The sequence below is a fragment of the Rhodococcus sp. P4_F3_2 genome (assembly GCF_056401335.1).
In genome coordinates this window covers 57672-287118 of the sequence record NZ_JBFUJN010000001.1, presented here as the reverse complement: position 1 = coordinate 287118, position 229447 = coordinate 57672, and the positions used below count along the sequence as shown (strand labels likewise).

Annotated in this window: 226 protein-coding genes and 2 pseudogenes (2 of these 228 only partly in view); 94 read left to right on the top strand and 134 right to left on the bottom strand. The window is 61.9% G+C overall.

The genetic code is table 11. The features are described from left to right. The 3 genes in view from AC1DWA_RS01410 to AC1DWA_RS01400 are tightly spaced (at most 50 nt apart) and all read right to left on the bottom strand, a layout consistent with a single transcriptional unit that may run on beyond the window. Positions 1-512, bottom strand: partial view of an SRPBCC family protein gene (locus tag AC1DWA_RS01410; RefSeq protein WP_020970638.1) — the 5' portion only. 40 nt of this gene lie to the left of the window's left edge; the window shows 512 of its 552 coding nt (coding positions 1-512); it begins with the start codon at positions 510-512; its stop codon lies beyond the left edge, outside the window. Positions 513-562: 50 nt separating this feature from the next. Continuing rightward, positions 563-1210, bottom strand: coding sequence for an alpha/beta hydrolase family protein (locus tag AC1DWA_RS01405; RefSeq protein WP_047889618.1), 648 nt, complete (start codon positions 1208-1210; stop codon positions 563-565). Next, on the bottom strand, positions 1207-1971 hold the full coding sequence (locus AC1DWA_RS01400; protein WP_047889619.1) for an MBL fold metallo-hydrolase: 765 nt from the start codon (positions 1969-1971) through the stop codon (positions 1207-1209). The genes AC1DWA_RS01405 and AC1DWA_RS01400 overlap by 4 nt, the downstream gene beginning before the upstream one ends. A 19-nt stretch (positions 1972-1990) precedes the next feature. Here AC1DWA_RS01400 and AC1DWA_RS01395 point away from each other — a divergent pair, with 19 nt between their 5' ends. Beyond that, a complete protein-coding gene (locus AC1DWA_RS01395; protein ID WP_258537170.1) occupies positions 1991-3115 on the top strand; it encodes an alpha/beta hydrolase in 1125 nt (374 codons plus the stop codon). Here AC1DWA_RS01395 and AC1DWA_RS01390 read toward each other — a convergent pair. Then, on the bottom strand, positions 3051-3641 hold the full coding sequence (locus AC1DWA_RS01390) for a TetR/AcrR family transcriptional regulator (protein WP_019745124.1): 591 nt from the start codon (positions 3639-3641) through the stop codon (positions 3051-3053). The genes AC1DWA_RS01395 and AC1DWA_RS01390 overlap by 65 nt on opposite strands. Before the next feature lie 130 nt (positions 3642-3771). On the opposite strand from AC1DWA_RS01390, the gene AC1DWA_RS01385 reads away from it, so the two are divergent. The 6 genes from AC1DWA_RS01385 (at position 3772) to AC1DWA_RS01360 (ending at position 8424) form a co-directional block, all read left to right on the top strand. After that, on the top strand, positions 3772-4767 hold the full coding sequence (locus AC1DWA_RS01385) for a patatin-like phospholipase family protein (RefSeq protein WP_047889620.1): 996 nt from the start codon (positions 3772-3774) through the stop codon (positions 4765-4767). Between the two features lie 13 nt (positions 4768-4780). Then, positions 4781-6322 (top strand): flavin-containing monooxygenase, encoded by a 1542-nt coding sequence (locus tag AC1DWA_RS01380; protein ID WP_070795748.1) that lies wholly within the window; start codon positions 4781-4783, stop codon positions 6320-6322. After that, complete coding sequence (locus tag AC1DWA_RS01375) at positions 6319-7197, top strand: SDR family oxidoreductase (RefSeq protein WP_477847597.1); 879 nt, start codon at positions 6319-6321, stop codon at positions 7195-7197. The genes AC1DWA_RS01380 and AC1DWA_RS01375 overlap by 4 nt, the downstream gene beginning before the upstream one ends. A gap of 19 nt (positions 7198-7216) precedes the next feature. Continuing rightward, on the top strand, positions 7217-7735 hold the full coding sequence (locus AC1DWA_RS01370; protein WP_020908958.1) for a GNAT family N-acetyltransferase: 519 nt from the start codon (positions 7217-7219) through the stop codon (positions 7733-7735). A 90-nt stretch (positions 7736-7825) separates the two neighbouring features. Further along, positions 7826-8236, top strand: a complete 411-nt coding sequence (locus AC1DWA_RS01365) for a hypothetical protein (RefSeq protein ID WP_029256143.1) — start codon at positions 7826-7828, stop codon at positions 8234-8236. Then, complete coding sequence (locus tag AC1DWA_RS01360) at positions 8236-8424, top strand: helix-turn-helix transcriptional regulator (protein WP_003940277.1); 189 nt, start codon at positions 8236-8238, stop codon at positions 8422-8424. Before AC1DWA_RS01365 ends, AC1DWA_RS01360 begins: the two co-directional genes overlap by 1 nt. Positions 8425-8447: 23 nt before the next feature. Here the strand turns inward: AC1DWA_RS01360 and AC1DWA_RS01355 are convergent, their stop codons facing one another. The 5 genes from AC1DWA_RS01355 to AC1DWA_RS01335 all read right to left on the bottom strand — a co-directional run bounded on the left by AC1DWA_RS01355 (position 8448) and on the right by AC1DWA_RS01335 (position 12693). Beyond that, the gene (locus AC1DWA_RS01355; RefSeq protein WP_021345436.1) at positions 8448-8675 is read right to left on the bottom strand and encodes a hypothetical protein; all 228 of its coding nucleotides are present in this window, start codon (positions 8673-8675) and stop codon (positions 8448-8450) included. 81 nt (positions 8676-8756) lie between these two features. Further along, on the bottom strand, positions 8757-9584 hold the full coding sequence (locus AC1DWA_RS01350) for an ABC transporter ATP-binding protein (protein ID WP_317558656.1): 828 nt from the start codon (positions 9582-9584) through the stop codon (positions 8757-8759). Then, positions 9568-10683 (bottom strand): taurine ABC transporter substrate-binding protein, encoded by a 1116-nt coding sequence (locus tag AC1DWA_RS01345; RefSeq protein WP_069145662.1) that lies wholly within the window; start codon positions 10681-10683, stop codon positions 9568-9570. The genes AC1DWA_RS01350 and AC1DWA_RS01345 overlap by 17 nt, the downstream gene beginning before the upstream one ends. After that, positions 10680-11537 carry an ABC transporter permease gene (locus tag AC1DWA_RS01340; protein WP_205906780.1) on the bottom strand — a complete coding sequence of 286 codons (858 nt, stop codon included), beginning with the start codon at positions 11535-11537 and terminating at the stop codon, positions 10680-10682. The genes AC1DWA_RS01345 and AC1DWA_RS01340 overlap by 4 nt, the downstream gene beginning before the upstream one ends. Positions 11538-11781: 244 nt before the next feature. Beyond that, positions 11782-12693: a class I SAM-dependent methyltransferase gene (locus AC1DWA_RS01335; RefSeq protein WP_477847594.1), complete on the bottom strand. Its 912-nt coding sequence runs from the start codon at positions 12691-12693 to the stop codon at positions 11782-11784. 88 nt (positions 12694-12781) lie between these two features. Here AC1DWA_RS01335 and AC1DWA_RS01330 point away from each other — a divergent pair, with 88 nt between their 5' ends. From AC1DWA_RS01330 to AC1DWA_RS01315, 4 genes are all read left to right on the top strand, one after another. Beyond that, positions 12782-13627 (top strand): LLM class F420-dependent oxidoreductase, encoded by an 846-nt coding sequence (locus tag AC1DWA_RS01330; protein WP_021332084.1) that lies wholly within the window; start codon positions 12782-12784, stop codon positions 13625-13627. A 105-nt stretch (positions 13628-13732) separates the two neighbouring features. Continuing rightward, the gene (locus tag AC1DWA_RS01325) at positions 13733-14305 is read left to right on the top strand and encodes a flavin reductase (RefSeq protein WP_477847591.1); all 573 of its coding nucleotides are present in this window, start codon (positions 13733-13735) and stop codon (positions 14303-14305) included. Then, positions 14298-14924: a superoxide dismutase gene (locus tag AC1DWA_RS01320; protein WP_042952832.1), complete on the top strand. Its 627-nt coding sequence runs from the start codon at positions 14298-14300 to the stop codon at positions 14922-14924. The genes AC1DWA_RS01325 and AC1DWA_RS01320 overlap by 8 nt, the downstream gene beginning before the upstream one ends. 156 nt (positions 14925-15080) lie before the next feature. Next, positions 15081-16172: an alpha/beta fold hydrolase gene (locus tag AC1DWA_RS01315; RefSeq protein WP_021332082.1), complete on the top strand. Its 1092-nt coding sequence runs from the start codon at positions 15081-15083 to the stop codon at positions 16170-16172. A gap of 1 nt (position 16173) precedes the next feature. On the opposite strand, the gene AC1DWA_RS01310 is transcribed toward AC1DWA_RS01315, so the two are convergent. After that, positions 16174-17439 (bottom strand): vWA domain-containing protein, encoded by a 1266-nt coding sequence (locus AC1DWA_RS01310; protein ID WP_197941585.1) that lies wholly within the window; start codon positions 17437-17439, stop codon positions 16174-16176. Positions 17440-17614: 175 nt separating this feature from the next. Here AC1DWA_RS01310 and AC1DWA_RS01305 point away from each other — a divergent pair, with 175 nt between their 5' ends. Continuing rightward, positions 17615-18577, top strand: a complete 963-nt coding sequence (locus AC1DWA_RS01305) for a GGDEF domain-containing protein (RefSeq protein WP_477916444.1) — start codon at positions 17615-17617, stop codon at positions 18575-18577. 91 nt (positions 18578-18668) lie between these two features. Here AC1DWA_RS01305 and AC1DWA_RS01300 read toward each other — a convergent pair. After that, positions 18669-19972: pseudogene (locus AC1DWA_RS01300) on the bottom strand (HNH endonuclease signature motif containing protein). 158 nt (positions 19973-20130) lie between these two features. Here AC1DWA_RS01300 and AC1DWA_RS01295 point away from each other — a divergent pair. The 5 genes from AC1DWA_RS01295 to AC1DWA_RS01275 all read left to right on the top strand — a co-directional run bounded on the left by AC1DWA_RS01295 (position 20131) and on the right by AC1DWA_RS01275 (position 23208). Then, entirely contained in the window at positions 20131-20634 is a 504-nt protein-coding gene (locus tag AC1DWA_RS01295) for a MarR family winged helix-turn-helix transcriptional regulator (protein ID WP_477845710.1), read from the top strand. 11 nt (positions 20635-20645) lie between these two features. After that, a complete protein-coding gene (locus AC1DWA_RS01290; protein ID WP_477845709.1) occupies positions 20646-21704 on the top strand; it encodes an LLM class flavin-dependent oxidoreductase in 1059 nt (352 codons plus the stop codon). 8 nt (positions 21705-21712) lie between these two features. Further along, a complete protein-coding gene (gene msuE / locus AC1DWA_RS01285; protein ID WP_019745144.1) occupies positions 21713-22279 on the top strand; it encodes an FMN reductase in 567 nt (188 codons plus the stop codon). After that, on the top strand, positions 22276-22803 hold the full coding sequence (locus tag AC1DWA_RS01280; protein ID WP_020908972.1) for a hemerythrin domain-containing protein: 528 nt from the start codon (positions 22276-22278) through the stop codon (positions 22801-22803). Before msuE ends, AC1DWA_RS01280 begins: the two co-directional genes overlap by 4 nt. A 72-nt stretch (positions 22804-22875) precedes the next feature. Beyond that, positions 22876-23208, top strand: a complete 333-nt coding sequence (locus AC1DWA_RS01275) for a CD225/dispanin family protein (RefSeq protein ID WP_003940071.1) — start codon at positions 22876-22878, stop codon at positions 23206-23208. Positions 23209-23255: 47 nt separating this feature from the next. Here the strand turns inward: AC1DWA_RS01275 and AC1DWA_RS01270 are convergent, their stop codons facing one another. Continuing rightward, entirely contained in the window at positions 23256-24410 is a 1155-nt protein-coding gene (locus AC1DWA_RS01270) for an alpha/beta hydrolase (RefSeq protein ID WP_477845708.1), read from the bottom strand. Positions 24411-24448: 38 nt separating this feature from the next. Here AC1DWA_RS01270 and AC1DWA_RS01265 point away from each other — a divergent pair, with 38 nt between their 5' ends. From AC1DWA_RS01265 to AC1DWA_RS01255, 3 genes are all read left to right on the top strand, one after another. Next, entirely contained in the window at positions 24449-24907 is a 459-nt protein-coding gene (locus AC1DWA_RS01265) for a DUF5990 family protein (protein WP_256063072.1), read from the top strand. 75 nt (positions 24908-24982) lie between these two features. Beyond that, positions 24983-26464, top strand: coding sequence for a flavin-containing monooxygenase (locus AC1DWA_RS01260; protein ID WP_477845707.1), 1482 nt, complete (start codon positions 24983-24985; stop codon positions 26462-26464). 320 nt (positions 26465-26784) lie between these two features. Continuing rightward, a complete protein-coding gene (locus AC1DWA_RS01255; protein ID WP_230544077.1) occupies positions 26785-27498 on the top strand; it encodes an NAD(P)H-binding protein in 714 nt (237 codons plus the stop codon). Here the strand turns inward: AC1DWA_RS01255 and AC1DWA_RS01250 are convergent. Together AC1DWA_RS01250 and AC1DWA_RS01245 are read right to left on the bottom strand one after the other, a co-directional pair. Further along, on the bottom strand, positions 27476-28246 hold the full coding sequence (locus AC1DWA_RS01250) for an ABC transporter permease (RefSeq protein ID WP_477916443.1): 771 nt from the start codon (positions 28244-28246) through the stop codon (positions 27476-27478). The genes AC1DWA_RS01255 and AC1DWA_RS01250 overlap by 23 nt on opposite strands. A gap of 50 nt (positions 28247-28296) precedes the next feature. Then, the gene (locus AC1DWA_RS01245; protein ID WP_044480100.1) at positions 28297-28734 is read right to left on the bottom strand and encodes a GtrA family protein; all 438 of its coding nucleotides are present in this window, start codon (positions 28732-28734) and stop codon (positions 28297-28299) included. 141 nt (positions 28735-28875) lie between these two features. Here AC1DWA_RS01245 and AC1DWA_RS01240 point away from each other — a divergent pair. Next, positions 28876-29415: pseudogene (locus tag AC1DWA_RS01240) on the top strand (TetR/AcrR family transcriptional regulator); the annotation flags it as partial. A 109-nt stretch (positions 29416-29524) separates the two neighbouring features. Here the strand turns inward: AC1DWA_RS01240 and AC1DWA_RS01235 are convergent. Further along, positions 29525-31021: an MFS transporter gene (locus AC1DWA_RS01235; RefSeq protein ID WP_003940566.1), complete on the bottom strand. Its 1497-nt coding sequence runs from the start codon at positions 31019-31021 to the stop codon at positions 29525-29527. Positions 31022-31120: 99 nt separating this feature from the next. On the opposite strand from AC1DWA_RS01235, the gene AC1DWA_RS01230 reads away from it, so the two are divergent. Then, complete coding sequence (locus AC1DWA_RS01230) at positions 31121-31780, top strand: TetR/AcrR family transcriptional regulator (RefSeq protein WP_019745154.1); 660 nt, start codon at positions 31121-31123, stop codon at positions 31778-31780. Between the two features lie 9 nt (positions 31781-31789). Here AC1DWA_RS01230 and AC1DWA_RS01225 read toward each other — a convergent pair whose 3' ends face one another. Both AC1DWA_RS01225 and AC1DWA_RS01220 read right to left on the bottom strand, forming a co-directional pair. Beyond that, a complete protein-coding gene (locus tag AC1DWA_RS01225; RefSeq protein WP_019745155.1) occupies positions 31790-31993 on the bottom strand; it encodes a PspC domain-containing protein in 204 nt (67 codons plus the stop codon). A gap of 190 nt (positions 31994-32183) precedes the next feature. Further along, the gene (locus AC1DWA_RS01220; RefSeq protein ID WP_069145660.1) at positions 32184-33032 is read right to left on the bottom strand and encodes an alpha/beta fold hydrolase; all 849 of its coding nucleotides are present in this window, start codon (positions 33030-33032) and stop codon (positions 32184-32186) included. Positions 33033-33271: 239 nt separating this feature from the next. On the opposite strand from AC1DWA_RS01220, the gene AC1DWA_RS01215 reads away from it, so the two are divergent. Continuing rightward, a complete protein-coding gene (locus tag AC1DWA_RS01215; RefSeq protein ID WP_029256158.1) occupies positions 33272-33688 on the top strand; it encodes a PPOX class F420-dependent oxidoreductase in 417 nt (138 codons plus the stop codon). A gap of 1 nt (position 33689) precedes the next feature. Here AC1DWA_RS01215 and AC1DWA_RS01210 read toward each other — a convergent pair whose 3' ends face one another. Genes AC1DWA_RS01210 through AC1DWA_RS01175 form a run of 8 tightly spaced genes read right to left on the bottom strand, consistent with a single transcriptional unit; the run spans position 33690 to position 42117 of the window. Further along, positions 33690-34043 carry a winged helix-turn-helix transcriptional regulator gene (locus AC1DWA_RS01210; protein WP_477916442.1) on the bottom strand — a complete coding sequence of 118 codons (354 nt, stop codon included), beginning with the start codon at positions 34041-34043 and terminating at the stop codon, positions 33690-33692. Positions 34044-34052: 9 nt separating this feature from the next. Then, positions 34053-34946: an acyl-CoA thioesterase gene (locus AC1DWA_RS01205; RefSeq protein WP_279218619.1), complete on the bottom strand. Its 894-nt coding sequence runs from the start codon at positions 34944-34946 to the stop codon at positions 34053-34055. Continuing rightward, positions 34943-36037: a CaiB/BaiF CoA transferase family protein gene (locus AC1DWA_RS01200; RefSeq protein ID WP_317830508.1), complete on the bottom strand. Its 1095-nt coding sequence runs from the start codon at positions 36035-36037 to the stop codon at positions 34943-34945. The genes AC1DWA_RS01205 and AC1DWA_RS01200 overlap by 4 nt, the downstream gene beginning before the upstream one ends. A gap of 51 nt (positions 36038-36088) precedes the next feature. Continuing rightward, a complete protein-coding gene (locus AC1DWA_RS01195) occupies positions 36089-37234 on the bottom strand; it encodes an acyl-CoA dehydrogenase family protein (protein WP_205906800.1) in 1146 nt (381 codons plus the stop codon). 38 nt (positions 37235-37272) lie between these two features. Beyond that, positions 37273-38805 (bottom strand): acyl-CoA synthetase, encoded by a 1533-nt coding sequence (locus tag AC1DWA_RS01190; RefSeq protein ID WP_477845706.1) that lies wholly within the window; start codon positions 38803-38805, stop codon positions 37273-37275. 46 nt (positions 38806-38851) lie between these two features. Next, a complete protein-coding gene (locus AC1DWA_RS01185) occupies positions 38852-39643 on the bottom strand; it encodes an enoyl-CoA hydratase/isomerase family protein (protein WP_069145657.1) in 792 nt (263 codons plus the stop codon). 17 nt (positions 39644-39660) lie between these two features. After that, positions 39661-40818, bottom strand: a complete 1158-nt coding sequence (locus tag AC1DWA_RS01180) for an acyl-CoA dehydrogenase family protein (protein ID WP_020908988.1) — start codon at positions 40816-40818, stop codon at positions 39661-39663. Between the two features lie 39 nt (positions 40819-40857). Then, positions 40858-42117, bottom strand: coding sequence for an MFS transporter (locus AC1DWA_RS01175; protein WP_080909655.1), 1260 nt, complete (start codon positions 42115-42117; stop codon positions 40858-40860). A gap of 443 nt (positions 42118-42560) precedes the next feature. Between AC1DWA_RS01175 and AC1DWA_RS01170 the strand changes: the two genes are divergently transcribed. The 11 genes from AC1DWA_RS01170 to AC1DWA_RS01120 all read left to right on the top strand — a co-directional run bounded on the left by AC1DWA_RS01170 (position 42561) and on the right by AC1DWA_RS01120 (position 52948). Then, complete coding sequence (locus AC1DWA_RS01170; protein ID WP_020908990.1) at positions 42561-43745, top strand: lipid-transfer protein; 1185 nt, start codon at positions 42561-42563, stop codon at positions 43743-43745. A gap of 1 nt (position 43746) precedes the next feature. Continuing rightward, positions 43747-44202 carry a MaoC family dehydratase N-terminal domain-containing protein gene (locus AC1DWA_RS01165; RefSeq protein ID WP_020970674.1) on the top strand — a complete coding sequence of 152 codons (456 nt, stop codon included), beginning with the start codon at positions 43747-43749 and terminating at the stop codon, positions 44200-44202. Continuing rightward, positions 44199-44579, top strand: a complete 381-nt coding sequence (locus tag AC1DWA_RS01160; protein ID WP_020908992.1) for a MaoC/PaaZ C-terminal domain-containing protein — start codon at positions 44199-44201, stop codon at positions 44577-44579. The genes AC1DWA_RS01165 and AC1DWA_RS01160 overlap by 4 nt, the downstream gene beginning before the upstream one ends. A gap of 29 nt (positions 44580-44608) precedes the next feature. Next, the gene (locus AC1DWA_RS01155) at positions 44609-45412 is read left to right on the top strand and encodes an SDR family NAD(P)-dependent oxidoreductase (protein ID WP_020908993.1); all 804 of its coding nucleotides are present in this window, start codon (positions 44609-44611) and stop codon (positions 45410-45412) included. 29 nt (positions 45413-45441) lie between these two features. Next, positions 45442-46989, top strand: a complete 1548-nt coding sequence (locus AC1DWA_RS01150; RefSeq protein WP_020970676.1) for an acyl-CoA synthetase — start codon at positions 45442-45444, stop codon at positions 46987-46989. Between the two features lie 25 nt (positions 46990-47014). Next, positions 47015-48220 carry a TetR/AcrR family transcriptional regulator gene (locus tag AC1DWA_RS01145; protein WP_477845705.1) on the top strand — a complete coding sequence of 402 codons (1206 nt, stop codon included), beginning with the start codon at positions 47015-47017 and terminating at the stop codon, positions 48218-48220. Positions 48221-48342: 122 nt separating this feature from the next. After that, positions 48343-48963 (top strand): malonic semialdehyde reductase, encoded by a 621-nt coding sequence (locus AC1DWA_RS01140; RefSeq protein ID WP_020908996.1) that lies wholly within the window; start codon positions 48343-48345, stop codon positions 48961-48963. A gap of 316 nt (positions 48964-49279) precedes the next feature. Continuing rightward, positions 49280-49927: an ABC transporter permease gene (locus AC1DWA_RS01135; RefSeq protein ID WP_019745160.1), complete on the top strand. Its 648-nt coding sequence runs from the start codon at positions 49280-49282 to the stop codon at positions 49925-49927. After that, positions 49924-51135, top strand: a complete 1212-nt coding sequence (locus AC1DWA_RS01130) for an ATP-binding cassette domain-containing protein (protein ID WP_020908997.1) — start codon at positions 49924-49926, stop codon at positions 51133-51135. Before AC1DWA_RS01135 ends, AC1DWA_RS01130 begins: the two co-directional genes overlap by 4 nt. Positions 51136-51137: 2 nt before the next feature. Continuing rightward, a complete protein-coding gene (locus tag AC1DWA_RS01125) occupies positions 51138-51956 on the top strand; it encodes an ABC transporter permease (RefSeq protein WP_477845704.1) in 819 nt (272 codons plus the stop codon). Continuing rightward, complete coding sequence (locus AC1DWA_RS01120) at positions 51953-52948, top strand: glycine betaine ABC transporter substrate-binding protein (RefSeq protein ID WP_019745161.1); 996 nt, start codon at positions 51953-51955, stop codon at positions 52946-52948. Before AC1DWA_RS01125 ends, AC1DWA_RS01120 begins: the two co-directional genes overlap by 4 nt. Positions 52949-52975: 27 nt before the next feature. On the opposite strand, the gene AC1DWA_RS01115 is transcribed toward AC1DWA_RS01120, so the two are convergent. Continuing rightward, on the bottom strand, positions 52976-53752 hold the full coding sequence (locus AC1DWA_RS01115) for a trans-aconitate 2-methyltransferase (protein ID WP_477916441.1): 777 nt from the start codon (positions 53750-53752) through the stop codon (positions 52976-52978). Positions 53753-53796: 44 nt separating this feature from the next. Continuing rightward, a complete protein-coding gene (locus AC1DWA_RS01110; protein ID WP_477845703.1) occupies positions 53797-54843 on the bottom strand; it encodes a phosphatidylinositol-specific phospholipase C domain-containing protein in 1047 nt (348 codons plus the stop codon). Positions 54844-55035: 192 nt separating this feature from the next. On the opposite strand from AC1DWA_RS01110, the gene AC1DWA_RS01105 reads away from it, so the two are divergent. Continuing rightward, the gene (locus AC1DWA_RS01105; RefSeq protein WP_477845702.1) at positions 55036-56559 is read left to right on the top strand and encodes an acyl-CoA synthetase; all 1524 of its coding nucleotides are present in this window, start codon (positions 55036-55038) and stop codon (positions 56557-56559) included. Positions 56560-56578: 19 nt separating this feature from the next. On the opposite strand, the gene AC1DWA_RS01100 is transcribed toward AC1DWA_RS01105, so the two are convergent. The 4 genes from AC1DWA_RS01100 to AC1DWA_RS01085 form a co-directional block, all read right to left on the bottom strand. Beyond that, on the bottom strand, positions 56579-57643 hold the full coding sequence (locus AC1DWA_RS01100) for an acyl-CoA dehydrogenase family protein (RefSeq protein ID WP_477845701.1): 1065 nt from the start codon (positions 57641-57643) through the stop codon (positions 56579-56581). Continuing rightward, on the bottom strand, positions 57640-58383 hold the full coding sequence (locus AC1DWA_RS01095) for an acyl-CoA dehydrogenase family protein (RefSeq protein ID WP_477845700.1): 744 nt from the start codon (positions 58381-58383) through the stop codon (positions 57640-57642). Before AC1DWA_RS01095 ends, AC1DWA_RS01100 begins: the two co-directional genes overlap by 4 nt. After that, complete coding sequence (locus AC1DWA_RS01090; RefSeq protein WP_477845699.1) at positions 58380-58790, bottom strand: acyl-CoA dehydrogenase family protein; 411 nt, start codon at positions 58788-58790, stop codon at positions 58380-58382. Before AC1DWA_RS01090 ends, AC1DWA_RS01095 begins: the two co-directional genes overlap by 4 nt. 124 nt (positions 58791-58914) lie before the next feature. Beyond that, on the bottom strand, positions 58915-59469 hold the full coding sequence (locus AC1DWA_RS01085; RefSeq protein WP_097386929.1) for a TetR/AcrR family transcriptional regulator: 555 nt from the start codon (positions 59467-59469) through the stop codon (positions 58915-58917). A gap of 185 nt (positions 59470-59654) precedes the next feature. Between AC1DWA_RS01085 and AC1DWA_RS01080 the strand changes: the two genes are divergently transcribed. Beyond that, complete coding sequence (locus AC1DWA_RS01080; RefSeq protein WP_020970698.1) at positions 59655-60878, top strand: cytochrome P450; 1224 nt, start codon at positions 59655-59657, stop codon at positions 60876-60878. A 6-nt stretch (positions 60879-60884) separates the two neighbouring features. Here AC1DWA_RS01080 and AC1DWA_RS01075 read toward each other — a convergent pair whose 3' ends face one another. From AC1DWA_RS01075 to AC1DWA_RS01030, 10 genes are all read right to left on the bottom strand, one after another. Beyond that, positions 60885-62270, bottom strand: a complete 1386-nt coding sequence (locus AC1DWA_RS01075; protein ID WP_477845698.1) for a lipase family protein — start codon at positions 62268-62270, stop codon at positions 60885-60887. Beyond that, positions 62270-63553 carry a hypothetical protein gene (locus tag AC1DWA_RS01070; protein ID WP_477916440.1) on the bottom strand — a complete coding sequence of 428 codons (1284 nt, stop codon included), beginning with the start codon at positions 63551-63553 and terminating at the stop codon, positions 62270-62272. The genes AC1DWA_RS01075 and AC1DWA_RS01070 overlap by 1 nt, the downstream gene beginning before the upstream one ends. Before the next feature lie 1070 nt (positions 63554-64623). After that, entirely contained in the window at positions 64624-65241 is a 618-nt protein-coding gene (locus tag AC1DWA_RS01065; RefSeq protein WP_192804820.1) for an alternate-type signal peptide domain-containing protein, read from the bottom strand. Positions 65242-65282: 41 nt separating this feature from the next. Continuing rightward, positions 65283-66974: a signal peptidase I gene (locus AC1DWA_RS01060; RefSeq protein ID WP_477916439.1), complete on the bottom strand. Its 1692-nt coding sequence runs from the start codon at positions 66972-66974 to the stop codon at positions 65283-65285. 7 nt (positions 66975-66981) lie between these two features. Continuing rightward, a complete protein-coding gene (locus AC1DWA_RS01055) occupies positions 66982-67578 on the bottom strand; it encodes a SipW-dependent-type signal peptide-containing protein (RefSeq protein ID WP_060938034.1) in 597 nt (198 codons plus the stop codon). Beyond that, complete coding sequence (locus AC1DWA_RS01050) at positions 67571-68206, bottom strand: signal peptidase I (RefSeq protein WP_024488237.1); 636 nt, start codon at positions 68204-68206, stop codon at positions 67571-67573. Before AC1DWA_RS01050 ends, AC1DWA_RS01055 begins: the two co-directional genes overlap by 8 nt. Continuing rightward, on the bottom strand, positions 68203-68757 hold the full coding sequence (locus AC1DWA_RS01045; RefSeq protein ID WP_029256184.1) for a hypothetical protein: 555 nt from the start codon (positions 68755-68757) through the stop codon (positions 68203-68205). The genes AC1DWA_RS01050 and AC1DWA_RS01045 overlap by 4 nt, the downstream gene beginning before the upstream one ends. 3 nt (positions 68758-68760) lie before the next feature. Continuing rightward, positions 68761-69312, bottom strand: a complete 552-nt coding sequence (locus AC1DWA_RS01040; protein ID WP_024488239.1) for an alternate-type signal peptide domain-containing protein — start codon at positions 69310-69312, stop codon at positions 68761-68763. A 512-nt stretch (positions 69313-69824) separates the two neighbouring features. Beyond that, positions 69825-71420 carry an amidohydrolase gene (locus AC1DWA_RS01035; RefSeq protein WP_477916438.1) on the bottom strand — a complete coding sequence of 532 codons (1596 nt, stop codon included), beginning with the start codon at positions 71418-71420 and terminating at the stop codon, positions 69825-69827. Then, positions 71417-72376, bottom strand: a complete 960-nt coding sequence (locus AC1DWA_RS01030; protein WP_020970706.1) for a DMT family transporter — start codon at positions 72374-72376, stop codon at positions 71417-71419. The genes AC1DWA_RS01035 and AC1DWA_RS01030 overlap by 4 nt, the downstream gene beginning before the upstream one ends. Before the next feature lie 51 nt (positions 72377-72427). Between AC1DWA_RS01030 and AC1DWA_RS01025 the strand changes: the two genes are divergently transcribed. Next, positions 72428-72985 (top strand): TetR/AcrR family transcriptional regulator, encoded by a 558-nt coding sequence (locus tag AC1DWA_RS01025; protein WP_003940110.1) that lies wholly within the window; start codon positions 72428-72430, stop codon positions 72983-72985. Positions 72986-73193: 208 nt separating this feature from the next. Next, entirely contained in the window at positions 73194-74834 is a 1641-nt protein-coding gene (locus AC1DWA_RS01020; protein ID WP_477916437.1) for an ABC-F family ATP-binding cassette domain-containing protein, read from the top strand. 68 nt (positions 74835-74902) lie between these two features. Here the strand turns inward: AC1DWA_RS01020 and AC1DWA_RS01015 are convergent, their stop codons facing one another. The 6 genes from AC1DWA_RS01015 to AC1DWA_RS00990 form a co-directional block, all read right to left on the bottom strand. Continuing rightward, positions 74903-75391: a nuclear transport factor 2 family protein gene (locus tag AC1DWA_RS01015; protein WP_477916436.1), complete on the bottom strand. Its 489-nt coding sequence runs from the start codon at positions 75389-75391 to the stop codon at positions 74903-74905. Positions 75392-75418: 27 nt separating this feature from the next. Further along, entirely contained in the window at positions 75419-76732 is a 1314-nt protein-coding gene (locus AC1DWA_RS01010) for an MFS transporter (RefSeq protein WP_007731424.1), read from the bottom strand. A gap of 76 nt (positions 76733-76808) precedes the next feature. Beyond that, entirely contained in the window at positions 76809-78266 is a 1458-nt protein-coding gene (locus AC1DWA_RS01005) for an FAD-dependent oxidoreductase (RefSeq protein WP_046379242.1), read from the bottom strand. Further along, positions 78263-79045, bottom strand: a complete 783-nt coding sequence (locus AC1DWA_RS01000) for an SDR family NAD(P)-dependent oxidoreductase (protein WP_019745204.1) — start codon at positions 79043-79045, stop codon at positions 78263-78265. Before AC1DWA_RS01000 ends, AC1DWA_RS01005 begins: the two co-directional genes overlap by 4 nt. Next, positions 79038-79874: an SDR family NAD(P)-dependent oxidoreductase gene (locus AC1DWA_RS00995; RefSeq protein WP_003939904.1), complete on the bottom strand. Its 837-nt coding sequence runs from the start codon at positions 79872-79874 to the stop codon at positions 79038-79040. The genes AC1DWA_RS01000 and AC1DWA_RS00995 overlap by 8 nt, the downstream gene beginning before the upstream one ends. Before the next feature lie 49 nt (positions 79875-79923). Continuing rightward, positions 79924-80373, bottom strand: coding sequence for a nuclear transport factor 2 family protein (locus AC1DWA_RS00990; RefSeq protein ID WP_400818928.1), 450 nt, complete (start codon positions 80371-80373; stop codon positions 79924-79926). 138 nt (positions 80374-80511) lie between these two features. Here AC1DWA_RS00990 and AC1DWA_RS00985 point away from each other — a divergent pair, with 138 nt between their 5' ends. The 6 genes from AC1DWA_RS00985 (at position 80512) to AC1DWA_RS00960 (ending at position 86000) form a co-directional block, all read left to right on the top strand. Beyond that, the gene (locus AC1DWA_RS00985; RefSeq protein ID WP_477916435.1) at positions 80512-81234 is read left to right on the top strand and encodes an IclR family transcriptional regulator; all 723 of its coding nucleotides are present in this window, start codon (positions 80512-80514) and stop codon (positions 81232-81234) included. A gap of 131 nt (positions 81235-81365) precedes the next feature. Beyond that, positions 81366-82331 carry a pirin family protein gene (locus AC1DWA_RS00980; RefSeq protein WP_020970712.1) on the top strand — a complete coding sequence of 322 codons (966 nt, stop codon included), beginning with the start codon at positions 81366-81368 and terminating at the stop codon, positions 82329-82331. 1 nt (position 82332) lies between these two features. Next, entirely contained in the window at positions 82333-83079 is a 747-nt protein-coding gene (locus AC1DWA_RS00975; RefSeq protein ID WP_020970713.1) for a pirin family protein, read from the top strand. 114 nt (positions 83080-83193) lie between these two features. Next, a complete protein-coding gene (locus tag AC1DWA_RS00970) occupies positions 83194-83976 on the top strand; it encodes a pirin family protein (protein ID WP_477845693.1) in 783 nt (260 codons plus the stop codon). 44 nt (positions 83977-84020) lie between these two features. Continuing rightward, a complete protein-coding gene (locus tag AC1DWA_RS00965; protein WP_097386919.1) occupies positions 84021-84947 on the top strand; it encodes a PaaI family thioesterase in 927 nt (308 codons plus the stop codon). A gap of 66 nt (positions 84948-85013) precedes the next feature. Further along, complete coding sequence (locus AC1DWA_RS00960; RefSeq protein ID WP_003940340.1) at positions 85014-86000, top strand: peptidase associated/transthyretin-like domain-containing protein; 987 nt, start codon at positions 85014-85016, stop codon at positions 85998-86000. A gap of 13 nt (positions 86001-86013) precedes the next feature. Here AC1DWA_RS00960 and AC1DWA_RS00955 read toward each other — a convergent pair whose 3' ends face one another. The 3 genes from AC1DWA_RS00955 to AC1DWA_RS00945 all read right to left on the bottom strand — a co-directional run bounded on the left by AC1DWA_RS00955 (position 86014) and on the right by AC1DWA_RS00945 (position 89310). Continuing rightward, a complete protein-coding gene (locus tag AC1DWA_RS00955; protein ID WP_477916434.1) occupies positions 86014-88374 on the bottom strand; it encodes an ATP-binding cassette domain-containing protein in 2361 nt (786 codons plus the stop codon). 70 nt (positions 88375-88444) lie between these two features. After that, the gene (locus AC1DWA_RS00950) at positions 88445-88855 is read right to left on the bottom strand and encodes a VOC family protein (protein WP_020909044.1); all 411 of its coding nucleotides are present in this window, start codon (positions 88853-88855) and stop codon (positions 88445-88447) included. 5 nt (positions 88856-88860) lie between these two features. Then, positions 88861-89310 carry a helix-turn-helix transcriptional regulator gene (locus AC1DWA_RS00945; protein ID WP_019745214.1) on the bottom strand — a complete coding sequence of 150 codons (450 nt, stop codon included), beginning with the start codon at positions 89308-89310 and terminating at the stop codon, positions 88861-88863. A gap of 113 nt (positions 89311-89423) precedes the next feature. Here AC1DWA_RS00945 and AC1DWA_RS00940 point away from each other — a divergent pair, with 113 nt between their 5' ends. Then, positions 89424-91382 carry a M13 family metallopeptidase gene (locus AC1DWA_RS00940; RefSeq protein WP_019745215.1) on the top strand — a complete coding sequence of 653 codons (1959 nt, stop codon included), beginning with the start codon at positions 89424-89426 and terminating at the stop codon, positions 91380-91382. Positions 91383-91450: 68 nt separating this feature from the next. Here the strand turns inward: AC1DWA_RS00940 and AC1DWA_RS00935 are convergent, their stop codons facing one another. From AC1DWA_RS00935 to AC1DWA_RS00875, 13 genes are all read right to left on the bottom strand, one after another. After that, the gene (locus AC1DWA_RS00935; protein ID WP_060938023.1) at positions 91451-91777 is read right to left on the bottom strand and encodes a YnfA family protein; all 327 of its coding nucleotides are present in this window, start codon (positions 91775-91777) and stop codon (positions 91451-91453) included. A gap of 16 nt (positions 91778-91793) precedes the next feature. Beyond that, positions 91794-92879, bottom strand: a complete 1086-nt coding sequence (locus AC1DWA_RS00930; RefSeq protein WP_477845690.1) for an ABC transporter ATP-binding protein — start codon at positions 92877-92879, stop codon at positions 91794-91796. A 15-nt stretch (positions 92880-92894) separates the two neighbouring features. Further along, complete coding sequence (locus AC1DWA_RS00925; RefSeq protein ID WP_003940485.1) at positions 92895-94226, bottom strand: ABC transporter substrate-binding protein; 1332 nt, start codon at positions 94224-94226, stop codon at positions 92895-92897. Between the two features lie 38 nt (positions 94227-94264). Next, positions 94265-95167, bottom strand: a complete 903-nt coding sequence (locus AC1DWA_RS00920; protein ID WP_097386916.1) for a carbohydrate ABC transporter permease — start codon at positions 95165-95167, stop codon at positions 94265-94267. Then, positions 95164-96138 (bottom strand): carbohydrate ABC transporter permease, encoded by a 975-nt coding sequence (locus AC1DWA_RS00915; protein ID WP_019745218.1) that lies wholly within the window; start codon positions 96136-96138, stop codon positions 95164-95166. The genes AC1DWA_RS00920 and AC1DWA_RS00915 overlap by 4 nt, the downstream gene beginning before the upstream one ends. Before the next feature lie 74 nt (positions 96139-96212). Beyond that, positions 96213-97136 (bottom strand): L,D-transpeptidase, encoded by a 924-nt coding sequence (locus tag AC1DWA_RS00910; protein WP_019745219.1) that lies wholly within the window; start codon positions 97134-97136, stop codon positions 96213-96215. Between the two features lie 216 nt (positions 97137-97352). After that, positions 97353-99035 carry an FAD-dependent oxidoreductase gene (locus AC1DWA_RS00905; protein WP_477845689.1) on the bottom strand — a complete coding sequence of 561 codons (1683 nt, stop codon included), beginning with the start codon at positions 99033-99035 and terminating at the stop codon, positions 97353-97355. A gap of 81 nt (positions 99036-99116) precedes the next feature. Further along, on the bottom strand, positions 99117-99998 hold the full coding sequence (locus tag AC1DWA_RS00900) for a hypothetical protein (RefSeq protein ID WP_477845688.1): 882 nt from the start codon (positions 99996-99998) through the stop codon (positions 99117-99119). 10 nt (positions 99999-100008) lie between these two features. Next, on the bottom strand, positions 100009-100227 hold the full coding sequence (locus tag AC1DWA_RS00895; protein WP_003939815.1) for a dodecin: 219 nt from the start codon (positions 100225-100227) through the stop codon (positions 100009-100011). Between the two features lie 15 nt (positions 100228-100242). Beyond that, on the bottom strand, positions 100243-101454 hold the full coding sequence (locus AC1DWA_RS00890) for a serine hydrolase domain-containing protein (RefSeq protein WP_041815251.1): 1212 nt from the start codon (positions 101452-101454) through the stop codon (positions 100243-100245). Positions 101455-101563: 109 nt separating this feature from the next. Further along, positions 101564-102079 (bottom strand): DUF6764 family protein, encoded by a 516-nt coding sequence (locus AC1DWA_RS00885; RefSeq protein WP_020970725.1) that lies wholly within the window; start codon positions 102077-102079, stop codon positions 101564-101566. Between the two features lie 78 nt (positions 102080-102157). Then, complete coding sequence (gene ligD, locus AC1DWA_RS00880; RefSeq protein WP_003940248.1) at positions 102158-103198, bottom strand: non-homologous end-joining DNA ligase; 1041 nt, start codon at positions 103196-103198, stop codon at positions 102158-102160. Next, the gene (locus tag AC1DWA_RS00875) at positions 103198-104244 is read right to left on the bottom strand and encodes an ATP-dependent DNA ligase (RefSeq protein ID WP_019745225.1); all 1047 of its coding nucleotides are present in this window, start codon (positions 104242-104244) and stop codon (positions 103198-103200) included. The genes ligD and AC1DWA_RS00875 overlap by 1 nt, the downstream gene beginning before the upstream one ends. Before the next feature lie 109 nt (positions 104245-104353). On the opposite strand from AC1DWA_RS00875, the gene lppU reads away from it, so the two are divergent. Further along, positions 104354-104971 carry an LppU family putative lipoprotein gene (gene lppU / locus AC1DWA_RS00870; protein WP_019745226.1) on the top strand — a complete coding sequence of 206 codons (618 nt, stop codon included), beginning with the start codon at positions 104354-104356 and terminating at the stop codon, positions 104969-104971. A 104-nt stretch (positions 104972-105075) separates the two neighbouring features. Here the strand turns inward: lppU and AC1DWA_RS00865 are convergent, their stop codons facing one another. Together AC1DWA_RS00865 and AC1DWA_RS00860 are read right to left on the bottom strand one after the other, a co-directional pair. Beyond that, the gene (locus AC1DWA_RS00865) at positions 105076-106227 is read right to left on the bottom strand and encodes a magnesium and cobalt transport protein CorA (protein ID WP_007731382.1); all 1152 of its coding nucleotides are present in this window, start codon (positions 106225-106227) and stop codon (positions 105076-105078) included. Positions 106228-106529: 302 nt separating this feature from the next. After that, positions 106530-107147, bottom strand: a complete 618-nt coding sequence (locus AC1DWA_RS00860; RefSeq protein WP_020909054.1) for a TetR/AcrR family transcriptional regulator — start codon at positions 107145-107147, stop codon at positions 106530-106532. A 100-nt stretch (positions 107148-107247) separates the two neighbouring features. On the opposite strand from AC1DWA_RS00860, the gene AC1DWA_RS00855 reads away from it, so the two are divergent. The 12 genes from AC1DWA_RS00855 to AC1DWA_RS00800 all read left to right on the top strand — a co-directional run bounded on the left by AC1DWA_RS00855 (position 107248) and on the right by AC1DWA_RS00800 (position 124381). Beyond that, the gene (locus AC1DWA_RS00855; protein WP_019745228.1) at positions 107248-108162 is read left to right on the top strand and encodes an SDR family NAD(P)-dependent oxidoreductase; all 915 of its coding nucleotides are present in this window, start codon (positions 107248-107250) and stop codon (positions 108160-108162) included. A gap of 49 nt (positions 108163-108211) precedes the next feature. After that, positions 108212-109813 carry a PucR family transcriptional regulator gene (locus AC1DWA_RS00850; RefSeq protein ID WP_037120543.1) on the top strand — a complete coding sequence of 534 codons (1602 nt, stop codon included), beginning with the start codon at positions 108212-108214 and terminating at the stop codon, positions 109811-109813. 144 nt (positions 109814-109957) lie between these two features. Continuing rightward, positions 109958-111562, top strand: coding sequence for an ABC transporter substrate-binding protein (locus tag AC1DWA_RS00845; RefSeq protein ID WP_020970729.1), 1605 nt, complete (start codon positions 109958-109960; stop codon positions 111560-111562). A gap of 227 nt (positions 111563-111789) precedes the next feature. Beyond that, a complete protein-coding gene (locus tag AC1DWA_RS00840) occupies positions 111790-113391 on the top strand; it encodes an ABC transporter substrate-binding protein (protein ID WP_283384083.1) in 1602 nt (533 codons plus the stop codon). A 65-nt stretch (positions 113392-113456) separates the two neighbouring features. Next, positions 113457-114470, top strand: a complete 1014-nt coding sequence (locus AC1DWA_RS00835; protein WP_477916433.1) for an ABC transporter permease — start codon at positions 113457-113459, stop codon at positions 114468-114470. 1 nt (position 114471) lies between these two features. Then, positions 114472-116352: a dipeptide/oligopeptide/nickel ABC transporter permease/ATP-binding protein gene (locus AC1DWA_RS00830; RefSeq protein ID WP_477916432.1), complete on the top strand. Its 1881-nt coding sequence runs from the start codon at positions 114472-114474 to the stop codon at positions 116350-116352. Next, entirely contained in the window at positions 116349-117140 is a 792-nt protein-coding gene (locus AC1DWA_RS00825; protein WP_020970730.1) for an ABC transporter ATP-binding protein, read from the top strand. Before AC1DWA_RS00830 ends, AC1DWA_RS00825 begins: the two co-directional genes overlap by 4 nt. Continuing rightward, positions 117137-120496 carry a serine hydrolase gene (locus tag AC1DWA_RS00820; RefSeq protein WP_477845687.1) on the top strand — a complete coding sequence of 1120 codons (3360 nt, stop codon included), beginning with the start codon at positions 117137-117139 and terminating at the stop codon, positions 120494-120496. Before AC1DWA_RS00825 ends, AC1DWA_RS00820 begins: the two co-directional genes overlap by 4 nt. Beyond that, positions 120493-121656, top strand: a complete 1164-nt coding sequence (locus tag AC1DWA_RS00815; protein ID WP_205906828.1) for a M20/M25/M40 family metallo-hydrolase — start codon at positions 120493-120495, stop codon at positions 121654-121656. Before AC1DWA_RS00820 ends, AC1DWA_RS00815 begins: the two co-directional genes overlap by 4 nt. Continuing rightward, on the top strand, positions 121634-122455 hold the full coding sequence (locus AC1DWA_RS00810; RefSeq protein ID WP_029256203.1) for a GNAT family N-acetyltransferase: 822 nt from the start codon (positions 121634-121636) through the stop codon (positions 122453-122455). The genes AC1DWA_RS00815 and AC1DWA_RS00810 overlap by 23 nt, the downstream gene beginning before the upstream one ends. Continuing rightward, positions 122445-123578 carry an o-succinylbenzoate synthase gene (menC, locus tag AC1DWA_RS00805; RefSeq protein ID WP_020909062.1) on the top strand — a complete coding sequence of 378 codons (1134 nt, stop codon included), beginning with the start codon at positions 122445-122447 and terminating at the stop codon, positions 123576-123578. The genes AC1DWA_RS00810 and menC overlap by 11 nt, the downstream gene beginning before the upstream one ends. A gap of 122 nt (positions 123579-123700) precedes the next feature. After that, positions 123701-124381 (top strand): 3'-5' exonuclease, encoded by a 681-nt coding sequence (locus tag AC1DWA_RS00800; RefSeq protein WP_019745237.1) that lies wholly within the window; start codon positions 123701-123703, stop codon positions 124379-124381. A 2-nt stretch (positions 124382-124383) separates the two neighbouring features. Here AC1DWA_RS00800 and AC1DWA_RS00795 read toward each other — a convergent pair whose 3' ends face one another. The 4 genes from AC1DWA_RS00795 to AC1DWA_RS00780 form a co-directional block, all read right to left on the bottom strand. Then, positions 124384-125352 (bottom strand): TIGR00341 family protein, encoded by a 969-nt coding sequence (locus AC1DWA_RS00795; protein ID WP_477845686.1) that lies wholly within the window; start codon positions 125350-125352, stop codon positions 124384-124386. Positions 125353-125365: 13 nt separating this feature from the next. Then, positions 125366-125821: a DUF6069 family protein gene (locus AC1DWA_RS00790; RefSeq protein WP_020909071.1), complete on the bottom strand. Its 456-nt coding sequence runs from the start codon at positions 125819-125821 to the stop codon at positions 125366-125368. A 125-nt stretch (positions 125822-125946) separates the two neighbouring features. Next, positions 125947-127374 (bottom strand): amidase, encoded by a 1428-nt coding sequence (locus tag AC1DWA_RS00785; protein ID WP_080909593.1) that lies wholly within the window; start codon positions 127372-127374, stop codon positions 125947-125949. Positions 127375-127488: 114 nt separating this feature from the next. Next, a complete protein-coding gene (locus AC1DWA_RS00780) occupies positions 127489-128355 on the bottom strand; it encodes a helix-turn-helix transcriptional regulator (protein WP_041815263.1) in 867 nt (288 codons plus the stop codon). 131 nt (positions 128356-128486) lie between these two features. Here AC1DWA_RS00780 and AC1DWA_RS00775 point away from each other — a divergent pair, with 131 nt between their 5' ends. Then, a complete protein-coding gene (locus tag AC1DWA_RS00775; RefSeq protein WP_279164268.1) occupies positions 128487-130091 on the top strand; it encodes an acyl--CoA ligase family protein in 1605 nt (534 codons plus the stop codon). A 15-nt stretch (positions 130092-130106) separates the two neighbouring features. Here AC1DWA_RS00775 and AC1DWA_RS00770 read toward each other — a convergent pair whose 3' ends face one another. Next, entirely contained in the window at positions 130107-131474 is a 1368-nt protein-coding gene (locus AC1DWA_RS00770) for a cytochrome P450 (protein ID WP_477845713.1), read from the bottom strand. Between the two features lie 91 nt (positions 131475-131565). On the opposite strand from AC1DWA_RS00770, the gene AC1DWA_RS00765 reads away from it, so the two are divergent. From AC1DWA_RS00765 to AC1DWA_RS00740, 6 genes are all read left to right on the top strand, one after another. Continuing rightward, positions 131566-132186 carry a TetR/AcrR family transcriptional regulator gene (locus AC1DWA_RS00765; protein WP_477845685.1) on the top strand — a complete coding sequence of 207 codons (621 nt, stop codon included), beginning with the start codon at positions 131566-131568 and terminating at the stop codon, positions 132184-132186. A 72-nt stretch (positions 132187-132258) separates the two neighbouring features. After that, a complete protein-coding gene (locus AC1DWA_RS00760) occupies positions 132259-132951 on the top strand; it encodes a TetR family transcriptional regulator (RefSeq protein ID WP_024487439.1) in 693 nt (230 codons plus the stop codon). Positions 132952-133110: 159 nt separating this feature from the next. After that, complete coding sequence (locus AC1DWA_RS00755; protein ID WP_003939784.1) at positions 133111-134268, top strand: acyl-CoA dehydrogenase; 1158 nt, start codon at positions 133111-133113, stop codon at positions 134266-134268. A gap of 92 nt (positions 134269-134360) precedes the next feature. Next, positions 134361-135209 carry a 3-hydroxybutyryl-CoA dehydrogenase gene (locus AC1DWA_RS00750; RefSeq protein WP_283308282.1) on the top strand — a complete coding sequence of 283 codons (849 nt, stop codon included), beginning with the start codon at positions 134361-134363 and terminating at the stop codon, positions 135207-135209. 165 nt (positions 135210-135374) lie between these two features. Then, entirely contained in the window at positions 135375-136268 is an 894-nt protein-coding gene (locus AC1DWA_RS00745; protein WP_477845684.1) for an oxygenase MpaB family protein, read from the top strand. 24 nt (positions 136269-136292) lie between these two features. After that, positions 136293-136685: an RNA-binding S4 domain-containing protein gene (locus tag AC1DWA_RS00740; RefSeq protein WP_029256216.1), complete on the top strand. Its 393-nt coding sequence runs from the start codon at positions 136293-136295 to the stop codon at positions 136683-136685. A 17-nt stretch (positions 136686-136702) separates the two neighbouring features. Here AC1DWA_RS00740 and AC1DWA_RS00735 read toward each other — a convergent pair whose 3' ends face one another. Then, on the bottom strand, positions 136703-137335 hold the full coding sequence (locus tag AC1DWA_RS00735) for a GyrI-like domain-containing protein (protein ID WP_477845683.1): 633 nt from the start codon (positions 137333-137335) through the stop codon (positions 136703-136705). A gap of 123 nt (positions 137336-137458) precedes the next feature. Here AC1DWA_RS00735 and AC1DWA_RS00730 point away from each other — a divergent pair, with 123 nt between their 5' ends. Then, positions 137459-138643: a metallophosphoesterase gene (locus AC1DWA_RS00730; RefSeq protein WP_477845682.1), complete on the top strand. Its 1185-nt coding sequence runs from the start codon at positions 137459-137461 to the stop codon at positions 138641-138643. A gap of 6 nt (positions 138644-138649) precedes the next feature. Here the strand turns inward: AC1DWA_RS00730 and AC1DWA_RS00725 are convergent, their stop codons facing one another. The 9 genes from AC1DWA_RS00725 to AC1DWA_RS00685 form a co-directional block, all read right to left on the bottom strand. After that, positions 138650-139336: a TetR/AcrR family transcriptional regulator gene (locus tag AC1DWA_RS00725; protein WP_020970748.1), complete on the bottom strand. Its 687-nt coding sequence runs from the start codon at positions 139334-139336 to the stop codon at positions 138650-138652. Positions 139337-139383: 47 nt separating this feature from the next. Then, positions 139384-140211 carry a potassium channel family protein gene (locus AC1DWA_RS00720; protein WP_477845681.1) on the bottom strand — a complete coding sequence of 276 codons (828 nt, stop codon included), beginning with the start codon at positions 140209-140211 and terminating at the stop codon, positions 139384-139386. Between the two features lie 46 nt (positions 140212-140257). Further along, positions 140258-141175, bottom strand: coding sequence for a diacylglycerol kinase (locus AC1DWA_RS00715; protein ID WP_113682539.1), 918 nt, complete (start codon positions 141173-141175; stop codon positions 140258-140260). Continuing rightward, positions 141172-142752, bottom strand: a complete 1581-nt coding sequence (locus tag AC1DWA_RS00710) for an FAD-binding oxidoreductase (RefSeq protein WP_477845712.1) — start codon at positions 142750-142752, stop codon at positions 141172-141174. Before AC1DWA_RS00710 ends, AC1DWA_RS00715 begins: the two co-directional genes overlap by 4 nt. Positions 142753-142844: 92 nt before the next feature. Then, on the bottom strand, positions 142845-143384 hold the full coding sequence (locus tag AC1DWA_RS00705) for a DinB family protein (protein WP_477845680.1): 540 nt from the start codon (positions 143382-143384) through the stop codon (positions 142845-142847). A gap of 155 nt (positions 143385-143539) precedes the next feature. Next, a complete protein-coding gene (htpG, locus tag AC1DWA_RS00700; protein WP_020909088.1) occupies positions 143540-145468 on the bottom strand; it encodes a molecular chaperone HtpG in 1929 nt (642 codons plus the stop codon). A gap of 131 nt (positions 145469-145599) precedes the next feature. Next, complete coding sequence (locus AC1DWA_RS00695; RefSeq protein WP_477845679.1) at positions 145600-146733, bottom strand: acyl-CoA dehydrogenase family protein; 1134 nt, start codon at positions 146731-146733, stop codon at positions 145600-145602. Between the two features lie 9 nt (positions 146734-146742). Beyond that, on the bottom strand, positions 146743-147915 hold the full coding sequence (locus tag AC1DWA_RS00690) for an acyl-CoA dehydrogenase family protein (RefSeq protein WP_047889682.1): 1173 nt from the start codon (positions 147913-147915) through the stop codon (positions 146743-146745). A gap of 28 nt (positions 147916-147943) precedes the next feature. Next, a complete protein-coding gene (locus AC1DWA_RS00685) occupies positions 147944-148405 on the bottom strand; it encodes a MaoC family dehydratase (RefSeq protein WP_020909091.1) in 462 nt (153 codons plus the stop codon). A gap of 93 nt (positions 148406-148498) precedes the next feature. Here AC1DWA_RS00685 and AC1DWA_RS00680 point away from each other — a divergent pair, with 93 nt between their 5' ends. Further along, positions 148499-149152, top strand: a complete 654-nt coding sequence (locus AC1DWA_RS00680; RefSeq protein ID WP_019745258.1) for a TetR/AcrR family transcriptional regulator — start codon at positions 148499-148501, stop codon at positions 149150-149152. 6 nt (positions 149153-149158) lie between these two features. On the opposite strand, the gene AC1DWA_RS00675 is transcribed toward AC1DWA_RS00680, so the two are convergent. Next, positions 149159-149605 carry a MarR family winged helix-turn-helix transcriptional regulator gene (locus AC1DWA_RS00675; protein WP_029256224.1) on the bottom strand — a complete coding sequence of 149 codons (447 nt, stop codon included), beginning with the start codon at positions 149603-149605 and terminating at the stop codon, positions 149159-149161. 12 nt (positions 149606-149617) lie between these two features. Then, on the bottom strand, positions 149618-150022 hold the full coding sequence (locus AC1DWA_RS00670; protein ID WP_477845678.1) for an EVE domain-containing protein: 405 nt from the start codon (positions 150020-150022) through the stop codon (positions 149618-149620). 142 nt (positions 150023-150164) lie between these two features. Here AC1DWA_RS00670 and AC1DWA_RS00665 point away from each other — a divergent pair, with 142 nt between their 5' ends. Together AC1DWA_RS00665 and AC1DWA_RS00660 are read left to right on the top strand one after the other, a co-directional pair. After that, positions 150165-150842 (top strand): TetR/AcrR family transcriptional regulator, encoded by a 678-nt coding sequence (locus AC1DWA_RS00665; protein ID WP_060938002.1) that lies wholly within the window; start codon positions 150165-150167, stop codon positions 150840-150842. Then, on the top strand, positions 150839-151759 hold the full coding sequence (locus tag AC1DWA_RS00660; RefSeq protein WP_477845677.1) for a TIGR01777 family oxidoreductase: 921 nt from the start codon (positions 150839-150841) through the stop codon (positions 151757-151759). The genes AC1DWA_RS00665 and AC1DWA_RS00660 overlap by 4 nt, the downstream gene beginning before the upstream one ends. On the opposite strand, the gene AC1DWA_RS00655 is transcribed toward AC1DWA_RS00660, so the two are convergent. Then, complete coding sequence (locus AC1DWA_RS00655) at positions 151717-152685, bottom strand: NAD(P)/FAD-dependent oxidoreductase (protein ID WP_477845676.1); 969 nt, start codon at positions 152683-152685, stop codon at positions 151717-151719. The two genes, AC1DWA_RS00660 and AC1DWA_RS00655, sit on opposite strands and share 43 nt — an antisense overlap. Before the next feature lie 95 nt (positions 152686-152780). Between AC1DWA_RS00655 and AC1DWA_RS00650 the strand changes: the two genes are divergently transcribed. Then, complete coding sequence (locus AC1DWA_RS00650) at positions 152781-153290, top strand: MarR family winged helix-turn-helix transcriptional regulator (protein WP_477845675.1); 510 nt, start codon at positions 152781-152783, stop codon at positions 153288-153290. Positions 153291-153296: 6 nt separating this feature from the next. On the opposite strand, the gene AC1DWA_RS00645 is transcribed toward AC1DWA_RS00650, so the two are convergent. The 7 genes from AC1DWA_RS00645 to prpD form a co-directional block, all read right to left on the bottom strand. Further along, a complete protein-coding gene (locus AC1DWA_RS00645; protein ID WP_477845674.1) occupies positions 153297-153770 on the bottom strand; it encodes a MerR family transcriptional regulator in 474 nt (157 codons plus the stop codon). Positions 153771-153780: 10 nt separating this feature from the next. Continuing rightward, a complete protein-coding gene (locus tag AC1DWA_RS00640; RefSeq protein ID WP_029256231.1) occupies positions 153781-154641 on the bottom strand; it encodes an SDR family NAD(P)-dependent oxidoreductase in 861 nt (286 codons plus the stop codon). Positions 154642-154701: 60 nt separating this feature from the next. Beyond that, positions 154702-155484 carry an enoyl-CoA hydratase gene (locus AC1DWA_RS00635; protein ID WP_477845673.1) on the bottom strand — a complete coding sequence of 261 codons (783 nt, stop codon included), beginning with the start codon at positions 155482-155484 and terminating at the stop codon, positions 154702-154704. Positions 155485-155596: 112 nt separating this feature from the next. Next, positions 155597-158980, bottom strand: coding sequence for a pyruvate carboxylase (locus tag AC1DWA_RS00630; protein WP_477845711.1), 3384 nt, complete (start codon positions 158978-158980; stop codon positions 155597-155599). Positions 158981-159150: 170 nt separating this feature from the next. Next, on the bottom strand, positions 159151-160272 hold the full coding sequence (locus AC1DWA_RS00625) for a bifunctional 2-methylcitrate synthase/citrate synthase (RefSeq protein ID WP_021332009.1): 1122 nt from the start codon (positions 160270-160272) through the stop codon (positions 159151-159153). Next, positions 160269-161186, bottom strand: coding sequence for a methylisocitrate lyase (gene prpB / locus AC1DWA_RS00620; protein ID WP_021332008.1), 918 nt, complete (start codon positions 161184-161186; stop codon positions 160269-160271). Before prpB ends, AC1DWA_RS00625 begins: the two co-directional genes overlap by 4 nt. After that, positions 161186-162688, bottom strand: a complete 1503-nt coding sequence (gene prpD, locus AC1DWA_RS00615) for a 2-methylcitrate dehydratase PrpD (protein WP_021332007.1) — start codon at positions 162686-162688, stop codon at positions 161186-161188. Before prpD ends, prpB begins: the two co-directional genes overlap by 1 nt. Before the next feature lie 167 nt (positions 162689-162855). On the opposite strand from prpD, the gene AC1DWA_RS00610 reads away from it, so the two are divergent. Together AC1DWA_RS00610 and AC1DWA_RS00605 are read left to right on the top strand one after the other, a co-directional pair. Then, positions 162856-164277, top strand: a complete 1422-nt coding sequence (locus AC1DWA_RS00610; protein ID WP_020909101.1) for a short-chain fatty acyl-CoA regulator family protein — start codon at positions 162856-162858, stop codon at positions 164275-164277. 67 nt (positions 164278-164344) lie between these two features. After that, positions 164345-165340 (top strand): endonuclease/exonuclease/phosphatase family protein, encoded by a 996-nt coding sequence (locus AC1DWA_RS00605; RefSeq protein WP_477845672.1) that lies wholly within the window; start codon positions 164345-164347, stop codon positions 165338-165340. A gap of 70 nt (positions 165341-165410) precedes the next feature. Here the strand turns inward: AC1DWA_RS00605 and AC1DWA_RS00600 are convergent, their stop codons facing one another. The 6 genes from AC1DWA_RS00600 to AC1DWA_RS00575 all read right to left on the bottom strand — a co-directional run bounded on the left by AC1DWA_RS00600 (position 165411) and on the right by AC1DWA_RS00575 (position 171824). After that, positions 165411-166577 (bottom strand): HNH endonuclease signature motif containing protein, encoded by a 1167-nt coding sequence (locus tag AC1DWA_RS00600; RefSeq protein WP_477845671.1) that lies wholly within the window; start codon positions 166575-166577, stop codon positions 165411-165413. A gap of 114 nt (positions 166578-166691) precedes the next feature. Beyond that, positions 166692-168599, bottom strand: a complete 1908-nt coding sequence (locus AC1DWA_RS00595) for an alkyl/aryl-sulfatase (protein ID WP_019745272.1) — start codon at positions 168597-168599, stop codon at positions 166692-166694. 68 nt (positions 168600-168667) lie between these two features. Then, the gene (locus AC1DWA_RS00590; RefSeq protein WP_019745273.1) at positions 168668-168988 is read right to left on the bottom strand and encodes an SHOCT domain-containing protein; all 321 of its coding nucleotides are present in this window, start codon (positions 168986-168988) and stop codon (positions 168668-168670) included. 24 nt (positions 168989-169012) lie between these two features. Next, the gene (locus AC1DWA_RS00585; protein ID WP_020909115.1) at positions 169013-169441 is read right to left on the bottom strand and encodes a DUF6325 family protein; all 429 of its coding nucleotides are present in this window, start codon (positions 169439-169441) and stop codon (positions 169013-169015) included. A gap of 70 nt (positions 169442-169511) precedes the next feature. After that, positions 169512-170783: an MFS transporter gene (locus AC1DWA_RS00580; RefSeq protein WP_019745275.1), complete on the bottom strand. Its 1272-nt coding sequence runs from the start codon at positions 170781-170783 to the stop codon at positions 169512-169514. A gap of 45 nt (positions 170784-170828) precedes the next feature. After that, entirely contained in the window at positions 170829-171824 is a 996-nt protein-coding gene (locus AC1DWA_RS00575) for an aldo/keto reductase (protein WP_019745276.1), read from the bottom strand. Between the two features lie 101 nt (positions 171825-171925). Here AC1DWA_RS00575 and AC1DWA_RS00570 point away from each other — a divergent pair, with 101 nt between their 5' ends. Further along, positions 171926-172483, top strand: coding sequence for a TIGR03086 family metal-binding protein (locus AC1DWA_RS00570; RefSeq protein WP_477916431.1), 558 nt, complete (start codon positions 171926-171928; stop codon positions 172481-172483). Here AC1DWA_RS00570 and AC1DWA_RS00565 read toward each other — a convergent pair. The 3 genes from AC1DWA_RS00565 to AC1DWA_RS00555 form a co-directional block, all read right to left on the bottom strand. Beyond that, entirely contained in the window at positions 172480-173754 is a 1275-nt protein-coding gene (locus AC1DWA_RS00565) for an alkaline phosphatase family protein (protein ID WP_477845670.1), read from the bottom strand. The genes AC1DWA_RS00570 and AC1DWA_RS00565 overlap by 4 nt on opposite strands. Beyond that, positions 173751-175439 (bottom strand): alkaline phosphatase D family protein, encoded by a 1689-nt coding sequence (locus AC1DWA_RS00560; RefSeq protein ID WP_020970775.1) that lies wholly within the window; start codon positions 175437-175439, stop codon positions 173751-173753. The genes AC1DWA_RS00565 and AC1DWA_RS00560 overlap by 4 nt, the downstream gene beginning before the upstream one ends. A 103-nt stretch (positions 175440-175542) precedes the next feature. Then, positions 175543-175884: a hypothetical protein gene (locus tag AC1DWA_RS00555; RefSeq protein WP_477845669.1), complete on the bottom strand. Its 342-nt coding sequence runs from the start codon at positions 175882-175884 to the stop codon at positions 175543-175545. Between the two features lie 142 nt (positions 175885-176026). Between AC1DWA_RS00555 and ilvD the strand changes: the two genes are divergently transcribed. Beyond that, positions 176027-177721, top strand: a complete 1695-nt coding sequence (ilvD, locus tag AC1DWA_RS00550) for a dihydroxy-acid dehydratase (protein ID WP_003940201.1) — start codon at positions 176027-176029, stop codon at positions 177719-177721. A 13-nt stretch (positions 177722-177734) separates the two neighbouring features. Here the strand turns inward: ilvD and AC1DWA_RS00545 are convergent, their stop codons facing one another. Continuing rightward, a complete protein-coding gene (locus AC1DWA_RS00545; protein WP_007732621.1) occupies positions 177735-178391 on the bottom strand; it encodes a S1 family peptidase in 657 nt (218 codons plus the stop codon). Positions 178392-178465: 74 nt separating this feature from the next. Beyond that, a complete protein-coding gene (locus tag AC1DWA_RS00540) occupies positions 178466-179185 on the bottom strand; it encodes a DUF6319 family protein (protein ID WP_003940205.1) in 720 nt (239 codons plus the stop codon). A 206-nt stretch (positions 179186-179391) separates the two neighbouring features. Between AC1DWA_RS00540 and AC1DWA_RS00535 the strand changes: the two genes are divergently transcribed. Further along, positions 179392-180507, top strand: coding sequence for an adenylate/guanylate cyclase domain-containing protein (locus AC1DWA_RS00535; RefSeq protein ID WP_477845668.1), 1116 nt, complete (start codon positions 179392-179394; stop codon positions 180505-180507). Positions 180508-180511: 4 nt separating this feature from the next. Here the strand turns inward: AC1DWA_RS00535 and AC1DWA_RS00530 are convergent, their stop codons facing one another. Then, entirely contained in the window at positions 180512-181162 is a 651-nt protein-coding gene (locus AC1DWA_RS00530) for a TetR/AcrR family transcriptional regulator (protein WP_019745284.1), read from the bottom strand. Between the two features lie 56 nt (positions 181163-181218). Between AC1DWA_RS00530 and AC1DWA_RS00525 the strand changes: the two genes are divergently transcribed. Beyond that, entirely contained in the window at positions 181219-182763 is a 1545-nt protein-coding gene (locus AC1DWA_RS00525; RefSeq protein WP_477845667.1) for an MFS transporter, read from the top strand. On the opposite strand, the gene AC1DWA_RS00520 is transcribed toward AC1DWA_RS00525, so the two are convergent. Next, positions 182751-183263, bottom strand: a complete 513-nt coding sequence (locus tag AC1DWA_RS00520; protein ID WP_003939810.1) for an Lrp/AsnC family transcriptional regulator — start codon at positions 183261-183263, stop codon at positions 182751-182753. The two genes, AC1DWA_RS00525 and AC1DWA_RS00520, sit on opposite strands and share 13 nt — an antisense overlap. Positions 183264-183458: 195 nt before the next feature. On the opposite strand from AC1DWA_RS00520, the gene hppD reads away from it, so the two are divergent. Continuing rightward, positions 183459-184664: a 4-hydroxyphenylpyruvate dioxygenase gene (hppD, locus tag AC1DWA_RS00515; protein ID WP_477916430.1), complete on the top strand. Its 1206-nt coding sequence runs from the start codon at positions 183459-183461 to the stop codon at positions 184662-184664. A 6-nt stretch (positions 184665-184670) separates the two neighbouring features. Here hppD and AC1DWA_RS00510 read toward each other — a convergent pair whose 3' ends face one another. From AC1DWA_RS00510 to AC1DWA_RS00490, 5 genes are all read right to left on the bottom strand, one after another. Continuing rightward, on the bottom strand, positions 184671-185321 hold the full coding sequence (locus tag AC1DWA_RS00510) for an NUDIX hydrolase (RefSeq protein ID WP_070795673.1): 651 nt from the start codon (positions 185319-185321) through the stop codon (positions 184671-184673). After that, the gene (locus AC1DWA_RS00505; protein ID WP_477845665.1) at positions 185318-186607 is read right to left on the bottom strand and encodes an adenylosuccinate synthetase; all 1290 of its coding nucleotides are present in this window, start codon (positions 186605-186607) and stop codon (positions 185318-185320) included. Before AC1DWA_RS00505 ends, AC1DWA_RS00510 begins: the two co-directional genes overlap by 4 nt. A 9-nt stretch (positions 186608-186616) precedes the next feature. Beyond that, positions 186617-187603: a hypothetical protein gene (locus AC1DWA_RS00500; protein WP_020970783.1), complete on the bottom strand. Its 987-nt coding sequence runs from the start codon at positions 187601-187603 to the stop codon at positions 186617-186619. 5 nt (positions 187604-187608) lie between these two features. Beyond that, positions 187609-188640: a hypothetical protein gene (locus AC1DWA_RS00495; RefSeq protein ID WP_477845664.1), complete on the bottom strand. Its 1032-nt coding sequence runs from the start codon at positions 188638-188640 to the stop codon at positions 187609-187611. 84 nt (positions 188641-188724) lie between these two features. Continuing rightward, complete coding sequence (locus tag AC1DWA_RS00490) at positions 188725-189624, bottom strand: LysR family transcriptional regulator (protein WP_020970785.1); 900 nt, start codon at positions 189622-189624, stop codon at positions 188725-188727. Positions 189625-189812: 188 nt separating this feature from the next. Here AC1DWA_RS00490 and AC1DWA_RS00485 point away from each other — a divergent pair, with 188 nt between their 5' ends. From AC1DWA_RS00485 to AC1DWA_RS00475, 3 genes are read left to right on the top strand one after another with little or no spacing between them, the layout of a single operon-like run. Further along, entirely contained in the window at positions 189813-190451 is a 639-nt protein-coding gene (locus AC1DWA_RS00485; RefSeq protein ID WP_020970786.1) for a hypothetical protein, read from the top strand. Then, positions 190448-190627: an SDR family NAD(P)-dependent oxidoreductase gene (locus tag AC1DWA_RS00480; RefSeq protein WP_020909129.1), complete on the top strand. Its 180-nt coding sequence runs from the start codon at positions 190448-190450 to the stop codon at positions 190625-190627. The genes AC1DWA_RS00485 and AC1DWA_RS00480 overlap by 4 nt, the downstream gene beginning before the upstream one ends. Next, the gene (locus AC1DWA_RS00475) at positions 190596-190973 is read left to right on the top strand and encodes an SDR family NAD(P)-dependent oxidoreductase (RefSeq protein WP_477916429.1); all 378 of its coding nucleotides are present in this window, start codon (positions 190596-190598) and stop codon (positions 190971-190973) included. Before AC1DWA_RS00480 ends, AC1DWA_RS00475 begins: the two co-directional genes overlap by 32 nt. Positions 190974-190988: 15 nt before the next feature. On the opposite strand, the gene AC1DWA_RS00470 is transcribed toward AC1DWA_RS00475, so the two are convergent. Next, a complete protein-coding gene (locus AC1DWA_RS00470) occupies positions 190989-191750 on the bottom strand; it encodes an SDR family NAD(P)-dependent oxidoreductase (RefSeq protein ID WP_020909130.1) in 762 nt (253 codons plus the stop codon). Between the two features lie 198 nt (positions 191751-191948). Here AC1DWA_RS00470 and AC1DWA_RS00465 point away from each other — a divergent pair, with 198 nt between their 5' ends. Next, positions 191949-192725: an SDR family oxidoreductase gene (locus AC1DWA_RS00465; protein ID WP_003940546.1), complete on the top strand. Its 777-nt coding sequence runs from the start codon at positions 191949-191951 to the stop codon at positions 192723-192725. Positions 192726-192835: 110 nt separating this feature from the next. On the opposite strand, the gene AC1DWA_RS00460 is transcribed toward AC1DWA_RS00465, so the two are convergent. The 6 genes from AC1DWA_RS00460 to AC1DWA_RS00435 are packed head-to-tail and all read right to left on the bottom strand — an operon-like array spanning position 192836 to position 198500. Beyond that, the gene (locus AC1DWA_RS00460; RefSeq protein ID WP_020970788.1) at positions 192836-193657 is read right to left on the bottom strand and encodes a MaoC/PaaZ C-terminal domain-containing protein; all 822 of its coding nucleotides are present in this window, start codon (positions 193655-193657) and stop codon (positions 192836-192838) included. A gap of 14 nt (positions 193658-193671) precedes the next feature. Continuing rightward, entirely contained in the window at positions 193672-194850 is a 1179-nt protein-coding gene (locus tag AC1DWA_RS00455; RefSeq protein WP_020970789.1) for a lipid-transfer protein, read from the bottom strand. Further along, a complete protein-coding gene (locus AC1DWA_RS00450) occupies positions 194850-195278 on the bottom strand; it encodes a MaoC family dehydratase (protein ID WP_020909133.1) in 429 nt (142 codons plus the stop codon). The genes AC1DWA_RS00455 and AC1DWA_RS00450 overlap by 1 nt, the downstream gene beginning before the upstream one ends. Then, a complete protein-coding gene (locus tag AC1DWA_RS00445; protein WP_020970790.1) occupies positions 195275-196390 on the bottom strand; it encodes an acyl-CoA dehydrogenase family protein in 1116 nt (371 codons plus the stop codon). Before AC1DWA_RS00445 ends, AC1DWA_RS00450 begins: the two co-directional genes overlap by 4 nt. Beyond that, on the bottom strand, positions 196390-197337 hold the full coding sequence (locus AC1DWA_RS00440; RefSeq protein WP_020970791.1) for a bifunctional MaoC family dehydratase N-terminal/OB-fold nucleic acid binding domain-containing protein: 948 nt from the start codon (positions 197335-197337) through the stop codon (positions 196390-196392). The genes AC1DWA_RS00445 and AC1DWA_RS00440 overlap by 1 nt, the downstream gene beginning before the upstream one ends. Beyond that, complete coding sequence (locus AC1DWA_RS00435; protein WP_020970792.1) at positions 197334-198500, bottom strand: acyl-CoA dehydrogenase family protein; 1167 nt, start codon at positions 198498-198500, stop codon at positions 197334-197336. The genes AC1DWA_RS00440 and AC1DWA_RS00435 overlap by 4 nt, the downstream gene beginning before the upstream one ends. A 130-nt stretch (positions 198501-198630) precedes the next feature. On the opposite strand from AC1DWA_RS00435, the gene AC1DWA_RS00430 reads away from it, so the two are divergent. The 4 genes from AC1DWA_RS00430 to AC1DWA_RS00415 all read left to right on the top strand — a co-directional run bounded on the left by AC1DWA_RS00430 (position 198631) and on the right by AC1DWA_RS00415 (position 201741). Further along, entirely contained in the window at positions 198631-199089 is a 459-nt protein-coding gene (locus AC1DWA_RS00430; protein WP_042952936.1) for a nuclear transport factor 2 family protein, read from the top strand. A gap of 115 nt (positions 199090-199204) precedes the next feature. Then, complete coding sequence (locus AC1DWA_RS00425; RefSeq protein WP_029256255.1) at positions 199205-200062, top strand: MetQ/NlpA family ABC transporter substrate-binding protein; 858 nt, start codon at positions 199205-199207, stop codon at positions 200060-200062. Positions 200063-200074: 12 nt separating this feature from the next. After that, positions 200075-201076, top strand: coding sequence for a methionine ABC transporter ATP-binding protein (locus AC1DWA_RS00420; protein WP_477845663.1), 1002 nt, complete (start codon positions 200075-200077; stop codon positions 201074-201076). Beyond that, positions 201073-201741 carry a methionine ABC transporter permease gene (locus AC1DWA_RS00415; RefSeq protein ID WP_021345548.1) on the top strand — a complete coding sequence of 223 codons (669 nt, stop codon included), beginning with the start codon at positions 201073-201075 and terminating at the stop codon, positions 201739-201741. Before AC1DWA_RS00420 ends, AC1DWA_RS00415 begins: the two co-directional genes overlap by 4 nt. A gap of 4 nt (positions 201742-201745) precedes the next feature. On the opposite strand, the gene AC1DWA_RS00410 is transcribed toward AC1DWA_RS00415, so the two are convergent. Further along, positions 201746-202966 carry a fatty acid desaturase family protein gene (locus AC1DWA_RS00410; protein WP_477845662.1) on the bottom strand — a complete coding sequence of 407 codons (1221 nt, stop codon included), beginning with the start codon at positions 202964-202966 and terminating at the stop codon, positions 201746-201748. A 133-nt stretch (positions 202967-203099) separates the two neighbouring features. Here AC1DWA_RS00410 and AC1DWA_RS00405 point away from each other — a divergent pair, with 133 nt between their 5' ends. Beyond that, positions 203100-204305, top strand: a complete 1206-nt coding sequence (locus tag AC1DWA_RS00405; RefSeq protein ID WP_070795671.1) for an enhanced intracellular survival protein Eis — start codon at positions 203100-203102, stop codon at positions 204303-204305. 65 nt (positions 204306-204370) lie between these two features. Continuing rightward, the gene (locus tag AC1DWA_RS00400; RefSeq protein WP_003939753.1) at positions 204371-204934 is read left to right on the top strand and encodes a GtrA family protein; all 564 of its coding nucleotides are present in this window, start codon (positions 204371-204373) and stop codon (positions 204932-204934) included. A gap of 86 nt (positions 204935-205020) precedes the next feature. Here the strand turns inward: AC1DWA_RS00400 and AC1DWA_RS00395 are convergent, their stop codons facing one another. From AC1DWA_RS00395 to casI, 3 genes are read right to left on the bottom strand one after another with little or no spacing between them, the layout of a single operon-like run. Next, complete coding sequence (locus AC1DWA_RS00395) at positions 205021-205902, bottom strand: LLM class F420-dependent oxidoreductase (RefSeq protein ID WP_020970800.1); 882 nt, start codon at positions 205900-205902, stop codon at positions 205021-205023. Beyond that, positions 205899-206729 (bottom strand): SDR family NAD(P)-dependent oxidoreductase, encoded by an 831-nt coding sequence (locus AC1DWA_RS00390; protein ID WP_020970801.1) that lies wholly within the window; start codon positions 206727-206729, stop codon positions 205899-205901. The genes AC1DWA_RS00395 and AC1DWA_RS00390 overlap by 4 nt, the downstream gene beginning before the upstream one ends. Beyond that, positions 206726-208357, bottom strand: a complete 1632-nt coding sequence (casI, locus tag AC1DWA_RS00385; protein WP_372436771.1) for a steroid-22-oyl-CoA synthetase — start codon at positions 208355-208357, stop codon at positions 206726-206728. The genes AC1DWA_RS00390 and casI overlap by 4 nt, the downstream gene beginning before the upstream one ends. 254 nt (positions 208358-208611) lie before the next feature. Between casI and casG the strand changes: the two genes are divergently transcribed. From casG to AC1DWA_RS00365, 4 genes are read left to right on the top strand one after another with little or no spacing between them, the layout of a single operon-like run. After that, on the top strand, positions 208612-210273 hold the full coding sequence (casG, locus tag AC1DWA_RS00380) for a steroid-24-oyl-CoA synthetase (RefSeq protein ID WP_477916428.1): 1662 nt from the start codon (positions 208612-208614) through the stop codon (positions 210271-210273). Beyond that, complete coding sequence (locus AC1DWA_RS00375) at positions 210270-210740, top strand: nuclear transport factor 2 family protein (protein WP_029537026.1); 471 nt, start codon at positions 210270-210272, stop codon at positions 210738-210740. The genes casG and AC1DWA_RS00375 overlap by 4 nt, the downstream gene beginning before the upstream one ends. A gap of 10 nt (positions 210741-210750) precedes the next feature. Then, a complete protein-coding gene (locus tag AC1DWA_RS00370) occupies positions 210751-211647 on the top strand; it encodes a TIGR03619 family F420-dependent LLM class oxidoreductase (protein WP_477845661.1) in 897 nt (298 codons plus the stop codon). A gap of 1 nt (position 211648) precedes the next feature. Continuing rightward, the gene (locus AC1DWA_RS00365; protein ID WP_019745312.1) at positions 211649-212158 is read left to right on the top strand and encodes a nuclear transport factor 2 family protein; all 510 of its coding nucleotides are present in this window, start codon (positions 211649-211651) and stop codon (positions 212156-212158) included. Positions 212159-212166: 8 nt separating this feature from the next. Here the strand turns inward: AC1DWA_RS00365 and AC1DWA_RS00360 are convergent, their stop codons facing one another. Further along, entirely contained in the window at positions 212167-212682 is a 516-nt protein-coding gene (locus AC1DWA_RS00360; protein ID WP_229756667.1) for a hypothetical protein, read from the bottom strand. 830 nt (positions 212683-213512) lie between these two features. Here AC1DWA_RS00360 and AC1DWA_RS00355 point away from each other — a divergent pair. Next, entirely contained in the window at positions 213513-215009 is a 1497-nt protein-coding gene (locus AC1DWA_RS00355) for a DUF222 domain-containing protein (RefSeq protein ID WP_446837112.1), read from the top strand. Between the two features lie 41 nt (positions 215010-215050). On the opposite strand, the gene AC1DWA_RS00350 is transcribed toward AC1DWA_RS00355, so the two are convergent. Then, the gene (locus AC1DWA_RS00350) at positions 215051-215233 is read right to left on the bottom strand and encodes a hypothetical protein (RefSeq protein ID WP_070386377.1); all 183 of its coding nucleotides are present in this window, start codon (positions 215231-215233) and stop codon (positions 215051-215053) included. 135 nt (positions 215234-215368) lie between these two features. Between AC1DWA_RS00350 and AC1DWA_RS00345 the strand changes: the two genes are divergently transcribed. Continuing rightward, on the top strand, positions 215369-216193 hold the full coding sequence (locus AC1DWA_RS00345) for a mycofactocin-coupled SDR family oxidoreductase (protein WP_477845660.1): 825 nt from the start codon (positions 215369-215371) through the stop codon (positions 216191-216193). 31 nt (positions 216194-216224) lie between these two features. On the opposite strand, the gene AC1DWA_RS00340 is transcribed toward AC1DWA_RS00345, so the two are convergent. From AC1DWA_RS00340 to AC1DWA_RS00310, 7 genes are all read right to left on the bottom strand, one after another. Continuing rightward, complete coding sequence (locus AC1DWA_RS00340) at positions 216225-217013, bottom strand: SDR family NAD(P)-dependent oxidoreductase (protein ID WP_021331980.1); 789 nt, start codon at positions 217011-217013, stop codon at positions 216225-216227. A gap of 23 nt (positions 217014-217036) precedes the next feature. Beyond that, on the bottom strand, positions 217037-217687 hold the full coding sequence (locus AC1DWA_RS00335) for a PaaI family thioesterase (RefSeq protein WP_019745318.1): 651 nt from the start codon (positions 217685-217687) through the stop codon (positions 217037-217039). After that, positions 217687-218556 (bottom strand): MaoC/PaaZ C-terminal domain-containing protein, encoded by an 870-nt coding sequence (locus AC1DWA_RS00330; protein ID WP_477845659.1) that lies wholly within the window; start codon positions 218554-218556, stop codon positions 217687-217689. The genes AC1DWA_RS00335 and AC1DWA_RS00330 overlap by 1 nt, the downstream gene beginning before the upstream one ends. Beyond that, complete coding sequence (locus AC1DWA_RS00325) at positions 218556-219758, bottom strand: lipid-transfer protein (protein ID WP_477845658.1); 1203 nt, start codon at positions 219756-219758, stop codon at positions 218556-218558. Before AC1DWA_RS00325 ends, AC1DWA_RS00330 begins: the two co-directional genes overlap by 1 nt. Before the next feature lie 7 nt (positions 219759-219765). Next, positions 219766-221946, bottom strand: a complete 2181-nt coding sequence (locus AC1DWA_RS00320; RefSeq protein ID WP_477845657.1) for an acyl-CoA dehydrogenase — start codon at positions 221944-221946, stop codon at positions 219766-219768. 34 nt (positions 221947-221980) lie between these two features. Beyond that, on the bottom strand, positions 221981-223144 hold the full coding sequence (locus AC1DWA_RS00315; protein ID WP_477916427.1) for a steroid 3-ketoacyl-CoA thiolase: 1164 nt from the start codon (positions 223142-223144) through the stop codon (positions 221981-221983). Positions 223145-223337: 193 nt separating this feature from the next. Further along, a complete protein-coding gene (locus AC1DWA_RS00310) occupies positions 223338-223964 on the bottom strand; it encodes a TetR/AcrR family transcriptional regulator (RefSeq protein ID WP_019745323.1) in 627 nt (208 codons plus the stop codon). 153 nt (positions 223965-224117) lie between these two features. Here AC1DWA_RS00310 and AC1DWA_RS00305 point away from each other — a divergent pair, with 153 nt between their 5' ends. Further along, positions 224118-225650, top strand: coding sequence for an FAD-dependent oxidoreductase (locus AC1DWA_RS00305; protein WP_020909157.1), 1533 nt, complete (start codon positions 224118-224120; stop codon positions 225648-225650). A gap of 79 nt (positions 225651-225729) precedes the next feature. Here the strand turns inward: AC1DWA_RS00305 and AC1DWA_RS00300 are convergent, their stop codons facing one another. The 6 genes from AC1DWA_RS00300 to AC1DWA_RS00275 form a co-directional block, all read right to left on the bottom strand. Next, positions 225730-226281 (bottom strand): pyridoxamine 5'-phosphate oxidase family protein, encoded by a 552-nt coding sequence (locus AC1DWA_RS00300; protein WP_172932600.1) that lies wholly within the window; start codon positions 226279-226281, stop codon positions 225730-225732. A 30-nt stretch (positions 226282-226311) separates the two neighbouring features. Then, complete coding sequence (locus AC1DWA_RS00295) at positions 226312-227328, bottom strand: TIGR03617 family F420-dependent LLM class oxidoreductase (protein WP_021345565.1); 1017 nt, start codon at positions 227326-227328, stop codon at positions 226312-226314. A gap of 1 nt (position 227329) precedes the next feature. After that, the gene (locus AC1DWA_RS00290) at positions 227330-228211 is read right to left on the bottom strand and encodes an SMP-30/gluconolactonase/LRE family protein (protein ID WP_477845655.1); all 882 of its coding nucleotides are present in this window, start codon (positions 228209-228211) and stop codon (positions 227330-227332) included. Between the two features lie 82 nt (positions 228212-228293). Continuing rightward, positions 228294-228755, bottom strand: coding sequence for an SRPBCC family protein (locus tag AC1DWA_RS00285; RefSeq protein ID WP_477845654.1), 462 nt, complete (start codon positions 228753-228755; stop codon positions 228294-228296). Continuing rightward, positions 228748-229107 carry an ArsR/SmtB family transcription factor gene (locus tag AC1DWA_RS00280; protein ID WP_070795664.1) on the bottom strand — a complete coding sequence of 120 codons (360 nt, stop codon included), beginning with the start codon at positions 229105-229107 and terminating at the stop codon, positions 228748-228750. Before AC1DWA_RS00280 ends, AC1DWA_RS00285 begins: the two co-directional genes overlap by 8 nt. A 65-nt stretch (positions 229108-229172) precedes the next feature. Next, positions 229173-229447: the end of a type I glutamate--ammonia ligase gene (locus tag AC1DWA_RS00275; protein WP_019745331.1), read on the bottom strand. It continues 1018 nt past the right edge of the window; the window shows 275 of its 1293 coding nt (coding positions 1019-1293); the start codon falls outside the window, past its right edge; it ends in the stop codon at positions 229173-229175.

Genomic DNA, 229447 nt, shown 5'->3' with positions numbered 1-229447 from the left:
TAACCGGAGTTGAGTGCGTCCCAGCCGTACTCGCGCGCCCGTTCGCCCACGATCGGTCCGAAGGGCTCGCCTGCCAGAAGGGCATCGAGTACGTCGAAGCACAAATGCCATCCGGCAGCGAGTGCCGACGCCATCCCCTCGGCGCGCGACCTCTGCGTAAGTACGACGCGGGTGCCGCCCTCGACCGAGGTCAGGTCCCACACCAATTCGTCCGGGCCCCACTCGTGTTCGAGCCGCCGAGTGGTCTCCACAACGTGAACGGTGACCGGCAGCGACATTTCGGGGGCACCGTCCTCGGTGAGCATGGTGATCACGGCGTCACCGGTACGGCTCAGATTCCGATCGGCGGTGTACGGCGTCCATTGCGCCAACATCTCCGGGTCGGTGATCGCCTCCCACACCTTCTCGACGGGATACGGCAGCACCCGAGGGAAGCTGACGACTGTGTCGTCCCCGTCGACGCTCACCGTGACGTCGGACAGGGCACTGGGCTGATACGGCTGGGCACTCATGATTCGATCTCACCAGGAACCACCGACACGGGCAACTGCCCGCTCGGCGTTCAGAACACAAACAAAGCCGATGCGGCCGCGACTGTCGCCTCCACCACCGGAAATTTCACCACGGACAAGTCGTGTCGCGCTCCTTCGAACTCCAACAGACGTGTCGCGGCGGGAACCAGGTCGAGTGCTGCCTGTATCTCCTCCGTCGTCGCGAACTCGTCCTTCGATCCGTGGACGACAACGGCGGGTGTGTTCAGGTCGGGCAGGTGTTCGGTTCTGAGCTTCTCGGGCTTCTTCGGTGGATGCAGTGGATAGGACAGCAGAACCAGACCGTCGACAAGTCCCGGGTTCTCCGCTGCCATCATCGACGCCTGCCGACCGCCGTACGAATGTCCGCCGAGCAGAACGGGTCCGGGCACCGAGTAGTCCGAGCGAACAGCGGCAATCACCTCGGTAATGCCCGCACGATCCTCCGCAGCACGCGACGGATGCGGCGGCCCCGAAGCTCGACGCACCCGAAACGCGAGATCGAAGCGCAGAACTTGCACTCCTGCTGCAGCAAAGCCGTCGGCGACAGCACGCAACAGCACAGTGTCGCAATTGCTTCCGGCGCCGTGGGTCAATGCCAGGGTTGCGACGGGCACTGACTCGGGGCGGTGCAGGAAACCGTGCACCGCGCCTTCGTCGACCGTTTCGACCGTACTCATGGACGCATCCTTGTCCGGCCCGCTCGGGCCTGTTCGACTGCGGCAGCCAAGCTGCCTTCGTAGACCGGCCCGTGTCCGGGAAACAGCGCGCCGGCGGGCGCAGCGGCAATATTGTCCAACGCCTGGTCCGTCGCTCCACGGTCATGGTTGAAGGGGCACACCAGAAATTGTGGTCCGGCGACGCTCGACGTCGCATGTCCGGTCACCAGAGCGTCACCCGACGCGATGACTCCTGCCTCGGGGACAAGGTAAGCGCTGTGGCCGTCAGTATGCCCGTGGGTAGGAATCGGTACGATCCGACCGGGAACGTCCAGCGCACCACCTGACGCAAAGGCCTGTGCTCGAGGCAGTTCCGCGCCTTTCAACGCGCCTGCTCCGATCACGTCGCGTAGCCATTTCGGAGCGCCTCGCCGCCACAACAGCAACGGAACTTTGGCCGGCGACAACTGCTGCAGGTACTCCCGCTTCGCGTGGGGCACTTCCAACGGATCCATCAGGACCGGAACCTGGAGCCGAGTCACGATGTCCGCGATTCCACCGATGTGATCGACATGCGCGTGAGTGACGAGGATTGCCCGAACATCCCCGAGCTGGTGACCGATCTGCTCGATCGAGCGTTCGACGTCGGCGCCGTTGGCCGGGTATCCGCCGTCGATCAACGTCAGATCGGCCCCCTCTTCGACCAGGACCCAATTGGCGTGACCGCACCGAACCAGATGTGTGTTCTCGATCTGCGTGATCGACAGTGCCGCAGTAGTCATGCTTGGTAGTGTGCGCCACGTGTCGGAATCCGTGAAGCAGGCCAGCAGCCGCAGCATTCGAGATCGCGCCGAAGCATCCTTGGTGGCAGCCGCATTCGCACTGCCCAGCGCGGTGAAACGTCGAATCACCGGGCCACCCGTCGTCATCGAGGGCAACACGCTCGACGCCGACGCTCACCTGCTGCTCACGCTCGCGAAGACGCGGCCACTCCCCTCACATTCCACCGATCCCCAGTCACTCGCCGCTGCTCGCGCCAATCTCACCCGAACCGCGATCATGATGGGCGGCAGACCCGCGCAGGTCCGCACCGAAGAGATCTCCGTTTCGGGTGCCGACGGCCCGCTCCGCGCCCGGCTCTACGTTCCGACTGCCGACACCGGCGCTCTGCTCGTCTACTTCCACGGCGGCGGCTGGGTACAGGGCGGCATCGAATCCCACGACGCTCCGTGTCGCCTGTTGGCCGAGACCTCCGGCGCACGGGTCATCTCGGTCGACTACCGGCTTTCACCCGAATTCGCTTTCCCCACACCGGTAGACGACGCCTATGCCGCGTACCAGGATATTGTCGACCACGCCGAAGAGTTCGGGGCAGACCCGACACGCATCGCTGTCGGTGGAGACAGTGCGGGCGGGCACCTGTCCGCGACGGTGGCGTTGCGTGCCCGCGACGACGGCAAGACCCCACCGGCAGCACAGCTGTTGATCTACCCCGCTACCGACTTTCACGAGAAGGCTCCCTCGAGAACGACGTTCGGTGAAGGCTTCTTCCTGACCGAGGCCAATATGAACTTCTACGAGTCCAGCTTCCTCGGCAAGGATGCCGATCGACTCGACCCGTTGGTATCGCCGCTACGCGCCCCCGACGTGGCCGGACTGCCACCAGCCATCGTGATCACGGCGGGATTCGATCCACTCCGAGACGAAGGCGAAGCGTACGCAGCACGATTGCGAGACAACGGTGTTCACGTCACGGATCGACGCTATCCCGGCTTCATCCACGGCTTCGTCAACATTCTGGGGCCCAGTGCCGGATCCCGTGCAGCGGTCGCCGAGATCGGCGGCATGCTCCGCGCACTCCTCAGCCGCCCGACAGAATCTCCCGCACCGTATCCACCAGCGGATCGACGGGAAGCTCTGGGCTGATTGCGCGCTGTAGCCCCAAACCGATTCCGACGCTGAGCATTCGCAGCGCGGCTGCGTCCGGATCCAGCGTCGGCGTCACCCCGTTGGATTCCGTGAGGTGTTGGACCAATCCGGCGATCAGTCCGCGCACCTGGTCTGCACCCGCCGCGATCTTCTCCCGAATGTCCTCGCTGTGCCGCGATCTCACCGAGAACTCGACCTCGAGCAGCGTCCACCTCTGGTCCCCGATTGTTCGCTCGGCCCACCGCGCGAATTCAGCCACCGCATCGTCGAGGGTCGATTTCGCCCCGAGTTGCGCAGTGATCTCACCGACCTTGGTCAGCCTGATCCGGCCGAGAACTTCGGCACACAATTCATCCTTGTTCTTGAAATTCGAGTACACCGCCCCCTTGGAGTACCCGGCGTCCTCGGCGATCTGATCGAGAGAGGCCGCGGCGTATCCGCGATCGAGAAAGTGCTCGACGGCCGTCGCCAACAGGGTCTCGCGGGTCAACGCCTGCGCTTCCTGCCTGGTCAATCGCGCCATCGGAACCTCCCAGTGGTCCTCGGTATCGAGATTCCCACGGTAGCCGAATACCGCGAACGGTCGTCGAGTGGAGTACTGAAACTAATTTTTGGGGTACCAACGTTATTCGGATACTGATAGTCTCCGAAACATGACTTCAGATGTGACCGGTACCACCGTGCGCCAAAACAGCGCACCGAGACGCGGCTTGGCCATCGGCTGCGGCGGCACTCTCGGTTTTGCCTGGACTGTTGCCGCGCTCGCCTCGGTCCGGGATGCACTCGACTGGGACCCACGGGAAGCCACAGCCATCATCGGGACGTCCGCCGGCGCCGAGTTCGTGACGATGCTCGGCAGCGGAGTCGGTGTCGACGAGTTGGTTGCCATGCAACTCGGCAACGCCGCCGCACGCCCCGAGCTCCTCACCCACATCGCGTCGGCGCCCGGAAAGCTCCCACCACTTCCGAGACTGGGCGTCGGCAATCCACGACTCCTCACGCGTCGAGACCTTCCGGTTCTGAGCCGGATGAGCGGCATCGCACCGGTTGGTGGCGGCGACCCGTCCTGGCTCACTACGCTCGCCGAATCACTTGCTCCGGGCGATTCGTGGCTCCCACATCCGAACGCGTACATGGTATCCATGGACTACAGAACGGGGCGACGGGTCGCATTCGGGGCACAGGGGGCTCCGAAAGTGACCGTCGGTGAAGCGCTCCGAGCGTCATGGGCGATTCCCGGCTGGTTTCCACCCGTCACGATCGACGGCGTCAGGTACATCGACGGCGGCGCCGCATCCACGGCTTCGGTAGACCTTCTGCTCCCCCTTCAACTGGACGAGCTGGTTGTACTGGCGCCCATGGCTTCTCGAACCCTGAGGCCGGCGCGCGGCGCCGCCCGTATCGAACGCAGTGCCCTGCGCAATGCCATGTCCAAGGGGCTCGATCAGGAGATCGAACTGGTCCGCTCCGCGGGTACCAGAGTCATACGAATCGATGCCACCGACGACGACCTTGCCGTGATGGGCGCCAACTTCATGGACGGCCGCCGACGGCTCGCCACCTTCGAATCATCGCTGCGTACAACACGTGCGAGTGTCAAGCGCGAACTCGATGTGCACCCGTTCCAGCCCACTCGTTCCCACCAGTGAAAGCGCAGACTCAGTGAACAACGAATCTGACCACTTCGAGGTCGTGATCATCGGCGGTGGAATTTCCGGAATCGGCGCGGCTATCCACCTGCAGCGTCTCGGAATCGACAACTTCGCACTCCTCGAGAAGGCCGACTCCCTCGGTGGAACCTGGCGCGCCAACACCTATCCCGGGTGCGCCTGCGACGTTCCATCCGGTCTGTACTCGTACTCCTTTGCCGCCAATCCGGATTGGACGCGCTTGTTCGCGGAGCAACCGGAGATCCGCGAATACATCGAGAACACGGCGGGCACGCACGGAGTGGACAAACACGTTCGCTTCGGGGTCGAAATGCTCTCCGCGCGATGGGATGCGTCGCAATCACTGTGGAAGATAACAACTTCCAGCGGCGAACTGACTGCTCGCTTCGTGATAGCCGCTGCCGGCCCATGGAACGAGCCCCTGACACCGGCGATACCCGGACTGGAAGCGTTCGAGGGAGAGGTGTTTCATTCCTCGCAGTGGAATCACGACTACGACCTGACCGGAAAACGCGTCGCCGTCGTAGGAACCGGAGCCTCGGCAGTCCAGTTCGTTCCGCGCATCGTTTCCCAGGTCTCCGCCCTTCACCTCTACCAGCGAACCGCTCAATGGGTTCTTCCCAAACCCGATCACTACGTACCGCGGATCGAAAGGTCCGTCATGCGATTCGTGCCGGGAGCACAGAAAGCCTTGCGCAGCATCGAATACGGAATCATGGAAGCGCTCGGATTGGGATTCCGTAATCCGTGGATCCTGCGAATCGTGCAGAAACTCGGGTCAGCCCAATTGCGCCTGCAGGTACGCGATCCGAAGCTGCGCAAGGCATTGACTCCCGATTACACCCTCGGTTGCAAGCGACTGCTCATGTCGAACTCGTACTATCCGGCCCTCGGCAAACCCAACGTCAGCGTCCATGCCAACGCCGTCGAGCAGATCCGCGGTAACACCGTGATCGGCGCCGACGGAGTGGAGGCGGAGGTGGACGCCATCATCTTCGGAACGGGCTTCCACATCCTCGACATGCCCATCGCATCCAAGGTATTCGACGGAGAAGGTCGATCACTCGACGATCATTGGCAGGGAAGCCCGCAGGCGTACTTCGGTTCCGCCGTCAGTGGATTCCCCAACGCGTTCATTCTGCTGGGCCCCAGCCTCGGCACCGGGCACACATCGGCGTTCATGATCTTGGAAGCCCAACTGAACTATGTGGCGCAGGCAATCGGCCACGCCCGTCGTCACGGCTGGCAGACCATCGACGTGCGAGAGGAAGTTCAGGCAGCCTTCAACTCTCAGGTTCAGGAGGCATTGGGGACCACGGTCTACAACGCCGGTGGTTGCGAAAGCTATTTCTTCGACGTCAACGGCCGCAACAGTTTCAACTGGCCGTGGTCGTCCGGCGCCATGCGTCGACGGCTACGGGACTTCGATCCGTATGCCTACAACCACACGTCGAACCCTGAGTCAGACAACACGCCCCCTGAACCCACGCCGTCTGAACCCACCACCAGTCCGGAACCGGAGTACACCGCATGAGCCTCTTCGGCACCACCTACCCGCCGATCGATCTCGACGGAGCGGTCGTCGTCATCTCGGGCGGTGGCCGCGGAATCGGCCGGGCGACAGCCAAGTTGTTCGCTACTCGCGGTGCACTCGTATGCGTCGGCGATCTCGACGAGGAGACGGCCGCCGACACAGCGGAGTCCATCGGCCCACGTGCCCGCGGTTACCTGCTGGACGTCACCTCACGCGATTCCTGGGATGTGTTCGTCTCCAAGGTGATCGGCGAATTCGGCCACATCGACATTCTCGTCAACAACGCGGGAGTGATGCCGCTCGGCAGCTTCCTCGACGAGTCCGACGCCACCAGTCGAGTCACCCTCGACGTCAACGTCTGGGGGCCTATTCACGGGATGCGCGCCGTGTTGCCCGGCATGGTGGATCGACGACGCGGGCACGTCGTCAACATCGCATCGATGGCAGGCAAACTTCCGGTACCCGGGATGGCCGTGTACAACGCCAGCAAGTTCGGCGCAGTGGGTCTTTCGGCTTCTGCCCGTGTCGAATTCGCAGATTCCGGGGTCAGCGTCAGCGCGATCCTGCCCAGCGCGGTGCGGACCGGCCTCTCGTCAGGCGTGCCACTCGGAAAGGGAATGCCGACGGTTGAGCCCGAGGTAGTGGCCAAGGCCGTCGTCGACACGGTCGCGCATCGGCGAGCCGAAACTGCAGTTCCCCGTTACCTTGCGGGCTGGGATCTCGTCGACGCACTGGTCCCCGAATGGATCATCAACATCGGCCGCCGGGTGATCGATGATCGCCGCGCACTGACATCGGTAGATCCGAACGGGCGTGCGGACTACGAAAAGCGAGTGGCACGTCAGGCCGAAAACGGGGAGCACAATCCGAAGTGAACCGGGTAGTTTCGTGGCCATGTACATCCGCCGCGAAACTTCTTCCGACCGTGACGCCATCTATTCACTGCTCGGGGCGGCGTTTGCCGACCAGGCACCGCCCGGCGAGACTCCCTACGAGATCGAACTGACACGCCAACTCTTCGCCTCGGACGACTACTTACCGAAGTTGTCGCTGGTCGCCGTAGCCGGCGGTGAGATCGTCGGCTTCGTGATCGGGACACGCGGATGGGTAGGTCCCGTGGAGGCTGTTGGCCTCGGCCCGCTGGCYGTCACCCCGGGTAACCAGCGCAGCGGGGTTGGTTCGGCACTGATGCACGCGGTGGTCGGCGCGTGCGACGCCCTGGACGTGCCGCTGATCGCACTCTTGGGCAGCACCGAGTACTACCCGCGGTTCGGATTCGTCACCAGCACGGACGTCGGAGTGGAGTCTCCGGAAGCTGAATGGGGCGCTCACTTTCAGATCAGAACGCTCACCACACATCGCGCTGATCAGACGGGGAAGTTTTCATACGCAGCGCCTTTCGGAATCGCGTGACCCGGAGCGCGATGTAAGATTTCTTTGACATACGGCGTGCGTGAATCTACGCTCAACCCTGTCAAAGAACTCTTACATCCGGGAGGCTTCATGAGCACCACGGCACGGTGGAGCCTGGTTATCGGCATCGGCGTCGCAGTAACGCTGACCCTCGGCTTTTTCGCAGCACTGACCGCCGGCGACCAGAAGACGTTGACCTTCGTCGTCTTCGCAATCGTCATGGCGCCGGCTTGCATCGGATCGGTATGGGCCCTTTTCCCATCCGAAAAGAACAAGGCTCCCGCCTATCCCGAGGACACCGTCGAAACAGAATGGAGTCGCAAGGCCGGATTCGGCGCGTTCACAGACTTGATCACTGCCATGGGAATCGCGCTGATCGCGCACAATGTCTTCGGCGCTCCCGAACTGCCGCTCCTGATCTTCACTGCCCTCGGCCTGGTCGACTTCGGAATTCGGTACTGGGCGGTGTCGAGGGACCGCACCCCCACGATCGAGATCTGATGCGCAACAATCTTCAAGAACTCAGGACGGCGGCGGGATTGTCACAACAAGCCTGCGCCGACGCACTCGGAATCACGCGCCAAACCGTCATCTCGATCGAGAAGGGACACTTCGACCCGCGTCTGTCGCTGGCGTTCCGAATCGCCGAGTACTTCGACAAACGCGTCGACGACATTTTCTCCAGCTGACGCCGTCTCGGGCTGACAGAAGATCAGTCGAACAGGGTAGGCGACCCGTTTTCGTCTTTCCCGTCGTCGACCGCCGTCGTCTTCTTGCCCGAGCCCTTGCGGACGACGGTCAACGTCGTCGTTCGACGCGACAACCTGTGCCCGTCACTGTGTTCGAGCAACGCCATGCCCTGGCGAACTTCGACTACCGTCCACGGACCCGCATGGCCGGCTGCCTGCACGAGGTCACCGGACTCCACCTCAGTTGCCATGACCACTCCTTGTTCGTCGTGTCCTGCACGTTCTCCTTCCTATTATCGACGCGGCCACCTGGTAGTCGACACGCAGGGTACCTACGCTGCAGCAGCAACCTTGACCGCATGGCCGACTTCGGCTCGGAATGCCGCGTATTCGGGTGAGCCTCGGAGATCGTCGGGATCGACGCCGGTTCGTGGCAGATCGATTTTCAGGTCCAGCGCGACCTTGCCGGGCCGGCTTGTCAGAACTACGACGCGGGAGCCGAGAAAGGCCGCCTCGTCGGCACTGTGAGTGACGAAGACACTTGTTCGCCCCGATTCGGCACTGACACTGCGGAGGTCCTCCTGCAGACGCTCGCGAGTGAGGGCGTCCAATGCGGCAAAGGGCTCGTCCAGCAACAGCAACGACGTTTCGGCCGCCAAGGCCCGGGCAATTGCCACCCGCTGCTGCTGCCCGCCGGATATTTCCCAGATACGCCGGTCCGCTGTGCCGCCCAGACCGACGCGGTCGAGAAGCTCGTCGCGCCTTCGCCCGCGTTCGCTCTTCGTCACCCCGGCATATTTGAGTGCCAGATCGATGTTGCCGCCCACCGATTTCCACGGAAACAGTCGTGGTTGCTGAAACACCACGCCGGCACTCGACCCGGGAATCGGGTCGGATCCTGATACCTGAACTGTTCCACTGGAAGGATTTTCGAAACCCGCAATCAGCCGCAGCAACGTGCTCTTGCCGCAACCCGACGCTCCGACGAGGACCAGAAACTCACCAGGGGCGACGTCGATCGATACCGGCCCGAGTGCCGTGACGGACTCTCGACCGTGGCCGTACTTGTGCGAGACGGTGTCGATTCGGATCGCGCCCGGGCGGTCGGCAGTAAATCCTCCCGCGGCCTGCTGTGCGGTCTCGCTACTGGTCAAGGACATCGGGAAGCCCCTTCACATAGAGAGCATTCTGAAAGACCGCCAGATCAGGCACACTGTCGATCTGCTTCTGCTCGGCCAGGAATTGCGCTGCACTCTGCAGGTTCACTGCCAGATTCCCGGGAGCGCCTTCGGTGCCCAGCCATTCCGGCGAGGAGATCTGCTCGGGAGTGAGGAACACTCCCTGCTTCAGCTGCGCTGCCGCGTCTTCCTTCGAGGCACCCAATTGCGCGGCAACAGCTTCCGCTGCCGCGTCCGGGTCTGTGGCGATTGTCGTGAGCGCGCGGGCCTGAACCTTTCGCCAGGTGTCGACGATCTCGGGGTGGTCCTTGGCAAACGCGGTCGACACCACACCAAGATCGAGTGTCGGCTTTCCAGCCGTCGCGAGCTCGCGGCTGGCGATCAACTGTGTTCCGTCCTTACGGAGTTCGTCGAGCGTGGGCAACCAGGTGTAGACGGCATCGATGTCACCTCGCTGCCAGGCAGCGAGGGATGCTTGCGGCTGGAGATCCACCAACTGGACGTCGTCGGCACTGAGTCCGGCCTGGTTCAGTGCTGCCAGCAGACTGTAGTGCGCGGTCGAGGCGAATGCCGTGGCCACTTTCTTGCCACGCAGATCTGCGACGGTCTTGATTCCGGTTGCGTTGCGCGCCACCAGGGCTTCGTTGTCGCCGGCCACGTCGAGAACAAACGCGACCTGGTACGGAATGTTCAGCGGTGCCGAGAGGCCACGAGCAACCGGACTCGAACCGATTGCGCCGAAATCGATTTCACCGGCGATGAAGGCGGTGTTGATGTCGGCTCCCGAATCGAACTTCGTCCACTTCACGTTGTACTCGGGCAGTGCGTCTTCGAGCCAGCGATTGTTCTTGACTATCAAGTCGCCGCTCGGGAACGACTGGTAAGCGATACGGATCGTTTCCTTGGACGAATCCTGGCCCGAATGATCCACCGAGCACGCACCGAGAACAAGGGCAAGAACGCCGATCAGCACAGTGAACGCCGTCCGGGAAGCCCTTCCCTCGTTGCGGTTCGGATTGCTGTTGCGCTTCAGATTGCCGCTGGGCTCGGAAATGCTGCCATATATCTCATTGTCGGTCATACTTTTCCCCTCCAGGGAACGGCGCGGCGCTCAGCAGCCCGCAACAGTCCGTCGATGATCAAACCGGAGAATCCGATGGCGAAGATCCCCACCAGCACTACCGGAGTGTTGTTGTAATTGCTTGCATCCTTGACCATTCCGCCGATTCCGGGGATGCCGTTGAACAATTCGGCCGCGACAACTGACGAGTACGCCATACCCACCGACAAGCGAATGCCCGTGAAAGTTTCAGGCAGCGCCGACGGGACAACCACGTCTCGGATCACTTGTGCCCGTGAGGCTCCCAGCGCCCTGGCAGCTTCGACCAGCCCGACGGGTGCCGCGACAACAGCAGCTGTGGTGGCCACTGCTGCCGGCGGTAGCGCAGCCAACGCCAGAAGCGTGATCTTCGGCGCCTCGTCGATTCCCAGCCAGATCACCAGCAGGAAGAAGTACGCCAAGGGCGGCAGTGCCCGCAGGAAGGTCAACCACGGTTCGAGCAGGCTCCGCAGCCATGTCACCGATCCCATTGCCAAACCTAGGATCACGCCCAATCCGACGCCGATGATCACACCGACCAGCACCCGTCGCAGCGTCATGTAGAGGTGCTCCCAGAGCAAATACCCCTGGTAGCCGCGCACTCCGTCGTGCGTGGTCATCGTGTTGACGAAGGCATGCCAGACCGTGCTCGGAAACGGCACGAAGGTCTCACTCCAGGTGCCGCTCGCCGCGGCGACCTGCCACAAGGCCAAGAATGCGATCACGGAAAGCACCGGCAGTCCGACAGTGGTCACACTCGAAGTCCACCGCCGACGCGGTTCACGGTTCGGTTCCGCGACTGGTGTTGGTTCTATTGCTTCGACAGGAGTCGACATCGCTGTTCTTCCTCGACGTACGGAAAATTCCGGCACACATGCAGCAACGAGCGCATATGCAGGGGCGAAGGCACACAGAGCGGCGCCATTCTCACTCAGGAGAGTCGGAAGGAATCAACAGCAACAGCAGTTGGCACCAAGACGGCACAGGTCGACGGCGATGCGTCGTGTCAGTGGCGTCGTGGGCATGGGGGTAATTACTACCTGTGTCTGCAATTACCCGCAAATGCGGGGGAAATAGGCGTCAGTCGGCCAAGCGAACAGACAGCGAATACATCAGCGGTATCTCCGGTCGTCCGGCCGGGACTCCCCAACGCTTGCCGCCGAGTTCTGCCATCTGCTCGAATCCTTGCCAACCGTTGGCGTACGGGTACTCGTCGAAGGACTCGAGCGTCAATCCGGCACGCCGCAGGGCGCCGAGCACCTCGGCAATGGACCAGTTGAATTCACATGAAGGGAAGGGATTTTCGAAGTTCTCGACTCCGTCTCCCTGAGCGCCCGGCAAGACGAGATCGGCTGAATCTGCCACGTAGTCGCCAACGCCACCGGGTTCGGTCACGGGAGTCCCGCCTCCGTACGGGTATGTCAGCGACCACTTCTCGTCGAAACACATGGCAAACGGATGAAACTCCACCAGAACGAATCGACCGTTCGGCGCCAGAACACCGGCAATCCCCTCGGCCCACTCGTCGAGATCGGATAACCAGATCACCGTTCCGTACGAAGAGAAGACTCGATCGAACTTCCTCCCGGTAGCGCCGGCATCTCGGAGCCACGCAGATACATCCGCTCGCTCGAAATCAGCGGCAATGCCGGATTCCGCAGACAATGTTCGCGCGAAGTCGATCGCAGAATCCGAGATGTCGACGCCGGTCACCGCGGCACCGAGAGCAGCCAAACTCAACGAATCCTGACCGGAATTGCACTGCAGATGAAGAATCGAGGAGCCGTCGATTTCGCCGAGCAGCGCCACTTCTTCCGGAAACAAGGTCGACCCGCCGTTGCGAAAGAACTGTGCTTGGTCACCTTTGTGACTGTTGTGAGCGACGGTCGCCGCATTCCACGACAACCGATTCATCTCCACTGCGTCCATCTCTACTGCATCCACCTCTCGGCCCACAACAACTCCGCCCGAGTTCACCACGCCCCCGGTCACGTCGGCAATCGATTTACTGGGCTGGAAACCTATCCGAACGAAGATGCAACAGGTTACAGTTTTTCGACGGACCATCGAAGGAGAACCAGTGCGCTACGGACTCAGCCTGTTCACCAGTGATCGCGGCATCCGCCCTGCCGATGCAGCAAAGGCTGCGGAGGCGAATGGATTCGACGCCTTCTACGTTCCGGAGCACACTCACATCCCCGTATCGAGGGATTCCGATCACCCCGGAACCCAGTCGGCAGAATTGCCCGACGACCGTTACATGCGCACACTCGACCCCTGGGTTGCCCTCGGCACCGCCGCGTCGGTCACGAGCACCATCCGATTGGGCACCTCGGTGGCCCTCCCCCTCGAACACGATCCGATCACTCTCGCGAAAACCATCGCATCGCTGGACCATCTTTCCGACGGACGCGTGGTTTTCGGAGTCGGATTCGGCTGGAATGCAGAGGAACTCGCCGACCACGGCGTACCGCCCAACAAACGCCGGACCGCACTCCGGGAGTATCTCGAAGCCATGGGTGAACTGTGGTCGAAGGAAGAAGCTTCGTACGACGGCCAATTCGTGAAGTACGGGCCTAGTTGGGCCTGGCCCAAGCCAGTTCAGAAGCCCCGTCCTCCCATCTTGTTGGGCGGCGGCGGTAACGAGAAGACTTTCAAGTGGATCGCAAAGTCTGCCGACGGGTGGATCACCACACCCATCGAGCAGGAGATCGACGGAAACGTGGAACTGCTCCGAAAGATCTGGGCCGAAGCAGGTAGAGTCGGCGAGCCTGAAATAACCGTCCTGGCAGGCAAACCCGATCCGGAGAAGCTCGCCCACTGGGTAGATATCGGTGTCACGGAGGCAATGTTCGGCACTCCGGACAAGAGCCCCGAAGAGGTGGTCGGATACATGGAACGTCTGGCAGCCAAGCTCGGACGGTGAGGTCCGCCACAGCACCTTGACCTCAACTGCACTCGAGGTTTTAACGTCGGTATTGCACAAGACAGTGCAACGACAGCAAAACCCGAGTCAGAAGAGGTGCTAAGTGTGACGACAAAACTGGTTGGCACCCAACCCGTTTCGGACGTCGCTGTTGATTCGGCGCCGTCCATCCGAAGCGCATTCGTCAAGGCATTCCGAAATCATCCCGCCGGCGTCTCGATCATCACCGCGACGGGCGATGACGGCCCGGCCGGCATCACGTCGTCTTCGGTGATCTCGATCAGCGCCGATCCGGCAGTTCTGGCGTTCTCACTGCAGTCGTTGCGTGGTTCTGCGAGCGTCATTGCTTCCGCAAGCAGTTTTGTTGTTCACCTGGCAAATTCGGCGAACGCGCGACTGGCGGCCACGTTCGCGACCCGCGGCGCTGTCCGCTTCGGAGACGACATGCGCTGGTCGTTTCTGTCGACGGGTGAACCATTCCTGCACGGCACGGGCCACGCCTTGCGGGCGGTTCCCTTGAATGCCACGACGTGTGGCTCCGCAGTGATTGTCACCGCGCGCGTCGTCGACGTCATCGATCCGCAGCACGTGTCAGCGCCGCTCGTCTATCACGATCGAACCTATCGAAATCTCTCGTCTCACAACATTTCCTCAAAGGAAGGCATGTCACATGACTGAATACGTTCTCCCCGAGCTGGACTACGACTACGCCGCACTCGAACCGCACATCTCCGGCGAGATCATGGAACTGCACCACAGCAAGCACCACGCCACATACGTGGCGGGCGCCAACAGCGCAATCGAGCAGTTGGCTGCTGCACGCGAAGACGGCACGATCACTGCGAAGGCGCCGCTGCTCAGTAAGAACCTCGCCTTCCACCTCGGCGGCCACACCAACCACTCGATTTTCTGGAAGAACCTCTCCCCCAACGGCGGTGAGCGACCAGAAGGCGAGTTGGCAGCCGCGATCGACGAGCACTTCGGTACCTTCGACGCATTCGTCAACCACTTCTCCGCTGTAGCAACGACTTTGCAGGGGTCCGGCTGGGCGGTACTGGCCTACGACACGGTCGGGCAGCGCCTGGTCATCGAGCAACTCACCGACCAGCAGGGCAACATCAGCATCGGTATCGTTCCGCTGCTCATGCTCGACATGTGGGAGCACGCTTTCTACCTGCAGTACAAGAACGTCAAGGCCGACTACGTAAAGGCTTACTGGAACGTCATCAACTGGGAAGACGTTGCACAGCGATACGCGGCGGCCACAGCCTCGACCGGCTTGATCGTCCCCGCCTGATCACTGCCGCATCATCCCGATCAGCCCAGCTCGGCACGGTGGCTCCGTTGCCGAGCTGGGTTTTTGCACCCCCGAGATCGATGTATGTGAAGGCAGGTAACATACACCGAGCGCGGCCGACTCGGCCGTCCGCCGATTCGACTCCAAGGGGAACCAGTGCTCGATATCAGTGGTTTGATCGCGACGTGGCGTCCGACGCTGGACACCGCAGCGCGCAATGCATGGGGACTCTCGTTCGGCGACGGTGTCGAGAAGGCCGAACGCACGCCGTCGGTACTGATCAGCGAAGGTCCACACCGCGATCTGTATCGCTTCGGCGCATTGTGGACGCCCAGAGGCAATCCGGTCCTCCTCGTACCTCCCCTCGCGGTTTCAGCCGACTGCTACGACCTTCGTGCAGGCCAGAGCCTCGCCGCACACCTACTGGATGGCGCAAACACGCCCTACCTCCTCGACTACGGGACCATGCGGTACTCCGACCGCGGAATGGGTTTCGAGGCCTGGGTCGACGACATCATCCCGGAAGCGATCCGTACGATCTCGGACTTACATGACGGCGCACCTGTTTCGCTGATCGGGTGGAGCCTCGGCGGGACCATGTCTCTGCTCACGGGCTCCGCTCACTCCGACCTTCCGATCGCATCGATCACGGCAATCGGCACGCCAATCGATTACACGAAGATTCCCGCTATCAGCCCGTTGAGGCTGATCGGCAAATACACGGGCGACACCCCGCTCACGTCCGCGACCAATCTGGTCGGCGGACTGCCTGCTCCACTCGTTCAGGCGAGTTACAAGGTGACGGCGTTGCAGCGCGAAGTCCTCAAGCCATGGTTCATCGTGCGCAACCTCCACAACACCGAGACCCTGGCTCGCATGGAATCGATAGACAAGTTCATGGCAGCCATGCCTGGATACCCGGGCAAGGCATTTCAGCAGATCTGCGAACAACTCATGCTCGGCAACAATCTCTACAACGACGCCGTCACGCTTGCCGGACGCGAGATCAAACTGTCAGCTCTGAGCGTTCCCGTTCTCGCGATCGGCGGCACCACTGACGTGATTGCACCCATCGCTTCGGTGGAAGCAATCACGTCGGTCCTCACCGGCGCGCCGTCGGTCCGGTTCGAGAAGGCGCCGGGAAGTCACCTCGGGCTCGTTGCCGGCCCCACCGCGAGAGACTCCACCTGGGCGCACATCGACGAATTCTTGAAAAAGAATGCACCGCAGTTGGTTTCGACCAGCTAAATCACGGCGCCGTGATGCCCGCGGCTACAGCTGCCTTGTGCCAATCCGGGAATTCACTCAGCAAACGGGTGTACAACTGGGCATCGTCGACGGTGTCGATGTCGTCCAGCGCGAAGAATCCGGCATTGTCGACCACCCTGCCGTCGAGGTCGTCGAGCTTCTCCAGCACTCCGTAGTTGGCCTTGCCGATTCCGACGAACTGCCAAAAGGCCGGGAGCCCAGACGCTTCGCGCATCAATTTCGTGATTTCCTTGCGCTCGCTGAAGCCTCCGTCGGTGAAGAACAGGACGAGCGTCGGCGCCGAACCACGTGTCAGGCCGGAGAGAATCTCAGTCATGATCGGCACTTCACGATTTGCAGCGCCGATCTGGTCATAGTTGAATCCGCCGTGCGAGCCGCGCAAGTGCAGGTAGGTATCCGACCACTCTTCCGCGTCATGGACAGAGATCTCGGGAAGCTTGACGAAGCTGACTGCATACAAGTACGGCTCGAGCTTGCCGTCGTCATCGAGTTGGATCGCAACGGGAACCATGCGTTCGACAACACGATGCACCACTCTGGTGCGGTACTGCTTGGCCATACTTCCGGTTTTGTCGATCACCAGGACCACTCGCGCCCGAATTCCGTTGCCACCCTTGGTCAGCAGGACCTTGGCCACTTCGCGCTTTCGGAGGTCCAGCTTTTCCCGCTTCACCATCGAGAGTTTGGCTTCGTCGGGCACGGTCCGAATGCCATCTGCCGATTCAGCCGAGTCGGGTCGGCTCTGCGGTTCCTCGTCGACCGAGACTCCGAATGCAGTGACCAGATCTGCCAATCCGCTGTCCCAACCCGCCGAAACGTTCCGAACCTTCCAGTCCGTGCCGCGGCGATAGATCTCGACGAGGACCGCTGCCCTCTCACTCGTCAAACCCAAAGCCTGAGCCACGATAGCGGTGGAACCAGCCTGCTCCACCACGACACCAAGGCCCCCGACAGCAGAAAGGGTTCCGTTTGCCGCCGCATCAAGCGCCACGGCAACACTCAGCTGGTGGATGTCGGCGGGCAACCTCGCAATGTCGATTTCGATGACGCCGCCGGACTCCAAGCGCACCGCACCTTCGGGCGACACCGGCTGATTGAAGAAGACAAAATCTGCGTCGTTCCGCACCTTGTTCCGTTCGTCGAGCTGGAACACCATCAGGTCCACCGTGCCCGGGGCGCTACCGTTCACCGCCACCTTCAGCGAAGTTCCGTCAACGACTGTGTTCGCTCCACGCGCCAGCTCCATACCGGAAGATTAGCGGGCCACCAAAGAATCAACGGCCCCGCGGTCGGAAGAATCACAGCACACTTTCAGCAATCGACAGGATTCTCGAGGCAGACTGTTCGTGGAAGATTTGTCGCACGCGGGACCAAGAGCCTGAACATCGACAGAATCTTAGGGTCGATCAGGAGGTCACCAAATGCCGCACGGCCAGGCGCGCACCATCCCGATGCTGCCACTCCTGCCACCACTGACGAATTTCGACGACGCAAGTCGCTCGGTCGTGTCCTACCTCGACGAATATCTTCCGCTGGCACTGTGGTCGATCACGCGGTTCGACGGGTCGAATCAAATCTTTCTCACCGTCTCACCCAACCCACTTCACATCGAAGTCGGCGAGACCCGTACTTGGCAAAACACCATGTGCAGCGAGGTAGTCCTCGGAAATGCGCCGCCAGTCTCATCGAATCGCGCACTCGTACCTGCACTCTCCCGAGATGACAGGTGGGAAGGCATAGGCGCATACGTCAGCATCCCAATCCTTCACAACGACGGCAGTCTCTTCGGCACTCTGTGTGGCGCCGACCCGATTACGGGCGACTCCGTACTCGAGGACAACCTGGCCCTCCTCACTCTCCTGTGCCGACTCCTCGGAACGATTCTCGATGTCGACTATCAGCGCGCGCAGTCAGTGCGACTGGCCGAAACTGCGCAACTCGATGCCGAGACCGACCCATTGACAGGTCTTCTCAATCGGCGCGGGTGGAACCGCATCCTCGAGGCCGAGCAAACCCGGTACCGCCAATTCGCCGATCCGGGATCTATCATCATCGTCGATCTGGACGGCATGAAGACCATCAACGACGAACTCGGTCACGCCGCGGGTGACGAATATGTTCAACGGGCCGGCAAGATCTTGGCAGCATGCGCGCACCCTGGTGCGGTGGTTTCACGGTTGGGCGGAGACGAGTTCGGAATCGCTCTGYCCGATACACAGCCGCGCGCCGTCGACTACCTGGTCGAGTGTTTGGAGAAGGCGTTCCGGAATGCCGACGTCTGTTGTTCGATCGGTCGAGCCGACTTTTCCATGTTCCAAAGCCTTTCCGAGACTTGGGATACGGCCGATGCCGAGATGTACCGCCACAAGCGCTCGAAGCACTGATTCGACTCCCCCACGGCCTGTTGGCACCGCATCGGAGGATCCCTTCGATGCGGTGCTGGGCCGTGTTCTGTTGTGCCCGAGGAGTACTACCTCAGGTTTTGAAGGTGGTGTTCGCGGGCCGTGGGTGCTGGCCGGGGTCGATCGAGGGCGGCGGGATGAACCACGGTTTGTTGTCGACGCCGATGCGGATCACCCATTTCCCGACGAACCCGGCTTTCCGGTGCATCAGCCGGTGATGTGAACGGCACAGCAGGACAAGGTTGCTCATCACCGTCGGGCCACCGTTCGCCCAGTGCCGAATATGGTGCGCATCCGTCCAGGCCGGTACACACGTGCAGCCGGGGAACGCGCAGCCTTTGTCGCGGGCGATCAACGCCACTCGCTGTTCGGCGGACACCAACCGTTTCCCGGGTTTCGCATCGAGTGGCGCCCCGCGATCGTCGAGCAGAACAGTCGACAGGAAACAATCGCACCCGAGAAGCCTGGTCTGCGACACCGACAGCGGCCCCAGCCAGGGCATGTGCCCGACATCAAGATCCGACACAGCCACTCCACCACCATCGGGCGAGGGTGCGGCGGCGCAGTCACGGTGCTCCGCCAGATCACGGGCGTTGATGTGCACGTTCACGTGCGGACGCTGACCACCGTCGGTGCCGGTTTTGGCGCAGTCCAGATACCGGCGGATCAGTTCGGTGAACCCGTCCGCAGTCCTCTTCGCCGCCGACCGGGCGTCGGGGGTTCCATCGGGTGCCGGGGTGGGCATCGTCAGGTTCGACAGGGCGGAGAGCAGCATTTCGCCGGTGAGGGCGTCGAAATCGCCGCGCACCACCACCCGACCGTTCAGTGTCGATGCGATGCGGAGCTCGTTGCGGTCGATGTCTTCGGCGGGTGGAATTTCATCGGATTCGAAGATTCGCTCCAAGGTCGCGATGACACTCCGCACCTTCGTGGTCGTCGACTCCACGCCCGAGGCGGCAGCCAACAACAAATCGACACAGCGAGGGAGCGCTTCCTCCGGCATCCCCTTCGGTGGTGACTCGCAGAACGCCACGATCAACACCGCGTGCTCGAAGGAGCAGTCCCCGACATCAAAGCGAGCCGCCACTGCCGGAAACGGCCGCAGCGCAGCGCCGAGGGCGGCGATCTTCTTCCCGTCCCGGATTTGCAGCATCGTGTTTGCCGCCAACCAGGCACCGACGCCGCGGCTGGCGATCACCTGATCATCGGGACGCATCGAGAGTTCGTCGACCACTGCCACCCGCACAGCCTCGAGACGAAGATCTCCGCACTCGCCGACACCGCAGCAGCACGCAACTCAGAAGCAGACAACTGCCACAGTCGTCCGCGTAACCCCACCGCAGAACCAGACACCACATCCGACAACATGACACTCATTGAATCCCCCGATCCCCACCCCCAACAATACTCGAACACGTGTTCGAGTCAATACCTTGCTACCAGCACAAATAAGAGCGGGGAATAGTTCGATCGATCCAGGCGTATTATTTGAGTAAGCAATACTTGCGAGCGCAAATAAATGGAGGCTGTCACCGATGACTACCGACGAACGTCGACGCGATTCCGTCTGGCGTGACCTAGTGGTCAGCCACAGCGTCATCCTCGGCAAGATGGAGGCGGACCTTCGAACCACCACCGGGCTCACCCTTGGCCAGTACGACGTTCTGCTCCGACTGCACGAAGCGCCGGGAAACACGATCCGAATGGGCGATCTGGCCGAACTGGTCCTGGTCACCACCAGTGGCGTGACGCGCGTCGTCGATCGATTGGTCGAGGCAGGACTGGCAGAGCGCGTTCGCCCGGACAACGATCGACGCGTCGTGACGGTATCGATGACGCCTGCGGGCAAGAAGACGCTTCGAAAAGCGTCCGCCATACACACGCGAGGGATCGCCGAATACTTCTCCGATCTCATTGAAACCGAGGAGCTTCCGGTACTCGAACGCTTCTTCTCCCGACTTGCCGCACATCACACGAATCAAGGCGGCGCATGCGATGCGCACGTAGAACAACTTTCCATCACCCCCACGAACAGATAGCGAGAAACAACATGGCTTTCGAATTGGGCGTCTACCATTTCGGTGAACTCACCCCAGATCCCACTACCGGCGCGATGATGAATCCCGGTGTCCACCTTCGCCATTTGGTCGAGCAGGCAACCGTTGCCGATCAGGTTGGACTCGATGTCTTCGGCGTCGGCGAGCACCATCGCACCGACTTCGCAGTCTCAGCCCCGGCAGTTGTGCTCGCGGCAATGGCTCAGGCTACCGACAACATCAAGCTGTCCAGCGCCGTAACTGTACTCAGTTCCGACGATCCCGTACGTGTGTTCCAACAGTTCGCGACAGTTGACCTGCTTTCCGAAGGCCGTGCCGAGATCATTGCCGGCCGAGGTTCGTACACGGAGTCATTTCCGCTTTTCGGGTACGACCTGTCCCAGTACAACGAACTCTTCGCCGAAAAGCTCGATCTACTACTGAAACTGCGCGACGAGAACCCGATCAACTGGGAAGGACAACTTCGCGCACCACTGATCGACGGTGACGTGACGCCCCGCCCGGACCGTCAGATTCCGGTGTGGATCGCAGTCGGAGGTACTCCGGCCTCTGTCGTCCGTGCCGCGAAACTGGGCCTGCCCCTCTCGCTTGCCATCATCGGCGGAAGCTACCAACAGTTCGAACCGTTCGTCGATCTGTACCGCAGGGCTGCAGCGGAGTTCGGACACGATCCGAAGAAGCTGGCTGTCTCGATTGCTTCGCCAGGATTTGTCGATACCTCGAAGCAAACAGCACTCGACACGTCGTACCCGTACTTCCAGGCCGGGTGGATGCAGAATCATCATCAGCGGGGAGACGGAGTTCCCATGCCGCGCAGGGCATACGAAGCGCAGGCAACCACCGCGGGTGCGTTCTTCCTCGGCGGCCCGCAGGAAATCATCGACAAGACGATGGCGCAGTACGAACTGTTCCATCATGACCGCATCATGATCCAGATGGGGTTCGGCAACGTGCCACAGAAGGACATGCTGCGTGCGATCGAGATCCTCGGCACCGAAGTAGCCCCCGTTGTGCGTAAGGAAATCGAATCACTGAAGTCGTCCCAAAAATAGGAGTTTCGATGAGCACACCGCTCAAAATTGTTGCCGTTGTCGGCAACCTTCAAAAACCCTCCAAGACTCGTGCCCTCGTCGACCTGATCGTCGAAACCTTGGGAGACTTCGAGCAGATCGACACACGAGTTTTCGAGATCGTGGATCTGATTCCAGGTCTTGCATCTGCTCTGGATCGCGATCACGTCGACTCAGTGACCGCCGAAGCGCTGGCAGCAGTCGAGTCCGCCGATATCGTCATCGCGGCGTCACCGGTGTTCCGCGGCTCGTACACGGGAATGTTCAAGCATTTCTTCGATCTCGTGGACCAGTACGCGCTTGCCAACACTCCGGTGATTCTTGCTGCGACAGGTGGCAGCGACCGCCACGCTCTCGTGTTGGACCATGCCCTGCGTCCACTGTTCGCTTTCTTCCAAGCGCTGACCGCTCCGGTCGGGATCTATCTCAGCTCAGGTGATTTCGACGGAACGACTATCCTCAACCCCGAGGTATTCGAGCGTATCGAGATGGCAGCAAAGGACGTCCTGCCGGTAGCGAGGATGCTCGCGGAGCGGGATCGAGTTGCGCTGACGTGAACGCCCCTCATTCGCACAACACGGCAACAGTTGCCGGTCTGAGGATGATCGAACAGCTACGTCAGGTTCACGAACCTCTACGAGCCGATATCGAGGTACTCGAGAACGCCCTGCAACAGTTGTCGGACGAAACCGCCGATCTGACTCGGATACCCGAGATGATCGACAATCTGACGATCGCGGATTTCGTCTGGCAACTACGGGTCAACTGCGACTTCTACTGCAACACGCTGACTCTGCACCACACCATCGAAGATCAACGTATGTTCCCCGTAATGACCAGGAACTTTCCCGAGTTGGCCCCTGCGGTCGAACGACTGCAGGCAGAACACAAGCTTGTCGGGGAGATCGTGTCGGAAGCCAAGCGTGCGTCACTCGCGCTGAGCACCGAATCCTCCACGGTCAATCGGGCACACGCCGCAATCTCCGAATTGGCGGATCATATGCAGTCGCACCTCGATTTCGAGGAGGCCACACTCTTTCCGTACTTCCGACGGATGGATCGCGACTGGCATTACGGCTGATCGTGCACACTCAGTGATTCTTCAGCTCCATCGCAGTAGCGTCGAAAGGGCCACCTCATATCAGGAGCCCCCATGACCAACCCGGATCAACCCACCGTCCAGCAATCCGTTCCTCAGCACCCGATTCGACCGCCCGTGAATGCGGGTTGGGCGGTGGTCTCGCTGCTGTTCTTCTGGCCGCTCTCCTTCTCAGCTTTCACGCACGCCTTCAACGTGTATCCGCTGTGGGCCGACGGCGATGTGGCCGGGTCGCGGTACGCGTCCGATCGAGTGAAACGACTCGGTCAGATCTCGCTGTGGATCGCAGGCGGGCTACTACTCCTGGTCTGCATCCTGTACGCGATTGCGGCAATCGTGTGGTTCGCCAACGGTGGCCACGATTACGGGCCGCGACGTATGCGCTGAACAACCACCCTGAAACAACAACACCGCAACAACAACACCGCCGAACATCACCTCATCAATCGATCGATGAACTCCATGGTCTGGTCCATCGAAGCGACCGTCGTTTGGCCGTGGCTGATTCCGCTGAGTTCTTGATACTCGAACTGCGTTCCTCGCGAACGCATGTCGACCAGTTGCGCACAGGTAAGGGCGACAGGAACCGTTGTGTCGGACACGCTCTGCACCACACGCAGTGACCGGTCGTAGCCGTCGACCGGCACCTGCATCATCTCGCGAAACAGATCGTGGAAGCGTGGCGTCCACACCGACCGAGAAAACAACGAGCTCAACTGGATTCGTTCGGCGCGAATGTGGCGGCCGAGATCTCCGGCGCACAGTGTCCGAGCCTTTTCCATCCACTCGATCCCCTGCGGCGAGAGAACCTCCCGAATGTTCTCTTCGGGTCGTTGATCGTCGATCCCGGCCAGAACGTACAGCGCGTATCCCACCAACCCGGTGATGCCGATGTCGGGAAACAGCGGTCCGCCCAACGGAAACAAACCTTCCATATGGGTGGGACCGGCAACAACGACCGAGCCGCGGAAATCCAATTCCGGTGCACGAGTGGTGGCCTCGTGTCCCGCGAAGTACGCCGCATGACCGCCTTCGGACAAACCCGCAACCATCCACCGCGGACTCAGCACACTGCCGTACAACTCGTGCGCAGCCCGCACGATGTCGACCGCATTCGCGCCGGCGGCATGTCCGTCGAGATAGGCCAGCACCCCGTCGGTACCCAGTCCCGAGTAGTCGGTAGCGACTACCGCGTATCCCTGCTCCAACCAGCGTTCGATCGGTTCGATCTCGCCCGGACCGAATCCGGTCGACGAGGGTGCACACTGATCCGCACTGCCCAAAGTTCCGTGGGCATAGGAGATGACGGGCCAACCGCCCGCCGGTGGGGCACCTTCCGGCAGAAACACGGACCCTGACGACTCCCCCCATCTGTCAGCGGTACGCAGAGTTCGATACACGACCCGCTGCGTCTCACCGGCGCCGACCGGAAACACTGCGGCCGAGAGTTCGCCATAGGACTCCAGCGCGCCCGCGACTTCCGGTTCGTCCGTCGTCGCCGCGGCAGCCCCCGACCCCCAGCCGAGACTCGACAACAGAATGCTCGCCACCACGGCCGCAACAAAGGTTCTACCCGAACGACTCACCACGCCAACCCCTCCCGACCTGTGCAGAGCATGATGTCGATATGCAGATCATCATCACCGGTCACAGCCTGCCCGGACGTGAGTGTTCCGAAACCGCAACCTTCGAAGGGCGCAGCAACATCCACGTCGGCGTTCAGCGCCGAGGCAAGCCACACGAAATCCTCGACCTCGTACCAGGAGATACCGAGACAGTGCGATGGGAACTGACAGCGAGCCTGGAGCGAAAGTCCGGTGCCTGGGACATTCTCGGTTCACACATCCAGGGTCCACCTCGCGGACGCTTCATCTACCTGTCCTGGGTGACGGTATCCGATGACCAGACGTTCGAGATGTTTCGGCGCGCAAAGCTGATGCTCGACGCGATCCCCGAGCACATCGTCGAGCAGGCCGACGCTTCCGGTGTGCTCCACGGAGACCTCGGGCTCACCGACGCCGCAGGTAAACCACTGTGCGCGGCAATCCGACCACCAACGATCACATGGTCCCCCTCGCCTTACTGAGCATCGTTCAGTAGTGTGGTGATCGAGCACTAACTCTGCCGGTGGCCCCACATAGTCGATACGGAGTCCGAACTGATGAGCACCGAACACCTCGATGTCCTGATCGTCGGCGCCGGCTTGTCCGGCATCGGTGCTGCTTATCGACTCCAGACCGAGCTCCCAGGAAAGTCGTACGCAATCCTCGAGGCCCGAGCGAACAGCGGCGGAACCTGGGACCTCTTCAAGTATCCCGGCATCCGATCGGATTCCGACATGTTCACGCTCGGCTACCCGTTTCGCCCGTGGACAGATGCCAAAGCAATCGCCGACGGTGATTCGATCCTGCGGTACGTGCGCGACACCGCGCGAGAGAACGGGATCGACAAGAAGATTCGGTACAACCGGAAGGTGACGGCCGCATCATGGTCGTCGGCGGACTCGACCTGGACAGTCACGGTCACGACCGGCGACGAAGACGAAACATTGACCTGCAACTTCCTCTATCTCTGCAGCGGGTACTACAGCTACGACGGCGGATACACCCCCGCCTTCCCCGGACGTGAATCGTTTGCCGGTGAGGTAGTGCACCCCCAGTTCTGGCCCGAAGAACTCGATTACTCCGACAAGAAGGTCGTTGTGATCGGAAGCGGCGCCACCGCAGTCACTTTGGTCCCCACGATGTCACGGGACGCAAGCCACGTCACGATGCTCCAGCGATCACCGACGTACATTCTGGCGCTGCCGTCCAGCGACAAATTATCGGACACCATTCGCGCGGTACTGCCGAATCAACTCGCGCACAGCATCGCTCGATGGAAGAGCGTCGTAGTGAACCTGAGTTTCTACCAACTGTGCCGACGGAGTCCGGTGCGCGCAAAGAGGATGCTGAACCTCGCGATCAGTCGTCAACTCCCGAAAGACATCCCCCTCGACCCTCACTTCACACCCTCCTACGATCCCTGGGACCAGCGCTTGTGCGTCGTACCCGACGGCGATTTGTTCAAAGCCCTCCGATCCGGCAAGGCCTCGATCGAGACCGATCACATCGACACCTTCACCGAGACCGGGATTCGTCTCGCGTCAGGTCGCGAACTCGAAGCTGACATCATCGTCACTGCAACAGGATTGAAGATGGAGGCGTGCGGCGGGATGTCCATCGAAGTGGACGGCGAACCCGTCACCCTCGGTGATCGTTACGTCTACAAGGGCATGATGATCAGCGACGTACCGAACTTCGCGATGTGCGTCGGCTACACCAACGCCTCGTGGACTCTGCGAGCAGATCTCACGTCGATGTACGTGTGCCGACTGCTGACGGAGATGGACAAGCGCGACTATTCGAAGTGCGTGCCGCACGCGACCGAAGAAATGGACCAGCGGCCGATCCTGGATCTGGCGTCGGGGTATGTCATGCGTGCCGTGGAACAGTTCCCGAAGCAGGGATCGAAGTCACCGTGGAACATGCGTCAGAACTACATCCTTGACCGTCTTCACTCCACGTTCGGGAGCATCAACGACCACATGACGTTCTCGAAGGCACCAGCTCGACATTCGACGCCGGTACCGAGCAAGAGTTGAGCGGACCACGAACAACCAGGTAGAGCAGTCTGGCGAAGCCACCAATCGATCCGACGACGAAGAACACGCCAGAACCTGCGACCACGGCACAGAGCGCACCGAGAACGATGATCGTCGACGCCTCTACCATTCGACCGGCTGACTCCGATCCCAGAACGTGTATTTCATCAACTCCTTCGTTCATAAAACTATTTTCAGCCAACCGTCCAGCCGGTTTGTAGGGACTTTAGTCACGAGTCGGGTCGAAATGGACTCATAATTGCAGGTCAAGCGTTCAGTTGGCCACGGCCGGTCGGATGAACTGCAGACCGTTCCGTAGTGTGCGCATCACAGAAAGTGGAACCAACGCCGGGGGGAACATCATGAAGGTCGTCGTTTTCGGGGCAACAGGAATGGTCGGCAGCAGCGTCCTGAGGGAATGCCTCGACGACCCGCGAATCGACGAAGTCGTGACCGTCGGCCGCAATCCGTCCGGTACAACCGCCCCGAAGATCGTCGACATCGTTCACCGCGACATGCTCGACTTCTCGGCGATCGAAGCCGATCTGACCGGCGCGGATGCCTGCTTCTTCTGCCTCGGTGTCTCCTCTGCCGGCATGAACGAAGCCGACTACACCCGCATCACGCATGACATCACGCTTGCCGCCGCCACGACACTGTCGGGTGTGAACCCTCAGATGGTGTTCGTCTACGTGTCCGGCGAAAGCGCCGACTCCACCGAAACCAGCAAGACCATGTGGAAGCGAGTACGTGGCGCGACCGAAAATGCGCTACTCGCCCTCCCTCTCACGACCTACATCCTCCGGCCGGGATTCATCCGTCCGCGCCCGGGATCGCCGTCGAAGACGTGGTGGTACAAGGCCTTCTATCAAATCTCCGTGCCTCTCTACCCACTCTTGCGCAAGGTTTGGCCCAGCAGCGTGACCACCAGTGAAAACATCGGCAGGGCAATGGTCACCCTCGCGGCAAACACGCCCGATCTTCCCGACCGCGTCCTTCGCAGCGACAAGATCAACGAACTCGCGCAGGCCTGACAGTCTTACCTCGAAAGACGAAGCCGCGGGCGACGAGTTCCAACGCCACGGCGACCGAGCAGGTTTGCGCCAACAGCAGCCCTGCCAGCACAAGAATTTGCACGGCACCGGCTTGAACGGCCGACCCCGTCGCGAGCAAAACGCCGACAAAAGCTCCCGGCAATGTCACGAGGCCGACGGTGCGCGTCTGGTCGACTCCCGGTAGCAGGGCGTCGGAGGCTGCGGTGCGGGCTACTTCCCACCGTGCATCGCGCTGGGAAAATCCAAGGCTCAGTRCGGCTTCGACTTCCCCGTATCGATCATCGACGGCGTCGAGTCCGCGTTTGGCTGCCATCGATGTTGCAGTCATCGCGCCGCCCAGAACAATTCCGCCGATCGGCACCAGAGCGATGCCTTCCAGCGGAACCACTCCGGACAGCAGCATCAGTGGCAGAACCACACCGATTCCCGACGCCAAGGCGATGGTCAGCCACGCTCCGGACGTTCCTGCGCCGCAGCGTCGTGCCGCGGTGAACGACGCCGCAGCGAACATGCCGACGAGCACGAGGAGCGCTGACCAGATGTGAGCCAAGGCTGCGGCGAGGATCAACGAAATCGCAGCCAACTGAAGAGCGCCACGAGCGAGTGCGCCGGGGACTACCCGAACGCTACCGAGAGAGGTGAATCGGTAGACGAGCGTGGCGACAAGAGCCATGACGATGCAGAGGACAGCCAGACGGATGCCTGAGTCGGCTATCGAAAGGCTCATAGGTCACAGTGTTCCCTACGAGCCGAGTCCGACTCGAATTCGAGAACCGCTCAGAAAACCCAACCGCGAAGGGCGACAAATCGCAGGCCACCGACAATTCCGCTCACTGCGATCACAAGCCCGGCTTGAAGAAGTCCGTCGGCGCCGGGGAGAAGGAAGCCGAGCGCACTGATGGCGGCCGAACTGGCGATCAACCCGACCAGAGCGAGTCCACCGCCTTCCCACTGCGCGGTGAACCAGTTGACGCGATCCGCGGCATGGAAGGTGAGCCGGCGATGCAGTTCGTTGGCCAGAATGGTGCTCAAGACTGCACCAACTGCGTTGGCGACCAGCGCTCCGTCACCGCGCAGCGCCAGAAAAGCGGCAAAGTACAAGATGTTGCTGGCTCCGCCGACGAGGGCAAAACGAACGAGCTGAGCAAAGGCGCCGTCGCCGGCAAGAGCACGAAGCCTCGTTACCGCGAAACCTGCACTCCGCGTACCCACCATCGAGATCGGATTGCTCCCGACCCAGATGTCAGACGTGCTCATATCGGCTTCTCTCATACGGACAATCGGAACCACACGTTCCGCTTAGTAATATAGCACTAACGGAATCGATCATTCCGCTTAGTGCCGTAGACTGTGAGGATGCCGACAACACACCCCGACGCTTCTCATGCGGGGACCTCGGCCGACTGCTCACAGCCGCGCCTTCGGTCCGACGCCAAGGCCAACCTCGAGCGCATCCTCAACTCCGCTCGCGAGGTGTTCGCTGCCCAAGGACTCGACGCCACGCTGGCGGACGTCGCCAAGCACGCCGGCGTCGGCGTCGGCACCGTCTATCGCCGGTTCGCCAGCAAGGACGAGCTGATCCAGGCCCTGTTCGACACACGGTGCTCCGAGATCGAAACGATTGCCGCCACCGCCCGGGAGATGCCAGACGCCTGGGAAGGTCTTGTCTACTTTCTCGACGTGATCTCCCTGCGCATGGCAGACAACCGCGGATTCGGCGATCTCCTGATGGACGGGCGCTTCGCGTCCGACACTTTCGCTCGCGCGCGCGCCGGGATCGCTCAGCACACCGCGGCACTTGTCAATCGCGCCAAGGAACAGGGCACCCTGCGGAGCGACTTCGAAGTCAACGACATTCCGCTTCTCATGCAGGTCGTCAAGATGGCCCAGAAGTTCGGCGGCGACGAGGCCCCTCAGGCTTACCGCCGCGCACTCGGGTTCATGATCGACGGACTCTGCGCGTCCCGCACCGGCCCCGCAATGGCGTCGACCCCGAAATTTGCTGTCAGTGGGCGATTACCGGTTCACCTTCCGGCGAATCCGGAAGCAGTCCACTCCGAAGAACCAGTCCGGTCAAGACCGCACCGACCGCGAATATGCCTGCGGCCCAATAGAACGTCGTGGTGTAGCTCTCGACGGCAGCCTGTGCCTGGGTCAGCGGATTCATCTCGCGGCCCACCAGGTAGTTGGTGGAAGCCGAGGCTGCAATCGTGCTGAGCAGTGCAGTTCCGATCGAGCCGCCCACCTGCTGCATCGTGTTGACCGTGGCAGATGCGACGCCGGCATCTTCGTGATGCACGCCTGAAGTTGCTCCCTGCATCGACGGGGCGAAAATGCTGCCCATGCCGAGTCCGGTGACAACGAGCCCCGGCAGAATGTGGACTGCATAGGTGCTGTCCACGGAAATCTGGGCCAGCAGCGTCATTCCGATCGCCGCGATGACCATTCCGCTCACGATCAGCACTCGCGGACCGACGCGCGGTAGCAAAACCGCTGTCGAAAGCGTTGCCGCTGTCACGATTCCGAACACCATCGGCATGAATGCGAGGCCGGTCATGATCGGGCTGTACCCGAGGATCAGCTGCATGTAGTACGTCAGGAACAGGAAGACTGCGAACATGCCTGCGCCGGAAAGGAAGATCGCCAGGTACGAGCCAGCCCGGATTCGGTCGAGGACCACCCGCAGCGGAAGGAGCGGGTGCTCGGACTTGGTCTGCCAGTAGATGAACGCCGCCATGAACACGACGCCGGCAACGAGCCACGAGATAGTGGGAGTTGCACTCCACCCGTCCGATTCGGCCTTCGAGAATCCGAAGACGATGCTGAACAAGCTGATCGACACCAGGATCGTTCCCGGGATGTCGAGCTTGGGTCGCGAATCACTGGTGTGCGGCGCGAGCAACAGGACTGCTCCGACCAGGGCGATCGCCGCGAAGAAGAGATTCACGAAGAGGCACCAGCGCCAGTCGACCCACTCGGTGAGTGCGCCGCCGAGCAGCAGTCCGATGGCGCCACCACCGCCGGCAACGGCACCGAAGATACCGAAAGCCTTGGCACGCTCACCTGGATCCGTGAATGTCACGGACAGCAGCGACAGGGCTGCCGGGGCAAGGAGCGCACCGAATACGCCCTGGCCGGCACGAGCGGCAACAAGCATTTCGAAGTTGACGGCTGCGCCACCGATGGCGGAAGCCACGGCGAAGCCGATCAGGCCGACGATGAAAGTTCGCCTGCGCCCGAACAAGTCGCTCAATCGACCGCCGAGTAGCAGCAAGCTGCCGAACGCCAATGCGTATGCCGTGATGATCCACTGGCGGTCCGAATCACCGAACTCCAGTGAGCGCTGCGCAGCAGGCAGCGCGATGTTGACGATGGTGGCATCCAAGACCACCATCAGCTGCGCAATTCCCAGAACCGCGAGAACCAGCCACCGCTTTGCGTGGTTGTCCCCTGAAGGCGCTGAGGACTGCTCGAATTCAGTCCGTTCAGCAATGTCTGACATAGTCCCTCGCCCAACCTATGCGGAGATGGCTTCTCCGGTTAGCAAAAACGCTACACGAAAACGGAGAGGCTGTCTCCACTTGGCGGGTAGAGTGGGGACATGAGTACCGCAATGGAGCGCCCCCTTCGCGCCGATGCTGCACGTAATCGGCAGTTGATCATCGACGCCGCACGTGAATTGTTCGCCGAAGAAGGGATCGACGTCACACTCGACGACGTCGCCCGGCGCGCGGGTGTCGGCGTCGGAACGGTCTATCGGCGGTTCGCCAGCAAAGAAGAATTGATCGACGGAGTCTTCCAACAGAACTTCGCCGACATGGCGGCGGCCGCGGACGCGTCACTCGCCAATCCGGATCCGTGGGACGGCCTGGTCACCTTTGCCGAATTCGCCTGCAGCCGTATGTCGGTCAACCGCGGGCTCAAAGACGTCCTGAATGGAACCGACGAGGGATGCGAGCAAGTCGCATGCCAACGATCCATCATCGAACCGTCGGTCGAGAGGATCTTCTACCGGGCCCAGGAGGCCGGGATGCTGCGCCCCGACGCCGTACCGACGGACCTGTTCGGCCTCATCTTCATGGTGGGCGCAGTCACCGAATTTGCTCAGCCCGTCAACCCGACCGTGTGGCGTCGATACCTCTCGGTGATGCTCGACGGTCTACGCACGGAGGGGTTGCACCGTGACGCACTCCCCCTTCCTCCACTGAGTTCGGAGGAATTGCACGAGGCCAAGCAATGCCTGAAAGACCGCCGCCGTTGAGCGGTTCGGTCAGATCTGCTCACGAGGAATGAAAATCCACATCACGATGTAGATCAGAAACTGCGGGCCGGGCAGCAGGCACGAGAGCACGAACAGCAAGCGGACAGTCGACGACTTCCAACCGAAGTATCGAGCGATTCCGGCGCACACCCCACCGAACATTGCTCCCGAGCGGGCGCGGGTGAGCTTGCGGGTCTTCATCGGGGAGGTCATGTGCTGTTTCCTTTCAACGGAACTCGCGGTTCATCCGCGTCGACCTCCACTATCCGCCGCCGATCCACCTGTGCGCATCAGGCCATGGACCCATCTTTTCCGACGCGGTGTGTCCTCAGGTACGAGTCCGTCCCCGCGTCGGACTCAGGGTTCTCCCCCACACCCCAGCCTCGAACCCCAGCCTCGTACCTCAGCAGGGAAACATGCGTCGAAGCCGTTTCGGAGCCGCAAAAGGTTGCCAGTTGTCGACGTCCTGCGCCAGACGATCGGCAACGGTCCACAACGCCGACGGGTTGTGGGTCAACCCCATGTGACTGCCTTGCACCGCAATGCTTTCCGACAGGCCTGCCGAGGTTTCACAGCACGCTTGCCATGGAACGATACCGTCGTGCCTGGAGTAGACCGACGTGGCAGGAACGGAAATAGGCGATCCCTGTTCGGATTCGATGCCGTCGACCGGAGGCAGTATCGCGTGATTACCGGACAAGCGAGCGTAGAGAGATCCGACTCTCGTCTGCTCCAGACTGGTGAGACCGAAAGGACTTCCGAGTGTCACTACCTGACGTACCGAATCCGGCAGATCCCTCGCCAGCTTTCGGGCGTAGATACCGCCCAAACTCCAGCCGATCACCGACACCTTCTGCTCGTATCGATCTGCTACCTCGGCCAATGCGGCAGGCAATCCGTCGACCACCGTCGCCGTCGGACCGGTGTTCAGACCCAGATTCCAACCGTGAACCCGGTATCCGAGAAAGCTCAGGTACGTCCTCAAGGCGAGAGTCGACACGTCCGAAGTCAGCAATCCGGGGAGAACGAGGACCGGATGCCCGTCCCCACGCGGCGATCGAAGCAACCAAGGAGCCGCGAGAAGCAGTGAAGCGATGTCGACCAGTCCGCGCGTCGGCTCGCTCAGACACATCGCCAAGGATGGTGGCCCCGGAACGAGTGGGTCGACTTCACGAATCCGCGTCGATCGCTGCGCCCAATCGAATTCGGTCTCCGCGAAATCGATCGCCGAGACTTCCGCAACTACGGACACCTGAACTCCTGTCGGCCGGTGCCCTTGCCGGGGCGCGTGGTGGGGCGGTTCCGCGAGCTGTGTGCTCAACCCGCGGAACCTTGTCCTCATCCACCACCGGTAGTGAACCAGGACCCGTTCTGCCCACAGATTCGTGACCAAAGGCCTCTCGACCACACGAACACTGTGTGATCCAGAACACTAGTTTTGAATACGTTGCATCTACGTTGCGTACGTGTTTCGTCCCCGAAGGAGAACAGATGGCATTCACGGAAGAAGAAATCGCATACATGCAGTCGCAGCCACTGGCGCGCGTTGCGACGCTCTCACCACACGGGCAACCAGACGTCGTTCCATTGGCCTTCGAATACGACGGGGCCCACTTCTGGATCGGCGGGGGCGGCCAGAGTGTCCTGAAAACCAGGAAGTTCCGCAATATCGGGTCAGGACAACTCGAAGTAGCCCTCGTCATCGACGACATGCCGTCATTCGAGCCGTTTGTCGCGCGCGGGATCAGGATCTACGGAATCGCTGAACAGCCGATCGAAAGGGTAGGAATGGTCGGTCCCGGAATCTATTCACGCATCACGCCGACAGTCTCGTGGAGTTGGAACTTGGCGGGAGAACCGGCAGGTGACACCTGGTACGAATCTCACAAGACTGTTCACACGCAATAGGTCAGTTCGGGCAACTCTCGGGTGGCAGGTTTTCGGCGGCCCACGTTGTCAGTTCACTGAGAGCGGGGAGCAGCGCCTGCCCCGACGCCGTGAGTTCGTACTCCACAGCGATGGGCGGGCCGGCGTCGACGGTCCGCGTGACCAGGCCCGCACCAGCCAGTTCGGTCAATCGGTCCGAGAGCACGGAGTCGCTGATCTTGCCGACTGCACGCTTGAGTTCCGCAAATCCCGCCRGACCACCGAGGAGCGTCGCCAGGATCACACCGTTCCAGCGTTTGCCGAGAAAGCTGAAAGCGCGAGCCAACGCCGCGTCACAGACGCGTGGTTGGTGCTCGGCTTCACTCTTCCCAGGCATTGCTTCATCCTAGGCCCGAGGCCACGGTGGCCCGTCAACTCGCCGCAAGAGGGACTCCTGGGCGACGGTTGCAGCCAAGACGCCGTCGCGTGTCCAGAAGTGGCCCGTCGAGAATCCCCGACCATCAGTGGCGGAGTTGCTTTCCTGAGCGAAGAGCATCCACTCGTCGGCCCGGAAGGGTCGGTGAAACCAGATCGCGTGATCGAGTGACGCCATCAGCACTCGCGAAGGTCCGACCATCAACGACCGGTGGGGCTGGACGTCGAGTGAGGCCGTCGATGCCAAAGACAAGTCCGAAGCGTAGGTGAGGACCCCGGCATGGAACAACGGTTCGTCAGGAAAAGCGTGATTCGGTTTGAACCACACCGACTGTGCGACCGACCCCCGCTCGCGCTCACCCTCGTCGGCAACGAATCTCATGTCCATCGCACGATGTGTCTTGTTGTCGCGGAACTCGTCGGCGCGCGCACTCGCCCAGCGCTCGTATGGATCGGGAAGGTCCTCCGGAGCAGGTACGACGGGCATCTCCCCCTGTCGATCGGTGCTGTCCTCCGGAAGTTTGAAGGACACGGACAGTGTGAAGATCGGCGTGCCCAGTTGCAGGGCAGTGACCTGACGGGACCAGTACGTACGTCCGTCACGAAGACGACCGACTTCGTAGGTGATGGGCTGCCGCGGATCGCCTGAGCTGAGGAAGTATCCGTGAAGGGAATGCACCACCGCAGTCGCAGGCGCTGTCCGGCCGGCAGCGGTCAAACCCTGCGCCGCCAGATGCCCACCGAAGATACGCCCGGGAGAACCTGCGTGACAGTAACCCTGAAATCTGTCGGAGCCGCGATCCTCCAGGCTCAGCAACGTGCGCAGATCGAAGGACTCGAGTTCTCGCGATTCGGTGAGCGTCACGTCCACAACGTCCCTGCGTCAACGGCTTCAGCGGCGGGGGCCGACGGCAGACCCGAATCGGAGCGGGAGAATCGCGGCGCCGGACGATGCTGAGTGACCCCGTCCAGTTCCACGAGCGAACCACGCTGGGCAACATGATGATTCGAGGAGGCTTCCGCGAACGTCAGAACCGGCGTCGTGCATGCATCGGTACCGTCGAAGACCGCAGCCCACTCGTCGCGCGTCTTGGACGCGAACACGTCTGCGAACACCTTCTTCGTGTGCGGCCATGCACTCTTGTCGTTCTGACTCGGCAACGTCGCGGGATCAAGTCCCAAACCGGCCAGAAGTAGTGCATAGAACTGCGGTTCGACGGCACCGACGGCCATGTATCTGCCGTCGGATGTCTCGTAAGTGTCGTAGTACGGGGCGCCGGTGTCGAGCATGTTCACACCGCGTTCGTCAGACCAGCGTCCGAGACCGCGGAAACTCCACATCATGTGTGACAGCGCCAGCGTCCCGTCGACCATGGCGGCATCGACAACCTGACCCTGCCCGGACTTCTGTCGCTCGAAGAGCGCGGCAAGTATTCCGAACAACAGAAACATCGAGCCACCACCGAAGTCTCCCACCATGTTGAGCGGCGGAACCGGACGCTCACCGGCACGACCTATCGCGTGCAGGACGCCGGTCAGCGAGATGTAGTTGATGTCGTGTCCCGCAGCCTGCGACAGCGGCCCCTCCTGACCCCATCCTGTCATCCGGCCGTACACCAGGGCTGGATTCCGTTCCAGCGCAACCTCCGGACCGAGGCCGAGCCGCTCGGTGACCCCAGGACGGAAACCCTCGATGAGCACGTCCGCACGCTCGATCAATCCGAGAACAATGTCGACGCCGGCAGGGTCCTTGAGGTCCACCTCGCAGATACGACGCCCACGCTGGGTCTGATCCCGTGGCTGACCGGGACCGGGGATCCGACCGGCGCGCTGAACACGGACGACGTCAGCGCCGAGATCAGCGAGCAACGTCGCTGCGTGGGGACCTGGACCGATTCCGGCAAGCTCTACGACGCGAAGTCCGGCGAGCGGTCCGCGGCCTGTGGTGGTACCCATGATTGTCCCTCGGTTTTCTCTCGTCTCGAAATATTTGTGTAAGTACGGGTTTCAGCCGAGCAATGACGGCAGCGCCCGGGCGAGGTTGCGTTCGTGAATCTGGGAGGCGCCCTCGTAGATGCGCAACGCACGCACATCCCGCCACATACGCGGTACCGGGTGATTGCCGACGATGCCGACCCCGCCGAGCACCTGCACCGCCCGGTCCCCGACCACCGACGCCATCTCGGTGCAGTACAGCTTTGCCGCGGCAATCCGATGACGCGGCGGCGTTCCGCGGTCGAACTCACGGGCGCAGTCGAGGATCATCGCTCGTCCTGCCTCGAGTTCCGCATAGCTGCGTCCGAGCATCGCCTGCACGGCACCGAACTCGGCCAAAGGTTGGTCGAACTGCTCACGAGAACCCGCGTATTTCATTGCCTCCGCGAGCATCCGAGTCGCCTGACCGACTGCGGTCGCGGCAACGTGGGTGCGAGCCTGGTTGATTCCGCGCATCGCGTGAATCATCCCCAAACCTGTTGCACCGCCGATCAACCGGTCGGCGCTCACCACAACGTCACGCAAGCTGATCTCGGCGACTGGGCCTTCGGCATGACCGTTCATCAATTCAGGCACCCGGGTCTCTACCCCCGGCGATTCCCGATCTACGAGGAAGGATGAAATCTCGCCGTCCGCGGTGCGGGCGAACACCACCAGAACATCAGCCCACGCTCCGTTGGTGATGAAGCGCTTCTCACCGTTGATGATGTAGCCGTCCGGGGTGTTGGTAGCGGTGGCGCGCACGGCGGAGGCGTCACTACCCGCCTGCTCCTCGGTGAGAGCAAACGCCATGACGCACTCCCCCGCCGCCATCGCCGGTAGATACTGTTCACGCTGAGCGTCGGTGCCGTATTCGAGGAGGATCTGCGAAGCCAGTCCGATACTGGTCGAGAATCGGGAACGGTACACCGCCGATGACCGGGTGAACTCGAAAGTCAGCAGCACCTGCTGTTCGACGGTCCACCCCAATCCACCGACGCTCCTCGGAAGCGTGATGCCGAATAGTCCGACCTCGGCCATCCTTGTCACGAGGTCAGCGGGAACCTCACCAGCAGAGACCATTTCGTTCTCACGAGGAATGAGCTCATTGTCGGTGAAATCGCGGATCACCTGCCGGTAGGCGTCGAAATCGAGGTCGCGAATCTGTGGGTCGATCACGGTTCTACTCCTGGAAGCATGTTGGGAAGATGGCTGTGTCACCGGTAGGTCTCACGCAGAGTGCGCTTGAGGATCTTCCCTACCGGCGACAGCGGGAGTGCGTCGACGAAATCGACCGACCTCGGCGCCTTGTACCGAGCTATACGCTCGCCGACAAAATCTCGGAGTTCATCACCGCTCGAATTGTTTTCAGGTATGCGCACCACCACTGCATGGACGCGTTCTCCCCATTTGTCGTCGGGTACTCCGATGACCGCGCAACTGCTTACACCGGGATGCTGGGACAGGGCGGCTTCGACTTCGGCACTGTAGACGTTCTCGCCGCCCGAGATGATCATGTCCTTGAGTCGGTCTACGAGAAACACGTAGCCATGCTCGTCCATGAAGCCGAGGTCACCGGTATGCATCCATCCACTGCGCACCGCGTGCGCCGTCTCCGCCTCGTTGTTCCAGTAACCCATCATGACGTTCGAGCCCCGCACGACGACCTCACCGATATCGCCGCGCGGAAGCTCTGTGCCGGTTGCGTCGACAATCCGCACCTCGGTGTGTGGCGCAGCACGTCCCACTGATCGAAGTCGTTCCGGGTGATCAGGATTGCGGTGGTCGTCGTCGCGGAGAAGTGTTGCTGCCGGGGCCAACTCGGTCATTCCGTAGCCCTGGCGCAGTCGAAGATCAGGTGATCGTTCGATCAAGCGCCGAACCAGTGGTTCGGGCATCGGCGATGCGCCGTAGGTGATCGAGGTGAGACTGTCGATCGGCAGACCTGTCCGATCAGCGTATTCGAGCATCGCTTGCACCATTGTCGGCACGAGCAGAGATTGTGTAACTTCCTTCTCTGCAATGGTTTCGACGAGTTTCTCGACGGTGAAGTCCCCCATCAAAACGTGCACGGATCCGGTAACCGAGGCCTGGACCAAACCGGCGAAGGCTGCGAGGTGGAACAGGGGCGCCACGTGCAGGGAGCGGCCTGGCAGATTCGGCTCACCACTACCGGCAAGGACTCCGAGCACCGATGTCAGGATCTGGCCTGCGCTCAGCATGACGCCTTTGGGGCGGCCTGTAGTTCCACCGGTGTACATGAGAAGCGCCAATGCATCGGGATCTGCGTGAGTATCGGGAATCGGATCGTGCAACGCCAAAGCAGAGTCGTAGTCGACCGTATCGCCGGCCAGATCCGCCGCACCGAATACGATCACGGTCTCCAGTACAGCGCACCGTTCACGCAGTTCCAGCGCAGCGGCCAGACGCGGTCCGTCCACGAGAAGCACTGTGATTCCGGCGTCTTCGATGTGAAATGCCATCTCGTCGGGACTCCAGCGGTTGTTCACCGGGGACGCCACCATCGACGCCCAGGCACAGGCGAAGGAGTACTCGACATACTCGAGACAGTTTGTGGCCAGTATTCCTACCCGGTCACCTCGGTCGAGCCCGTACGACGTGAACATACCGGCCAATCGCGCAACGCGACTCTCCAGTTGAGCGAACGTCAACTGGCGCTGCCCGTCAACGACGGCGATCGCGTCGGGTTCGCGCTGGACCGACCGATGTAAACCCTGAGTCAAGTACATTCTCGTTCACTCTCCTGATCCCGATAACAATGTGTTCCAGTTCTTTTCAGCGGCCCGTGAAGTGCGGTACTCGTTTCTCGAGGAATGCCGAGCGCGCTTCCTCCACGTCTTCGGAATACGCGCACGTGATCAGCCGGTCGGCTTCGTCCATCAAGAATTCGGACAGCGGCCGCGACATCGCCGAATCGAGGTTCAGCTTTGCACCACGCACTGCCAACGGTGCCGAAACAGAGAGCCGCTGAACAATTTCCGTAGTCCTCGCTTCCAGCGATTCTTCGGCGAAAGCCTCGTGAATCATTCCGAATGAGGCAGCGCGATCAGCTTTGATTCGTTCGGACAGCAGCATCAATTCCCGCGCCTTCGATGTGCCCGCTGCGCGGGTCAGCAACCACGCCATTCCCATGTCACCGGACATTCCAGCCCCGAGGAAGGCCGTGTTGAACATCGCATCGGCTCCGGCATAGCGAAGATCGCACGCCAGAGCGAGACTCAAGCCGGCGCCCGCACAGCCACCGCGAATCACCGCCACCGTAGGCTTGGGATGCTGCACCAAAGTTGGTATCACCCGTGAAATATCAAGCAAGCGAGTGCGATCCTCTTGCTGTGAATCACCCCGCACTACACGGCTCGACCGATCACCGGACTGATCGCGACCGACCGAAAAGTTCCCTCCAGCGCCCGTGAGCACGACGACTCTCACGGCCTCGTCACCGGCGGCCGACGTAAGCGCGTTCTGCAGCTCGGTGAGCAGCGTGTACGTAATCGCGTTGCGTCGATCCGGTCGGTTCAGAGTCATCGTGGCGACACCGTCATCGACGTCGTAGAGAAGCTCTGCCATGGTTTCCCTCGATTCGTTCAGAACCCGGCCGCTTTGGCGATGATCGTCTTCATCACTTCGTTGGTTCCGCCGTAGATGCGCGACACACGGGTGTCCGCGTACAGACGCGCGATGGGGTATTCCAGCATGTAGCCGTAGCCCCCGTGAAGCTGCAAGCACTTGTCGATGACCTCGGCTGCCGTCTCGGTGCAGAACAGCTTTGCCTTGGCGGCGTCGGCAACACTGAGGTCGCCGGTCTCGTGTAATTCCAGAGCCCGGTCGACCATGCACTGCGCAGCCTCGACCTTGGCGATGCACTCGGCGATGACGAACTTGGTGTTCTGGAACTCCGCCACCGCCTGGCCGAACACCTTGCGGTCACGCACGTAAGCAGAAGCGAACTCGATAGCACCGACGGCCGCGGCGGTCTGGGTGACCGCGATCATCAGTCGCTCCTGCGGAAGGTTGTTGGCCAGGTAACCGAACGCTGCGCCTTCCTCACCGAGTAGATCCTCGGCCGGCACCCGCACGTCGGTGAAGGAAAGCTCTGCCGTGTCCGAAGTGCGCATGCCGATCTTCTCGAGCTTGCGACCGACCTCGTAGCCTTCGCTCGACGTGTCCACTGCGAGGATGCTCAACCCGGCGCGACGGTTCTCTGCCGTCGGCGGTGACGTACGGCAGATCACGAGAACCCGATCAGCCTGAACGCCGCCGGTGATGAATGTCTTTGCGCCGTTGAGGACATAGTGAGTGCCGTCCTCGGACCGTTTGGCCGTGGTCTTGATGCCCGCCAGGTCCGAGCCGGTGCCCGGTTCGGTCATCGCGATGGCAGTCATCATGTCGCCACTGATGAAATCGGGCAGCCAACGCTGCTTCTGCTCTTCGGTTCCGTAGGTCAGGATGTATGGCAGGACCAGGCCGGTGTGTACACCGAATGCGCCAAAGCTGACTGCCGCACGAGCCGTCTCTTCGGTCAGGGCAGCCTGGAACTTGAAGCTTGTTTCACCCGCTCCGCCGTACTGCACGGGAACCGTCATTCCGAGAACGCCGAGCTTGCCGAGCTGGCGATAGAAGTCGCGGGGCACCATGCCCTCGCGCTCCCAATCGGAGAAGTTGGGCACTACCTCGGCTTCGATGAAGCTACGGATGACCTTGCGGAAATCCTCGTGCTCTTCGTTGAATACTGTGCGCTGCATTGTTTCTCCTGGATATTGTGAAATGAAAGTGAGTAGTGCTCAGCCGAGGATTCGCACCCGATCGCGGGTGGCGTTGACGGCGCAGAGCGCGATGACGGCACCGATGACAGTCGCGATTCCGAAGATCTGGAATGCGGTGGCGTATCCCTCGGCCGGGGTTGCGGCGCTGTCGACGATGACGCCGGTGAGGTAGGGAGCGATCAGACCGCCGGTGGCCATCAGAGCCATGAAAACACCCAGTACCGAGGCCATCTGCTGCGGCGGGCAGATTTCGGAGATCGCTGCGTTGAACTGCGGAATGATGACCGTCCCGATGCCGTAACCCACTGATACCACGAGCACCGCAACGATCGGAGTCTTGATGAACGGCATGCTGACGAGGGCAAGCCCACAGATCAGCAGGGCAATTCCGGGAACGATACCGCGCAGGATCCGAGAGCTGGCACCCCGCGCCATCAGCCTGTCACTGATCGACGTGCACAGGAACATGAAGAACAGTCCCGCGATGCTGGGAATGCCGAACATGGTTCCCGCCTGAACCCGCGAGTATCCAAGTCCCACTTCGAAGTACGACGGCAGCCACGTGAGCACCACCGTGATGAGAGCGTACATGGTGAACACCGCGGCAAGAGCACCGAGGAATGTCGGCGTGAAGAAGATCTTCGTCAGCGGCACCTTGGCGACAACCACCGAGTCTGTGGCCGTTGTGGTCTCCCGCTCGGACTTCCTGACCGGCCGCTGCATGTACGGCCCCTCTTTCCAGGTGAACAACCACAGGACGCACCAGACCACGCCGACCCCGGCAAGGATGACGAACGTTGCTCGCCACCCCCAACTGGCTACAGCCAAGGCCATCAGCGGCGCGATCGCAATCTTCGCGATAGAGGCACCGGAAGCCAGGAAAGCTCCTGGCAGACCACGCTTTTCCGCAGGATGCCACGAGTAGACACCCGTGTGAACCAGCGCACCCGCTGGTCCCTCGAAGAATCCGAGCATCATGCGCGTGAACAGAAGCATGCCGAAACCGGCAACCACGACGAGCGGGATCATCGACGCTGCCCACCCCAGTGAGAGCAGAACCAGCAACCACCGCAGCGACATCCACTTGTGCAGTACCCCGGCAAAGAAGCCACCGACGGTGAAGGCCAGGAAGAATGCACTGCCGACCAGTCCGATCTGTGCAGAGGTCAGCCCGAATTCCTTGGCCAGCGGCTGTGCAACCAGGCCGAAGACTGCCTTGTCAGCCCAGTTGACGACGACAAGGAGAACGAGAACTCCGGTGAGCCCCCATGCCCGCACTCGGGATTCCCCTACTTCTCGCGGTGGTGCGGCGGTGGGAAGAGCCGGCTTGCTCAACGTCATTCTCATCGATCCTCTCAGGCAAGTGCGACAACTGCGCCACGGAGTGAGCGCAATGCGAAACAGAAGCTGGGTGAACTGATCTCAGCACCGAAGTACTGGATGCGGGACTCGGAGACCGGTCCGGTGCGAACCCGATGTCGTCGATTCGTGGTCGATTCAACCGCCGGGCACCTACTCTGTGACGCACGCCACCTTGCCGCCCAGAAAGTAAATCATCAATCGACACTCCGACGCAATAGCCTCGTGAAATTGTCCACCTTCGTCGACAATCTGCCGGATATCGCGACGAAAGTCCCTCGTAAATACGCATTGTGACCCAGTAGACAAAACTCGAATGGTGGTGTTAAGTAAATCTTCATCCGATCATTTAGGAGACAATCGTGACCAGAAAAGTCCATGTTGCCGGAGTGGGAATGATCCCGTTCACCAAGCCGGGCAAGAGTGAGAACTACAACGTCATGGGAGAGACGGCCGCCCGTGCCGCCCTCGACGACGCCGGTATCGACTACTCGCTGGTCCAGCAGGCCTATGCCGGCTACGTTTACGGCGATTCCACTGCCGGACAGGCCGCCGTCTACGGTCTCGGGCTCACCGGAATCCCGGTCATCAACGTCAACAACAACTGCGCCACAGGCTCGTCGGCCCTTTTCCTCGCACGCCAAGCCGTCGCGAGCGGCGCCGTCGAATGCGCATTGGCTGTCGGCTTCGAGCAGATGAAACCCGGTGCGCTCAAGCGGGTCTGGGACGACCGCCCAGCGCCGATGTTCCGTTTCGACGATCTGATGACCGAGATCCAAGGCGTCCACGACGCACCGCGCGCAGCCCAGATGTTCGGTGGCGCAGGACTTTCGCACATGGAGAAGTACGGCACCAAGCCCGAGACCTTCGCAAAGATCTCGGTCAAGGCCCGTAAGCACGCGGCCAACAATCCCAACGCGGTCTTCCGTGATCTTCTCACCGAAGAGCAGGTGCTGGAGTCACCGCACATCTTCGGCCCGCTCACTCGTTACCAGTGCTGCCCACCCACCTGTGGCGCCGCTGCCGCTGTCGTCTGCAGCGAAGAGTTCGCCCGCAAGCACGGGCTGGCGGCTGACGTAGTGATCGAGGCACAGGCCCTGACCACCGATACACCAAGCACTTTCGAGGACCGCGACATGATGAAGGTCGTCGGCTACGACATGACGGCTGCCGCAGCTGCGCAGGTTTACGAAGCCGCAGGCATCGGACCTGAGGACGTTCAGGTCGTGGAACTGCACGACTGCTTCTCCGCCAACGAACTCATCACGTACGAAGGTCTTGGCCTCACGCCCGAAGGTACTGCCGAGAAGTTCATCCTGGACGGCGACAACACCTACGGCGGACGAGTAGTCACCAACCCGTCGGGAGGCCTGCTGTCAAAGGGCCACCCCCTCGGCGCCACCGGTCTTGCCCAGTGCGCCGAACTGGTCTGGCAACTGCGCGGTCAGGCCGGCAAGCGGCAGGTCGAAGGAGCACGAATCGGACTGCAGCACAACCTCGGACTCGGCGGTGCGTGTGTGGTCAGCATCTTCAAGAAGGTGGGCTGACATGGCGCTCGATCCGTCCGTCGTCGGAACGATCATCCCGGGCCACGAGGCACTGGTCGAGCGCGGACGCCTGCGCTTCTTCGCCCAGGCCATCGGTGAGACCAACCCGATCTACGGAGACGTCGAGGCCGCCAAGGCTGCGGGGCATCGTGACCTGGTGGTACCGCCGACATTCCTGTTCTGCCTCGACATGGAAAAACCGGACCCGTTTGCCCTGGTCCGATCGTTGAAAATCGACATGAGGTACGTCCTGCACGGCGAGCAGTCCTTCGAATATCACGCACTCGCCTATGCCGGCGACACACTTGCCTACAACGGCAAGGTCACGGACGTGTACTCGAAGAAGAACGGCGCCTTGGACTTCCTTGTCCGGACCGCCGAGGTCACCCGCGACGGCGAGTTGATCGCCCGCCTCACCAACACCCTGGTCGTTCGAAACCCTAAGGCGCAGAAATGAAAACAGGTGACGTTCTTCCCTCCCTGGAATTGCCCGAGATCAGTCGCACCACTCTCGCGCTCTACGCCGGAGCTTCGGGTGACCACAATCCGATGCACATCGATCTCGACGTCGCTCGCTCCGGCGGAATGGACGACGTGTTCGCACACGGCATGCTCTCGATGGCCTACCTCGGTCGATTGCTGACCAATTACGTTCCGCAGGAACGCATCCGCACCTACAGTGTTCGCTTTGCCTCCATCACACCGCTGCACGCCAAGCCGACGTGTACCGGGACCGTCACCAAGGTCGAGGACGGCCTGGCCCATCTCGATATTGCCGTCACTCTCTCCGACGGCACCGTCACCCTGCGCGGCGACGCCGTCGTAGCCGCTTGAAAACTCTCTCTACCGAAAGGAACCCCGACATGGGCAAGCTCGACAACAGGACAGCACTCGTCACCGGATCCGGCCGCGGTATCGGCCGCGCCATCGCCATGAAGTTCGCTGCGGAAGGCGCGAGCGTCGTAGTCAACGATCTTGATCCGGGCCCGGCCAAGGAGACGGTCGAGGAGATCATCGCGGCCGGTGGCAAGGCAGTGGCGTGCGTCGGTTCGGTCACCGAAGAAGGTTTTGCGGATCGATTCGTCAACACCGCAATCGATACCTTCGGCGGCCTCGACATCATCGTCAACAATGCCGGGTTCACCTGGGACAACGTCATCCAGAAGATGACCGACGAGCAGTGGGACACGATTCTCGATCTGCATCTGAAGGCACCGTTCCAGATCCTGCGCGCCGCTCAGCCCTACATCAAGGCCAATCCCACCGACTACCACCGCAAGGTTGTCAACATCTCCTCCAATGCCGGAGTGGTGGGCAATGCCGGACAGTCCAACTACGCAGCCGCCAAGGCCGGCATCATCGGCTTGAGCAAGACCCTTGCGCGTGAGTGGGGTCGTTACAAGGTCAACGTCAATGCCGTTGCATACGGTCTGATCAACACCCGCCTGACGGAAGCGTCGGCGGACGGTAACTCGACCATCGACGTCGAGGGTCGCGAGATCAAAGTCGGCGTCAACCCGCAGCTCCTGGCGGCAGCCGAGCGGACCATCCCACTGGGCCGCGCCGGACGTCCGGACGAAGCGGCCGGCGCGGTATTTGCGCTCTGCCTGCCCGAAACCGACTACGTCAGCGGCCAATGCCTGGTGTGCGACGGCGGCAGTCGCTGACCTCACGTTTCCCGAAAGGAGCGGTCCCCATGTACTTGACTCAGTCTCTGCAACGATCAATGCAGCAACGCCCTGACCAACCCATGACCGTGTGTGGGGACCGTATCCGCACCTGCGCCGAGGTCGGCGGGAGGGTAACCCGTCTTGCAGGCGCTTTCCGCGACCTCGGTGTGCAGGTAGGCGATCGCGTCGCGATACTGTCGCTCAACTCCGATCGCTATCACGAGTACTTCTTTGCCACCTGGTGGATGGGAGGCGCTGTCAATCCGCTCAACACCAGATGGAGCGCTGCCGAGATCGCTTTTGCGCTGGACGATTCCGATACACGAGTGCTGGTCGTCGACGACACCTTTCTGCCGCTACTCGACGAGGTACGGGTGTTGTTCCCACAGCTCGCCGTAGTAATACATGCCGGCGAACTGCCGACGCCGGCCGGCGCTCTCGACTACGAGAATCTGATCGCCTCGAGCGAACCCACACCGGACCTGCGACTCGGCGGCGACCACTTGGCCGGAATCTTCTATACCGGCGGAACCAGCGGTCACCCCAAGGGGGTCATGCTCACCCACGCCAACCTCGTGACGTCGAGCCTCGGCGCAGTGGCCAGTAACAGAACGCCTGGTACCGACGGCCTGGCTCTGATCACCGCCCCGATGTTTCATCTTGCGTCGCTGGCAAATTGGATCGGTCGTAACACTGTCGGGGCGACGTTGGTGATTCAGCCAAGTTTCGAACCGGCCACCGCACTGCGCTTGATCGAGCAGCACAAAGTTACGTCGATGCTGTTGGTACCCACGATGATTCAAATGCTGATTCGTCATCCGGACCGGACGAACCGGGACCTGTCCAGCATCCTGGCCGTGCAGTACGGCGCTTCCCCGATCTCCGAAACCTTGCTTCGGCAAGCGCAACAGGCTTTTCCGCAGGCAGCCTTCATGCAGGGGTACGGCATGACCGAGGCCGGACCCGGACTCACCAGCCTGAGCGCAGAAGATCACGTCGACGCGACCCGCCTGAAATCTGCCGGTCGGCCGATGGGACACGTCGAGATTCAGGTGGTCGACGAGAACGGCAACGAGCTTCCTCGCGGTGAGGTCGGCGAAATCATCGCCCGCGGCGGCAACATCATGTGCGGCTACTGGAATCGGCCGGAAGAAACACGATCGGCATTGCGCGACGGTTGGCTGTACACCGGCGACGGAGGCTACATGGACGAAGCCGGGTATCTCTTCGTCGTGGATCGGCTCAAGGACATGATCATCTCGGGTGGTGAGAACGTCTATTCGACGGAGGTCGAAAACGCACTGGCCACACATCCGGACGTAATCAGCTGCGCTGTGATCGGCGTACCCGACGATCAGTACGGCGAACGAGTCCACGCGGTCCTGGTCGTGCGTCCCGGGGTGTCTTTGACGTGCGAAGAAGTCCGCGCGCACTCGAAGACGCTGATTGCCGGCTACAAGTCTCCGCGAAGTATCACCATCGTCGAGCAAATGCCCGTGTCCCCGGCTGGCAAGATACTCAAGAGAGAACTCCGCAGGCAGTTCTCCGACTTGGCAACCAGCACCATCACCTGACCACGCCACCGACCTCGAGGGCCCCATGACGATCGATACATCGGACGGCACACCTGCGGCCTCGCCGGACCGGCCGGCCACGCCGAAAACGACCCCGAAGAAGACGCTGCGCCCACGCAACCGCAAGGCGCAGATCATCACCGTGGCTCGTGAACAGTTCGGCCGCTCGGGGTACCACAACGTCAGCATGGAAGGCATCGCGTCTGCGGTGGGCATCACCGCAGGCGCGCTGTACCGCCACTTCCCGAACAAGCAGGAACTCCTCGCGCAGGCGATGCTCGACGGCTCGTCTTCGATCCTCGCGATCCTCGACGAGGTCGATCGAACCGATTCCAGGGTGGTCTTCACGGCACTGGTTCGTTACGGACTCGACAACAACTTCCGTAGTCTTCTCTTCGATCAGGAGGCCCGTAACCTGACCCCTGAGCGCAGAACGGAGGCGCGTGCCGGAGTTCGGGAAGTCACGAGCCGGGTCGCAGTCGCCCTTCGACACGAGCGTCCCGACCTGTCGGTTCCCGATTCCGTCGTTCTGGGGTGGGCACTCACCAGTATCGCGTTCAGCCCCGCTCGACACCGCACGACGCTTCCTCGAAAGCGCTTCGAGGCTCTGTTAGCCAGGTTGTTCGATGTCGTTCGTACCGCTCCGGTCCTTCCCGAGGAGCCGGCGGCACAGCCCCAGCCGACTTCGAACTTCAGCCACACTTCGCGTCGCGAAAGTTTGATGGGCGCCGCAATCACGCTGTTCGATCAACGCGGCTACCGATCCGTGACAATGGACGACATCGGCAGCGCCGCCGGTGTTCCGAGTTCGAGCATCTACACCCATTTCGGAAGTAAAGCCGAAGTGCTGCAAGCAATTCTGGCCCGCGGGAACGAAACACTCCGGCTCGGCCTGGTCCAGGCTTTGAGGAACGCAGACTCACGGGAAGACGCGATTGCCCGCGTCGTACATTCGTACACCAATTCGGTGATCTCACCTGACAGCGCGATTGCCATTCTCATCGAAGAAACAGCGAACTTGCCCGAAGAAGCGCAGGCCTCGACGCACATTGCACAACGCGAGTACATCGACGAGTGGGTACACCTGCTCGGTAACGAAACCGCGGATGCACGGGCGACGGTGTTGGCAACCATCAGCATGATCAACGACCTCACGCGCGTCCGACTCGAATCACGACAGCGCGCGATCGAGGATCTGGCGGTGAGGATTCTCGCCACCCAGACGGTCTGACTCGTCACTCCCCAGCGCTGAACCCTACGACTGGTGCTACCGTATCCAAGTACTTTCTTTTTACTAGCAACTAGCTTTACCGGGTAACGCTCGGATGAGCTACAACGGAAACGGAACCACCGATGTCACTCGACGCAGCCACCCCATTTACCGCACAGCAGCTCGACGCAGCCGGCCGTGAACTGCTCTTCACAGCAGCCCGCACGGCAAACTCCTTCTCCAACGAACCGGTCACCGACGACGAACTGACTGCGATCTGGGAGCTCGCGAAGTGGGCACCGACCGCGGCCAACACCAATCCACTGCGCGTGCTGTTCGTGCGTACGGAGGAGGGCAAAGCGCGCCTCGTCGAGCACATGTCCGACGGCAACAAGGCCAAGACCGCATCGGCGCCTGCTGTCGCGGTTCTTGCCGTTGACACCAAGTTCTACGAGCATATTCCGGCACTGTTCCCCATCCGTCCGGAGATGAAGGACTACTTCGAGTCCGACGACGCTGCCGCCACATCGAGCAGCAAGTTCAACGCCGCACTGCAGGCTGGTTACGTGATCCTCGCGATTCGGGCGCAGGGCCTGGTCGCCGGCCCGATGGCCGGCTTCGACGCCGACGGCATCGACGGCGAGTTCTTCGCGGACGGACGCTTCAAGACCACCCTGGTGGTCAACATCGGCCATCCCGGAGAGAACCCGTGGTTCGACCGTCTGCCGCGGCTGTCCAATGAGGATGCGCTCAGCTGGGCCTGAGGCCGACTCGTACAGTTCCCACAATGCGGGAGGGTTCTCCGGAGCCCTCCCGCATTGCTGTCTCGAGCGTTTGCTGTCTCCAGCACGTTTCAACTCCGCACGCAGTGGGTACCTACCCGCGTCCCGCAAAATCTCACGTCCAGAACAACATCCGACACGCTGCAATCGGAATTAGTTGCAGTATCTCAGTTTTTGGACGACAGTCGAGGGAAACCCCTCGGCCTACGGAGGCTGCGGGGAAAGCCCTTGTGCGCCGGTCGGTGTCGAGGGAAGACGTTCGAGCGAGCAGAAGTCCGAAGAAAGTGGGTTCGGAAATATGGGCGCCCTATGGGATTTTGTCGTTGCACGACGACAACAATTGATGACCGACTCGTACCTACATGTTTCAGCAGTTATCCAGTCCGTGATCATCGCGACGATTGCCGCCGTGATCATCGGCATTCTCGTCTACCGGAGCCCGGCGGGATCCTCCATCGCTACGGCGTTGGCCAGCACGATCCTGACGGTTCCTTCATTCGCTCTCCTCGGACTGCTCATTCCGATTCTCGGTCTCGGCGTCGCTCCCACGATCACCGCGTTGATCTTGTATGCCCTGCTCCCGATCATTCGGAACACGATCATCGGTCTGGATGCGGTCAACCCGGCGATCACGGACGCAGCCCGCGGTGTCGGAATGAATCGCATGCACGTTCTGAGTCGAATCGAGCTGCCGATCGCGTGGCCGTCGATCCTCACCGGCATGCGGGTCAGCACACAGATGCTCATGGGCATCCTCGCCATCGCGGCGTACGCCAAGGGTCCTGGTCTGGGAAACCTGATCTTCTCCGGACTCTCGCGCGTCGGTAGCCCGAACGCTGTTCCTCAAGCGCTGGTCGGAACCGTACTGATCGTCATTCTGGCTCTGATTCTCGACGGAATCTACGTCGTCATCGGTCGTCTCACTACTTCGAAGGGGCTGCAATGACTGAAACCATTCCGTCTGACGTATCTGCAGATCAGAAGGTATCCGGGGTAGAGATTGTTCTCGAATCCGTGACCAAGCGTTACCCGGGCCAGAAAGCTGCAGCGGTGGACAATGTTTCACTGACTGTTCCGGCCGGTGAGATCGTGGTCTTCGTCGGACCCTCGGGTTGCGGCAAGACGACGACGATGCGCATGATCAACCGTCTGATCGAACCCACCTCGGGCAAGATCACCATCGACGGCAAGGACGCGCTGTCCATCGACCCGGACAAGCTTCGCCGCGGCATCGGCTACTCGATTCAGCAGGCAGGATTGTTCCCGCACTTCACCATTGCGAAGAACGTCGCGACGGTGCCCGGCCTCATCGGTTGGGACAAGAAACGTATCGCAGCTCGCACCGACGAGATGCTCGACCTCGTCGGCCTCGATCCCGATACTTATCGCGACCGCTACCCTCGCCAGTTGTCCGGTGGCCAGCAACAGCGTGTGGGCGTGGCGCGGGCTCTGGCTGCAGATCCCCCTGTCTTGTTGATGGACGAGCCTTTCGGTGCCGTCGACCCGATCACCCGCGGCCTGCTGCAGGACGAACTGATGCGTCTGCAGTCGGAGTTGGGTAAGACCATCGTCTTCGTCACCCACGATTTCAACGAGGCAGTCAAACTCGGTGACCGTATTGCCGTGCTGGGCAATCAGTCCAGCATCATGCAGTACGACACTCCGGAGGCGATTCTCGCCAATCCCGCAAACGACATGGTCGCGGGATTTGTCGGGGCGGACGCCTCGCTCAAGCAGCTGACCCTGACACGCGTGCGCCAGATCAAACTCAAGCAGTGCCTCACCGCCCGCGAAACCGATTCGGTCGATGATTTGAGAACCGCACTCGCAGCGCGTAAGTGGAAGTGGGCCCTGATTCTCGATCAGCGTGGACGGCCGCTTCGCTGGGTCTCGCCCGGCCACCTCGCCCATGCGTCGACGCTTCGAGGTGTCGGTAACGAGATCGGCGAAGCCGTGTCCATCCAGTCCACCCTGCAGGATGCCTTGGAGGCTCTTCTCGCCGAAAGCAATGCGTCCACTGTGGTCACCGGACGGCGCGGCGAGTATGTCGGTCTCATCACCATCGACACACTGGTCAGCCATCTCTCCGAGATGCGCGAGGAGCATGCGCACGACCACGACGAAGAGCCAGACACCGAGAACGTCGAGGGTTGAACATGACTGCCACGACAGAGGAGCCCGTCTCCGCGCCTGAGATGGAACCGGACGCCCCCGATCTGGGTGCGGCCGAGAACGCCGCCACACGCCGTGCGGAACGGATGCGACTGTATGTGCAACCGGTCATCGTCCTGATCCTGGTTGCGGGCGTGTTGATCTGGGCATTCAGCCGAGATCTCAACGCGACGCAGAAGGCGAGCATCAATCTCGACAACATCGTCACACTGACCTGGCAGCACGTACTGATCACGGCCGCCGTGGTCATCATCGTCGTCGCCATCGCGGTTCCACTCGGAACCCTGCTGACCAGGCCGAAATTCACCCGATTGGCACCGTTCTTCGTGGGAATAGCCAACATCGGAGCCGCAGCGCCCGCCATCGGCCTGCTCGTGCTGTTCTATCTCGCAACAAGAACGACGGGCTTCTGGATAGGCGTATTTCCCATCGCGTTCTATTCGCTGCTCCCGGTCCTGCGCAACACAATCCTCGGCTACCAGCAAGTGGACAAGACCTTGATCGATGCCGGGCGCGGGCAGGGAATGTCTTCGCTCACGGTCCTGCGTCAACTCGAATTCCCGATGGCCGTCCCGTACATCCTTGCAGGACTGCGTACTTCGCTCGTTCTGGCAGTCGGCACCGCGACGCTGTGCTTCCTGGTCAGTGCCGGCGGGCTCGGCATTCTGATCGACACCGGATACAAGCTCCGCGACAACGTCACCCTCGTGGTCGGTGCGGTACTGGCGGTGTCGTTGGCCTTGTTGATCGACTGGCTCGGCGCGCTCGCCGAAACTTATCTCGGGCCCAAGGGATTACGATGACCAAGACTTCGATCACCAGAACGTGGGGCTGGAAAGTCGCGGTTGCCACGATCGGCCTCACACTTGTCGCTTCGTGTGGCCTCGAGTCCGGTGGCGCACTGCCCCTGGCTGTCGGCCCCGGCAGCATCGAGCCGGTTCCCGAGCTCGAGGGTGTGAAGATGACCGTCGGCTCCAAGGACTTCACCGAGCAGATCGTGCTCGGATACGTCATCGAATTCGCGATGGCCGCTGCGGGCGCAGATGTTCGAGATCTCACGAACATCCAGGGCTCGAACAGCACCCGTGACGCACAGTTGAACGGGCAGATCGACCTTGCGTACGAGTACACCGGGACCGGCTGGATCAACTACCTCGGCAACGAGACTCCTCTTCCCGATTCGCAGGCGCAGTTCGAGGCCGTCCGTGATGCGGACCTTGCTGCGAACGACATGGTGTGGACCGATCCGGCGCCGATGAACAATACGTATGCATTGGCGATGAGCAAGGAGACCGCTGAGAAGACCGGCGTCAAGACGGTTTCCGACTACGCGAAGTTGGTCGAATCCGATCCCGGCGCCGCGGTGACGTGCGTCGAGACCGAGTTCAACGTCCGCCAGGACGGATACCCCGGCCTGGCAGCGAAATACGGTTTCGACGCCTCGCGTGCCCAGCGCCAGATCCTGCAGACCGGCATCATCTACCAGGCGACAGCCGACAGCGATCAGTGCAAGTTCGGCGAGGTGTTCACCACCGACGGTCGCATCATCGCACTCGATCTCGTTCTGCTCGAAGACGATCTGCAGTTCTTCCCGAAATACAATCCGGCATTGGTCATGAAAAAGGACTTCGCGGAAGCACATCCGGAGGTTGCCGAAGTCATGGCGCCGATCTCGGAGAAACTGACCAACGAGGTGATGACCGAGCTCAACCGGCAGGTCGACGTCGACGGCAAGGAGCCGGCGGACGTGGCTCGCGACTGGCTGGTCTCGGAAGGCTTTGTCACCGCTGAGTGATCGGCGGACCGCAGCACAGCCGAGTAGTTACCGCTTGCGTCCCACGCAGAACACCCGCCGGAACGGAAACAGCGTTCCGGCGGCTGTTGCGGGATACGCCTCCCGCAGCAGATCCGAATACTGGCGCTCGAACTCCGGAGCGTCGGCCTCGCCGAGAACGTCCAGCACCGGCCGAAGTCYAGTCCCTCGAACCCATCCGAGCACCGGATCAGCACCGGCCAGCACGTGTACGTACGTCGTCTCCCAGGCGTCGACGTCGAATCCGTGCTCCTGCAGACGCTGCGCGTACGCAACCGGACTGTCGACGCCTTCCGGGCCGCGTAGGACGCCGCCCAGTCGCTCGCTCCATTCCGCGGACTCCGCGAGGCTTCGCATGAGCGCATGTGACGGTGCATCGAAGTTTCCCGGAACCTGCCACGCCAGCCACGACCCGGATGCCAGGGTGTCCGCCCACTGGTCGATCAGCTCGCGGTGGCTCGGAACCCACTGCAATGCAGCGTTACTGACGACCACGTCGTAACCCGTGGCATCGAAGGACATGATGTCCCCCAACTCGACGGTGACGTTTCCCGGTAGGTCTGTCGGGGCCTGCGCCACCATTTCGGGAGACGAGTCGAATCCGGATACCGAGGCGTCCGGCCATCGTTCCCCCAGCATCGCGGTCAAGCTACCTGATCCGCAGCCGAGGTCGGCTACCCGCGTCGGGTCTTCGGTCGCCACCCGTGACACCAGGTCCACGAACGGGCGTGACCGCTCACCCGAATAGCGGCCGTAGACTTCGGGATTCCACGTGACAGTGCGCATGAACCCATCCTGCACCCTGTTCCTGAGAATTGCCGCCCTCTAGATCACCGACGCGGCACCACGGTGGACAGTACGTTCGGCAACCTCGACCAGTCCGCGGTGATGTAACTTGCGTGATCACCCGCCAACCGGTCGAGACGCTCGCTCGCCTCGACCTCGGTGGCATGCGCACCGTCGATCTGTGGAGCGACCTTGTGCGCGTCGGTCATGACGAGCAGGTAGCCACGATCGTGGTACCACTGCGGATCCACAACGCCCGAGGTGTAATCGAGGGCGTCGCCGTCGAAGATCACGAACCACGGGCGGATGCCCGGGTCGGCGTAACGGTCGATTCGTGGGTCTCCCGGTGACGCCCGGTGAACAGCGGGAAAGGCGGCGCCGAGTTGGACGAGTCCGGCAGCGGACAGATCTCGCAAGTGCGTCGCGTACTGCCGGTCGGTCCACTCCGTGTCGAGCGGGTTTCCCTCCTCGATCGTTCCCGGAATCAGCTCGAACAGAAATTTGCCGCTCATCTCGGACATGGTCGGCCATCCACGGTCGGTGACGGCGGCATCCGGGGTCGAGTAGGACTCACCCATCAGATCGGATGGAGTGAAGACCGCGTCGCCGAGAGTCCCGAGGATCAAGGCGTCGAGATCGGCAGGTCCGCGTCCGTAGCCGGTGGTGAAACCGTCCTTGAGTTCCAACTTGATCATCACCGGAGGATGCTCGGGGTCGGCTTCGTGCCACGCCCGCATATCTGCCAGGCATCCGCGCAGTCCCTGATCTCGCTGACCGCTTCGCAACCCGGATGCGTCCTGCGCACCGACGCAGTTGCTGTCACTCGCCACCGGATTCATGTGCGAGACACGCCAGTCCGGACCACCGCCGTTGGTCCACAGATCCAATTCGAGCAGCGAGGCCCCGGAGTCCAAAGCGTCGGCGAAGTACGGAAACGTCGCCTTCTCGTAGGAATTGTGGACGCCGACGGACGTGGTCTCGGAGAACGAGCGAGCTCGGTCCGCAGTCGCCTCGGCACCGGCAGTGGGAGCCGAGACGACCGAGACGATGGCCGTGAATGCACTCACACCGGCTACCAGAATTCCACGCATGTTCGACACTCTCGCAGAAATGACGCCGTCGCAGGACGGAATCGGAAGAGGCAACTGGACGAACGTCCTAGACGGCATCGAGGGTGAGGCGCGGTCTCAGGCGGTGAGTGAAGGAAATTATCAGGCAAATAGCATCATGGCTGGAACTGATCCGAGTCGGAGCACTCGGCCAACACCCGCAGAAGGAATCGCATGCAGCTGACTCAATTCGTTCACCGATCCCTGCGAGCATCACCCGATGCGGTGATGACGATCTTCGACGGCCGGCTGCGCACGTGCCGGGAATCGGTGGACCGGACGAGCAGACTCGCCGGAGGGTTTCAGACTTTGGGCCTGCGCACCGGTGGCAGAGTCGCAATCTTGGCATCGAACTCCGACTACTACCACGAGGCGCTCCTGGCCTGCTGGTGGTTCGGAGCAGTGGCCAGTCCGGTCAATTCTCGCTGGAGCACGGCGGAAATCACGTACGCCCTGGAAGATTCAGGATCGACGGTATTACTCGTGGACGAGAACTTTGCTTCCGTCGGATCTACCCTTCGCGAGGCGTGTCCAGGCCTGACCACTGTCGTCTACTGCGGCAGCGGCCCGGTTCGCGACGGAATGCTCGACTATGAACGGGTGATCGCGGAGGCGACTCCGGTCGACGATCTGCGCGTCGGCGGCGACACGCTGGCACTACTCCTCTACACCGGCGGGACCACCGGAGTGCCGAAAGGCGTGATGATCAGTCATCAAGCGCTGATGACCTCGGCGCTTGGTACTCTCGCGGCAGGCAGCGTGGCTGTCAGCAACGGAACGAACCTCGCGATCAACCCTCTGTTTCACATCGCCGGGATAGTCGGATGGTTGGCTCAGTCGCTGATGGGTGGCACCCAGGTGTTCATGCCGAACTTCAGCCCACGCACGTTCCTCGAGGCCGTTGATCGCCATCGCCCGACAACTGTGGGTCTGGTGCCGACGATGCTTCAGATGTTGGTCGACTACGAAGACTCGACCACCTATGACTTGTCCAGCGTCAGGATCCTGAGATACGGCGCCTCGCCCATTTCGCCGACGCTTCTCGAACGAGTCATGCAAATGTTCCCCAACAGCTCGTTTGTGCAGGGCTACGGGATGACTGAAACCGCGCACATCAGCATGCTGAGCCCGGCTGATCACCTCGAAGGTGGTGATCTCCTCCGCAGCGCCGGTCGAGTACTGCCGCACTGCGAGGTGAAAATCGTCGACCCGACCGGCGCGGAACTCCCACCCGGCGAGGTGGGCGAAATCGTCACGTTCGGCAGCCACGTCATGCTCGGATACTGGAACAAACCGAAAGAGACCGCAGAAGTGCTCCGCGACGGGTGGATGCATACCGGCGACGCCGGATACCTCGACGCCCGCGGTTACCTGTTCATCGTCGATCGCATCAAGGACATGATCGTCACCGGTGGCGAGAACGTCTACTCCACCGAGGTCGAAAACGCTCTGGCACAACATGAATCCGTCGCGTCCTGTGCCGTGATCGGCCTGCCCGATACCCAGTGGGGCGAGCGTGTCCATGCCGTAGTCGTCCTTCGGCATGGTTTCGACGCCGACGCCGACGAACTGCGCGCTCACGTGAAAACGCTGATCGCCGGTTACAAATCTCCGCGTACCTTCCAATTCGTCGATGCATTGCCACTGTCGGCAGCGGGCAAGATACTGAAGCGCGATCTTCGTTGCAACCCAACGTAATCCTCTACGACAGTCAGGATTACAGCTGCAATGTCGGTTCTGGATCAGTGATCAAGCGGTGCAGTGACGGCGATGCAGCTACGGCCTCTCCCAGTTGCGTGGCGCTCGCGATTTCGTCGCCGAACTCCGATCGCCAGGCATGCAGTCGTCGGGTGAGTTGTTGCAAGCGGTATTCGCGGGTCATGCCGATCGCACCGTGTGCCTGGTGGGCGGCGCGCACGCTCGCGAGCGCATTCTGCGAAACCACCAATTTGGTTGCACACACTTCGAAGTCGGCGTCGCGCCGGGTGAGCGCGTGCGCCGTGCGATCCACGGCCAGTGTGGACATCGATGCCATCTGTGCGAGGGTGACGATATGCTGCTGGACGGCTTGGAATTGCGTGATGGGCCTGCCGAACTGCACCCGCTCCGACACGTAGCGCCGGGTCAACGTCGACACCGACTCCATCGCTCCCGACATCTGCACCGAGCGCAAGAACGCGCCGAGCCTGCTGAGAATCCGCGGGTCGACCAAGTTGTCGCCATCGACAATCCGCGCTTCTGCGAACGTCAGGCTCTGACGCGGTTGCCCGGCAAGATCCGTCCCTCCACTGATCTCGGCGTCGGAGATGTTCAGGAGTACAACGCGATCACCGAGAACTGCTGCCAGCACTGATGCGGCGCTACCCCACGGCACATCGTGAAAGGTGCCCGACAGGAAACCGTCGTTGGTGCGACGCACATCGTCGCGCTGCGATCCCGGCGCGACGGTTGCGATTCCGGAGGGCACCGGTAGCCCGGCCGCTGCTGCCAGCCTGCCCGCGAGGTACGTCTCGGCGAGCGGCAACGGCGCAGCGTGCCTCGCCGCCGCGCGCTGGACAGTCACGGCGTCGAGGAGCGAGCCACCGGAACCACCAACGGATTCGGGAAGACCGACCAGTGGCAACCCCAGTTCGACTGCCGCGCTCCATAATCCGGTGGGCAGACCGCCCATCTCCGCCTGCGCTACCACCTCGGTGCCGGACTTCTCGGCGAAAAATTGCTCTACCATCGATTCGAGGTCGGCGTCGAATGTGTACGCGTTGATCTCTGACCCCGAATTCATCGGTTCAATCCTTTCACGATCACGGTGCGGAGAATTTCGTTGGTGCCACCGCGAATCGACCACGACGGCGCCACCAGCACGGCCCGTGCGAGCAGTGACTCGTACGGGTCGTCGGAGGCAAGGTCTGGAGCCCGGCCGAGGTGCCGTGCCACGGTGGCAACACAGTCCTGTTCGAAGCGTGTTGCCATTTCCTTGATCAGCGCGGCCTCCGTGACCGGCGAGCGACCGGAGTCGACCATTCGTGCAATGGACAGCGACATCCCACGAAAAGCCCAGCAGCGCGCCGTAATCGAGCCCAGATCGGCGAGGGCAGAGGGACCGCCCATCGCCGCCTGGTTGGCTGCCCAGTTCTCGAGGACCGGCATCAGCGACATCCAACGGTCGACGCCACCTCGCTCGAGTGCGAGTTCACCGGTGTTTTGTCCCCAGCCCGCTCCGACGCCTCCGAGGCGACGCGAGTCCGGCACGAAAACGTCCTGGAACGACACCTCGCAGAAGTCCTCGCTTCCGTCGATGAACGGAATGGGTGAGACGGTCAGGCCCTCGCTGTCGCGATCGACGATCAGCTGAGTGAGTCCGTTGTGCTTGTCTGCCGAGGTTCGAAGCAGAGCGAGTATGTGTGTGGCATGGAAGGCACCGGTGGTCCAGATCTTGGTGCCGTTGACTTTCCAGCCACCATCAACACGTTCGGCGCGAGTGCGTACCGATGCCAGGTCCGAACCCGAGTCGGGTTCACTCATCCCGGTATCGAGAACGAGAACTCACCGCTCGCGATACCGGGAAGGAAGTACCGCTTCTGTTCTTCCGTGCCGTTGGCGGCGATGCTCGGACCCGACTGTCTGTCTCCGATCCAGTGATAGCCGACCGGCGCTCCCCGCGCGAGAAGTTCTTCGACGACGACCAATCGATCCACTGCTGACCGTCCGCCCCCGCCGTATTCCTTCGGCAGTGACATTCCGAGCCACCCACGGCTACCGAGATCTCGCGAGAACGCCGGATCCACAGCCCCGGACATCCCGAGTCCGAGGGGGTAGCTGCCCGGGGTTAGCCGCTTGTCGAGGTACTCCCGCACTTCGGCCTGAAGCGCGAGTTCCTCGATCGTCAGTTCTGTTGCGTCGAAACGCATGGACGTACTGCGTACCACCATCGTGACTTTCTCCTTCGCGGCAGCGGACAGGCTTCAGGGTACCGAGCCGAGGAACGAATGCATGAACCGAACCGTCTGCAGCAGCGACCGACCCGCCGCACTGTTCACGAACACGGAACCCTGCTCAGGAGCAGACGAACGACTCGACCATCCGTCGTTCGTCTGCCCTGTCGGCCAGTGGCCACGCCAACAGCATCAACACGATCCGAACCACCCACTGCGACTGTTGACCTTCGGGATCCAATCCAGCAAGTTCGAGTGCAGTACGCGGTAGCAACGGAGAAGACACGAGATACTCGTCGATACCGTTGGCCCGCGCCGCCGCAAGGCCATGGCTCATGGCGGCGTCGGCTCTGATCGCGTCGACGGCGACGAGGATCGACTCCACGATCCGCTCGTCGCCGCGCAGTGATTCGACGGCAGCCGCAACCTGGCTCGCCACGGACGCCGCACCTCGCGACAACAACCCCTCACGGATCGCGGACTTGCCACCCACGTAGCGGTAGAGCGTCGCCCGCGAACAGCCTGCGCGCGAAGCGACGTCGTCGGCACTGAACCGATCGAATCCCTGTTCTCGAATCAGCTCTGCTGCAGCCGCGAAGATGCGCTCGGTTGCGAGTTCACGGCGGTTACCGCCGGCCAACCAGTCGGCGGCGCGGCGCTCGTTCACACCGGTCACTCTCCGTCACCTCGTCTCATCTCGAGACAGATTCAATCAGAAATCTCAACGCTACGGAAGGCCGCGAGCCTCTGACCTGGGAGAAGTACGAGGGGGTTGAAGTGCGTTAGATTCTCTCAAAATGCCAGTTCAGAGGCATTTCCCACCTGTTGACTTCTCCTCGACGGCCGTGAAATCTTCCATTCGTGACACCACCGACGCTGGACATCAACCCCTTCCTCCCGTCGAATATCGACGACCCTTACCCGCTCTACGACGTACTCCGGCGCGAGCACCCCGTGTATCGAATACCCGATACCGACTTCTATCTGGTGTCGACGTGGGAACTTGTCACCGAAGCCGTTTCCCGTACCGAGGACTTCTCCTCCAACCTCACCGGCGTACTGGTTCGAACACCGGACGGATCGGCCGTGACGTTCGACATGAACGGCGGCGGGCAAGCCGTTCATGTCCTCGCGACCGCCGACGAACCCGACCATCAGCACCATCGCAAACTTGTCCTGCCGACACTGGTCGCCAAACGCATACGAGCACTCGAGCCGACGATGCTCGAGTACACGCAGCAGTTGTGGGACAACGGCTTCGACGGTCGACAGATCGAATGGGTCACGTCGGTAGCGGACACACTGCCGCTGCAGATGGTTGCCACACTGATCGGCCTGCCGGCACACGACGTCCCCCAATTGCTGGCGTGGTCTTACGACAGCACCGAACTTCTCAGCGGCATCGTGACGGCGGAACGGTTGACAGACGTCGTCACCTCGGCGGCCGAGCTCACCGGGTACCTCTACGGCAAGTTTCGTGAGGCGCGGACAAACCCGGTCGACGATCTACTCGGAGACCTCGTCCACTGCTGTGACGCAGGCGAACTCAGCGAAGACGTGGCCGTGCTGATGCTGGTGCAACTCGTCGGTGCGGGTGGCGAATCAACCGCCGGACTGATCGCCAACTCTGCACGGCTACTCGCCGAGCGCCCCGAGATACAGACGCAGCTGCGCGAGGACCCTCTACTCGTGAGCGCATTCCTGGAGGAGACGCTCAGACTCGAGTCGCCTTTTCGCGGACACCACCGACATGTCAATGCGGACACAACACTCGGCGGTGTGGCGCTCCCCGCCGGCAGTCATCTCATACTGCTGTGGGGCTCGGCGAACCGCGACCCGGAGTCGTTCGCCGAGCCACACGCGATGAACCTCGACCGGGCCAATCTCCGAGCGCATTTCGCCTTCGGCAAGGGAGCACATTTCTGTGTCGGGGCCGCGCTGGCCAGACTGGAAGCAAAGACCGCCATCGGTGTACTTCTCGAAAACAGTTCGCATGTCACAGTCGATTCCGAATTCCCGCCACGTTGGGTCCCCAGCATGTTCGTACGCCGCCATCAGAGTTTGCGTCTCGCTGTCACCGGATAGTTTCACTCAGTTGTCGAAATTGTGGGCAATCCAATCGATTGTCTGCATTCCGAACAGGTCTGTCCCCCAACCGTATGGATCCGCGAATGCGCGATCCATACTGCAGTCGGTGGGCTGATAGCTCACGTCCGTCCCTCGGCTTCTGTACGTGTCCGCCAGTTCTCGCGCATCAGCTGCCGGTACAAGTGACATCGGGGAGTCGTCCTTTGCGCACGAAGTTATCAATACCTTCGACGCCGGAGCGCCGTGGCCCAATACGTTGTCGTCGTACGCACGCTGGAAGCTGGGTTCTGTGATCGGATCGATTCCCGGCGCGAAAAGGCTTGCCAACGGTACGAACGGAAGCGTGAAGTACGCCGGCATCTGGCACTCACCCCGGTACACGTCGGCAATCACTCGGCCCACGGGATTGAGCTTGTCGTTCAACTTCATCTCGGGATACCACGGTTCGAGACCGAGGAGCGTCGCAAATCCGAAGCCCGCGCCGACCGAGGAATCTGTTGTCTCCATGAATGTTCGGGGCTTGATCACCATGCCCTCGAGGACTGTCGAGACGATATCGAGTTCCGGCGCGTAGGACTGCGCAGATTCTGCGGCGAATGCCGAACCGACTCCACCACCAGCGATTCCGAACAACGCAATCTCCGCCTCCGGATTCAGCTCGGAATCCTGCAGCTGAAATGCTGCGCGCACTGCATCCAACTGGGCGTGCCCGGCGAACTTACCCGCGAAGACACCGTGGGGATCACGGTCTCCGTTGTTCCCGACGTCGGAAATCACTACGGCATAGCCTTTTCCGAACATCAGCGCCAGTGGACCCAAGGCCGACCAGGAGGCGCCGTCCAGCGGATCGCCGCCGGTCCAGTGTGAACTCGGATGACAGTAGCCGCCGACGCTGTCGTTGGCCTCCTGATAGCTGATGATCTTCTTCTCCGACGCCGGCGTTCCGTCGATCGGGATCATCATGATTCCAGTGCTCACTACCGGCGTCGAACCGTCGATTCCGGTTGTGACATACATGATCTTGTAGGCGTCGAGCTGTCCCGGTCTGTATCCGGTGAACAGTACATCCACCTTCTTCGACTTCAGGAGATCACCGGGACGCTCGGCGCCGGTCAACACCGGCTCGTCGTAAAACGGATCATCGGCGGTGAGAGCAGTGAAGATCTCCTCTTCGGATGCGAACTCCCCTGAACTGAGAGCACCGACGGTGAACCCGTTGAATACCTCTCCCAGAGTTGGGGTGTCGGTCCGAAACTCCTCGGATACAGGAGTTTGCACGTCTTTCGGGACATCATTGTCCGGCACCTCAGCTCCGGCCGTTGCTGGCAGGACCAGCGCAACGGTCAGCGCTACCAGCGGCGCCAACCTTCGGAATGTCGCCGACGACATCACTGAACCGTCACTTTCAAACTGGAGAGGGCCGATTCGAGAGTTTGTGGGAGGGTCATCATCGGGCGGTGGCTCTCCAATTGAATTTCGTAGGGAACACTCAATGTGGCTACGAGCCGTGGCCAATCTTCTTCGACCATCGCTCGGTACTTCGGCAATAGCTGTGAGGTGATGTAGTCCCACCGGTCCTCGTACACCGACCAGTTCCAATCCGGCAGCGGCATCGTCACGTTCGCGGTGCGTCCGTCGGCGAGTGTCGTCGTGAACTCGAGGGGCCGGAACGAGCGAGGCGGGACCACGCCGGCGACCGAGGGCGAGCCGGCAACGGTCGATGCGTAGGTGATCGCTTCTCCCACATCACCTTTGTAGGCGCGCACGGTATCCCACTGGTCGCGGATGATCACCCCTTGCTCACGTTGGAGCAGCGCAACGTTCCCCAGTGCGATCCGATTCGAATCACTGGACGCGACATCACGCCAGGCGTCCATGACATCCTTGCCGAATAGTCCGGCACTCTGCATTTCCTCCAGTGCAGGAAGCCCTTCATCCACGTATGCCTGATGCATCGGCATCAGATCCGAGAAGATGTTCTTCTGCATCACCAGGATCATCCCCAGCAAATAATCCAAGTCGTCCGCCGTGACGTTCCTGCCCACCGCCGCGAGTGCGCGCAGCCCTGCCGGCAATTGGTTCAGCGCCTGCACGCCAACCTGATCCGTGACCTGAGAAACTATCGAATTGGCAACCTGCTGGAGAYTCGGAAACGAGTACACGTCCGCCATCAGTTCGAAGTCGATCAGTCCCCCGCCGAAGTCTGCGCCTACCTGTCCGCCCATGCCCGCCCACTGCAATTCCGGGTGCCCGAGTTGCAGATCCTCGTAGTAGCGGTACGACTTCACCAGGTTGGTGCGATTAGCCGACACTCCGGCGCGCGGGTTCCACGATGAGAGATCGATTCCGGCGGCTTCCGTGGCAGCGACCAATCGATACTGAAACAGCAAGGCCGCATAGGATTCCGGACTGCGACCACTGGCGCGGGCTTCTTCCATAAGGGCTTGCAAGGTGCCGAGATCAGTCGGCAACGCGGGATGGACACCGCCCGGACCGTGTTCGGCATTCCGATTCACCAAAGGCAAGTTCACATACTCGTCCAGTTCGGACGCCGAGGCTGATGTCTGGACCGACAGCAACGCGGACATCGCCAGCGCACATGCCGCCGTGGCTGCCAATACGTCGCGCGCCCAACGACGTCGCCGAACTACGGCCCCCAGGTTTAACCGCATATCGGTCCTCGTACTCAGGTCGGCAATCGCCCCGATCGATTGCCGAATTCATACTTACTTTGCAGTAAGATAGCTGAATCTGTAAGAAATACCAAATGCCGAATCAACATCTACACAGCGACTGAAGCCATTGCAGATGAGAATCCTTTACCCCGCATGGCCGGCATCGAAACCCACTCGACAAGCGATCAACCAGCTATCCGCGCTCCCAATCTGCGGCTCACATCCGCTCCGATCACAGTTCATTTTCAGCTGCCTCCCAGTAGATTCGTCAGACTTCCGAAAATTGTTGCACAACATACAGTTAGCTCTCACAACTCGTCACGCTCGGACGTTTGTCCGACTAGAATTCGGAGTTATGAAAACTATCAGTTACTCATCTCGAAAGCCTGGTGCGCTATGGAGCACAGTCATTGGGATACTCACGGCCCTCGTACTTGCACTGGTGGGCGGAGCGCTGATGCCGTCGCTCGCTCACGCAGCGGACGGTGAGAGTGGAATCATCGAGTACTCCGCGGACTACTCGACCTGGGGAGATACTTCCAAAATCGTCTGGAGCACAGACATACTCATCCCGGGTGGGACCAACACAACCACATTTTACGTCCGAAACGCATCGGACCGCGCAGGTGAGGCACACTTCTACGTCGGAGATTACGAAATCAGCGACGGCATGGAAGCATTCCTTCGTGTCGACGTAAACGGCGTCGCCGGCAATCCGCTCACCGTCACCGGCAATGCCGCCACACCAAGGACCCAGTTGAACTCGGTCCACCTCGCACCGGGCCAAAGTGCCAAGGTTGCCTTCGTCATCGGAATGCCCTTCGAAGCAGGGAATTCGTCGCAGAACGGCAGTATTACGCCGAACTGGAGTGTAGACCTCACGCTTGATTCCACCGATACACCCGTCACGCCCGGCGGAACCGGATCACTCGATTTCGGTTCCCTGAATTTGGGGTCGGCGAGCTTCGGTTCACTCGACACCGGATCAGTAAAGACCGGATCTGCCAGCTCCGGATCCCCCCCCCCCACTTCTGAACAGCTATTACTCTGGCGTCGACCGCGCCTTATCATGCAGGTATCTGCACCAGATTCACGTCGAATCGCGCCAAGTTCAACGACTGATCCATTGACAACGCTGTCGCGGAATCCTTGTCGAAGGTGAAACGTATTGCCACATCGACGATCTTGCCGTCCTTCGACGTACTGACCACAGTTCCGTCCGCACCGACCGGCACTGGTACACCATCGAGCTTGACTTCCGTGACCGGCTTCAGCTGGGCAACCAGAGCAGCTCCGCCGGAGACACCCAGATCACTGGTCGACAGCTTTGCCTTCATTTCAGTTCCCTTGATCTCCAACGCGAAACTGGCGTGATAGGTCAGAACGTCGCCCGGCACGACAACCATTGTCGAAAGATCGATCGGACCGTTCTGATCCGTCCATGTTGGTGCAGTGACGGTTTTCAGCGCCAACGAACCGGATTCGACCGGAGTAGTCACGACAGGGGTAGTCGTAGCCGGAACGGAAGTGGTCGTGGTGGGCTTGCCGCCGCCTGAGGAACCCAGCGAGCCGGTATCAGCACAGCCCGTCAGGAATGCCGCTCCGCCGAGTACGACCAGCGATACCCCGATCATTCTGGTACGTCTCGCGTTCCATCGACTTGCGGGAACGATACGATCATTCATCCGAACTCTCCCGTCCCCGAATTCCCTCTGTTCTTTATTCATCACTTCTGCCCGTCGATCCAGGCAGCGATCTCTGCGGGAGCTTCGCCGGAGGGGTTCTTCTCCGCGACACCCGTTGCGGCATTGACTCGATAAATGTTGGGGCCGTCCACGATCCACAGGTCGTCTGCGTCGGACTGCCACATCACGGTCGCCGTGGCGCTCACCGGTGTGCTCGACACCGCCGTACCCGAACTGTCGGTGACCACCACCGCGACGCTGGCACCGTCCTGCATCAACGCTGCGCTGTACCCGGTCAGCGATGTCTCCGCCGCACCCAATGCCACCGGCACTTCCTTCGTGGTCGTGCTGGTTGTCGTGGTTGCATCCGTTGTCGTCGTTGCATCCGTTGTCGTTGTCGGAGTTGTCGACTGAGTCGTAGTGCTGGTCGAGGTCTCCGTTGTTGTGGTGGGACCGGTCGTGGTTGTCACGTCAGCCGTAGTGGGAGCCGTCGTCGACGTGCCTGTCGTTGTCGGCGTACTGGACGTGGTGGTCTCGGCAGCCGTCGCGGTTGTCGGAGCAACTCCGCGAGCAAGCTGCTCAGTTTCAGCGACAGCCGCGCCGGCGATCGAGCCTGCCTCACCTTGGCAATAGATGCTTGTCTGAGACGCAGGTTGGCGTAGGTTCCACCCTCGCCAGTCCGTTGACGATTCGCCCGTGATTCGGTTGATCGTGTAGATGCGAAGCGTGTACGTGTATGAGTTGAAAACGCTGTAACCAGCATCTGTGTAGTAGATAGTGGATGAGACCTGGGTTCCTACTGCGGCACCGACACCGGGATCGTATCCCCATGTTTTCATCAACGAGTTTCCGTTGTAGTACCGCGCCTCGTAGCGATATTGGGGGCCTATGTGACTCCACTTAACAGTGGACGATTGAGAGCCACCTATGCCGTTTGTCGTGCAACTGACGCTGCTCGTTGCAGGATTGATCTTCCCGCTCACGGTAATGGCACCACTCGTTGCGACGGCAGTGTCTGTGAAAGCCGCTGCGGTGCCGCTCACCTGCGTAACACCGATCAGTGCAAAGGCCGAGACACCGAGAACCGCAAGCTTTCGGAGCGAGAACGCCGAGCGATGTCCGCCTGTCCCGCTGCTCGAAGAAACCATCGGAAACTCCATCGTTGCAGCAGCTTCCGTGTCCACACTGCCAACTCCTCCACTCGGACCGTCATCCGAATCCTTGCGGCGAGAGTTGGGCCGGAAGGCAATGATCACCAATCCGCCGACCAACGCTCCGCCGAGGAAGATCGCGAGTGGGCTGGAGAGCCAAGCAATTGCGTAGCCCAGGCCCCCGACGCTGAAGAAAATGCGGTCGGCTTCGGTGATGAAGTAGGGCTCCACGTCTGGCTTGGCATTTGCGTCGCCCTTGAGAGTCACCGTGACGGAGTTACCAGCCTGCTGGTCAAGTTCGTACACGCGGTGTGTGATGCGCGTGCCCTGTCCGTTGACGACGCTTACGACGTCGCCCACTGAGAGGTCGGTGGCGGGCACGGTTCGAGCCAATGCCAAGGAGCCAGTGGTGATTTCGGGAGACATCGAACCCGAACGAAAGACGAGCGGCTTGATGCCGAACAGCATCGATGCCGCGGCGGCGAGAACACAGATGAGTCCAGCCACCGCCCCTATTGTCAGCGCGAGTTCGCGACCGGCACGTGCCGATCTCGAACTGCCGAGAGTTGTGTGATCAGACATGGTCACCTCAGGCCGTCGTCGCCGCGAACTGGAATGAAACATTGATCGACTTGTTCTGTTGTGCCGAAAGCACTCCCGTATCGAGCGCAACCTTGAAGCACAGAGTCTCAGAACCTGTATTCGCAGCCAACTGACGTCCTGTTGTGATGATCGGAGTCGCGGCAGTCGTCGACAAGCCGACCGGGCCGGCAATCGGGGTTGTGCAACTCTGATCGAGAACAGTCACCTTCATAAACGGGGCAAGCGCGGCCTCGCCTGTTGCGGTTGCTGCCATGGTGTATTTGAACTGTGCCGCGCCAGTGTTCTGTACAGGCAGAGTTGCCGTGACACTGTCGCCGGGCATCATGCCCGTCTTGGTCAACGCGGTGAAGCCGTAAGCAGTCGGATCTCCCGGGTCACCGTTGAGCTTCATCTCGATCGAACCGGTGCTGAATACGCCGGAAGTCGCTGTAGCGTTGTCAGTCCACGCAGCAAGAGTGCCAACGGCACCGAGGCCCAGGACAATTCCCACCGACATGATCGCGCGTGCGCGGCCGCTGGTTGCGCCCCGGACCAGACGTGTACCGAGCGAGGCGGGCGCCTGCTGCTCCTCGTGCTTAGACATGGCTGTGCCTTTCTTGCTGCTCAACTCGAGGCGCCGGCGCACTCGGTTCGGAAGGTTGGGGGTCTGCAGACGCAGAACGTCGCCGGGTACGGTCACGGACCGATCCGACGAACATGAACACGGCATAGATCGACAGTGCGCCGACGACAACCGTCAGCATCACCGAGCGCATCTGCCCCGTGATGGCGTTGTATACGTACCCGATGTACGGCACGCTGTACCACACCTTGCCGCGAATCTGCTCCGGTACAACGGGATTCTGATCCGCTATCGGATTTGCATCGCCTTGTGTGACGAAGGTGAGATCACCAGCGGAGTTGAGTCGCACCATCGTGATTCGGTGCGTAACCACATCGGGCTTCCCCGACTCGATTTGGTAGGTGATCGCATCACCAGCCTGCAATTGGGCAGCGTCCTGCGGTTTCACCACGATAAGGGTGCCGGGTGGATAGGTGGGCTGCATCGAGCCGGTCAACACAGTGAAGGGCGTCGACCCCGTCAAACGTGGAACAACGACCGTCGACAACAGAATCGCCAGAACACCCAGCAGCAGAGCCCACGAGACAATATTGCGGATCCACCACCAGGCGCCGGTTCTCTGATCAGAACCCTTCACTGCGTGCGTCATACCGACTCCGCTTCGAATGAGAAGTGCACGCTCGTGGAGACACCAGAAGCAACGTCAGGACCGACAGTGCCACGCAGGCACAAGATATCGGTACCGCCGGCAGCGACAGTGCGCCATCCCGGAGCTGTCGGTACCTGAGCACCGACCATGGGCCCGTCGTAGATCGCGGTGCCGGCAGCTGTGCCTTGGGCGGGGCAACCGGCCTCTGAAGTCACTGGCGTCACCGCGAGTGAGAGCGGAACATCAGCGGAAGACTGCGCGACGTTCTGGATCCGGTAATTGAGAGGAACATTTCCGGAGTTGTGAACTGTCAACGGAGCCTGTGCATATGCGTTGGGGAACATACCGGTGGCGCCCAGAGCAGTGAAGTCGTAACTGCTCTGGCCGCTACCGGCACTGCCCACCGTCAGGTCGAGGATCCCGGACTGGATCGTGCCACCGGACAGTGTTTCAGCGGCCGTCCACCGCGCGCTGGTCTGCTGCACCGATACAAAGATCAGTCCGATGACCAGCGCGGCGGCAGTTGCCCACCAACGGTAGTGCTTACGCAAGCCTTAGGCCTGATCGAGAGTGACGTTGAAGTTCGTCAGATCGACCTGGCTGTCCTGCGAACTGTTGGTTGCTGGAGCCTTCGTGAAGTCGAAGACAACATTCACGCTGACGACGTTGTCGTTGTTCGCGGAAGTGATGACAACGCCTGTTCCGTTCGTCGGCAACGGAGTCGCTCCGACCGTCGCCGTCGTGACCGGAGCCATCTCGGCCTTCAGCGTGCCGGTTCCCGTGATCGTCGAAGCATCCGCCTTGAGCGTCGCGCTCAGATTGTTGCCCACAGCACCGATCTTGACGGAGCCGGAGTAGGTGAGGACGTCGCCAGGCGAAACCTTGAATGTGCTGATGGTGACGGGGGCCGCGGTACCACCGTTGACAGCTGCGTTCGAAACCGTCCACGACGGGGTTCCTTCGGTCGTCAGCGTCAGCTTGCCCGAAGAAATAGTGCCGCCGTTCAGAGGCGCGTTTGCGTTCCACGCCGCCATGGTTCCCGCGCCACCGGCGAGGAGAAGTGCTGCTGCACCGGCCGCGACTGCGCCCTTGGTTGCCTTGTTCATGGACACTCTTTTCGTCTGGTCCCCGTGGCGGGGAGCTTGCAGGGTGAGAAAGCTGGTCGGATCCAGTCATGTGCGCCCTGGTACGGGCAGAGGGTTTCGTTCATCCGTGGTCAGTGAGGGGTCGTAGCGGTAAGTGCAGAGCGAGAGCGTGTTGCGGAAAGATTGCGAGCCGTTCTCGCGAACGGGCCATTCCTCTCTCGTGCTGTCGACGTCCGCTTGCGTCGTTTAGATTTTTACCACACGTATCAGTAATTTTTGGCGAAAAGCTGGTCGAATGTCCAGAAGATTGTTGAAACCTGAACTTGACTACAGAATCGCCTCTCACCTGGACTATTGGAAAAACCTAGCGCTTTGTTGCAACCCGTTTGCTGAAGTAACCTTCGTCCAGATGGTCCTTGGCGTCCGAAAATGAACTGAAACAGGTTCTACAAACTTTTGGTTTGTTTTGGAAATTGTTCGACTGCCGCTACTTCGAAAGCAGCGACAATCGAGCAACAACTAAGGCGGAGGCCCTACGCCTCGAAGACGGTCTCACCGCCGACAACCGTGCGCAGGACCGACAGTTCGTTCAATTCCCGAGAAGCGCTCCGCAACGGATCTCCGTCGAGCACAACAAAATCCGCCAAAAGTCCCACCGCTATCCGACCTTTGTCCGATGACTCACCGGTGAGACGGGCGGCAGCGCTTGTGTAACCGGCCAACGCATCGGACGCGGAAACCCGTTGCTCTGCACCCAGAACATGACCTTCTCGCGTCACACGGTGTACGGCTGTGTTCATCGTGAAGAGCGGGTTCACGGGAGTGACAGGGCAGTCGCAATGCAGCGCGTAGGCAAGCCCCGCCGCCACGACCGACGCCACGGGGCTGATCCGCTCGCCACGACCCGGTCCGAGGAACCGATCACGGTGCCGGTCGCCCCAGTAGTAGACGTGGTTCACGAAGATCGACGCCACCACCCCGAGTTCGACCATCCGCACGATCTGATCTTCCCGCAACGTCTGAACGTGCTCGAGTCGATGCGAAACTTCGACGTCCGGGTGTGCCGTCCGTGCCGCTGCAATTGCGTCCAGTGCAAAATCGATGGCTTGATCACCGTTGGTATGAATCGCAACCTGCCGGCCGGCAGCGTGATGTTCCGCGACGAGCACCCCGAGTGCACCTGCCGGGATTGCYATTCCGCCGCAGTGGCATCCGCCCAGATCGTGGTACGGCTCGGTCAGCGCAGCGGTGTGCAACTGAATCGACCCGTCCGAAATGAGTTTGACGCCGCCCACACGAACTCGATCTGTCGAATCGGCGAGTTCGCCCAATTGATCGTGAACCCCGTGGCCGAGGTAGAGGCGCGCACGCAGCCTCAAGTCACCATCAGCGTCGAGTTGCCGGTACGCCTCGTACATCTCGGCTGTGACGTACATGTCGTGAAAACTTGTCACGCCCACCGAAGCCATGACTTCCTGCGCCCGCAGCATCGCGATCTTGGACGCATCCGGGTTCATATCCGGAACAAGTCCGTGCACCAGAGACATTGCCGGAACCTCGCACAGTTCACCGGTGGGTACACCGTCACTGTCCCGAACGATGACACCACCCTCCGGATCGACCGTGGTGGCATCGATCCCGGCCTTCTCCAGTGCGACCGAGTTGACATAGATCCCGTGAGCAGACAAGTGCCGCACCAGAATCGGATGCTCGGTGGATGCCTTGTCCAGATCAGCTGCGGTCAGACCTCGATCTTCCGCCACGAGGCTGTCGTCGAAGCCCCACGCTTCTATGGGCTCGCCAACTGGTGTGATCGCGGCCCGTGCGGCCAACGCCGTGATCAACTGCTCGATGGTCGGGCACGCACTCGTCGTTGCGTCGACCCCACTGAGCATCAAACCCCACATCATCGGATGAAGGTGCGTCTCGATGAACCCCGGAACAACCACCGCTCCGGCGAGATCGACAACGGAGGTTTCGGAATCGGTCAGCGCCGAGATCTCGGCATCAGTTCCGAGGGCGACAAATCTGCCGTCCTTGACTGCCACAGCGGTCGCGTTATCGCTGACAGCACCGTCCATGGTCCTGATCTCGCCGTTGATGTAGATGTGGTCAGCCACCGGTGTCATACGCTTGTCTCCATTCGTTTTCCGACTACAGTCGTCGAGGACTTCTTCGCAGGTATCCGCGTCGCCACAACCACTCCGGCCAAAATCATTCCGGCACCTGCAAGTTGGACGAGAGTTGGGGTCTGCGCAAGCATCACCGCGCCGAACAGCAGTGCCGACGCCGATTGCAACACCAGGCTGGCGGCGACTGCACTGGCAGGCAGACGCTGACTGGCGCTGGCCACCAGGAGCCACCCGATCACCTGAGATACCAACGCGAGCAGGACAAGCCAGCCTTGAGCTACGAGCGAAGGCGTCAGATCCAAAGTTCCACTCACGAGGCCGTATGCACCTGCAGTGAGGGCAGTGGCTCCCGTCGAGACGAACATCGGCAGAGCCGTTCTACCCGCCGCCCGAGTAGCCAGACCCATCAGGAAGATGTAGACCGCGTAGGCGCCTGCGGCGATCACGGCAAACGACACTCCGACAGCAGGATTCGCCCCGGTGAGCGTTGTGCTCGTCCCGGCTACCAGAGCAACTCCGACGAAGAGCAACGGAAGGCTGGCGACCAGTTCCCGGCCGATCCGTTGGCGCAGAACAACGTAGCCGAGGATTGCGACGAACAGCACTTGCAAATTCAGGATCACAGTCGAAAGACCTGCCCCGATCGAATGAATCGACTCGTGCCAGAGCACAAGATCGATTCCGAGGAACGCGCCGGCAAGCAATGACTTCACGATCCAGGGCGCCGAGATCGAAGACCGGGATGACCGACGACGCTGAACGAGCACGAGTATGCCGAGAGGGATGAGCGCATAGAGACACCGAAAGAAGGCACCCGTCGACGGAGACACTCCTGAGAGTTCATAGAGCACCGAGGTCAACCCGAGGATGCATGCACCGGTGACGACTACGCGCAGGTCACGACGGCGTAGTTGATCGCCGGACGGCACGCGTGGCGATACTTCATCACTCATGGTGATAATGTATCACCGACGCAAAGCCTGTCATACAGGGAAGATGCGTGCATGAGAACTCCGGTTACCCGTGAACGCGTGATCGCTGCCGCAGCCGACCTGGTCGACAGCAAAGGCGCCGACGCTCTGGTACTGAGTCAACTCGCCGAGACCCTCGACGTCCGGCAGTCAGCCCTGTACAAACACGTCGACGGGGTCGACGACGTCCACCATCAACTCAGCCTCCTCGCACGCAACCTTCTCGCCGAACAACTGCGTGCCGCCGCGGTTGGTCTCTCGCGCGACGACGCCGTCATGGCGCTCGCAGACGCATGGCGTGCCTTCGTCCGGGTGCACCCCGGGCTCTACGCCATCACCGACCGCTACCCCACTGCTCCGCATCCCGATCTGGTCTCCGCCGTGGGCGAGGTGGTAGACGTCATCAACAAGGTGATCGCGGGATACGGTCTGAGCCCGGATGATTCGGAGCAGGCGGCGTGGTCTCTTCGTAGCGCGCTGCACGGTTTCTGCATCCTCGAATCGGTAGAGGGTCAACCGGCCGGCACCGACCCGGATCGGGTGTACCGAAGACTGGTCGAACTTCTCTGCGCCGGTATTGCTCGTATGTAAATACCGGCTCCTGTTATCGTCGGATGAAACGACACAGACCAAAAAGGATCAGACATGGTTGGTGAACTCGACATCTCCGGATAAAACCGGGCATGACGGCCACCGGCAGACGCCTCGGAGCGCTGCCGTAGTGGCCATGTTGTCGTTCACTTACCCGACTTTTTGCGGAGCAGCGTTGCCGCGCCCGCACGACACCTGAGGTCTATTCATGTCCGATACCTACATCGTTTGCTCGAATCTGTCTTTTGCCTGGCCGGACGACACTCCGGTCTTCGACGAATTGTCCTTCAGCGTGCCCGGTGGCCGAACCGGGCTGGTTGCCCAGAACGGCGTCGGGAAAAGCACTCTGCTCAGATTGATCGCCGGTCAACTCCGCCCACGCGCCGGCAGTGTGTCCGTCGACGGCGTTCTCGGATACCTTCCGCAAGACCTTCCACTGACGGGCGATCTGACCGTTGCCGAGGTCTTGGGCATCGCCCCGACGTTCGCTGCGTTGGACGCCGTCGAATCCGGGGACACACGAGAAGAACACTTCACGACAATCGGGTCCGACTGGGATATCGAGGAACGAACGCGTGCCCAACTCGGTCGACTCGGTTTGGCCGACATGACGTTCGATCGTCGCCTCGACACTCTGAGCGGCGGGCAGGTCGTCTCGCTCGGACTGGCAGCTCAACTCCTGCGACGCCCCGATGTCCTTCTCCTCGACGAACCCACCAACAACCTCGACCTGGACGCGCGCCGCAGGCTTTACGACGTTCTCGACGACTGGAATGGTTGTCTGTTGGTAGTCAGTCACGATCGAGGACTACTCGACCGCATGGACCGCATCGCCGAACTTCACAGCGGCGAGATCAGCTTCTACGGTGGCAATTTCACCGACTACGAAGCCGCGGCACGCTCTGCTCGCGAAGTGGCGGAGAAGAACATCCGCAACGCCGAGCAGGACGTCAAACGCGAGAAGCGCGAACTGCAGCAGGCCCGAGAACGCGCTTCACGACGCGCAAGTAACGCTGCCCGCAATCTCGGGAACGCGGGCTTGCCCAAGATCTTTGCGGGGACCATGAAGCGCAATGCTCAGGAGTCGGCCGGCAAGGCGAACGAGACACACCTCGCCCGGGTCGACGCGGCAAAGGACCGACTCGACAGAGCGGGCCGCGCTCTTCGAGACGACCAGACGATTTCGCTCGAACTGCCAGGCACTCACGTACCCGCCGGACGCATGGTGTTCCTTGGTGAGCGAATGCAATTCGCGTTCGGCGATCGTGAGATCTTCGCCGACCCCGGCATTGACCTGGCCATTCGAGGACCGGAGCGTATCGCGTTGACCGGGCCGAACGGCGTCGGAAAGTCGACGCTACTTCGCATCGTCAACGGGGATGTTGCGCCGACTTCCGGTGAGGTCAAACGAGCCGACGGTCGGGTGGCATATCTGTCGCAGAGGCTCGACCTACTCGACCCCGCACGCACCGTCGCCGAGAACTTTGCATTGTCGGCTCCAGGCCTTCCGGCCCCGGAACGCATGAACATCCTGGCGCGCTTTCTCTTTCGGGGTGCGGGTGCTCACCTACCCGTCGCTGCGCTCTCGGGCGGTGAACGATTGCGGGCTACGTTGGCGTGCGTTCTCTTCGCCGATCCGGCTCCGCAACTTCTGCTTCTCGACGAGCCGACCAACAACCTCGACTTGGTGAGCGTCGCGCAACTCGAAAGCGCTCTGAACRCGTACCAGGGGGCGTTCGTGGTGGTCAGCCACGACGAGAGATTCCTGGCCGAGGTCAAGGTCGAACGCTGGCTGAGGCTCTCGGACGGCCGTTTGACCGAGGTCGCCGCACCGGACGCAGTGGGCTGACACGACCAGTGAACAGGCGAAAGGCCTTCACACACATCGTGTGTGAAGGCCTTCGTCTGCACTACTGGTCAAGGCGTCCTTGTGTACACCGGATCGTCGAAGGATCGACGTTGCGTCACCCAGTCCGTGGGCAGGATGTTCTCGATCATGTCTTCACGGGATTCGTCGAACACGACGATCCGATCGGCGATTCGCCACTCACCACGGCGCCTTTCGAACCTGTCGACGTAACGGCACTTGATCGTGGCAAGCGTCTGCACCGAATCCGTACCGGAACGCTCCTGCCGCAGAAAACACAAACAGTACGACTCACACTGAGCGACATCGCCGTTGACGTCGATCAGTATGTTGGAAATGCAGTGAATCGACGAGTCGATCGTCTTGTGCCTGAACTTCATGTCTTCGATGAGCCCGTCGACAGTTCCGATGTAACCACYGTGGTTGTCTATCGCGTCGTCGAAGTAGCAGAGAGCTACGCTGTCGAAATCTTTCCGATCGACGGCCCGAGCGTAGCGATACAGAACTTCGGTGATCTCTTGCTTGTCAGCGAGGGACACAACACGTCTCCTGTTCTCCCGAGGTGATCAATCAACCTGCAGTTCAACGCCCTTGGTCTCCTTGATGAAGAAGACCGTGACGAGGGTGATCACGGCACAGAACACGAAGTATCCGGCCGGGGCGAGAGAGTTACCGGTCAAGCTGATGAGATAGGTGGCGATGAAGGGCGCGGTGCCACCGAGGAACATGTTGGTGACGTTGTTACCCAAGGCCAGACCGCTGTACCGCACAGATGCTTTCAGCATTTCGACATAGGTCACGTACGAAGCACCGTTGACAACGGAAACGCAGATGAAGAGCACCGACTGACCGACAACCGCCTGCCAGATACCAGAACCGGCCATCATCATGAACATCGGGATTCCGAGAACCACTGCGGCGGCACTACCGGCGAACAGCACCGGCCGGCGCCCGTACTTGTCTGCCATGTATCCCGAGATCGGCAACGTGATGACGCCGAGAACCAGCGCAAGAGAAGTGGAAAGGAAGGCAACGCGCGACGAGTGACCGCCGGTGGTCTGCAGGTACGTTGCGGCATACACCGAGGCGATGTAGTAGCCACCGGTGATGAGTGCACCCAGCAGGATGATCTTGACGACGCTGCCACCGGAGGTGCTGAGCAGCTCACGGATGGGAAGCTTCTTGGTCTCACCCTTGTCCTGCAGTTCTTCGAACTGAGGAGTGTCTTCCATCTGGCTACGGATCCAGATACCGATGCCACCGATCAGCAGGCTGAGCAGGAACGGGATACGCCAAGCCCACTCGAGGATCTGCTCTTGCGAGAATACCGACGTCAGGCCGAGGGCCATGAGCGAAGCAGCCAGCGAACCCAGGTAGGTGCCGGTATTGACCATCGAGGTCTGCGTCGCACGCCACCGCTTGGGAGCGGACTCGGAGACAAACGCGTTGGCACCGCCGAGTTCACCGCCGGCCGCGAAGCCCTGCAGGCAACGAGCCAGAACGAGGATGGACGTGGCCCACACACCCAACGTGGCGTACGTCGGCAGCAGGCCCATGCCTGCTGTCGCCAGAACCATCAGAAGGATGGTCCAGGAGAGAGCATTCTTTCGGCCGTACTTGTCGCCGATGTGGCCGAAGAAGATTCCGCCGGGCACGCGTAGAAAGAAGGCCACGGCGAATGCTGCAAAGGTACCGAGCAGTGCTGCGTTCGGGTCGTGGGAAACGAAGAACAGCGCGGCGATTGTCGTGGCCATGTATCCGTAGATACCGAAGTCGTAGTACTCGACGACGGTACCGACGATGGCCGCGCGAATTACCTTCGTCGTCGACTGTCGTTCGGTTGCCACGCTGCTGCCCTCGGTGGATTCGGCTCTCGCCATGGTCTCATTCTCTGACATGTTGTTCCCTGCCTGGATTGGATACTGACTGGATTCGGTGCCGCGCAGACGTCGGACGTCAGGAGTGCGCGATGGAATGGACCGGTGCGCTCTCAGCGCTGGTCCTGGTGTAATTCGCCGCATTACGTCCCGCTACGCGGCCCATGGTCAAAGCGTTGGCAACTGCATTGCCGCCGCCCACGTATCTCAGTCCGAGGATTCCGGCGCCGGCCTCACCGGCCGCGTACAGACCCTCGATAGGTACTCCGGTGCTGCCGAGTACGGCCGCATCGGTGTTGATCTCCATTCCCGCGTGCGTGCATACGAGCTCCGCCGGAAGGATTTTCGCGGCATAGAACGGTGCTGTCGCAATAGGATCCGGGTTGCCGACGGCACCCTTGTTTCGCAGCGTGCGATGACGGAGGAAGTCGTCGTCGTGACCGCTGGGCAGTTGGTCGTTCCATCGACGCAGGGTTTGCGTCAACGTCGCAACCGGAACACCCGTAGCCACTGCGAGGTCTTCGATCGTATCCGCGCGAATCGTGCCACCGGCGGCAACTTCTTCCTCGATGCGTTCGGGATTCCAATCCGCATATCCCGGAGCCAGATTCACGCGAGCGTTCTCGTCGAAGATCATCCAACCGTATCCACCCTGATGGTCGATGATGCCGGTCGAGACGGCGTACGAGCTGTCCTCGTCCATGAATCGACGGCCGTCCTGGTTGACGTAGATCCGCGACTTCGGCGGAAAACCGGCCTGCCAGTGATGGAATCGCTGGAAGTAGACCGTGGGCAGCATCAGACCCCAGCCGTCGCCCGCCACGGAAGCACCGAGGTTTTCGGCAAAACGAAGATGGTCTCCGCGACTCCCCTCGGCTGCGACGACGAACAAGGCGTCTCCGGCCTTGTTCGCGTCCGGGAAGTGGCGCGCCACCAAGCCCGGATCTTGCGCGAATCCACCGGAAGCAACAACGACGGCGCCCGCACGTACCTCGATGTCGTCGGCGACAACACCGACAACCCGACCGTCTTCCTCGATCAGCTTCTGCACCCGTGTTCCGAAGATGACCTCGATCCCGTGCTTACGACGAGCCTTGTCCAGCACCTGAATCAGTCCGTATCCCTGATCCTTGGGCACATGGCCGCGCCAGACGTCCTCGACGCCGGCCTGGGCGAGTCCCGGTTGGTGAGCGTTACCCGAGATTGCCGCCGGAATTTCGACGCCAAGTCCGATGAGCCATTCCAGTGTCGGACCGGCGTTTTCGCAGAACGCACGAATCAATCCGGGTGAGAGCATCCACTGGTTGAGGTCCATGTAGTGCTGGAAGAACTTCTCCGCCGAGTCGTCGACGCCGAGTCCGGCCTGCACGCTTGTTCCGGCGGCCGTGAAGATTCCGGCCGAGAGCGCAGTGGAACCACCGAGTTCGGTTTCGGACTCGAACAGCAGAACGGATGCACCTTCTTCTGCCGCGGACACCGCAGCCGCGAGGCCTGCTCCGCCGCCACCGATGACAACGACGTCCCAGTGCTCGGTCATGAAAGTTCTCCAGTCTCCGCGATGATGCGGTGGTAAAGACCGTTCGACACCAACCCGCCGTCGACGGTGAGCTCCGTACCGGTGGTGTAGGTCGAACTGTTCGAGAGCAGGAACAGCACTGCTTCGGTGATCTCGTCGAGAGTTCCCATGCGTCCGAAGGGAACCGACTTCAGTGACGCGGCGACGAAGTCGTTTGCGCCGCCGAGCAGCGCCGTGCCGACCAGTCCCGGGTGTACCGAGTTGACGCGAATCCCCCACTGCGCGAAGTTGCCCGCGGCCGACTTCGACAGACCGGTCAAACCCCACTTACTCGACGAGTAAGCCGGAGAGAAGTATCCGATCTGACCGGCGATGGACGAGATGTTGACGATCGATCCGCCACCACTCTCGCGCATCAGCGGCGCCACCGCCTTCATACCGTAGAACGGACCGAAGAGGTTGATCTTCATGGTCAGTTCCCAGATGTCGTTCGGGGTGTCCATGAATTCGAGCCGACGCGAGATGCCGGCGTTGTTGACCAGTCCGCCGAGTTCCCCACGGGTGGTGCGAATTTCGTCGACAACCCGGTCCCAGGCATCGGCATCGGTGACGTCCAGAAGATGAGCGGACGCCGATCCGCCGGCGGAGACAATGTCGTCGACCACGCCGGATGAATCCGAAACATCGGCAATGCAGACATGCGAACCGCGCGCGGCGAGAGTGCGCGCGTGATGCGCTCCCATCCCGGCAGCACCGCCGGTAACGAGAACGACGCCGGGATATTTCGTGGACTCAGACATGCCGCGAACCACCGTCCACCGCAATGCTGTGCCCGGTGACGTAGCGCGCGCTGTCCGAGAGCAGGAACAGCAGCGGCCCGAAGACCTCTTCGGGCGAGCCCAGACGATGCAGCGGTACCGCGTCGAGTGCGTTCGCGAGCGCGATCGGATCTTCTTGGACCCACTTCGTCATCGCCGTGTCGATGTAGCCGGGCGCTATGGAGTTGACCCGAATACCCTTGTCTCCGAACTCTACTGCGAGCGACTCAGTGAGGTGCGCGACGGCAGCTTTCGACGTGCAGTAAGCGCCTCTCCCCTTCCGGACACGCAGCGCAGATACCGAGGACATGTTGACGATGGCGCCGCCGGGACCGAGGTGGCGTGCCGCTGCCTGAGCACCGTAGAGCACTCCTTCGACATTGACACTCAGCGTTGCGCCGATCTGCTCCGGGGTGATCTCCTCGGCCAGCGCGAACGGGAAGATACCCGCATTGTTGATCCAGAAATCGACCCGGCCGAACTCCTTCAACGCCAACTGCGCAAGCAGTTCGTGCTCGTCCGGCTTGGTGACGTCGACCCGAGCTCCGACGACGCGACCCGGCTTGTCCGCCAGTGCATTCGATTCCAGGTCCGTATTGATTCGTGTGGCCGTGGCGAGCATCTGCTCTTCGTTGATGTCGGCGCCGACGACATGTACGCCGCGTGTTGCCAGCCCTTCGGCGAAGGTCGCACCCATACCCTGAGCCGCGCCGGTCACCACTGCGACCTTGCCTGCCAACTCCGGGTACACCGCCGACATCTGCGTCACAACGGTGCGGCCCGGGTTCGTCTGGTCAGAGCTTTCGGTCATGATGTACTTCTCCTACTGAATATTGTTGTGCAAGAAACTTTTCGGTACTTCAGCCTTGTTCGGACACTCGAGGTGCGTCGTCTCGGGAGACGGTGCGGCGGGCGATCTTCCATTCCTCACCGACCCGAACCACGCGGTCATCGACAGTCGTCATCCGCACCAGTCGCGATTCGCCGCCGCGAGCGGTGGCAACTATCTGCAGGTACCCGCGCACTGCGAGAGCACTCTCGTCCACCGCCTCGACTACGAGATTGGTCAGAACGTGCCGATGCACCTCGTCGATGGCTTCCGCAGCAGCGTGAAAGCGAGCAGCAAACGCTGCAAGGTCGCCGAAACCGACCACGGGTTCCGGATAACTGGGTGAATGAAATTCGCCGTTGTCCGTGAATGTCTGCGCCCAATCCTGCTGGCGCCCAGAGTCTATGCAATGACTCTGGTGGCCGTACAGCTGTTGGATTGCGACAACATCCTCCGTTGCCACGACGCGATAGTTGCTCATGAAGGTTCTCTCCGAACACGCTGCGCTGCATCCACCCGAAGGTTGTGCAGCTCCGTAAAGTGTGCGATAATCGCACACACTGTGCGATATGTTCAAAGCGTAGGTGGCATACCTCACAAACGTCAAGAAAGGGATTTGATGTCAGAGCTGAGCGAGGAACACCGACCGCACAAAAGCGCAGTTCAAGTGGACTCGAGCATGTCGAAAACGCTGCACCACGGACTCGAGATCTTGGAACTCCTGACGTCCTATCCGCACGGTTTGTCAGTCACGGACATTGCCGACGGAGTGGGAGTCCACCGGACTGTCGCACATCGGTTGATCCGCACGCTCGAGGCTCATCACCTGTGCCGCAAAGACTCCTTCAAGCGCGTCACTCTCGGCGCCGGACTGGTCACCCTCGCCGAACCGGTGGAACAGGATTTACGAACCCTGGCCCGCCCGATACTTCAAGAACTTGCCGAGGCCACCGAGGCGACAGCACACCTGGTGGTCCGCGAGAGCGACACCGAAGTGCGCGCACTGATGGTGGTCGAACCGCGCAGCGCCAAGGTTCACGTCGCGTTTCATCCAGGGCAGGTTGATCCGATCGACCGCGGCTCCGCCGGGCTTTCCATTCTTGCCTCACTCCCACCGGTGAGCGGGGAACGAGAGGAAGTGACGGCTGCCCGCGCACGGGGTTATGCAGTGACCGTCGGGGAGGTCATCCCGTCCGTCCTCGGAATCTCGGCAGTCATCCCCGGCAGACGCCGCGACGCCATCTCCAGCCTCGGAATCTCCGTGTTCGACTCCGAGGATCAAGCAGCCCTGGGCGCCGAGGTCATGGCAGYGGCAAAAACCCTCGGCAGCATGTTGCGCTGATCCAGACAACACGCTGATCCGAACACCAGCCGAGCCCCGGGAATACCCGGGGCTCGACTTTGTTGACTCCGAATGAGATAGTTGAAAGATCAACTACCTGACATCAGCTTCACGGATACAAGGAGTACGACATGCCTGCTGTGACAGTCGAGAACATCTTGGCCCTGCCCCGCCTCGACGAGCCGGCAGAGTCAGCAGTCGACCGCCCCGTCAAGAGCATCACCACCGCACCGGTCGGATACGAAGGTGAAGGCTTTCCCGTTCACCGCGCCTTCGCCGGAATCGACCTCTCCGCCCTCGACCCCTTCATCCACATGGACCAGATGGGCGAAGTCAACTACGCACCCGGAGAGCCCAAGGGCACTCCGTGGCACCCGCACCGCGGCTTCGAAACCGTCACCTACATGATCGACGGCATCATGGAGCACCAGGACTCCAACGGTGGCGGCGGTGTGATCGGCGGCGGCGACACCCAGTGGATGACCGCGGGTGGCGGCATCCTTCACATCGAAACTCCGCCGGAGCACCTCGTCCTCAGCGGCGGCCTGTTCCACGGCGTCCAACTGTGGGTCAACCTGCCTCGCGACAACAAGATGGCATCTCCGCGGTACCAGGACATCACGGGCAACAAGGTGGCCCTGCTTTCCTCGCCGGACGGCGGAGCCTTGGTGCGCGTCATCGCCGGAGACATCGCCGGCCACGCCGGACCCGGATCGACGTACACACCCATCGCGCTCTCCCACACCACTATTGCCCCGGGTGCGAGCCTGACTCTGCCCTGGAACCCCGAGTTCAACGCCATCGTCTACGTGCTCGCCGGCGAAGGAACGGTCGGAGCCGAGCGTCGACCCATTCGAGTAGGGCAGACGGCTGTCTTCGGACGCGGTGACTCCATCACCGTCGCGGCTTCCGATCGCCAGGATTCGCGGACCGAATCCCTCGAGGTATTCATCCTCGGTGGCAAACCGATTCGTGAGCCCATCGCGATGGCCGGGCCGTTCGTCATGAACACCAAGTCCGAGGTCATGCAGGCCTTCGAAGACTTCCAGGCCGGACGCCTCGGATCCATCCCGGCAGCACACGAAAAGCTGAGCTGACATGTCGTCGGTGGTCGTCCAACGAGCAGCCGAACGTGCGCACCTCAACTACGGCTGGCTCACCGCGCGTCACAGTTTCCCCTTCGCCGGAAACTTCGATCACGCCGCGTACGCGCACGGACTTCTGTTGGTGAACAACGACGACATCATCGAAGCCGGCTCCGGTTTCGACACTCATCAGCACCGCGATACCGAGATCGTGACGTGGGTGCTCAGCGGATCTCTGGTTCACCAGGATTCCGCTGGGCACTCCGGCGTCATCCATCGCGGACTCGCGCAGAGAATGAGCGCCGGTACCGGAATCCTGCACTCCGAGCGCAACGATCGCTTCCGGGCCGACGGCTCACGCGTCACCGAACCCGTTCACGTCGTTCAGATGTGGATACCGCCGGACGAATCCGGAGTGACCCCGAGCTATCAGGAACTCGACATCAACTCCGAACTCGACGGCGGTGGCCTGATCACCCTGGCATCGGGGATGCCTGCGCATCGCGGTCACAGCGCCATCGGCCTGCACAACAAACATGCGGCACTACATGTTGCTCGCCTCGAGACCGGCGGGTCGGTATCTCTTCCGGATGCGCCGTACGTGCACGGGTTCATCGCCAGCGGCACTGTCGACGTCGAGGGAGTCGGATTGCTGGGACCAGGAGATTCGTTGCGACTCAAGGACACTGGCGGTCAACGAGTCGAGGGAATCGACGATGCGGAGATACTCGTGTGGGAGATGCACGCGTCGACGAACTGACGACACCACCGAGTACGCCCAATGTTCGGACTACACAGCAGGTTCGTCGTAGGGTGGATGCCGGTAGTGGTGGATCCGGTAGTGATGGATCCCGGTGGCACAGAAGGAGGAGCCATGGCATCTGGTCGAGCACAGGCCCCACGGACGACACCGCACATCGATGTGCACCGCTCCGGTGATCGCTTGAAATCCCGCGTCTCCTGGCTGGATTCGAAACATTCGTTCTCGTTCGGACAGCATTACGATCCGGACAACACTCATCACGGATTGCTGCTCGTCAACAACGACGACACCGTCCTTGCGGGAACCGGATTCGACACGCACCCGCACAAGGACATGGAAATCGTGACGTGGGTACTTCGCGGTTCGCTCGTGCACCAGGATTCCATCGGCCACACCGGCGTCATCTATCCAGGCCTCGCCCAGCGCATGAGCGCCGGTACCGGAATCATGCACAGCGAGAAGAACGATTCGTGGCGTATTGGCGGCGAACAGCATTCCGACCCCGTGCATTTCATCCAGATGTGGGTGGTACCCGACGAAGGTGGACTGACTCCCGGCTACGAACAACTCGAGATCGACGACGAACTGCTGCGCGGCGGACTGATCCCGGTGGCCTCCGGAATGGAGCGCTACAAGGATCATTCGGCGATTCGCATCAACAACAAGAACGCCGCCGTGCACGTCGCGCGGATTCTGCCCGGCACCTCCGTGAATCTTCCCAGCGCACCGTTCCTGCACGTCTTCGTTGCGCAGGGCACTGCCGAGATGGAGGGCGTCGGCACACTGTACGAGGGTGATGCCGTCCGGTTGAGCGATTCGGGTGGGCAGCAACTGACCTCCGATGCCGGGGCGGAAGTCCTCGTCTGGGAGATGCATTCACGTATCGGTGGTTGAGACCCGGTCTCGGCAGGACTGGGCGCGCTGGAGATACTCGACGGATGAGCATCGACAACTCCGCCGCACCCGTCACACAACTTGACCCCCTCAACACCTTGATGGGTGTGCGCGCCGTATCGGTCGTGCCTGGCGACTTGGCCTTCGCGCAGGCAGTCGGCCCGCGCTTCCACGATCACCGTGGCAAGACGGTGCTCGGTTCCATCGGCGTCATGATCGACGGTGCCATGGGCGGCGCGGTGTACTCGGGACTGACCTCGGGCCATCAATCCGTGCTCGCGCAGGTCACGGTCAGCGCGGGCGCCGACATTCCCGCTCTCGCAGACGTCGGCGCCACCGGCACGCTCGTGCATCTCGACGACGGCGTCGGGCTCGCGTCCGGTCAACTTCGCGACGAGAACGGCACCCTCCTGGCCGTGATGGCCGGCCGCGCAATGGTGGTCTCGCGTCCACCCGTCGTCGGAATCGACGACTACGTGGACGGTGCGCCGCTACCGGTCCCGACGCCGGAGAAAACGAGCAACCTGAGTGGGTTGTCGGGGTCCGACGTCGTCGAAGGTATCCGAGGCGGCAAACTCGAACGCGGACCGCTCGCCGGGCTACTCGATCTTGCTGTCGTCGACGTGACGCCAGGTTCCGTCGTCGGGGAGTTCGCACCCGTCGCCTGGATGGCCAACCCGCTGGGCGCCGTGCAGGGTGGTGTCCTCATCTCGGCAGTCGACGCCATTACGGGACTGGCAGCACAGACCCTGACCAGCTCCGATCAGGACTATCGCGTCCTCGACCACAAGATCGACTTCCTGCGCTCACCCGACATCGGCGGGCCGGTCTTACGCGCCGAGGCCTCCGTGATTCGTGCCGGGCGCAGGCTCGCGCTGATCGAAACGCGCATCGTCGACGCCGGCGGGCAGGTCTACGTACGGGCCACCTCGAGCATCCAGATGCTCTCCCAGCAAGTTCACAGCGGATAACCAGTTCCGCACCAGGTCGCCCGTCCACCATTGAGACAACAGCCCACACAATGGAGGTACAGCGGCGTGAACAAAGACATCGAAGCGAGCAGGCTACGCGTGAGCCGTCGACGGGCCCTCGCTCTCGGCGGAACCATCAGTCTCGGCGGGCTCATCGCAGCCTGTTCCGGTAACAGTGGCACCGCCACGACGACTTCGGCCGCGGCTGCATCGACGACAACCACTTCCGGCGCTTCCGCAGCGGCCACGTCCGGCGATGCCGTCACCGCACTTCTGGCCAAAGCACCGCAGTGTGTCATGAGCAAGGAAGAGACGCAGGGTCCCTACTGGTTCGACGTCGACTCCATTCGCGGCGACATCCGCGAGGACCGTCCGGGCACCACGCTGCAGGTTGCGATGCGCGTGCAGGACAACAGCCAGTGCAACGTCGACGGCAGCATCGGCGCGGTCAGTAACGCCGTCGTCGAGATCTGGCACTGCGACGCCGGCGGCGTGTACTCCGGCTTCGAATCCGGTTCGCTGAGCGCCAACGGCGGCGGCGGTGGCGGCGGAACTCCCCCGGCCGGCGGGATGGGTGAACCTCCGTCAGGTGCACCCGGAGGTGGAATGGGCGAACCTCCGTCAGGTGCACCCGGCGGAATGGGCGGCGGCATGGGAGGGTCCGGTGAGACCTCCGACGGTTCGTACAGCGTCGGCGACACCGAAGCCACCACCACCGACGACGGCACCTACCTGCGCGGCGCCCAGACCACCGATGCAAACGGCATCGCGCAGTTCACCACGATCTTTCCCGGCTGGTACATGGGCCGCACCACCCACATTCACGTCAAGGTGCACATCGACAAGAAGACGGTCCTCACGTCGCAGACCTTCTTCGACGAGACCCTTCTCGACGAGGTGTACTCGCAGTCCCCGTACAGCGAGCACACCGGTCGTGAGAACAACACGAACAACGCCAGTGACGGTATCTACGACGACACCGGCCTCATGACCGTCGAGAAGCAGTCGGACGGTTCCTACCTCGCCGTCATCAACCTGGGTATCGACGCCTGAGGTAGGAGCCAGGTCAGCCGCCGACGTATGCCGCGAGGTGCTTTCCGGTGAGGGTGGAGCCGTCGGCGACGAGCTCCTCGGGAGTGCCTTCGAAGACGATCCGACCGCCGTCGTGACCGGCTCCAGGGCCGAGGTCGATGATCCAGTCGGCGTGCGCCATCACGGCCTGGTGGTGCTCGATGACGATGACGGACTTACCGGAATCGACGAGTCGATCGAGCAGGCCGAGCAACTGCTCGACGTCGGCCAGGTGCAGTCCGGTGGTCGGCTCGTCGAGGACGTACACGCCACCCTTCTCGCCGAGGTGCGTCGCCAGCTTGATGCGCTGACGCTCACCGCCCGACAGCGTCGTCAACGGCTGGCCGATCGTGAGGTACCCGAGCCCCACGTCGACCAGTCGGACGAGGATCTTGTGCGCAGCGAGCGTCTTCGCCTCACCGTCGCCGAAGAACTCCTCGGCCTCGGCCACCGACATCGTGAGAACCTCGTTGATGTCCTTGCCACCGAATTTGTATTCGAGAACTTCCGCCTGGAAGCGCTTGCCTTCGCACTCCTCGCAGAGAGTGGCAACGCCGGCCATCATCGCCAGGTCGCTGTAGATGACGCCGTTGCCGTTGCACGTCGGGCAGGCGCCTTCGGAGTTGGCACTGAAGAGCGCCGGCTTCACGCCGTTGGCCTTCGCGAATGCCTTGCGGATCGGGTCGAGCAGCCCGGTATACGTTGCCGGGTTGCTCCGACGCGAGCCGCGGATCGCACTCTGATCGACCGACACCACGTCCTCGCGTTTCGCGAGCGAGCCGTGGATCAGCGAACTCTTACCCGATCCGGCCACACCAGTCACCACGACCAGTACACCGAGCGGTACCTCGACATCTACATCTTGGAGGTTGTGTGAGTTCGCTCCACGAATCTCGATTGCTCCGGTGGACTCCCGCACGGTCTCCTTGAGGGCGGCCCGGTCGTCGAAGTGACGCCCGGTGACCGTATCGCTGGCTCGCAAGCCATCGACTGTGCCCTCGAAGCAGACGTTTCCACCGGCGCTACCCGCGCCTGGCCCGAGGTCGACGATGTGATCGGCGATCACGATCGTCTCCGGCTTGTGCTCGACAACGAGCACGGTGTTGCCCTTGTCCCGCAGGCGCAGCAGAAGATCGTTCATCCTCGCGATGTCGTGCGGATGCAGGCCGGTAGTGGGCTCGTCGAATACATACGTGATGTCGGTGAGCGAGGAACCCAGGTGCCGAATCATCTTGGTGCGCTGAGCTTCACCACCGGACAGCGTTCCCGACGGACGGTCGAGGCTGAGGTAGCCGAGTCCGATCTCCACGAAGGAGTCGAGCGTTTCGCCGAGCGTCGTGAGCAAAGGCGCGACCGATGGTTCCTTCAGACCGCTGACCCATTCCGCGAGATCGCTGATCTGCATCGAGCAGGCGTCGGCGATGTTGACGCCCTTGATCTTCGACGACCGCGCGCCCTCGCTCAGTCGCGTCCCGTCACATTCAGGGCAGGTGGTGAACGTGATCGCCCGCTCGACGAACGCCCGGATGTGGGGCTGCATCGCGTCGACGTCCTTGGCGAGGAACGACTTCTGAATCTGCGGAATCAGACCCGTGTACGTCAGGTTGATGCCTTCGACCTTGATCTTGGTCGGCTCTTTGTAGAGCAGATCGTTCAGTTCCTTCTTGGTGTACTTCTTGATCGGCTTGTCGGGATCGAAGAAACCGCAGCCGCGGTAGATCCGGCCGTACCAACCCTCCATGCTGTAGCCGGGGACCGTGATCGCACTCTCGTTGAGCGACTTGGTGTCGTCGTACAACGCGGTCAGATCGAAATCGTTGACCGCCCCTCGTCCCTCACATCGCGGACACATGCCGCCGGTGATCTTGAAGCTACGACGCTCTTTCGTCTGACGTCCGCCGCGTTCCATCGTGACCGCGCCTGCTCCGGAGATCGAGGCCACGTTGAACGAAAACGCCTGAGGCGAACCGATGTGAGGCTTTCCGAGACGGCTGAACAAGATACGGAGCATCGCGTTGGCGTCGGTGGCGGTTCCGACTGTCGAGCGCGGGTCGACGCCCATCCGCTGTTGATCGACGATGATCGCGGTGGTCAGGCCGTCGAGAACATCGACGTCCGGCCGCGCGAGCGTCGGCATGAATCCTTGAACGAAAGCGCTATAGGTCTCGTTGATCATCCGCTGCGATTCCGCGGCGATCGTACTGAACACCAGCGAGCTCTTTCCCGAACCGGAGACGCCGGTGAATACCGTCAGCCTCCGCTTCGGGATCTCGACGCTGATGTCTTCGAGATTGTTCACCCGCGCGCCTTGCACGCGGATCAAATCGTGGCTGTCTGCAGTGTGCAGGGCAGTCATCGTGTCTCCATCTGTCAGTCGATCGCCGACGGTCTCAGCGCAGTTGACGGGCTCAGCGCAGTTGACGGGCTCAGCGCAGTTCTTGAATACGGATCAGGTTTCCCGCTGGGTCGCGGACGGCGCAATCGCGAACGCCGTACGGCTGCTCGGTCGGTTCCTGGACGACGTCGATGTCGCCGGCCTGAAGCCGCTCGAACGTATCGTCCAGATCTTTGGTGGCCAGAAGAAGTCCGCCGTACGTGCCCTTGGCCATCATCTCGATGATGGTGCGGCGCTCGTCGTCGGTGATTCCGGGATCGACGGCCGGCGGATGCAACACGATGGAGGTGCCGGGCTGGCCGGGCGGCCCCACCGTGATCCAACGCATCCCGTCGTAGCCGACGTCGTTGCGCACCTCGAAGCCGAGGGTGTCGCGGTAGAAGTTCAGGGCGGCGTCAGGGTCGTCCTGCGGAAGGAAACTCGAGTGAATGGTGATGTCCATGGCGATCACGTTAATTGCGGTTGTGGGTTCTGCGCTTCTCGATTCCTGATCGGTCTGGTGACTTGTTTGGACACACAGGACGGCATTCCGGCCGTCGACTGTTCGGCCTCGCGCCGATAGACGCTGGGCGGGACCCCTACCAATTCGGTGAACTTACTGCTGAAAGTGCCGAGAGAGCTGCAGCCGACTTCGAAGCAGACGTCCGTGACACTGAGGTCTCCGCGGCGCAGTAACGCCATTGCACGCTCGATTCGCCTGGTCATCAGGTATGCGTACGGCGGTTCGCCGTACGCCTGACGGAATTGGCGACTGAGATGTCCCGCAGACATGTTCACTCCCCGCGCGAGCGCCTCCACGTCCAGAGGCCGCGCGTACTCCCGGTCGATACGGTCACGCACGCGTCGTAGTCGCGCGAGGTCCTGCAGGTGCGGATCTGCGGCAGGTCTGCTGGTCACGTATTCGATCGTGCCATGCGGTACCGACGTTGCCCAGCACAAGAGATGAACTGGGGTGTGGAGCGATCACGCACACACCGAGCAGTTCGTCATGATCGTGTAAGGATGGAGAAATGACCACGGCTCATCGCTCAGGCATCGACCTCACCCACCTCGACGGCGACACACGGGCGCAGGACGATCTGTTCGTCCACGTCAACGGAAAATGGCTCGCCGAATACGAGATTCCGGCAGACCGCGCAGTCGACGGGGCCTTCCGGACGCTCTACGACAAGGCCGAAGAAGACGTACAGACCATCATCACCGAAGCCGCGGAGTCCAACTCTGCCGCCGGTACCGATGCACAGCGCATCGGCGACCTGTACTCGAGCTTCATGGACGCCGACGCCGTGGAGGCCGCGGGCCTCAGCCCCATCGACGACGAGCTGGACGCCGTCGCCGATGCGCCGGACCGGTCGTCGTTGGCCACCGTGATCGGACGCCACCAGCGCGTCGGCGTCGGCGGTGCCATCTCGCATTACGTCGACACCGATGCCAAGAATTCCGAGCGGTACCTGATCCACTTCAGCCAGTCGGGAATCAGCCTGCCCGACGAGTCGTACTACCGCGAGGACAACTACGCGGAGATCCGCGAGAAGTACGTCGCGCACATCGACAAGATGTTCACCCTCGCCGGCGTCGGCTACGACGCACAGCGTGTGTTCGAACTCGAGAAGAAGATCGCGGCCGGGCATTGGGACGTCGTCAAGCGTCGTGACGCAGATCTGAGTTACAACCTCGTGGGCTTCGAGGAACTGACCGAGCAGAACCCCGGTTTGGACTGGGCGGCATGGTTGTCCGGTCTCGGCGCCGATTCGGAGAAGTTCGCCGAGATCGTGGTCCGTCAGCCCGATTTCCTGCACACCTTCACCGCACTCTGGGCGTCGGAGTCACTCGACGACTGGAAGGCATGGGCAGCGTGGAAGGTGCTGCACGCTCGCTCCCCCTACCTGCATTCGGCGCTGGTCGACGAGACCTTCGCTTTCTACGGAACCACGCTCTCGGGTACCGAAGAGAACCGTGAGCGCTGGAAGCGCGGAGTCAGCCTGGTGCAAGATCTGCTCGGCGAGGCCGTCGGCAAGCTCTACGTCGACCGTCACTTCCCCGCTGAGGCGAAGACCCGCATGCTGGAACTGGTCGCCAACCTGCAGGAGGCGTACCGCCGCAACATCTCCGACCTCGAGTGGATGAGCCCGCAGACTCGTGAGGCCGCGTTGGCCAAGCTCGAGAAGTTCACCCCGAAGATCGGTTACCCCGACAAGTGGCGTGACTACGCCGGTCTCGATATCTCGGCTACCGACCTGGTGGGCAACTACCGTCGTGGATACGCCGCCGAGTACGACCGTGACCTGGCCAAGCTGGGTGGCCCCGTGGACCGTGACGAGTGGTTCATGACGCCGCAGACCGTCAACGCCTACTACAACCCGGGCATGAACGAAATCGTGTTCCCCGCAGCCATTCTCCAGCCGCCGTTCTTCGACGCCGCAGCCGACGATGCCGCCAACTACGGGGGTATCGGCGCCGTCATCGGCCACGAGATCGGGCACGGCTTCGACGATCAGGGTGCCAAGTACGACGGCGACGGCAACATGGTCGACTGGTGGACCGACGAGGATCGTAGCGAATTCGGCAAGCGCACAAAGGCTCTCATCGAGCAGTACAACGAGTTCGAGCCGAAGGAACTGCCGGGCCACCACGTCAACGGTGAATTCACGATCGGCGAGAACATCGGCGATCTCGGCGGGCTGTCGATCGCGATCGCGGCGTACAAGATCGCGACCGAAGGTACCGAACCTCCGGTCATCGACGGACTCACCGGTCTGCAGCGCGTGTTCTTCGGGTGGGCGCAGGTATGGCGCACGAAGGCCCGTGAGGCAGAAGCGCTTCGCCGTCTGGCCGTCGACCCGCACTCGCCGCCGGAGTTCCGGTGCAACGGCGTCGTCCGCAACCTCGACACGTTCCACGAGGAGTTCGACGTCAAGCCCGGTGACGCACTGTATTTGGAGCCGGAGAAGCGTGTGAAGATCTGGTAGCAAGGGCAAGCCCCTGTGCGCGCTTAAGGACCCCCTGGACTCCCTGAGCGCGCACGGGGCCGAAGGCCCTACCGGGCGTACATGATCACCCCGACGCCGACCAGACAGATCAGCGCACCGGCGATGTCGAAACGATCCGGGCGGAATCCGTCCATCACCACCGCCCACAGCAGTGAACCCGCTACGAAGATCCCGCCGTACGCGGCGAGGATGCGCCCGAAGTTCGCATCGGCTTGCATGGTCGCGACCAGACCGTAGAGACCGAGCGAGATGACGCCGAGCCCTACCCAGATCCAGCCCTTGTGCTCGCGAATTCCCTGCCACACCAACCACGCGCCCCCGATCTCGAGCAGCGCGGCGAGTACGAACAGCAATAGCGAACGTGCGACGGTCATGCCGCACACAGTATCGCTACAGACGTACCCCGGTCTCCGCGGAAAAGAAGTACACCTCGCCGGCCTTGGGCAGCAGATGAAGCGACTCCCCCGGTGCCACCGACATCTTCCGATCGACGCGAATGACGATTCGGCCGGATCGGCTCTGCCACTGCGAATCCGGGGCACCCTTTGCATAGACGAACGATTCGGCGCCCAACTCTTCAAGCAGGTCGGCATCCACGGCCAGCGAGCCCTTTCGCCACGCTCCCACCAGATCCCACGACTCGGGGCGCACTCCCACGACGACCCGCTCCCGCTCGGACGCCCCGGTGGGCAGCGGAATCCGCAGGTCACCGAGCACTGCGACGGTACCCTCGACCGGCGCTTCGATCAGGTTCATGCCGGGCGATCCGATGAAGGCGGCCACAAAGGTGTTGACGGGGTTGTCGTAAAGTTCCCGCGGCTTCGCCACCTGTTGCAAACGACCGTCCAGCATCACCGCCACTCGGTCCCCCATCGTCATCGCCTCGACCTGATCGTGGGTGACGTAGACCGTCGTGGTGCCGAGTCGACGCTGTAAGGCAGCGATCTGCGACCGCGTGCTCACGCGTAGTTTGGCGTCCAGATTGCTGAGCGGCTCATCCAAGCAGAACACCTTGGGATGGCGAACGATGGCCCTACCCATGGCAACTCGCTGACGTTGCCCACCGGACAGCTTGGCCGGTTTACGTCCGAGCAGCGGTTCGAGTTCAAGCATCCGTGCTGCCTCGAGTACCCGCTCGCGCCGTTCGGACTTTCCCACTCCCGCGTTCTGGAGCGCAAAACCCATGTTCTGCTCGACGGTCATGTTCGGGTACAGCGCGTAACTCTGAAACACCATGGCGACGTCACGTGCTCGCGGCGCGAGATGCGTGACGTCCGTGCCGCCGATCTCGATCCGGCCGTCCGACGCGGATTCGAGACCGGCGAGCATTCGCAGGCTGGTGGACTTACCGCAACCGGAAGGCCCTACGAGTACCAGGAACTCACCGTCGGCGATGTCGAGGTCGAGACGGTCGACTGCCGGTCGATCGGTTCCTTCGTAGCGGTGCGTGACTCCCGCGAATTGCACGTTGGCCATGAGTGTTCTCTCCTACTACTTCGGCAGCTTTGGGGTGATCTGCCGGTCGATGATCTGCTGCAACTGGGTGGCAACGCCGGCGAATGTCGATGCGACGTCGGCTTTCTGGAGAGCGATCTGCTCGAGTCCGGTGCCGATGATCTGATCGCCACCCGGGACGAACACGCGTGCGTAGTCCTGCGAGCGCGTACGCGAAAGCTGATCCACAGCGGTACGGGAGTTCGGATTCGCGTCGAGGAATGCCTTCATGCTCGGCTCCGACGTTGCCGACTTGCGGACCGGCATGTAGCCGACGTTCTGCGAGAAGTACGCCGTGTTCTCACCATTGGTGATGAAGTCGATGAACTTGAGTGCGTTCTTCTTACGCTGATCGGAGATCTTGGACGGGATGGCAAGTCCGGCGCCGCCGGTGGGGCAACCGGGAGTTCCGTCCACCGCCGGGAGGAACGCGGTGCCGAAGTCGAAGTTGGCAGTCTTCTTGATGCCGGACAGGTCACCCGTCGACGCGATGGTCGACGCCAGGATGCCCGTACCGAATTCGTTTGCGATGTCAGTGGAGACCGCGGCGTACTTCTTGTCGTGAATCATGCTGGAGAGGAACTGCCCTGCGGCAATGGTCTTCTCGTTGTCGAGCTGCAAATTCCACTGGTCGGAGTACGATCCGCCGAAGGTCCAGATGGGGCCTTCGTAGGTCCAGCCGAGGTAATCCTTCGCGTTGCCCCACCCGTGTGCCAACTTGCCGTTGCCCACGACCTTCTGCAGCTCAGGTCCCCACTCGTCGAACTCCTGCCACGTTGCAGGCCCACGGTCGGGAAGTCCGGCCTGCGACCAGACCGCCTTGTTGTAGTAGAACAACGGCGTCGACCGCGCATAGGGAAGTGCGTAGTGCTTGCCCTGGAACAGGTAGTCGGCGAGCAACGAGTCGACGTAGTCGGCCGAGTCGACGCCCACCTCGGAGAAGAGTCCGTCGAGCGGCTCGATTGCCCCGGCAAGTGCGTAGTTGAACCACCAGACATCCGACAGCACAACCACATCGGGAACATCTCCGCCGGAGAGAGCAGCGTTGAACTTCTGCGCCACCTCTTCGTAGTTCTTGCCGCCGTCCACCAAGTTGACCTTCAAGTCCGGGTACTTGGTCTGGAAGCGGTTGATCAGTTCCTTCTCCACATCGGTGGACTTACCCGGGTGGTTCGACCAGAAGGTGATGGTGTTGGAATCACCCGACGCACCGGATGTTCCCGCAGCATCAGCGCTGGAACCACCGGATCCCGCGCATGCGGTCAGTGCTGCGCCGGCGGCGATTGCACCGCCGAGGCTCAGAAATCCGCGCCTGTTCATGTTTGCCATTACTGCTCCTCGAGAAAGAAATGTGACGGGAAAAGCTGTCAGCCCTTGACCGCACCGGAGGTGAGGCCTTTGATCATGTGTCGTTGCAGCAGAAGGAAAATCACCAGGATCGGTAGCATCGTCAGTACCGTTCCTGCCATGACGGGACCCCAGTTGGTGAGTCCGTCGTTGTTCTGCAGTTGGGTCAATCCGATCGGCAGCGGCGCCACCGAGGAATCGTCGGACATGAGGAACGGCCACAGGTACTCGTTCCATTCGTTGACCACCGTGATGATGCCGAACGCCACCATCGTGGGCCCGGAAACGGGGAGCACCACGCGCCAGAGAAGCCGCCAGTGGCCGGCGCCGTCCATCCGCGCTGCCTCGATGATCTCCGAAGGTATCGAGAGAAAATGGTTGCGCATGAGGAACGTACCGAAGGCTACACCCGCAAGCGGAACTATGATGCCCTGGAACGTGTTACGCCAGCCCCACTCTGCCACGAGCGCGTAGTTCGAGATCACGGTGATCTGGTTCGGAACCATCAATGCGGCGATGATTCCGAGAAAGACGAAGTTCTTCCCCGGGAAGCGCAGGAACACCAGCCCATAGGCGCTGAGAGTCCCCAGAACGAACTTCGCCGCGGACAGTATCGTCGTGATCACTATCGAGTTCCGCAGAAACATCCAGAACGGAACCGATGTCGTTGCTTCGGAATAGTTTTCGGGATGCAGCGACGACGGCCACCACGTTGCAGGCTGCGTGTAGATCTCCGGACGCTCCTTGAACGAGGTCATCACGATCCAGTAGAGCGGCAGGACGATGATGACCAAGGCGATCACCATTGCCGCGTAGCCGAGGATCTTCACACCGACCTCACGCCGGTCCACGTTCTTGCGATCCGGCCCGGGTCGGACGACGGAAGTCGGAGCAGCGCTTTTCTTTTCCTCTACCGCTGTCATTTCTCTTCTCCCCGATCCATGGCACGAACCTGGTAGACGGTGATGATCAGCAGGATCAAGAACATGATGGTGGCAACCGTCGCGCCGTAGCCCGCCCGGAAGTTTCGGAATGTCTCGTTGTACACCTGGTAGACCATCGTCGTCGTCCCTGTACCCAGCGGGCCACCACGGGTCATGACGTTGATGATGTCGAAGACCTGGAGCGAGTTGAGCATGACGGTGATGGAGAGGAAGAACGTCGTCGGGCGCAACTGAGGTAGGAGAACCCGGCGGAACTTGGTCCACGGCTTGGCGCCGTCGATTTCGGCTGCTTCGTTCAATTCTTGCCGAACTCCTTGCAACGCAGCGAGGTAGATGACAAACGTGTAGCCGAGGTTCTTCCACATGTATGTCACCGTCACCATGAACAGCGCCCAGTGGGGGTCCTGATAGAAGTCGGGCGATTGGAGTCCGACGCGGTGCAGGAGATCCTGGATCAGACCGAAGTTGGGGTCGAAGACGAACTGAAACGCGACACCGATCGCTGCACCGGAGATCACGAACGGCGCGAAGATCGCCGACCGGACCAGGTTTCGCCCGACGAGCTTGCGATCGAGCAGCATGGCCAACGCCAGACCGATGACCATCGAACCCACCACTGTGACCAATGTGAATACCACTGTGTTGGTGACAATCTGCCAGGTGTCGCTTCGTCCGAACCACTCGCGGTAGTTGCTCAGCCCGATGAACGTCGCCTTCGGGTCCGCAATGTTCCAGTCGAAGAACGAAAGTCGGATGTTGTCCACCAGCGGGCGATAGGTGAACAAGATCAGCAACGCGAGATTGGGACCTACCAAGAGCGCAAAGAGCGCGTAATCACGCCATGGTCTGCCCCACAGACCTGGCTTGCCTGATGTGGGCAGCGTTCTTTCCGGACTCGATCTCACTGAGGCAGTCTGACCGCTCGCAACGAATGAATGGTGAACGTACAAGACACTCGAGCTGAACGCGACACGAAAAAGGCCCTGCGCGAATACTTCTCGCGCAGGGCCTTCCTCGTCGATGTCTAGCGGTTCCAGTCACCCAATCCGTCGGCGCCGCTGAGGACTCCACCTGCGGTGTTCTGCACGATCACCGGGTCACCCTTGCCTGCGTTCTCGAAGAACCACTTGGCGTCCTCGGTGCTGACATTGAGGCAGCCGTGGCTGACGTTGGTGAAACCTTGTTGCGCTACCGACCACGGAGCGGCATGGACGAAGATGCCACTGTAGGAAATTCGTGTCGCGTACTCGACGTAGGTGCGGTAACCCTCGGGAGAATCGATCGGAACGCCGTACGTGGACGAATCCATGTACATGTCGCGCAGCTGCTCGCCGACGATGTACGTGCCGTTCGGTGTTTCGTGCCCCGGCTTGCCGAACGACGTCGGCATGGTGCGCACGACCTCACCGTTGCGGGTGACGGTGACCTGCTTGGTGTTGTCGTCCGCGACGGTGACGAGTGCGTCACCGATGTTGAACGTGGAGTGCGAATCACCGGCGTCGACGGTCACGGAGATGTTCGCCGGCCAGAACTGTGCCGGCTTCCAACGGACCTGGCTGTCGTTGATCCAGTAGAAGCTGCCATCGACCGGAGGATCGGTGGTCACGCGAATCGCGCGCTCGGCCGTGGCACGGTCGCCGACTGCCTCGTTGAAACGAATGATGATCGGCTGCGCGATGCCGACTGTCTCACCCGCGGACGGGTTGAGCGACGGCGCGGAGAAGTTGGGAGCGCCGATGGGAGCCTGAATCGGTGTACCCGGGATGCCCGGAACCGGAATCGCCGGATCGAGGTACGGAACGCCGGGAATGACGGGCAACGGAATGTCCGGTCCACCGGGGAAGAGAGGAACGGCCGCGGAAGGTCCGGCGAGAGCCAGGCCGGCAGCCACCGCTCCGACGATTGCCACGGCAACCCGTGACGTCCGACGACCCTGTTTGCTGCCCATGTCACTACCTTCGCTCGAATGACCACGTACTCACGTGGATTTTGCGCGGCCGGCATCGATACCCGCCTGGTACCGATGCCGATGCACCATCCGGACGCGCCCGCCGGGCGCACACCTACACGCCCGAGCACGCCAAAGAGAGCAAACCGCACATTTCCATAGTCATTAACACACAAATGCGGCAATCGAGCAATTCGGATGTTCGCCCAATCGTTGCTATCCCTCGCTGCGAGCAGCCGCCAACATCGATTCGATGGAGATGAGTTTGGTTCGCGGTCTACCGGCGGCGGCACCGGATGCTCGTTCTGCCTTGTCGATCCGCTGCCAACCTTGGTAGTCCACCTGATCCGGCGACCGATCTGCCAGCAGAACCTGCAACTTGTCAGCGTCCTCGGTCGGCGTGGCGAGGCGCCCACCAGCGAAGTCGTCGAAGATCATCGACACGGTCTCGGCGGAGCAGTACTTGTTGGTGCCGATTACGCCGGTCGGTCCGCGCTTGATCCAACCCGCGACGTAGACACCCGGGATCGGCGTGCCGGTGTCGGTGTCGATCACGCGACCGTTCTCGTTGGGGATCACGCCGCGAGCGTCGTCGAAGGGCAAGTCGGCCATCGGTGTGCCGCGGTATCCGACCGACCGAAGCACCAGGGAGGTGTCGATCGTCTCCTCGGTTTCGGTAGGCCGGGCGGAGAGCTGACCGGTCGGCGTTGCCACCAATTCGTTTTTCACGATCCGCACCTGTGCGACTGCGTCGTCACCGAGGATCTCGACGGGCGAGGTGAGGAACCGGAGAACGATCCGCTTGCGGGAAGGATCTGCGGTACGGGAAGCAAATTCCTGCGCCTGCTTGACCTTGAGCAGCACGGACGGCTCCGCGGCATCGCTGTCCACGAACACCTGACTGGCCTCGTCGAGTTCGGCTTCGATCGGGTCGACGACTACGTCCACGTTCGCCATCTGTCCGAGGGCCAACAGTTCGGGATTGGTGTACGCGGCCTGCGCCGGCCCGCGACGGCCGAGAATGACGACCTCACGAATCTTGCTGTTACGCAGCGCTTCCAATGCGTGCTCGGCGAGGTCCGTCTTCGCCAGCTGGTCAGGGTCGGTCACCAGGATGCGTGCGACATCGAGTGCGACGTTGCCGTTTCCGACGATCACCGCTCGCTCGCCGGACAGATCGAAAGTCCGATCGGCATATCCCGGGTGGCCGTTGTACCAGGCGACGAACTCGGTGGCAGCATGACTTCCCGGCAGTTCCTCGCCGGGGATCTCGAGCTTGCGATCCCCGGCAGCGCCGACCGCGTAGATCACTGCGTGGTGATGGTCCAAGAGTTCCGAATGCGAGATGTGGGTACCCACCTCGACGTTGAAGTGGCAGCGCACGGTCTTTTTCGCGACCACGGCGCGGAACTGGTCGGTGACGCCTTTGGTTCCGGGATGATCCGGCGCCACGCCGGCGCGCACCAATCCGTAGGGAGTGGGAAGCCGATCGAACATGTCGACCTCGACGCGAGGCTTGCCGGTCAGTTCCATCGCCGCATAGCAGGCTGCGGGGCCGGAGCCGATGATCGCCACTTTCAGCGTTCCCAGTTCGGGATCGATCTTGGCCATCGTGATCGGCTCGGGCCAATCCGGGCCCATCGGATGCTTCTCGAAGTACGACGCATTCATCTGCAGGTACGGCGCGTCGTCCTCGTCGAGTTCGTTGTCCGGGAAGATCGCCTCGACCGGGCACTCGTCCACACACGCACCACAATCGATGCAGGTGTCGGGATCGATGTAGAGCATTTCGGTGGTCGCGAACGGAGCTTCGTCCGGTGTCGGGTGAATGCAATTGACCGGACACACGTCAACACACGAGGCGTCGTTGCAGCACGGCTGCGTGATCACATACGCCATGACATTCCCCTATCCCTGAAACACGAAGCACGAACTGATTCCCAGACTATAACGTGTTCCAATTTGGCGCGAGAATCGTTTTCAGATCACCCCATTGCGCTTCAGCTGCCATACCGCCTGCACGGTGGCGTGACCTCGCCATTCCAACGCCGCGGCGGGCGAATAGCTGTCGAAATCCACCGCCCAACCGCCGTCGTCGTGTTGCCGTGCAGCGAGCGCGGACAGTTCGGAGTTGATCACCGCTGCATCGAACAACGCGCGGGTCGGACCGCCAGGAAGCGGTGAGAAATCGAGGGGCCGCATGAATTCGCCCTCGGCTCCCCCGTCCACGTGAACCAAGCCGTCAGCCGGGATACGCGAACCAAGAGTGCTCACCAACGACGACGCTTCGGGACTGTTCCGGTGAACCGCGTCGAGGAACTGCAAGGCAAAGGCCAACTCGAGGGCATGCAGAGAATCCGCCCCGTCGATCGCGTCGAGGCAATATCGAACGGCAGAGGCGAACCACGGATGTTCGGCGACGGCCTCGTCGAATTCGGCAACGCGAGCCGCTGCAGCACACACGATGCTGGTTATCTGCAACGACGGCGCCGACGGGTCCGCGCTCACCCAGAAGGGCGCACACCCGGCTGGGTCGGCAATCGGGAAGGCGAAGGGCAAACCGCCGCCTGCCAGCGAATTGGTCTGCAACCAGTCGCACAGTTCGACCGCTCTGGGCGTCGGCGTTCCGATGTCGGCAAAGGCTTCGAAGGCATGCAGCGCTCCGCCAGGTTGGCTGGTTGCCGAGCGAAGATCCGGTTCGAGTCCCCAGCCGTACCCACCGTCCGGGTTGCGATAACCGTCCACGGCCGAACAAGCCGCGGCCCGGTCACCCTGTCCGAGAATCAAATTCAGCCGATGCCGATCGAGAGTCCTGGCATGTCCCGCCATGAACCCGACGGCTGCCGTGAGATCAACACTCATGAAGAACGGTTCAGGATTCGTCGCCGTCGAGCCGGAAGCCGACCTTCAACGTGACCTGGAAATGCGCTACGGCGCCGTTCTCGATGTGGCCGCGAGTTTCCACCACCTCGAACCATTCGAGGTTGCGCACCGTCTCGTTCGCCCGGGCGATGGCGGTGCGAATTGCCGCGTCACTGCTCTCGGTGGACGAGCCGACGATCTCGGTCACCCGGTACACGTTGCTGCTCATGGCATTCCCTTCGTGTCAGATTCGACGAACCAACTCCTGCGCCTCGGCGCCGAGCCTCGCAAGGCGAAGATCACCGAGAGCTGTCACAGCACTACCCAACCTGTTGGTGGTGAAACCGAGCGAGAGTCCGCTGGACAGGTCCGCATACGCGCCTGAACCGCCGACTCCGTAGTGGCCTATCGCATTCCGCGGCTGCCGCCGCGCGGCAATGATCGGCGGGTGGTAACCGAGAGTCCAGTTGGGCCGCACCGCCAGCACGTAATCCCGATCGCGGGTCTGGATGGTCGACATCTGGTCGATGGTCGATTCCTTCAGGAACCGCTTCCCGTCGATCACGCCGCCGTTCGCGATGGCGCCGTACATCTTCGCGAGAGCACGCGCGCTGAACACTCCGTTCCAGCCCGGCATGACGGCGTCGTGGACAGCCGGGTTGCGCACCATGACGTCGAAACCGTCCGGCATCGCGGCCTCCGCGAGTCCGCGAGTCGGACCGACGTGTGAGAGCACGGTAGAAGCGAAAGCCCAGTTCAAGCCGGCAGGGTTGATATGTGGGAACAGCTTCGCGATCCGTGGACGCTCGGTTTCGGGTACGCGGTACCAGAATTCGTCGACTCCGAGGGGCTTCGCTATCTCCGCTTGTACGACGTCGATGAACGGCTGACCGGACACCCTGGCCACAAGTTCGGCTACCAACCAGCCGTAGGTCACAGCGTGATAGCCGGGGCCTCGAAGCCGACGCGGATCCGGCTTCTCGGCAGCCAGGGCGGCAACGACCGCGTCGTAGTCCATCAGGTCGAGGGGATGCGGCATCAGGCCGCGAACGCGGTGAAGGCCCGCCCGATGTGACATCAGTTCCCGGACGGTGATCTTGTCCTTGCCGGCCGCTGCGAATTCGGGCCAGTACTGAGCAACCGGAGAGTCGTAGTCGATCAGCCCGCGTTCGGCGAGTCGATGAACGACGGTGCTGGCCACGCCCTTGCCGGTCGAGAAGGAAAGCGACACCGTGTCGTGGTCCCAGCGCCTGTCGCGGTCGGCATTGCCGGCCCAGATGTCGAGAACTTTCTCGCCGCCCAGGTACACGACCAGCGCGCCGCCGCCTTGTTGCGGTTGGCGATACATCGCGAAGAAGCGGTCGGCCAAGGGAAGGAATCGCCGGTCCACATACAGCTCGGTGCGCGAAGGCACCTCCACCCGGGCGAGCGAACCCCGTCGTGCATTGGGAGCCATCGCGTCCTCCGATCCCCGCTGATTCAAGTTGTCCGGTCACCGGATCGGTGGCAGGAGCTTGACACCATTGTGACCACTGTCACGCAAGAGGCTCAGGACCGGGGTGCACTCACGGGGTGACCCACGTCGAAGTGCCGTCGCTGACACATCCCTGACCTGTGGCAAGGTTGAAAACAAGGGTGGGACCACCCGAGCAGATCGCCCCGACGTCCGCGTCACCCACCGCCGCTCTGCCGCCAGGTCCGCTGAGCACCACGGCAAAGGGTGAGGAGTCTGTGCGACCGAGTGCGAGCGAACCCGGGCCGTACGCAACGGCGGCAAGTAGCCCACCGCGCGACTCCGCTGCAGCAACGCCGCCGAAGAGTCCGACGCCCGCCGACCGGCCACCGTCTCGCGAATCGGCGACGCCGACGCCGTCGCCCTCCACGTGTGAAATCGCGTAACTGGAGGGATCTGCCACCGCTCGGCATGCGGATGACCCGTCGACGATCGTCTGATCTTGGCCGCGCGCCGAACAATCCAACGTCGCGGCCGACGCTGTTCCGCTACCGAGTGACAATCCGAAGGCGGCAAGAATCACGCCACCCGCCGCTAAGCCTGCTGCTCGCATTTTCCGGCGATCCATATCCAACCCCCACAGTGCATTCGACGTGACCGTACATTCGACGTCTAATCGAATTACCCGATATGTCCGCCTCTGACGCTACCCGTCTTTGTTCTTCCGATCGCGGTCCTTGCTCGGTTGAACACGTTTGGGTTCACCGGGCATTTTGGGATAGTTCGGCGGGTACGGCAGATCGCCAAGTCCCGCCGCCAGATCCTTCTCCCACATCTCCAACAGAACGTCGAGGGCAAAGGCCTTGTCGTGCATCGCTTCCATCGGATCACCACGATCGGCGAGCAAGCCGGGAACCGTGGCGATGGTGCAGTCGTCTGGATGCACGTCGCGCAGTTCGTCCCAGGTCACCGGCGTGGACACAGTTGCGATCGGCGTCTTACGAGCGGAATACGCCGCCGCGATCGTCCGGTCACGGGCATTCTGATTGAAGTCGATGAAGATCCGTTCACCCCGCTCTTCCTTCCACCACGCGGTTGTGGCGCGATCGGCACTACGACGTTCGACTTCACGGGCGAGGGCGATACCCGCGTGGCGGACCTCGACAAAATCCCAGCGCGCCTCGAGCGGGATGTAGACGTGAAGGCCTCGGCCACCGGACGTCTTGGGAAATCCTTCCAATCCCAACTCGGCGAGCAGAGGGCGAAGGACCTCGTCCGCGATGGCAACGGCCTCGTCGAACCCGGTCCCCGGTTGCGGATCGAGATCGATGCGGAGTTCGTCCGGGTGGTCGGTGTCCGGGCACCGCACGGCCCAGGGATGAAACGTGACAGTCCCGAGATTGGCAGCCCACACGATGTTCGCAGCACTACGCACTCGAAGGACGTCGGCCTTGCGACCCGACGGGAACGTGACCTCGCAGGATTCGACGTGCTCGGGCCGCTTTGCCGGCAGCCGCTTCTGGTAAACCTCTTCGCCCTCGATGCCGTCGGGGAATCGCTGAAGATGCGTTGGCCGATCTTGGAGCGCCCGCAACGCTGCACCCTGCAGCGCCACCGTTCGGTAGTACTCGACAAGATGCCGTTTGGTTCCGCCGTCCTCACCCAACTGCGGATAGTAGATCTTGTCCGGGCTCGACAACCGGACCGCGATCCCGTCGACGTCCAGTTCCTCTGCGGGACTCGCCATCACTTACCACCTGCAAGAACATCCGCGAAGTCGTATCGCACCGGAACCTCCAACTGATCGAAAGTGCATTCGTCGGGCACCCTGTCCGGACGCCAGCGCAGGAACCGCGCGGCGTGCCGAAAGCGTTCCCCTTCCATCTGGTCGTACGCCACTTCCAGCACCCGCTCAGGACGAAGCGGAATCCAGGAGCGGTCTGCGGCCGATCTCCACCGGCTGGCCTCTCCCTCGGCCACAACGTCGTCCCCGAGGCGCAAAGGTTCGAGTTCGGCCAACAACTCGATCCGCCGCGCCGCGGTGAAAGCCGAAGCGCCACCGATCATCTTCAATTCGGAACCGTCGAACAGACCCAGAAGCATCGACCCGATACCCGGCTGGCTCTTGTGCGGACGGTAGCCCAGCAGTACGACATCCGCGGTCCTGGCGTGTTTCACCTTGATCATCTCGCGCTTGTTCGGCAGGTACGGTCCCGCCAGCTTCTTGGCGACAACCCCGTCGAGACCCGCGCCTTCGAAGGTTTCGAACCAGGCCATTGCTTCGGCGCTGTCGGCCGTCGCTGCCGTGACGTGGCAACTCGGCCCGCCACCGACGCAATCGAGGAGCAACGCACGTCGCACACCGAAGTCCTCGATCGAGACGTCGCGATCCCCGAGCGCCAGTAAATCGAACCCGACAAATTGCGCGGGCGTCTGTTCCGACAACAATGCGACGCGGCTCGCGGCGGGGTGAATCCGCTCGGAGAGCGCTTCCCAACTCAGGCGCGTCACACCGTCGATCTCACGGGGAACCACCAGTTCTCCGTCCACCACACATTTTTCGGGCAATTCAGACTTGACGGCTTCCACCGCCTCGGGAAAGTACCGCGCCAAGTCCTTTCCTCCTCGCGATCCGAGCACCACTTCGTCACCGTCACGAAAGATGATTGCTCGAAATCCGTCCCATTTCGGCTCGTACGACCACGTCGGGTCACCGGACTCGGGCTGAGGCGGCACAGTGGCCGCAGCCTTCGCGAGCATCGGGGCAAGCGGCGGCATCAGGGGTAGCTCCACCTACCCATACTGACAGTCCGGTTGGCAATTCGACTACCGATGTATTGGAATAGGTCCCGAACAATCTACGAACCAACAGAATTATCCAAGAATCAACAAAGGGGTCCTTATGTCCGGAATCGTCCGGCGACTTTGCACTGCGGTGATCGCAACTTCTGCAATCGCCGCCTTCACCGTCGGTTGCGGTTCCGACATCGAGCCGAAAGCCATTGCGGAATCATCTTCCTCGGTTGCCGATTCGACCACTACCTCCGCAGCCCCGACCACCTCGAAGATCACCGGCCAGGAGGGTTCGGACGACGGCGGCGACGTCGACATCGACGTGTCGATCGGTGATTGCGTCAAGCTCGGCGGTACCACGACGGCCGCGGAAATCGACAACGCGGACTGCGGTAGCAAGGATTCCAACTACAAGGTGGTCGCCAAGGTTCCCACCTCTGATCAGTGTGCCTCCGATGTCGACTCGTACTACTACGAGACCCTCGCGGGTGACGAGCAGGGCGCTGTCTGTCTCGACGTCGACTGGGTAGTCGGCGGATGCATGGACCTCGGCAGCGGAATGGACGAGCCCGCCCGCATCGAATGCTCGGATACCAGCGGCACCAATGTAGTCGAGGTCGTCGAAATCCTGCAGAACTCCACGTCGATCGACGAATGCGGTTCGGGGGCAGACTCGGGATTCGAGCACCCGGAACGTAAGTTCACGGTCTGCGTCGCAACGCTCTGATTCGAGCGCCCTCCCGAAAACACCTGTGCGCCTTGTCAACCGATCTCGGTTGGCAAGGCGCACAGGTGTTTTCTACAGCCGGCGCTTTCTACAGCCGGCGCTTTCTACAACCAGCCCCGACGTTTGAAGATCGTGTAGAGACTTCCACACGTCAAGAACATCATCGAGAGCGCAAACGGATAGCCCAAGTGCCAGTGCAGTTCCGGCATGTCGTCGAAGTTCATTCCGTACACGGTTCCGATAAGCGTCGGCGCGAAGAGAATTGCCGCCCACGCCGAGACCTTCTTGATCTCCTCGTTCTGCGCGTAGCTCGCCTGCGTCAGATTGCGCATCTCCTCGTTCTGGTTCTGCGACACCAGAGTTGCGTTCACCGTGAGGATGTTTCCGAGCAACTGACGAAAGCCGTCGGCCCGCTCCACCACAGTCGTCGCATGGTCGGTGACGTCGCGGAGGTAACGCTGGAGTTCCTCGTCCGTGTGGTACTTGTCGAATCCTGCCGACAACCCACGCAGCATCCCCAGCAGCGGACGCGTCGCCCGCTGGAATTCGATCACCTCACGGGTCAGTTCGTAAATGCGGCGCGAAACTCCGGGATCGCCACTGAACACTTCGGTTTCGATCTCGTCGATGTCGTTCTGCAGGCCGGCCACCACCGGGGCGTACCCGTCGACGACTGCGTCGAGAATGGCGTAGAGAACGGCCTCGGTACCCAACCGCAACAGGTCAGGATCGTTCTCCATGCGAGTCCGCACCGCCGAGAGATCCGGCGATTCACTGTGACGGACGGTCAGAATGAAGTTCGGACCACAGAAGATGTGCAACTCGCCGAATTCGACCCGCTCGGTCTCGTCGCGGTACCGCGCAGCACGCAGGACCACGAACAGCGTCTTGCCGTAGCGCTCGAGCTTGGGGCGCTGGTGTGCGACAATCGCATCCTCGACCGCCAGTTCGTGGAGGTCGAAATGTTGTGCAGCGGCATACAACTGGGCGTCGTCGGGCCGGTACATGCCGATCCACGCCATCGACTGCGAATCCGGAAGGCATGACAGTGCTTCCGCCAGCGTGGACGGCGACGCTATCCGCTCGCCGTCGCGGTACACGCCACTGTTGACGACGGTCGATTCGACGGGCGCCACCGCCTCGGGCGGGGCAGCCTTGACGACGGTGCGTGCGGCACGCGAGTGCCCGGGATGTGAGTCACCGAGACCCGCGGAACGACGTGGCAGTACCGACCGTGAACGACGAAATTCGCGCATGCTGAACAGCTTTCGAGGGAAGAGTGAACGACGACGCTTGCTTCACAGCAAAGCCGAAGCCGATGAACACACGATGAAGCTGCAGCAAAATACCGGAACAACCCGGGCGGCTACAGCTTCAGTTGGTACTCGGAGGTTGGCCACGCATTACAGCCACACCTCCTCTTCCCTGAATTCCTACGCAAGTCCGCGCACGACGCCAACATGCTACCCCGACTGTCAGAGCGGGACAAACCGAACGACAAGCCGCAGGACAGCACGAACCGGTCGGAGGAAACCCGCTCGACGAATGCAGCTTTCAGTCAGTTCGCAGCGCGCAATCCGCCGATCAAGAGTTCGACGATCTGGTCCGCCAACGACTCCGTCTCCGCCAAAGTCTGCCCTTCACGCCTTCGGTACCAGAGGTCGATGCCGTTGAGACTGCTGAGGAGTATTTTTGCCGCCATTCGCGGCGAGCTCGCACGAATGGAACCATCCGCGACACCTTCGGTCATCACGTCGACGAACAGATTCTCGTAGTCGAGTCGCAGCGAATTCAGTTCCACGAGGACTTGCTGTTGCCTCGGCTTGAGCGCGGAGTTCATCTGGCCCCGGACACCTTGGTGGATCGTGTGGTGGTACCCGAGATGTGTCATGAGATTGACCAGGTGGGCGTGCGACATCGCTTCGAGACGCGCGAGGCCGCTGTCTGCCCCGTCGATCCGAGACTCGACCTCCGCGCGGAGCAGGCTCATCCCGCGCTCGTAGATTGCCAGGTAGATGTCGAACTTCGAACGAAAGTGGTAGTAGACAAGACCTTTGGTGGCCCCGATTCGATCGGCCAGCAAATCCATGGTCGTGGCCGCGTAACCGTCTTCGGCAAAGGCGTCGGCGGCGCTGGTGATGATCGCGGATCGCACGTCCGGAAGATCACTACTCATTCGACTTCCACTCCCATTCGCACTGCCTGCCGGCCCTTGACTGTTTCCACGCTATCGCATAGTAATACTGAGTAGTATCCCAGATCAGAGAGGTTTTCCAATGTCGTTGGATTTTTCCGGCAAGGTAGCGATCATCACAGGCGCAGGCGGCGGACTCGGCCGTTCGCATGCATTGGCCCTCGCCGCACGCGGCGCACGCGTCGTCGTCAACGACATGGGTGGCTCGGTCAACGGCAGTGGCGGCGCTGATACCGCAGCAGCCAAGGTAGTGGCGGAAATCGTCGAGTTGGGTGGCGAGGCGATCGCGGACCACTGCGACATCACCGACGTCGACGCCGTTGCCGCCATGGTCGCGACGGCCGTGGACAAGTGGGGCCGCGTGGACATCCTGATCAACAACGCCGGAATCCTGCGCGACAAGTCCTTCATCAAGGCCGAGCTCGACGACTTCCGCAAAGTCATCGACGTGCATCTGATGGGTTCCGTCATCTGTTCCAAGGCAGTCTGGCCGCACATGGTCGAACAGAACTACGGACGCATCCTCATGACTACGTCGGCATCGGGAATTTACGGCAACTTCGGCCAGGCAAATTACGGCGCCGCGAAGTCCGGCGTCGTCGGCCTGATGAACGTTCTCGCTATCGAGGGCGAACGCAAGGGCATCCGCGTCAACTCGCTGGCCCCGACCGCCGCGACCCGCATGACCGAAGACCTCCTCGACGAGAAGACTCTCGCTCTGCTTGCACCCGAATCGATTTCACCCGGCGCACTGTTCATGGTCTCCGATGACGCACCGACCAAGACCATCCTCAGCGCCGGTGCCGGTGTCTTCGCGATCGCTCGCATGGAAGAGTCGCAGGGCGTGTACATCCCCGAAGGCGCACTCTCCCCTGAGGTCGTCGCCGAACGGTGGTCCGAGATCAGTGACATGACCAATTCCGTCCAGGTGCCCGCGGCGTTCGATCAGACCCGCCGGTTCGTCGAGAAAGCTGTAGCCGAGCAGCCGGCCAACTGAGCTGGGCAACCAGCCGACTGATCGATCCTGCTCCCCCTAAGGTGTGGTGGTGACCACACCAACGGGAGTTTCGATCGTCGACATCGTCGACAGACTGGGAATGACGTTCCTCAGCGGAGGCGACACCGTCGACGACGCCCGCACTGTCAGCCGAGTGACCCTGCACGAAGGGTCCGGAGTCACGCAAGGCAGTGCGGGCGCCGTCGTGCTCGGCGCAGGACTGGCCGAGTCGGCCGACATTGCCACTGCAGTAAAAGAATACGGTTCGGCCGGAGCCGTCGCGCTGATCGTCAGGGAGCCATTGGCCGTCGACGAAAGCGTCGCACGGGCGGTCGCCGAAGCCGATATCGCACTACTTGGAATGGTCAAGGATGCAAGCTGGCTGCAAAGTGCGTCGCTGATCAACGAGATCCTCGAATCCGGCAACAACGGGGACCGCACGTCCGCCGCCGACGCCGACCTGTTCGATCTTGCCAACTCGATCGCTCAGGTATTGAACGGCCCGGTCACCATCGAGAATCAGTCGAGCCGGATCCTCGCGTTTTCGGCGGATCAAGCCTTCGGTGACGAGGCACGTAAGCAGAGCGTCCTCGGACATCAAGTGCCGCAGCACTATTCCGACCGACTCCGGTCGATGGGGTACTTCAACAAGATCTACGGCTCTACCCTGCCGGTATTTCTACCGGGTATCGGGCCGGGCATCAGGCCCCGGGTCGGCATGCGAATACATGCGGCATCCCAGATCCTCGGTTCGATCTGGGTGATCTTGGACGAGGAGCCGAACGAATTGCAGGTGAAAACGCTCGTCGAGGCGGCGGGCGTAGCCGCGATGAGCTTGCTTCGTGCCAAGCTGGCCGCCGATTCCGCACGACGGCTGAGGTTGGGCGAGGTGATCACGCTACTGAGTGGCGGCACTTCGGCCAAGGAAGCGGCCGAGCGACTGGGCTACGGCCGCTCGAAAGCAAACGTACTTGCGGCCGGCTTCCGTAGCGGCGCCGGCGCATCGTTGGAGGCCGAAGCCGACGTCGATCAACTGGCCCTGACACTCAATACCTATCTCGACCAAGTATTTCCGTTGTCGGTGGCGGCAGCGATCGGCGGCACCGTCTACGCCGTCATCCCACACACCCGGCACCAGACCGACGACGACTACGTGCGTCGGATCGCGTCGGAGTTTGCAGACCGTTCCCGTTCGGAAAAGTCGGTGGTCATCGGAATCGGTGCGACAGTGGCCGACGTGATGACGCTGGAGAAGTCACGCGACGAAGCCGACCGAGCGCTTCGCGTTCTGAGGTCGACGTGGAATTCCTCGGGCCGGACCGTCGCGCGCGCCGACGACGTGCAGATCAATTCCCTACTTCTGCGCCTCTCCGACGCCCTGGCGGACGAGAACGAGACCGCGTCGGGTCCGCTCGCGGTACTGCGTGAGTACGACCGCACTCACGACATCAACCTCGTGGACACCCTTCGAGCCTGGCTCGACACGTTCGGCGACATTCCGGCGGCTGCGTCGTTGGTTCACATCCACGTCAACACGTTCCGGTACCGCCTCAAGAAACTTGCCGGGATTGCCGGAATCGATCTCGATGATCCGGAAACTCGATTCAGCCTGATGCTCCAGCTTCGTCTCTTCTATCCGACAGCGTTGTAGCGATCTACCAAGTCTCACGAAACATTCGTAAATCCGGACGATGTTCTCCTCCTTTTGTTGGGTGAGGATTCAAGCAATCGTTTTTTGCTCCTGACCCGACAGACCTCGCGTCACTCGGGCGGGACTACACCTTCCGGAGGCACCATGAAACAACGGTCCTACGCACTGCTGGCTGCGGCAACTGGCACCGTTCTTGCCCTGACCGCGTGCTCATCGGGTGGCTCGTCGGGTTCGGGTTCGGGTGGGGGTGAACCCGTCACGGACGGCACCTTCAAATTGGCTCTCGTGGCCGACCCCGGCGCTCTGAATCCGCTGATGACGGCAGCATCGCCGGCGCACCAGCTGGCGCGTCTGAGCTACGACTATCTGCTCCACCCGGATCCCGATACCGGAGTCACCAAGCCATGGCTCGCCGAGAAATGGGAAGAGACAACCACTTCCGCGTCCTTCACCATTCGCGACGGCGTCACCTGTACCGACGGATCCGCTCTGACTGCCCAGACTGTCGCCGACAACGTCAATTTCATCACCAACGCAGCAAACAAATCTGCTCTCCGCGGGGTGTACGCACCGGCAACTGCCAGCGCCACCGCCGACCCGGCGACACGGACAGTAACGGTGACGACTCCGGAGCCCTCTCCGTTCCTGCTCCTCAACCTGGCGCGAATACCGATCATGTGCGAGGCCGGGTTGAAGGATCCGACGGCGGCAAACAAGACGACCTTCGGGTCGGGCATGTTCCAGATGACAGAGGCAGTCGCCAACGATCATTACTCCTACGTCCGGCGCGACGGCTACAACTGGGGACCGGACGGCACCACCTCGGATACGGCTGGAGTACCCAAGAATGTCGTCGCGTCCATCATCACGAACAACAGCACAGCGGCCAACCAGGTGTTGTCCGGTGATCTGAATGCCGCAGCAGTTTCGGGCCCTGACCAGGATCGCATGAACGCCGCGAACCTGGATACCGTCAAGCAGCCTGCTCCGGCGGGCGAGATGTTCTTCAACCACAGTCCCGGTAATCCGACGAGCGATCCTGCCGTCCGCAAGGCTCTGGTCCAGGCTCTCAATCTCGACGACCTCGCCGAGATTTTCACGGCCGGCCGCGGAACCAGATCGACCACGATGGTGTCCATCGAACCGCGGGCCTGCATCTACGACTCTGTCGCCGGAAACCTGCCGGACTTCGACACCAGTGCAGCCGCAGCAACTCTCGAGTCTGCGGGCTGGAAGGTCGGCGCGGACGGTAAGCGCAGCAAGGACGGCACACCGCTCCGAATTCGGATGGTCTACGAGACGTTCGGTGACGCGACCGATGCTGCCGCCGACGTCGCGGTCAACGCGTGGAACGACCTGGGCGCCACCATTGAACTCACCAGTGGAGACTCGAACAAGATTCTCGATGTAGCACTCAGCGGCAAGGACAACACGGCGTGGGATGTTGTCTGGGAGCCGATCAACGTCGCGCTGCCCAGCATGCTGGTCCCCTTCCTCTCCGGTCCTGTGCCCGCTGCGGGAATGAATTTTGCGTCGATCTCCAACCCGGCCTACGACGCAGCCGTCACCAAGGCTTCCGGGCTGACGGGCGAGGACGCTTGTGCCGCTTGGGCAGACGCTGAGTCCGAGATCATCAAAGCAAACTCGGCGGTACCTTTTGCCGACAAGATCACGACTCTCTACTTCAACAATGCAGGTCTTGCATTCGGCCGCAATTTCATCGGTTCAGCCCTGCGCCTGTACCAGTAGACCGCCGGTAGCGACCGGGGAAATCGTCGTGTTTCGCCGGTCGCTGTCGGTATACGGACAGGTATTCACCGATCCAGGCGGTTTTCGTGGGAACGGACGAAAATCGACCCGATTTTCGTGAGGATCGACAGAGATGCGCGTCACGTCATGCGCCAAGATTTAGCAGTCAACACTCAATCGCGCCCTCACGTTTTTCGCTCGGGCCCCAGCTCCATCCCGGAGGCACCATGAAACACCGCTCCTATCCAACACTTGCGGCAGCCGCAGGGCTCACGCTTGTGTTGTCTGCTTGTGGCTCGGGAGGCACGTCCTCGGGCGCCAGTGGCGGTGAACCGGCCACGGACGGGACCTTCCGTTTCGCCCTGCAGGCCGATCCGGGCGCACTCAACCCGATCATGTCGGCCTCTCAGGCAACCGCCGAGCTGTCTCGATTGGCCTACGACTACCTGATCTACCAGGATCCCGATACCAGCGAAGTCGGACCGTGGTTGGCGGAGAAGTGGGAGGAGACCCCCACCTCGGCGTCCTTCACCATCCGTGACGGGGTGACCTGTACCGACGGATCGACGCTGACTTCCCAGACCGTCGCGGACAACATCAACTTCGTGGCCAATCCGGACAACGGTTCACAGTTGCGCGGGTCCTCCGTTCCGACCGGTGCCACAGCAACCGCCGATCCGGCAGCGCGCACCGTCACGGTGACCACTGCGGCGCCGAGCCCGTTCCTGCTTCTCAACGTCGGTCGACTGCCGATCCTGTGCGAGGCCGGGCTGAAAGATCCGACAGCATCGAACAAGAAGTCGCTCGGCACCGGCATGTTCGAAGTCACCGAAGTCGCCGCCAACGACCACTACACGTTCCAGCGACGTGATGGCTACAACTGGGGCCCCGACGGCACCGCTTCCGATACCCCCGGCGTCCCCAAGACGGTCATCGCCGCGATGGCACCGAACGTGAGCACCGCCGCAAATCAGCTTCTCTCGGGTGAACTCAATGCAGCTCCGATCGCCGGGCCGGACAAGGACCGCGTCGCGGCAGCCAATCTGGACTCGGTTGGCCGGCCGGTGCCCGCAGGCCAGATGTACTTCAACCAGATCGCCAGCAACCCCACCAGTGATCCGGCAGTGCGCAAGGCGCTGATCCAAGCGGTCAATCTCGACGACCTCACTCAGGTCATCACCGCCGGAAACGGGGTCCGGGCAACCAGTCTCGTCGCCGTCGAACCGCGCGCCTGTGTCTACGACTCTGTCGCAGGCAATATTCCGGACTTCGACCTCACAGCTGCAAAGGCAACACTGGACGGCGCTGGTTGGACTGCCGGCGCTGACGGCAAGCGAAGCAAGGATGGCAAGCCGCTCAATCTCCGCCTCGTGTACGACGGCACCGACGATCCGCGCAACGCGGCGGCAGAACTTGCTCAGTCGGCGTGGTCCGAACTCGGCGCAAACGTCGAGGTGACCGGTGGTGACTCGAACAAGATCATCGACGTCATTCTGAGCGGCAAGGACAACTCTGCCTGGGACATCGCCTGGGTCCAGGTCAACTCCTCGCTGCCCAGCACGTTCACCGCGTACTTTGCCGGGCCGGTTCCCGCAGCAGGCAAGAATTTCGGATCGGTCAGCAACCCCGCCTACGAAGCAGCAGCCACCAAGGCTTCCGGTCTGACCGGTAGCGACGCTTGTGACGCTTGGGCCGACGCCGAGTCGGAGCTCACCAAGACGATCGCGGCCGTGCCCTTCGCGGATTCCGTCATGAACGTGTACTTCAACAAGGCCGGACTCTCATTCGGTAAGACGCTCACCGGTTCTGCGTTGCGTCTCTACCAGTAAGTCGTTTTCCCGCTCAGCATCTCTTCCCGCCCTGCATCTGTTCCCGCCCTCCGGAAAGACAGCCCATGAGTCAAACTATTGAAGCCGCGAAACCAGAAGCGGCGCCTCAGGCTCGAGCAAAGTGGCTCGAGTCCGACAGCTGGCCCGCATATCTTCTGCGTCGTTTCGGCACCTTCGTGATTTCACTCTGGGCGCTGGTGACTGCGGCGTTCCTGATGCTCCAACTGATTCCGGGCGACCCGGTTCGGTTGGCTCTGGGGATGAACGCACCGGTCGAACTGGTCGAGACAACGAGGTCTCAGCTCGGTTACGACCTTCCCTTGTGGCAGCAGTACTTCCGATTCGTCGGCGGGTTGCTGAGCGGGAATCCCGGTGACTCGATCACCTTGAGGACTCCGGTCTTCGAGGTGATCGCGTCCCGCCTCCCGGCAACACTCGAACTGGCTGTACTCACAGTCGTCACGGTGCTGCTACTGGGCATTCCGATCGGCCTCATCTTCGCTGCACTGACCCGCAACGGTCGACGACGCGGAGTCGAGATCGGTTACACCGCAACGTCAGGCACCWTCGCCGTGATCCCCGAGTTCATGTTCGGTACGGCGCTGGTCTACCTCTTTGCCGTCACGTTCCCTGTTCTGCCCGTCGCCGGCCGAGGTGGACCGGAAAGCTACATCCTCCCGGTCGCGGCCATGTCGATCGGTGCCATCGCCTCGATGTCGCGCATCGTCCGTGCAGAGGCACTCGGCGTGTTGGACATGGACTACATCCGTACGGCGCGCGCCAAGCGAATGCCCGTGGCACGAATCTACTTCCGTCATGCAATGCCCAACCTCATGACGTCGACGCTGACGCTCGCCGGACTCCTCCTGGGTGGTCTGATTGCCGGCACCGTGCTCATCGAGAGCATCTTCGCCTGGCCCGGCATGGGCATGGCGCTGGTCAAGTCCATCACCGAGAAGGACTACCCGCTCGCCCAGACACTGGTCGTGATCTACGGCGCCATCGTCCTTCTCATCAATTTCATCGTCGACGTGGTGCTCGCTCTCATCGACCCACGATCCACAATTCGGGAGAACTGAGTTGAGCACCTCACCTACGGCCCCCACTGCGGCCCCCAAGACGCCCCCGCGACGACACTGGATCGTCGGAACGTTCCGCACCCCATTGGGAATCCTGGCCCTCACCTTCCTGACCGCTCTGATCGCCCTCGTCATCTTCGGACCGATGATCTGGGGTGACGCCGCTGTCGCAGCCAACCCGAAGGCACTGTCTCAGGGACCGAGTTCCGAGCACATCTTCGGCACCGACGCCGGCGGACGTGACGTCTTCGCCCGCACGATGACCGCCGCGAGACTGTCGGTGCTCATGGCTCTCGGAGCCGTCGCACTCGGTGTCACAATTGGCCTGATACTCGGTACGCTCCCGACGCTCGCTCCCCGCTGGGTCGGACGAATGGTCGTGGCATTCCTCAACTTCGCCATCGCATTCCCCGGTCTCCTTCTGGCCATCTTCCTGTTGGTCGTTCTCGGACAGGGTGCGGGCAGCGCGGTGATCGCCATCGGTCTCGCCCTGGCCTCGCCGTTCGCGAGGTTGACGTACGCACTGGCTTCGTCGGTCAACGGACGCGACTTCATCGACGCAGCACGCATCCTCGGGGTCACCAAGCCCGGGCTGCTGTTCCGCCACATTCTCCCCAATATCCGTGAACCACTCATCGTCAATGCCAGCATCGCTGTCGGCAGCGGCCTGGTGGTCTTCGCCGGACTCTCGTTCCTCGGCTTGGGCATTCAGCCGCCTGCATTCGACTGGGGCCGGATGCTCAACGAAGGTCTGTCGAAGATCTTCGTCAACCCGGCCACCGCACTTGCCCCCGGCATCGCCGTCGTGCTCGCCGGCTTGACCTTCACGCTGCTCGGCGAGGCCATTGCTCGCGGCGCGGGAGTTCGCAGCCCGATCAGCAGTCGCCTGCCGAAGTGGAAGCCGATCAACCGGAAAACTGCTCAGGCCGATTCGGCGCCCAGCGACGAGGACGCAGTTCTCACCGTCCGCAACATGTCCGTCGCAGTCCCCGCGGGTGACGACTGGCGTCGCCCCGTCGACAACATCAGTTTTACAGTTCATCGCGGCGAAACCGTGGGCATCGTCGGTGAATCCGGCTCCGGAAAGTCACTGAGTTGCATGGCAATCGCGCAGCTGACCGACCACCCCACCGTGGTCGACGCCGGGCTCATCGAGTTCGACGGCACCGTGCTGATGAAGGACGGGAAGCGGCCGGACAACGCGGCTTCGCGCAAGGTTGCCCGCCAACTCGGCACACGTATGGCGATGGTGTTCCAGGATCCGATGTCGTCCATGAATCCGTCTCTCAAGGTCGGATACCAGGTCGCCGAGATCGGTTGGCTCCACGAAGGTATGAGCAAGGTCGACGCGAAGAAGGCGGCAGTCGAGCGACTGAACGCCGTCAAGATCCCCGACGCGCCCAGGCGTGCGAAGCAGTACCCCCACGAGTTCTCCGGCGGTATGCGTCAGCGCGCGATGATCGCCATGGGTCTGATGGGCAAGCCCGCTCTGATCATCGCGGACGAACCCACCACTGCGCTCGATGTGACCGTTCAGCGTGAGGTTCTCGGGCTGCTCCACGAGGTTCGCGAGGAAACCGGCGCCGCAATCCTTCTCATCTCGCACGATATGGCCGTCATCACCGGCATGTGCACCCGTGTCCTGGTCATGTTTGCCGGCGAAATCGTCGAAGACATCGCAGTCGACGATCTGATCGCCGGTCGTGCAAAGCATCCGTACACCCGCGCGCTGATCGCCGCGGTCCCCACCATGAGCACCGATCGCGACAAGCCGCTCGCCACCGTCGACGAAGCCTGGCAGGTGGRGAGCCTCGACGCCGAGGAGAGCACCGCCGACATCGAGTTGGAAGAACTGTTGGCTGTTGCAGAGGAGATCCGATGAGCAGGCTCGAATTCCGTGACGTCAACGTCCACCTCGGTAGCGGTTCGAAAAAATTCCACGCCGTCAAGAACATCAATCTCGACATCCCCTCCGGATCGGTGGTCGGTCTCGTCGGTGAATCGGGTTCCGGAAAGTCGACACTGGCGCGAGCAACTGTCGGCTTGGCCGAGCCCAGTTCCGGCCAGATCCTTCTCGACGGTGTGGACGTCGCTCACGCCCGCGGCGCGACCGCTCGTCTGCGCCACCGGATCCAAATGGTCTTCCAAGATCCGTACTCGTGCCTCGACCCGCGAATGACCATCGGCCAGTCACTCGCCGAGGCGCTGCGGTCCACCGAGCGTCGTGACAAAGCTCGCCGCAACCGCGGCGACCGCGCTGCCGAGGTGGCTCGACTCCTCACCACCGTCCAACTGCCGGTGGAGAAGGCGCACGAATACCCGTCGTCGTTGTCTGGTGGTCAGCGCCAACGCGTTGCCCTCGCGCGGGCTTTGGCAGCCGCACCGGCAGTTCTGCTTGCCGACGAAATCACCTCCGCTCTGGACGTGTCCGTGCAGGGCGCGGTTCTGAATCTGTTGGTGGATCTGCAGAAGCAGCTGGGTCTGACGGTTCTGTTCGTCAGCCACAACCTGGCGGTGATCCGCTATGTCTGTGACCACGTCGCAGTCATGCTCGGCGGCGAAATCGTCGAGCACGGGCCGGTTCTCGACGTGATCGATTCGCCCAAGGAGCCGTACACGGCAAAGCTGTTGTCCGCGATCCCGACCTTCGGGGAGCCGATGTTCCAATGACAACGCCGACCACTCTCGACTCCCCCGCTGTCGTAGCCCGTGCCGAAGAACGTCGTTCGGCGAGAATCCAGGATTACGCGTCCGTGGTTACACCGACCAGCATCGCTGTCTCGGAGTCGGGACGCATTGCATACGTACGTACCGAAGCGAATCCGGACGCGGATACCAACGAGCACTCGATCTGGTTGGCTTCCCCGCAACTACAGCTCACCGCGGGACCTGCCGACACCTCGCCGGCATGGCATCCCGTTTCCACGCTGTTGGTCTTCGTTCGGCCGGATTCCTCGGGCACACCGCAACTGTGGAAGGTCGACGCCACCGGCGGGCCCGCCGTTCAGATGACCACCACGGCGCAGCTCGCGCTCGGCGCTGGGGCACCAGTGTTCTCTCCCGACGGTGCTCGAATCGCCTTCAGTGCCCCGGTCGACCGCACTGCCGCCGGATCGTCACACCTCTTGGTGGCGAAACGCCTCAACTACAAGGTCGACGGATCCGGTGTCCGGGGCAGCGTTCGGGCGCACTTGTTCGAGTTCGATCTGGCCGCCGGCTCGCTTCGGCAACTGACGGACGGCGATTGGGACGCTTCGCATCCCGCGTACAGTCCCGACGGCACCGAACTTGCTTTCACCGCGGCGATGGACGGCAATGCCGATCTGACACGGGCGAGCTCCGCGTGGACCGTATCGCTGACTGATCTCGCCTCGGCTCCGCGGATGCTGGGGCACGCACGCGGCATCGCCGGACCACTTACGTGGACACCTGCCGGCGACGCCGTCGTAGCAGTCGGTTGGCACACGCCGATCATTCACAACAACGAACTTCTTGTCCTGCACCGCGACCAGCGAGTGGAAGACCGCAGTCTGACATCCGAACTCGACCGAAACGTCATGCCTGGCGGGACCGGTTATCCCGGTGGCGCACCGTGTTTCACCGCCGACGGCGACATCGTCTTCTGCATCCGCAACCACGGCTCCACCGAACTGCACAAGGTCGATTTCGGATCAGGCTCCGTCTCACCACTTCTCACCGGAGAACAGACAATGGTCTTCGGTCTTGCCCTGACGTCCGAGAAGGCCGTCGTCGCGCTTGCAACGGCGACGTCCTTCGGTGAGGTCGCCGTCATCGACCTCGAGACTCGTGCAGTCGAAACCGTCACCGAGTTGAACACGGAACTGACAACTTCCGTCGCGTTTCCAGTCGCCTCCGAGCGTTGGTTCGACATCAGCGACGGCACCCGTGTTCAGGGTTGGATCTTGCGCGACCCGAACGTCACGGGCGCCGGTCCGCTGGTTCTGGACGTCCACGGCGGACCACACAATGCCTGGACCGGTACACCCACCCCGATGCACGCGTACCACGCGGAACTGGTCGCGCTCGGATACACGGTCTTGATGATCAATCCGCGGGGAAGCGACGGCTACGGCAACGAGTTCTTCGACGGAGTGCGTGACGGTTGGGGTGAGGCGGATCGCGCCGACCTGCTCGAGCCGGTCGAAACCCTTGTCGCCGAAGGGATGGCCGATCCGAAGCAACTGGTGCTCACGGGCTACAGCTACGGCGGATTCATGACGTGCGCCCTGACGTCCGTCACCGATCGGTTTGCCGTCGCAGTCGCTGGCGGCCTTGTCTGCGACATCGCGAACACGGCAGGCCCCTCGGACGAGGGCATCTTGCTGCAGACGGTCGAATTCGACCCGCAGTCATCTCGAGTACAGGAACTTTCGCCGCTGGGGCGAGTCTCCCAGGTGACGACACCGACACTGATACTTCACGGCGGTAGCGACGTCCGCTGCCCGGTCAACCAGGCAGAACAGTGGTTCGGTGGACTGCGTTTGGCCGGCACCCCTACCGAACTGGTGGCCTTCCCGGACGCGTCGCATGCCTTTGTGTTGACTGGTCGGCCCTCCCACCGTCTGGATTACAGCACCCGTCTCGTCGACTGGATCGAACGTCATCTCTCGCCTACGCCGGCACTGACCACGGTCGATCCCGACTACTGGCAGTACCGACTCGACACCCTGAGCGCGAAGTACGGGGTACCCGGTGCTTCGCTCGGAATTCTGACCACTACCCGCAGCGGTTTCGACCGCACCGTGGTGACGTCCGGTGTCGTCAGTACCCGCACCGGTGTCGTGGCCACTCCCGACACGTTGTTCCAGATGGGTTCGATCAGCAAGGTCTGGACGGCCACCCTGATCATGCAACTCGTCGAAGAAGGATTACTGGACCTCGACTCGCCTGTCCGGAACATCCTGCCGGACTTCGCAGTTGCCGACGCGGTAGCCACTGAAACGGTCACCACTCGCCACCTGTTGACTCACACCAGTGGCATCGACGGTGACGTCTTCATCGACGGCGGACGCGGCGACGACTGCGTCGAGCGATACGTCGCAGCCCTGACATCGACGGTGCAGCTCTTCGCACCCGGTACCGATTGGTCGTACTGCAACACCGGCTTCGTCATCGCCGGACGAATCATCGAGGTTCTCCGAGGCAAGAGTTGGGACGCGGTTCTGCGTGAGCGGATCATCGAGCCTCTCGGCCTGACCAAGACCACGACCTTGCCCGAGGAGACGGCACTGCACCGCGCTGCGGTCGGGCATGTCGGCGGTGCCGACAATCTCGCGCAGACACCACAATTCCTCATCCCTCGCTCGATGGGCCCCGCCGGTCTCATCAACAGCACAGCTGAAGATCTTCTCCTGTTCGCGCAGGATTCGATGCGCGAGGATCCGATTCTGCTTCAGCGGTCCACCCATCTGGCGATGCTCGAGGAGCGCCGCCAGATCGGAGACGTGTCGTCTGCAGACATCATGGGAACCACGTGGCTGCTGCACAATTGGGACGGCGTGCTGGCGCATGGTCACAACGGTGGAACCCTCGGACAGCAGTCCTTCTTGCGGGTGGTCCCGTCCTGCGGCATTGCGGTAGTCCTGATGGCCAACGGCGGTGCGATGGACGCTCTCTCGGGCGACCTTCTCGCCGAGGTGATCGGTTCCATCGGCGGCGTCGCCGTGACACCGGCATTTTCGCCTGGAGACCCCGCCACCCGCACCACGTCCTCACCTGAGGAACTCGATGCGCTGTGCGGTCTGTACCGCGATGCTGCTGCCGATTTCGTCCTGGAAAGAACCGGGAGTTCCCTGACCGCCCGCCGCACCGATCACATCGACCCTTCGGTCAACGCCGAAAGCGCAGAGTCCGTCTCTCTCATCCTGATCGAAGTTCACCCTGGAGTATTCGCGACCCAACTACCTCAATCAGCGGGTTGGATCCGGATCACTTTCTCCGACACCGGGAGTACACAATTGCTACACGTCGGAAGCCGCGCGTATCCGCGAGTGAACAACCGATGACCATTCTCCGCGATCTGGCCGAGCGCCAACTTCCTCAGATCCTCGAGGACGCCATCGCGCTCATCGAAGTCGAGTCGCCGTCGCACGATCTCGAAGCTGTTGCCCGCAGCGCGAAGTGGACGTCAGACCTTGTCCACGAACGACTCGGAGTGACACCGGAGTCGATAGTGACGGAAGGCCGAACCCATCTGGTGACCCGTTTCGGCAGCTCACCGACGCGGCTGATGCTGCTCGGTCACCACGACACCGTGTGGCCGATCGGAACCCTGACGCGCCTACCCGCAGCGGTCACCGAGGGTGCACTTCGAGGTCCGGGTGGCCTCGACATGAAACTTGGTGTCGTTCAGGCAATCCACGCCCTCGCCATCGTCCGAGAGTTGCACGGCGACGATGCACTCGACGGAATCACTCTCCTGGTCACCGGTGACGAAGAAATCGGTTCGCCCACGTCGCGGTCACTGATCGAGGACCTCGCGGCGGGCGCGGTACTGGTTCTCGAGGCCGGCGGAGACGGCGGCGAACTGAAGACTGTCCGCAAGGGAGTGTCGCTGTATCGGATCCATGTTGCTGGTCGCGCCGCGCACGCCGGACTGGAGCCGGAAAAGGGCGTCAACGCTGCAGTAGAACTGGCTCGTCTCGTGATCGAGATCAACGACTTGTCCTCGCCGGCGCAGGCAACCACCGTCACCCCGACTGTCATTTCAGCCGGAACTACGACCAACACCGTTCCGGCAGAAGCCTTTGTCGATGTGGACGTGCGCGCAACCAGCGCTGCCGAGCAGGAACGGGTCGATGCGAATATCCGAGCCCTGCAGGCAATCCACCCCGAAGCCGTAGTCACGGTCTCGGGTGGCGTCAACCGTCCACCTCTCGAAGCGACGATGTCCGCACCGTTGCTGGCGTTGGCGGAACGTGTTGCGCTCGAGCATGATCTGACTCCTCCCGTCGGGCTCGCCGTAGGCGGAGCCTCGGACGGAAACTTCACTGCCGGTATCGGTATCCCCACCCTCGACGGCCTCGGTGGCGTCGGCGGCGGTGCACACGCCGAGACCGAGCATGCGCTCGTGTCCGCGATCGCCCCGAGGACGGCGTTGGTTGCGGGCCTTATTCGTTCGATCACGTCTGAAGGGGGCCCTCGTGTCGAAAAGCAAAGCGGTTGAGTTTCGAGAGCTGGTCGACAATCGCGAAATAGCCGATCTATCCGCCGTTTTCGATGAGATCTGGGCTACCAGCCCCGGACCGGCTCATTTCGGCACGGCGATGTTGGTTGCGCTTCATCACGGTGGTCACTACGTGGTGGGAGCCTTTTCCGAAGGCGAAATGATCGGTGGTTGTGTCGGATTCTTCGTCGAGCCTCTCGGCGAGGTTCTGCACTCACACATCGCCGGAGTACTACCGGGACACGCAGGCAAGGGAATCGGCCGCGCCCTCAAGCATCATCAGCGAGACTGGTGCATCGAGCGCGGTGTCAGGACGATCCGGTGGACCTTCGATCCACTGGTCGCACGAAATGCCTATTTCAACATTCAGCGTCTCGGTGCCGCACCGACCGAATACAACCCGGATTTCTACGGTTCGATGGCAGACGGCATCAACGCAGGCGACGCCAGCGATCGCATGCTCGTCAGTTGGGATCTCGACGTCGATGGATCTCCGAGTTCTGCTGTGGCCGTGAATGATACATTCAAGGTGCTTCAACCCACCGAGGACGGTACGCCTCGAATGCTCCCGATCCCACCCGACTGCATCGATATCGCAGTCGGAATACCCCGAGACATCGAGCATCTGAGAACAGTCGACCGCGCCTCTGCCTTTGCCTGGCGACACGCGCTTCGCGAGTACCTCGAACCACTGATCGCCTCGAAGGAATGGCAATCGACCGGCTTCGACCCCAGCGGCTATTACACGTTCACGAAAATCTGCGAGACAACCGGAGAAGAGCAAGTCCATGCACATTGAGTCCGTCGAATTGCGCGAACTGCGCATCCCTCTCGTCTCCCCCTTCACCACGTCATTCAGCACCCAGCTCGAGCGCAACACCCTCGTCCTGAAGGTGAGCGGCACCACCGACGGCCCCAACGGTCCGGTGGAGACTGTCGGCTGGGGCGAGTGCGGTTCGCTGAGCGATCCGTACTACAACTCGGAGTACACCGCTGGTGCGCGGGCGATGCTTCGCGAGTATCTCGTTCCGACGCTACGTAAGTCGCAGTCGGATCAGCCGCTCTCGGCCGAGACGGTCGGCAGCGTACTTCACCACATCGTGGGTCACCAGATGTCCAAGTCGGCTATCGAAATGGCAATTCTCGATGCTGAATTGCGCGCTCGCGGACAGTCTTTCGCTCGGTACCTCGGTGCCACTCGCACGCGAGTTCCCTCGGGAGTGTCCGTCGGCATCCAGGACAGCATCCCTCAGCTGCTCGAGACCGTCGGCAACTATCTGTCGCAGGGGTACGTGCGAATCAAGCTGAAGATCAAGCCGGGCTGGGACATCGCTCCCGTGGCTGCGGTGCGCAAGGAGTTCGGCTACGACGTTCCTCTGCAGGTCGACGCAAATGCCGCGTACACCCTCGTCGACGCGCAGTTGCTCCGTCGCCTGGACGAATTCGCACTGCTCCTCATCGAACAGCCGCTGGCCGAGGACGATTTGGTGCAGCACGCCAAGCTCGCCCAGTCCCTCTCGACTCCGATCTGCCTCGACGAGTCGGTCGAGTCGGCCAAGGATGCGGCGGATGCCATCACGCTCGGTGCCGCTTCGGTCATCAACATCAAGCCGAGCCGTGTCGGTGGATATCTGGAAGCCAAGCGCATCCACGATCTCGCCTCGGCACACGGTATTGCGGTGTGGTGCGGCGGAATGCTCGAGACCGGAATCGGCCGCGCCGCCAACGCGGCCCTCGCGGCGCTGGACGGGTTCACGCTGCCCGGCGACATCTCGGCGTCCGATCGCTTCTACAAAGAGGACATCACCGAACCGTTTGTCATCGAGGACGGCCACATCGCCGTGCCGCAGGGACCGGGCTTCGGTGTGACTCCACGTGAAGACGTCATGGATCGCTTCACGGTCGGAACCGAGACTCTGTAGGTCCACACAGTCACGCAGCAGCCACCTCCACCTTCACCCGGCGGAGGTGGCTGTTCGTCGTTTCTGTCGGTAGGGAGGTGCATAGTGATTCGGACATGACGTTCTGCACCGAAAGGCCCCCGATGAGTAGCTGGTCCGATCGCCCGATCTGCGCGTTCGACCTCGAGACCACGGGGCGGGATCCGTCGACCGCTCGCATCGTCAGTGCCTGCGTCGCGGTCATCGACGGTTCGAATGTCGAAACACGCACGTGGTTACTCGATCCCGGCGTCGATATCCCCGCCGACGCTTCGGCTATTCACGGAATCAGCACCGAGTACGCGGCGCGGCACGGCCAGAACTACGCCGAGGGCTACGAAGAGATTCGCGATGCTCTGCACAATTCCTGGGCGCGCGATCACGCTGTCGTGGCGTTCAATGCCTCCTATGATCTGACGGTCATGCATGCCGAGGGTCTGCGCATCGGCAAGCCCGCATTCGTTCCCGGGTTGGTGATTGATCCGTACGTGATCGATCGGGCGATGGATACGTTCCGCAAGGGCAAGCGAACGCTTGCGGCCGTGTGCGAGCACTACGGAATTTCATTGGAGTCGGCGCACGAAGCCGAGGCCGATGCCAAAGCGGCGGCGGCGTTGGCCCGCGAGTTGGCCGTGCGGTTCCCCGACCTCCTGGGGCTCGATCTCATGGTCGATCAAGCCGATTGGCACGCCGAGCGCCAGCGTGATTTCGCCGAGTACCTACTCAGCCAGGGCCGGGACGTGGGAGACGTCAACGGCCAGTGGCCGATTCGCGTTATCGCCTGACCTCACCCCGCCGCGATCCTCGTCCCGACGGTATGGACAATCTGCACGTCCGGGTTCCACGGAATCAGCGCGTCGATCGATGCCTCCAGTTCATCCAGTGGGGGAAGGGTTTCCGGGCCGAGCACGTCGATGGTGGCGGTGCCGCCCTGCCAGGTGACATCGGTGACCTCGGCTCCCGGAGTGTCTGCGAGCCACTGTTGCGCCGCGCTCCCGATCTGCCTCGCCCACAACGACGACAGGGAGTTGCCGACCATCGGAATCGCGACGACGATCAACAGAGCGGCAAGCACGAGGTATGCCCGCCGCCGCGACGTCTTCAAGATCCCGGCGTCGCGCGCGTACCCAGCTGCGACGAACACGCCTGTCGCAGTGATGATCATGGCAACCACGTTCGATGTGAACAGTACAAACGCGCCCACCGCCAAACTCGGTGACCCCGAGCCGAGACAGACACCTACCACCGCCAACGGTGGGACAAGCGAAATTGCGATGGCAACACCGGGAAGTACGTCGCCGACATCCTTGCGCGCGATCGCGATGGCCCCGACCAAACCGGTCGCAAGTGCTGCCGTCAAGTCCATCAACGTCGGCGAAGTACGCCCAAGCACTTGGGAATTGGTCAGCACGTTGGAGGGATTCGGCAATACCTGAGCGAACGCGACACCCAATACGACGACGAGGCAGATTCCACCGACGACATAGACCAGGCTCCGCCCCACCAAAGCGCCTTGGCCAGTTGTGATGCCCAACCCGACCCCGAGAATCGGCGTCGACAAGGGAGCGACGATCATCGCTCCGATGACGGTTGCCGTGGAATCGCCCACGACACCGGCCACGGCGATCACGGCAGACAGCGTCAGCATCACCCAGAAGGCGGATCGCTTCGAATCTCGGTCCCCCACCGAAAAATTGAGCTTTTCGTCGAGCTTCGCCAATGTGCGCCGTTGTGCTTGCGGAACCACCCCGTTCACGGTCGATACTCCATCACACGCCGATACGGCGAGTGGTCTGCGCTGACCCTGCGACCCCGGTGAGCAACGAGACGATCGCGATACCGACGACGAAGTAGATTGCGGCGCTGGCGACTCGCGATGCGGTGGTCGCCGCGATCGTGAACGGCCACAGCGCCGTGGCGATCGTTGCGAGGATTCCGATCCACGCGAAGAAGTTCGACGCACGTGGCGTCGACACCATCAACGCATGCAGAAGTGCGGTAGCGACCAGCGCTGCGATCGCGGCGCTGAGAGCAAGCGAGCCGGCTTGTGAATTCCCCGGCATCCGCTCCGGTGTGATGACCGGAGTGTCGAGGATTCCCCGCACGATCAGTAGTCCGACGACTGCGGCCAGGGCCGCGACGAGCGCAGTTGCGGCCCCGCCCGCCCACAGTCGTTGTGCATTGACGGCGGGAGTCGCCGGACTGTCTGGTTGGAACTGGCTCATCGAGAGACTCCTTCACCGATACCGGATAGGGCTGTCCTTCCGAACTGTATGCGTTTCGGGACGGCCCACATTCACCCTCGACGGGTGAAAAGTACGGTGTTCTCGACTCTTCGACGGTGCCGGGGCTACGCCGGGACGGGCGGCCACACTGGGGCAATGCTCCACGGGCGCGCCACCTCGAGCTGCGACGCAACCCGGATCAGCAAATCTTCACGCCCGAACGCTCCGACCAACTGCACACCGATAGGGACGCCGGCCGAGTCATGACCCATCGGCAAGGAAATCGCAGGCTGACCTGAACTGTTGAACGGACTGGTCAAGCCGCTGTACCCGGCCGAATGCTCCCAGATCGACATGGGGTTTGCCGTATCGAGCAGACCGAGCGGAGCTGCCGGTCGAGCCATCGTCGGCGTCAGCAACAGGTCGTGATCGACAAAGAACGCACCGATCACCTGGGCTGCCCGCTCGAGTTCCTGCAATGCCTTGACGACGTTCGTCGCACTTTCGGACTTCGCGCGGTCGTAGATCATCCGAGCCATCGGCTCGAGGTCGTCGTCGCGGATTGCGCGGTTCAGGGCCTCGAGTCGTTCGTCGACCTCGATCGTCATCGGAATGCCCATCAACACGGAAAGCCCGGCAGTGAGCGCATCGAGCGGAAAGTTCGGGGCACCCTCGGTCACATCGTGACCGAGTTCTTCGAGCAGGCCGGCAACACTGGTTGTGACGGCCGAGCACTCCGGGTCCACCGGGGTGCCATCAGGAAGAGTGTTGCTCAGACCGATCCGCAACCGTCCGGGATCCGCACCAACTTCCTCGACGTACGGCCGCTTCGGCGCCAGGATCACGTAAGGATCGCCGACAGTCGGTCCGGCGGAGAGATCGAGAAGCAGTGCAGTGTCGCGGACACTTCGGGTGAGTGCGTGATGAACACTCATCGGCGACGAGAACAGCGTGCGCGCCGGTGCCGTCGGAGTACGTCCACGGCTGGGCTTGAGGCCTACCAAGCCACAGGCCGATGCGGGAATACGGATCGATCCACCGCCGTCACTGGCATGGCCGCCGGGCACGATCCCGACGGCAACAGCTACAGCTGTGCCACCCGAAGATCCGCCGGGTGAACGATCAAGGGCATAAGGGTTGCGGGTAGGCCCGAACAGCGCAGGTTCGGTACTCGCATTCTTACCGAACTCCGGGGTGTTCGTCTTGCCGATGACAACCAGACCAGCCTCACGGTACCGCTCCACGAGCGTCGAATCTTTTTCTGCCACAGCATCGGCGAACAATCGAGATCCGTTGGTGCTCGGCAATCCTGCGACGTCCATGCCCAGGTCTTTGATCACGAACGGGACGCCGTGCAGTGGACCTTCCGGCAAGCCGCCTGATACCTCGTTGCGTGCCTCCTCGCGACGCTCACTGATCACCGCGTTGACTGCCGGGTTGCGCTCGTCGAGTCTGTCCAGGCTGAACTCGAGAACTTCCTTGGCGGAGACGTCGCCGCTCTTGATCGCTTCGGCCAGGCCGGTCATGTCGTTGTTGTCGAACAAATCCTGCATCGATGCCCTCATCACTCGTGTCGAACTCTGCCGATAGTGAGGTCCGTCATACCAACCATGGCGAAGGCGTAGCTTTGAAATTCCGCTTGGCGGGACCGGCCCACCGATTCAGCCTTACAGAATCAAGCCCTGCCGCCGCGCTTCCACAACTGCTTCGTGCCGACTGCGGACGTCGAGTTTTCCCATCAGATTCCGCATGTACGTCTTGATCGTTTCGACGCTCAGGGACAACCTCTCGGCGATCTCGGCATTGCGCAGTCCCAGAGCTACGTAGCCCATCACCTCCCGCTCGCGGGGCGACAGGACAACGGTGTTCGCGACTGGAGTGTTCGCGGAAGGGTTCGGCGACGCCAACGCCCGCAACTTTGCCTCGACGGCGAGGACCTGCGCGCTGAGAGCCATGTCCTCGAGGTTCGCCGCGATCTCGCCGAGCGCCAGGACGCTCTCGGTCAACCCTTCGGATATCTGGGCATCGCGATTCGAACCATGTTCCACCGCAGCGGTATCGAGCATCGCCACCCGACGATCCACTTCGTCGCGAATCTCGAATTCGCGGGCCAACGCGTACGACGATCGCATCATCGTCTCGGCGATCACGTCGCCGATCGGCAGGTTGGCACGCAGTCCTCCGTAGATCGCTCCGCGGGTAACCCCGCGTACGACGATCGGGACTGCCATCAAGGATTCGATGGCTTCGGTGCCCACTTCGTAGTCGTAGTCGTGGGTGATGTGCGACGAGTTCGCGTAGTCCTGCACCGCGCCCGGTCGTTGTTCTGCGATCGCACGACCACCGAGTCCGCATTCGGCGTCGATCTTCAAATTTCGCAGGATGTTGCTACGAGTCCCGACGTAGCCGGTGATGGTCAGCGACCGGTCGTCGACACAACCGCCGAACAGAACCGGCAACTCGGTTCGGGGGTGCAGTCGACGCAGTTCGGCGCGCAACGCGTCGTCGTCGCTCGGTCTCAGTACCCTGCTCACTCTCACCTCCACATACCCAATTCAGAGGGTAGCGGCACCTTTGACTGGGCAATAGCGTGCATCCAGGCCATTTGTAGTGCCGATCACAACTACCGTGACACCAACCGTGTCACGTCGCCTTCGGAGGAACCGTGTCTGTCTCGACAGCTCTCGCAGCCAACAACACCCCGCTCAGTCCGCTGCGCTTTCTCGAGCGCAGCGCTGCGGTGTTCCCCGATCGCACCGCCGTCATTCACGGCGACCGGAGCTACACGTACCGAGAGTTCGGTGACGAGGTCGCAGCGCTGGCCCGCGTCCTGCGTCAACGCATTCAGCCCGGTGACCGCGTTGCGTACCTGGCGCCGAACGTTCCCGAGATGCTGTTCGCGCATTTTGCCGTCCCACTCGCCGGCGGAGTCCTGATCGCCCTGAACTCACGCCTCGCCGGCCCCGAACTCGAGTACATCCTCGATCACTCGGGAACCACGATCCTGTTCGTCGACTCCGAATTCGTCGGCTCGGTCACCTCGTCCAAGGCGAACGTGACGAGCCTGCGCGAGATCATCGAGATCCCGGACTCCACCGTCCCGTACCCGGAAGTTCCCACCGGAATCGTCACCGGGCAGTACTCCGATCTGATTGCCGAAGGTCAAGCTCTCGCCGATCAGCCACTTCACTGGGGCGTCGACGACGAGCAGCAGTGCATCGCCATCAACTACACCTCTGGCACCACCGGAAAACCCAAGGGCGTCATGTACTCCCACCGTGGGGCGTACCTGAACTCGCTCGGCGAGACATTCCACAACGGCTTCGACGGAGCGACAAAGTATCTGTGGACGCTGCCGATGTTCCACTGCAACGGGTGGTGCACGCCGTGGGCCGTCACGCAGGCCGCGGGCACACACATCTGCCTGCGCGCGGTCCGCGCCGACGCGATCTGGGACGCCATCGACAATCTGGGCGTGACGCATCTGTGCGGCGCTCCTACCGTCTGCTCCATCATCGCCGACGCGGACCAGGCCCACAAGGTCGAAGCCCTGCGCATCACCACCGCCGGCGCTCCCCCGTCACCGACGATCATCGGAAAACTCGAAGACATCGGTGTCACCGTCGTCCACGTCTACGGTCTCACCGAGGTATACGGCCCTTACACGATCTGCGAGTACCAGGAAGCCTGGGACGACAAGCCGCAGTCCGAGCGCGCCGCACTTCTCTCCCGTCAGGGAGTCGGCATGGTGCAGGCCGAAAATGCTCGCGTTGTCGATGCCGAGATGAACGACGTTCCCGCCGACGGCCAGACCATGGGTGAGATCGTGCTCCGCGGCAACAACGTGATGCTCGGTTACTACCGTGACGAGGCCGCGACCGCCGAAGCATTTGCCGGTGGTTGGTTCCATTCCGGCGACCTCGGCGTCATGCATCCCGACGGTTACATCCAGCTCAAGGACCGCGCGAAGGACATCATCATCTCGGGCGGTGAGAACATCTCCACCGTCGAGGTGGAGCAGGCGATCATGAGTCACCCTGCCGTGATCGACGTGGCAGTCGTCGGCGTTCCCGACGAGAAGTGGGGCGAGCGCCCGAAGGCATTCGTGGTGCTGGGCAAGGGATTACAGGCTTCCGCCGAAGACATCGTCGAGCACACCCGTGCATTGCTGGCCGGGTACAAGGTTCCCCGCGACATCGTCTTTCCACTCGACCTTCCTCGCACCCCGACCGGCAAGGTTCTCAAGTTCCAATTGCGTGCGTCGAAGTAATTCGGCCGTAGGGTCTCAGCGCACCGAACTGTGACGCCGGCGCAGATCGACAGGTTGCCCGTCCGAAGGGAACGGCAAGGACGTGAAGTCGAGCGGAGCGACGTAATCTGCGTCGACGTTCCAGTCGAAGCGCATGAGGAGGTGGTGCATGATTGCCTTGATCTCGGCGCCGGCGAAGTGCATTCCCAGGCATTTGTGCACTCCACCTCCGAACGGTTCCCACGCGTACCGATGAACCTTGTCTTCGCGTCGATTCTCGGCGAAACGTTCGGGATCGAAACGCTCGGGATCAGGCCAGTACTGCGCCATGTGGTGCGTGAAGTGAGGGGCGACAGAAACATACGTTCCCGCAGGCACGAAGTGACCCCGTACTTGAGTGTCGCGGACCGCTCGCCGCGCCATGACCGGTACGGGAGAGACGAGTCGGAGGCATTCCTTCATCACCAGGTCAAGGCTGCTCAGGCCGTCGAGATCTGCATAGCTGGGCGTCGAGGTCCCCAGAGCGAGCGACTCGGCACGGCACCTGTCCTGCCACTTCGGATGTTGACCTAGATATTGCATCATCGTGGAAAGGGTGATCGTCGAAGTGTCGTGTGCGGCCATCAGGAGGAAGATCATATGGTCGATCACTTCGTCGTCGCTGAAGCGTTGTCCTGCTTCGGATTCGATGTGAGAGAGCACGGAGAACAGATCATCGGTTGCGCGAGCTCGACGCGCCGGCAGGTAGCGACGAAAGAAGTCTTCCAGGACCCGGCGGCCGTCGAGTCCTCGCTTCCATCTGGTCCCCGGCACGCGGTAGCGGACCAGAGAAGTAGCCGCCTGCACACAATCCACGAAAGCCTTTTTCACCGAAGATATTTCGCTTTCGGTACTTCCTTCCGCACCGCCCATGAAGATGTCGGTGGCAAGATCGAGGGTGAGTGTCTTCAGCGCTGTGTATGCACGAAATCCGTCAGTGGGGGTCCATGTGTCGAGCGCCGAGTCGATTGCCGGATTGAGAACGTCGACAGACTTCTCGATCCGCGTCCAAGTGAACGCCTGCTGCATGATTCGACGATGCCGTAGATGTTCTTCCGAATCGAGAAGCATCAGCCCACCGTGAAAAAAGGGGCCGATAAGTACCGACCAGCCGTCGCTGTTCACAAAAGCCCGATCTTTGTTCTGCAGCACTTCCTGGCACGCGTCGGGTCCGAGAACAGCGATCCACTGCCGACCGACCATCGAGAACCAAGAGACCTCGCCGTATCGATCCCAGTTCTCTTGCATCAATGCGAGTGGATCGCGGATGTATGCAAGAGCGTGCCCGACGAGAGGCAGCCCGGAACGGCCCGAAATCGGGTGCAACTGCGAGTTCACGGGGGGACGAGCCAGGATCTTGGACACTGCGACCTCTACTCTCACTCAATCTGACAGTGCATCCTGTCAGATGGACTGTAGTCTGCGTCACAGTGGTTGCGTCTGTCAATATCGACCTATGACTTCTCCGACGCCGCGGCGGTATGCCGGCCTCAGCGGCGACCAGCGCTCAGCATTGCGGCGCGAGAGCTTGCTAGAGGCAGGGCTGGAACTATTCGCTGTCGCAGGCAGTCGAGGCGCCACGATGACCGCGATCTGTGCGCGAGCCAAGTTGACGGAACGCTACTTTTACGAAAGTTTTTCCAGCAGAGACGAACTGCTGAAAACAATCCTGGACGGAATTGCCGACGAGGTTCGCGACGCCGGCCTGACCGCACTACGAGCGAGCAACGGAACGCTCGAGCAGCGCGTACGAGATGCCATCGCGTCGTTCGTCACCCTCCTCACCGACGATCCCCGCAAGGGGCGTGTGGCAATGATCGAATCCGCTGCATACGAGCCCCTTCGCGCACACCGGCGCGCGGTACTGCACGGCTTCGCGCAAATGGTCGCGGACGAAGCCTCGCGAATGTACGGCGACCGAGCTTGGCCATCTCATCAAGGTCAGATCAACGGACTGCTCTTCGTCGGGGGCCTTGCCGAATTGGTCACCGCGTGGCTGAACGAGGAGATCGCTATTACCCCTGACGAGATCGTCGAGGCGGCAACCTACCAATTCACGTCCACCGCACACCGTTGAGATGGAACCGATCGGCATGCGGTTGCTGCCCGCCACACCGGGATGGCGCGAACAGGCGCAATACTTGTCCCCATGAGTGAACGCGCAGACCTGCCCGGAACTGACCCCGCACAGTTTCGGGTACACGTCGCGTCTCAAGCGATCCGGTTGTTCTCGGAGAACGGGTACGAAGCCACCACCGTCGAGCAGATCGCCGCTGCCGCCGGTGTGTCGCGCCGGACGTTCTTCCGGCAGTTCCGCTCCAAGGAAGACGTGATCTTCGCCGATCACGAGTCCCTCCTCGAACACGTGGCCGAGTTCCTCGCGTCCGATTCCGCCGACCCCTGGGCGTCCGTGTGCGAGGCAGCGGGACTGGTCTTCGATTTCTTCCGCCGGAACCGTGACCTGTCGATGCGGCGATACCGCGTCGTACAGCATGTTCCGGCTCTTCGCGACCGCGAACTCGTCACCGGATTCCGCTATGAGCGCCTCTTCGTCGACTACCTGCGCAGCGCTGTTCCCCGCGAACCGGTCCTCGAGGTTGTCGGTTTTGCCGCAGCTGTCACCGCGTGCCACAACTACCTCTTGCGAAGCATGATCAAAGGCGACGAAGACGCCACAGCCGAAGCGCTGAGCCAGGCATTGCTCGACGTTCGGCGGACGTACGGCGTGGCACCCGGGTCCAAGACCAGCACGCCAGAATCGAAGTCTGTGCTGGTAGTAGCATTTCCCCCGGGCACGTCCGCCGAGGAGATCAGCAGAAAAATCCACGAACAACTCGGCTGACACCGCTCGTGCACCGGAACTTCACACTCCCATCCCTTGACCTGGCACTCAGTGCCGTGTTTGACTGGGGTCATTGGCACCGGTCTGTCCGCGAATCTCGTCGGTAACGCCGGAGCCGCACCGACCGCCTTCAAGCAACCTTCACCAAGGAGCGTTCCCATGGCAGGAAACCCGGATTTCAATCTCTTCGCACTGAACGAAGAGCACGACGAACTGCGGGCTGCTATCCGCGGACTCTCCGAGAAGGAAATCGCGCCGTACGCCAAGGACGTCGACGAGAACGCACGCTTTCCCGAGGAAGCACTCACCGCTCTCAACGCGTCGGGCTTCAACGCAATCCACGTTCCCGAGGCTTACGACGGCCAGGGCGCCGACTCCGTCGCCACCTGCATCGTCATCGAGGAAGTCGCCCGCGTCTGTGGCTCCTCCTCGCTGATCCCCGCCGTGAACAAGCTCGGCACCATGGGCCTGATCCTCAAGGGTTCCGAAGAGCTCAAGTCCAAGGTGCTCCCGGACCTCGTCAACGGCGGAATGGCGTCGTACGCACTGTCCGAGCGTGAAGCCGGATCCGACGCCGCTTCGATGCGTACCCGCGCGAAGGCTGACGGCGACGACTGGATCCTCAACGGTTCCAAGTGCTGGATCACCAACGGCGGCAAGTCGACCTGGTACACCGTCATGGCTGTCACCGATCCCGACAAGGGCGCAAACGGCATCTCCTCCTTCATGGTCCACAAGGACGACGAGGGCTTTGTCGTCGGACCGAAGGAAAAGAAGCTCGGCATCAAGGGCTCCCCCACCGCTGAGCTGTACTTCGAGAACTGCCGCATCCCCGGTGACCGCATCATCGGCGAACCGGGCACCGGCTTCAAGACGGCACTCGAAACCCTCGACCACACGCGTCCCACCATCGGCGCACAGGCCGTCGGCCTTGCTCAGGGCGCACTCGACGCGGCTCTGGCATACACCAAGGACCGCAAGCAGTTCGGCAAGTCCATCAGCGACTTCCAGGCTGTGCAGTTCATGCTCGCCGACATGGCAATGAAGGTCGAAGCCGCACGTCTGATGGTCTACACCTCCGCTGCTCGCGCCGAGCGCGGAGAGAAGAACCTCGGCTTCATCTCCGCTGCCGCGAAGTGCTTCGCTTCCGACGTTGCCATGGAGGTCACCACCGACGCCGTGCAGCTGTTCGGTGGCGCCGGTTACACCACCGACTTCCCGGTCGAGCGCATGATGCGCGACGCCAAGATCACGCAGATCTACGAAGGCACCAACCAGATTCAGCGCGTCGTGATGTCGCGTGCGCTACTGAAGTAGGGCCTCCGGCCCTGTGCGCGGTCAGGCAGTCCATAGACTCCTTAACCGCGCACGGGGGCTTGACCCCTGTCTGAAGAATCTTGAGGAGAATCGTGGAACTCGTAGGCGTAATCGGCGGCGGCACCATGGGTGCCGGCATTGCCGAAGTTTGTGCAAAAGCCGGTAGCTCGGTACTGGTGCTCGAAACCAAGGAAGAATTTGCCGCCGCTGCTCGCGAACGGATCGCCAAGTCGATCAACCGCGGCGTAGCCAAGGGCAAGATCACGCAGGAAGACGCCGACGCCGCCATCGCACGCGTTCGCGTCACCCTGGACATGGAAGAGTTCGCCGATCGCGACCTGGTGATCGAGGCGGCTCCCGAGATCGAAGCTCTCAAGTACGAGATCTTCGGCAAGCTCGACAAGATCGTCAAGCCTGCAGGCATTCTGGCGACCAACACCTCGTCGATCCCCGTCATCAAGATCGCCAAGGCCACCTCGCGCCCCGGCCAGGTTGTGGGCGTTCACTTCTTCAACCCCGTGCCGGTCATGCCGCTCGTGGAGATCGTGGTCAGCCTCACGACGTCCGAAGAGACCGTCCTCGCCGTCACCGACTACGCCAAGAACACGTTGCGTAAGAAGACGGTTCGCGCGGGCGACCGCTCGGGCTTCATCGTCAACGCTCTGCTCATCCCTTACCTGTGCCAGGCAGTCCGGATGCTCGAATCCGGCTACGCCACAGCAGAAGACATCGACGAGGCCATGAAGGGCGGCTGCGGCTACCCGATGGGTCCGCTGACGCTGCTCGACACCGTCGGTCTCGACATTGCCCTCGCAGCGGCAGAGTCCCTGCACGCGGAATTCGCAGAACCGCACTACGCTCCGCCGGCGCTGCTTCGCCGCATGGTCGACGCCGGTCGTCTCGGCAAGAAGACCGGTCGCGGGTTCTACGAATACGCCTGAGTCCGACCGCTTCACTCTTCCGGCCCCTCACCTGTTGCAGGTGAGGGGCCGGAGTTGTTTTTCGGACAGATCTTGTCGAATCGATTGACAAATTCGTGTAGCGCGGCAAAAGTCATCATGTGACAACAACCGTTGTCACATGATGGCAGGCGGAGGGGCACCCAGATGAGCAGCGATGCGGACACCGGCACTCGTCGACCCAAGCCCCGGGAACTACCCAAGTCCCGAGAACTGCGAGCCGATCCGATCGGCCCCGGCTCCCTGACATGGACACACTTCGGCGACGTTCGCGGCCTGCTGTACCTCGGACGCGCAGGCACCCTGCAGAACATGCACCCCGCGGTAAGCGGAGCGCTGCAAGATCATTCGAATTTCTTCGACAACCCGCTCGACCGCCTGTTCCGCTCCCTGCCGCCCATCTACGGCGTCGTGTACGACCGGACCGAAGAGGGCACAGGCACGCTCGTTCGCAACTTCCACACCGATCTCAAAGGAATCGACGAAACCGGCGGGCACTACCACGCCCTCGCTCCTGACACTTTCTGGTGGACACACGTCACGTTCTTCGAGGTGATTCTCGATTTCAACGAGCGATTCGCGTACAAGAAGTTCACGCAGGAGCAGAAGGACCAACTTGTCCGTGAGGCCGTAACCTGGTGGCGCTGTTACGGACTCACCGATCGGCCGGCTTTCGACGACTACGCCAGCTTCCGCATGTACTGGGAAGACATGCTCGACAACCAGTTGATCAACACCCACACCACGAAGTGGTCGACACACATCGCCGAGCACGACATCGCACCGGCTCCGAAGGTTCCGACATGGCTGTGGCGTCTTAGCTCTCGCCCCACGATGGCCGTGGCGAACTGGATCGGCAAGGCACTGATGCCGGAGAAGGCACGCAAGACCCTTGAATGGGAATGGACGCCGCGCGACGAACGGATGTACTTCTGGTTCGCCCGCTTCCTGACATTGACAGATCGGTTCTGGCATCTGCTGCCGCTACGACTGCGGTATGCGCCGCGCGCCTACTCGGGCATCCGCGCGCAGGGTCTGTGAGCACTCGTCGGTAGGCTGGAGTGCGTGCCAGCCCAACTCCCCTCCGACGCGATCAGTGTCCGCGTGGACAGCTGGACGTGGGCGGTTCGGCTGTTCAAGACACGCTCGCAGGCGGCGACGGCCTGCCGATCGGGACACGTTCGGGTCAATGGAACGTCGGCAAAGGCGGCTCAGCAGGTGAAAGCCGGCGACGAGGTGCGGGTGCGTGTATCCGGCATCGAACGCATTGTCGTCGTGGTCAAGCCGATCACGAAGCGAGTCAGCGCGGTGCTGGCCGCCGATTGCCTGCAGGACAATTCGCCGCCCCCACCACCGCCCGAACTGATTGCGTCCATTCCGCGACGTGATCGCGGCGCCGGCAGACCGACCAAGCGCGAGCGACGTGACCTCGAGAAGTTGCGCGGCCTCGAGCCGTAACCACCGCCTCGAACGCGTCACGACCTCGAAACAGGCTGACGCAGAACCGTCTTCAGTTTCTCGGGCGGCGTCCGGCGCGCATCACTGAGGTAGATCTCGTGATGATCGCCGTTGAAACTGAAGCCGTTCGACGGGATGAACGTGTTGTGCAGCCGGTCCAAGGTGGGAGCTTCGTCGTCGTACGAGCCGACGTGAAGAATCTGGACGGACAGACCTTCCTCCAACTCGAGAAACCTGACCTTGTCGAGAGCGGCAATCTCCTTCTTGGCCCGCACTGCCTTGGCTCGGACTGCTGCAATCGCCGCAGACAGTTCGGCGCCCGTGATCCACTCCGGTTGCGAGATCATCATCGTCCAATCCCAGGCCGCCTTGTCCCGTGCCACGAACACCTCGGGATCATCTGCCCGCCACAACCCTTCCAGCGGGCCAACGACGAAGTCGCGATCCAATTCCTTCTTGCTCGCGAATTTTGCCGAGTAGGACACCGAATACAGCGCTTCGAGCGCCTCGGAGTACTCGGTGGCAGTGTTGGGGTCGCCGTGACCGTCGACGGCGAAGTAGCCGAAGCGGGGAACGGTCACGAGGGCAAAATCGCGGCGCCCAGGCGAGTAGAGATCCTTGTATGCCTTCTTGACGTCGTACTTCTCCATGCGCCACCCACCTGATCACTGGCCGAGTTTCAACGTTCGGAAACCTATCCGAGAACACCGACATCCCGATAGCGGACCACTGTCCCCTTGTTAATAGACCAGTGGACCTTTACTCTGGACGGGGTGACTACACCCCAGGCGACCGACGTCGCTCGAGTTCCGCGCCGCAGACCGTTGCGGATCGTTGCCATATCCGCGATTGTCGCGTCGATCTTGGCTCTGTTGTTCGTGTACCCGTGGTGGAGCTTGTTCATCCGGCCGGACTGGCCGACGGCGGTGGCAGTTTTCGGCACCGTTCTGTTTGCCACCCTCTTGATCGCCCTGCCTGCCAGTATGGTGCTCAGCCACGGACACACCGACCGCGATCCAGTTCGCCTGATCGGCGACGCCCTCCTCGGAATCATCTGGGTCGTGTTCGTGTGGACCCTGCTCGGCGAAGTTCTGAGGCTCGGACTGCTCGTCGGCGGCGTGGATGACCCGCTTCGATCGAGAATTGTCGCCGTTGCCGCACTGATCATCTCGGCCCTTCTGCTGATCTGGGGCTACCGGGAAGCCATGAGACTGCCACGGATCAAGCAGGTCGACGTCACCATCCCCCGCCTTGGTGCGGGGATGGACAAACTTCGGGTAGTCGCGATCACCGACACTCACTTCGGGCCGATCAATCGCGAGAAGTGGTCCGAGCGCGTGATCGCGGCAGTCAACGATCTCGACGCCGACATCGTGGCCCACGTCGGTGACATCGCCGACGGAACGGTAGAGCAGCGCCTCGGCCAAGCGACCCCCCTCGCATCGGTCGAAGCCGGGCTCGCTCGCGTCTACGTGACCGGCAATCACGAGTACTTCCACGAGGCTCAGGAGTGGCTCGACTACATGACCTCGATCGGCTGGGACGCGCTGCACAACCGCCATCTCGTCGCCACCAAGGGCGGAGACAGACTGGTCATCGCCGGAGTCGACGATGCAACAGCGCTGGGATCGAAACTCGACGGACACGGCGCGAACTTCGACATGGCCCTGGCCGGCTCCGACCCCGAATTGCCGATCCTGATGCTCGCCCACCAACCGAAGCAGGTTACTCAGTCCGCTTCCGCGGGAGTGGATCTGCAGCTCGCCGGTCATACCCACGGCGGACAGATCTGGCCCTTCAACTTTCTGGTGAAACTCGATCAACCGTCGGTGCACGGGCTTACCAGGCACGGAGAACGTACGCAGCTGTACACCAGCCGGGGAACCGGATTCTGGGGTCCGCCCTTCAGGGTGTTCGCACCGAGCGAGATAACCGTTCTGACGCTGCACAGCGCCTGATCGTTCTCAGCTCGTTCGGGTTGCCGCTCGCGCCGACAACCCGACGAGCTGGTTGATCAGACCTTCACGCAGGCCGACTGCGAACATGTCGGAGGCCGGGGGCGCCTGCATCTCGTTCAGTACGACGACCATGGATTCAGTCGGCTCGGCAGTCGGCCACAAGCCGGCAACGATCACCAGGGTTACCTTGGCGAATTGAGCGGCGTCGCCCTCCGAGAGATGGGGCAGTTGCGAATGAACCAGCGACGCAAACCTTCCCGAGTTGACCGTCGCCCGCTTCTTGAAGTCACGGGCGAAGTCGACGGAGATGTTTCTTTCGAGGACACCGGCCATGACACTCATCAACTCGCACAGTAACCGCTGTGAGACAAGCGATTCCGCAACCGCGGATGCCACATGAATTTCAGCGGCAAACGGTGAGTCGCCACCGGTCGGAGTCAACGATTCGGACAACCCGTCCAGCCACGCTACCCAGTTCTCGTCGAGCACTTCGAGAAAGATGGCCTCGCGACTGTCGAAGTATCGGAGCACGTTCGACTTCGCGAGGCCGACGCTCTCACTGAGCTCACGCAGGCTGATGTCTGCGACTGGCTTGGACCCGAGCATCGCGCGAGCTGCGTCGAGAATCGCGCACCGACGTGCTTCGATCTGCTCGGGCCTGCGCGCGCGCTGGAATCCATGGGTCGCCACCATCACGCAAGATTATCAGACCATCGTTCTATTGTTTGCTGTACTGCGGGTCAATTGTCCGAAGGTGCATGCTGCGCCACGACTCCCCTCGACGCCAGTTCGCGACGCAGCGAATCGGTATCGACGGACGCGAGATCGACTTGGTGCGTGCGGGTGGCCAAAGCTCGGACCTCCACGGACAGATCTGCCACCTGCTTACGCGTCGCGACCTGCCCTGCCTCGTCCTGTTCCGCCACTCGCTCGACCAACCAGGAAGCGAGTGTGGCAGTCACGATGCCCAGCAATGCAATTCCGCCGATCATCAACGCTCCGGCGATCAGGCGCCCGGTTGTAGTGACAGGAGCCATGTCTCCGTAACCGACGGTCGTAACCGTCTCCATCGCCCACCACAACGCCGTCCCGTGCGACGTGATGGCGGCGCCATCAGCGTGCCGCTCGGCGTCGAGCATGGCCAGTGCCGCGACACCGATCAGCAAGGCCGTGGCCCCGGTGGCGTAGACAACCACTCGCCCACGCAAGCTTTGCCCGCTCGAGCGGTGGACTATTGCAAGCAGGGTGACCAACCGAAGGAGGCGCAAGGGACGCAGCATGGGTAACACCACCATCGCCAAATCCAAGAGATGCCTGACGAACCAGCGACCGCGTGCAGGAGCCAACCACAGGCGAACTGCGTAGTCGACAGCAAATACGACCCACGCGGCCCACATGATCCATTCGGTCAGGCGATGCGGGAAGCCAGTCGGTTGCGCCAGGACTTGGTACGCGTACGCCACCAAGAACAGGCAGGCCGCAGCGGTCAAGGGGATGTCGGTGGTGAGCTGCCACCGCTTCGACGTCCACGCAGTGCGGTGGTGCACCGACCTCCTTGATTCGTTCATCCGAGAAGTCTTACACCACTGCTACCGCGTGACCGGCAGAACCAACTCAGATCCGAGTGTGCGTCAAGATGTTGAGCGCCATGGGAACTGCCTCGATCGTGATGGGCAACGGCCCCACCCGATCACCGTCCGCGTAGGCGATGATGCCCTCGGAGACCAACCGCACCTTCCTCGACCGATACGTCTGTACCGCATCCAAGGAGACGTGAGTTCCCTTGTACACCCGCGGAAACAGGCGCACCAGACGCAACCTCGAACCGTGCCCGACGACGGTCAGATCCAGCAACCCATCAGACTTCGACGCGCCCGGAGTGATGAGCATRCCGCCACCGTACGAGCGGCCGTTGCCGACAGCCACGAGCGTCGCGTCCACCGTGATGACCTCGTCGTCGAGTTCGATCCGGTACGGCAGCGGCTTCATCTTCGCCAACTCGGCGAGCATCGCCAAGTTGTAGCGCATCGGTCCCTTGGGCCACGACATCCGATTGGCCCGTTCACTGACCAGCGAATCGAATCCGCTCGCGATGATCGTTCCCGACCAGACGACGGAACCGTCGGCAAGCGTGATCTTCGCCAGGTCGGACTGCTGCACGACGCCGTCGGCGATCACATCGGCGGCTGCCTCGGGATCGCCTGTGGGAATGCCGAACTCACGGGCGTGATCGTTACCGGTGCCCGCCGGGATGAGCCCGATAGGAGTATCGGTCAACGCGGCAGCCTGCAATCCGATGCTGATGGCACCGTCACCGCCGACCACCACCAGCGCGTCGGTACCCTCCTCGATCGCACGACGCGCCAACTTCTTGGCGTCGTCGGCATCGGTTCCGATGATCTCGGTGACGGCAACTCCCCGAGCACGCAGTCGCGCAACACCTTTGCGTCCGGCCGCAGGCGCGTGACCATGTCCCGCCATCGGATTGATCAGGACGGTAACCTTTTCGATCTGACTGCGGGTTTCGGTCACGGAATCAGCTTTCCAGGATTGAGGATGCCGGCAGGGTCAACTGCATTCTTCACTGCGCGAAGGATATTCGCGCCCAATTCGCCGATCTCGTCCTTCATCCACGGGCGATGGTCAGCTCCGACTGCGTGATGATGGGTGATCGTGCCACCGGCGGCGATGATCGCATCGCCAGCGGCAGTTTTCGCCTTGTGCCACTGAGCGATCGGATCCTCGGTCTGCGCGCTGACTACTGTGAAGTACAGCGAAGCACCGGTCTTGTACGTGTGAGAAATGTGGCACATGACGAGCGGCTGAGTCCCCTGCTCGACGAGAGCCTTGGTCAGCGCTTCGGTGACCGAGGAGCGCAGGTTCGCGAGGTTACCCCAGGTGGTTGCTGTCTCGAGGGTTTCACACAGCGCACCGACATCGAGGAGAGCGTCACGCAGATACGGTGCATCGAATCGCCCATGCTCCCAACTGTTTCCGGGCTCCTCACCGAGCGAAGTTCCACCGTGAGCGATGAGAATTGCGTGGGCCTCCGCCATCCGTTCAGCGGTGTGCGAAGCCGTGCCCTCGTAGGTGGTGATCCCGAGGCAACCACCGGTGAAGGCGTTCTCACCGATCTTGTCGGTGGTCGCCAGATTCACGCCACTCTCGGCCTCGTCGGACAACCGCAGGACGGTCGGAGCCGATCCTTCCTGAACCAGCTCACGCAATGCGGCTGCGCCGGTAGCGAAGTCGGGGAAGCTCCATCCCTCGCGCACGGTGGTTTCGGGCAGGCGGTGAACCCTTACACGCACGTGCGTGATGACGCCGAACGTGCCCTCGGAGCCGACAAAAAGCTCACCCAGATCGGGGCCTGCAGCGGATGCCGGCGCACGCCCGGTCTCGATCACGCCACTCGGGGTGACAACGGTGAGGCCCTGAACCATGTCCTCGAAGCGCCCGTATCCAGCCGACGCCTGCCCCGAAGAACGGGTGGCGGCGAACCCGCCCAGAGTGGCGAACAGGAAGCTCTGCGGGAAGTGCCCCACCGAGAAGCCGTGCTCACGCAGAAGCTCCTCGGCGCGTGGACCGGTGGTTCCGCCGCCGAACGTCGCGATACCCGATTCCTCGTCCAACCCGACGAGCTGATCGAACCTGCGCAGATCGAGAGATAGAACTGCGTCGAACCCGTCACGAATGGGATCGAGCCCGCCGACGACGCTGGTGCCACCACCGAACGGGACCACTGCGATCCGGTTGGCAGAGCAGTATCGGAGAACCTGCTCGACCTCTGCGTCTGTCCCTGGAGTGACGACTGCGTCCGGTGCGTCCTGCGGCTCGGCGCTACGACGACGAAGCAGATCCGGGGTGCTCTTGCCACCGGCCCGAAGGATTCGATCCGAATCCTCGGTGCTGACGTACTCGGCCCCGACCAGCCCAGCCAGCGCCTCGACGTGCGACTGAGCCAGGCCGGACGGAGTCACCTGAACGTCTTCGATGGCGAGGCGCGAGCGAGTCGGTGCGGAGACACCGAGAAATCCGGTCAACAATGATGTGACTGCGTCCGACAGTTCACGCTTCTTGGCCGGATCGCCCCAGGCGTCCCACTGCATCGGCGGTTGCAAGGCAGACTTTTCGGTGCTCATAGACACTAGTGTTACATATTTGTGTGATGTGTAAACATCCCGGTTGATCGAGCTGTCGATCAACCCATCGTCTTGGATCCGTCGATGGCTTCACGAAGCATGTCTGCGTGGCCCGCATGCTGGGCCGTCTCGGCGATGATGTGCAGCAATGCGCGCCGCGCTGACCAGCGAGCGCCGGCTTCGAACCACGGAGCGCTCGGAAGTGGATGAGAGATGTCGAGGCTGTCCAGCGAGGCCACCAACTGGTCGGTCCTGGCCGCGATCCCTTCGTACTCGGAAACGATGCTTGCCAAGGTTTCACCCTCGACCATGGCAAATTCGTTCGCCCGTTCCTGTTGCATCTCTTCCGACCACTGGGTCGGGTCGAAGTCCCCGCCAAGTCCGGCCGGCCCTTCCAGAATGAAGTCGACCCAACCCTTCTCCGCCTGACCCACATGCTTGATCAATCCGCCTAGGCACAGTTCGCTCACGGTCGGCCTCGAAGCAGCCTGCTCGTCGGTGAGGTCCTTGACCGTGAAGAGAAGGAATTCACGATGTTGACGCAGGCTCTGGAGGAGATCCGCGCGCTCGCCGGTGACGGTGGTGATCGGTGCGTTCATGATGTTTTCCTTCGCTAGTGGGTTCGTGCCCTGTGAGAACTACGTTAGAAGTTATTGCGGACAGAAACGGTCCTTAATAGAAAACGATCAAGAAAAAACTCCCGGCACCCACCGATGAAGGTGGATGCCGGGAGTTCGAGCCAGCTAGGACCAGATCAGACTGTGCGAGCCAAACGATCGGCCAGCAGACGCGTGAAGTGCGCCGGGTCGCTCAACTCGCCGCCCTCGGCAAGCAACGCCATGCCGTAGAGCAACTGAGCCGTCTCAGTCAGGTTCTCCGCATTGTCGTTGGCGGCCTGCGCCTCCCGAAGACCCGAGACAAGCGGGTGCTCCGGGTTGAGCTCGAGGATGCGCTTGCTGTGCGGAACAGGCTGACCCGAAGCCTTGTACATCTTCTCGAGCGTCGGAGACATGCTGAACGCGTCGCCGACGATGCAGGCAGCCGACGTGGTCAGGCGCGTCGAGAGACGCGTTTCCTTGATGTCGTCGGACAGGGTTTCGGTCAGCCACGTCAGCAGCTCGCCGAATTCCTTCTCCTTCTCTTCGCGCTCGGCCTCGGCCGCCTTCTTCTCGTCCTCGGTGTCCAGGTCGACCTCGCCCTTGGCGATCGACTGGAAGGTCTTGCCGTCGAAGTCCGAGACAGCGTCGACCCACATCTCGTCCACCGGGTCGGTGAGAACCAGAACCTCGAGGCCCTTGGCCTTGAAAGCCTCCATGTGCGGGGAGCTTTCGATGAGGTGACGGGATTCGCCCGTCATGAAGTAGATCTGTTCCTGGCCGTCCTTCATGCGCTCCACGTACTCGGCGAGAGTGGTCACGCCCTCTTCGCTGTTGGTCGAGGCAAACGAAGAGATGTCGAGCAGCGTCTTGCGGTTGTCGGCATCGGCCATCAGGCCTTCCTTGAGCGCGCGTCCGAACTCGGTCCAGAAGGTCGAGTACTTCTCGGGCTCGTTCGCCTTCATGTCCTTGATGGTCGAGAGGACCTTCTTGGTCAGACGACGACGGATGGCAGCGATCTGCCGGTCCTGCTGCAGAATTTCACGAGAGACGTTGAGCGAGAGGTCTTGTGCGTCGACCACACCCTTGACGAAGCGCAGGTAATCGGGCACCAACTCTTCGCAGTCGTCCATGATGAAGACGCGCTTGACATAGAGGTGGATGCCGGCCTTGCGCTCACGCATGAACAGATCGAACGGCGCCGTCGACGGAATGAACAGCAGCGCTTGGTATTCGAAAGTACCTTCGGCCTTCATCGGGATGACCTCGAGAGGCTCGTCCCAGGCGTGGCTGACGTGCTTGTAGAACTCCTTGTACTCGTCCTCGGACACCTCGTCCTTGGAGCGAGTCCACAGTGCCTTCATCGAGTTGATCGTCTCGGTCTCGATGGTGACCTCGGGCTCTTCGCCCTCGGCCGGCGTCGACGTACGAGCGACATCCATGCGGATGGGCCACGCGATGAAGTCAGAGTACTTCTTGACCAGTTCCTTGATCTTCCATTCCGACGTGTAGTCGTGCAGGCCGTTCTCGGAATCCTCGGGCATCAGGTGCAGGGTCACGGAGCTGCCCTGCGGCGCCTCGTTCACATGCTCGAGCGTGTACGTGCCTTCGCCGGTCGACTCCCAGCGCGTCGCGTGATCTTCACCGGCGCGGCGGGTCAGCAGCGTGACCTTGTCCGCCACCATGAACGTGGAGTAGAAGCCGATGCCGAACTGACCGATCAGTTCTTCGGATGCCGCTGCATCCTTGGCTTCCTTGAGCTTACGACGCACCTCGGCGGTGCCGGACTTGGCGAGCGTGCCGATCAGGTCGACGACCTCGTCACGCGACATTCCGATGCCGTTGTCGCGGATGGTCAGGGTGCGTGCCGCCTTGTCGATGTCGATCTCGATATGCAGATCGGAGACGTCGACGTTGAGGTCTTTGTCCTGGTAAGACTCGAGGCGAAGTTTGTCCAGCGCGTCCGAAGCGTTGGAGATCAACTCACGAAGGAAGCTGTCCTTGTTCGTATAGATTGAATGAACCATCAGATCCAGCAGCTGACGTGTTTCTGCTTGGAACTCGAGCTGCTCGGTATGCGCGGTCACTTCGATCCCTTTCTCTTCTCGGACTGATCACAGGGATTTTACTCGACCTCGAATACCGCGGGCCGGCCCCCGCACAGACAAGGGAGGCCACGCGACCTGCGCATGACCTCCCGTTATCTTCACCCACCGATCTACTCGGTGACGTCAACCATCGAATAGTTCGAGACGCCGCCGGCCAGCACCCTGAGGTGATCGTCCGATGCGCCCAAAGTGTGTTCGATGGCCACCAGCCGCGAGACGTAGTGCCCGACCGGATACTCGGCTGTCATACCGATACCACCGTGCATTTGAATTGCTTCCTGACCGATCTGATGCGCGGCACGACCGACAGCCAGCTTCGCTCGCGACGCGATGGTCGGATCGATCACTCCGTCGGCGATGGCCATGGTCGCGTACAGACTCATGCTGCTCGCCAGTTCGAGAGCGACGTACATGTCGGCCGCACGATGCGTCAGCGTCTGGAACTTCGCGAGCGGAACACCGAACTGCTTGCGCTGCTTCAGATAATCCGTCGTCAGTCGGAGCGCCTCGGTCATGATTCCGATGGCCTCGGCACACAGAGCTACCTGCGCCCGGACCTCTGCTTCGACGATCGCCGCCGTGACATCGCCGCCCTCACCAAGTTGTTCGGCCGCGGCATCGGTGAACGTGAACTGCGCGCCGCGACGGCCGTCGTGGGTGGCGTACGTGCTCCGTGTGACACCCGAGCCTTCCGCATCCACCAGGAAGAGCCCGGTGCCGCCGCCTGGAAGTGTGGCACTGACGATCACGACGTGCGCGCTGTCGCCCTGCAGAACCGGGTTCTTGACGCCGGTGATCGTCCACCCCGATCCCTCCTGCGATGCAGTGGTCGTGACAGTGGCGACCGGCCAGCGCGTGCCAGGTTCCGTATGGGCAAAGGCCGACAAAGTGGTCCCGTCGCTGAGCGCCGGCAGGAGTCGCGCCCGCTGATCTGCCGAACCGATCGCAGCAATCAACCCACCGGAGATCAGAACACCACCCAAATACGGCTCGGGTGCAAGCGCGCGGCCCAGTTCGGTCATCACCACCATGGTCTCGACCGGCCCAGCGCCCATCCCGCCATCGGCCTCCGCGAATGGCAGGCCGAGCAGCCCGAGCTCGGCGAACTGCTTCCACACCGAGGCATTCCATCCCTCGTCAGTGGCCGAGGTGGCGTTGCGCTTCTCCGCGTCGTAGCTGCGGCTGAGTAATTCGCGCGTTGTGTCGCGAAGCATCGTCTGTTCGTCGTCGAGTTCGAAATTCATGTCAGATGCTCACAATCCGAGGATCGAGGAGGCAATGATGGAGCGCTGCACCTCACTTGATCCGCTGTAGATGGAAACCTTCCGGTAGTTCAAGTAGCGCGGCGCCGCCTGCTGCGCCCACTCCGGCGAGTCGATGTCGGCGATATCTACCGGCAGAGAGTCCGGTCCGGCGACATCCATCAGCAATTCCGTTGCTGCCTGCTGCAATTCGGAGCCACGGAGCTTGAGCAGTGAGGATGCCGGATTCGGCTTTCCGTCTGCCGAACTCGCCACAACTCGCAGTTGAGTCAGATCCAGTGCAAGCAATTCGTTTTCCAACTCGGCCAACCGAGCCGCGAACAACGGATCCTCGAGGAGGGTGCCGGTTCCGACGCGAACCTCCCGCGCCTTCTCTTTTGCCGTGGCGACAAGGGTTTTGGAGAACCCGACCCGTGTGACCCCCGTGCGTTCGTTACCGAGCAGGAACTTGGCGTAGTCCCAGCCCTTGTTCTCCTCGCCGACAAGATTTTCCGCAGGAACACGGACGTTGTCGAAGAACACCTCGTTGACCTCGACGCTGCCGTCGATCAGTTTGATGGGACGAATCGTGATGCCGGGAGTCGCCAAATCGATGAGCAGGAACGAAATTCCTGCCTGACGCTTCTGGGCACTGGCATCTGTCCGAACCAGACAGAAGATCCACTCGGCGTGCTGCGCGAGAGTAGTCCACGTCTTCTGACCGTTGACGATGTAATCCGCGCCGTCACGGACAGCAGCCGTCTTGAGTGAAGCGAGATCCGAACCGGCTTCTGGTTCCGAAAAACCTTGGCACCACCAGATATCGGCGTTAGCCGTCGCCGGGAGAAACTTCTCCTTCTGCTCCTGCGAGCCGAAGGCCGCGATAACGGGCCCAACCATGCTCACGTTGAACGGCAACGGGTTGGGTACCGACGCCAACTGCATTTCCTCGGAATAGATGTGGCGCTGAACCGGAGTCCAGTCCTTGCCACCCCATTCGACCGGCCAGTGCGGAACCGCCAGTCCGTGTGCGTTCAGAATCTGTTGGCCCGCAACGATGTCTTCACGCGTCAGCTTTCCGAATCCCGCTGCACGTGCACGAAGTTCGGGCGAGAATTCGGTGGTGAAGAACTTTCGCATCTCCTCGCGGAACGCAACTTCCTCAGCGGTCAATTCGAGATTCATATGGAGTCTGCTTTCTTCTGGCAGGATTTCAGAACAAGATTCGTGCGACGGTCTGCGCAACAACGGCTGGCTTGTCCACGCCTTCGATCTCGACGGTGTTGGTGATCTGACTCTGCAGCGAACCGTTCGGCAACTCTTCGATCGCAGAGAGCACTGCAGTGTTTCGAACCTTGGCTCCAACCGGCACTGGACTCGGGAATCGAACCTTGTCGGACCCGTAGTTGATGACCATCTTCGCCCCGTCGATGCGGTACACGGACTTCGACAGAAGCGGCAGGAGCGAGAGAGTCAGATACCCGTGGGCAATCGGACCGCCGAAAGGTGATTCACGCTTTGCCCTTTCGTCGTCGACGTGAATCCACTGATGGTCACCGGTCGCGTCGGCAAATTGATGGACCATCTCGCGGGTGACCTCGACCCACTCGCTCGAGCCCAGCGTTTCACCGACCGCCCCCAGGAGATCGGCCTTGTTCTCGAACACCCGCGTCATCTGATCCTCCACGTTCCCGAACACTGTTAGGTTAATTGGATAATAAACTCACGGTGTAAGGTTGTCCAGTACTTTCACACGAAAGGGTGTGCGATGGCGCGACCGCGGATTCCACTACTGAGCAAGCCGATCATCAGGGACACCGCCCTGAAATTGGTCGACGAGCACGGTTTGACCGACTTCTCGATGCGCAAACTCGCCACCGTTCTCGGCGTGCAAGCACCATCGCTGTACAGCCATTACGCCAACAAGGACGAGCTACTCGACGACGTCGCGAACGTCATCATGGAGTCCGTCGACGTGAGCGGCTTCGACTCTGACGATTGGCGCGGTGCGCTTCGCACGTGGGCGCGGTCCTACCACGCCGCCCTGGGCAAGCATCCCAATATCGTTCCCTACTTGGCCTACGGTCCGAGCGTCAGGCCCATCGCCCTTGACCGCGCCAACGCCATCCACGGCGGCCTGGTGCGGGCCGGATGGCCGCAGCGCACGGCAACGCTGATCGGCGCTTCCGTCAAGTACGTGGTCATGGGTGCTGCGACAGCGACGTTCTCCGGCGGATTCGTAGACGATCCGGCGATCTACGCCGAGCGTTACCCGCACCTCACGCGAGCACATCTGTTGCGCGAGCGTGCTACGGAAATCGACGGCGCCAGTTTCGAACTCGCGCTGGAATCCCTGCTGGACGGGCTGGAAGCCAAATATGCACTGCTGCAGACCACTTCAGAGTTATCCCTTGAAAACTGAGGGTTGCTACTTTCGGTCAAGCACGCCGAGCATCGCAACAAAGGCCGCCTGACGATCCCCGAGAGCGGCAAAGAATTCCCGATCCGATGCTTCGACCGCACGATTTGCCTTGCCTGCCAGGGCCGCACCCGCCTGGGTCACCACCACCGAGCGTGCCCGAGCGTCCGTCGGGTGTGGACGTCGTTCGACCAATTTCTTGGATTCGAGGGTCCGTATCACCTGTGACGTCATCATCGGATCAGTGCGCGCATACTCGGCAAGATCGCGTTGAGTTATCGGTGTTTCCGCGTCCAGCCACGTCAGTGCGGCGAGCAGAACGAACTGCACGTGAGTCAGGTCGAAAGGCCGCAGCGCCGCGCGAATCGAGGCCTGCCAAGCATTGGTGACACGCCACAACATCAGACCCGGACTGTCGCCAGCATCCTCGAAGTCGGTTTCCAGTTTCTTCGCCACAGCGTCAGTGTGTCATCTCGTTGTCGAGCGCAGAATCTCGACGTCGTTGCCATCCAACGGAATCAAGCCTCGGCGGAGCTGATACCCCCAGTTCGGTGTCGAGGTCAATGCCAAACGACTCCGAACTGCCTCGAGAGGAACGGGCGTGAATTCCTCGTATCGCACTCGACGCCGAAACGGCTTGAAGCACCCTTCGTCCGCCTGCCAGATCTCACCCTCTTCGATCACACCGAGGGCTGTGAACTCGCGCAACGGATCTCGATCACCAAGGGACTCGACCGGCGAATAGTAGACAAGCACATCGCCCGCCTTCATCCGCGCCAATCCGGACCTCTTCCCGTGCCCGATCTGTGCGATTCCGAGATCCACTGCGCGACGCACATGTTCGGCCGAGACAACCCCTAACCAGGCGTTCATCGCCGACCACCTGGCGAACCGATCGCAAGTTCAATCATGAATTTAGTATGCGCGCTTATTACCTTCCTCGCAACAGATCAACTCTTGAACGTGTTCAACTTCAGGTACGCTGAACTTGAACACGTTCAAAGAAGGGGAGCCCATGAGCAGTCGCGGGATCGAAACCAGGGAAAAGCTGGTAGAAACAGCTTTGCGGCTCTTCCGCGACGAAGGCTTCGCAGCGACGACCATGCGCAAGATCGCGACTGAGGCAGGTGTCTCCCTCGGGAATGCCTACTACTACTTCGCCAGCAAAGACGAACTGGTTCACGAGCTGTATCTCGTCATCCAACGTGATCACCGAGAGCGTGCGCTCCCACTCCTACGCAAAGGTGGCTCACTCGCGGAAAATCTCGCGATCGTTCTGCACACCGGACTCGATGTCATGGGGCCCTATCACGGGTTCGGTAGCGCGTTTCTGCACGTTGCCCTACCAACCGCATCGCCGTCCAGCCCGTTCTCGGCCGAGTCGAGTGATGCGAGATCGATGGCCGTCGAATTGATGCGCGAAGCACTGGCGGCGTCGAAGCAGAAGACGCCGGCGTCCTTGGAGACCCAGCTCCCAACACTCTTGTGGCTCAGCTATCTGGGCGTGACGCTGCACTGGGTCACCGACTCGTCTCCGGGGCAAACTCGTACCCGATCCCTGGTCGACGGCCTGGTCCCGATCATCGCCAAAGCGCTCACCCTCGCGCGGTTACCAGTGGCCCGCGGCCTGGTCGGCGACGTCGCCGCCCTGATGACCAAAGTCGTTTCTCCAGAGCGGAACAAAAAATCATGAAGACTGTCGTTGTATGTGGGGCGTCGGGTTACATAGGGCAATCTCTCCTTCGAGCGCTCGAATCGAACGGGGTCGAGATTCGGACGATCGGCCGCCGAGGAACGAGCGATGCCACCTGGTCCGACGAGCAAGGTGTCGCCGACGTACTCAGCGGCGCGGATCTGCTGGTCAACCTCGCCGGACGCTCTGTGAGCTGCCGATACAACAAGCACAATGCCGACGAAATCTTCTCCTCCCGCATGGAAACGACCGCACTGTTGGGTCGCGCACTGGCCCGTACACCGCAACCACCCTCGCTCTGGGCGAATGCCAGTACCGGCACGATCTACCGAAACGCGCGGGATCGACCGATGGATGAGAAGAACGGAGAGCTGGGTAAGGGATTCTCCGTCGCGGTCGCGCGGGCGTGGGAACACGAATTGTTCTCAGCCCCAACCCCCGTTCGCAAAGTGGCGTTACGAATGTCGATCGTTCTCGGAGCCGGCGGCGGAGCAATCAACCCCTTCGTGAACCTGGCCCGAATCGGTTTCGGCGGAAGAATGGGCGACGGACGACAAATGTTCAGCTGGATACACATTTCCGATGTCGTTCGCTCGGTCATCCACATCTACGAGCATCCGGAGATCTCAGGCCCGGTCAATATCGCATCCCCGTATCCGGTAACCAACACCGACATGATGCGGATGGTACGAGCGAAACTTGGCCGACAATACGGGTTTCCGACGCCGGGCTGGATGCTCGAGTTCGGCGCACGAATCATCCGCACCGAGGCTGAACTGGTGACGAAGAGTCGCTGGGTTTTACCAGGGGTGCTCGCGGACAGCGGCTTCCAGTATCAATTTCCGACGTTGGAGTCTGCGCTGGAACAGATCGCTCAGGAGACCCCGCGAGGGCTGCTTCCGGTCACACTCGGCTGAAGTTCGGTCGCGGTCGCGACCGCTCGCACGATATCCTGCTCGAGCAGATAGTGATTCAGGGCAATCGCAGCCTTCGACCCAGCGGCGGCGGCGGTGATCAACTGTGCAGGCGAGTCCGACACGTTCCCAGCGGCCCATACACCAGGCATGCTGGTACTTCCCGCAGGATCAGTTACCACCCAACCATTTTCGTCAGCTTCACATCCCAGGTCAGTCAGCAAAGCGTCGCGTGGAACAAACCGTGGACCGACAAACACCACACTCCGCGGAACAACCTGACCGGAGGCCAACTCGACGCCGTCCAATCGACCGTCTGCCACCGAGACCCCGGCCACGTCGCCTTCTACGATGCGAATCCCCCTCACAGTCAGCCGCTCCCGCTCGGTGCCGGTCAGCTCGATGCGATTCGGAAAGAAGACAACATCGTCCGACCATTGGCGCACCAACGACGCCTGATGAATGGTGAACGGCCTGTTGTCACCCCCGAGTACACCGATCGGCGTATCACGAACCTCGTACCCGTGGCAGTAGGGACAATGCAAAACGTCGACTCCCCAGCGATCCTGCAGCCCAGCGATGTTCGGCAGCTCGTCACGTAACCCCGTCGCCACCAGAACAGTCCGTGCCTCCAGCGACGCAGTCGCGTCGGTTTGCACAAGAAATCCACCGTCCTCCGTTTGCTCGATTCCGATTGCGGTGCCAGTCGTCATTTCGCCGCCGTACTCGAGAACCTCCTTGCGTCCGGCCGCAAGTAATTGCGTCGGACTCTGCCCGTCCCGCGTCAGGTACCCGTGCAGGTGCTCGGAGACACCATTGCGCGGGTTACCAGCATCGACGATCATCACTCGCCGCCGAGCCCGAGCCAGAACAAGCGCGGCACTCAACCCCGCCGCACCGCCACCGACAATCACCACATCGAACTTCATGCACTCCCCCAGTCCCGCAGTTCGTCCCACCCCAGACGGTGAGCTATTCTGGCAATCTAGCAAATTTGTTTACCAGTTAACAAAACTGAGGAATCGTGAACGAACCAACACTCCGCTCCCGTACGTGCAACCTTTGGGCCGAAAACAATCCTGACCTCGACACGTCGCCCATGGAAGTTGTCGCGCAACTCAAGCGGATCACGGCGCTTCTCGAACTCGCCGTCGAACCGGTGTACCGATCCGCGGACCTCACCGTGTCGGAAGTCGAACTGCTTGTGCCGCTTCGATACGCCGAGGAACCGGTCACCGCGATTCGTCTCGCCGAACGCCTCGGTATGTCTCGGGCCGGAGTCAGCAAGGCACTCGCACGATTGGAGAAGCGAGGCCTTGTCTCCCGCACGAGAAATCCCGAAGACAGGCGATCTGCACTGATCACGATGACGGCTAGGGGAAAGAGTGTCGTCGACGAAGTCTTTCCTCGCGAACTCGCCGCTCACGGTGAATTGTTCACCGAACTCGGACGGGGCCGCGGAAAAATTCTCGCGGCACTCGAGCAGTTGGCGCTATCCATGGAAGGCGGGCTGGATCGAACGCAGGACAAGTAGCTCGCGCTACTTCTGCTCTCCGGTCCGCCCGCCGTACGTCGCAATCTTGTACTCCGTCGCAGCCAAAGACAACGTGAGCTCCTTGATCTGCCGACGAACGGTGTCCCGGTGCTCGAGCAGCATGTCGAGCCTCTCCGGAACTGTCCCTTCACCGGCGACGACCAGTTCGACGTAGTGCTGCAGGTCGCGAATCGCCATGCCTGAGATACGCATGCGGGTCAGAAACACCAGCCTGCGAATAGATTCCGGGCCGTATACACGATGTCCGCTCGAGTCACGATCGACCGTGACCAGGCCGATCTTCTCGTAATAACGCAGGGTATGCGCCGAAACATCCAGAAGGTCTGACACTTCGGCGATCGACATCGGGTCCTGAACATCCCCTGTATCGACGAGTCGATGGATCACCTCGATCGACATGGGCCCGTCCACTTCCCCAAGTGCCTCGAGTGCCTTGCGCATCAAGTCTTCGGTAGCCATGACTCCCAGCCTAGAACGGGCGGACAGGTCCGGCAGCATCCGCGAAATCGGCGCTGCGAGCGAGGTCGGCCCAGACGGATACCTCGGCGAGATTCTTCCGATACGACGCGGATATCCGCTCCACGGCTTCCTTTCCCAGCGGCAGACGCAGTGGCACATTCTCGCTGTGCACCAGCGAGGTGATGATCTCTGCTGCCTTCTCCGGATCACCCTCCTGAACACCGTCTGCCGCCGCCATGTCCCGCAGAACAGGATCGAGCAAATCACGGTAGTCCGAGGATGATTCGGCGAAGCTCAGAACGCCAGGTGTGTTGAATGCTGTACGGAATCGGCTGGGCTCGACGATCATGACCCGGATGCCGAACTGCCCGACCTCACCGGCAAGGGCCTCCGACCAGCCTTCAATCGCGAATTTGGACGCCGAATACGCCCCGACGCCGGGAAACGACATGCGGCCGCCTTGACTGCTCATCTGCACGATCGTTCCGCTGCCCTGCGCTCGCATCGAAGGGAGGACGGCGCGCACCAACGCGGCGGGTCCGATCAGGTGCAGTTCCATGAGATCCCGCAAGGTCGAATCGTCCACCATCTCCGCCGCGCCGACCATCCCGCGACCGGCATTGTTGACCAGCACGTCGACACGACCGAAATGCTCGAGCGCATGTTCGACGACGCTGGGTGCCGCCGCGGTGTCGCGGACGTCGAACGTCACCGCCGAGAACCGATCCGGATGCTCCGACGCGATATCTGCAACGGACTCGGGCCTACGAACTGCCGCGACTACCGCGTCCCCGGTTCGAAGTGCGGACACTGCAAGCTCGCGGCCGAAACCCTGAGAAACTCCAGTGATGATCCAGGTTTTTGTTGTCATGGTCGGCAACGCTAGGGGTTAGAGCGCGCTCCAACGCAAGCCTTTGGTTCTACAGCCGAGCTACACGCCGGCCCAAACCGGTCGCTCGCCGCGAAGGAAACCGTCGACACCGGCTTTGAAGTCGTCACTGCTGTAGATCATGCGCATCAGATCATCGTTGTCGGTGATCGATCGGGTTCTGATGCGGTGCAAGGACTCTCGAATCGTCCACACGGTCATCGGGGCAGCCGCAAGGAGTTCCCGCGATACCTGGGCAGTCAGGCTCGCGAACTCGGTCTCTGTTGCACAGTCGCTGAGGAAGCCCTTCCGCAGAGCCTCGTCGCTCGACATGACCCCCGCCCGAGCGACCAACGACATCAGACGCGAACTGCCGATCCTGTCCGCCAGCAACGCCACGGAATGGACCGACAACGAGTTTCCGAGTGTGCGCGCGATCGGGAGGCAGAAGCGGGACCCGTGCGTCGCGATCCGCACATCGCACGCTGCCGCTAACAACAGCCCGGCTCCCGCGCACACACCGTCGATGACCGCCAGCGTGGGAACCCGCACTTTCTCGAGTTCGGTCAGCACGCCGACGAACCGACTTTCGTAGTCGAGCCCGTCGTGAAAACTCGAGAAGGTCTGAAAATGGCGTATGTCGGAACCCGCCGAGAACGCCTCTCCCCCAGCACCTCGGAGAGTGAGTAACCGGATCTCGCGGTCGGAGTCGGCGCTCCGGCAGGCTCCGGCAATGGCGTCGTACATCTGAGGAGTCAATGCGTTGTGTTTTTCCGGCCGGTTGAACACGACGTCAAGCGTCTCGCCACGACGGATGATCGAGATGTCTTCGTGCGTTTCAGTCATGACTATGACGCTATTGTCGGGTAGGAAAAAAGGAAACACATTGCACTCGAGTATCTTTGCGAACAATCGATGCAAAGTTGCAGATAGTGCGAACCCTGCACCCGATCTGCCACTACTCGATCACGAGAAGCAGATCACTGCCCTCGACTTGCTGGACTTCGCTGATCGCCAGTCGGGCAACCATACCCGCGCACGGGGCGGTGATCGCCGCCTCCATCTTCATCGCTTCGATCGTCGCGACAGTGTCTCCGGCCTCGACGCTCTGCCCCTGCACGACAGTGAGCGTGACCACACCGGCGAACGGTGCCGGTACCTGCCCAGGAATGCTGCGGTCAGCCTTCTCGGCCGCCGGAACAGTATCCGCGATGCTTCTGTCTCGCACCGACACCGGCCGCAATTGACCGTTCAGGATGCACATCACCGTTCGGAATCCGCGCGCATCCGGTTCCGAGATCACTTCGAGTCCGATGATCAGCTCGACGCCCTGCTCGAGCTGAACTCGATGCTCGTCGCCACGGCGCAGACCGTAGAAGAACTGGTTCGCCGACAACCTCGACGTATCTCCGTACTGTTCCTGATGATCGAGAAACTCTTTGGTCGGGCCGGGGAACAGCAACCGATTGAGCGTGGAGCGCACCTTCGAACCATCACCGCTCAACGCTTTAGTGTCATCTTCCGACAGTGGCACTTCAGGTTTCGCCTGTCCACGCCCCTCCAACGCCTTAGTGCGGAACGGCTCCGGCCAGCCGGCCGGCGGTGTACCCAGATCACCGCGCAAGAAGCTGATCACCGATTCCGGTAGATCGAACTTGGCTGGATCCGAGGCGAATTCGTCGGAACTTACGCCTGCGCCCACCAGATGAAGTGCAAGATCACCGACTACCTTGGACGACGGCGTCACCTTCACCAACCGTCCGAGCATCCGATCCGCCGCTGCATAGTTCACTTCGACGTCCTCGAAGCGGTCGCCGAGACCTAAGGCGGCCGCCTGTGTACGGAGATTCGAGAGCTGACCACCCGGAATCTCATGGGTGTAGACGCGGCCAGTGGGTGCGGGCACGCCCGACTCGAACGGTGCGTAGACCTTCCGCAGCGCCTCCCAGTACGGTTCGAGATCGCACACCGACTGAAGGTCGAGACCTGTATCGAACTCCGAATGTGCAGCCGCCGCAACGATCGCCGAGAGTGCAGGCTGGCTGGTGGTCCCCGCCATCGGGGCAGCCGCACCGTCCACTGCATCGGCTCCGGCCTGCCACGCTGCCAGGTACGTAGCCAACTGACCGCCGGGAGTGTCGTGGGTGTGCACGTGGACGGGGAGATCGAAATTGCGACACAATGCAGAGACAAGTGTCGCGGCGGCAGGAGCACGAAGCAGTCCGGCCATGTCCTTGATCGCCAGGACGTGTGCCCCGGCATCGACGATCTGCTCCGCCAACCGCAGGTAGTAGTCCAGTGTGTACAGCGTCTCCGCCGGATCAGACAGATCGCCGGTGTAACTCAGTGCCACCTCCGCAACCGTCGTACCGGTGTCACGTACTGCATCGATCGCCGGCCGCATCTGATCGACGTTGTTGAGAGCGTCGAAGATTCGGAATATGTCGATCCCAGTTCGTGCTGCTTCGCGGACGAACGCGGTGGTCACCTGCACCGGATAGGGCGTGTACCCCACAGTGTTGCGTCCACGCAGAAGCATCTGCAGGCAGATGTTCGGTACGGCCTCTCGCAGTGCCGCCAACCTCTCCCACGGATCTTCCTTCAGGAAACGCAGAGCAACGTCGTAAGTCGCTCCGCCCCATGCCTCGAGCGACAACAGTTCCGGAGTCATACGGGAGACGTGACCGGCCACCGCCAGCAGACCGCTGGTACGAACCCTGGTGGCGAGCAACGACTGATGTGCATCTCGGAAGGTCGTATCAGTGACGGCCACAGCCTTCTGCTCACGCAGGGCCGCGGCAAATCCGGCCGGTCCCAAGTTCATCAGCCGCTGCTTGGAACCATCCTTCGGTGGAGCAGTCACGTCGATCTTCGGCAGCTTGTCGTGCGGGTAGACAGCCGACTTCCGCTCCCCATGTGGGCGATTGACCGTCACATCGGCAAGATACGTGAGGATTCTGGTGCCACGATCGGCAGACGCCCTCGACGTGAGCAGTCCCGGACGCTCCTCTATGAACGACGTCGTCACCTCCCCCGCCCGGAAGTCGGCGTCGTCGAGCACTGCCTGCAGAAAGGGAATGTTGGTGGAAACCCCTCGGATTCGGAATTCGGTGACCGCGCGCCTTGCCCGCGAAATCGCGGTGGGCAGGTCGCGTCCACGGCAGGTCAGCTTCACCAGCATGGAATCGAAATGGGCACCGACCTCTGCCCCGAGGGTAGCCCCGCCATCCAGGCGAACACCCGCACCGCCCGGGGTTCGGTAGGCCGTGATGCGCCCGGTATCCGGACGGAATCCGTTGGACGGATCCTCGGTGGTGATGCGCAGTTGCAGTGCGGCTCCGCGCAGAACAATCGATTCCTGGCGAAGACCCAAGTCGGACAACGATTCACCAGAGGCAATCCGTAGTTGAGCCTGAACCAGGTCGACGTCGGTCACCTCCTCGGTGACGGTGTGCTCCACCTGGATTCGCGGGTTCATCTCGATGAACACGTGATTGCCTCGGGTATCGAGCAAAAACTCGACAGTGCCGGCACACGAATAGTTGATAGCCTTCGCAAACGCCACCGCGTCGGCACAGATCTTCTCCCGCAGTCCGGCTGGAAGGTTCGGAGCGGGCGCAAGTTCCACAACCTTCTGATGGCGTCGTTGCACACTGCAGTCTCGTTCGAAGAGGTGAATGACGTTTCCTTCACCGTCTGCGAGGATCTGCACTTCGATATGGCGTGGGTCGACCACCGCCTGCTCCAGGAATACCGTCGCATCACCGAAGGCTGACTCAGCCTCTCGCGCAGCGGCTTCGATCGATTCTCTCAGTTGGCCCCGCTCCGCAACACGTCGCATCCCCCGTCCGCCGCCTCCGGCGACTGCCTTGACGAAAAGCGGAAACTCCATGGACTCCGACGCGCTTATCAGTGCTTCGATGTCAGTGGACGGTTCGGACGACTCCAGAACGGGAAGCCCTGCTGCCCGCGCAGCCGCGATAGCGCGCGCCTTGTTTCCCGTCAGCTCCAGCACTTCGGCCGACGGGCCGACGAAGGTGATTCCGGCGTCCGCGCATGCTCCCGCCAATTCAGGGTTCTCCGAGAGGAGTCCGTACCCGGGATAGATCGCGTCGGCGCCGGCGTTCTGGGCCGCAGCGATGATCTCGGGCACCGAAAGATATGCACGGACGGGGTGCCCGACCTCCCCGATCTGGTAACTCTCGTCGGCCTTGGTGCGGTGGATCGAGTTTCGATCCTCGTACGGAAACACGGCCACGGTTCCGGCACCCAGTTCGTAGGCCGCGCGGAACGCACGAATGGCGATTTCGCCCCGGTTGGCGACAAGCACTTTGGAGAACATGGAGAAAACCTTCGCTGTCGAGAGTGTCAGTGCGCGAATGAGCATGGCCCGCACGCGAAAGTGCGGGCCATGCGTGGAGAAGCGTCGACGAGGCCAGGAGACGGTGATGCCAGAACCGAACCTCGCCGACGCAGCATTAGTGGGGTGTCATGCCACGATTGTTGAAAGCGTTATGCCACAACGGTCCGCTGCGGCACACCGGAGTACTGACTCAGCGGCCTGATCAGTGCGTTCGACTGCCCCTGCTCGATGATGTGCGCCGTCCATCCGGTGATGCGGCTCATCACGAAGATCGGCGTGAACATCTCGACGTCGAAGCCCATGAGGAAATACGCAGGGCCCGTAGGGAAATCGAGATTCGGCTTGATTCCGGTGGCACTGACCATCGTCTTCTCGAGGATCTCGTACATCTGCACCCACTTTTCGCCGTCAGTGCAAGCAGCGACGTCGACGAGCGCCTGCTTCATGGTCGGCACTCGCGAATCACCGTTCTTGTAGACACGGTGCCCGAATCCCATGACCTTCTCTTTGACAGCCAACTTCTCCGACATCCAGGCTTCTGCGCGGTCGGGGTCGTCGATCTCGAGCATGTCGTGCATGACAGCTTCGTTTGCGCCGCCGTGCAACGGGCCCTTGAGCGTGCCGATCGCAGCCGTCACTGCGCTGTAGATGTCCGAAAGTGTGGACGTCACAACACGAGCGGCGAACGTCGAGGCGTTGAAGGAGTGCTCCGCATACAGGATCAGCGAGACCTCGAAGGCCTTCACGATCGCCGGCTCCGGAACAGCACCGAAGCACATGTTCAAGAAGTTTTCGGCGAAACCCAGGTCCGACTGCGGCGCGATGGGATCCTGGCCGCGCCGGCGGCGGAAATCGGCTGCGACGATGGTCGGAAGCACAGCCGTCATCCGCAGTGCCTTGGCCAGATTGGCCTTCTCCGAGTTGTCGTCCTCCGCCGGATCCTCGGCGCCGAGGTAGCTGATCGCCGTACGGACCACATCCATGGGGTGGCAGTTGTCCGGCATCTTGGTCAGGAGCGAGAGCAGTGATCGATCGGCACGGCGAGCCGCACGCTCACGCAGACAGAGCAATTCGAGCTGCTCGGGTGTCGGCAGTTCGCCGTACCACAGCAGGTGCGCAACTTCTTCGAAGCTACAATTCGCGGCGAGGTCCTGCACTGCGTAACCGCGATACGTCAACGAATTCGTCTCGGGCACTACCTTGGAGATAGCCGTCGTGTCGACGACAACCCCGGCCAAGCCCTTGTAGATCGTCGGAATCTGTTCGGTCATGTCCTACTCCCCTCCACGCTGAAATTGAAAATGCCACTGTCGAATTCGTTGTAACGCTCGTACTCGAGAATCTCGTACAACCTGCTGCGCTGCTGCATCTCGCCGAGCAGTCCTTCTTGCGTGCCCTCCGCAAAAATCTCGCGCAGACCCTTTTCGATAGCGAACATCGCCAGACGAAGGGTGGTCACGGGGTAGATGACGGCGTTGAAACCGATCTCTTCCAATGTCTTCGCCGAAATGAGGTTCGACTTTCCGAACTCGGTCATGTTGGCGAGCAACGGAGTGTCGACTGCTGCGCGGAACTTCTCGAAGTCGGCCTCGGTGGCAAGAGCCTCTGTGAAGATCAAATCAGCGCCGGCATCCGCGTAGGCCTTTGCTCGCTCGATCGCTGCGTCGATACCGTCGATTCCGGCAGCATCGGTGCGCGCGCAGATGACGAAGTTCGGGTCACGACGTGCCGAGACTGCAGCACGAACTCGGCGAACCATGTCTTGGGTAGGCACGATCGCTTTGCCGTCGAGGTGCCCACAGCGCTTGGGGTTGATCTGATCCTCCAGGTGCAGACCGGCTATACCGTCGTCCTCGAAGACCGTGACCGTGCGGGCAGCACTCATGGGTTCACCGAAACCGGTGTCGGCATCGATCAGCGTCGGGAGGTAGGTGACCCGCGCGATCTGCTTGCTGTGGGCGGCGACCTCGGTCAACGTGGTCAGCCCGATGTCGGGAAGCGCCAATCCGGCGGAATACGCACCACCCGAAACGTAGACACCTTCGAACCCGATTTCCTGAATGAGCTTGGCTGTCAACGGATTGATCGCACCGGGGAGTCGTTGAATCTTTCCGGACGTCAGCCCGGCCCGGAAGGCAATCCGCTTGTCGGCTGCAGACGTCGATGCGGCAATGAGGCCCGTCATCAGAAGAGTCCCTTGGCGACCTTGGGGGCCCGAGCGAGAACGTCTTCGGAAACGGTGAAGGTCAGCTGATCGAGTTCGCCTGCCTTCAAATCGGCGGTGCGCTGAGCCGCGTCGAGGAAGCGGTCCTGTTCGCTCGGCTCGATGACGCCCTCGGCGAGGGTGCGGAACTTCGCGACGTACTGATCGCGAGCGAACGGACGTGCGCCGAGCGGGTGTGCATCGGCCACCGCAAGCTCGTCGACGATGACCTCGCCGCTCTTCAAGGTGATCTCGGCGCGAGCACCGAAAGCCTTCTCGTCCGGGTCCGTCGAGTGGTAACGGCGTGTCCATTCGGGATCTTCGCGCGTGGAGATCTTGTTCCACAGCTCGATCGTGTCGGGGCGCTGTGCACGCTCGGGCGCGTAGGAATGCTCGTGGTGCCACGTACCGTCCTGCAGCGCAACGGCAAAGATGTACATCACCGAGTGATCGAGAGTTTCGCGTGATGCGGTGGGGTCGAACTTCTGCGGATCGCCGGAACCGGTGCCGATGACGACGTGGGTGTGGTGACTGGTATGCAAGACGATCGAGGCGATCTGGTCGAGATCGCCGACGCGAGAACGCATCCGGCGTGCGAGGTCGATCGGCGCCTGGCTCTGGTACTCCGCGGAGTGTTCCTTCGTGTACGAGTCGAGGATGGCGCGCTTCGCCTCACCAGAACCCGGAAGCGGAACGTGGTACTCCTTGTCCGGGCCACCGAGCAGCCAGGCGATCACGCCGTCTTCGCCTTCCCAGATCGGTGACGGCGCACCTTCACCGCGCATCGCACGGTCGACTGCCTCGACGGCAACCTTGCCGGCCAGCGCCGGCGCGTAGGCCTTCCAGCTGGAGATCTCGCCCTTGCGGGACTGCCGTGTAGCCGTCGTGAGGTGCAGCGCCTGACCGATTGCCTGGTAGACCGTCTCGGTGCCCAGGCCGAGCAAGGTTCCGATACCTGCCGCGGCCGAAGGGCCGAGGTGTGCGACGTGATCGATCTTGTGCTCGTGCAGGCAGATAGCCCGAACCAGGTCGATCTGGATCTCGTAGCCAGTCGCCAGACCACGAATCAGGTCTTTGCCGTCACGCCCGGCGTGCTGAGCGACGGCAAGGATCGGCGGGATGTTGTCACCGGGGTGCGAGTACTCGGCGGCCAGGAACGTGTCGTGGAAATCGAGTTCACGAACCGCTACGCCGTTTGCCCATGCGGCCCATTCAGGCGAGAAGGTACCCGAGATACCGAACACGGTGGAACCGGGTGTGTACGGATGAGACTGCGCCTGCGCACGCGCATTCACTACGGGGCGGCGCACCAGGGAAGCTGCGGCAACTGCCGCGTTGTCGATGATCCGGTTGACGATCATGTCGGACGTGGCGTCGGTGACCTCGACGGAATCCGTCGCAACTTCCGCGATCTTCCACGCGAGGTGGTCTTCCTTGGGGAACTCTTCGGCAGAGCGGTGGGTGCGTACGAGATGCGTCTTCATCGATCCTCTTCTCACGTGCTTCGGTATCTATTTGCACGCTACGCAGCTCATTAACCTCGGGATAGGCCCTCGCAACTGCCTATTTGTGCAATAACGATCCTGCAATGTTGCGAATGTTGCGAATGGCTCCTCGGTAGGGTGAACGCGATCGGCACCGAGGAGATTCGATGAAGAAGATGTACGCGGGAGCGCGGCTGCGACGGCTGCGGGAAGAACGAAACCTGTCACAGTCCGCACTGGCGAAGGCACTCGAACTCTCCCCCAGCTATGTCAATCAACTAGAGAACGATCAACGACCGCTGACGGTCCCCGTCCTTCTCAAGCTCAACGCCGAGTTCGATCTCGACGTGCAATTCTTCGCCTCCGATTCCGACGCACGCCTCGTGGCTGACGTTCATCACGCCTTGGCCGAAACCTCGGAATCCGGGGAGGTATCGCTGGCAGAGGTAGACGAATTGGTGGCCCGAATGCCCGCGGTCGGACGCACCCTCGTGATGTTGCACCGTCGTTTGCACGCCGCAACCGAGCAGTTGGACCAGTTCTCGACGCAATTGTCCGGCGAGGCCGCATCTGATGTGTCGCTCGTACCCATGCCCTACGAGGAGGTTCGGGACTTCTTCTACGACCGAAAGAATCACATCGCCGTTCTGGACGACGCTGCCGAGCAGATGTTCGTGGACAACGGATTGTCCGTTGGCGCAGTGGATTTGCAACTGGCACGACTACTTCGCGATCAGCACGGCGTCACCGTGACGATCCGTACCGACGAACCAGACAAGCTCGGCCCCAAGCGTTTCTACGATCCGGACAAGTCGGTACTCACCCTCGCCCGTCGTCTGTCGGCAGGGCAACGCGCGTTCCAGATCGCGATGCAGTTGGCCTTCTTCACCCAAGCCGACGTGATCGATTCTCTTGTCGCCGAGGATGAATCATTGAGTGCCGAATCCGCAGCTCTCGCCCGCATCGGACTCGCGCATTACTTCGCCGGCGCGCTACTACTGCCGTACACCCAATTCCTGGAATCCGCTGAGGCCTTGCGATACGACATCGATCTGCTGAGCCTCAAGTTCGAGGTCGGCTTCGAGACCGTCTGCCACCGGTTGTCCACACTCCAACGGCACGGCCAGCGCGGCATTCCCTTCTTCTTCGTCCGAACCGATCGCGCCGGAAACATCTCGAAGAGACAGTCCGCTACCGCTTTTCACTTCTCCAGAGTCGGCGGCAGTTGCCCGCTGTGGGTCATCCACGAGGCGTTCGCGAGCCCAGGGCGCATCCTCACCCAGGTCGCGAAGATGCCCGACGGCCGGACATACCTCTGGGTGGCGCGCACTACCCACAGCGGCGGGCTCGGGTACCTCGCCCCCGAGCGGAACTTCGCCGTCGGACTCGGTTGCGACATCGGCTACGCCGATCGCATGGTCTACTCCCACGGAATCCAGACGGACGACCCCGCGACCATCGTGCCGATCGGCGCGGGGTGCAAAGTCTGTGACAGACCGGCGTGCTCTCAACGCGCCTTCCCCCAACTCGGCCGCTCGATCTCCGTCAGTCAGAACAGCAGCAGCCATCTGCCGTATCCGCAACAATAGGACGCAAACAATAGGGCGCACCGACTCCACCTGCGCTTCCCCGGAGCTACGGCGCCTTTCTGCTTCGATGGATGTCATGCAACCCGATACCGTGACCCCTCGTCGACTGGTTCTTCGCCGCCTTTCGGCCGTGGTTGGTGTGGCCGGAATCGTGACGGGTTTGGTTGCCTTGATCGCAACTCAGCTGGACGTCGATCACAACATCGTGATCGTTCTGGCGTCAGTGGCACCCTTGTTGATGATTGCTCCGCTGGTCGGTGCCGTCGTCTCGGGTATCGGGCGTCAGTGGATCGTATGCGCCGCATCCCTTGTCGTCCTTGCACTGTTCGGATGGTCTGTGAGCCCGCTGTACATCGGCGGAACTGGGGAGTCGACGTCTGCGAACGGTCCATCGATTCGGTTGATGCAGGCCAACTTGATGGTCGGTGCAGCGGATCCGGAGTCGCTTGTGGCGATGGTCCGCGAACGCAACGTCGACGTGGTGACGGTCCAGGAGTTGACGTACCAGGAAGCCGAGGCGCTCGAAGCCGCCGGGCTTGAAGAGGTTCTGAGCCACCAGTTCCTGATCCCCTACGCCGACGGCGGTGGCGGGGCCGGAATCTACAGTCGCTTTCCTCTCTCCAATCCACGTAGCCTCGACGGGTTCTCACCCGAAACGCTGTCCGCAGAGCTGAATGTCGGCTTGGCGCAGCCAGCCACATTGTTCGCCGTGCATCCGGCACCGGCATACATCTCGCCGGCTTCGGTGTGGGCGGCCGAGCAGCAAAAGCTTGGGTCTTACATGGACGAAGTCGCCGGGATGGACAATGTGATAGTCAGCGGCGATTTCAATGCGTCGTACTCGAACAAACAGTTCCGGAATCTCCTCAGCAACGGATACACCAGCGCCGCCGATCAATTGGGTTCCGGCCTGATCCCGACGTACCCGACCGACAAGTGGTATCCGGCGGTGGTCGGTATCGACCACATCATCACCAAAGGCGCCGTGGCGACATCCTTGGAACGGATCGAGATCGAGGGATCCGATCACCACGGCCTGATTGCCGACATCACGTTGTCTTGACTAAATCCTGGATCGAGCAAGCACCGGGGCATTGTTGTGCCCCGGTGCTCGCGTCTCGAGTTGTTTCACTTCAGGCTGCTGTCGGTGGGCTGTTCCCGCCGATCGGCTGTTGATACGGATCGATCGACATCGGTGGATAGAACACCGTCTTTCGATCCGGGCCGATCTCGACCCGCCACTCCGTGTGGTGCATCGTCCGATGGTGATGACCGCACAACAAGATCAGGTTGTCGAGATCTGTTGGGCCACCATCGTTCCAATGAACGATATGGTGAGCATCGCACCACCCCGGGGGTGTTCCACACCCCGGAAACGCACACCCGCCATCACGCACCGCCAACGCCCGCCGCTGCGGAACCGTCGCAGTTCTCGCTTCCTTACCGCAGTCGAGCAGAACACCATTCTCATCCAACAAGATCCGCGTGACCGTGCAGTCGCACGCCAGCATCCGGGCCGTGTCGATACTGATCGGACCCACCCAATCCATCCACGCAAACCCGAATTCCTGAGTCGACGGCAGGAGATCTTTCAATGCTTTGAAGTCGGACATGTCCTTCGCCGACGCAGTCACGGTGATGTGCGGTTTCACCCCACCCTCGATCGGACCCAACCCCGCCCGCTCGTACCGCCGCAGTAGTTCACAGAACCCGTCCGCGCGCCGTAATGCCGGCGTACGGGTGTCCTTGACACCGTCCTTCTCCGGCGTCGGAACCGACAGGCTCGACAACAACGTGATCAGACGGGCCCCGTTCACCGCATCCAAATCGCCCTTGACCGTGACCCGCCCGTACAAGCCTTTCGAGGCGTAAAACTCATTGCGCTCAGAGTCTTCCCCGACCGGGACCCCGTCCTCACGGTTTCCGTACTGCTTCTCGATCCGCCGAATCGCCGCCCGCACCGCATCACAATCCGCAATGTTCTTCGACGCCAGATCAAGCAGAATCCCGCGAGCCTTGTCCACATCACCACGATGAAACGCATCGCCCACCACCGGTTCGAGCATCAACAACCGCGCCAACCCGACCAGCAGACTGCACTCACCGATCTCCAAATTCGTCGAACCATGCAACCACTGCGCGATCGCCCGAAAACCCTTCCCGCCGAGAACCTCACGGGAAAACATCTCCACGATCAACAACACCAACCGCGACTGCAACTCGTGCCGGACACGCACCAGATCCAGAACCTCACTCTTGAGGTCCTCGCCATCCAGCTGCCACGCTTCGCGACTGTCCATGCCGAAAGTTTAATCGAACATACTTTCGATAACCAGAGACAAAACGGACAACTTCACGAGCGCCCAGAACTCGAGACTCGTTGAAATACAGACTCATTCAACTGCCACACGCTGCTACGTCGGCGTGACTATCGCAAAGTTCGGATCAGGCTCGTCGAGGTGCCCCGCAAGTTCTGCGAGCTTCGCCGGGTCGCCGGCCACCGTGATACTGCCATTCGCAATCTCGGCGCCCAGGTCCGCACCACCGAGCAGCACACCGAGTAAGCCGAGACGACTCAAACTGAACGTCGCATCCACAGACCCAGCATCTGCAGACCCACCTTCCACGTCGAAATGGATCAGCACTCCGTTGCTCAGTTCCGTTCGGTGCACGATGTTTTCGTCGGTGATGTTCCAATCGATGACGATGTGGGAATTCGCTGCACTCACTCCGTCCACGCGGAGCGACACGGCGTCGAACACCTGCTTCACCGACAACGCTGCGGTGATGTCAGGAGCTGCAGCAACTGTGGGCGTACCCACCGAACCGTTGCGCAGTTCGTATGCACCGGTGAGGTAGAAGTTTCGCCAGGTGCCGTTCTCTGCGCCGTACCCGAGTTGCTCGAAGGTATCGGCCTGCAGGGTCTTGGCCTCGGCGTTGTCCGGTTCAGCAAAGATGACGTAGTTCACCACCTGCGCGACCCACCGAAAGTCTCCGCTCTCGTACGATTCCCGAGCTTTTCGGAGCACCTCTGCCGATCCGCCCATGAACTCCACGTGACGCTTGGCCGATTCGACGGGTGGATGCTCCCACAGGTGTGCTGGGTTGCCGTCGAACCATCCCATGTAGCGCTGATAGATGGCTTTGACGTTGTGGCTGACGGAACCGTAGTACCCGTGTGTGTGCCACGCCTGCGCCAAGGCGGCTGGCAGTTCGATGGATTCGGCGATCTCGAGACCGGTCCACCCCTGATTGATTCGACGAAGTGTCTGATCGTGAAGGTACCCGTAGAGGTCGCGCTGCAATGACATGAACTCGGTGAGCCGTTCGGTCCCCCACGTCGGCCAATGGTGGGATGCAAACACGACATCGGATCGTGAGGCGTAGCGATTGATCGATTCGGTCAGGTACGCCGACCACACATGCGGATCTCGCACCAACGCTCCACGAAGTGTGAGCAGATTGTGCAGATTATGAGTTGCGTTCTCCGCCATGCACAGTGCGCGAAAGTCCGGGAAGTAGAAGTTCATCTCGGACGGCGCCTCGGTGCCTGGGGTCATCTGGAACTCGATCCGAACGCCGTCGATCGTCTCCGTATGACCGGTCTTCGAGATCGACACCGTCGGTGAAATGAGCGTCGGTGTACCGGTGGAGGTGGTCTGGCCCAATCCTGCACCGACGCCACCTCGAGGACCTCGAGGCAATGCCGCCCCGTACATGTATGCCGCGCGTCGAGCCATTGCCGTTCCCGCATAGACGTTTTCCTCGACGGCATGCTCCACGAACCCCGTTGGCGCAAAGATCACGCATCGCCCGGCAGCGACGTCGTCTTCGGTGGTCACCCCCTTGACCCCACCGAAATGGTCGATATGCGAATGCGTGTAGATCACCGCGACAACCGGTCGATCACCACGATGCGCCCGATACAACGCGAGACCAGCGGCCGCGGTTTCCCGAGAAATCAGTGGATCGATGACGATGATCCCGCTCTCCCCCTCGATCAGGGTCATATTCGACAGATCGAGGCCGCGTATCTGATAGATCGAATCCGTCACCGCAAATAGCCCTTGCTTGGCCACCAACCTCGATTGACGCCACAAGCTCGGATTGACGGTCGGCGGGCACTCTTCATCCAGGAATGAGTACGAGTCGTTGTCCCACAGCACTTTTCCGTCGGGTCCGGTTACCACGCCGGGATCGAGCGCGCCGATGAACCCGCGCTCGGCATCGGTGAAATCGGTCTTGTCGGAGAACGGCAGGGTCTCGGTGACTCGGGAGTTCGCCGCTTCGATTGCGGCCGATGCTGCGCGTGGGTCGATCATAGATCAGCCTCTCATGCTCAATTGTCCAGTGTGGTAAACCCGTTCAAGGCTTCAAGAGCCAGCAGGCACTAGCTCAGCAACTGCGACTTTGCCGCGGCGAACTCCGCGTCGGTCAACACGCCGGACTGATGAAGCTGACCCAGCTCCTGCAGCTTGGAGACCAGATCGTCCGCGCCAGAAGGGGGAACGGACTGCACGGGTGCGACCTGCGGCGGCGGCTGTTGCTGCTGGTACTCCTGCTGGTATTCCTGCTGCTGCTCGCTGGCCTTCCGTTGACTCCGTCTATCCATGGCGTTGGACGTCGCTTTTGCGGTTCCAGCCACTACCGCAGTGCGCGCCACCGTGCCGAGCAACCCCGGCCGCCCTCTGCGTCCACCTCGAAAAACCATGCCGAACTCCTTGGGTAATTGTCGCTACTGAAATGCTGCTTCGACCGCTGCGACGACTACCTCGCGCGGTATCTGAACGTGAAGGACTACATCGCCGCCGCCACCGCGAACCGTCGACGCGAGCTCACGCGCCCACGTCTGCTCGTAGACGATGACTGCGGCGGACGTTCCTGGTTCGAGTGACTCACGGACCACGTCCAGATCCTCGTCACTGATCAATGCCTTGGCTTCGATGGACAGAATCGCCAGTCCGATCTCTGTGAGATCTTCGTCGACGTCGATCTGCGACACCTGTCCGTCGGCGTCCTTGGCGATGTACACGAGGTCGAGCAGGGTGACAAAACCTCGTTCCACCACGTTTTGCAGCGCGGCGACGGCTTCAGGATCCACAGTGGAACCTGGGAATGCCAGCACCACGAGCTCGACCGGTCCGATGTTCATTGCGTCGTTCATCCATCAAGCCTGGTGGCTCGGACGCTTGGGAACCTCACCCGCAGGGGATGAATTACCCGATGCGATCGAGTTATTTGTTGCGACGAATGACTTCGCGAATCGGCCGTACGTGTACGCCTTCTGCCGCGAGGGCTCGCCGGGCTTTGCCTCGGGTGACGAGCACACCGACGATACCGAGAACCCAGACCGGATATTGCACCATCCAGGCGACGCGGAATCCGTCGAACGTRTACCCGCCCATGTGTCCGAGGATCACGCCCATCACTTGAATCACGATGAGGGAAGCGAGGAATCCCCCGATGTTGACCATGCCTTGCGCGGTGCCCATCGCCGAACTCGGGTTGGACGTACGCGCGTAGTCGAAGCCGATCACCGAACCCGGCCCACCCACCGAGATGACGACCACCAGGATCGTCAACAACCAGAGCGGAGACGGCTCGCTTCGTGAAAGCACGATCGTCCACATGAGCGCGCTGGCCACCATGATGGTGAGAACCAACCACGATCGACGCATGGGATAGCGACCGGTGAGAATGCCGAGGATCGGGCCGGCCACGATTGCCGAGATGACCGACAGCGTCAGCAGCGAGCCGACCGTCGTGGAGTCGAGGCCTTGAGCCGATTTCAGGTACGGCACGCCCCACAGCAGCGCGAACGTCGTGATCGAGAACTGAGTCCCCATGTGGCTGAAGAACCCGAGGCGGGTGCCGGGCCGCATCCACACCGTCTTGATCTGTCGCCCGATCTCCTTGGCGCCGGCCGGCACGGCGACCACGTCGGCACCGGGAGGCGCGTCGCGGATGACACTCAACGCCAGTGCAAACGCCAACAGTCCGACAGCGGCAGCGCTGCCGTAGGCAAAAGTCCAGCCCGGTCCGGACAACAGCAACATGAACGGAAGCGCAGACATCACCTGGCCCAGCTGACCGAGGATGCCCGTGAACTGCGAGACCAACGGCACCTGCCGGGGCGGGAACCACTGCGGTACCAACCGCAACACCGAGATGAAGGTGAGTGCATCCCCGGCACCGACGGCAATACGTGCACCGATCGCGACGGGCAGCGATTCGGTGAAGGCGAGAGCCAACTGCGCGGACATCATGATGAACGCACCGACTGCGATCATGATCCGCGAACCGTAGCGGTCGAGGAGAACTCCCGCCGGAATCTGCATACCGGCGTACACAACGATCTGCAGCACGACGAAGCTCGACAGAACGCTGGGCGAGATCGAGAACCGATCAGCAGCAGACAGACCCGAGACACCGAACGAAGTGCGGTGAAGCACGGCGATCACGTAGGCAAAAACACCGACACCCCAGACCAACCACACTTTTTTCATCGGGTCTGTATGTTACTCCTGTCTTTCGCAAGGCTCAGGACATGATTATTCGCGGCCCTGAGAGACCCAATTCAAATCAGCCGAACGGAAGCCTTCGGTGATCGCGGCGAGGGAGTCGAGGCGAGCGATCTGGTCTTCGCTCAGAACGATGTCCAACGCTCCGGCGTTTTCGGTGACTCGTGCAGCGAACCGCGTRCCGGGAATCGAAACAGAAGGCAACCCGTACTGCCGGCCCTTGGCATCGAGCCATGCCAGGGAAACCTGTGCAGGCGTCGCGCCGAGCTCCTCACCGACGGCGCGGACCACGTCGAGAACCTTCTGATTAGCAGGGAGCGCGGAGTCCGAGAAGCGTGGGAAGCGTCGGCGCAGGTCGTTGTCACCGAGCGTCTCCGCATCGAACGATCCCGCCAGGAAGCCTCGGCCCACAGGTGAGAAGGGCACGAATCCGACTCCGAGTTCCGCGGCGGTGGGTACTACCTTGTTCTCGACGTCCCGACTCCAGATGCTCCATTCCGACTGGATCGCCGCGATCGGATGCACCCCGTACGCACGACGCAGTTCATCGCCGGTCGCCTCGGACAGGCCGATGTTGCGGACCTTGCCCGCCTTCACCTGCTCTGCGATCGCGCCGACGGTGTCTTCGATCGGAACGTTCGGGTCGACCCGGTGCAAGTAGTAGAGGTCGACATGATCGACGCCGAGTCGTCCCAGAGACTCGTCGAGTGCCTGCGGTACGTAGGCCGGGTCTCCGTTGATCCCGCGCTGACCGTTGGCGATGTTGCCGACCAGACCGAACTTCGTCGCCAACTGCACTTCGTCCCGGCGGTCTTTGAGAAGCTCTCCCACCGCACGCTCGCTCGAGCCCTCGCCGTACACGTTGGCGGTGTCGATGAACGTGATCCCGATGTCCACCGCATGGTGCAATGTGGCAAGCGCCTCGGCCGGATCCACCGGGCCGTAGACAGGGGCGACGGACATCGCGCCGTATCCCTGGGCGCTGACAGTGAGACCTTCGGCCAGAGTGACGGTGGGGACGGTCATGAAAACTCCTCGATTCGACTAAGCGACAACCTCGACAGTCTTCACCGAATCGAAGCCTCACGCACCGATTAACGTCACGCTGATCGGGTTACCCTCGAGTGATGGCATTCGATTGGCTCGAACTCGTGCTCACCGCCCACCGCGAATTCGGTTCACGACTCGCCGCAGTCGAGGACTGGAACGCACCCACGCCCGACTCCGACTGGCACGTCGAACACCTCGTCCGCCACGTCATCGAGGAGCAGCAGTGGGTACCGCCGCTCCTGGCCGGACTGACGGTCGGCGAGGCGACACCGGACATCGTTCCCGTCGGGGACGACCTGTGGACCGAATGGCAGAAGTACTCCGATGCCGCCATCAAAGCGTGGAAATCGACGGACCTCAGTGCCCACGTTCACCTCTCGTACGGCACAGTGAAGGTGGAACCCTATCTGCGCCAGCAGACCTCGGACGTCACGATCCACACCTGGGATCTCGCGCGAGCGGTCGGAGCAGACGAGCGACTCGATCCAGACCTCGTCGAGGCCGTCTGGTCCGACCTCGACGGGCAGCGCGACATGCTCGCCGAGAGCGGCCTGTTCTCCGCTCCCGTCGRTCTTCCTGACGATGCGTCGTTGCAGGACAAGCTGATTGCCCTGACCGGCCGCGATCCTCGTTAGACGTTCAGCGTCACGCCCGTCGTGCGGGCGACGCCGTCCCAGCCGCCGGCAGGTGCACCGAGGCCGAGCAGAGCCGCAACCGTCGGCGCGACGTCGATCGTGCGAGCCTGCGTGTCGATCTTCCGTCCACCGTCGAGAGCGGGATGCCCGCCGCTGAGGAAGAACGGGATGGGCAGTGTCACGAAATGGCCGTGGTTGCCGGGAATCGGGTTGGACAGTGGAGTCGGATCACTGAACCGCCAGCCCTGAGCGCAAAACGCAACGACGTCACCGGCATTGGTGCCGAGATCGAATTCGGCGGGGAGGTGGCTGGATTCGACGCCGTCCACACCATCCACGATCTGCTGAATCCGGCTGACGGCTTCCGCCCGTTCGCCATCGGGTCCGACGAAGTAGATCAGGTCTGCGCCACCGTTCTGGGCGATTCGAATCTTGCCTGCCAGCAACGGGTCCGCGTTCAGCGGTCGATCGAGTCCGATGAGCCGCGCGGGCTCCGACCAGTCCATGGAGTGGTCGGCCAACACGATCAGAATGCTCCGATTCCAGCGACCCGTGTCATGAAGGAAGTCGACGAAGCGGCGAACCTGGTTGTCGGTGTTCTGAAGTGCGGCCGTGCGAGCGATCCGGATGGACAGACCGGACAGATCCAGGTGCCCAACCCGATCGACGTCACCGAGGTTGGTGAACGAGAGCCGCGGCGAGTTCCCGCCGACGATACGGATCAAGGCGTCGATCGTGAAGTTGTCCGGCGCGTGCTCCGTGCCGGGAACGAGCGGCTGGGGATCCCACACCAGTGAGGCGCGGTCACCGAACAACCCGTGAAGGTAGCGCTTCGACAGCACACTCGCAGTGGTCAATCCGAGTTCGGTGCGCACCCGATCAAGAACCGTCGATGCCTGCAGGTCGGAAGGCCGATCGAGGTCACGCTTCTTGTCGATGGACGGATCGTAGACGGAGTTTGCAGGCACTCCCGAACGCGCCGGCAGCACTCCCGTCATCATCGCCGTGTGATTCGGCAGCGTCTCCGCGATCGTGATGGCGCTGGCGTCCGGGTAGTGAATACCGCCGGCCGCAAGCCCGGTCAGCGTCGGGGTGAGCTCCGATCGCAGCTCGTCCGGACGCATGCCGTCGACGACGATGACATGCACGTCCAGGTCTGGGATGCCTGCGCTGGTGGGAACGCTCGCGCGAGCGGGCGTTCCGAGCAATGCCGTTCCGGCGACAACACTTCCACCGATCAGAACGCTACGACGCGAAACTTCGATACTCACTGGTCGACTCCTGGTCGGTACGAGGCCTGATCGAGGGCGGCCGAAGTGGGCGAGACTCTACTGCCCGCGCCTGCCGGTAGACGGTAGCTCACGGCGTAGTGCGCATTGCTCTGTGGATTGGTGAGATCGTCGACGTAGTACCAATCCATCTGAGTACCTTCGCGGGCGATTTCGAATACGCCGAAGCCGTGCGAATCCAGTTCGACGTACCGCACATGTCGGTTCACTGCCTTGAATGCTTCTTCTGCCGCAACGGTTACCGTTCGCGGCGGCACTTTCAGCATGTCGTCGATGTTGGGCGACGTCACCGACGGGACGACGAACTCAGCGCCGACAGTCGGCCCGCCTGGGTAATTCGCGGCATTGGTCGGTAGGTCGCAAGCCCACGACGTGTGGATGTCACCGGTGATGAAGACGGTGTTGTCCACACCGTTCGAGGTGATCGCATCGAAAAGCCTGGTGCGGTCGGCGGTGTACCCGTCCCACTGATCCGTGTTGTACGGGACACCGGCCTGCGGCACTCCCACCAGTTCGGTCAACGCCGCGGTGGTCGCCGGTTCCAGCGGCGGGAACACGCAGGGCGTGATCATGACCGGATTGCCGACGATCTTCCACTGCGTCGGGGAGGTGACGATTCCGCTGGTCAACCAATCCATCTGTGCGCGTCCGGTAATGGTGCGTGACGGATCGTCGACCTGCTTCATCGTCGGCTGCTCGTCGCGGTAGGTACGCAGGTCGAGCATCGAGATCTCGGCCAGATTCCCGAAGCGGAACCGTCGATACAGCTGAACGCTCGAACCACTACCCGACGGGCGGACAGGCATCCACTCGAAATATGCCTTGGCCGAGTTCGCCTTTCGATCTGCCCAATCGCCTTCGATACCGGGAGTGTGATTTTCGGCGCCGTCCCGGTACGCGTTGTCGGCCGATTCGTGATCGTCCCACGTAGTGATGAACGGGAGTTTCAGGTGAAGAGCAGCCAGATCCGGGTCGGTCTTGTACTGCGCGTGCCGAATTCGGTAGTCGGCCAGCGAAATGATCTCGTGGGCCGGCTCGTGAAGGCGAACGGATCCGTTCCGCGCGCCGTACTCCCCCTGCCCGTACTCGTAGATGTAGTCACCGAGATGAATGATCGCGTCGAGGTCTTCGCGGAATGCGAGGTGGCGATAAGCACCGAAATATCCTGCTTCCCAGTTGGAGCAGGACACGACGCCGAAGCGGAGACGATCGAGATCTGCCGAGTTCGACGGAGCCGTGCGGGTGCGTCCCACCGGAGAAACAGCCGAACCCGCAGTGAATCGGTACCAGTACGTCGTCGACGAATCGAGTCCGGTGACGTCGACCTTCGCGGTGTGATCGGATTCTGCCGAAGCAGCAACACTTCCCGACGCCACAACGCTCGCGAACCCCTCATCGGTCGCGACCTGCCAGTTGAGCGTCACCGCCGCCCCGACGCCCGAACCTGGCGTTGCGTCTGCCGTTGGGGTGATGCGGGTCCAGATGATCACGGCATCCGGCAACGGGTCACCGGATGCCACGCCGTGCGCGAATCCCGGGCTGCCACCCGGAACCTCGGCACCGGCGTGGCTCGCCGAAGCGACACCGAGACCTACTGCGCCGGCGAGAGCCGCCGATCCCTGCAGTAGGCCACGTCTGGATATTCGATCGAAGGCATTCGTGTGCACGCTAGGAGTGAACCCGCACCTGAACGGCCGTTCAAGAGAGCTTCGGGATGTTCACCCAGGCTTCGCCTGCGATTCTCTGAAAGTTTGACCGAGTCGATCCCGATCACAACCGGTAGTCGAGGGCCGAGCCTCGAACCACACCGACCTTGACTCCGATGTAACCGCCGAGTGCACCCCCGGCCGCGATCAGGATCCAGAACGCCGGCGGAATCAGAGCCTCGGACCCGTCGATCTCGGAGAACGCGGAATAGCCGGCGATCAACGCACCGAACAGCACAGGCAGTATCAGCAGTGCGGCAAAGAAAGTCACCCACACCGATACGAAGCGGCCCTTCCACCGGGCAAACTCGTGCAGAACCGTCAGAACAACCAGGAAGACACCACTACCGGTCAAGACGGCCGCCAGAACTGCAAACCCGAAAGCTGAAATCAGTTCCGACTCCACCTGAATCCCCCTGTACGTCAATCACCTGCACACTCAGCCCCGACTGCGATGCGACGAGTCTATTCACGACGGACGACGTCTGTTGGCAACTCGAGTCGCTCGTCTGCCGGAAAGACATCCTGCTGACGCCTATGCTTGGAAAATGACCGAACCCGACATCAAGCCCAGAAGTCGTGACGTCACCGACGGACTCGAAAAGACCGCAGCGCGCGGCATGTTGCGTGCAGTAGGAATGGGTGACGACGACTGGGTCAAGTCGCAGATCGGCGTCGCCTCGTCCTGGAACGAGATCACACCGTGCAACCTGTCCCTCGATCGCCTGGCCAAGGCCGTCAAGGAAGGTGTCCGGGAGGCCGGTGGATTCCCCCTCGAATTCGGCACCATCTCCGTTTCCGACGGCATTTCGATGGGTCACGAGGGCATGCACTTCTCCCTCGTCTCCCGTGAAGTGATCGCGGACAGCGTCGAGACCGTCATGCAGGCCGAGCGCCTCGACGGATCGGTTCTTCTCGCCGGCTGCGACAAGTCGTTGCCCGGCATGATGATGGCGGCGGCCCGCCTCGACCTCGCCAGCGTGTTCCTCTACGCCGGTTCCACCCTCCCCGGCGTCGCCAAACTTTCCGACGGCAGCGAGCGGGAAGTCACCGTCATCGACGCGTTCGAGGCTGTGGGCGCCTGCTCGCGCGGACTGATGAGCCGCGCCGACGTCGACACCATCGAACGGGCGATCTGCCCGGGCGAAGGCGCGTGCGGCGGCATGTACACCGCAAACACGATGGCCAGCGCCGCCGAGGCCATGGGAATGTCGCTGCCCGGCAGCGCTTCACCGCCCGCGCCGGACCGTCGCCGCGACGGATTCGCCCGCGAGAGCGGCAAAGCCGTTGTCGAACTCCTTCGTCGGGGCATCACCGCCAGGGACATCCTCACCAAGGAAGCGTTCGAGAACGCCATCGCGGTGGTCATGGCGTTCGGCGGATCCACCAATGCGGTGCTCCATCTCCTCGCGATCGCGCACGAAGCGTACGTCCCGCTGACGCTCGACGATTTCGCCCGCGTCGGCGCGAAGGTCCCGCACCTCGCCGACGTCAAGCCCTTCGGAAAGCACGTCATGACGGACGTCGACCGTATCGGCGGCGTCCCCGTCATCATGAAGGCATTGCTCGACGCGGGACTCATGCACGGAGATTGCCTGACCGTCACCGGCAAGACTGTTGCGGAGAACCTGGCGCACATCACCCCGCCCGATCCGGACGGTAAGGTCCTGCGGGCGATGAACAAGCCGATTCACCCGACCGGAGGCATCACGATCCTGAAGGGCTCGCTCGCTCCCGGCGGCGCGGTGGTCAAATCGGCAGGATTCGAGTCTGATGTATTCGTCGGCACTGCACGGGTTTTCGAACGTGAACGTGCCGCAATGGACGCGCTCGAAGACGGGACCATCACTGGTGGCGACGTCGTCGTCATCCGCTACGAGGGCCCGAAGGGCGGTCCCGGAATGCGTGAGATGCTGGCCATCACGGGCGCGATCAAGGGTGCGGGTCTCGGCAAGGACGTCCTGCTGCTGACGGACGGACGATTCTCGGGCGGCACCACCGGCCTGTGTGTCGGACACGTTGCGCCCGAGGCCGTCGACGGCGGTCCCATCGCGTTCGTTCGCGACGGCGACCAGATCCGGCTCGACGTGGGTACCGGACAACTCGAGTTGTTGGTCGACGACTCCGAATTGGAAGCCCGCAAGAAGGGCTGGGAGCCGTTGCCGCCTCGCTACACACGTGGTGTGTTGGCCAAGTACTCCAAGCTCGTGGGATCAGCCTCGGGTGGAGCAGTGTGCGGCTGATCCCAGCTCGCAGCTAGATGGGCCGGTACCCGGCGCCGACGCCTCCGTGGGCATTGATCGTGTCCACGATGGAGGTCATGTTGGTGCCGAGTTCCGGCCCCAGGCACGGTACCCAGAGGTAGGCGTTGACCATCGCGACCAGCGTCGTGCCGACCGTGACCGGGGCTCCCGAATCACCGTGGTCGACGCAGATCTGAGTCCAGGTGGATGCGTCGGCGCTCAGGTCTCCCCAGACGACGCCGCAGGTGGTGCCCGTCGTACGGCCTTCCTTGCAGGCTGTAGCCGGGAAGCTGGCCGGAGCGCCGATCGAGGTGATGGTTGCCGCGCCCACCGTTCGAACTGGCGTGACCTTGCCCGGATCGAACTGGATGACCCCGTAGTCCAGGTCCGGGTTCGACTCGACGAACGTGCCGACCACGCCTGCGTCCTCGTTGCTTTCCGGGATCACGAACGATCCAGGACCACCGCAGTGACCTGCGGTGATACCCACGAGTCTGCCGCCGTTGTCGTGCCCGATAGTGGTCAACGTGCAGACCAGCTGATTGTCGATGATGATGCCCGAACCACCACCCATGGGCGTGGGTGCAGCAACCGCGTTGCTGCTGACGATGAACCCGAGTCCGAGTGCCAAGACCAACGCTGCCAGAGCCGAAACAATTCGCTGCAACATCACAATCTCTCCGCCGGTAATCTCCCCGCTGCAAAAAACGCATACCCCGGAAAGTGCGGACCTACGCAGCGTTTCTAGTCGGTAGCTCCGAGCGCTTCGAGCATCTTGCGTGCCTCCTCGAGCTGGCGACTCAACTCGTCGACTCGCGCTGCAGCCATGTCCCGTGCAGCGACGATGATGGACTCGACAGCTTCGATGGCGGTGGGCTCACCCAACTCGCGGACAGCTCGCTCGACTGCATCGGGTGCGACCGGAACTGCTTTGCCCGGACGCTTGGCGCCCTGTGTGACCGTCACGCTCCAGTCGTTGTCCGCGCCCGCATGGATGGTGACGCTGATGCCGGCCGGCAGTTTCTTCGCACGCTTGACGGCCGGACGAGGTGTCGCGGCAGGGGCAGCAGTGGTAGTCGGTACCGGAGCGGGTGCAGGCTGCGCACGCGGCTTCGGTCGAACAGGCTCTACGAGTGGCTCCATCAGGGGCTCGGACTCCACAACTGGTTTGGGCCGTGGCGCCGGTTTGGCCGGTGCCGCGGAGACGCGGTTGATGCGCAATTCCTCTGCCTCGAAAGGCAATTCGTCGTTCACGCCCTTGGGGCGAATCATCACGGTGTTGCCGTCCACCGACACGACTTTCGCCGAGGTACCGGCTTCGATCCCCAGGCTGGGAGTCGCCTCGCGCAGATAGACGGTGGCGCGCTTGCCTTCGGCGACAGCCGTGGCGAGCGCTGCCAGATTGTCCGCAGTGAGGTGATCCGGCGTTGATGCGGCAGCGCCGGAACGTCTACGGGGTGGCATGCGCAGGTCCTTTCAGAAGTATCTCGTGCATTTCAGTATCGACAGTGCTTTTCTCGGGGCAACTCTTGCACAAGCCACCGACGTGTTGACTCTCACCGCCCGCCTGGGCCCGAGGATCCGTAGGCGGTTCGGCCAATTCAGTACTGTTCTCGGGGCACCGCGTGGAAGATGGTGGACAGAAATTCGTTGCGGCAAGAAGGAGCACGGTGAGCAGTTCGGAGTCAGAGTGGATCGACGAGGTCACCGAACCCGCCCCTGCTGAATCTAACGCTGCTGAATCTAACGCTGCTGAATCTCACGCTGCTGAGCCGATCGACGTCGATGCTCATCTGCTCAGCCGGATTCAAGCCGACATCGAGGAGTCCCTCCTCGGCGGACCGCGCTGCTTCACACAGTCGCAGATCGCGGAATTCGCCGGGGTGACACGCGAGCGCGCCGATCGTCTGTGGGTGGCGATGGGCTTTGCCGTCGACGAGGATCCCGACGCGGTCATGTTCACGCAGCAAGACGCCGACGCCCTCAAGACCATCACCGACATGGTCAATCGAGGCGTCATCTCACAGAACAGTGAGGTGGCAGCTGCCCGTTCTCTCGGACAGTCGATGTCGAGGTTGGCGGAGTGGCAGGTATCGCTGATCAGCACACACATCATCGATCAGCTTGCGGACTCGGTGGATCACGAACCCGACGCCATCAGAAATGTCGTTCTGAGCCTCGGCGCCGAGATCATTCCCGCTGTCGAATCTCTGCAGACGTACGTATGGAAGCGTCACGTCGCGTCGTCGACGGGCCGCAACGTGGGAAACCCGGGCGAAGAAGTCGCGAGTCGTGTTCTGGTGGTGGGTTTCGCCGACATCGTCGGGTACACCTCGCTGACTCGCGGACTCGACTCCGCCGAACTCAACGATCTGCTCGAGCGGTTCGAGTCCGCGTCCACCGAAATCATCGGACGCAACTACGGCTGGGTGGTCAAGACCGTCGGTGACGAGGTCATGTTTGCCGCCGAGAGTCCTCATCACGCCGCCGAGATCGCCTTGCAGATCCAGCAGGCGGTCCTCGCCGATCACGACGATCCACAGCTTCGGGTAGGCCTGGCCATGGGTCCGACGTTGGTTCGCTTCGGAGATCTCTACGGTTCGGTGGTCAACAAGGCCGCGCGCCTGACCAGCTCCGCTCGCCCCGGCACCGTGCTGATCGACTCCGAGCTGGCCACCCAGCTCGGCTCGGACGCCAATTTCAAACTGCGACACCTTCGTCCGCGACGAGTGCGCGGCATCGACCGCCTCGAGCAGTACGTGCTACGACGCAATCTGGAGCCGTGAGCTGTCAGCTCGACACTCCGCGTGCAGCCAGAAAATCGTCCACGATCTGCTCACACGCGGCCTCCCCGAGAGGCGTCAGCGTGGCCAGCTTGGTGAGCACCAAAGGTCCGACCAACTGAGCAAGTGCGACGTCGTAGTCGTACTCCCCCAACGCTTCGATCGCATCCGGCGAGCGCAGGATCCGATCGAACGCGTGACGGTACTGCTCGAAGACCGTCTGGCGCAACGATCGCAATTCGGGCTTGTCCGTCGACAGGGCGTCGACGCTCGAGTAACCCTTCAGCTCCGGCCCCAAGCCGAGCCAGCACATGGCCGTCACCTGGATCGGTGCGCTTTCGATGGCCTTGGCCTGACTGGTCAACAACTCGAGCAATTGCGCGCGGAGGTCACCTTCCCCGGACATCTCGGGCACCGGCGGTAAGAGGCGAGCAAATGCCGCGGCGAGTAACTCCGTGCCGCTGTCGAAATGCCGATACAACGTCGCACGTGCGACGTTGGCCAATTTGGTGACGGCATCGATCGTCACCGCGTCCACGCCGCCTTCTGCCAGCAGCTTGGTCGCCGCGTCGAGCAACCTGGACCTGGAACGCTGTTTACGCGGATCCTCGTCGCTGACCTGCTTGTCGATTTCCTGCTTGTCGATTCCCGCCGTCACAACCTCAGTTATACCCACTTGGGGGTTGTGGAACTGCTGTTCTTGTAACGATACTGATGGTCTTGTTTCTATCGGGAGGTTTCGTGAGTAGCGATACGACGCTCGAACAGTCCACGTGGACCATCCGACAGATCTGGATGCTGACGGTCGCGTGCTGCGCCGTCGCGCTGGTCGTCGCAGCGATGGCCGCTCTCAACACGGCCCTTCCCGACTTGGCCCGCGATACCGGTGCAACACAGAGCCAGCTCACGTGGATCGTGGACGGGTACACGCTCACGCTGGCTTGTCTCTTGTTGCCGGCGGGCGCACTCGGCGATCGATACGGTCGACGAGAACTGCTCATGTTCGGACTACTCGTTTTTGCTGCCGGCTCGTCGATTCCGGTCTTCGCGGACGAACCGTCGTGGATCATCGTCTCCCGCGTGATCTCCGGCGTCGGCGCCGCATTTGTCATGCCGGCGACGCTGTCTCTACTCACTGCAGGTTTCCCGCCGGCGCAGCGTGCCCGTGCCGTCGGAGTCTGGTCCGGCGTCGCAGGGTCCGGTGCAATCGCCGGACTCGTCGTCTCCGGGCTACTCCTCGAAAAATGGTCCTGGCATTCGATTTTCGTCAGCCTGGCCGTCGTCTCGGTCCTCATCCTCGTGGTGTCGTTCACGATCGTGACGTCGAAGGACACGGAGGCAACTCCACTCGATCTACCTGGTACAGCGCTGATCGCCGGCTCGATCGGACTGTTCGTCCTGGGGATGATCGAGGCGCCGGCCCGTGGTTGGCTCGATCCGGTAGTTCTCGCGTTGCTGGTCGGCGGAATTGCCATGGCCGCGGTATTCAGCTGGGTCGAATTACGTACTCGCCATCCACTTCTGGACGTGAGACTGTTCGCCAATCGCGCATTCGGCAGCGGCGCAGCGTCACTGACCCTGCAATTCCTGGCGACTTTCGGCTTGTTCTTCCTGATCGTGCAGTATCTCCAACTGGTGCTCGACTACTCCCCACTGCAATCGGCGCTCGCCCTCATGCCGATCGCTGTGCCGGTGATGGCGTTGTCCGTGGTTGCGCCCCTACTGATTCCGCGTATCGGCCTTCGCGCTCTCACCGCCACCGGTGTTGCCTTCCTCGGAACCGGAATTGCACTCTTGACGCGCTTGGACGCCAGTTCGACCTATGCCGAAGTCTGTGTCCCCTTGGTAGTAGCCGCTATCGGATTGGGCTTGTCGACAACCCCCGCCACTGCTGCGATCGTCTCCAACGCACCAGACTCCAAACAGGGTGTTGCCTCAGCAGTCAACGACGCAACCCGTGAGATCGGCTCTGCCATCGGCATTGCACTGGCGGGAAGTATCCTCGCCGCCGGCTATGGCAATCACGTCCAGCCCGCGGTCGACTTGCTGCCCGAACCCGCCAAGGAACCGGTATCCGGTTCTCTGGCCGCCGCTCTCCATGTCGCCGAAGCAGCCGGGCCGCAGGGTGCCCAGTTGGCCGAATTCGCCCGTGAAGCCTTCATCAAAGGCATGGATCAAGGAGCACTCACGCTCGCCGCGATCATGTGGGTATCCGCGATCGTTCTGGGATTCTGGGCTCCGGGTCGTCAGCGAGACTGACCGCCTCGTCGGTATGCCGGGGCCTTGGTCGTCTGCTCCGATTGCAGAGTCTGCAGTAAGGGCATCGACCGGAGCGGCACCACAACCGAGAGAACCATGACGCTGGTCGACCGGGTGGCTATCCCCGACCGATTCAGTTCGAGCAGCGTCGCTTGCAAATCCTCGTGCGACGCAGCGGCAATCCGGCACAGCACGTCGCCGGAGCCTGTGGTGGCAAAGGCTTCGAGCACACCGGGGATTGCCTCGAGTTCCGCGGTGACGGTGTCGAGCGCCCCCTGGGCGATCTGCAAAGTCACGAATGCTTGTACTCCGAAACCCGCTGCAGCCAAATTGATGTGTGGCGCGTATCCGGCGATGACGCCCGCATCTTCCATCCTTTTCAATCTCGCCTGCACTGTCGCCCGCGCCACCTTGACCTGACGCGAAAGCTCCAACGCACCGGCCCTCGGGTGCTTGTTCATCGCGTCCAACAGAGCCAGATCCACTGCGTCGAGATTCACGTCTGCTCCACTCGTCGTTCAACTATGCAAATTGCCTACAAAACAGTGCCACCATCTTCGCATTCCGGCGCTGTGTCTACTTTCAACTACCTCCGTTGACTACCCAACCTCTGAAGGACTTATCTGTTTGTACTGGCAGTGCCGAACATAACTCGAGCACCGCGCTGTGTACATCGCACTCAGAGGGGACTCATCATGACCGTCGAACAGACTCTCACCGACGACGAACAGCTGGCCGGCCTGGATCTGGAGCAATTGCGCCAGTTGGTCGGCTTGGTCGAGTACGACAGCGATCACGATCCCTTCCCCGTGAGCGGTTGGGACGGCCTCGAATGGATCGTCGGAAATGCCACGCAGACTTCACATTTCTTCCAGTCCGCGTTCGGCATGGAATTGGTGGCCTATTCAGGCCCGTCGACGGGAAACCGCGACCACCACGCGTTTGTACTCAAGAGTGGGGCGGTGCGGTTTGTCGTCAAGGGCGCTGTGGATCCGGCAAGTCCGCTGATCGAACATCACAGCCGTCACGGCGACGGTATCCGCGACATCGCGCTCAGCGTCCCTGACGTGGACAAGTGCATCGCACACGCCATCACCCAAGGCGCGACGGTGTTGAGCGAACCGCACGACATCACCGACGAGCACGGCACCGTTCGCCTGGCCAGCATCGCGACGTACGGCGAGACTCGGCACACCCTCGTCGACCGTTCCCGCTACACCGGCCCTTACCTTCCCGGATACGTTGAACGGACGTCGTCGTACCGCAAGCGTGACGGCGCGCCCAAGCGAATCTTTCAGGCCCTCGACCACGTCGTCGGCAATGTCGAACTCGGCAAGATGGACCAGTGGGTCGACTTCTACAACCGGGTCATGGGATTCACCAACATGGCCGAGTTCGTGGGCGGCGACATAGCCACCGACTACTCCGCGCTGATGAGCAAGGTCGTCTCGAGCGGCAATCACCGAGTCAAGTTCCCACTCAACGAACCTGCCATCGCGAAGAAGCGGTCACAGATCGACGAGTACCTCGAGTTCTACCAAGGTCCCGRCGCTCAGCATCTCGCGCTTGCGACCAACGACATCCTCGGAGCAGTCGATGCTCTGGTCGACGAAGGAATCGAGTTTCTCTCTACTCCTGCTTCGTATTACGAGGATCCCGAATTGCGCGCGCGTATCGGAGAGGTTCGAGTTCCGATCGAGGAATTGCAGAAGCGAGGCATCCTCGTCGACCGCGACGAGGACGGCTATCTTCTTCAGATCTTCACCAAGCCGATCGGAGATCGTCCCACCGTGTTCTTCGAGATCATCGAACGCCACGGCTCACTGGGATTCGGACTGGGAAACTTCAAAGCCCTGTTCGAAGCGATCGAGCGTGAGCAGGCCGCGCGGGGCAACTTCTGAGGTAGGTCAGCTGTTTTCGGTCCACGCCCAGACCACCGCGGGTCGCCCGGTGGCACTGACCCGGACTCGTTCGTCCGTACGTTCCAGCCCTGGCAACGCTTTGAGCGTCCGGTTCAAGTTGCCCGGGTCCGGACGCACACCGGAAAGCTCCTCCGCCACGGCCAGCGCGTACGACGCCGGAAACGACGGACCCAGTAGTGCCCGCGTGAAAGCCTGATCTCGCCACAACAGGGTGTCAGCAAGGATCGGGCGGGTATCGGCGACTATCCGATTGTGGTCGAACGCAAGGTCCCCCGGGTTGTCCCAGCTCACCCATTCGGCCGAACCCGGCACCTCGTCCGACGAGATCACTGCCCACATGGTCACCGAGAGCGTCGGACCGCGGGGGTCGCGATTGGGTTCGTCGAACACGGTCAATTGACCGCTGACGAGGATCTTCTCGTCGGGAATTCCGAGCTTGGTGGTCACGGCTCGCCTGGCGGCCTCCTGCAGCCGCTCACCGGCGCCCAGCAGTACACCGGGCAGCGCCAACTGCCCGGTGTACGGCTCCGCTCGCCGCGGAGTGACGGCAAATCGCAACATCCCGGGTTCCGGATTGCCGAACCGGAGCGCGATGACATCGATCGAGACAAGTGACTGGTCCACACCGTCCATCATGCAGGCACTGGGCATCGCACCTGACGATCGACCCGGTCGGCACCGTTCGCGGTCAGCACTACCGGCGCACCCATTTCCTCGCTCAGATACCGGGCGAAATCCTCCGGGTCGGCCGGAAGTTCCTTCGGCACGACCCCTACGGCTTTCAGGGAATCTGTCAGCGCCTGCTGGTGATCGAGATCCTTCCACTCTCCGACGGGAACGAACGGCAATCCTTCGTACGCGTGCACCCCGTGGATCGGGATGCCTGCAGCCCGCGCGCGATCCATCGCGTCGAGATGAGTAAGCGCTAAGCCGTCGACGCCACCGCTCACCTCGATTGCGTAGTGCAACAACAACTCGTCGAAGTGGCCCGTCCGGAATCCGCCTTGATACTCACCCGTCCCGTTGTGCAGCTCGGGCAACACCTTCGCCAGCTCCGGATCCTCCGTCGGGAACGGCCCAGCTCCGTGTCGTGTCATGTACGTGCGGGTGACGCCGAGTACGTAACTGTCCCGGCCCAACTCGTCGATCATCGCTCGCGCGTTGGACGGCTCGACCGTCGACCACGTGGTGTGTGGGTGAAACCCCCGCCATTCGTCGAGAAGGACACCTTGTGCCCCCTCGAACACCAGACGACCACCGGCACCCAACGCGCCCAGCGCATCCGGGTCGGAGATGTCCACGACGGCACCGAATTCCGCGTACATGTCGACCATGTCGTCGATCGGCGGAAAACCGTGGCGACTCTCCGCGATCAACGGTCCGTAGAATGTGGCCAACGCCGACAACTTACGACGCAAGGACTCAGGTCGCCGGCAGTCTCCCACCGTCGGCGCATCGGCAACTTCGAGCGCATACGCCGCGGTCTCACCGATCCCCTTGCCACACGAGCCGTGTCGGTTACCGCCGCGAGCATCCTCACGGGCCCTGTTGGCGGCCACGTGGATCGGTGTCGTCAACAGTGCGCGCGCGTCGATCCGTATCAGGTCGAACGGATTTCGAACTCCGAGCGCTTCCAGTGCACGTGCTTCCCGTGCGAGCGCGATGGGTTCGACCAACACGAATCTCGAGAGAAACGTCGGGACGCCGGACAGCGTTCCCGAGCCGAACTGCGAAAACGTGTGGTGGCGCTCGCCGACCGTCACGTTGTGCGCTGCCTGTGCCCCACCGTTGAAGCCGACCACTGCGGCCACATTCAGATCGGCTCGATCGGAGCAAAGCCAATCGACGGTTGCTCCCTTCCCTGCATCTCCGAACCCGAGGTCTACGACGACGATATCGCGGTCTTCGAACGGCTCCATCATGTTCTCCTTCTAGGCGAAATCGACATCGTCCGTGCCGGTTCCGAGATCGCGGGGCAACCCGGCCACCGTCGCGGTGCTGCGCCCTGGAATCAGGGCGAGAGCCTTGCCGACAGTCTCGGCTTCAGCTCTTGAACCGATGTCGCGGAGATCCGCCAGTCCGTCACGCAGGTCGATGCGGTCCTCGCCGATTCCGACCGTCAGCGCGATCAGTTCGCACACCGCGGCGGGATCGTCGAGTTTGACGAAGCGTTCACCGAGCAACGTCTTCCAGTGATCCGCGATTTCCGGATCGTTGAAGTACGACGACTGATCCGGCAGAACGAAGTAGACGTTCCATCTTTCTTCGAGTTCACGGTAGATCGACGGCACCGACACGTCCTGACGTACCTTGTCCCCGATCACCGAACGGATGTGACGAGCCGAGAGCCGCGGCTTGTTCAGCTCGTCGCCGATGATGAAGAGGTAGCCTTTCCTTCCGCGCTTCTCCCAGGCATCCGTACTGGTGTGGCGCGCCATGAAATACGCTGCCAATTCATAGCTTTCCGACTTCTGACCACCACCGTTGCCCTCGAGGAAGATGGTCCGAAGCTGCTCGTCCATCGCGTTTCCCGACTCGAACTGGCCGACTTGTAGTGGCACCTGATCGGAATCGGCGTCGCCGATACCACCGAACAGGATCTGCGGATCATCCGCATATCCCTTGCGTTGCAGCAGCCCGTGCAGCTTTCCGAGCTTGTCCTGCATGATTCGAGGAACAGCGCCCATCGAGCCGGTGACATCGAAAAGCACTGCTATCGGGAGAGAATCGGGGTGCCCGTCCGAGTCTCGGCATTCACGCTTGTCGACGCCGAAGGGGTCGAGGGTCGGGTCCGCTTTCCAACTGCTTCGCGGACGCGACCGAAGCGAATCGGTGTAACCGAAATCGTCGACACCGCGTGCGGCACGAAAAGTCTTGCCCGCCAAATAGGTGTTGTCGTCCCAGTATCCGTAGCCCATGACAATCACTGTCCTTTCGTGGATGGAACGGCGAACGGACGAAATGTCCGCTGGCCATAGAGAAGATCGAGGAGTTCGTCGAACTCGCCAAGTAGGTCGACCGCGTCGGGACGCAATCTCGGGTTGTCCTGCATGCAGCCGTCGGCAAACGCCTTCATCCGTTCGTGGGCCTGCTCGCCCAGCATTCGGAGCATCAAATGATGAGCCATGTAGACGTCCCAGGCCGGAGACGCTCCTTCGCCGAGTTCCGGTGGGTACGAATCACGATCGGAACCGATCGTCGCCACCGGGCGGCTGCCCGTACGGGTGGCAAAGGACCAGCCGGCCAGCACCACCCCGTGCCGATCAGGCTCGATCAGCACGTTCTCCGCGGTAATCGCGGTGTGCACCCAACCAGTCGCATGCGCTGCTGCCAGAGCCCGAAGTAGCCGTCGGTGCATCCACGCCCAGTCCCGTGGATCGAGGCCACCTGGATACGCCTCACGGACGTCGGCGAGACTCACAAAACCTTCGGTCAGATCGTCCAACACATCGATCTGACGTCTCGTGCCGCTGCCCACATGGGTGATTCGATCGATCAATCGCGGGAAGTACGAGACTGCCCAACCGGCTTCGCACGAATTCTCGATGTCCGTCAACACATTCCGTTCGGCCTCGATCATCGAGTTCGCCCGAGGGTTTCGCGGAATCTTCAGTACGACGGCGGCATCGGACCGGTACAGGTTAGCGACCGAGCCGCGCGCTACCAGTCCACCCAACGTGTACTCGCCCCGCTCGCCGACATAAACGGGTCGAGAATCTGCCGGTTCGAACTCCGCTGCCCAACTGCGGTAAAGCTCGTTCAACCGAGATGTTGCGGCCGAGTATCGCACCCGATCTTCGGGCTTCGCCCGGTCCGGATGGATGGCGGAGGCGAGCCGATGAAAACGACGCTTTGCAGCGCGACGGGTGTCGAGATCGCTGGAGTCTCCCCCGAACACATCGGCCGAAACTCGTGCCGCCTCGACGATTTCAAGTGTCGTGCTGATCGTTTTCATGGTTTTAGTCTAACTGACTAAAAGAAAGACGGCAAGAATGCGCATTTCATCCGAGTACATGCGCATCACATCAGGACACGGCAATCACCTGGCGGCACCGAGGGCTGAAACAGCTTTGCGTAGCTCGATCACTGCCGGACTGCTGTCACCCTCGCGGGTACACAGATCGATCGAACACTGCTCGATGTCGGAAATGCGCACGAAACTGATATCCGAGCGGGTGTAGTACTCGGCAATGGTTGCTGCCGTTATCACCACCGCCCGACCGTTGGCGACAACCTCGAGTGCTTCGTCCATCGTGCGGACCGAGGGACCGTACCGGACGGGTACACCACTCGGGCGCGGGTCCACCGACCACCATTTCACCCATTCGGGTGGTGCGCCGTCACTCGAAACCTGCACAGTCCCATCTATTTCAGAAATCTCGATGCTCGCGCGACCCGCCAGTTGGTGCCCTCGAGGCAGAGCCACCACCCGCGGTTCGACGCCTATCCGTTCGAGCACCACACCGTCGAGCACCGGCAGTGGCGGTCGCACGAATGCCGCGTCGACGGTCGCGCTCGCCACCGCCGAAACCTGTTGGGACCAATCCAACTGGACGAGCTCCACCTCCGCGTGCAACGAATCGATCACCGCACGCCCCAAACTCCCGGCAGCCCCGTTGATGAATCCGATCCGCAACCGCCTGGCCCGCCGACGCTCGAGTGCGTCGAGACCGTTCATCGCGCGAACGGCAAACTCGAGAGCGGGCCGCGCATCCGCGACGAACACCTCACCCGCGGCGGTGAGCACCACCGGATGCGAACTGCGATCGACCAACTCGACTCCCACCTGCTCCTCGAGTCGTCGAATCTGCTGACTGAGGGCGGGCGCGGTGACGAACAGCCGGTCTGCCGCTCGCCCGAAGTGCCCTTCCGCCACGACGACGAGCAACGAGGACACCAACCGCAGATTCAGATCTTCGCCTCTTCTCGCCTTCTTCATTACCGTCCATTCGGTTGTTTTCGGCCCGCCGCTCGACTTAAAGTGACGACCATCACGGTATCTGAACAGCGGAGTTAAGCAAACTGGCAATTCTCGAACAAAGATCTACATGTACAGCGAATGCCTCGCCAGGTCACAGTTGTCGCAGATCCGGACAGCCCGCCGAATCCGCGAAACCAGGAGATGTGATGAGCAAGTACGAGCACGAATTCGTCCACATGATGGATGGCGTCGAAAAGCAATTGGAAACCATCGACAATCCGCGGCACCAGAAGATCCTCCGTAACTACCGACGCCACGCCTTGCTCGAGGTCTCCGGTCGCTACAAGGAAATCCTCTCGCCGGACATGACCGTCGAAGAACCCGTCTACCGGTTGTTCGAAGACGGTCAGTCGATTGTCCTCGACGGCATCGACGCCGTCACCAACTTCTACCAGTCACTCGCCGAGACGGACACCCTTGTCATGTGGACCGGGAAGTCCGACTTCGCGGTATCGGACAGCGGGTTCTCGGGTGAGACACTCTTCAGTCAATTCGTTCCTGGATCGATCCTCGGAGACGGGGTGTTCGGCGCGGTGCACGAATCGGGCGGATCCACGTCCGCAGCCCCTGAACAGTCGTCGGGCATCGACTCCGACGGTTGGTATCTCGTACGTCGGACCTTGGCATTCGTCTGGCCGTACGACGAGCAGGGTCGACTCATCGGTGAGCACGTCTACGAAGATTCTGCTTCGAAAGTCGTCACCAAGGTGGATCCGAGCGAGGTCATCACGGCAGCGCGCGCAGCCGAACTGCTTGCCCCACTGCTCGAAACGCACCTGCCGTGAGCGCGCCCGTAGCCATTGTCACGGGCGCAGCGGCCGGGTTGGGCGCCGCTATTGCCGAGCGGCTTGCCGAGGACTTCGGCACCCTGCTTCTACTCGACATCGAAGAGGCTGCACTCGCCGACACCGCAGCACGCCTGGAAAGCCTTGGCGTCGATCGGTGCCCGCTTGGGCGGTGACATGCTCGCGCTCTACGGGCCGTCGAAGGCCGCCGTGATCGAGATGAGTCACAGCGTCGCCCGGATCGGCGCGACTCGAGGGCTCCGTTCGAACACGGTCATGCCCGGGCTGATCCTCACCGACATGTGGCTGCGAACCATCAAGGAACTGCGTCGGCGTGATGCTGCACTAGCGGGCATTTCCGATGCTGATGTCTTCGATTCTTTTGTTGCCCAAATGGTTCCGATGGGTCGAGCCCAGACGCCCGGAGACATCGCCGAGATGGTCGCGTTCTTGCTCAGCGACAAGGCTCGCAACGTCACCGGGCAGACGATTGCCGTCGACGGCGGCGCCGTGATGACCTGATCGGGTCGATGGCGGTCAGCCCCAGCGCGACTGACCGCCGTCGAGCGGGATCGTGGCACCCGTCAGGTAACCGGCGTCTTCACTGACGAGGAAGACGACGGCACGACCGATGTCGGTCTCGGGATCTCCGACGCGTCCCAGCGGGATACCCGCGACAAAAGCCGCCGCCTCTTCCGGATTCTTGTCCATCCACCACTGCAACGCGGGGGTCTTGGCGTGCGGGGCGACGTTGAGAACGCGGATGTTGTCCTTGCCCCATTCGCAGGCGGCAGCGCGGGTCAACGAGCGCATGCCTTCCTTGATGGAACCGTAAGCGCCGTAGTTACTCGCATCCCAGCGCACGGCTGCCGAGGTGACCATGTTGATGATGACGCCACCGCCACGACTGTTCATGTGCGGGTACGACGCCTGCATCATGCGCAGGGTGGCGAGTGGGCCCGTCGCGAAAGAACGCTCGAAGTCTTCGTCCAGCACGCTCAAGAGCGGGCCGGGCTTGCAGTCGTTGGCGTTGTTGACCAGGATGTCGATTCCGCCGAACAGTTCGACGGTTCGGTCCACGGCCGCCGTGATGTCGTCCTTCTTGCTGACGTCACAAACCACGGCCTCACCGCGCGCACCGATGTCAGCGAGTAGTCCGCAGGTGGTGTGCAACTTGGATTCGGTGCGACCGGCAACGGCGATCACGGCGCCCTCTTTGGCCAAGGCCAGGGCAATCCCCTGCCCGATTCCCTGACCCGCACCCGTGATGAGTGCAACTTTGCCTTCGAGCTTGCCCATGTGACTACTCCAATGTCTGTCGACGCAGAGGTCCCTTTGCGGGAAGGACCGGTCGATTCTGGTGACTGCCGCCGTTTGTCGTCTACACTCGACCTACAAAACAACCAAGCACTTGCTTGACCCTAAGGTGTGCGACCACGTCGCGTCAATCACATTGGGCGGCAATTCAGCTCGGCACCGCACCAGGAAGGCTCCACCGTGACACTGCCCAACCCCGTCGATTTCAGCGGACGCTCGGTGATCGTCACTGGCGGCACCAAAGGCATCGGCTATGTCATCGCCGAAACCTTCCTCGCCGCGGGTGCGAACGTGCTGGTCTGTGGCCGTAACGAGCCCGAAAACCTACCCACCGCCGACGGCCGTAGCGCAGCCTTTCGCGCCACGGACGTCCGCGATCCCGCCGACGCCGCAGCCCTCGTCCAGGATGCCGTCGAGCGCTTCGGCCGTCTGGACGTCCTGGTCAACAACGCCGGCGGCTCCCCCGATGCCGATGCTGCGACGGTGTCACCCCGCTTCGTCGAGAAGATCGTGGCCCTGAACCTGTTGGCACCCTTCAACGTTGCCCAGGCCGCCAACGCAGTGATGCAGACTCAGGACGACGGCGGTGCCATCATCAACATCGGCAGTGTCTCGGCAATCGATCCGCAGCCCGGAACCGCGGCGTACAGCGCAGCCAAGGCCGGCCTCCTCGTTCTGACCAAGGCATTGGCCCTCGAATGGGCGCCGAAGGTCCGGATCAACCACATCACCACCGGCCTGATCCGTACCGAGGCTGCCGCCGAGGTCTACGGCGCCGACGGCGGCGCGGCGGTCACCAGGACCATTCCGATGGAGCGCATGGCCGTCCCGGCCGATATCGCAAACTCCTGCCTGTTCCTGGCAAGCCCACTCTCCTCGTACGTCAACGGCGCCGACATCGCCGTTCACGGCGGCGGTGAGTACCCGGCTCGCTACATGGCGACCCATCAGGACTGAACACAAGCACAGAGCAGCCCCTGAGCGAATCGCTCAGGGGCTGCTTCTTCGTGCAAACAACTGCGGGGCGCGACAAGGGGTCAAGCACCCCGCAGTTGAGTCTGGAGGGACTAGTGAGCGGAGAAGCTCACTCGTGCACCGGAAATCGCTACCTGATCACCCTTGGTGACCTGGAAAGCCAAGTCGTCGGGAGTTCCCCACGCAATGATGGACGGCGACTCACCCGGATGGATCGCCGCAGCGAATCGACCTTCGAGACTGACAAGATCAGCCGGATGCACTCCGGCGACCCGAGCAAGCTCGAGTGTGCTGGCTGCCAACGTGCACAGCCCGTGCATGATCGGACGCGGCTGGTTGATCCGCGCCGCAGCCTCGGGATCGATGTGGATGTGGTGTTTGTCGCCCAGGAGCCGGTACATCGCCGTCTGGTTCTCCGCTGTGGTCAGCACACCGGTCAGCGAAGGCTCACCGGTCGGCTCCGCCGGACGTGAGGGTCCACGTTCTCCGCCGAATCCACCGGCACCGGGAGCAAAAAGTGACCAGGTCGCGACGAAGTATTCGCATTCCACCTTCACTTCGAACACCGCTGCTGCGCCCTTGTCCCACACCTCGCCGACCGAAGCCTTCAACGTCACCTCGCCGCTACGCGGAAGCGGAGCAAGCACTTTCAACTCTTGCGAGCCGTGCAGTGCCGTCGAGGTGTCGAAGGCGCCCGCCGAGCCCAGAGCGTCGGGAGCCCACTGTGCCAGCGTCAGAGCAAAAGTCGGCAGTACCCGAAGCTGATCCTCGAAGACGAGGTCCAGCTCGGTTGACTTGGCGCCCACGGCGAGTGCGTACAAGATCGCGTCGCGCTCGGTGTACGCCACGGTGCGGGTGCCGAGATCGGCTCCGCGCCAATCGCCGGCGGTCTTCGCAGCTTCCGAAGTTGTCACTGTCATTTCCTCTCTTAAACAGCGCCCAGAACGAGACCGCTGGTGGGCACTGCCGTTCCGGCTGTGACCAAGACGTTTTCGACGCCGGCGGGCTGATTGGTCGACGTTCCTCGGACCAGTCGCACACCTTCGGCAATTCCGTTGACGCCGTGCAGGTATGCCTCGCCGACCTGACCACCGTGAGTGTTGGACGGCAAGCGTCCACCGATCTCGAGGTTGCCTTCGCGAATGAAGTCCTTGGCTTCGCCTGGCTTGCAGAAGCCCAGTTCTTCGAGCTGCGGAAGCACCAACGGGGTGAAGTGGTCGTACAGAATCGCGGCGTTGATGTCATCAGGGGTCAGGCCGCTCTGGCCGTACAACTGACGAGCAACCAGGCCCATCTCCGGGATACCCGAGATGTCAGGACGGTAGTAGCTGGTCATCATGTGCTGATCCCTGCTACTGCCCTGAGCGGCGCCCTTGATGATGACGGGCTTGTTGGCCAGATCCTTTGCACGCTCGGCAGAGACGATGACCAATGCCTGGCCGCCGTCGGTTTCCTGGCAGCAGTCGAGCAGGTGCAGAGGCTCGGCGATCCAGCGCGAGTTCTGATGGTCCTCGAGTGTGATCGGACGCTCGTAGAACCAGGCAGCCGGGTTGTTGGCGGCATGCTTGCGCGCCACCACTGCAACTCGTCCGAAGTCCTCACTCGTCGCACCGTACTGGTGCATGTAGCGGCGGGCGAACATGGCGACCCACTGAGCGGGAGTCGACAATCCCTGCGGAGTCATCCACGCATATGCCGCGCGATCCGCGGTGCTGTCCATGGGTCGATCGTGCTGCCCAAGGCCGTAGCGCACACCGGAGCGCTCGTTGAAGGCGCGGTAACAAACCACGACGTCGGCAACACCCGTCGCAACTGCCATGGCCGCCTGCTGCACGGTGGCACACGCGGCGCCGCCGCCGTAGTGAATGCGCGAGAAGAACTTCAGCTCGCCGAGGCCACAGTTGCGAGCCACAATGGCTTCGCCGTTCGTCTCCGACGTGTAGGTGGATAGACCGTCGACCTCGGACGGATCGATACCGGCGTCAGCGAGTGCCGCGACGATGGCCTCACACGCCAACTGCAGTTCGGTGCGGCCGGAGTTCTTGGAGAACTCGGTGGATCCGATGCCGACGATGGCGGCGGCTCCCGAGAGCGGGCTGATCGCCATCAGAGCCTCTCCTCTTCCTTGAAAGCGACTGCGACGGTGCCGGATGCATGGTTGCCGAGGCTGTTTGCACCCTGCACCTTGACCACGACCACTCCGTCTTCCTTGGACACGACCTCACCGGTCATCGTCATGGTGTCACCCGGGTAGTTGGGCGCCCCGAGACGAATGGCGATGCGGCGCAGGGTCGATGCAGATCCGGCCCAGTCCGTGACGTATCGACCGACAAGACCGTTGCTCGTGAGGATGTTCATGAAGACGTCCTTGGAGCCGCGCTCCTGGGCCAGGCTCGGATCGTGGTGCACGTCCTGGAAATCGCGGGTGGCGATTGCGGTGGCGACGATCAACGTGCGGGTCAACGGGATCGCCAACTCGGGCAATGCCTCTCCGACAACGACGTCTGCGTAACTGCGACCGGCAAGTACGGTCATGCGAGCACCTCCACACCGGATGCGAGCTGCGCACCCAGACGCGCGAGATCGGAGCTGGAACCGCCGAGGGTGGCAGCAATCTGCTTGCCCCACAAGAGGTGACGGTGAACCGGGTAGTCGGTGTCGACGCCCATACCGCCGTGGACATGCGTGGTGCGATGCACGACGCGCTGTCCGCCGTCGGTTGCCCACCACTTGGCGACCAGTACCGAGGTGCCGAGATCCAATCCCTCGGAGATACGCCAGGCGGCCTGCCATAGTGTCACCCTCATCGCTTCGAGATCGATGTAGCAGTCAGCGAGTTGATGATTGACGGCCTGGAAGGTCGCCAGCGGACGGCCGAACTGCTTGCGGCCGTTCAGGTACGTGACAGCCTGCGCGACTGCACCCGAGCCGACACCCCATTGAATTGCGGCCAATGCCAGCTCAACTCGGTCGATCAGCCACGGAACCGTGGTGCCGTCAGCCGCACCGATCAGCTGCGCGGGGGCACCGGCAAAGGTGACGTTGGCACAGATCTCCCAGTTGGTGGACTGCGTCTGTTCGAGCGTCACTCCTTCGGCACTCAGATCCACAAGCAGCAGTGCCGTACCGGTGGAAGCGGTTGCCGAAACGAGAGCAAGGTTCGCGACGTGAGTCATCGGCACTACTGCCTTCTCACCCGTCACGGTCCAGTTGCCGTCGGCGTCCTGCTCGGCCGTGGTCAGCGGGTCGCCGCCCGTGTACGGCCCGAATTCCTCGAGCCCGACGGTCAGGAATCGACTGCCGTCGGCAACACTCGGAAGGAGCTCGGCACGAAGGGAATCGGAACCGAACTCGTTGACAGCCAATGCCGCAAGGATCGTTTCCCAGATCGGCACGGCCGCAACGTGACGGCCCTGCTCCTCCAGCAGTGCGTACAGCTCGGACAAGCCGAGTCCGCCGCCGCCGAACTCCTCGGGCAGTGCGATACCGAGCAGGCCGGTACTCGCGAGTTCTCGCCACAGTTCGCGGTCGACACGCTCGGCGGAAAGTTCGATCTCCTTGGTGCGCTCGATCGTTGCCTTGCTGGTGAAGACCTCGTCGGCCAGTGAGCGAATCGCGTCCTGCTCTTCGCTGAAATTGAAGTCCATCAGTGCTCCTCGCGTACGGCCGGCCGGAACGCGGGAAGCGTCAGATCCGGGTCGGCGTCGATCCAGTCAAGTTCCACGGGCATGTCGACCACGACATCTTCGGGCGCGATACCCACCATGTTGGCGATCAATCGGGTTCCCTCTTCGAGTTCGATTACCGCAACGATGAGCGGGTAGTCGAACGCGTCGATCTTGGGGTGATGATTGACCACGAAGCTGTACACCGTGCCACGCCCCGACGCGTCGATCGTGTCCCACTCGAGTGACTGGCACTCGCCGCACATCGGGCCGGTGGGATGACGCAACGTCTTGCAGGACCTGCAGCGCTGGATCACCAGACGGTGCTCTTTGGCCGCTTCGAACCAGAAAGCGTTGTCCGCGTTGAGAGCCGGACGCGGACGCAGTGCGCGCGGCGCCTCCGGTGCAGCAGCTTCCTGAGGCTTGAACCGCAGCGTCCGCCACCGTTGGGTGCCGACAACTTCGTCGTCGCCGTTGCGGTACGTCTTGAGCGTCGTCACGAAGTGCCCGACGCCGAGTCCGGTCTTCTTTTCAGGGGAAATCGACTCGATGACCTCGGTGTAGTTCACGCGATCGCCTGGGCGCAGTTCGGCGAAGAACTCCTGATCGGAATCGGTGGCGACGACGGAACTGTAGCCCGCAGCGTCGAGGGTGGCGATCAGATCGGTCCACACCTGTGACGGGTCGTTGCCCGCCATCTTGTCGGTGAACGTCCGCATGATCCAAACCTGAAGCATCTGAGCGGGAGCGACGACGCCGTCACGGCCGGTGGCGCGGGCAGCGTCGTCGTCGAGGTAAACGGGGTTGGTATCGCCCATGGTCTCGGCCCAATGCCGGATCATGGGGATGTTGACCTCGTCTGGCCCCCAGGTTGTGGGAACAAGCGTCTGGCCGACAAAAGCGTCGAGTTGCGCCGAAATGTCGCTCACTTGACCCTCTTTTCGCGAACGAGTCCCAAGCCGATGGTGCCGACCATGTCACGCAGAACCTCGTTGACGCCGCCGCCGAAGGTGTTCACGACACCCTGACGCGAGATCTGCTCGATCTGACCGGCAAGCAAAGCGCCCGGAGACTCGGGGCGGATGCGTCCGGCGGAGCCGAGAATTCCGAGCAGAGTGCGGTAGACGTCGACGTGAGTCTCGGTCCCGTACGTCTTGGTAGCGCCGGCGTCGGCTCCGGAGAGCGTGTCCTGCGCGACGGCTGCCGTCATCTTCCAGTTCAGCAGTCGCATGGCCTCGAGCTTGGCGTGTGTACGAGCGAAGTCCTGCTGCACCCACGGGATGTTGATGGCGCCGTTTTCCTTGGCCCAGTCCAGAACCAGGTTCCACAGACCGTAAGTGCGACCACCGATGGCCGCCAAGCCGATTCGCTCGTGATTGAGCTGAGCGGTGATGAGCTGCCAGCCGCCGTTGACCTCGCCGACAACGTCCTTCGACGGAACACGAATGCCGGAGTAGTACGTGGACGTCACCATCAAACCGCCGACGGTGTTGATCGGTGACCACTCGAAGCCTGCGTCCTCGGTGGGGACGATCAGGATCGAAATGCCCTTGTGCTTGGGGGCGTCCGCGTCGGTGCGGCAGGCCAGCCACACGTAGTCGGCGGTGTTTGCGCCACTGGTGAAGATCTTGTTGCCGTCGACGATCCACTCGTCACCGTCGAGAACCGCACGAGTCTTGAGTGATGCGAGGTCGGTGCCGGCCTCGGGCTCGGTGTAGCCGATGGCGAAGACGATGTCGCCGGCAAGAATGCCGGGCAGGAATCGTTCCTTCTGCTCTTCGGTGCCGTACTTCATCAACGTCGGTCCGACGGTATTGACCGTCACGAAGGGGAACGGCAGTCCCGCGCGCTGAACCTCGTCGAAGAACACGAACTGTTCTTCGATGGAGCGTCCCTGTCCACCGAATTCCTTGGGCCAGCCGATGCCGAGCCAGCCGTCCTTACCCAGCAACTTCACGATCTCGCGGAAGTACTCGCCACCCACACCTTGCTCGCCGGCCGCGCGACGTTTCTCTTCCGGCAGCAGCGCCGCGAAGTACGCGCGCAACTCCTTGCGGAGCTCCTGCTGCTCGGGCGATTCCCTCAGATCCATCGCTGTTTCTCCTATGGCATTCATGGCTGGCAACTCTTGGTCTGGACGCTAACCAGATGCCCAGGGGGGCGCTGTGAATGTCTCGTTGAGCGGGAAGCCGAAACATGAGCGGCGTCACATAGGGTGAGATATGCGCATGGACTCCTCGGATCGCGTCGCTCTCACCGACTTGGCCGCCAGGTATGCACAGGCCGTCGACCGCCGAAACACCACCGCGCTTGCGGCTCTCTTCACTGACGACGTGGCATTCGTCTTGCCGCCGGCATTGAACGGAACGGATGCGCCGACGGAGATACGTGGGAACACCGTCGTCAGCAGTTCGGTGGTCGATGCCGTCTCACATCTGCACTCGACCCGGCACATCGTCGAGCAGCAGATCCTCGACCTCGACAGCCCCACCACCGCGCACGGTGAGGCCTACTGCTCCGCGCACCACATCTATCCGCGGGGCGAGGGCCACCGGGACAACCGGATCGAGATTCGTTATCAGGACAGCTTCGAAAAGGTCGACGGCACCTGGCTGTTCTCGCGTCGCGAATTGGTAGTCGATTTTGCCGAGGACGTTCCGATCATCCTGCTCGGACAATAGGTACAGGAAAAAATCGCGGTGATTCTGTATCTCCTCACGGGAGGTTTACCGGGCTAGCGTTCAGCAACTGTCACGCCATCTCGGCGTGACGTTCGGCTATGTCTTGGAGATTCACATGTCACGCTCGCGCACCAGAAGATTCCTCGCTGCCTTCGCAGTGGCCGCCGTCGCAGTCGGAACCGTCGCAGCGTGCTCGAGCGACAACTCCTCCGATGAGAACGCGCCCCTTCGCATCGTCGCTTCTTCGGTTCCGCACGCCGAGATCTTGAAGTTCGTCGAAGAAAAGGGCCTGCTCGGCGACACCAAGATCGAGGTCAGCGAGATCACCGGCGACCTCGACGCCAACGAGGTGCTCGAAGCGGGCGACACCGACGCCAACTTCTTCCAGCACGTGCCGTATCAGGAATCGTGGTCGAAGGAAAAGGGTGTCGACGACCTGGTCGCCGTGGCGAAGGTCCACGTCGAGCCCCTCGGTGCATATTCCAAGAAGGTCACCAACCTGGCCGACCTGCGCCAGGGCGCAACGGTCGCTTTGTCCAACAACGTGACGAACTTCGCCCGTGGGCTGTACCTGCTGCAGCAGGCCGGTTTGATCAAGCTCGATCAGCAGTTGGGAGCCCCCGGCACCGACATCACGCAGATCAGCGAGAAGAACATCATCGACAACCCCAAGGGACTCACGTTCACCCAGGTCGATCCCCCGCAGCTTCCGCGCACTCTCGACGACGGAAATGTCGATCTCGCAATCATCAACGGCAACTACGCAATCGAAGGCGGCCTCAATCCCGCCAAGGACGCACTGGTGCTCGAGAAGGCCGAGGGCAACCCGTACGCCAACGTCCTGACGGTTCGCACCTCCCTCGAAAACGATGCGCGAGTGCAGAAGTTGGCCGAGGCATTGACGTCCACCGACGTCGCGACGTTCATCGAGCAGACCTACCAGGGCTCGGTCATTCCGGCCAGCGCTACCTGATCGAGACCCGTCATGGTCTTCTCGATCGAATCGGTCTCCAAGGAATACGGCAGCGGCACAAAAGTTCTGCATGCACTCGATTCCGTGTCCCTGAAAATCGAAGACGGCGAGATCTTCGGCATCATCGGCAAGAGCGGCGCCGGTAAATCGACTCTGCTGCGCTGCCTCAACCTGCTCGAACGCCCGACCAGTGGCCGGATTCTGTTGGGCGACACCGATCTGACCGCGTTGAGCCCGGCGCAGTTGCGCGATGCACGCAAGCGGATCGGTGTCGTGTTCCAGCATTTCAACCTGCTGCACTCCCGCTCGGTCGCCGCCAACATCGCCTTTCCTCTCGAAGTGGCGGGGTACTCGCGGGCAGATCGCCGTGCCCGCGTCGACGAGCTGATCGAGTTGGTCGGCCTGGAAGACCGACGTGACGCCTTCCCTTCGCAACTGTCCGGCGGACAGAAACAACGGGTCGGGATCGCGAGGGCCTTGGCGGCTTCTCCCGATGTCCTCCTGTGCGACGAAGCCACGAGCGCCCTCGACTCGGATACGACCGATTCGACCCTCGACCTGCTCGCCGACCTCAATCGACGTCTGGGTGTGACCATTGTTCTGATCACCCACGAGCTCAACGTGGTTCGACGGATCTGTCACCGCGCCGCCCTGATCGACCAGGGACGCATCGTCGACGAGGGAACGCTCACCGAACTGGTTGTGGACCCGGACTCCCCCCTCGGCGAGGCGCTACTGCCGACCGGAACGGTGCGAACGTCCCCGACCGGAATTCCGGCACTCCTCACCTTTGTCGATTCGCTGTCGACCTCGCCTGTGATTTCCCAACTCTCGCGTGATCTCGATGTCGACGTCACCGTGATCTCCGGCGGTATCGAGGACATCGGAGCCCATCAGGTCGGCCGCCTTCGCGTGGAGTTCGCCTCGCACACCGGACTCGCCAACGACGAAGAGACAAGAAAGTCTGTCGAAGAACATCTTTCGCAGCGCGGAGTGAAGGTGACGTTCTCATGAACAAGACGTCCTGGCAGGATTCCCTGGGCGAAGCATGGGAAGCCCTACTCGACACGCTCTACATGGTCGGCGTCTCGTTCGTGCTCACCGTGATCATCGGTATCGCCCTCGGCGTTCTGTTGCACGCGAGCGCGCCCGACGGAATCCGTCCGAACCGCGTTCTCAATTCGGTACTGGGCACCGTGGTGAACATCGGCCGTTCGCTGCCGTTCGTGATTCTGTTGGTCCTCCTCATCCCGGCGACGCGGGCGATCGTCGGAACAGCGCTCGGGGCGACGGCAGCGATCGTCCCGCTGACCATCGGCTCGGTGCCCTTCTTCGCTCGCGTCGTCGAGAACGCACTGCGTGAGGTCGATTCCGGACGCGTCGAAGCAGCACGATCCATGGGCGCCACCGACAAGGACATCATCGTCAAAGTGCTACTGCCCGAATCAGTTCCGGGATTGGTAGCCGGAGCAACCCTGACGGCGGTGATGCTGATCGGTTTCTCGGCCATGGCAGGCGCCATCGGCGCCGGCGGTCTCGGCGACTTCGCAATCAAGTACGGCTACCAACGATTCAACACACCGGTGCTGTTCGTCGCTGTCGTGATCTTGATCGTGTTGGTTCAGGCGATCCAGTCGACCGGCGATCTCGTAGTTCGTTCGATGGCCCACAAGCGGTAACCGATCAGCTCGACACCATCGCGATCGCAGTTCGCAGGCCGCGCCGCTTACCGGTCTGCGGATCGACGCCGAAGACTTCCTTGATTCCGCCGCGGATGCGGAACTTCAACTCCGAGTGCGTCTCCGGAGCATCGTCCTGGGACGCGGAGAGAAACCTGTTGGGCAGCGACAACTTCCAGATGGTCCGCAACGTCAATCCGTACTGCTTCCACAGCGGCCCGGTGGTGTACGGGAGGTCGTACTTGTCACACAAGTCCCGCAGCGGCACCGCGATTTCCGAGTACCGATTGCTCGGCAGGTCAGGGAAGCAGTGATGCTCGATCTGGTAGCAGAGGTTGCCGCTCATAAAGGCCATGACGGGACCGGCATGAAAGTTGGCGGACCCCAGCATTTGTCGTAAGTACCACTGAGCGCGGGATTCGTTCTCGAATTCCTCGAGCGTGAACTTCTCGGCACCGTCGGGGAAGTGCCCGCAGAAGATGACGGCGTAACTCCAATAGTTGCGGATGAGATTTGCAACGGCGTTGGCCGTCAACGTGGTCTTCCACGCCGGGCCGGTCAGGGCGGGGAACAGGATGTAATCCTTCGCCACCTGTCGCGCGATCTTCTTTCCGACGTCCTTGGCCATCTCCGATTTCTCGGACCACTTCACCTCGCCCTTGCGAAGCTTGTCGGTCTCGAGGTGATGCAGTGCGACGCCCCACTCGAAGAGGGTCGCCAGCACGAAATTCGTGATCGGTTGGAAGAGATAGTCGGCGTGCCACTTCTGATCGCGCGTGACGCGCATGATGCCGTAGCCGACATCGTTGTCGAGGCCGACGATGTTGGTGAACTTGTGATGAGTGAAGTTGTGCGAGTGCTTCCATCCCGAGGACGGGCAGGTGTTGTCCCACTCCCAGTTGCTCGAGTGAATCTCGGGATCGTTCATCCAGTCCCACTGACCGTGGATGATGTTGTGGCCGAGTTCCATGTTCTCGATGATCTTGCCGACCCCAAGCAGCGCAGTCCCCAGAATCCAGGCAGGCTTCTTCTTGCTGGCGAACAAGACGACGCGGCCGGCCACCATCAGAGAGCGTTGAAACGCGATCGTCCGCTGGATGTATCGAGCATCGTGCGCGCCGCGCTTCTCCTCGATGTCGAGCCGAATGGCGTCCAACTCGCGCCCGAGCGCTTCGACGTCTTCCTCGGTGAGATGGGCATATTCCTTGATGTCGGTGATCGCCACAGTGTTTCTCCGTATCGGTTTTCTCCGTGCCGCAGGACTGGTCCGTCGGGCGGTACCCCGGGGAGCCGGTGCGGAAACGTCAGCCCCGATATTCATGTGCGTCTTCACGCAATCTATGCCAAAGTCGATATACGTGAGCCCCGAAAACAAGATCACCATCCGCACCGCTACCGAGAGCGACTGGCCGGCTCTCCAACTACTCGACTCGGTGGGGTTCGGTTTTCACCCGTCTCCCGCGGTCAGCGAACTGACGAAGGCGCTCTACAAGCCCGAGGACATCATCCTCGCCGTCGACGGTGACCTACCCGTCGGCGTGGCCATCGAAATCGACATGGAATTCACCGTGCCCGGCGGACGCCAGCTCCCCACGCGTGGGATCACCTGGGTATCCGTCGCACCGACTCACCGTCGCCGTGGCGTCCTACGCTCGATGTTCACTGCACTTCACGCCCACATCGAGTCGACCGGAGCACCACTTGCCGCCCTGACGGCCAGCGAGGCCGGCATCTACAACCGCTTCGGATACGGCCCGGCCACCTTCAGCGAGGGCATCACCCTCGATCGCCGCTTCGCGCGGTTCCGCCCCGAGGTGCCCGACAACGGTGGCGTGTCGATCGTCGACGTCAAAGCTGCCTCGACGCTTCTACCCGAGATCTACGATCGCTGGCGACTGCTGACACCCGGCGCTCAATTGCGTCCGCAACCGCTCTGGGACCACATGTTCGCCGACCCGTCCGAGGATCGTGACGGCGCCTCCGGACTGTTCTTTCTGACACACGCGGACGGATACATCGCTTACCGGCACACGAACGAGGGCCGCGACAGCATCGCCCGGATCGACGAGTTCGTCACCATCACCGAAGACGCGCACGCGGCGCTGTGGCGCACGATCTGCGGCCTCGACCTCGTCACCCGGATCGAGACACGCCAACATCCTGCCGATCCACTCCGGCTGATGCTGACGGACTACCGTCTTGCCCGGACGACGACGCGCTCCGATCGACTGTGGCTGCGCATCATGGACGTGCCCGCGGCTCTCGAGGCTCGCGAATATGCTGCTGACCTGGACACCGTCATCAAGGTCGAAGATCCGTTCCTGAAGGCCGGCGGAACTTTTGCACTTCAGGTCAAGGGTGGCAAGGCCACCTGTACGGCCACTGACGCGGAGCCCGCGATCACGATGCCCTCTGATGTCCTGAGCAGCTTGTACCTGGGCGAGCACCAGGCCAAGACCTTCGCGGCGGCGCACCGACTCCACGCGTCCGATCCGCGGGAGATCCGGAATTTCGACTTCGCTTTCAACGCAGAGAAGCCCGCAATTCTCGGGTACGGATTCTGATGATCTTGCCGACACGGGCATCGACGATTTGTGCCGTCGGTCGTATTCAGGGTTAGCCTCGAACAATGGCGTTTGTCGAAAAGATGGTCAATAGGCTTCCTGAGCGGGTTCTCGTGCGCGTCCTGCCGCACGCAGAAATGCTCAAGTTCCTGGTGGTCGGCGGCATCGCCTTCATCGTCACCACGGTGCTGTTCTTCGGCATCAAGTGGACGGTTCTGCCTCAGCACCCGGTGACGGCCAACATCCTTGCGGTCCTGATCGCGACGGTTCTGTCCTACGTCCTTAACCGCGAATGGTCGTTTGCTCAGCGCGGTGGTCGACAGCGCCATCACGAGGCCGCTCTGTTCTTCATCGTCGCGGGTATCGGTTTGGCCATCAACCAGGTACCTCTCTGGACCTCCAGGTACGTGTTCCACCTGCGTCAACCCGAGGTGTCGGTGTTGATGGAGAACTTCGCGGACTTCATCAGCGGATCGATCATCGGGACCCTGCTGGCGACGGCCTTCCGCTGGTGGGCCATGCGTCGGTACGTCTTCCCCGAAGAAGCCACCGACAGCCAGGTCGTTCTCGACATCGAAGCGACTCCCGGCACCAAGACGCCGACAACCGACGCCACCGCCCTCGACTGACTTCCCGGATCGACGCACCCGATCGCTCGCGCTTCGTGGGCGCGATGGTCCTGAACGGGCTGGCCCATCCCTGATCAGACGAAGGACTACGCTCCGAGCCCCAGCCGCTTCGAGCATTCAGCCATTTCGTCGATGATCAATTCCAACGACGTGCCACGACGGCTCGCGGACAACACGATTCGATCGGCTCCCAACCCGCGTGCCCACTCGAGTTTCGCTTCGTCGAGCCTGGGCAGTGTCGCACCGAGTACCAGCGAGACGTCGGCAGGATCTCGATCTGCCTTCACCGCAGCAGCTTTCATCGCCGCTACAGCCTTGTCGAGATCTTCACCGGCCAGTCCCAGCGGCTGGAAACCATCACCCAACCGGCCTGCTCGCCGAGCAGCAGCGAGACTGTGTCCACCGATGTAGAGCGGAACTCCGGATTCGCGGTGCGGCTTCGGCCAGCTGTACGCACCCTTGAACGAGAAGTAATCGCCGTCGAAATCGACTGCTTCCTTGCCCTCCCAGAGTGAACGCATCACCGCGATGGCCTCATCGGCTACCTTGCCGCGGCGCTCGAAGTCACCGCCGCACGCTTCGATCTCTTCTTTCATCCAGCCCAGACCGAGACAGATGCGCAATCGCCCACCCGAAAGTCGATCCAGCGTCGCCAAGCGCTTGGCAAGCACTACCGGATTGTGGTTGGGAAGCACCAGAACTCCGGTGGACAGACCCAAAGTCGTTGTGGCGCCGGCAACAAATGACAGTAGTTCCAGTGGATCCGGGATGTCACAGTCATCGGGTAGGTGAGATTTTCCGGTCGGAGAGTACGGGTATTCGCTCGCCGTATCCGCGATGACAACCGAGTGCTCCACGGCCGAGATCTCGTCGAAACCCAACGATTCGGCAGCACGGGCGAATTGCAGAATCCAGGCGGGATCTCCACTTCGACCCAATTCGACCGGAACAACTACGCCGAGCTTCATACCGTTTCCTCCAGTGTCGCCATCAATTTCGGACCGTCCACGACGCGACCGAGGAACCGGTCCGCATCCGGATCTGTTGCAAGCCACACCGCAGCAGCGGCGGGCACGGATGCCGGTGTGGCCGCAAATCCGGCTTCCACTATCGCGTCCGCGCCACCACGGGCTTTCCCTGATTCCGTGATGACAAATCCCGGACTCAGGTTGAACGCTTTGACTCCGGCGCCTCGATACTCCGAGTTGATCGCTCCGGCGATACGTCCGAACGACGCCTTCGACGCGGCGTACGACAAACCCCAACCACCCTCGCCGGGAGGCGCAGGCGGATCCAGGGTCGCCGAACCAGATGCGAGGTTGACGACCACCCCGTTGCCGCTCTTGATCATCGACGGCAGTATCACCTGAATCAACGCAAGCTGGTGCAGATAGTTGCCGATCGCCATCGCCTGGGCGTCGTCGATCTCGATGTCGAGCACCCGGTCCATGTTTCCGACCGTCTGGGCGTAGGCGTTGTTCACCAACACGTCGACATGTCCCCACTCCGCCAGCACCCGTTCACCGGCGCCGCGGACGGAGGCCAGATCGAGCAGGTTCATCGGAACGGCCAATGCGCGCACACCGAAGGACTCGATCTCGGCAACCGTCGTCTCCAGGCTGCCGGGTACCGGAATGACCTGCTCCCCCTGCCTCGTTCGCGGGGCCGCCCGCCCTTCGCCTTCACGAACGGTGCGAGCAGTGATTGCAACGTCGAATCCGGCGCGCGCGAATGCCAGCGCGCACTCACGGCCGATCCCCCGGGAAGCGCCGGTAACCAGCGCAACACCACTCACAGGAACCGCGTGCGGCCGTGAGTCTCGAACTCCTTCTCCAGGTCCACCACGTCAGCTTCGGTCATCAACGTGTATTCGGGAGTACCGCGGCCCACCCAGTGGAACACTGGTTCGTCGGTCCGCCAGCGGTCGGCTTGAAGTTCACGTTTGAGTACCTTGTTGGAGCCCGTGACGGGCAGATCAGTCGAAACACGAACAAATCGCGGCGCTGCCTTGGTACCCAAATCCGCCTGCGCGGCAAGGTAGGCAGCGAACTCGGCCGGATCGAAATCGGCAAAGTCGGCGACCTCGACAGCTGCCATCACCTGATCGCCCGAACGCGGATCCGGTACCGCGAAGACACCCGTGGCAATCACTTTGGGGTGCCGACGCAGGATGTGCTCGATCATCAAAGCCGAGGTGTTCTCACCGTCGACGCGGATCCAGTCACCCTTACGTCCGGCGAAGTAGATGAACCCGGCCTCGTCGACGTAGCCGAGATCGCCTGTCCAGTACCAACCGTGGCGAATCTTCTCGGCAATTGCGTCTTCGTTCTTGTAGTACCCCTCGAATTTCTTCGATCCGGCCTTGTCGACCATCTCGCCGATGGATTCGTCGGGGTTCAGCACGTGACCGTGCTCGTCGAGAATCGCGCGGGGTCGCTCTTCGCGGGTATCGGGATCGACGATGACGATGTTCTCGCTCGCGGGACGGCCAAGCGCGCCGGCAGGTTGGTTCGGATCGAGCACGACCGAACCGGCACCTTCACTCGAACCGTATCCCTCGAAAAGCTGCGCACCGAAACGGCGGATGAACTCTGCCTTGTCCCCCGGCGACGCCTCGGTCCCGAAGCCGTGCGTGAGGGTGTTCTCGATGTCGTCGGGCAGTTCCGGCGTCGCCATGAGATACCCCAAGGCCTTACCGACGTAGGTGAAATATGTTGCGCCGTAGAACCGAACGTCCGGCATGAATCCCGAGGCGGTGAACTTACGAACGAGGCAGACCGTAGCTCCCTGCGAAAGGGCCGGCGCCCACAGAGCCATCAACGCGTTGCCGTGGAAGAGCGGCATGCAGCAGTAGCAGACGTCGTCGCGGTCGATGTCGTACTTGGCGCAGTTCGCGTAGGCCAACCGCGTCAGACGCCCCTGGCTGCACCGCACTGCCTTGGACATTCCGGTGGTGCCCGAGGTGAAGAGAAGCAAGAACAGCGTCGACGCGTCGACGCCGAGGTCGACCTGAGGCGACTCGACCTGGTGAGCGGAAATCTTGTCCGGGTATGACGCGTCGTCGACCAGAACAAAACGATCTTCGGTCAGTCCGAGGTCAAGGCCGGACAACTTCTCGTAGCCCGCTTTGTCGGTGACGATCAGCTGGCAGTCGACGTACCGAACCTCAGCCTCGAGTTCAGCTCCACGCCTGGTCGGATTGATGCCGACGATCGTGGCCCCGGTCAGTGCCGCGCCGCCGAGCCAGAACAGGAACTCGGGATCGTTCTCCAGAAGTACTCCGACGTGAAACGGTCCAGGCGCGCGAAGCGACTTCGCAAGCGAGCCGCGCGCCGCGCTCTCGCGCACCACCTCGTCCCAGCTCCAGTCCTGCGTCCGCGTCCGCAGACCCAGGTGCTGATCACCGAGACGGTCGATCAACATCTGCGCGACGTCCTCGCGCTGAGGAGCTGCAAGAGCTGCATTCGAAGATGCTTCGGTGGCGGTGTTCGTCATCGTGTCCTGTGTCCTAGTCGATATCGGAATGTCGATTACTCCAACTGCGATACGACTCGAACGTATCGACGCCTCAATGCCGGAACCGTCCCAGTCTCGCTCAGTGGTAACCACCGCCACAGATATGATTTTCTCGTGAGATTTTGTGACGTGAAAAGCGCCACAATACGAAAGGCCATTCCATGACTGCCCCCGCAGATCCGCAGTTGCTTCTGGACCAGGCGGTCTCACGCCTCACCGGTCCAGGTGGGCCATTCGAGATCGTCGAAGAAGAGGTTCTCGGCACCATAATGCCCGTGATGAAGAACCGTGGTCACGCCATCGGTGAACTCATCTCGGCATCTCGCGCCTGGGGCGACGGCGACTATCTCGTCACCAGCGATCGTCGAATCTCGTTCACCGAGCACGCTGATTCCGTCGCCGCGCTGGCAACTGCTCTGCGGGACAAGTACGGAGTCCGCAAGGGCGACCGTGTGGGCATCCTCGCTGCCAACACTCCCGAATGGGTCATGACGTTCTTCGCGACGCAGGCGCTCGGCGCGATCGCTGTCGGTCTCAACGGTTGGTGGGTTCCGCGCGAGGTCACCCACGGGATCGAGCTCTCACGTCCGAAGGTTCTGGTCGTGGACGCCAAGCGCGGCGCCGCCCTCCCCGAACTGCCGGCAGACATCACGGTCCTCACCATGGAAGAGGATCTGCCCGCGCTCATCGCGGAATATGCAGGCTCCGACGTGCCGAGCACCGACATCGACGAGGACGACCCCGCCGTCATCCTGTTCACCAGCGGTACCAGTGGCCGCCCCAAGGGCGCACTCCACTCGCACCGCAACGTGATGGCCGTCGTCGACTACCACAAGTACAGCGACGCGATCGGCGCTGCATTCACCGGCCGTGAGTACGACGCTTCCAAGCCGAGCCCACTGCGTTATCTACTCACCTCCCCGCTCTTCCACATCGCCAGCCTGCACAATCTGGTGGYCCCCCGTCTCGCGACAGGCAGCGCCGTCATCCTGACCGAGGGCGGCTTCGACGTCGACAAGGTGCTCGGGTTGGTCGAACGCGAGCGCGTCACCAACTGGGGTGCTGTCCCCACGATGGCATCGCGGCTACTCGAACACGGCAACATCGCCAAGTACGACGTCTCTTCGTTGACTGCATTCTCGCTGGCGTCTGCGCCGTCGTCGCCCGCGTTCAAGGAACGCCTCAAGGAGCAGGTGCCGTTCGCACGCAACGCTCTGGTCGACAGTTACGGCCTCACCGAATGCAGCACCGCAATTGCGGTCGCCGTCGGCGCCGAACTCGAAGAGTTCCCAGGCACTCTCGGACGTCCGATCATCACCGTCTCGATGGAGATTCGTGATCCCTTCGGCGAGTGGCTGCCGGACGGCATCGAAGGTGAAGTGTGCGTGCGCAGCCCGTTCGTCATGCTCGGATACTGGGAGAACGACGAGGCGACCGAGTCTGCAATTGCACCTGGACGCTGGCTCCGCACCGGCGATTTCGGCGTCATCGAGAACGGACGTCTCCGTCTCACCGGTCGTCGTTCCGATCTGATCCTGCGTGGTGGCGAGAACGTCTACCCCACCGAGATCGAGCAGACGCTCGACGAACACCCCGACGTGATCGAGTGCGCTGTCATCGGCATGCCGCACCCCGACCTCGGCCAGGAAGTGTCCGCCGTGGTTGTACTGCGTCCCGGGGCTGCCACCACGGAGGCGGAGCTGCGCGACTATGCCGCCGAGCGACTTTCCTACTTCAAGGTGCCGTCGAAGTGGCGCATCACCAGCGATCTGTTGCCTCGCAACGCAACCGGCAAGATGGTTCGGCGCGAGATCACCGTATGACCGCGGAGCTGTCACGGATCGTCGCCGAGTCTGCGATCCGTGACCTGCTCTGTGAGTACACGCATCTGATCGATCAGGGCAGATTGGGTGAAGTCGCTGCATTGTTCGCCCAGTCCGACTACGGGCAGTGCGGACCGGACGGGGTTGCCACCACACTCATTTCGTCCGACGCCGACGCAGTGTTCGCAGCCTGCAGCGGCTTCATTCGGATGTACGGAGATCCGCCGGTTCCACGCACCAAACATCTGCTGACCAACACGCGAATCTCGGTCGACGGTGAATCAGCGACGGCGCTCTCGTACGTCACGGTCATACAAGGTACCGAAGATCTTGCCCTGCAACCCATTTTGTCGGGACGCTACTTCGATCGCTTCACGTGCATCGACGGGTCGTGGCAGTTCAGCTCGAGGCTCTTCTGTTTGGACAACATGGGCGACATGTCCGCTCATTCCAAGCGGGCACTGTAGAGGAACGACTGTGGAAATCGGTGTCAACGTTTTGGGTCTCGAGGCCCTGTTCGACGGCAAGGTCCGCCCGGTCCTGGACTTCGCCGCGCGTGCTGACAGTGCCGGGATCGACCTGATCTGCACCGGCGACCACCTCGGGTTCAATGCCGACGCACACGCCCAGCGGGTAGTCGAACACAACTTCCTGTTCCCGTTGGACCACCCTTGGTACGAACCGATTTCATTTCTGTCTTCGATCGCCGCGGTGACGGAACGAGCTCGCCTCGGAGTATCGGTTCTGATCGCCACTGTTCGCCCGGCGGCCCTGCTTGCAAAGCAGGTTGCCACTCTCGACTCATTGTCCGAAGGTCGAACTGTCATGGGTTTCGGCGTTGGATGGCAAGAAGCTGAATACACCGCCACCAACATGCCTTTCGACGCGCGATTCGGGCGCATGGAGGAGACCGTCGCAGCCTGCCGCGAACTGTGGACCAATGCACCGGCCACCTTCAAGGGGCGCGACTTCGCTTTCGAGAACTACCACAGCCTCCCGCTGCCGATCCAACCCCGAATACCGGTGCTCTTCGGTTTCGGACCAAGCCGGCGGAACTTCGACCGCATCGCACGCGTCGCAGACGGCTGGACCGTGAACCCGACCGATCTGGGAACGTTCACCGACAGTGTTGCACTGTTGCGCAACACCTTCGAAGCCCACCAACGTGACCCGGAGTCGGCGCGCGTGCAAGTGTCTGCGGCGCCGATTCGACGCGACAACGGGTCCGTCGACCTCTCGGCAACCGCAGACAAGGCCCGGGACTGGTTCGCCCGCGGCGCGTCCGTCGTCGTTCTCCGACCCGCCGTATTCGATTGCGCTGCCGAAGAACTACCAGAACTACTCGACTGGATGACCAGCATCAAGGAGGCGTGACATGGACCGGGCACTGCAAGATCTCATCGACAAGCAGGCAATCCGTGAGGTGGTTCTGACGTACTGCCGTGGCATCGATCGCCTCGACTTCGATCTCGTCCGCAGCGCCTACCACCCTGATGCGATCGACCATCACACCGGATTCGACGGCAACATCGACGAGTACATCGCCTGGGTGACACCAAAACTCTCGGCGATCGGCGGCACGATGCATCACATCGGCAACCATCTGGTCGAACTGCACGGCGACCACGCGATCAGCGAGGCGTATTCGATGTCCACACACTGGGGTGGGCCCGAAGGCATCGGGATGATCAACTTCACCAGCGGTGCGCGATTCATCGACCACATGGAGCGTCGCAACGGTCGCTGGGCGATCAAGGAGCGATGGGCCGTACGAGAGTGGACTCGCTCGGACGAGGGCCGCTTCGTCAACCCAGAAGGGCCTGGTCCGCGTGGGCGTCGTGACGCCTCGGATCCTCTCACCACCCTACGAAGTTCCCTTGAATAACTTGGGGTTCAGTCTTCGAGGTCGAATTCAACTCGCGCTCTCGCGAACAACATGCGGATGTCCTTCCCGAACGTGACTGCTGCCGTTCCCAATGCATTGACCGCTGCGGTCAACGGGTCCGATTCGAGCGCGTCGAAAATCGCATTGAGAGCGTAGGACGGGACATGAATATTCCCGTGATCGAACGGATTGGACTCCGGTTGCGGCGAACGGTCCACTATCTCGACCTTGACTTCCAACTGCACGTTGTCGGTCCCCGCGCCGAATTCCTCCTCGTGTAGGTGTTCGAATGCCGTTGTGCGATTTCCGAAGGGTTCCGGAAGTTGTTGTCCCACATGCATAGCGTTGAGGGCCGGGCGAACCCAGTCCCTGTCGGCCAATCCCGCATACTCATACGCCTGCACAGCGGCCCAAAACGCGAGTCGACGAAGAGTCGGGACGTTCATGCGGACGACCGCTTCGGCAAGTGGTCGGTCCATACGAGCTATGTCTTTGCCGGACTGGAATCGTTCGAGTTGAGGCATCGGATCTCCTCCCCACTCCTGCCGCTCTCGTTCAGCAGCTTCGGCGCGGAGGTCACTGATTTGCACAAACCTGGACGGCTCGCCGTTCTCGCCGTCAATCGTTATCCATGTCGACTCGATGTCCCGCTGTGCACGAGGAATCGGTTCAGGTATCGGTTCGTCCACCGGAACGCCATATCCCGGCATGTCCCACTGCAGCGATGGCCGCACCTCGTCGCCGCCTGAAGGCCACATACGCACCCGCCAAACATCTCCGGGTTCTGTCGATCCGGGCCAGCCGTAGTTCACAAAACCGCGGCCGGCAATCTCGACCAGATATGACCCCTCCGGTACATCAAAGACAATGAACTCCCCACCCGGAGGTGAATCAAAGCTAATTGACCCCTGCGGACCAACCTTCAGAAACGACTCACTGACCTGCTGCCATTTCTGGCGGTCGGATGCGGGTCGGGAGGACCAGACTTCGACCGTTGCATGCATGTCGAAGTTGTTCTGGTGCGGGCTCAGGACAATCACAATTGTGCCGTCACTGTACGCAGGGCGCGAAGCCATCGCGAGTTCGAGCAGGTCCGTTTCCCTCCCGAAACCGTCATCGTCGCCGTATATGTAAAACTGTCCATAGTCCATGAAGAGCACAAGCGACTGTTCACTGAGTTTCACCGCGTGTCTGCCATATGCCGATACTTACACAGTGGCACGACAACATGTCCGAGTTGCGAATGGACAGGATCGAAAATGCAAGCACAATAAGCATTTCGGCCGATTCGGACTATTCCGACTGATTTGAGAATTCAGTTTATATCGAACACACATTCGAATAGAATGGATGCATGTTCAACCCGACAACAGAGCTCTTCGGTATCTCAGCGCAGCTGACCGGTACCGAAACTGATTGTGCGCTGGTTGATCTCATGACAGATCTGCACGCATGTGAGGCGATGCTGGTCGAACGCAAGCTCGCTGTGATTGCCGAGTTCTTTTCGCGGCGAAGCTCAGAGCATGCCGCCAGTGGTGCGTGGTCGTCGACCGCACACGAGTTGGCTGAATCGGAAGTCGGTGCGTCACTGACGATGGGCCGCGCGGCTGCAGGCAAGCTGATCGGGTTGGGGTTCTCGTTGAAGACTCGTTTGCATCGCACTCGAGCGGCGATGGCGCGTGGCGAGTTGGATCTGTACCGAGTTGGTTTGATCGATTCCGCGACCGCGAACGTGAAAGACGAATTGATCGACGAGGTGGAACGACTACTGCTCGCGCAGGTTCTCGCCCCACCAGTAGCCGGCGGAACGGGCTTGACGGGAAGGCGACTGACAGCGGCGATCGATCGGATCGTGGCGATGGTGGACCCGGAAGGTATGCGAGAACGTCGACGCCGCGCTCTCACCGATCGCTTCGTCGGGGTCAGCGCTGCCGAGGACGGGATGGCAAAGATCTTGGGAAGCATTCCGGCAGAGCAGGCTCGGGCATTCGACGGCCGACTACGCGAGTTGGCAATGTCGGTATGCCGAAACGACTCTCGAACATACGAGCAGCGACGAGCCGACGCGCTCTTCGAGTTGACCAACGGATCACCGTTCTTGCCGTGCAACTGTGACCGAGATGATTGCCCGCAGGATCGTAGCGGTGGTGTTGTCGTTCGTCGGCCCGTGGTTCACGTCGTGATGACTGATTCCACTCTGCGCGGAGGCGGCGAGCCCGCTCACCTCGACGGGTACGGGGTGATCAGCGCTGAGCATGCTCGCGACATCGCCCAAGACGCCGTAATTCGAAACGTCCGAGTACCCGCTGATGCCGCCACCGAACCGGTGCTTGCTTCGGCGTACGTCTACCGGCCGGGTTCAGTTCTCGATACCTGGTTGCGGATCATCGCGGGCAGCTGCCAATGGCTGCATTGTGATGTCCCGGCCTGGAATTCCGATCTGGACCACAATGAACCGTTCCATCATGGCGACCCCGAACGCGGCGGCAAGACAGTCGAATCGAATATGAGTGCGTTCTGCCGCAACCACCATCGCCTCAAGCATTCCGACCGGTGGCGATTCGCGTCGAACGAGGATCGGACCATGTCGCTGACATCGCCGACCGGGCATTGCTACCGAACACGCCCCGCAGGGTTGATAGCCGGGCCGCACGGCCCGATGCCGCCGCAGTACGGTCAAGATCGGCGGACCCAGGCGGAGAACAAGGCCGCCCGTATCCAGTCCGAACGCAATCGTCAACGCCGGCGAATACAGAAACGAGCTGAGGAGCACGTTCAATGTAAGCGGCGGAAATCACCGCGAACCCACCGAGAACCCATCGACTACGGGGACGACCCGCCACCGTTCTGAGATACCGAGCGGCGTCGAGGCGGGTCGACGTGTCGCAGGGGTCAGTCCGAGGCCGGCTTGGTGTCGTCATCTCCCGCTGGAGGATCGTCTTCAGCAACCGGGTCCGGATCGTCGTCACCAAACGGATCGATGGTGTCGACACCTTCGAGGACGGTCAGCTCTTCTTCAACCTCGGCCAGGAGGCCCTTGGCTTCAGCTTCGAACTTCTTCTCCCAATCGGACATACCGAGCCTCTTCTCTTCCGAAGCGAGTTCCCGCTGTATCTGAACTCAGACTACGTCGCCGGCGACGAGTTTCGCCGTCCCCTCGAGTCAGTACTCATGACCGAGTACCCATGATTCACGACGGACGGAGCACCCATGCCCAGACAGTTGGAAGGCAAAACCGCACTGATCACCGGAGCCGCCCGAGGTCAGGGCCGAAGCCATGCCGTGCGATTGGCGCAGGAGGGTGCGGACATCATCGCACTCGACATCTGCCGCCAGATCGAATCGGTGGCCTACCCGATGGGTACCGCCGAGGATTTGAGGCAGACAGCGGCAATGATCGGGGCTCTCGGGCGAAATGCCGTCGCGCGAGAAGTCGACGTTCGCGATTTACCCGCGCTGGGAGCTGCAGTGGCCGAAGGTATCGCAGTGTTGGGCAGCCTCGACATCGTCCTGGCCAACGCCGGTATCGGCATGATGTCCCCGGACATCGACGATGCCCGCGCCTTCCGCGACCAGATGGAGGTCAATCTTTTCGGCGTCTGGAATACCGTCCAGGCCGCAGCGCCCGCGATGATCGAGCAAGGGACAGGCGGCGCAATAGTCCTGACCGGATCAACACTGGGACTTGTCGGCCGCGGAGGTGATGGAACCGGCGGATCCGACGGCTACTGCGCGAGTAAACACGCCATCGTCGGGTTGGGGCGCACGTGGGCGCACTGGCTTGCTCCCCACAACATTCGTGTCAACTCCGTGCATCCGGCGGGAGCGAATACACCGATGGTCGTCAACGATGCCGTCGCGAAACTGTTCGCAGACTCCCCCGCATCGAGCGGAGCCGATGTCGGCAATCTCTTGGACGTCGGGCTGATCGAAGCTTCCGACGTCAGCAACGCGATAGCCTGGTTGGTCTCGGATCAGGCTCGATACGTCACAGGTATCGCGTTGCCGGTCGATGCGGGATTCACGGCCAAATAGACGCCGGATTCTCGAGCCGAATTACTGCCGATCAGTCGACGGTCGGCGCCCACTGCACACCGTTGATGTGCCCACCACCGTCGACGAAGAGAGTGTTGCCGGTGACGTAACGGCTGTCGTCGCTCGCCAGGAAGGCCGCAACGGGGCCGATGTCGTCGAGGGGATCGCCGATCCGCCCCATCGGGTTCTGGGCGGCCATCACTGCCACGTTTTCCGGATTGGCTTCGGCGACACGCTTGTACGCCGCACTCTGCGCACCGGGACAGATGACGTTGCAGTTCACGTGCTTGGGAGCCCACTCGCGGGCAGCAGTGCGAGTCAGCGTTCGCAATGCTTCCTTGGCCGCGTTGTACTGGACCGAGTACATGTGAGCATTCACGCCGTTGAGGCTGCACATGTTGATCACGCGGCCGGTGCCGTGACGCTCGAGTTCCGGCAACGCAGCCTGCATGGCCCAGAAAGCGGCCATCACTGCCATGTCGAAACCGCCGCGCAATTGCTCGTCGGTCATCTTCTCGAGCCGAGCGAAACCGAAAGTCCGCCAAGCATTGTTGACCAGAATGTCGAGGCGTCCGAACCGCTCGACGGACTTGTCGACCATGGCAACAACCTGCGCTTTGTCGGTGACGTCGGTCCGGACGAATTCCGCCTCCGCGCCCCATTCGTCCCGCAACCACTGGGTGGTTTCGAGGCCCGCTGCCTCGTCGATCTCGGCAACCAACACCGACGCGCCTTCACGCGCGAACGCGCCTGCCACTCCGCGCCCGATGCCCATACCGGCACCGGTGACCACTGCTACACGTCCGTCGAGCTTGCCCACTGGGCCCTCCTTCGTCAGAACCCCTACCTGGGGCGCGGCACGGTCTTGTCGATGAACAATCCCTCTACCGACACACACAATTCGCCGTCCGCAGTCTTGATCTCACCGACGGTGTGAATCTTGCGGCCGTCCTTGGAAAGGAATTTGCCGCTGATCGTGAGGGGCTCGAACAGCGGAGTCGGGCGATGGTACCGAGTACTCAATTGTGCTGTCATGCCTGAAGTTCCACCCCAGGCATTGGCGACACCGAGAACGTGATCGAGCAGCAGCGCCGAAACACCGCCGTGTACATGGCCGGGAGGGCCCTGGTACGGCAGCGTCAACGTGACCACTCCCTGCACCGACCCGTCAGCGAGCCCTTCCAGAACCAGCGGCGGCGCAATGGCATTCTCGGGGCCGGTCACCGGATCGTGACGAGTCACGCCCTCACCGTTCCACATGTCGATCAAGCGCTCGGCCACCTCGGGCGAGTGCTGCTCGAGGTGCTCGGCAATGCTGTTGAGCTCCTCCGCAACCCGATCCAGATTGGCGTTTCCGCGGTCGGTGCGCAGCATCGCGTCGACAACGCGACGCGCTGCTGCCGTGGCCCGGTCGACCGGGGCGTCCTGCGGCGGCGACGTCAAAATCGTGCCGCCCGGGTGTGTGGCTGCCGTGGGGTGCGTGCCGAGGTCCATCAGTTGATCTCCATTGTTGCGTGTGTGAGAACCGGGGAGTTCTCGCGCTCGGGGCACGTCGCCGCCAAGGTCAGTGTGTTGCCGTCCTGCCATACCGAGGTGGTGATGGATTCGCCGGGGAACAGCGAACCGGCGAACCGCACCGAGTAGTTCTTCACCCGCGTCGGATCTCCGTCGAGAATTCCGTCGACCACCGCCTTGCAGACGATGCCGTACGACGCCAGACCGTGCAGAATCGGAGCGTCGAATCCCGCCATCTTCGCGAAGGAGGGATCAGCGTGCAGCGGGTTCATGTCTCCACTGAGTCGGTACACCAGCGCTTGTGAGGGACTCGTGCTCGACGTCAGTACCTTGTCGGGCGCCCGGTCAGGCACCCCGGCAACCACTTCGGGACCGGCGCTGCCGCCGAAGCCACCTTCGCCGCGGGCCCAGATCTGCATTCCGTTGGTCCACAACGGATTCCCGTCAAGGTCCTCGGCCGCCGTCTCGAGCACGATGACGGCAGCCTTGCCCTTGTCCCACACGTCAGCGATGCGAGTGGAAATACGAGCAGCACCCGTCGACGGGATCGGCGCGTGAAGTGTCAGCGACTGCCCACCGTGCAGAATCTTGCGCAGGTCGATGTCGATTCCCGGCATACTCATCGACGCTGCGGGCAGTACACCCGCCGAAACTCCCTGGCCCGCAACCATTGCAAAGGTCGGGAGCACTTTCAGACCCTTTTCGTACACCCAGGTGAGCTCGGCGGGATCCAGAGCGTTCACGCCGGCGCCGAGCCCCAACTGGTAGAGCATGACGTCGCGGTCGGTCCACGACGCTTCGCGCACAGTCGGTTCGGCGGACAATGCCACCTCGAGATCGATAGCCATCAGTTCTCCAAAGTTCCGGCTCGGTAGACGGTCACGACGCACGCGCCGCCCAGTCCGAGGTTGTGCTGCAATCCGATTCGTGCGCCTTCGACCTGGCGAGCGTCTGCGGTCCCGCGAAGCTGCCACGTCAGTTCGGCGCACTGTGCCAGCCCGGTGGCACCCAGCGGGTGGCCCTTCGAGATCAGACCGCCAGACGGGTTGACGACCCACTGGCCGCCGTACGTAGTGGCACCGGATTCGACGAGCTTTCCGCCTTCACCGGCGCCACACATTCCGAGACCTTCGTAGGTGATGATCTCGTTGATCGCGAAGCAGTCGTGCAGTTCGATGACATCGACGTCGTCGATGCTGATGCCGGCTTCGGCAAAGACCTGCTCGGCGGCCGCAGCCGTCATCGGCGCGCCGACTACGTCGATCATCGACTTCTCGGCAAACGCTGCCGAGGTGTCGGTGGTCATGGCCTGAGCGACGATCTCGATCGCACGGTCCTCGAGTCCGTGCTCACGGACGAACTTCTCACTCACGACGACGGCAGCACCGGCACCGTCCGAAGTCGGTGAACACTGCGAGCGCGTCAGCGGCTCGTGAATCATCTTGTCGCCGAGCACCTGTTCGAGGGTGTACTCGTCACGGAACTGCGCATACGGATTGTTGACCGAGTGCTTGTGGTTCTTGACCGCCACGGCCGCAATCTGCTCGACCGTGGTGCCGTACTTCTTCATGTGCTCGACGGCGGCATTACCGAACAACTGAGCGGTCATGGGCGATCGGGCGAAGCCGTAGTCCTCGACCATGATCTTCAGCTGCGAATCCAAAGTGGTGACCTTGGGCATCTCACCGGTTCCGGTCAGCGCCGTTTTGGTCATCTTTTCGAAGCCGACGGCCAGTGCGCAGTCCGCTTGTCCGGCCTGTACCCACTCGCGCGCCATCATCAGTGCCGTCGAGCCGGTGGCGCAGTTATTGTTGACGTTGAAGATCGGGATACCGGACAGACCCGTTTCGTACAGGGCACGCTGGCCTGCTGTCGACGCGTTGAACACGTAACCGACTGCAGCACGCTGGATCTGGTCGTAGCCGATCCCGGCATCGGTGAGTGCATTCGAGACGGCTTCGGTCACCATGTCCGGGTATTCCCAGTCGCGGGTCTCGATCTTCTCGAACTTGGTCATGCCCACGCCGATGACGAAGGTGCGATTGCTCATGTGCAGGTCACTTTCCCGGTTCGGGGTCGCGAGGCAGACCCAGGATTCGCTCACCGATGATGTTGAGCTGAACATTGGTTGTACCACCCGCGATGGACATGCACTGCGAGTTCAAGAACATCTGGGTTGCAGACATCCGATGCTGGTCGCCCAGAAGTGAACTCGGCCCGGCCCACTCCATTGCCACATCCCAGACCTGCTGGATGTGCTCGACACCGATCAACTTCGCCACCGAGGATTCGGCCCCCGGCTGCGCGCCGGTGAGCGAGCGCAGCGTGGTGCGCAGACCGAGCAGACCGCCGGATTGCGCGTCGCACAGCACCTTTCCGAGCACCGTCAGCTGCTCGTCGTCGATGCCACCGGGTAGTCCGTCGACCAGGCTCAGAAGAGCCTCACCACCCGATCCGAGAGACGAGTCGTTGGACAGCGAGACACGCTCGTTGGCCAGTGTGGTGCGAGCGAGCTTCCAGCCGTCGCCCGGCTCGCCGACCAGGCACTCGTCGGGGACGAAGACGTCGTCGAAGAAGACTTCGTTGAACAGTGCTTCACCGGTGATCTCGCGAAGCGGGCGAATGTCGAGGCCGCTGTTCTTGATGTCGATGAGGAAGTAGGACAGGCCCTTGTGCTTGGGTGCGTCGGCGTCGGTGCGGGCGAGGCAGATGCCCCAGTGCGCGTCGCGTGCCATCGACGTCCATACCTTCTGGCCCTGCAACTTCCAGCCACCGTCGACCTTGGTGGCCTTCGTGCTCAGAGCTGCGAGGTCGGAACCTGCGCCCGGCTCGGAGAAGAGCTGGCACCAGACGATGTCACCGCGCAGTGACGGTGGGACGAACTTGGCAAGCTGCTCTTCGTTGCCGTGCGCGATGAGCGTCGGGATGACCCAGTTGCCGATGATCATGTCGTGCGGCTTGATCTTCGCAGCGCGCAGTTCTTCGGCGATGACCAGCTGACTGACGGCATCGGCGGACTTGCCCCACGGAGCCGTGAAGTGCGGTGCGGTGTAGCCCTTTTCCGCGAGGTACGTCTTCTGCGCGGCACCTTCGAGTTCGAGCGCAGGACCGAGCTCGGCGCGAACGTCGGCGCGGACCGCCTCGGCCTCGGGCGGCAACTCGATGCTGAGCACGCGACGGGTGCCGGCAATGGTCAGCTCGGCAACGCGACGACGCCAGGATGCCGTGGAACCCAGCAGAATTCGCAGGGACTGCGCGCGGCGCAGGTACAGGTGCGCGTCGTGCTCCCACGTGTAGCCGATTCCGCCGAGCACCTGGATGCAGTCACGCGTGACGGAGAAGCCTGCTTCGAGGGCCGTGGCTCCGGCGACGGCTGCTGCGAGAGAAGCCTCTTCGGCACCGACGCCGTTGGCGGGCGTCAATGCGCGCGCAGCGTCCCACGCGCAGACGCGCGCCTGCTCGGCAAGAGCGAGCATCCGAGCGGCCTTGTGCTTGACGCCCTGGAACTGGCCGATCGGGCGACCGAACTGCTGACGCACCTTCGCGTAGTCGGCCGAGGTCGTGACGGCCCAGTCGGCCAAGCCTGATGCCTCGGCGGCGAACAGTGTTGCAGCAATGTCGAGTACACGCTGCGTATCGATGGTGAGGATCTCGGAATCGGCGAGGATCAGACCGTCGACGGTGACCTCGGAGTTACGACGTACGACGTCGTAACTGGCCAAGTCCGTGACCTCGAGGCGGTCACGTCCGAGCAGAACGAATCCGCTGTCCGTCGCGAGGAGGAACACGTCGCCGACATGGCCACCGAGAATCTGGCTGGATGTTCCGCTGAGGGTGGCGGTGTCGCCGTCGCGGGCGATCTTCAGCGAACCCGGCTGCAGTGCAACGGCTCCGAGCGTGCTGCCGTCGACCAGTCCGGCCAGCGGAGCGGTGACTCCGGCGTCGCTGAGAACGGCGCTGACCACGACTGTCGGCAGGAACGTGCCGGGAACCATGGAGCGCCCGAGTTCCTCGACGACGATCGCGAGCTCGACCAATCCGTATCCAGCGCCGCCGAATTCCTCGGCCACGTGTAGTCCGAGAAGTCCCTGCTCGGCAAGCCCGCTCCAGAGTTGTGGGCGAGTTTCGACCTTCGCCTCGACCGCTTCACGGATAGCGGTGGGTGTTGCGTGACGTGCCGCCCAGCCCCGTACGGAGTCGCGGAGGTCACGATCTTCTTCACTCAATCCAATGGTCATGTCTACCTCGTCAATTCGACTGTGTGAGTACGGGTCAGATGCGTTCGATGATGGTGGCGGTAGAGAGAGCGCCACCGGCGCACATCGTGACCAGCCCCGTGGACTTGTTCGAGCGCTCGAGTTCGTGCAGCGCGGTCGTGATCAGACGAGCGCCGGTCGAACCGACGGGATGCCCGAGTGCGATCGCACCGCCGTTGACGTTGACCTTGGACAGATCTGCGTCGTGAACCTGCGCCCAGGAGAGCACTACCGAGGCGAACGCTTCGTTGATTTCGACGAGRTCGAKGTCGTTCAGAGTCATTCCGGCCTTGTCGAGCACCATCTGGGTGGACTCGATCGGTCCGTCCAGGTGATAGAAGGGATCGGATCCGACCATGCCGGACGCGACGATCCGCGCGCGGGGCTTCAATCCCAACTCCTGCGCGCGCTCTTCGCTCATCAGCAGTACCGCAGCCGCGCCGTCACTGATCTGCGACGAGTTTCCGGCGGTGTGGATATGGCCTTCGATGACCGGCTTGAGTCCGGCCAGCGCCTCGGCTGTCGTCTCGCGCAGGCCACCGTCGCGCGTGACAGTGGCGATCTCACCGGCCGGCACACCTTCCTTGGTGACGACGGGAGCCTTGACTGGCACGATCTCACGGTCGAAGCGGCCTTCGGCCCAAGCCTGGGCTGCGCGGCGCTGCGATTCCAGGCCGAAGGCGTCGACGTCGGCGCGTGTGATGCCACGCTTCTCGGCGATACGCTGCGCAGAGGTGAACTGGTCACCCATGTCGATGGTCCAGTCGTCCGGGTACGGGTTTCCCGTACCGGGCGCGTTTGCCTGGCCCAGGAACACACGGCTCATCGCCTCGACGCCGCAGCCGATACCGGCTGAGATCTGACCCGAGGAAATCAGGCCGGAAATCAAATGCACTGCCTGCTGGGCAGATCCACAGGCGCAGTCGATGGTGGTTGCCGCTGTGCTGTACGGCAATCCGGCGTGCAGCCACGCTTGCCGCGTGACGTTGTTGGACTGCTCACCTGCCTGGGTGACACAGCCACCGATGATCTGCCCGATGTCTTCCGGTGCGACGCCTGCTCGTTCGAGAACGCCGAGTTGCGCTGCTCCCAGAATCTCGGCGGGGTGCAGCCCCGCCAGGGCGCCGCGACGACGGCCGATCGGTGTCCGAGCGGCCTCGACGATGACTGCATGACCCATGATGTGCGCTCCTTCGTGGAGTTTTCGGTCGGTGAGCTGACTCACCGTCAACTTTTCTGCAATGTATTCTATTGTTGATGTCAGGGCAATGCCGGAATGAACGTCATCTTTGAACCAAGCCTGACTCAAATAATAGAATTGATTTCAATTTTGAGGACACGACGAACCCACCCCGAGAAGGGGCGAGGTCACGTCAGTGTCGTGAGAGATTCACCAGAAGCAGGTCGCACCCCTTGCGGATGTCGTACTCCGCATCCGGGATGGAAATTCGACCGTTGAGGCACGATTGGATGACCCCGAACCACAGCTGCATCAGCAGACGCAACCCGGTGTTGTCTTCCTCGGTCGGGTTCTCGATCCCGGCCGCATCGAGGATGATCTGCCGGAAGCCGCGATCGATCTTGCCCACGTCCGGCACCGTCGCGACGTTGGCGGTACTGGACGACTGCAGCATCGCAGTCGAAAGGGCCGGCCGACGCAGTAACCCGCGAGTCGCGCGCACCAGGACCTCGTACACGGCGTCCTGCGGATTGGCCGACTGCACCTGGTGCTTGGCGAAACTGTCGCCGATCTGATCGATCTGCTCGACCATCACAGCGACGAAGAGGTGCGTCTTCGAAGGGAAATAACGGTAGAGAGTGCCGATGGCCACGCCTGCCCGCTTGGCAACTTCGTGCATCTGAACCCGTGAGAGTTCTTTCTCGGTCCCCAATTCGGCGGCCGCTTCCAGCATCCGCACATGGCGCGCCCGCTGCTCGTCCGAACTGGGCTCAGCAGCGTCCCTGACCTCGGCAATTCTCGGCAACGTCGCCCCCATCATCGATTATGTGTCCCGGCCGCGAACGACCGCGCTAATTCTCTCACCTGGACCACCCATCTCGGCATATTGCCCGCTCAGTGGGACCTGGCATGGCCTTCCAGTGCCGTGCGGTATTCCGTGGACACCCCACCCTCTTGGAGTAAGGACGCAATGATGCAGGACTGGACCAGCGAGTGCGACGTGTTGGTAGTCGGCTCCGGCGGCGGAGCGCTGACCGGCGCATATACCGCCGCTGCTCAGGGATTGACGACGATCGTCCTCGAGAAAACCGATCGTTTCGGCGGGACCTCCGCCTACTCGGGCGCCTCGATCTGGCTCCCAGGTACCCAGGTGCAGGAACGCGCCGGACTTCCCGACTCGACCGAGAATGCCCGCACCTATCTGCGCGCGTTGCTCGGTGACGCCGAGTCCGAGCGCCAGGACGCCTACGTCGAGACCGCTCCCGCTGTCGTCGCTCTACTCGAGCAGAACCCGAACATCGAATTCGAGTTCCGTGCGTTCCCCGACTACTACAAAGCCGAAGGCCGGATGGACACGGGACGCTCCATCAACCCTCTCGATCTCGATCCCGCCGACATCGGTGACCTCGCCGGCAAGGTGCGTCCGGAACTGGACCAAGACCGCACCGGTCAGGATCATGCTCCCGGCCCGATGATCGGTGGGCGCGCACTGATCGGCCGTCTGCTGGCCGCAGTTCAGAGCACCGGCAAGGCAGAACTTCGCACCGAATCCGTCCTCACCTCCCTGATCGTGGAAGACGGCCGGGTTGTCGGCGCCGAGGTCGAATCCGGCGGCGAAACCCAGCGAATCAAGGCGAACCGCGGTGTCCTGATGGCAGCAGGCGGCATCGAAGGCAACGCCGAGATGCGTGAGCAGGCAGGCACCCCCGGCAAGGCGATCTGGAGTATGGGCCCCTTCGGCGCCAACACCGGCGACGCGATCTCCGCCGGAATTGCTGTCGGCGGCGCAACAGCCTTGCTCGATCAGGCGTGGTTCTGCCCCGGCGTCGAGCAGCCCGACGGCAGCGCCGCCTTCATGGTCGGCGTTCGCGGTGGGCTCGTCGTCGACAGCGCCGGTGAGCGCTACCTCAACGAGTCGCTTCCGTACGACCAGTTCGGACGAGCCATGGATGCTCACGACGACAACGGTTCTGCCGTGCCGTCGTTCATGATCTTCGACTCGCGCGAGGGTGGCGGACTGCCCGCCATCTGCATCCCGAACACGGCGCCCGCCAAGCACCTCGAAGCCGGAACGTGGGTCGGTGCCGACACTCTCGAAGAACTCGCTGCCAAGACCGGACTACCGGCCGACGCATTGCGCAGCACTGTCGAAAAGTTCAACGATGCCGCAAAACTGGGCGTCGACGAAGAGTTCCATCGCGGCGAAGACCCGTACGACGCGTTCTTCTGCCCACCCAACGGCGGCGCGAATGCGGCACTGACGGCCATCGAGAACGGTCCGTTCTACGCGGCCCGCATCGTCCTCAGTGACCTCGGCACCAAAGGCGGATTGGTCACCGACGTCAACGGCCGAGTCCTGCGTGCTGACGGCAGCGCCATCGACGGCCTGTACGCCGCCGGCAACACGAGCGCGTCACTGAGCGGCCGCTTCTACCCAGGCCCCGGAGTTCCACTCGGCACGGCCATGGTCTTCTCGTACCGAGCAGCTCAGGACATGGCGAAGTAACCAGCACAACGAGGTCGTGGGGCAGGCAATGTCAGAATCACCTGCCCCACACTCTTTCTCACGGCGTCGCGATGTTGTATCACTCCGCGTCGATGCCAGGTAAGCCGTCCACACTCTTCGCGTTCTTCTCGGCGCGATAGGCGATGAGCCGCTCCGGACCCCTCTTCTCCGCTACGCGGTCGAGCACGTCACGATCGGATTGGTAGTCCATCAGCGGTACTGCGTATCCGCACGAATCCGAAATGCGCGTCAGATCGACCACGACGATCGACCGCAGTCCCGGGTGCTCGGGGAACCTACCGACAAGCTCGTTGAACGGTTCCGACCCTGCGGGCAGAACTTGTCCGTGACCGTGTAGTCGAACGATCTTCGGTGGTCCGTCAAATGCCATGAACATCAGGGTTATTCGCGAGTTCTCGCGCACGTGCGCGATGGTTTCCACACCGCTGCCAGTGAGATCGAGGTACGCCACGCGGGTGGATGTCAGCACCACGAACGATCCGACTCCCCCTTTGGGTGAGCAATTGATCAACCCGTCAGGAGACAAAGGTGCGGTAGCAACGACGAACAGCGGTTGGGCCTGCAACCACGTGGTGAGCTTTTCATCGATGCCTTCGTAGACGCGCCCCATGTCGAGAGTGTAGTTCGCGCCGACTGGACGTCACGGGGCAGACGCTGCGGCGGCTCGAATCTCCTCACACATCGCTGCGAAGGCGCGGTCGTCGGCGGGATCCGCCGGCACTGCCAGTGCAATGCCGTCGCAGAGACTCGCGTATTTCGAACTCAGCACCCCGGGGAGTTCGGCGTAGGTGCATTGCGTGACCAAGATGTCGAGAACATCGTCCGTGAGCACAGCTGGTAGTCGAGCCCAATCACCCGTTCGTGCCATCGCAGTCAGCTTCTCGCCGATCCCCGCCAAGCCGAGAACCTCGAGCGCGGTTCGATATGCCGGTGTGGAGTAGAGAAAGGCAAGTTCACTGCGCACCGCTTCTCGTCGAGCAAGTATCGCGGCACGATCTTTGCCGGTGATCGTCTTCGGAACGGCAATCAGCCGCGGCTTCCTTCCGCCTGCCGTCAATGATGGAATGATCCTCTCCGCGAGCACCTTCGGATGGGAGCTGGTGGGGTGAGCAACAAAGCCGTCGGCGACGGCTCCTGCCAGTGAGCACATGCGGGAGTTCACTCCCCCGGTCCAGATCTCGGGAGCTGGAACGTCGAGCGGCCCCGGATTGAAGTAGGGCTGCAGTCGGTTGAAGGTGTAGTGCGAGCCGGCATAGTCGAGTTCGCCGCCCGTCTGGAACGCTTGAAATATCTCCCTTACAGCACTGACGTAATCGCGCAGTTGTGCAACAGGATTGGTCCACGGCATCGAGTACCGCCCGACGATGTTCCCGCGCACCTGCGTTGCGAGCCCCAGTTGAAATCGCCCACCCGAGAAACCTGCAAGATCCCAGGCAGCCAAAGCCGTCACCATGGGACTGCGCGCAAACGCGACAACCATCGACGTCCGGACAGTGAGAGTACTGCTGTGCTCGACGGCCAGTGCCGCCACGGCAAAGGGGTCGCGAATGGTCTCGGAGATGTGCACCGTGTCGAAACCGAGGTTCTCGATGCGTTCGACGTGCTGAGCCACCTGCCGCAGCGGAGTGTCGGCAGGTAGCGAGGTCACCAATTCCATGTCAGCCCAAAGGCTCCAGACGAATCGACAGCAGCTTTCCTTCTGTTGCCACCTTGCGAGCGTGTTCGTTGAAGTCCGGGGCGGCACAGACGAACAGCGTACGACCGTCGGAACCGCCGAGCCCGCAAGCGAAGACGCCGCTGTCGAAGGCAATTTCATCGATTGTCTTGCCAGACGGGTCGACGTGGAGAATTCGACTTCCGAGTGCGTCGGCCACCCACATCGAATCGTCTCCGTCGATGCAACATCCGTCGGGCGCAACGACGATCTCAGCGAGGGTGGTCTCCATCTCGGGTCCACCAGGTACCGGCCCGAACGACGCCCAATCACGGCGTTCGCCCAGAGAGCCGTCGGGCTGGACGGCAAACGCACTGATTCGATTTCCCAGCGTTTCGTCCACGAGCAGATCTCCGGTCGACGCCAGAGCCATCCCGTTGGGGAAGTGGAGATCTCGCGCCACGACGTGCACCGATCCGTCCGGGTCGACGCGGAGGAGATCTGCCGTCTCGACGGGGGCCAGGTTCATCAGGTCGAACCCGAAGTTGCCCACGTACGCTCGTCCCTGCGCGTCGACCAGCATGTCGTTGACGTTGGCACTCACGTACCCGGACAAGTCTGCGTGCACCACCAAATCGCCATCGAATTCTCGCCGCAGAATCTTCTGGTCCCGCATGGAGACGACCAGTAATCTGCCGTCCGGAAGCCACCCCAACCCGGACGGCTGCCCTGGAATCTCCGCCTCGACGCGTACGTCGGTCCCGTCCTCACGGGCCGAAATCACCTGGTAGGTATAGAAGTCCGACACCCAAATTCGGTCCTCGTGCCAGCGCGGGCATTCGAAGTAGGTATATCCCTCGAGAACTACCGCAACCTCTGGTGCCATCAGGCTCTCCCACGTCGGTGATTGAATGGTGTGTTCACTCCATTCAATCACCGGTGCCCCGGTGGCGGTGTCCGATTCCCGACTACTCGCCGCGGTATACCTTGTCCAGCACGTCGAACGCGGATTCCCACCCGTCGTAGACGTTGCCGTCGCCCTTGAAACCCGGGATCCCGACCAGATGGAATGTCATCTCGGTCTTGTCTCCCCGATCTGCGAGCGTGACCGTGATTCGAGGCGCGGTGTCCACCGAATCTCCTGGATTCCCCCAGGTGAAGACCAGCTTCTTCGGCTCGTCGACCTCGAGATAGGTTCCACCGGTGGGAAACTCGGCACCATTCTCGTCGTTGATCATCAGGTAGTGGTACGTTCCGCCAACTCTGGGGTCGATCGTGACGTGCTCCCGAGGGCTGCTGACACCCTCAGGGTGCCACCACCGCGCCGCCTCGTCGGGATCGGTCCACGCTTGCCAGACAAGGTCACGCGGCGCATCGAAGATCCGGGTGATGGTGAATTTTGCGGTGGCATCGGCATTCTGGTCACTCATTGTTCTTCTCCTTCTTCGGTCGACGTTGCTTCAGCTCACGTAGACGCTCGTCGAGGAGGTCGAAGCGTTCGTTCCAACCGCGCCGGTGTTCGTCGACCCATGCGCTGGCGTCGTCGAGACCCTCTGCGCGAAGGGTGCACGTGCGCCATTGCGCGGTGGCGGTTCGTTCGATGAGACCGGCTCGCTCGAGCACCTTCAGATGCTGCGAGATGGCGGGTCGACTCATCTCGAACGGCTCGGCCAGCTCACCGACGGTCATCGAACCATCCGTCAGGCGAGAGAGCATTTCACGCCTCGTCGGGTCGGCCAGTGCGCTGAACACTGAATCGAGTCGACCACTTCGCTCGTCCATGTAAGCAACTCCTTAATTAAGGAATAACTTAAACATAGAATTCACGATCCTAAGCGTCAACCCCTTCAACTCCAGGTGTATCGAAGCCGCTCGACGGTTGTCGCCTCGTCCATCTGGGAGAACGTCTCCTGCTCAGCTCCCTTCACGGACACCATCGCTTCGATGATCGACTCCCCGAAGATTTCCCTCGCCACCGAGGAGGAGTTGAACTTCTGCACGATCTCGCCGAGATCGGTGGGGACTCGGGTCACCCCGCGCTCATCACGTTCCGCCTCTGTGAGAGTCGACGGGTTCACCACGATTTCAGGCGGCAATGGCGCGGCATTGTCGATACCGATCT

Coding starts and splice junctions, on each gene's coding strand:
- AC1DWA_RS01405 (WP_047889618.1), bottom strand. CDS start 1,210: ATGAGTACGGTCGAAACGGTCGACGAAGGCGCGGTGCACGGTTTCCTG.
- AC1DWA_RS01400 (WP_047889619.1), bottom strand. CDS start 1,971: ATGACTACTGCGGCACTGTCGATCACGCAGATCGAGAACACACATCTG.
- AC1DWA_RS01390 (WP_019745124.1), bottom strand. CDS start 3,641: ATGGCGCGATTGACCAGGCAGGAAGCGCAGGCGTTGACCCGCGAGACC.
- AC1DWA_RS01385 (WP_047889620.1), top strand. CDS start 3,772: ATGACTTCAGATGTGACCGGTACCACCGTGCGCCAAAACAGCGCACCG.
- AC1DWA_RS01375 (WP_477847597.1), top strand. CDS start 6,319: ATGAGCCTCTTCGGCACCACCTACCCGCCGATCGATCTCGACGGAGCG.
- AC1DWA_RS01365 (WP_029256143.1), top strand. CDS start 7,826: ATGAGCACCACGGCACGGTGGAGCCTGGTTATCGGCATCGGCGTCGCA.
- AC1DWA_RS01360 (WP_003940277.1), top strand. CDS start 8,236: ATGCGCAACAATCTTCAAGAACTCAGGACGGCGGCGGGATTGTCACAA.
- AC1DWA_RS01355 (WP_021345436.1), bottom strand. CDS start 8,675: ATGGCAACTGAGGTGGAGTCCGGTGACCTCGTGCAGGCAGCCGGCCAT.
- AC1DWA_RS01350 (WP_317558656.1), bottom strand. CDS start 9,584: ATGTCCTTGACCAGTAGCGAGACCGCACAGCAGGCCGCGGGAGGATTT.
- AC1DWA_RS01345 (WP_069145662.1), bottom strand. CDS start 10,683: ATGACCGACAATGAGATATATGGCAGCATTTCCGAGCCCAGCGGCAAT.
- AC1DWA_RS01340 (WP_205906780.1), bottom strand. CDS start 11,537: ATGTCGACTCCTGTCGAAGCAATAGAACCAACACCAGTCGCGGAACCG.
- AC1DWA_RS01320 (WP_042952832.1), top strand. CDS start 14,298: ATGACTGAATACGTTCTCCCCGAGCTGGACTACGACTACGCCGCACTC.
- AC1DWA_RS01310 (WP_197941585.1), bottom strand. CDS start 17,439: ATGGAGCTGGCGCGTGGAGCGAACACAGTCGTTGACGGAACTTCGCTG.
- AC1DWA_RS01295 (WP_477845710.1), top strand. CDS start 20,131: ATGACTACCGACGAACGTCGACGCGATTCCGTCTGGCGTGACCTAGTG.
- AC1DWA_RS01290 (WP_477845709.1), top strand. CDS start 20,646: ATGGCTTTCGAATTGGGCGTCTACCATTTCGGTGAACTCACCCCAGAT.
- msuE (WP_019745144.1), top strand. CDS start 21,713: ATGAGCACACCGCTCAAAATTGTTGCCGTTGTCGGCAACCTTCAAAAA.
- AC1DWA_RS01275 (WP_003940071.1), top strand. CDS start 22,876: ATGACCAACCCGGATCAACCCACCGTCCAGCAATCCGTTCCTCAGCAC.
- AC1DWA_RS01265 (WP_256063072.1), top strand. CDS start 24,449: ATGCAGATCATCATCACCGGTCACAGCCTGCCCGGACGTGAGTGTTCC.
- AC1DWA_RS01260 (WP_477845707.1), top strand. CDS start 24,983: ATGAGCACCGAACACCTCGATGTCCTGATCGTCGGCGCCGGCTTGTCC.
- AC1DWA_RS01245 (WP_044480100.1), bottom strand. CDS start 28,734: ATGGTGGGTACGCGGAGTGCAGGTTTCGCGGTAACGAGGCTTCGTGCT.
- AC1DWA_RS01235 (WP_003940566.1), bottom strand. CDS start 31,021: ATGTCAGACATTGCTGAACGGACTGAATTCGAGCAGTCCTCAGCGCCT.
- AC1DWA_RS01230 (WP_019745154.1), top strand. CDS start 31,121: ATGAGTACCGCAATGGAGCGCCCCCTTCGCGCCGATGCTGCACGTAAT.
- AC1DWA_RS01225 (WP_019745155.1), bottom strand. CDS start 31,993: ATGACCTCCCCGATGAAGACCCGCAAGCTCACCCGCGCCCGCTCGGGA.
- AC1DWA_RS01215 (WP_029256158.1), top strand. CDS start 33,272: ATGGCATTCACGGAAGAAGAAATCGCATACATGCAGTCGCAGCCACTG.
- AC1DWA_RS01200 (WP_317830508.1), bottom strand. CDS start 36,037: ATGGGTACCACCACAGGCCGCGGACCGCTCGCCGGACTTCGCGTCGTA.
- AC1DWA_RS01190 (WP_477845706.1), bottom strand. CDS start 38,805: ATGTACTTGACTCAGGGTTTACATCGGTCGGTCCAGCGCGAACCCGAC.
- AC1DWA_RS01185 (WP_069145657.1), bottom strand. CDS start 39,643: ATGGCAGAGCTTCTCTACGACGTCGATGACGGTGTCGCCACGATGACT.
- AC1DWA_RS01180 (WP_020908988.1), bottom strand. CDS start 40,818: ATGCAGCGCACAGTATTCAACGAAGAGCACGAGGATTTCCGCAAGGTC.
- AC1DWA_RS01165 (WP_020970674.1), top strand. CDS start 43,747: ATGGCGCTCGATCCGTCCGTCGTCGGAACGATCATCCCGGGCCACGAG.
- AC1DWA_RS01160 (WP_020908992.1), top strand. CDS start 44,199: ATGAAAACAGGTGACGTTCTTCCCTCCCTGGAATTGCCCGAGATCAGT.
- AC1DWA_RS01155 (WP_020908993.1), top strand. CDS start 44,609: ATGGGCAAGCTCGACAACAGGACAGCACTCGTCACCGGATCCGGCCGC.
- AC1DWA_RS01150 (WP_020970676.1), top strand. CDS start 45,442: ATGTACTTGACTCAGTCTCTGCAACGATCAATGCAGCAACGCCCTGAC.
- AC1DWA_RS01145 (WP_477845705.1), top strand. CDS start 47,015: ATGACGATCGATACATCGGACGGCACACCTGCGGCCTCGCCGGACCGG.
- AC1DWA_RS01140 (WP_020908996.1), top strand. CDS start 48,343: ATGTCACTCGACGCAGCCACCCCATTTACCGCACAGCAGCTCGACGCA.
- AC1DWA_RS01135 (WP_019745160.1), top strand. CDS start 49,280: ATGGGCGCCCTATGGGATTTTGTCGTTGCACGACGACAACAATTGATG.
- AC1DWA_RS01130 (WP_020908997.1), top strand. CDS start 49,924: ATGACTGAAACCATTCCGTCTGACGTATCTGCAGATCAGAAGGTATCC.
- AC1DWA_RS01125 (WP_477845704.1), top strand. CDS start 51,138: ATGACTGCCACGACAGAGGAGCCCGTCTCCGCGCCTGAGATGGAACCG.
- AC1DWA_RS01120 (WP_019745161.1), top strand. CDS start 51,953: ATGACCAAGACTTCGATCACCAGAACGTGGGGCTGGAAAGTCGCGGTT.
- AC1DWA_RS01110 (WP_477845703.1), bottom strand. CDS start 54,843: ATGCGTGGAATTCTGGTAGCCGGTGTGAGTGCATTCACGGCCATCGTC.
- AC1DWA_RS01105 (WP_477845702.1), top strand. CDS start 55,036: ATGCAGCTGACTCAATTCGTTCACCGATCCCTGCGAGCATCACCCGAT.
- AC1DWA_RS01100 (WP_477845701.1), bottom strand. CDS start 57,643: ATGAATTCGGGGTCAGAGATCAACGCGTACACATTCGACGCCGACCTC.
- AC1DWA_RS01095 (WP_477845700.1), bottom strand. CDS start 58,383: ATGAGTGAACCCGACTCGGGTTCGGACCTGGCATCGGTACGCACTCGC.
- AC1DWA_RS01090 (WP_477845699.1), bottom strand. CDS start 58,790: ATGGTGGTACGCAGTACGTCCATGCGTTTCGACGCAACAGAACTGACG.
- AC1DWA_RS01075 (WP_477845698.1), bottom strand. CDS start 62,270: ATGTCGTCGGCGACATTCCGAAGGTTGGCGCCGCTGGTAGCGCTGACC.
- AC1DWA_RS01065 (WP_192804820.1), bottom strand. CDS start 65,241: ATGAATGATCGTATCGTTCCCGCAAGTCGATGGAACGCGAGACGTACC.
- AC1DWA_RS01060 (WP_477916439.1), bottom strand. CDS start 66,974: ATGTCTGATCACACAACTCTCGGCAGTTCGAGATCGGCACGTGCCGGT.
- AC1DWA_RS01055 (WP_060938034.1), bottom strand. CDS start 67,578: ATGTCTAAGCACGAGGAGCAGCAGGCGCCCGCCTCGCTCGGTACACGT.
- AC1DWA_RS01050 (WP_024488237.1), bottom strand. CDS start 68,206: ATGACGCACGCAGTGAAGGGTTCTGATCAGAGAACCGGCGCCTGGTGG.
- AC1DWA_RS01040 (WP_024488239.1), bottom strand. CDS start 69,312: ATGAACAAGGCAACCAAGGGCGCAGTCGCGGCCGGTGCAGCAGCACTT.
- AC1DWA_RS01030 (WP_020970706.1), bottom strand. CDS start 72,376: ATGAGTGATGAAGTATCGCCACGCGTGCCGTCCGGCGATCAACTACGC.
- AC1DWA_RS01025 (WP_003940110.1), top strand. CDS start 72,428: ATGAGAACTCCGGTTACCCGTGAACGCGTGATCGCTGCCGCAGCCGAC.
- AC1DWA_RS01010 (WP_007731424.1), bottom strand. CDS start 76,732: ATGGCGAGAGCCGAATCCACCGAGGGCAGCAGCGTGGCAACCGAACGA.
- AC1DWA_RS01005 (WP_046379242.1), bottom strand. CDS start 78,266: ATGACCGAGCACTGGGACGTCGTTGTCATCGGTGGCGGCGGAGCAGGC.
- AC1DWA_RS01000 (WP_019745204.1), bottom strand. CDS start 79,045: ATGTCTGAGTCCACGAAATATCCCGGCGTCGTTCTCGTTACCGGCGGT.
- AC1DWA_RS00995 (WP_003939904.1), bottom strand. CDS start 79,874: ATGACCGAAAGCTCTGACCAGACGAACCCGGGCCGCACCGTTGTGACG.
- AC1DWA_RS00990 (WP_400818928.1), bottom strand. CDS start 80,373: ATGAGCAACTATCGCGTCGTGGCAACGGAGGATGTTGTCGCAATCCAA.
- AC1DWA_RS00980 (WP_020970712.1), top strand. CDS start 81,366: ATGCCTGCTGTGACAGTCGAGAACATCTTGGCCCTGCCCCGCCTCGAC.
- AC1DWA_RS00975 (WP_020970713.1), top strand. CDS start 82,333: ATGTCGTCGGTGGTCGTCCAACGAGCAGCCGAACGTGCGCACCTCAAC.
- AC1DWA_RS00970 (WP_477845693.1), top strand. CDS start 83,194: ATGGCATCTGGTCGAGCACAGGCCCCACGGACGACACCGCACATCGAT.
- AC1DWA_RS00965 (WP_097386919.1), top strand. CDS start 84,021: ATGAGCATCGACAACTCCGCCGCACCCGTCACACAACTTGACCCCCTC.
- AC1DWA_RS00955 (WP_477916434.1), bottom strand. CDS start 88,374: ATGACTGCCCTGCACACTGCAGACAGCCACGATTTGATCCGCGTGCAA.
- AC1DWA_RS00950 (WP_020909044.1), bottom strand. CDS start 88,855: ATGGACATCACCATTCACTCGAGTTTCCTTCCGCAGGACGACCCTGAC.
- AC1DWA_RS00940 (WP_019745215.1), top strand. CDS start 89,424: ATGACCACGGCTCATCGCTCAGGCATCGACCTCACCCACCTCGACGGC.
- AC1DWA_RS00935 (WP_060938023.1), bottom strand. CDS start 91,777: ATGACCGTCGCACGTTCGCTATTGCTGTTCGTACTCGCCGCGCTGCTC.
- AC1DWA_RS00930 (WP_477845690.1), bottom strand. CDS start 92,879: ATGGCCAACGTGCAATTCGCGGGAGTCACGCACCGCTACGAAGGAACC.
- AC1DWA_RS00925 (WP_003940485.1), bottom strand. CDS start 94,226: ATGGCAAACATGAACAGGCGCGGATTTCTGAGCCTCGGCGGTGCAATC.
- AC1DWA_RS00920 (WP_097386916.1), bottom strand. CDS start 95,167: ATGACAGCGGTAGAGGAAAAGAAAAGCGCTGCTCCGACTTCCGTCGTC.
- AC1DWA_RS00910 (WP_019745219.1), bottom strand. CDS start 97,136: ATGGGCAGCAAACAGGGTCGTCGGACGTCACGGGTTGCCGTGGCAATC.
- AC1DWA_RS00905 (WP_477845689.1), bottom strand. CDS start 99,035: ATGGCGTATGTGATCACGCAGCCGTGCTGCAACGACGCCTCGTGTGTT.
- AC1DWA_RS00900 (WP_477845688.1), bottom strand. CDS start 99,998: ATGAGTGTTGATCTCACGGCAGCCGTCGGGTTCATGGCGGGACATGCC.
- AC1DWA_RS00895 (WP_003939815.1), bottom strand. CDS start 100,227: ATGAGCAGCAACGTGTACCGGGTGACCGAGATCGTCGGCTCGTCCACC.
- AC1DWA_RS00890 (WP_041815251.1), bottom strand. CDS start 101,454: ATGGCTCCCAATGCACGACGGGGTTCGCTCGCCCGGGTGGAGGTGCCT.
- AC1DWA_RS00885 (WP_020970725.1), bottom strand. CDS start 102,079: ATGGATCGCCGGAAAATGCGAGCAGCAGGCTTAGCGGCGGGTGGCGTG.
- ligD (WP_003940248.1), bottom strand. CDS start 103,198: ATGGCGAGTCCCGCAGAGGAACTGGACGTCGACGGGATCGCGGTCCGG.
- lppU (WP_019745226.1), top strand. CDS start 104,354: ATGTCCGGAATCGTCCGGCGACTTTGCACTGCGGTGATCGCAACTTCT.
- AC1DWA_RS00865 (WP_007731382.1), bottom strand. CDS start 106,227: ATGCGCGAATTTCGTCGTTCACGGTCGGTACTGCCACGTCGTTCCGCG.
- AC1DWA_RS00860 (WP_020909054.1), bottom strand. CDS start 107,147: ATGAGTAGTGATCTTCCGGACGTGCGATCCGCGATCATCACCAGCGCC.
- AC1DWA_RS00855 (WP_019745228.1), top strand. CDS start 107,248: ATGTCGTTGGATTTTTCCGGCAAGGTAGCGATCATCACAGGCGCAGGC.
- AC1DWA_RS00845 (WP_020970729.1), top strand. CDS start 109,958: ATGAAACAACGGTCCTACGCACTGCTGGCTGCGGCAACTGGCACCGTT.
- AC1DWA_RS00840 (WP_283384083.1), top strand. CDS start 111,790: ATGAAACACCGCTCCTATCCAACACTTGCGGCAGCCGCAGGGCTCACG.
- AC1DWA_RS00825 (WP_020970730.1), top strand. CDS start 116,349: ATGAGCAGGCTCGAATTCCGTGACGTCAACGTCCACCTCGGTAGCGGT.
- AC1DWA_RS00820 (WP_477845687.1), top strand. CDS start 117,137: ATGACAACGCCGACCACTCTCGACTCCCCCGCTGTCGTAGCCCGTGCC.
- AC1DWA_RS00815 (WP_205906828.1), top strand. CDS start 120,493: ATGACCATTCTCCGCGATCTGGCCGAGCGCCAACTTCCTCAGATCCTC.
- menC (WP_020909062.1), top strand. CDS start 122,445: ATGCACATTGAGTCCGTCGAATTGCGCGAACTGCGCATCCCTCTCGTC.
- AC1DWA_RS00800 (WP_019745237.1), top strand. CDS start 123,701: ATGAGTAGCTGGTCCGATCGCCCGATCTGCGCGTTCGACCTCGAGACC.
- AC1DWA_RS00790 (WP_020909071.1), bottom strand. CDS start 125,821: ATGAGCCAGTTCCAACCAGACAGTCCGGCGACTCCCGCCGTCAATGCA.
- AC1DWA_RS00785 (WP_080909593.1), bottom strand. CDS start 127,374: ATGCAGGATTTGTTCGACAACAACGACATGACCGGCCTGGCCGAAGCG.
- AC1DWA_RS00765 (WP_477845685.1), top strand. CDS start 131,566: ATGACTTCTCCGACGCCGCGGCGGTATGCCGGCCTCAGCGGCGACCAG.
- AC1DWA_RS00760 (WP_024487439.1), top strand. CDS start 132,259: ATGAGTGAACGCGCAGACCTGCCCGGAACTGACCCCGCACAGTTTCGG.
- AC1DWA_RS00755 (WP_003939784.1), top strand. CDS start 133,111: ATGGCAGGAAACCCGGATTTCAATCTCTTCGCACTGAACGAAGAGCAC.
- AC1DWA_RS00745 (WP_477845684.1), top strand. CDS start 135,375: ATGAGCAGCGATGCGGACACCGGCACTCGTCGACCCAAGCCCCGGGAA.
- AC1DWA_RS00735 (WP_477845683.1), bottom strand. CDS start 137,335: ATGGAGAAGTACGACGTCAAGAAGGCATACAAGGATCTCTACTCGCCT.
- AC1DWA_RS00725 (WP_020970748.1), bottom strand. CDS start 139,336: ATGGTGGCGACCCATGGATTCCAGCGCGCGCGCAGGCCCGAGCAGATC.
- AC1DWA_RS00720 (WP_477845681.1), bottom strand. CDS start 140,211: ATGAACGAATCAAGGAGGTCGGTGCACCACCGCACTGCGTGGACGTCG.
- AC1DWA_RS00710 (WP_477845712.1), bottom strand. CDS start 142,752: ATGCAGTGGGACGCCTGGGGCGATCCGGCCAAGAAGCGTGAACTGTCG.
- AC1DWA_RS00705 (WP_477845680.1), bottom strand. CDS start 143,384: ATGAACGCACCGATCACCACCGTCACCGGCGAGCGCGCGGATCTCCTC.
- AC1DWA_RS00695 (WP_477845679.1), bottom strand. CDS start 146,733: ATGAATTTCGAACTCGACGACGAACAGACGATGCTTCGCGACACAACG.
- AC1DWA_RS00690 (WP_047889682.1), bottom strand. CDS start 147,915: ATGAATCTCGAATTGACCGCTGAGGAAGTTGCGTTCCGCGAGGAGATG.
- AC1DWA_RS00685 (WP_020909091.1), bottom strand. CDS start 148,405: ATGACGCGGGTGTTCGAGAACAAGGCCGATCTCCTGGGGGCGGTCGGT.
- AC1DWA_RS00680 (WP_019745258.1), top strand. CDS start 148,499: ATGGCGCGACCGCGGATTCCACTACTGAGCAAGCCGATCATCAGGGAC.
- AC1DWA_RS00670 (WP_477845678.1), bottom strand. CDS start 150,022: ATGAACGCCTGGTTAGGGGTTGTCTCGGCCGAACATGTGCGTCGCGCA.
- AC1DWA_RS00665 (WP_060938002.1), top strand. CDS start 150,165: ATGAGCAGTCGCGGGATCGAAACCAGGGAAAAGCTGGTAGAAACAGCT.
- AC1DWA_RS00660 (WP_477845677.1), top strand. CDS start 150,839: ATGAAGACTGTCGTTGTATGTGGGGCGTCGGGTTACATAGGGCAATCT.
- AC1DWA_RS00655 (WP_477845676.1), bottom strand. CDS start 152,685: ATGAAGTTCGATGTGGTGATTGTCGGTGGCGGTGCGGCGGGGTTGAGT.
- AC1DWA_RS00645 (WP_477845674.1), bottom strand. CDS start 153,770: ATGGCTACCGAAGACTTGATGCGCAAGGCACTCGAGGCACTTGGGGAA.
- AC1DWA_RS00640 (WP_029256231.1), bottom strand. CDS start 154,641: ATGACAACAAAAACCTGGATCATCACTGGAGTTTCTCAGGGTTTCGGC.
- AC1DWA_RS00635 (WP_477845673.1), bottom strand. CDS start 155,484: ATGACTGAAACGCACGAAGACATCTCGATCATCCGTCGTGGCGAGACG.
- AC1DWA_RS00630 (WP_477845711.1), bottom strand. CDS start 158,980: ATGTTCTCCAAAGTGCTTGTCGCCAACCGGGGCGAAATCGCCATTCGT.
- AC1DWA_RS00625 (WP_021332009.1), bottom strand. CDS start 160,272: ATGACCGAACAGATTCCGACGATCTACAAGGGCTTGGCCGGGGTTGTC.
- prpB (WP_021332008.1), bottom strand. CDS start 161,186: ATGACGGGCCTCATTGCCGCATCGACGTCTGCAGCCGACAAGCGGATT.
- prpD (WP_021332007.1), bottom strand. CDS start 162,688: ATGAAGACGCATCTCGTACGCACCCACCGCTCTGCCGAAGAGTTCCCC.
- AC1DWA_RS00610 (WP_020909101.1), top strand. CDS start 162,856: ATGAAGAAGATGTACGCGGGAGCGCGGCTGCGACGGCTGCGGGAAGAA.
- AC1DWA_RS00605 (WP_477845672.1), top strand. CDS start 164,345: ATGGATGTCATGCAACCCGATACCGTGACCCCTCGTCGACTGGTTCTT.
- AC1DWA_RS00600 (WP_477845671.1), bottom strand. CDS start 166,577: ATGGACAGTCGCGAAGCGTGGCAGCTGGATGGCGAGGACCTCAAGAGT.
- AC1DWA_RS00595 (WP_019745272.1), bottom strand. CDS start 168,599: ATGATCGACCCACGCGCAGCATCGGCCGCAATCGAAGCGGCGAACTCC.
- AC1DWA_RS00590 (WP_019745273.1), bottom strand. CDS start 168,988: ATGGTTTTTCGAGGTGGACGCAGAGGGCGGCCGGGGTTGCTCGGCACG.
- AC1DWA_RS00585 (WP_020909115.1), bottom strand. CDS start 169,441: ATGAACGACGCAATGAACATCGGACCGGTCGAGCTCGTGGTGCTGGCA.
- ilvD (WP_003940201.1), top strand. CDS start 176,027: ATGACCGAACCCGACATCAAGCCCAGAAGTCGTGACGTCACCGACGGA.
- AC1DWA_RS00545 (WP_007732621.1), bottom strand. CDS start 178,391: ATGTTGCAGCGAATTGTTTCGGCTCTGGCAGCGTTGGTCTTGGCACTC.
- AC1DWA_RS00540 (WP_003940205.1), bottom strand. CDS start 179,185: ATGCCACCCCGTAGACGTTCCGGCGCTGCCGCATCAACGCCGGATCAC.
- AC1DWA_RS00525 (WP_477845667.1), top strand. CDS start 181,219: ATGGTCTTGTTTCTATCGGGAGGTTTCGTGAGTAGCGATACGACGCTC.
- AC1DWA_RS00510 (WP_070795673.1), bottom strand. CDS start 185,321: ATGATGGACGGTGTGGACCAGTCACTTGTCTCGATCGATGTCATCGCG.
- AC1DWA_RS00505 (WP_477845665.1), bottom strand. CDS start 186,607: ATGATGGAGCCGTTCGAAGACCGCGATATCGTCGTCGTAGACCTCGGG.
- AC1DWA_RS00500 (WP_020970783.1), bottom strand. CDS start 187,603: ATGGGCTACGGATACTGGGACGACAACACCTATTTGGCGGGCAAGACT.
- AC1DWA_RS00495 (WP_477845664.1), bottom strand. CDS start 188,640: ATGAAAACGATCAGCACGACACTTGAAATCGTCGAGGCGGCACGAGTT.
- AC1DWA_RS00490 (WP_020970785.1), bottom strand. CDS start 189,624: ATGAAGAAGGCGAGAAGAGGCGAAGATCTGAATCTGCGGTTGGTGTCC.
- AC1DWA_RS00485 (WP_020970786.1), top strand. CDS start 189,813: ATGAGCAAGTACGAGCACGAATTCGTCCACATGATGGATGGCGTCGAA.
- AC1DWA_RS00470 (WP_020909130.1), bottom strand. CDS start 191,750: ATGGGCAAGCTCGAAGGCAAAGTTGCACTCATCACGGGTGCGGGTCAG.
- AC1DWA_RS00455 (WP_020970789.1), bottom strand. CDS start 194,850: ATGGCGATCAGCCCGCTCTCGGGAGCCGCCGCCATCGTCGGCATCGGA.
- AC1DWA_RS00450 (WP_020909133.1), bottom strand. CDS start 195,278: ATGACCGTACTTGCCGGTCGCAGTTACGCAGACGTCGTTGTCGGAGAG.
- AC1DWA_RS00445 (WP_020970790.1), bottom strand. CDS start 196,390: ATGGACTTCAATTTCAGCGAAGAGCAGGACGCGATTCGCTCACTGGCC.
- AC1DWA_RS00435 (WP_020970792.1), bottom strand. CDS start 198,500: ATGGATCTGAGGGAATCGCCCGAGCAGCAGGAGCTCCGCAAGGAGTTG.
- AC1DWA_RS00430 (WP_042952936.1), top strand. CDS start 198,631: ATGCGCATGGACTCCTCGGATCGCGTCGCTCTCACCGACTTGGCCGCC.
- AC1DWA_RS00425 (WP_029256255.1), top strand. CDS start 199,205: ATGTCACGCTCGCGCACCAGAAGATTCCTCGCTGCCTTCGCAGTGGCC.
- AC1DWA_RS00420 (WP_477845663.1), top strand. CDS start 200,075: ATGGTCTTCTCGATCGAATCGGTCTCCAAGGAATACGGCAGCGGCACA.
- AC1DWA_RS00415 (WP_021345548.1), top strand. CDS start 201,073: ATGAACAAGACGTCCTGGCAGGATTCCCTGGGCGAAGCATGGGAAGCC.
- AC1DWA_RS00400 (WP_003939753.1), top strand. CDS start 204,371: ATGGCGTTTGTCGAAAAGATGGTCAATAGGCTTCCTGAGCGGGTTCTC.
- AC1DWA_RS00395 (WP_020970800.1), bottom strand. CDS start 205,902: ATGAAGCTCGGCGTAGTTGTTCCGGTCGAATTGGGTCGAAGTGGAGAT.
- casI (WP_372436771.1), bottom strand. CDS start 208,357: ATGTTGATCGACCGTCTCGGTGATCAGCACCTGGGTCTGCGGACGCGG.
- AC1DWA_RS00375 (WP_029537026.1), top strand. CDS start 210,270: ATGACCGCGGAGCTGTCACGGATCGTCGCCGAGTCTGCGATCCGTGAC.
- AC1DWA_RS00365 (WP_019745312.1), top strand. CDS start 211,649: ATGGACCGGGCACTGCAAGATCTCATCGACAAGCAGGCAATCCGTGAG.
- AC1DWA_RS00360 (WP_229756667.1), bottom strand. CDS start 212,682: ATGCCTCAACTCGAACGATTCCAGTCCGGCAAAGACATAGCTCGTATG.
- AC1DWA_RS00355 (WP_446837112.1), top strand. CDS start 213,513: ATGTTCAACCCGACAACAGAGCTCTTCGGTATCTCAGCGCAGCTGACC.
- AC1DWA_RS00350 (WP_070386377.1), bottom strand. CDS start 215,233: ATGTCCGATTGGGAGAAGAAGTTCGAAGCTGAAGCCAAGGGCCTCCTG.
- AC1DWA_RS00345 (WP_477845660.1), top strand. CDS start 215,369: ATGCCCAGACAGTTGGAAGGCAAAACCGCACTGATCACCGGAGCCGCC.
- AC1DWA_RS00335 (WP_019745318.1), bottom strand. CDS start 217,687: ATGGACCTCGGCACGCACCCCACGGCAGCCACACACCCGGGCGGCACG.
- AC1DWA_RS00330 (WP_477845659.1), bottom strand. CDS start 218,556: ATGGCTATCGATCTCGAGGTGGCATTGTCCGCCGAACCGACTGTGCGC.
- AC1DWA_RS00325 (WP_477845658.1), bottom strand. CDS start 219,758: ATGAGCAATCGCACCTTCGTCATCGGCGTGGGCATGACCAAGTTCGAG.
- AC1DWA_RS00320 (WP_477845657.1), bottom strand. CDS start 221,946: ATGACCATTGGATTGAGTGAAGAAGATCGTGACCTCCGCGACTCCGTA.
- AC1DWA_RS00310 (WP_019745323.1), bottom strand. CDS start 223,964: ATGATGGGGGCGACGTTGCCGAGAATTGCCGAGGTCAGGGACGCTGCT.
- AC1DWA_RS00305 (WP_020909157.1), top strand. CDS start 224,118: ATGCAGGACTGGACCAGCGAGTGCGACGTGTTGGTAGTCGGCTCCGGC.
- AC1DWA_RS00300 (WP_172932600.1), bottom strand. CDS start 226,281: ATGGGGCGCGTCTACGAAGGCATCGATGAAAAGCTCACCACGTGGTTG.
- AC1DWA_RS00295 (WP_021345565.1), bottom strand. CDS start 227,328: ATGGAATTGGTGACCTCGCTACCTGCCGACACTCCGCTGCGGCAGGTG.
- AC1DWA_RS00290 (WP_477845655.1), bottom strand. CDS start 228,211: ATGGCACCAGAGGTTGCGGTAGTTCTCGAGGGATATACCTACTTCGAA.
- AC1DWA_RS00285 (WP_477845654.1), bottom strand. CDS start 228,755: ATGAGTGACCAGAATGCCGATGCCACCGCAAAATTCACCATCACCCGG.
- AC1DWA_RS00280 (WP_070795664.1), bottom strand. CDS start 229,107: ATGGACGAGCGAAGTGGTCGACTCGATTCAGTGTTCAGCGCACTGGCC.